Annotated in this window: 210 protein-coding genes and 1 pseudogene (2 of these 211 running past the window's edge); 113 read left to right on the forward strand and 98 right to left on the reverse strand. The window is 37.5% G+C overall.

Translation table 11 applies throughout. The features are described from left to right. The 16 genes from RGQ13_RS00770 to RGQ13_RS00845 form a co-directional block, all read right to left on the reverse strand. Positions 1-809, reverse strand: partial view of a right-handed parallel beta-helix repeat-containing protein gene (locus RGQ13_RS00770; RefSeq protein ID WP_348391655.1) — the 5' portion only. It extends 442 nt beyond the left edge of the window; only the first 809 of its 1251 coding nucleotides appear in the window; its start codon is at positions 807-809; its stop codon lies beyond the left edge, outside the window. Positions 810-866: 57 nt separating this feature from the next. Continuing rightward, positions 867-1694, reverse strand: a complete 828-nt coding sequence (locus tag RGQ13_RS00775) for a hypothetical protein (protein ID WP_348391656.1) — start codon at positions 1692-1694, stop codon at positions 867-869. Then, the gene (locus RGQ13_RS00780; protein WP_348391657.1) at positions 1678-2985 is read right to left on the reverse strand and encodes an O-antigen ligase family protein; all 1308 of its coding nucleotides are present in this window, start codon (positions 2983-2985) and stop codon (positions 1678-1680) included. Before RGQ13_RS00780 ends, RGQ13_RS00775 begins: the two co-directional genes overlap by 17 nt. Before the next feature lie 3 nt (positions 2986-2988). Next, entirely contained in the window at positions 2989-3870 is an 882-nt protein-coding gene (locus RGQ13_RS00785; protein WP_348391658.1) for a sulfotransferase family protein, read from the reverse strand. A 10-nt stretch (positions 3871-3880) separates the two neighbouring features. Beyond that, a complete protein-coding gene (locus RGQ13_RS00790) occupies positions 3881-4654 on the reverse strand; it encodes a hypothetical protein (RefSeq protein WP_348391659.1) in 774 nt (257 codons plus the stop codon). Between the two features lie 77 nt (positions 4655-4731). After that, entirely contained in the window at positions 4732-6207 is a 1476-nt protein-coding gene (locus tag RGQ13_RS00795) for an oligosaccharide flippase family protein (RefSeq protein ID WP_348391660.1), read from the reverse strand. Between the two features lie 30 nt (positions 6208-6237). Continuing rightward, positions 6238-6891 (reverse strand): hypothetical protein, encoded by a 654-nt coding sequence (locus RGQ13_RS00800; RefSeq protein WP_348391661.1) that lies wholly within the window; start codon positions 6889-6891, stop codon positions 6238-6240. A 1-nt stretch (position 6892) separates the two neighbouring features. After that, positions 6893-8008, reverse strand: coding sequence for a glycosyltransferase (locus tag RGQ13_RS00805; RefSeq protein ID WP_348391662.1), 1116 nt, complete (start codon positions 8006-8008; stop codon positions 6893-6895). Further along, complete coding sequence (gene asnB, locus RGQ13_RS00810) at positions 8005-9891, reverse strand: asparagine synthase (glutamine-hydrolyzing) (protein ID WP_348391663.1); 1887 nt, start codon at positions 9889-9891, stop codon at positions 8005-8007. Before asnB ends, RGQ13_RS00805 begins: the two co-directional genes overlap by 4 nt. 84 nt (positions 9892-9975) lie before the next feature. Next, entirely contained in the window at positions 9976-11097 is a 1122-nt protein-coding gene (locus RGQ13_RS00815) for a glycosyltransferase (protein ID WP_348391664.1), read from the reverse strand. A 4-nt stretch (positions 11098-11101) separates the two neighbouring features. Continuing rightward, positions 11102-12043, reverse strand: a complete 942-nt coding sequence (locus RGQ13_RS00820) for a glycosyltransferase (RefSeq protein WP_348391665.1) — start codon at positions 12041-12043, stop codon at positions 11102-11104. Between the two features lie 24 nt (positions 12044-12067). Then, positions 12068-14683 (reverse strand): RIFT barrel domain-containing protein, encoded by a 2616-nt coding sequence (locus tag RGQ13_RS00825; protein WP_348391666.1) that lies wholly within the window; start codon positions 14681-14683, stop codon positions 12068-12070. 2 nt (positions 14684-14685) lie between these two features. Continuing rightward, a complete protein-coding gene (locus RGQ13_RS00830; protein WP_348391667.1) occupies positions 14686-15801 on the reverse strand; it encodes a GNAT family N-acetyltransferase in 1116 nt (371 codons plus the stop codon). 9 nt (positions 15802-15810) lie between these two features. Then, on the reverse strand, positions 15811-17640 hold the full coding sequence (locus RGQ13_RS00835; protein WP_348391668.1) for a carbamoyltransferase family protein: 1830 nt from the start codon (positions 17638-17640) through the stop codon (positions 15811-15813). Next, positions 17637-18425, reverse strand: coding sequence for a polysaccharide deacetylase family protein (locus tag RGQ13_RS00840; RefSeq protein ID WP_348391669.1), 789 nt, complete (start codon positions 18423-18425; stop codon positions 17637-17639). Before RGQ13_RS00840 ends, RGQ13_RS00835 begins: the two co-directional genes overlap by 4 nt. 293 nt (positions 18426-18718) lie before the next feature. After that, positions 18719-19795, reverse strand: a complete 1077-nt coding sequence (locus tag RGQ13_RS00845; RefSeq protein ID WP_348391670.1) for a GNAT family N-acetyltransferase — start codon at positions 19793-19795, stop codon at positions 18719-18721. Between the two features lie 263 nt (positions 19796-20058). Here RGQ13_RS00845 and prsT point away from each other — a divergent pair, with 263 nt between their 5' ends. After that, positions 20059-22824 (forward strand): XrtA/PEP-CTERM system TPR-repeat protein PrsT, encoded by a 2766-nt coding sequence (prsT, locus tag RGQ13_RS00850; RefSeq protein WP_348391671.1) that lies wholly within the window; start codon positions 20059-20061, stop codon positions 22822-22824. A gap of 5 nt (positions 22825-22829) precedes the next feature. Continuing rightward, a complete protein-coding gene (locus RGQ13_RS00855; protein ID WP_348391672.1) occupies positions 22830-23600 on the forward strand; it encodes a S1 family peptidase in 771 nt (256 codons plus the stop codon). A 23-nt stretch (positions 23601-23623) separates the two neighbouring features. Here RGQ13_RS00855 and RGQ13_RS00860 read toward each other — a convergent pair whose 3' ends face one another. Continuing rightward, positions 23624-24412, reverse strand: coding sequence for a divergent polysaccharide deacetylase family protein (locus RGQ13_RS00860; RefSeq protein WP_348391673.1), 789 nt, complete (start codon positions 24410-24412; stop codon positions 23624-23626). A 313-nt stretch (positions 24413-24725) separates the two neighbouring features. Between RGQ13_RS00860 and RGQ13_RS00865 the strand changes: the two genes are divergently transcribed. Then, positions 24726-25292: an RDD family protein gene (locus RGQ13_RS00865; protein ID WP_348391674.1), complete on the forward strand. Its 567-nt coding sequence runs from the start codon at positions 24726-24728 to the stop codon at positions 25290-25292. A 25-nt stretch (positions 25293-25317) separates the two neighbouring features. Here the strand turns inward: RGQ13_RS00865 and RGQ13_RS00870 are convergent, their stop codons facing one another. Both RGQ13_RS00870 and gpmM read right to left on the reverse strand, forming a co-directional pair. Next, the gene (locus RGQ13_RS00870) at positions 25318-26493 is read right to left on the reverse strand and encodes a murein hydrolase activator EnvC family protein (RefSeq protein ID WP_348391675.1); all 1176 of its coding nucleotides are present in this window, start codon (positions 26491-26493) and stop codon (positions 25318-25320) included. 6 nt (positions 26494-26499) lie between these two features. Beyond that, complete coding sequence (gene gpmM, locus RGQ13_RS00875; RefSeq protein WP_348391676.1) at positions 26500-28044, reverse strand: 2,3-bisphosphoglycerate-independent phosphoglycerate mutase; 1545 nt, start codon at positions 28042-28044, stop codon at positions 26500-26502. Between the two features lie 244 nt (positions 28045-28288). Here gpmM and RGQ13_RS00880 point away from each other — a divergent pair, with 244 nt between their 5' ends. The 4 genes from RGQ13_RS00880 (at position 28289) to gpsA (ending at position 30585) form a co-directional block, all read left to right on the forward strand. Further along, entirely contained in the window at positions 28289-28714 is a 426-nt protein-coding gene (locus RGQ13_RS00880) for a rhodanese-like domain-containing protein (RefSeq protein ID WP_348391677.1), read from the forward strand. Positions 28715-28737: 23 nt separating this feature from the next. Then, positions 28738-28995, forward strand: coding sequence for a glutaredoxin 3 (gene grxC, locus RGQ13_RS00885; protein ID WP_348391678.1), 258 nt, complete (start codon positions 28738-28740; stop codon positions 28993-28995). Positions 28996-29061: 66 nt separating this feature from the next. Continuing rightward, positions 29062-29577 carry a protein-export chaperone SecB gene (secB, locus tag RGQ13_RS00890; protein ID WP_348391679.1) on the forward strand — a complete coding sequence of 172 codons (516 nt, stop codon included), beginning with the start codon at positions 29062-29064 and terminating at the stop codon, positions 29575-29577. A 3-nt stretch (positions 29578-29580) separates the two neighbouring features. Further along, positions 29581-30585: an NAD(P)H-dependent glycerol-3-phosphate dehydrogenase gene (gpsA, locus tag RGQ13_RS00895; RefSeq protein WP_348391680.1), complete on the forward strand. Its 1005-nt coding sequence runs from the start codon at positions 29581-29583 to the stop codon at positions 30583-30585. Between the two features lie 90 nt (positions 30586-30675). Here the strand turns inward: gpsA and trmL are convergent, their stop codons facing one another. Continuing rightward, positions 30676-31140: a tRNA (uridine(34)/cytosine(34)/5-carboxymethylaminomethyluridine(34)-2'-O)-methyltransferase TrmL gene (gene trmL / locus RGQ13_RS00900; protein ID WP_348391681.1), complete on the reverse strand. Its 465-nt coding sequence runs from the start codon at positions 31138-31140 to the stop codon at positions 30676-30678. A 122-nt stretch (positions 31141-31262) separates the two neighbouring features. On the opposite strand from trmL, the gene RGQ13_RS00905 reads away from it, so the two are divergent. After that, positions 31263-32165: a cation diffusion facilitator family transporter gene (locus tag RGQ13_RS00905; protein WP_348391682.1), complete on the forward strand. Its 903-nt coding sequence runs from the start codon at positions 31263-31265 to the stop codon at positions 32163-32165. 11 nt (positions 32166-32176) lie between these two features. Here the strand turns inward: RGQ13_RS00905 and RGQ13_RS00910 are convergent, their stop codons facing one another. The 3 genes from RGQ13_RS00910 to RGQ13_RS00920 are packed head-to-tail and all read right to left on the reverse strand — an operon-like array spanning position 32177 to position 35363. After that, positions 32177-33235: an alpha/beta fold hydrolase gene (locus RGQ13_RS00910; RefSeq protein WP_348391683.1), complete on the reverse strand. Its 1059-nt coding sequence runs from the start codon at positions 33233-33235 to the stop codon at positions 32177-32179. A gap of 30 nt (positions 33236-33265) precedes the next feature. After that, on the reverse strand, positions 33266-34663 hold the full coding sequence (locus RGQ13_RS00915; RefSeq protein ID WP_348391684.1) for an ATP-binding protein: 1398 nt from the start codon (positions 34661-34663) through the stop codon (positions 33266-33268). Next, a complete protein-coding gene (locus RGQ13_RS00920; protein WP_348391685.1) occupies positions 34656-35363 on the reverse strand; it encodes a response regulator transcription factor in 708 nt (235 codons plus the stop codon). The genes RGQ13_RS00915 and RGQ13_RS00920 overlap by 8 nt, the downstream gene beginning before the upstream one ends. Positions 35364-35573: 210 nt before the next feature. Between RGQ13_RS00920 and RGQ13_RS00925 the strand changes: the two genes are divergently transcribed. Continuing rightward, a complete protein-coding gene (locus tag RGQ13_RS00925; RefSeq protein WP_348391686.1) occupies positions 35574-36065 on the forward strand; it encodes a Spy/CpxP family protein refolding chaperone in 492 nt (163 codons plus the stop codon). Between the two features lie 13 nt (positions 36066-36078). Here the strand turns inward: RGQ13_RS00925 and RGQ13_RS00930 are convergent, their stop codons facing one another. From RGQ13_RS00930 to RGQ13_RS00950, 5 genes are all read right to left on the reverse strand, one after another. Continuing rightward, positions 36079-36459, reverse strand: a complete 381-nt coding sequence (locus RGQ13_RS00930; protein WP_348391687.1) for a BlaI/MecI/CopY family transcriptional regulator — start codon at positions 36457-36459, stop codon at positions 36079-36081. Between the two features lie 91 nt (positions 36460-36550). Beyond that, a complete protein-coding gene (locus tag RGQ13_RS00935) occupies positions 36551-37132 on the reverse strand; it encodes an NADPH-dependent FMN reductase (RefSeq protein ID WP_348391688.1) in 582 nt (193 codons plus the stop codon). Positions 37133-37231: 99 nt separating this feature from the next. Next, a complete protein-coding gene (locus RGQ13_RS00940) occupies positions 37232-38365 on the reverse strand; it encodes a glycerate kinase (RefSeq protein WP_348391689.1) in 1134 nt (377 codons plus the stop codon). 12 nt (positions 38366-38377) lie between these two features. Further along, on the reverse strand, positions 38378-39724 hold the full coding sequence (locus RGQ13_RS00945; protein ID WP_348391690.1) for a GntP family permease: 1347 nt from the start codon (positions 39722-39724) through the stop codon (positions 38378-38380). A 73-nt stretch (positions 39725-39797) separates the two neighbouring features. Then, the gene (locus RGQ13_RS00950; protein WP_348391691.1) at positions 39798-42119 is read right to left on the reverse strand and encodes a Tex family protein; all 2322 of its coding nucleotides are present in this window, start codon (positions 42117-42119) and stop codon (positions 39798-39800) included. Between the two features lie 136 nt (positions 42120-42255). Here RGQ13_RS00950 and greB point away from each other — a divergent pair, with 136 nt between their 5' ends. The 3 genes from greB to envZ all read left to right on the forward strand — a co-directional run bounded on the left by greB (position 42256) and on the right by envZ (position 44919). After that, positions 42256-42732, forward strand: a complete 477-nt coding sequence (greB, locus tag RGQ13_RS00955; RefSeq protein WP_348391692.1) for a transcription elongation factor GreB — start codon at positions 42256-42258, stop codon at positions 42730-42732. A gap of 153 nt (positions 42733-42885) precedes the next feature. Beyond that, positions 42886-43611: an osmolarity response regulator transcription factor OmpR gene (gene ompR / locus RGQ13_RS00960; RefSeq protein WP_348391693.1), complete on the forward strand. Its 726-nt coding sequence runs from the start codon at positions 42886-42888 to the stop codon at positions 43609-43611. A gap of 15 nt (positions 43612-43626) precedes the next feature. Beyond that, complete coding sequence (gene envZ / locus RGQ13_RS00965; protein ID WP_348391694.1) at positions 43627-44919, forward strand: two-component system sensor histidine kinase EnvZ; 1293 nt, start codon at positions 43627-43629, stop codon at positions 44917-44919. Positions 44920-45085: 166 nt separating this feature from the next. Here the strand turns inward: envZ and RGQ13_RS00970 are convergent, their stop codons facing one another. The 4 genes from RGQ13_RS00970 to hslR all read right to left on the reverse strand — a co-directional run bounded on the left by RGQ13_RS00970 (position 45086) and on the right by hslR (position 48766). Further along, positions 45086-45427 (reverse strand): hypothetical protein, encoded by a 342-nt coding sequence (locus tag RGQ13_RS00970; protein WP_348391695.1) that lies wholly within the window; start codon positions 45425-45427, stop codon positions 45086-45088. 240 nt (positions 45428-45667) lie between these two features. After that, positions 45668-47275 (reverse strand): phosphoenolpyruvate carboxykinase (ATP), encoded by a 1608-nt coding sequence (gene pckA / locus RGQ13_RS00975; RefSeq protein WP_348391696.1) that lies wholly within the window; start codon positions 47273-47275, stop codon positions 45668-45670. Positions 47276-47491: 216 nt separating this feature from the next. Beyond that, positions 47492-48349, reverse strand: coding sequence for an Hsp33 family molecular chaperone HslO (gene hslO / locus RGQ13_RS00980; protein WP_348391697.1), 858 nt, complete (start codon positions 48347-48349; stop codon positions 47492-47494). Between the two features lie 3 nt (positions 48350-48352). Beyond that, entirely contained in the window at positions 48353-48766 is a 414-nt protein-coding gene (hslR, locus tag RGQ13_RS00985) for a ribosome-associated heat shock protein Hsp15 (protein WP_348391698.1), read from the reverse strand. Between the two features lie 341 nt (positions 48767-49107). Here hslR and gspC point away from each other — a divergent pair, with 341 nt between their 5' ends. Genes gspC through RGQ13_RS01045 form a run of 12 tightly spaced genes read left to right on the forward strand, consistent with a single transcriptional unit; the run spans position 49108 to position 60647 of the window. Then, positions 49108-50058 (forward strand): type II secretion system protein GspC, encoded by a 951-nt coding sequence (gene gspC, locus RGQ13_RS00990; RefSeq protein WP_348391699.1) that lies wholly within the window; start codon positions 49108-49110, stop codon positions 50056-50058. Positions 50059-50076: 18 nt separating this feature from the next. After that, entirely contained in the window at positions 50077-52200 is a 2124-nt protein-coding gene (gspD, locus tag RGQ13_RS00995) for a type II secretion system secretin GspD (protein WP_405054189.1), read from the forward strand. After that, entirely contained in the window at positions 52193-53776 is a 1584-nt protein-coding gene (gspE, locus tag RGQ13_RS01000) for a type II secretion system ATPase GspE (RefSeq protein WP_405054149.1), read from the forward strand. Before gspD ends, gspE begins: the two co-directional genes overlap by 8 nt. A 2-nt stretch (positions 53777-53778) precedes the next feature. Next, entirely contained in the window at positions 53779-54993 is a 1215-nt protein-coding gene (gene gspF, locus RGQ13_RS01005; protein WP_348391700.1) for a type II secretion system inner membrane protein GspF, read from the forward strand. 9 nt (positions 54994-55002) lie between these two features. After that, positions 55003-55440 (forward strand): type II secretion system major pseudopilin GspG, encoded by a 438-nt coding sequence (gene gspG, locus RGQ13_RS01010; RefSeq protein WP_348391701.1) that lies wholly within the window; start codon positions 55003-55005, stop codon positions 55438-55440. Between the two features lie 31 nt (positions 55441-55471). Continuing rightward, positions 55472-56047, forward strand: a complete 576-nt coding sequence (locus tag RGQ13_RS01015; RefSeq protein WP_348391702.1) for a prepilin-type N-terminal cleavage/methylation domain-containing protein — start codon at positions 55472-55474, stop codon at positions 56045-56047. Continuing rightward, positions 56034-56468, forward strand: coding sequence for a type II secretion system minor pseudopilin GspI (gspI, locus tag RGQ13_RS01020; protein ID WP_348391703.1), 435 nt, complete (start codon positions 56034-56036; stop codon positions 56466-56468). The genes RGQ13_RS01015 and gspI overlap by 14 nt, the downstream gene beginning before the upstream one ends. Beyond that, positions 56465-57088: a type II secretion system minor pseudopilin GspJ gene (gene gspJ, locus RGQ13_RS01025; protein WP_348391704.1), complete on the forward strand. Its 624-nt coding sequence runs from the start codon at positions 56465-56467 to the stop codon at positions 57086-57088. The genes gspI and gspJ overlap by 4 nt, the downstream gene beginning before the upstream one ends. Position 57089: 1 nt before the next feature. Continuing rightward, positions 57090-58199, forward strand: coding sequence for a type II secretion system minor pseudopilin GspK (gene gspK / locus RGQ13_RS01030; RefSeq protein WP_348391705.1), 1110 nt, complete (start codon positions 57090-57092; stop codon positions 58197-58199). After that, entirely contained in the window at positions 58199-59422 is a 1224-nt protein-coding gene (gene gspL / locus RGQ13_RS01035; RefSeq protein WP_348391706.1) for a type II secretion system protein GspL, read from the forward strand. Before gspK ends, gspL begins: the two co-directional genes overlap by 1 nt. After that, positions 59419-59889 carry a type II secretion system protein M gene (locus RGQ13_RS01040; protein WP_348391707.1) on the forward strand — a complete coding sequence of 157 codons (471 nt, stop codon included), beginning with the start codon at positions 59419-59421 and terminating at the stop codon, positions 59887-59889. The genes gspL and RGQ13_RS01040 overlap by 4 nt, the downstream gene beginning before the upstream one ends. A 2-nt stretch (positions 59890-59891) precedes the next feature. Next, on the forward strand, positions 59892-60647 hold the full coding sequence (locus tag RGQ13_RS01045; protein WP_348391708.1) for a type II secretion system protein N: 756 nt from the start codon (positions 59892-59894) through the stop codon (positions 60645-60647). Between the two features lie 38 nt (positions 60648-60685). Here RGQ13_RS01045 and RGQ13_RS01050 read toward each other — a convergent pair whose 3' ends face one another. From RGQ13_RS01050 to rsgA, 3 genes are all read right to left on the reverse strand, one after another. Beyond that, positions 60686-61405, reverse strand: a complete 720-nt coding sequence (locus RGQ13_RS01050; RefSeq protein ID WP_348391709.1) for a glycerophosphodiester phosphodiesterase — start codon at positions 61403-61405, stop codon at positions 60686-60688. A 4-nt stretch (positions 61406-61409) separates the two neighbouring features. Next, entirely contained in the window at positions 61410-62291 is an 882-nt protein-coding gene (gene asd / locus RGQ13_RS01055) for an archaetidylserine decarboxylase (RefSeq protein WP_348391710.1), read from the reverse strand. An 88-nt stretch (positions 62292-62379) separates the two neighbouring features. Further along, complete coding sequence (rsgA, locus tag RGQ13_RS01060) at positions 62380-63411, reverse strand: small ribosomal subunit biogenesis GTPase RsgA (RefSeq protein ID WP_348391711.1); 1032 nt, start codon at positions 63409-63411, stop codon at positions 62380-62382. A gap of 98 nt (positions 63412-63509) precedes the next feature. On the opposite strand from rsgA, the gene orn reads away from it, so the two are divergent. The 3 genes from orn to RGQ13_RS01075 all read left to right on the forward strand — a co-directional run bounded on the left by orn (position 63510) and on the right by RGQ13_RS01075 (position 66708). Continuing rightward, positions 63510-64055: an oligoribonuclease gene (gene orn / locus RGQ13_RS01065; protein WP_348391712.1), complete on the forward strand. Its 546-nt coding sequence runs from the start codon at positions 63510-63512 to the stop codon at positions 64053-64055. Positions 64056-64173: 118 nt separating this feature from the next. Next, positions 64174-65838 (forward strand): hypothetical protein, encoded by a 1665-nt coding sequence (locus RGQ13_RS01070; RefSeq protein WP_348391713.1) that lies wholly within the window; start codon positions 64174-64176, stop codon positions 65836-65838. Positions 65839-65904: 66 nt separating this feature from the next. After that, entirely contained in the window at positions 65905-66708 is an 804-nt protein-coding gene (locus RGQ13_RS01075; protein ID WP_348391714.1) for an alpha/beta fold hydrolase, read from the forward strand. An 11-nt stretch (positions 66709-66719) separates the two neighbouring features. Here RGQ13_RS01075 and queG read toward each other — a convergent pair whose 3' ends face one another. After that, a complete protein-coding gene (queG, locus tag RGQ13_RS01080) occupies positions 66720-67865 on the reverse strand; it encodes a tRNA epoxyqueuosine(34) reductase QueG (protein WP_348391715.1) in 1146 nt (381 codons plus the stop codon). A gap of 10 nt (positions 67866-67875) precedes the next feature. Between queG and RGQ13_RS01085 the strand changes: the two genes are divergently transcribed. From RGQ13_RS01085 to hpt (RGQ13_RS01150), 14 genes are all read left to right on the forward strand, one after another. Next, complete coding sequence (locus RGQ13_RS01085; RefSeq protein WP_348391716.1) at positions 67876-69369, forward strand: NAD(P)H-hydrate dehydratase; 1494 nt, start codon at positions 67876-67878, stop codon at positions 69367-69369. After that, positions 69366-69839 carry a tRNA (adenosine(37)-N6)-threonylcarbamoyltransferase complex ATPase subunit type 1 TsaE gene (gene tsaE / locus RGQ13_RS01090; RefSeq protein ID WP_348391717.1) on the forward strand — a complete coding sequence of 158 codons (474 nt, stop codon included), beginning with the start codon at positions 69366-69368 and terminating at the stop codon, positions 69837-69839. Before RGQ13_RS01085 ends, tsaE begins: the two co-directional genes overlap by 4 nt. 164 nt (positions 69840-70003) lie before the next feature. Beyond that, the gene (locus tag RGQ13_RS01095; protein WP_348391718.1) at positions 70004-71269 is read left to right on the forward strand and encodes an N-acetylmuramoyl-L-alanine amidase; all 1266 of its coding nucleotides are present in this window, start codon (positions 70004-70006) and stop codon (positions 71267-71269) included. Between the two features lie 21 nt (positions 71270-71290). Beyond that, complete coding sequence (gene mutL / locus RGQ13_RS01100; RefSeq protein WP_348391719.1) at positions 71291-73162, forward strand: DNA mismatch repair endonuclease MutL; 1872 nt, start codon at positions 71291-71293, stop codon at positions 73160-73162. A 46-nt stretch (positions 73163-73208) separates the two neighbouring features. Continuing rightward, entirely contained in the window at positions 73209-74156 is a 948-nt protein-coding gene (gene miaA / locus RGQ13_RS01105; protein ID WP_348391720.1) for a tRNA (adenosine(37)-N6)-dimethylallyltransferase MiaA, read from the forward strand. A gap of 107 nt (positions 74157-74263) precedes the next feature. After that, positions 74264-74509 carry an RNA chaperone Hfq gene (hfq, locus tag RGQ13_RS01110; protein ID WP_348387544.1) on the forward strand — a complete coding sequence of 82 codons (246 nt, stop codon included), beginning with the start codon at positions 74264-74266 and terminating at the stop codon, positions 74507-74509. 32 nt (positions 74510-74541) lie between these two features. Next, positions 74542-75828, forward strand: a complete 1287-nt coding sequence (gene hflX / locus RGQ13_RS01115; RefSeq protein ID WP_348391721.1) for a ribosome rescue GTPase HflX — start codon at positions 74542-74544, stop codon at positions 75826-75828. A 102-nt stretch (positions 75829-75930) separates the two neighbouring features. Further along, on the forward strand, positions 75931-77085 hold the full coding sequence (hflK, locus tag RGQ13_RS01120) for an FtsH protease activity modulator HflK (protein ID WP_348391722.1): 1155 nt from the start codon (positions 75931-75933) through the stop codon (positions 77083-77085). A gap of 2 nt (positions 77086-77087) precedes the next feature. Further along, a complete protein-coding gene (gene hflC, locus RGQ13_RS01125; RefSeq protein ID WP_348391723.1) occupies positions 77088-77972 on the forward strand; it encodes a protease modulator HflC in 885 nt (294 codons plus the stop codon). Positions 77973-78057: 85 nt separating this feature from the next. Continuing rightward, entirely contained in the window at positions 78058-78246 is a 189-nt protein-coding gene (locus RGQ13_RS01130; RefSeq protein WP_348391724.1) for a DUF2065 domain-containing protein, read from the forward strand. Between the two features lie 145 nt (positions 78247-78391). Next, complete coding sequence (locus tag RGQ13_RS01135) at positions 78392-79690, forward strand: adenylosuccinate synthase (protein ID WP_348391725.1); 1299 nt, start codon at positions 78392-78394, stop codon at positions 79688-79690. 431 nt (positions 79691-80121) lie between these two features. Continuing rightward, positions 80122-81369 (forward strand): malic enzyme-like NAD(P)-binding protein, encoded by a 1248-nt coding sequence (locus RGQ13_RS01140; RefSeq protein ID WP_348391726.1) that lies wholly within the window; start codon positions 80122-80124, stop codon positions 81367-81369. 250 nt (positions 81370-81619) lie between these two features. Beyond that, positions 81620-82450 carry a fatty acid desaturase family protein gene (locus tag RGQ13_RS01145; protein WP_348391727.1) on the forward strand — a complete coding sequence of 277 codons (831 nt, stop codon included), beginning with the start codon at positions 81620-81622 and terminating at the stop codon, positions 82448-82450. Between the two features lie 124 nt (positions 82451-82574). Then, entirely contained in the window at positions 82575-83102 is a 528-nt protein-coding gene (gene hpt / locus RGQ13_RS01150; RefSeq protein WP_348391728.1) for a hypoxanthine phosphoribosyltransferase, read from the forward strand. Positions 83103-83157: 55 nt separating this feature from the next. Here the strand turns inward: hpt (RGQ13_RS01150) and RGQ13_RS01155 are convergent, their stop codons facing one another. From RGQ13_RS01155 to RGQ13_RS01165, 3 genes are read right to left on the reverse strand one after another with little or no spacing between them, the layout of a single operon-like run. Beyond that, positions 83158-83427 (reverse strand): hypothetical protein, encoded by a 270-nt coding sequence (locus RGQ13_RS01155; RefSeq protein ID WP_348391729.1) that lies wholly within the window; start codon positions 83425-83427, stop codon positions 83158-83160. After that, on the reverse strand, positions 83427-83726 hold the full coding sequence (locus RGQ13_RS01160) for a DUF3630 family protein (protein ID WP_348391730.1): 300 nt from the start codon (positions 83724-83726) through the stop codon (positions 83427-83429). Before RGQ13_RS01160 ends, RGQ13_RS01155 begins: the two co-directional genes overlap by 1 nt. A gap of 19 nt (positions 83727-83745) precedes the next feature. Then, positions 83746-85203, reverse strand: a complete 1458-nt coding sequence (locus tag RGQ13_RS01165; RefSeq protein WP_348391731.1) for a protein adenylyltransferase SelO — start codon at positions 85201-85203, stop codon at positions 83746-83748. A gap of 179 nt (positions 85204-85382) precedes the next feature. Between RGQ13_RS01165 and RGQ13_RS01170 the strand changes: the two genes are divergently transcribed. The 9 genes from RGQ13_RS01170 (at position 85383) to RGQ13_RS01210 (ending at position 93155) form a co-directional block, all read left to right on the forward strand. Beyond that, on the forward strand, positions 85383-85682 hold the full coding sequence (locus RGQ13_RS01170) for a c-type cytochrome (protein ID WP_348391732.1): 300 nt from the start codon (positions 85383-85385) through the stop codon (positions 85680-85682). Between the two features lie 113 nt (positions 85683-85795). Further along, positions 85796-86263: a c-type cytochrome gene (locus RGQ13_RS01175; protein ID WP_348391733.1), complete on the forward strand. Its 468-nt coding sequence runs from the start codon at positions 85796-85798 to the stop codon at positions 86261-86263. Next, positions 86247-87563 carry a hypothetical protein gene (locus RGQ13_RS01180; protein ID WP_348391734.1) on the forward strand — a complete coding sequence of 439 codons (1317 nt, stop codon included), beginning with the start codon at positions 86247-86249 and terminating at the stop codon, positions 87561-87563. The genes RGQ13_RS01175 and RGQ13_RS01180 overlap by 17 nt, the downstream gene beginning before the upstream one ends. 170 nt (positions 87564-87733) lie before the next feature. Further along, positions 87734-88552 carry a CbbQ/NirQ/NorQ/GpvN family protein gene (locus RGQ13_RS01185; RefSeq protein ID WP_348391735.1) on the forward strand — a complete coding sequence of 273 codons (819 nt, stop codon included), beginning with the start codon at positions 87734-87736 and terminating at the stop codon, positions 88550-88552. A 44-nt stretch (positions 88553-88596) separates the two neighbouring features. After that, positions 88597-88947, forward strand: coding sequence for a hypothetical protein (locus RGQ13_RS01190; RefSeq protein WP_348391736.1), 351 nt, complete (start codon positions 88597-88599; stop codon positions 88945-88947). Positions 88948-89102: 155 nt separating this feature from the next. Next, positions 89103-89543 (forward strand): c-type cytochrome, encoded by a 441-nt coding sequence (locus RGQ13_RS01195; RefSeq protein WP_348391737.1) that lies wholly within the window; start codon positions 89103-89105, stop codon positions 89541-89543. Positions 89544-89548: 5 nt separating this feature from the next. Next, a complete protein-coding gene (locus RGQ13_RS01200) occupies positions 89549-90937 on the forward strand; it encodes a cbb3-type cytochrome c oxidase subunit I (RefSeq protein ID WP_348391738.1) in 1389 nt (462 codons plus the stop codon). Positions 90938-91118: 181 nt separating this feature from the next. Continuing rightward, positions 91119-92951, forward strand: coding sequence for a nitric oxide reductase activation protein NorD (locus RGQ13_RS01205; protein ID WP_348391739.1), 1833 nt, complete (start codon positions 91119-91121; stop codon positions 92949-92951). A 9-nt stretch (positions 92952-92960) separates the two neighbouring features. Further along, on the forward strand, positions 92961-93155 hold the full coding sequence (locus RGQ13_RS01210; protein WP_348391740.1) for a DnrP protein: 195 nt from the start codon (positions 92961-92963) through the stop codon (positions 93153-93155). A 123-nt stretch (positions 93156-93278) separates the two neighbouring features. On the opposite strand, the gene RGQ13_RS01215 is transcribed toward RGQ13_RS01210, so the two are convergent. Further along, positions 93279-93845 carry a bacteriohemerythrin gene (locus RGQ13_RS01215; RefSeq protein WP_348391741.1) on the reverse strand — a complete coding sequence of 189 codons (567 nt, stop codon included), beginning with the start codon at positions 93843-93845 and terminating at the stop codon, positions 93279-93281. Positions 93846-94197: 352 nt separating this feature from the next. Between RGQ13_RS01215 and RGQ13_RS01220 the strand changes: the two genes are divergently transcribed. From RGQ13_RS01220 to RGQ13_RS01280, 13 genes are all read left to right on the forward strand, one after another. Continuing rightward, on the forward strand, positions 94198-95826 hold the full coding sequence (locus RGQ13_RS01220; RefSeq protein ID WP_348391742.1) for a cytochrome D1 domain-containing protein: 1629 nt from the start codon (positions 94198-94200) through the stop codon (positions 95824-95826). A gap of 140 nt (positions 95827-95966) precedes the next feature. After that, positions 95967-97760, forward strand: a complete 1794-nt coding sequence (locus RGQ13_RS01225; protein ID WP_348391743.1) for a NapC/NirT family cytochrome c — start codon at positions 95967-95969, stop codon at positions 97758-97760. Between the two features lie 150 nt (positions 97761-97910). Then, on the forward strand, positions 97911-98237 hold the full coding sequence (locus tag RGQ13_RS01230; RefSeq protein WP_348391744.1) for a plastocyanin/azurin family copper-binding protein: 327 nt from the start codon (positions 97911-97913) through the stop codon (positions 98235-98237). Between the two features lie 143 nt (positions 98238-98380). After that, a complete protein-coding gene (locus tag RGQ13_RS01235) occupies positions 98381-98761 on the forward strand; it encodes a c-type cytochrome (RefSeq protein WP_348391745.1) in 381 nt (126 codons plus the stop codon). Further along, a complete protein-coding gene (locus tag RGQ13_RS01240; RefSeq protein ID WP_348391746.1) occupies positions 98748-100001 on the forward strand; it encodes a cytochrome D1 domain-containing protein in 1254 nt (417 codons plus the stop codon). Before RGQ13_RS01235 ends, RGQ13_RS01240 begins: the two co-directional genes overlap by 14 nt. Before the next feature lie 2 nt (positions 100002-100003). Continuing rightward, on the forward strand, positions 100004-100492 hold the full coding sequence (locus RGQ13_RS01245) for an Lrp/AsnC family transcriptional regulator (protein ID WP_348391747.1): 489 nt from the start codon (positions 100004-100006) through the stop codon (positions 100490-100492). A gap of 68 nt (positions 100493-100560) precedes the next feature. After that, positions 100561-101031, forward strand: a complete 471-nt coding sequence (gene ahbB / locus RGQ13_RS01250) for a siroheme decarboxylase subunit beta (protein ID WP_348391748.1) — start codon at positions 100561-100563, stop codon at positions 101029-101031. 3 nt (positions 101032-101034) lie between these two features. Beyond that, positions 101035-101478, forward strand: a complete 444-nt coding sequence (locus tag RGQ13_RS01255) for an Lrp/AsnC family transcriptional regulator (RefSeq protein WP_348391749.1) — start codon at positions 101035-101037, stop codon at positions 101476-101478. Then, on the forward strand, positions 101453-101995 hold the full coding sequence (gene ahbB / locus RGQ13_RS01260) for a siroheme decarboxylase subunit beta (protein WP_348391750.1): 543 nt from the start codon (positions 101453-101455) through the stop codon (positions 101993-101995). Before RGQ13_RS01255 ends, ahbB (RGQ13_RS01260) begins: the two co-directional genes overlap by 26 nt. Before the next feature lie 3 nt (positions 101996-101998). Then, entirely contained in the window at positions 101999-103189 is a 1191-nt protein-coding gene (gene nirJ, locus RGQ13_RS01265) for a heme d1 biosynthesis radical SAM protein NirJ (RefSeq protein WP_348391751.1), read from the forward strand. A gap of 19 nt (positions 103190-103208) precedes the next feature. Beyond that, positions 103209-104060 (forward strand): uroporphyrinogen-III C-methyltransferase, encoded by an 852-nt coding sequence (gene cobA / locus RGQ13_RS01270; RefSeq protein ID WP_348391752.1) that lies wholly within the window; start codon positions 103209-103211, stop codon positions 104058-104060. Positions 104061-104069: 9 nt separating this feature from the next. Then, on the forward strand, positions 104070-105659 hold the full coding sequence (locus RGQ13_RS01275; RefSeq protein ID WP_348391753.1) for a cytochrome D1 domain-containing protein: 1590 nt from the start codon (positions 104070-104072) through the stop codon (positions 105657-105659). A gap of 44 nt (positions 105660-105703) precedes the next feature. After that, the gene (locus tag RGQ13_RS01280; protein WP_348391754.1) at positions 105704-106651 is read left to right on the forward strand and encodes a siroheme synthase; all 948 of its coding nucleotides are present in this window, start codon (positions 105704-105706) and stop codon (positions 106649-106651) included. Between the two features lie 89 nt (positions 106652-106740). On the opposite strand, the gene RGQ13_RS01285 is transcribed toward RGQ13_RS01280, so the two are convergent. Continuing rightward, positions 106741-109614 (reverse strand): M14 family zinc carboxypeptidase, encoded by a 2874-nt coding sequence (locus RGQ13_RS01285; protein ID WP_348391755.1) that lies wholly within the window; start codon positions 109612-109614, stop codon positions 106741-106743. A 247-nt stretch (positions 109615-109861) separates the two neighbouring features. Between RGQ13_RS01285 and RGQ13_RS01290 the strand changes: the two genes are divergently transcribed. Further along, positions 109862-110626: a hypothetical protein gene (locus RGQ13_RS01290; RefSeq protein ID WP_348391756.1), complete on the forward strand. Its 765-nt coding sequence runs from the start codon at positions 109862-109864 to the stop codon at positions 110624-110626. Positions 110627-110892: 266 nt separating this feature from the next. Then, the gene (locus RGQ13_RS01295; protein WP_348391757.1) at positions 110893-113421 is read left to right on the forward strand and encodes a bifunctional diguanylate cyclase/phosphodiesterase; all 2529 of its coding nucleotides are present in this window, start codon (positions 110893-110895) and stop codon (positions 113419-113421) included. Positions 113422-113441: 20 nt separating this feature from the next. Here RGQ13_RS01295 and fre read toward each other — a convergent pair whose 3' ends face one another. Next, positions 113442-114137 carry an NAD(P)H-flavin reductase gene (gene fre, locus RGQ13_RS01300; protein WP_348391758.1) on the reverse strand — a complete coding sequence of 232 codons (696 nt, stop codon included), beginning with the start codon at positions 114135-114137 and terminating at the stop codon, positions 113442-113444. Positions 114138-114159: 22 nt separating this feature from the next. Continuing rightward, on the reverse strand, positions 114160-115659 hold the full coding sequence (gene ubiD, locus RGQ13_RS01305; RefSeq protein WP_348391759.1) for a 4-hydroxy-3-polyprenylbenzoate decarboxylase: 1500 nt from the start codon (positions 115657-115659) through the stop codon (positions 114160-114162). Positions 115660-115768: 109 nt separating this feature from the next. On the opposite strand from ubiD, the gene RGQ13_RS01310 reads away from it, so the two are divergent. From RGQ13_RS01310 to RGQ13_RS01320, 3 genes are all read left to right on the forward strand, one after another. Next, entirely contained in the window at positions 115769-116266 is a 498-nt protein-coding gene (locus tag RGQ13_RS01310; protein WP_348391760.1) for a hypothetical protein, read from the forward strand. Between the two features lie 173 nt (positions 116267-116439). Further along, entirely contained in the window at positions 116440-117858 is a 1419-nt protein-coding gene (locus tag RGQ13_RS01315; RefSeq protein WP_348391761.1) for an amidohydrolase, read from the forward strand. Beyond that, on the forward strand, positions 117855-119129 hold the full coding sequence (locus RGQ13_RS01320; RefSeq protein ID WP_348391762.1) for an amidohydrolase family protein: 1275 nt from the start codon (positions 117855-117857) through the stop codon (positions 119127-119129). Before RGQ13_RS01315 ends, RGQ13_RS01320 begins: the two co-directional genes overlap by 4 nt. 116 nt (positions 119130-119245) lie before the next feature. Here the strand turns inward: RGQ13_RS01320 and rluF are convergent, their stop codons facing one another. The 4 genes from rluF to trxA form a co-directional block, all read right to left on the reverse strand. Further along, positions 119246-120076, reverse strand: coding sequence for a 23S rRNA pseudouridine(2604) synthase RluF (gene rluF, locus RGQ13_RS01325; protein ID WP_348391763.1), 831 nt, complete (start codon positions 120074-120076; stop codon positions 119246-119248). Between the two features lie 207 nt (positions 120077-120283). Continuing rightward, positions 120284-120520 (reverse strand): hypothetical protein, encoded by a 237-nt coding sequence (locus RGQ13_RS01330; protein WP_348391764.1) that lies wholly within the window; start codon positions 120518-120520, stop codon positions 120284-120286. Positions 120521-120740: 220 nt separating this feature from the next. After that, a complete protein-coding gene (rho, locus tag RGQ13_RS01335) occupies positions 120741-122000 on the reverse strand; it encodes a transcription termination factor Rho (protein ID WP_348391765.1) in 1260 nt (419 codons plus the stop codon). Between the two features lie 255 nt (positions 122001-122255). Continuing rightward, entirely contained in the window at positions 122256-122582 is a 327-nt protein-coding gene (gene trxA / locus RGQ13_RS01340) for a thioredoxin TrxA (RefSeq protein ID WP_348391766.1), read from the reverse strand. A 228-nt stretch (positions 122583-122810) separates the two neighbouring features. On the opposite strand from trxA, the gene rhlB reads away from it, so the two are divergent. Both rhlB and RGQ13_RS01350 read left to right on the forward strand, forming a co-directional pair. Further along, positions 122811-124094 (forward strand): ATP-dependent RNA helicase RhlB, encoded by a 1284-nt coding sequence (rhlB, locus tag RGQ13_RS01345; protein WP_348391767.1) that lies wholly within the window; start codon positions 122811-122813, stop codon positions 124092-124094. 7 nt (positions 124095-124101) lie between these two features. Then, positions 124102-125607, forward strand: a complete 1506-nt coding sequence (locus RGQ13_RS01350; protein WP_348391768.1) for a Ppx/GppA phosphatase family protein — start codon at positions 124102-124104, stop codon at positions 125605-125607. Here the strand turns inward: RGQ13_RS01350 and RGQ13_RS01355 are convergent. The 7 genes from RGQ13_RS01355 to tatA are packed head-to-tail and all read right to left on the reverse strand — an operon-like array spanning position 125600 to position 130199. Further along, positions 125600-126481 carry a DMT family transporter gene (locus RGQ13_RS01355; RefSeq protein ID WP_348391769.1) on the reverse strand — a complete coding sequence of 294 codons (882 nt, stop codon included), beginning with the start codon at positions 126479-126481 and terminating at the stop codon, positions 125600-125602. The genes RGQ13_RS01350 and RGQ13_RS01355 overlap by 8 nt on opposite strands. Beyond that, positions 126463-127476, reverse strand: coding sequence for a porphobilinogen synthase (gene hemB / locus RGQ13_RS01360; protein ID WP_348391770.1), 1014 nt, complete (start codon positions 127474-127476; stop codon positions 126463-126465). The genes RGQ13_RS01355 and hemB overlap by 19 nt, the downstream gene beginning before the upstream one ends. Positions 127477-127484: 8 nt before the next feature. After that, entirely contained in the window at positions 127485-128267 is a 783-nt protein-coding gene (locus RGQ13_RS01365) for a TatD family hydrolase (RefSeq protein WP_348391771.1), read from the reverse strand. Between the two features lie 11 nt (positions 128268-128278). After that, a complete protein-coding gene (locus tag RGQ13_RS01370) occupies positions 128279-128851 on the reverse strand; it encodes a hypothetical protein (protein ID WP_348391772.1) in 573 nt (190 codons plus the stop codon). Beyond that, positions 128841-129608: a twin-arginine translocase subunit TatC gene (gene tatC / locus RGQ13_RS01375; protein WP_348391773.1), complete on the reverse strand. Its 768-nt coding sequence runs from the start codon at positions 129606-129608 to the stop codon at positions 128841-128843. Before tatC ends, RGQ13_RS01370 begins: the two co-directional genes overlap by 11 nt. Continuing rightward, on the reverse strand, positions 129598-129957 hold the full coding sequence (tatB, locus tag RGQ13_RS01380) for a Sec-independent protein translocase protein TatB (RefSeq protein ID WP_348391774.1): 360 nt from the start codon (positions 129955-129957) through the stop codon (positions 129598-129600). The genes tatC and tatB overlap by 11 nt, the downstream gene beginning before the upstream one ends. 2 nt (positions 129958-129959) lie before the next feature. Next, complete coding sequence (gene tatA / locus RGQ13_RS01385; RefSeq protein ID WP_348391775.1) at positions 129960-130199, reverse strand: Sec-independent protein translocase subunit TatA; 240 nt, start codon at positions 130197-130199, stop codon at positions 129960-129962. 272 nt (positions 130200-130471) lie between these two features. Here tatA and RGQ13_RS01390 point away from each other — a divergent pair, with 272 nt between their 5' ends. Further along, complete coding sequence (locus RGQ13_RS01390; RefSeq protein ID WP_348391776.1) at positions 130472-131431, forward strand: hypothetical protein; 960 nt, start codon at positions 130472-130474, stop codon at positions 131429-131431. Between the two features lie 49 nt (positions 131432-131480). Here the strand turns inward: RGQ13_RS01390 and ubiB are convergent, their stop codons facing one another. The 14 genes from ubiB to RGQ13_RS01460 form a co-directional block, all read right to left on the reverse strand. After that, a complete protein-coding gene (gene ubiB / locus RGQ13_RS01395) occupies positions 131481-133112 on the reverse strand; it encodes a ubiquinone biosynthesis regulatory protein kinase UbiB (RefSeq protein WP_348391777.1) in 1632 nt (543 codons plus the stop codon). Positions 133113-133138: 26 nt separating this feature from the next. Then, positions 133139-133759: a ubiquinone biosynthesis accessory factor UbiJ gene (locus RGQ13_RS01400; RefSeq protein ID WP_348391778.1), complete on the reverse strand. Its 621-nt coding sequence runs from the start codon at positions 133757-133759 to the stop codon at positions 133139-133141. 5 nt (positions 133760-133764) lie between these two features. After that, positions 133765-134541 carry a bifunctional demethylmenaquinone methyltransferase/2-methoxy-6-polyprenyl-1,4-benzoquinol methylase UbiE gene (gene ubiE / locus RGQ13_RS01405; RefSeq protein WP_405054150.1) on the reverse strand — a complete coding sequence of 259 codons (777 nt, stop codon included), beginning with the start codon at positions 134539-134541 and terminating at the stop codon, positions 133765-133767. 159 nt (positions 134542-134700) lie between these two features. Beyond that, complete coding sequence (recG, locus tag RGQ13_RS01410; RefSeq protein WP_348391779.1) at positions 134701-136803, reverse strand: ATP-dependent DNA helicase RecG; 2103 nt, start codon at positions 136801-136803, stop codon at positions 134701-134703. Continuing rightward, the gene (trmH, locus tag RGQ13_RS01415; RefSeq protein WP_348391780.1) at positions 136803-137513 is read right to left on the reverse strand and encodes a tRNA (guanosine(18)-2'-O)-methyltransferase TrmH; all 711 of its coding nucleotides are present in this window, start codon (positions 137511-137513) and stop codon (positions 136803-136805) included. The genes recG and trmH overlap by 1 nt, the downstream gene beginning before the upstream one ends. A gap of 52 nt (positions 137514-137565) precedes the next feature. Next, positions 137566-137955 carry a RidA family protein gene (locus RGQ13_RS01420; protein WP_348391781.1) on the reverse strand — a complete coding sequence of 130 codons (390 nt, stop codon included), beginning with the start codon at positions 137953-137955 and terminating at the stop codon, positions 137566-137568. Positions 137956-137966: 11 nt separating this feature from the next. Continuing rightward, complete coding sequence (gene spoT / locus RGQ13_RS01425; protein WP_348391782.1) at positions 137967-140084, reverse strand: bifunctional GTP diphosphokinase/guanosine-3',5'-bis pyrophosphate 3'-pyrophosphohydrolase; 2118 nt, start codon at positions 140082-140084, stop codon at positions 137967-137969. Positions 140085-140226: 142 nt separating this feature from the next. Then, a complete protein-coding gene (gene rpoZ / locus RGQ13_RS01430) occupies positions 140227-140502 on the reverse strand; it encodes a DNA-directed RNA polymerase subunit omega (RefSeq protein WP_348391783.1) in 276 nt (91 codons plus the stop codon). 115 nt (positions 140503-140617) lie between these two features. Continuing rightward, on the reverse strand, positions 140618-141250 hold the full coding sequence (gene gmk / locus RGQ13_RS01435) for a guanylate kinase (protein ID WP_348391784.1): 633 nt from the start codon (positions 141248-141250) through the stop codon (positions 140618-140620). Positions 141251-141385: 135 nt separating this feature from the next. Continuing rightward, positions 141386-142114, reverse strand: coding sequence for a sulfotransferase-like domain-containing protein (locus tag RGQ13_RS01440; protein ID WP_348391785.1), 729 nt, complete (start codon positions 142112-142114; stop codon positions 141386-141388). Between the two features lie 27 nt (positions 142115-142141). After that, positions 142142-143065 carry an aminotransferase class IV gene (locus RGQ13_RS01445; protein WP_348391786.1) on the reverse strand — a complete coding sequence of 308 codons (924 nt, stop codon included), beginning with the start codon at positions 143063-143065 and terminating at the stop codon, positions 142142-142144. Positions 143066-143520: 455 nt separating this feature from the next. Next, complete coding sequence (locus RGQ13_RS01450; protein WP_348391787.1) at positions 143521-144708, reverse strand: amino acid aminotransferase; 1188 nt, start codon at positions 144706-144708, stop codon at positions 143521-143523. A 256-nt stretch (positions 144709-144964) separates the two neighbouring features. After that, on the reverse strand, positions 144965-145669 hold the full coding sequence (locus RGQ13_RS01455; protein WP_348391788.1) for a DUF445 domain-containing protein: 705 nt from the start codon (positions 145667-145669) through the stop codon (positions 144965-144967). 72 nt (positions 145670-145741) lie between these two features. Continuing rightward, complete coding sequence (locus RGQ13_RS01460) at positions 145742-146203, reverse strand: hypothetical protein (protein ID WP_348391789.1); 462 nt, start codon at positions 146201-146203, stop codon at positions 145742-145744. A gap of 453 nt (positions 146204-146656) precedes the next feature. Between RGQ13_RS01460 and RGQ13_RS01465 the strand changes: the two genes are divergently transcribed. Then, positions 146657-148012: an APC family permease gene (locus RGQ13_RS01465; protein ID WP_348391790.1), complete on the forward strand. Its 1356-nt coding sequence runs from the start codon at positions 146657-146659 to the stop codon at positions 148010-148012. 24 nt (positions 148013-148036) lie between these two features. Here the strand turns inward: RGQ13_RS01465 and RGQ13_RS01470 are convergent, their stop codons facing one another. From RGQ13_RS01470 to RGQ13_RS01485, 4 genes are all read right to left on the reverse strand, one after another. Then, positions 148037-148348: an antibiotic biosynthesis monooxygenase family protein gene (locus tag RGQ13_RS01470; RefSeq protein ID WP_348391791.1), complete on the reverse strand. Its 312-nt coding sequence runs from the start codon at positions 148346-148348 to the stop codon at positions 148037-148039. Next, positions 148338-148964 (reverse strand): DUF938 domain-containing protein, encoded by a 627-nt coding sequence (locus RGQ13_RS01475; protein WP_348391792.1) that lies wholly within the window; start codon positions 148962-148964, stop codon positions 148338-148340. Before RGQ13_RS01475 ends, RGQ13_RS01470 begins: the two co-directional genes overlap by 11 nt. A 98-nt stretch (positions 148965-149062) precedes the next feature. Then, the gene (locus tag RGQ13_RS01480; RefSeq protein WP_348391793.1) at positions 149063-149932 is read right to left on the reverse strand and encodes a mechanosensitive ion channel family protein; all 870 of its coding nucleotides are present in this window, start codon (positions 149930-149932) and stop codon (positions 149063-149065) included. Between the two features lie 228 nt (positions 149933-150160). Further along, positions 150161-151957: an acyl-CoA dehydrogenase C-terminal domain-containing protein gene (locus RGQ13_RS01485; RefSeq protein ID WP_348391794.1), complete on the reverse strand. Its 1797-nt coding sequence runs from the start codon at positions 151955-151957 to the stop codon at positions 150161-150163. A 196-nt stretch (positions 151958-152153) separates the two neighbouring features. Here RGQ13_RS01485 and RGQ13_RS01490 point away from each other — a divergent pair, with 196 nt between their 5' ends. The 14 genes from RGQ13_RS01490 (at position 152154) to RGQ13_RS01555 (ending at position 168359) form a co-directional block, all read left to right on the forward strand. Continuing rightward, positions 152154-152522 (forward strand): CidA/LrgA family protein, encoded by a 369-nt coding sequence (locus tag RGQ13_RS01490; RefSeq protein WP_348391795.1) that lies wholly within the window; start codon positions 152154-152156, stop codon positions 152520-152522. Beyond that, entirely contained in the window at positions 152512-153243 is a 732-nt protein-coding gene (locus RGQ13_RS01495) for an LrgB family protein (protein WP_348391796.1), read from the forward strand. The genes RGQ13_RS01490 and RGQ13_RS01495 overlap by 11 nt, the downstream gene beginning before the upstream one ends. Positions 153244-153743: 500 nt before the next feature. Then, on the forward strand, positions 153744-155204 hold the full coding sequence (gene xdhA / locus RGQ13_RS01500) for a xanthine dehydrogenase small subunit (protein ID WP_348391797.1): 1461 nt from the start codon (positions 153744-153746) through the stop codon (positions 155202-155204). Continuing rightward, complete coding sequence (gene xdhB, locus RGQ13_RS01505; protein WP_348391798.1) at positions 155197-157587, forward strand: xanthine dehydrogenase molybdopterin binding subunit; 2391 nt, start codon at positions 155197-155199, stop codon at positions 157585-157587. Before xdhA ends, xdhB begins: the two co-directional genes overlap by 8 nt. 21 nt (positions 157588-157608) lie before the next feature. Next, on the forward strand, positions 157609-158541 hold the full coding sequence (xdhC, locus tag RGQ13_RS01510; protein WP_348391799.1) for a xanthine dehydrogenase accessory protein XdhC: 933 nt from the start codon (positions 157609-157611) through the stop codon (positions 158539-158541). Positions 158542-158565: 24 nt separating this feature from the next. After that, positions 158566-159921 carry an allantoinase AllB gene (allB, locus tag RGQ13_RS01515; protein WP_348391800.1) on the forward strand — a complete coding sequence of 452 codons (1356 nt, stop codon included), beginning with the start codon at positions 158566-158568 and terminating at the stop codon, positions 159919-159921. 81 nt (positions 159922-160002) lie between these two features. After that, positions 160003-161073: an allantoicase gene (gene alc, locus RGQ13_RS01520; protein ID WP_348391801.1), complete on the forward strand. Its 1071-nt coding sequence runs from the start codon at positions 160003-160005 to the stop codon at positions 161071-161073. Positions 161074-161084: 11 nt separating this feature from the next. Continuing rightward, positions 161085-161594 carry a 2-oxo-4-hydroxy-4-carboxy-5-ureidoimidazoline decarboxylase gene (gene uraD, locus RGQ13_RS01525; RefSeq protein WP_348391802.1) on the forward strand — a complete coding sequence of 170 codons (510 nt, stop codon included), beginning with the start codon at positions 161085-161087 and terminating at the stop codon, positions 161592-161594. 67 nt (positions 161595-161661) lie between these two features. Further along, complete coding sequence (gene uraH / locus RGQ13_RS01530; RefSeq protein WP_348391803.1) at positions 161662-162003, forward strand: hydroxyisourate hydrolase; 342 nt, start codon at positions 161662-161664, stop codon at positions 162001-162003. Positions 162004-162037: 34 nt separating this feature from the next. Next, the gene (locus tag RGQ13_RS01535; protein WP_348391804.1) at positions 162038-162544 is read left to right on the forward strand and encodes an ureidoglycolate lyase; all 507 of its coding nucleotides are present in this window, start codon (positions 162038-162040) and stop codon (positions 162542-162544) included. Between the two features lie 210 nt (positions 162545-162754). Next, positions 162755-164041: a guanine deaminase gene (gene guaD, locus RGQ13_RS01540; RefSeq protein WP_348391805.1), complete on the forward strand. Its 1287-nt coding sequence runs from the start codon at positions 162755-162757 to the stop codon at positions 164039-164041. A 45-nt stretch (positions 164042-164086) separates the two neighbouring features. After that, positions 164087-165280, forward strand: coding sequence for a urate hydroxylase PuuD (locus RGQ13_RS01545; protein ID WP_348391806.1), 1194 nt, complete (start codon positions 164087-164089; stop codon positions 165278-165280). A gap of 84 nt (positions 165281-165364) precedes the next feature. Then, entirely contained in the window at positions 165365-167554 is a 2190-nt protein-coding gene (locus RGQ13_RS01550) for a malate synthase G (protein ID WP_348391807.1), read from the forward strand. Positions 167555-167732: 178 nt separating this feature from the next. Beyond that, complete coding sequence (locus tag RGQ13_RS01555) at positions 167733-168359, forward strand: TetR/AcrR family transcriptional regulator (protein ID WP_348391808.1); 627 nt, start codon at positions 167733-167735, stop codon at positions 168357-168359. A 227-nt stretch (positions 168360-168586) separates the two neighbouring features. On the opposite strand, the gene RGQ13_RS01560 is transcribed toward RGQ13_RS01555, so the two are convergent. Together RGQ13_RS01560 and RGQ13_RS01565 are read right to left on the reverse strand one after the other, a co-directional pair. Then, entirely contained in the window at positions 168587-169168 is a 582-nt protein-coding gene (locus RGQ13_RS01560; protein WP_348391809.1) for a rod shape-determining protein MreB, read from the reverse strand. Between the two features lie 70 nt (positions 169169-169238). Next, positions 169239-169493 (reverse strand): hypothetical protein, encoded by a 255-nt coding sequence (locus RGQ13_RS01565; RefSeq protein WP_348391810.1) that lies wholly within the window; start codon positions 169491-169493, stop codon positions 169239-169241. A 182-nt stretch (positions 169494-169675) separates the two neighbouring features. Between RGQ13_RS01565 and RGQ13_RS01570 the strand changes: the two genes are divergently transcribed. Beyond that, complete coding sequence (locus tag RGQ13_RS01570; RefSeq protein WP_348391811.1) at positions 169676-170104, forward strand: GNAT family N-acetyltransferase; 429 nt, start codon at positions 169676-169678, stop codon at positions 170102-170104. 91 nt (positions 170105-170195) lie between these two features. Then, entirely contained in the window at positions 170196-170981 is a 786-nt protein-coding gene (locus tag RGQ13_RS01575) for a putative signal transducing protein (RefSeq protein WP_348391812.1), read from the forward strand. Between the two features lie 397 nt (positions 170982-171378). Here the strand turns inward: RGQ13_RS01575 and bhcD are convergent, their stop codons facing one another. The 3 genes from bhcD to bhcB all read right to left on the reverse strand — a co-directional run bounded on the left by bhcD (position 171379) and on the right by bhcB (position 174599). Then, positions 171379-172371, reverse strand: coding sequence for an iminosuccinate reductase BhcD (gene bhcD, locus RGQ13_RS01580; protein ID WP_348391813.1), 993 nt, complete (start codon positions 172369-172371; stop codon positions 171379-171381). 61 nt (positions 172372-172432) lie between these two features. Beyond that, positions 172433-173581, reverse strand: coding sequence for a 3-hydroxy-D-aspartate aldolase BhcC (bhcC, locus tag RGQ13_RS01585; protein WP_348391814.1), 1149 nt, complete (start codon positions 173579-173581; stop codon positions 172433-172435). 40 nt (positions 173582-173621) lie between these two features. Beyond that, a complete protein-coding gene (gene bhcB / locus RGQ13_RS01590) occupies positions 173622-174599 on the reverse strand; it encodes a beta-hydroxyaspartate dehydratase BhcB (RefSeq protein ID WP_348391815.1) in 978 nt (325 codons plus the stop codon). A gap of 345 nt (positions 174600-174944) precedes the next feature. Between bhcB and RGQ13_RS01595 the strand changes: the two genes are divergently transcribed. From RGQ13_RS01595 to RGQ13_RS01610, 4 genes are all read left to right on the forward strand, one after another. Next, positions 174945-175721 (forward strand): IclR family transcriptional regulator, encoded by a 777-nt coding sequence (locus tag RGQ13_RS01595; protein ID WP_348391816.1) that lies wholly within the window; start codon positions 174945-174947, stop codon positions 175719-175721. Positions 175722-175841: 120 nt separating this feature from the next. After that, entirely contained in the window at positions 175842-176276 is a 435-nt protein-coding gene (locus RGQ13_RS01600; protein WP_348391817.1) for a GlcG/HbpS family heme-binding protein, read from the forward strand. 112 nt (positions 176277-176388) lie between these two features. Further along, on the forward strand, positions 176389-176829 hold the full coding sequence (locus RGQ13_RS01605; RefSeq protein WP_348391818.1) for a YtoQ family protein: 441 nt from the start codon (positions 176389-176391) through the stop codon (positions 176827-176829). A gap of 55 nt (positions 176830-176884) precedes the next feature. Next, positions 176885-177760: an urea transporter gene (locus tag RGQ13_RS01610; protein WP_348391819.1), complete on the forward strand. Its 876-nt coding sequence runs from the start codon at positions 176885-176887 to the stop codon at positions 177758-177760. Between the two features lie 59 nt (positions 177761-177819). Here the strand turns inward: RGQ13_RS01610 and RGQ13_RS01615 are convergent, their stop codons facing one another. Next, entirely contained in the window at positions 177820-179430 is a 1611-nt protein-coding gene (locus RGQ13_RS01615; protein WP_348391820.1) for a SulP family inorganic anion transporter, read from the reverse strand. A gap of 790 nt (positions 179431-180220) precedes the next feature. Between RGQ13_RS01615 and RGQ13_RS01620 the strand changes: the two genes are divergently transcribed. Both RGQ13_RS01620 and RGQ13_RS01625 read left to right on the forward strand, forming a co-directional pair. Continuing rightward, entirely contained in the window at positions 180221-181660 is a 1440-nt protein-coding gene (locus RGQ13_RS01620; protein ID WP_348391821.1) for an NCS2 family permease, read from the forward strand. 842 nt (positions 181661-182502) lie between these two features. After that, the gene (locus RGQ13_RS01625; RefSeq protein ID WP_348391822.1) at positions 182503-185190 is read left to right on the forward strand and encodes a hypothetical protein; all 2688 of its coding nucleotides are present in this window, start codon (positions 182503-182505) and stop codon (positions 185188-185190) included. A 715-nt stretch (positions 185191-185905) separates the two neighbouring features. Here the strand turns inward: RGQ13_RS01625 and hpt (RGQ13_RS01630) are convergent. Both hpt (RGQ13_RS01630) and RGQ13_RS01635 read right to left on the reverse strand, forming a co-directional pair. Beyond that, positions 185906-186439, reverse strand: coding sequence for a hypoxanthine phosphoribosyltransferase (gene hpt, locus RGQ13_RS01630; protein ID WP_348391823.1), 534 nt, complete (start codon positions 186437-186439; stop codon positions 185906-185908). 65 nt (positions 186440-186504) lie between these two features. Then, entirely contained in the window at positions 186505-187626 is a 1122-nt protein-coding gene (locus RGQ13_RS01635; RefSeq protein WP_348391824.1) for a pyridoxal-phosphate-dependent aminotransferase family protein, read from the reverse strand. A gap of 318 nt (positions 187627-187944) precedes the next feature. Here RGQ13_RS01635 and RGQ13_RS01640 point away from each other — a divergent pair, with 318 nt between their 5' ends. The 3 genes from RGQ13_RS01640 to RGQ13_RS01650 all read left to right on the forward strand — a co-directional run bounded on the left by RGQ13_RS01640 (position 187945) and on the right by RGQ13_RS01650 (position 193121). Then, complete coding sequence (locus RGQ13_RS01640) at positions 187945-188784, forward strand: outer membrane protein OmpK (RefSeq protein ID WP_348391825.1); 840 nt, start codon at positions 187945-187947, stop codon at positions 188782-188784. Between the two features lie 185 nt (positions 188785-188969). Continuing rightward, positions 188970-190235, forward strand: coding sequence for a malic enzyme-like NAD(P)-binding protein (locus RGQ13_RS01645; RefSeq protein WP_348391826.1), 1266 nt, complete (start codon positions 188970-188972; stop codon positions 190233-190235). A gap of 660 nt (positions 190236-190895) precedes the next feature. Continuing rightward, a complete protein-coding gene (locus RGQ13_RS01650; protein ID WP_348391827.1) occupies positions 190896-193121 on the forward strand; it encodes a hypothetical protein in 2226 nt (741 codons plus the stop codon). Between the two features lie 112 nt (positions 193122-193233). Here RGQ13_RS01650 and RGQ13_RS01655 read toward each other — a convergent pair whose 3' ends face one another. Then, entirely contained in the window at positions 193234-193902 is a 669-nt protein-coding gene (locus RGQ13_RS01655) for a YceH family protein (RefSeq protein WP_348391828.1), read from the reverse strand. A gap of 145 nt (positions 193903-194047) precedes the next feature. Beyond that, positions 194048-194422: a hypothetical protein gene (locus RGQ13_RS01660; protein WP_348391829.1), complete on the reverse strand. Its 375-nt coding sequence runs from the start codon at positions 194420-194422 to the stop codon at positions 194048-194050. Positions 194423-194773: 351 nt separating this feature from the next. On the opposite strand from RGQ13_RS01660, the gene RGQ13_RS01665 reads away from it, so the two are divergent. The 10 genes from RGQ13_RS01665 (at position 194774) to RGQ13_RS01710 (ending at position 207394) form a co-directional block, all read left to right on the forward strand. Further along, a complete protein-coding gene (locus tag RGQ13_RS01665; protein WP_348391830.1) occupies positions 194774-195640 on the forward strand; it encodes a hypothetical protein in 867 nt (288 codons plus the stop codon). 132 nt (positions 195641-195772) lie between these two features. Further along, the gene (locus RGQ13_RS01670; RefSeq protein WP_348391831.1) at positions 195773-196003 is read left to right on the forward strand and encodes a helix-turn-helix transcriptional regulator; all 231 of its coding nucleotides are present in this window, start codon (positions 195773-195775) and stop codon (positions 196001-196003) included. A gap of 117 nt (positions 196004-196120) precedes the next feature. Next, positions 196121-197095 carry a hypothetical protein gene (locus tag RGQ13_RS01675; RefSeq protein WP_348391832.1) on the forward strand — a complete coding sequence of 325 codons (975 nt, stop codon included), beginning with the start codon at positions 196121-196123 and terminating at the stop codon, positions 197093-197095. 280 nt (positions 197096-197375) lie between these two features. Further along, positions 197376-197975 carry a helix-turn-helix transcriptional regulator gene (locus RGQ13_RS01680; protein WP_348391833.1) on the forward strand — a complete coding sequence of 200 codons (600 nt, stop codon included), beginning with the start codon at positions 197376-197378 and terminating at the stop codon, positions 197973-197975. Between the two features lie 182 nt (positions 197976-198157). Then, positions 198158-199972, forward strand: coding sequence for a site-specific DNA-methyltransferase (locus tag RGQ13_RS01685; protein ID WP_348391834.1), 1815 nt, complete (start codon positions 198158-198160; stop codon positions 199970-199972). A gap of 2 nt (positions 199973-199974) precedes the next feature. After that, positions 199975-202611 (forward strand): DEAD/DEAH box helicase, encoded by a 2637-nt coding sequence (locus tag RGQ13_RS01690; protein ID WP_348391835.1) that lies wholly within the window; start codon positions 199975-199977, stop codon positions 202609-202611. Between the two features lie 426 nt (positions 202612-203037). Further along, positions 203038-204291 carry a hypothetical protein gene (locus RGQ13_RS01695; RefSeq protein ID WP_348391836.1) on the forward strand — a complete coding sequence of 418 codons (1254 nt, stop codon included), beginning with the start codon at positions 203038-203040 and terminating at the stop codon, positions 204289-204291. 737 nt (positions 204292-205028) lie between these two features. Continuing rightward, complete coding sequence (locus RGQ13_RS01700) at positions 205029-205658, forward strand: hypothetical protein (RefSeq protein ID WP_348391837.1); 630 nt, start codon at positions 205029-205031, stop codon at positions 205656-205658. A 418-nt stretch (positions 205659-206076) separates the two neighbouring features. Then, on the forward strand, positions 206077-206604 hold the full coding sequence (locus tag RGQ13_RS01705) for a DUF2971 domain-containing protein (protein WP_348391838.1): 528 nt from the start codon (positions 206077-206079) through the stop codon (positions 206602-206604). 109 nt (positions 206605-206713) lie between these two features. After that, a complete protein-coding gene (locus RGQ13_RS01710) occupies positions 206714-207394 on the forward strand; it encodes a RipA family octameric membrane protein (protein ID WP_348391839.1) in 681 nt (226 codons plus the stop codon). 188 nt (positions 207395-207582) lie between these two features. Here RGQ13_RS01710 and RGQ13_RS01715 read toward each other — a convergent pair whose 3' ends face one another. The 10 genes and pseudogenes from RGQ13_RS01715 to RGQ13_RS01760 all read right to left on the reverse strand — a co-directional run bounded on the left by RGQ13_RS01715 (position 207583) and on the right by RGQ13_RS01760 (position 217070). Then, the gene (locus RGQ13_RS01715) at positions 207583-208221 is read right to left on the reverse strand and encodes a hypothetical protein (protein WP_348391840.1); all 639 of its coding nucleotides are present in this window, start codon (positions 208219-208221) and stop codon (positions 207583-207585) included. 25 nt (positions 208222-208246) lie between these two features. Beyond that, positions 208247-208888, reverse strand: a complete 642-nt coding sequence (locus RGQ13_RS01720; RefSeq protein WP_348391841.1) for an 8-oxoguanine DNA glycosylase OGG fold protein — start codon at positions 208886-208888, stop codon at positions 208247-208249. 25 nt (positions 208889-208913) lie between these two features. Next, complete coding sequence (locus RGQ13_RS01725) at positions 208914-209231, reverse strand: hypothetical protein (protein ID WP_348391842.1); 318 nt, start codon at positions 209229-209231, stop codon at positions 208914-208916. A gap of 269 nt (positions 209232-209500) precedes the next feature. After that, positions 209501-210688, reverse strand: coding sequence for a tyrosine-type recombinase/integrase (locus RGQ13_RS01730; RefSeq protein ID WP_348391843.1), 1188 nt, complete (start codon positions 210686-210688; stop codon positions 209501-209503). 170 nt (positions 210689-210858) lie between these two features. Next, positions 210859-211053, reverse strand: a pseudogene (locus RGQ13_RS01735) (endoribonuclease YicC domain-containing protein); the annotation flags it as partial. A gap of 180 nt (positions 211054-211233) precedes the next feature. Beyond that, positions 211234-212835: a hypothetical protein gene (locus RGQ13_RS01740; protein ID WP_348391844.1), complete on the reverse strand. Its 1602-nt coding sequence runs from the start codon at positions 212833-212835 to the stop codon at positions 211234-211236. A 268-nt stretch (positions 212836-213103) separates the two neighbouring features. Next, complete coding sequence (locus tag RGQ13_RS01745; protein ID WP_348391845.1) at positions 213104-213967, reverse strand: YicC/YloC family endoribonuclease; 864 nt, start codon at positions 213965-213967, stop codon at positions 213104-213106. A gap of 166 nt (positions 213968-214133) precedes the next feature. Beyond that, entirely contained in the window at positions 214134-215831 is a 1698-nt protein-coding gene (locus RGQ13_RS01750) for a GMC family oxidoreductase (protein WP_348391846.1), read from the reverse strand. Next, positions 215831-216493 carry a gluconate 2-dehydrogenase subunit 3 family protein gene (locus tag RGQ13_RS01755; protein ID WP_348391847.1) on the reverse strand — a complete coding sequence of 221 codons (663 nt, stop codon included), beginning with the start codon at positions 216491-216493 and terminating at the stop codon, positions 215831-215833. Before RGQ13_RS01755 ends, RGQ13_RS01750 begins: the two co-directional genes overlap by 1 nt. A gap of 19 nt (positions 216494-216512) precedes the next feature. Beyond that, positions 216513-217070, reverse strand: a complete 558-nt coding sequence (locus tag RGQ13_RS01760) for a thioredoxin family protein (protein ID WP_348391848.1) — start codon at positions 217068-217070, stop codon at positions 216513-216515. A gap of 180 nt (positions 217071-217250) precedes the next feature. Between RGQ13_RS01760 and rph the strand changes: the two genes are divergently transcribed. After that, positions 217251-217964, forward strand: a complete 714-nt coding sequence (rph, locus tag RGQ13_RS01765; RefSeq protein ID WP_348391849.1) for a ribonuclease PH — start codon at positions 217251-217253, stop codon at positions 217962-217964. Positions 217965-217985: 21 nt separating this feature from the next. Continuing rightward, positions 217986-218627, forward strand: coding sequence for an orotate phosphoribosyltransferase (gene pyrE, locus RGQ13_RS01770; protein WP_348391850.1), 642 nt, complete (start codon positions 217986-217988; stop codon positions 218625-218627). A gap of 96 nt (positions 218628-218723) precedes the next feature. Here the strand turns inward: pyrE and RGQ13_RS01775 are convergent, their stop codons facing one another. Beyond that, positions 218724-219686 (reverse strand): FHA domain-containing protein, encoded by a 963-nt coding sequence (locus RGQ13_RS01775; protein ID WP_348391851.1) that lies wholly within the window; start codon positions 219684-219686, stop codon positions 218724-218726. Next, complete coding sequence (locus tag RGQ13_RS01780; protein ID WP_348391852.1) at positions 219677-220930, reverse strand: S1 family peptidase; 1254 nt, start codon at positions 220928-220930, stop codon at positions 219677-219679. Before RGQ13_RS01780 ends, RGQ13_RS01775 begins: the two co-directional genes overlap by 10 nt. 347 nt (positions 220931-221277) lie before the next feature. Between RGQ13_RS01780 and RGQ13_RS01785 the strand changes: the two genes are divergently transcribed. From RGQ13_RS01785 to RGQ13_RS01795, 3 genes are read left to right on the forward strand one after another with little or no spacing between them, the layout of a single operon-like run. Continuing rightward, the gene (locus RGQ13_RS01785) at positions 221278-221676 is read left to right on the forward strand and encodes a hypothetical protein (protein ID WP_348391853.1); all 399 of its coding nucleotides are present in this window, start codon (positions 221278-221280) and stop codon (positions 221674-221676) included. Positions 221677-221711: 35 nt separating this feature from the next. Then, positions 221712-222110 carry a hypothetical protein gene (locus RGQ13_RS01790; RefSeq protein ID WP_348391854.1) on the forward strand — a complete coding sequence of 133 codons (399 nt, stop codon included), beginning with the start codon at positions 221712-221714 and terminating at the stop codon, positions 222108-222110. Positions 222111-222127: 17 nt separating this feature from the next. Beyond that, positions 222128-222523: an MmcQ/YjbR family DNA-binding protein gene (locus RGQ13_RS01795; protein ID WP_348391855.1), complete on the forward strand. Its 396-nt coding sequence runs from the start codon at positions 222128-222130 to the stop codon at positions 222521-222523. A 137-nt stretch (positions 222524-222660) separates the two neighbouring features. Here RGQ13_RS01795 and RGQ13_RS01800 read toward each other — a convergent pair whose 3' ends face one another. The 4 genes from RGQ13_RS01800 to RGQ13_RS01815 all read right to left on the reverse strand — a co-directional run bounded on the left by RGQ13_RS01800 (position 222661) and on the right by RGQ13_RS01815 (position 228995). Beyond that, positions 222661-223380 carry a hypothetical protein gene (locus RGQ13_RS01800; protein ID WP_348391856.1) on the reverse strand — a complete coding sequence of 240 codons (720 nt, stop codon included), beginning with the start codon at positions 223378-223380 and terminating at the stop codon, positions 222661-222663. A gap of 224 nt (positions 223381-223604) precedes the next feature. Continuing rightward, positions 223605-224951, reverse strand: coding sequence for a M24 family metallopeptidase (locus RGQ13_RS01805; protein ID WP_348391857.1), 1347 nt, complete (start codon positions 224949-224951; stop codon positions 223605-223607). A gap of 413 nt (positions 224952-225364) precedes the next feature. Beyond that, a complete protein-coding gene (locus tag RGQ13_RS01810) occupies positions 225365-226885 on the reverse strand; it encodes a BCCT family transporter (RefSeq protein WP_348391858.1) in 1521 nt (506 codons plus the stop codon). Positions 226886-227006: 121 nt separating this feature from the next. Then, positions 227007-228995 (reverse strand): CocE/NonD family hydrolase, encoded by a 1989-nt coding sequence (locus RGQ13_RS01815; protein WP_348391859.1) that lies wholly within the window; start codon positions 228993-228995, stop codon positions 227007-227009. 484 nt (positions 228996-229479) lie between these two features. Between RGQ13_RS01815 and ggt the strand changes: the two genes are divergently transcribed. Then, positions 229480-230686, forward strand: the 5' portion of a protein-coding gene (gene ggt, locus RGQ13_RS01820) for a gamma-glutamyltransferase (protein WP_348393364.1). It continues 464 nt past the right edge of the window; only the first 1207 of its 1671 coding nucleotides appear in the window; it begins with the start codon at positions 229480-229482; its stop codon lies beyond the right edge, outside the window.

Genomic DNA, 230686 nt, shown 5'->3' on the forward strand with positions numbered 1-230686 from the left:
GCAATATCTTTAAATGAATTGTTTCTTATAATCCAACCGTTTCCTGCATGTGCATCGACGCCACCGATATAATAATTTGGCCCAATTCCTGCGCTATAGTAAAATTGGCAGTGTTCTATTAAACCAAAGTCGGAAGACATTTCAGGGGCACCTTTTTTATCGTAAGAGACTTTTAGTAGTTGCTGATATGAATCTCTCATTACGCAATTTCTGATCACTGGATAGTCGGCATCGTTCTCCCCTGCAATTTGAATTAAATGGTGGATAGCGCCCTGTAGAGTAATGCCATCTAGTAAGAAATGATCTCCGGAGACTTTAATTAAATTTGTCGCTCGGCTGTGTTTAAACATGCCGTTTGCTTTGATTATTACCTTTTCCGGCTTATTGTTATCGCTTACTAAAGCGATGTTATCGGCTTTGATATTTAGCGTTCTTTTTATTTTATATTCGCCATCGGCCAATGATATTAATACATTGCCACCTTCAGCATTAGCATTACGAACAGCTTCACTTAATGCCGATGCTGTATTTACATAAACATTACGATAATTCTTGGGTGTTTGAAAAGGTTTATCAAGATATGGGTTTGCTCTTTTGTCAAAATTTATAGCAATTCTTGATGTTGGATCAACCTCATCAGAAAAGTGACCACCACCGAGTTTTTGTTCAATTTTTTGACTTAACTGTTTAGCCACAGAAAGGCTTGGTTTAAATATAAAATAGCCAGCTATTGCCAATATAAATGCAAAGACGGAAAATCCGGCGCCAAAATACAGTCCTTTTTTGAAATACGATAGTTCTTCATTCATTGTATGTATGTATTTGATAGCTTGTCTTAGAAAGTTTAGTACAACAATGAGAATATATTAACTATTAGAGCGCTTTTTACGAATATAGAGGAGATAGGCAGAGACTAGTAATAGTAAGCAAGGAAATGCCCAAATAAAAAAATAGCTAAAATATTCGAAGTAGTATTTTTTAGTGACAAAATGTTGAACACCATTCCAACGCTCAAAATTATTAGAATATATCCTTGTTAAGGCTTTTAAATCATCATTGCTATAACCGGCGTTTTTATAATGGGAAATAACTAAACTTGAATTTTGGCTTATTTCCTCAGCAGAATAGGGCAGATAAACGCCGAAGTCGGGATCAAAGAGGTACTCTTGACCGTCTTTAAATTTGGCAGATACAATAACGTGTCCAGGGAAAGAAAGTAGTTGATTATGAATGTTGTGTTCATCAAGAATTTGCGACATTATCATCGATGCATCACCACAAATCCCTATGCCTCTTTTTAAACTGCGATGATAATCGGAATAGTGATATTTTTCATACTCTGGTATGCCAGAAAACTTACCCATTAAAAACAATATATAGTTCTCCCATACCGGTATAAGCTGATTAAATTTGGTATTTTCAAATTTTTTCCAGTGAATATGAGCAACGCCTTGGGCAATAACTGGTGTGATCTTTTGTGCATATTGCTGATCGTTTTCGTTTTGATTTCGAGCAATATTGTTGATGGTTTGCTTGTAACTAAGAGAAATATCATTTTGTTTGAACCTTAATTGATCAGAGAAAAATACTTTAGGTCGAATATCCTGAAAAAGGCCGTAAATATTGATAGATATTAATATTAGCGATATAAGAAACGCGGCAATAGTAAAAGCAAGGTTAACTTTTTTCATCATTATCCTTACCTCTTAAAATATAGATGTTGTACGCACATGCACTGTACAAAATACACCAATATAAAATTTCTGAACGCATCCTATTTAGAAATGTCATTGCGATTAAAAAAGCAATAAAAGCTGCCTCAATTGCGATGACTTTATAATATTTATCTAGTTGCCTTTTTTCAGATAAATATTGTTTGCAAACTTTTAAAGTTTTAAACGAAGAATAAATCATAGTAATAAAAACTGCGAAACCGATATACCCTGCCTCGGTTAAAGCTTCTAACCAAGACGAGTGAACAGAGCGATATTTGTTTTTACCAGTTTCGATACTTTCATCAATATAAAGAGGGGAATAAAGATTAAAACCCTTGTAGCCTAACCCCATCGGATGGTCGATAGATAATTTTAATGCAGCATGCCAAAATATAAGTCGTGTTGAACCTGATTCTTTTTCTTGGTCTATGCGCGCTTCTTTAATCGTAGAAATCCTTTCAATGAACAAATTATCAGCTAAATATAATGAACCAAGTATGCCTAGTATAGTTAATGTAATAGCAGTTCTTTTTTGTAATTCTCTTTTGTATTTCGAAAAAAACATATGTGCCATAAAAAAACAAACACTAAGAAGTACCGCTAAGAATGCTCCACGACTATTAATTAAAATTAAACTGTTTGCAATAAAGACACCGCTGACAGCAAATAAAGCTTTCAACCACAGTTGTTTTGTAACCCAGAAATAATATAACGAGATGACTATTGCTGGGGCTATTGCTGCAGCAATTCCGTTGGCATCTGGAGAATCAACTGTGCCAATGCCTTCTAATCTTATTCCACTGTTACGTCCTAATTGCCAAGCAAGAAAGCTGATATACCAAGCGCCAAAAATGTAACCATAAAGAACTAAATTTAATTTTTCATCAGTATCGATTAGTTTGTAGGCGATGGAAATAATAATTACTAATTTTAAAAAATATACAAAAGCGTCAAAATGTATATTTTGTGAGGTAGCCCAAAAATAAGTTATGCCATAAATAAATAATAACAAATAGACCCACTTAAACTGTGGCGCTGAAAACAACTTATTTTTGATATGTTCAGGCAATTTTATAAGTAAAGCGAAAACCATTAATAAAACGGCAAAGAATGAGTAACTAATATCGGGTATTGAAACGCCCCACCAACGATTTTGTGGGTAATAAAAATATACAGTTTCATAAAGTACAAAAGCAAAAACAGGTAATCTGAAAAACGTTAATATAAATCCAGAAACATAGGTAGTGATAAATAATATAATATTTAACATAACTTACCTTTCTTTAAAGAACGCTTTGTTTTGGTATTTTTGGAGCCATGAAAAAATTGCACTTTTCCGCCACCGATATTGTAATTGAATTTCTCCTATGATTTTTTGATGAATAATGAAGTAAAGTTTCTGCCAAGGGTTTAGTGTCACACCTTGAGTTAATAATGGGTAATCAAGACGTGTCATTAAATCATCACAAAGCTCTTCTATGATACTTACTTGGAAGGTTGAGAGTCTGTTTTTCCACTTTGTCGCCAAAGTGGGATCTGGCTTCTTGAAGGTGTTTATATTTTCTCTGCGTTTAATATAATTGCTGGACTTTTGATCATACTTCAACAGTTCCTGACTAAATGCTTTACCTAAAAATTGGCACACTTGTTTCATCGATGTTTCAAGATCTTCGATAATATCTTCATAGCGAATGAATAAAAAATTGTCGGGATACTTGTTCATGAAATCGAGTTGTTGACTGACTTCTTTCCTCCAACGCAACGAACCACTGTATGCATTTGTGCCCAGCCCCCATTTGTTTTCAATATAAGAATTAACCACTCCCCTGGCATCTCGCACAATTAAAATGAATTTTGATTTTGGTAAAAATAATAATAACTTATTTGTGTGTTCTGTTAATTGTGGATCTTTTAGGCCCCAAACTAGGTGTTGATTTTTGCTGATCTCTGTATCTATGCAGACATCAGACTTTGTTAAAATCTGATGTTTTATCGCATCTGTTATTGTCGGGGTATCATGTTTTTGGTCAAAGCATTTAGATAAATCTAATTCATTTTGAATGAAAATATCTGGGTGTGCAGAAAGGATTCGGGCGAGTAATGTAGTACCTGAACGCTGAGTCCCAAGGATGAATATCGGATAGTTGTCAGTCATATGAGAGTCATCAGCCTAAAGAAAAGTGTTTTTTAATTTTTGCATTTATCTTTCTTCCCCTTACATAAGGAACAATAAATGCTTTGAATTTTTTCCAATAATTATCTCTCCATTTATCGCTGATATTATCTCCGCTAGCGAGAACATACCCCAATACTGGCTCAGTAATTTTTACATAGGGTTGTTTGATGTCATTCTTAAAAAACTTATCCATATTCATATGAGAATATCGACACCAGGGGATTTGCTTAATTGAGTGTTTATTGATTACTGCGGGGGCATTAATATACTCATTTGCTAAAATTGAAGTGGAGCCACAGTGCAAATGCATTTTTTCAGTATGAATTATCCGCTGCTGATTTTGATAAATTAAATACCCTCCCTCGATAATGGCTCCTGCTTTTCCATTTACCTTTTCACATACTTGTAAAAAGTCTCGGCTAATTAAGTCATCGGCATCCAAGGCAAACCAATAATTGATTTTCTCGCTACAGAGAAATTTGATTCCAGTGGCTATTTTTAAGTTTTTATCGTTCACCAACTGTTTATGGCAAAAGTTTGGGCTTTGTTTATTTGGTGCAGGAAAATCAACACTTATAAAATCAGTTTGTGGGAACATTTGCATTACTGACTTTGGAAACTCATGTCCAACAACAATAACCCGATAATTTTTAACCAGCTGATTTTTGATAGAAGATAAAGTTGCTGTTAAAGATGCAATTGTTATGTCCCAATTTTTAGAAATAGTTTTAGATTTTAATGGGACTACAATGCCATATTTCATTTTCAAAAAGCCTTTGAATAATTTTTATTAGTTAACTTGATTCGCCAATTGGTTTACTTAAATATAGAAGAGTTTTACTAATAATGAGAAGTGCATACTTTTTTGTAGGCGTATTGAATAATTTCAATGAAATGTTTGTGCTCTCGGTATCGATTGTAGTGAATTAAGTAAAAACTAATTTGTATGGAACAAAAAATGAAAAAGAAACAAAGTGTGTATGAAATTAAATTCAACAGGGCACTGGAAGTTAACAGCAACGGTTTTAAAAATTCGAATATAATACCAGAAAGAAAAGTCGATAATATGATCGGAATTATTAATATAAAAACTCTCTTTAGTTGTAATTTATAGCAATAATTGAGATAGCCGATCATTAACATTGCAACAAACAAATGTAAAACCCCTCGAGCTGTAGCTAATATTTCCAGAGAGTAATTTGAGACATAAAAAAGCACAGGCAGTGCTAGTAAAATTGCTATTAAATTAAAATTAAATAACGATTTTACTTTGCGTTTTACAATAAACGTATTTGTTAATAGTGATTCAATACTTAAAGAAAATAATAAAATACAAAACGCTGAAAAAATACTTGAAATATGTCGCCATTTTTCACCTAAAATTACTTCAATGATTAATTCGGAGTTTGTTGTCATAAACAGACAAATTGGTAATGCCATTAATATATTAATCATCATAACCAACCTAAAATGATAGGCAAAGTCTTGAGGGGCATTAGCTACCTTAGCTAAACTTGCTAATATTGGTTCACTGGCAGGGGTAATTATTTGCGTCGCGGGTAATAGGGCCATGTCTTTCGATAAATGAAATCCGCCTAATTGTGGAGCACTAAAAAATTTACTGACGAATAAAATGTCAATCTGCTGATTAGTAAAACCTAGTATTCCTTTTGCAAAAACCCATTTTGAAAAAGCCCACTGTTGCGTAAACCTGCAAATGGAAAATTTTGGGCGAAAACTGTGTAATAAATATGAGAGTAGTAATGAGAACAAAGCCGCAAGCACATCACCGATCAATAGTGCCCAAAATGTTGGTTTATATAAGGCTATAGATATCACAATCAGGAAAGAAAAAATCTTTGTTGATATTTCTAATAAAAACACTTTCTTGTATTTAAATTCACGTCGGTACAGCCAAAATCCGGGGTTGAAGAATGCATTTATAATTAAAATAATTGAAATGAAATATAGTCCGGATAAAGCCTGTTGCATATTAAAAAATGCACAAATTTGTGGTGCCAGTAACAGCAATACAATCCAAAAACAGCACCTTAATCCTATGGTTAAAGTCCAAGCGGTATTAAGATCTTCAGGTTCTACAGTTTCTCGACTAATAATGTATTGTTGGCTACCAACTTGCGACAATATTTGGAACAAATTCAAGGTAATAGATAGAAATGCAACGACACCAAAATCATTTGGCACAAGTAATCTGGCCAATATTAACGTGCTAACAAGGCCAATTGTTCTTTGGATAAATCGTGTTGATATTATCAACGCAGAACTATTGAGAACTTGTTGAGTTAATGATGACATAGCGACTAACTTTACCCTTATACCAAAGTATTACGCATTGCGTAAAAAACCTGGAAATTTGATTATAATTCTTCTTACCTTATGGAACATACGGATAAGCAAGTTATTTTCCTCAGTTCTTTTTTGCCAACTTCCTGAATAGTTAAATCGTTTGGCTAATTCTTGTAAAGCTAATTTTTGGTCGCCATTGGCGTCAACTTTTTGCCAAAACTGAATAAATGATTGCTTGGGGTTGTTGATATCGATTGTCATCTGATTTGGCTTATCTTTTAAAAATGAATTGATATTATGCTTAACGGTTTTAACGTAATCTTTAGCTATAGCAAGTTTAAAAGGCTCAATGTGCTTGGGTAAATCGATATAAATTCCCGAGGTATATGCAGGCATGATTAAACCATTAATAAAGCGTTTTTTGTAGCTTTCCGAGACCTGATGCTCATCTCTTAATAAATGAATATATAGCACTTTATTTTGATCAAACTGATTTTCTAAACGGCCTAAAAACCAACTCAGGCGATTGTCACACTCAATATGAAATTTAGGGTAATTGAGCCTTTCTTCACCCAGTTGATTCACTCTTGATTCATGCGCGCAAGTGAAGTTTTTGATATGTGTACAAGCTTGTTTGAAAGTCGTAGTACCACAACGACCAGTGCCAATAACGAAAACTTGCTCAATAATCATATCAAGCCTTATTAGCCGTAATGTTAGAATAGAAATATTCATAAGCATCTGCCATTGTTTTGATCGAGAATGACCGTTTAAAACGCTCTTTGCCAAGAGTCGAATACTTCGAATATTTATCTGGATCATCTACGATTGCACAGATCGATTCTGCGAAGTTTATATGATCATTACTTGCACATATCAAACCATTAATATCGTGGTGAATAATTTCAGGGTTGCCTCCTACATCTGTTACTACACAGGGTTTTCCTATAGAGAGGGCTTCTAGCAATGTTATTGGTGTGCCTTCACTGTATGATGACAATAAGAAGATATCCATGATCCCGATATGGTCATTCGGTTGTTCAATATAGCCAGTAAAAAATACCTTATTGTTAATTTTAAGTTGTCGCGAAAGTTTTGTAAGGTTTGCTTTTTCTTCACCATCACCAACAATAAGCAATATGGTATTTGGATGTGTTTTTAAAAGTTGAGAAAACGCTTTTAGCATCATGATATGATTTTTTATCGGATCCAGCCTGGCAACTGTACCAAGTACGGTTTGCTTATCATCTATTTTTAAGCTTTGCCTTAAGGCTTTAGCATTAGCAGAATCTACTTTAATTGGCTTGATACCGTTATAGATCACTTTAATATTTTTTTCTCTAATGCCTTCATGAACAACCAACGCCTGTTTTGTGGCGTTTGAAATTGCAGTGATTTGAGCCGTAATTATATTTAGTAAAGGATTAACTAACTTACGTTTGAAGCTGCTCTTTTCTGGATAGAATCTACCGTGTTCGGTAAATATAACTTGGCTTTTAGTTAATATTGCAGCACAAGCCCCATAAACCCACGGACTGTATTGATGACAGTGCAAAAGGTTAAAGTTATGATTTTTTATGATATCTCTAATTCTGAAAATAAGATTTACATCAAAACCTGGTTTACGATTGAGCTCAAAAATTGTTATACCATTTTCTTGTAATTCTTTAGCAAAAGGACCTAAAGGGGATTCAATGCACAGAATTGCCATTTCAAACTGAGAGTTATCACAACCCTGTATTATATTTTTGATAACTTGTTCGGTGCCACCAATACACATATCAAAGGTCACATGGAGAATTTTAATCATTGCGTCACCATGTATTTATCCCACCACATTTGAAACATTAACATGCTCCATAATAAGGTTGAATGATCGCGTTTGTGTTGTTGATGCTCTTGCCAAAATTGATTTATTTTTTCTATTTTAAAGAAATTTACCAGTCCAAATTCATTGTTTAACAGTTTGATTTCTGCAATGTCTTTTAACTCGTTTCTCAGCCACGATGCAACTGGAGGGGTAAAACCCATTTTTTTTCTATTAAGAATGTCGTTTGGTAATGTGTCTTTAAACGCTTCTTTTAAAATGTATTTTTTAATACCTTTGTTAAACTTTAAGTGTGAAGGAAGGCTAGCTGCAAACTGTGCAATACCATAGTCTAGTAATGGCGCTCTTACTTCTAAAGAGTTTGCCATGCTCATCCGATCAACCTTTACCAGTATATCTCCAGGAAGATAGGTTTTTATATCGGTATAAAGTATTTTGGCTAAGTGATCTTCACTATCACATTTTTGGTAAAAATTAGTGGTGATGCTTGACGGATGATAATTGCCAATGGCTCGTTTGGTTTCGCCAGTAGCTAATGAATCCCATTCTTTGTTACTAATGTGAGAGTTCGAAATATAAAAAGCAGCATCAGGGTCTAGGCTTAAACTATGTAGTAGTGAGCTAGCTTTCTGACAGTATTTATTATTGAATTTACTGAACAGTTTTGCAGAAAATGGCAGTATATTTTTCCTTATGAACTTTGGTGTTTTAACTCTTAAATTATTTTCAATCGCATCAATCGAATATTTTTCATAACCTGCGAACACTTCATCCCCACCATCTCCTGATATGGCCACAGTGACTTTTTCTCGGGCTAACTTTGCAACAAAATAAGTTGGTATAAGTGATGGGTCGGCAAAGGGTTCATCAAAAAAAGACACGATGTGTTCTAAGTTGTCAGCAACATTTTCATCAACGGTTAATTCAAAATGATGAGTCTGATACTGCTCGGCTACAGCTTTGGCGAACTCAGTTTCATTCAACTGTTTGTCATTAAAGCCAATTGAGCAAGTTATAACCGGCTCAGCACTGTTTTGTGCCATTAGAGAAACAACAGCACTGGAATCTATGCCGCCGCTTAGAAATGCGCCTAAAGGCACGTCAGCAATCATACGTTGTTTTGTACTTTCATTTAAAAGATCAGAAAGGCTATTCTTTGCTTGGTCTAATGCAATGTCTTGTGTGTTTGCAAAGGAGATGTCCCAATATTTCTTTTTATGTAAACCATTTTTATCAAAGGTTAGGTAATGGCCTGGTTCAAGTTTAAATATATCTTTATAAATTGTTTTTGGATCTGGTATGTACTGGTAAGCAAAAAAATCATACACCGCATCGGTACGAATTTGTTTGGGCAACTGTTTAATTTTCAACAAGGCTTTTAACTCAGAGGCAAAGATCAATTCTTGTTTAAACAGGCTGTAGTAAAGTGGTTTTTTGCCTAATCGGTCACGTGCAATAAATAAGGACTCCTTTTTCTTATCCCATATTGCAAAAGCAAACATACCGTTTATCTTATCAAGAAGCTTTTCCCCATATCGCTGATATAATGCTAACAGCACCTCGGTATCAGTTAATGAAACAAATTTACTGCCGGTTTTTATTAACTCCTTGCGGAGTTGCTGAAAGTTATAAATTTCACCATTAAATACTATGATGTATTTGCCGCATTGTGATTGCATTGGTTGTATGCCGGCGCTAGAAATATCAATAATGCTTAGCCTTCTGTGACAAAGGCCAATGCAGTCATCTAGGTATATATCGCCTGCGTCTGGGCCACGATGAATCATCGATTGGCCCATTTCCTTTAGGGTGCTTTTATCTGCGATGATATTAGTCAAGCAAGTAAACCCTGCGATACCGCACATTTTTATTCCAATTAATCATAAAGTCATTATTATTAATTTAACTATATGCCATGAATAATAATTTGCTTACCTTTTAACCGATTATTATTGATGCTTTGTTAAGTCTAAAAATAATTGGCAGTACTCGTTGGCCATGCGTTTAGCTGAGTAATTTTCGATAACATTTTTCTCAGCTGCCAGAATTATTTTGTCTTTTACCTTGTCGTTATATAATAATGTTTCCGCGTATTTAGCCATCATTTCGCTATCACCAACAGGTGCCAAAAATCCGCTCTGGTTGTGCGTAATTATTTTATCTACACCAGGGATATCATAGGCTACGATAGGAACTTGTAGGTAGGCAGCTTCCATTAAACAACGAGGGATACCTTCCAGTGTTGAGGAAAGCATGAACAAATCAAAGTTTGATAGCAATTTCAATCGGTCATCTCGATAACCTAGAAACTCAATTTTATCCTCACATCCTAATTGTTTTGCAAATGACTGAAGCGTTTGCTGCTCTTCTCCTTCACCAATAATTATCAGCTTTAAATTTTTCTGGCGAGACAGCAGTATTGCAAAAGCTGATATGGTGTCAGTCAGGTTTTTTCGAGAGATAAGTTGGCCGATAAAACCAATTACTTTTTCCGACGACTTGTCACCTTGAGTCATTTCATTTTTAACAACGTCAGCCTCACTAAAATCAACGCCGTTTTGTATGTAAACGAGTTTATTTTTATCCGTCATTAATGCATGGCAGTCTTGTAATAATTGTGGCGATAAGGGAACAACTCTGTCGAAATAGCGCATTACTAAATTACCTAGCCAGATATAAAACCTTAATTTAAAATCGGATGTATTCTCAAATCCATGGGGAGTAGATATGCATTTTATGCCACACTTTTTTGCCGCAATAAGGCTGATAATGTCCGACTTATAACCATGGCTGTGGATGATGTCTATATTACGCTGTTGTATTAATTTACATAGTTTGGGTATCACTGATAAATCGAAACGATGCTTCATCTTTATTGCTGTTGCTGGCAATCCCATTTGCTGCACTTTATTAAGCAATTCTTGATCTTGATTTTCCTTTTCTGCGGTTGTAACGAGCTCAACTGAGGCTTTATTGGCATCGAGATTATTCATTAATGCCAATATCCACCTTTCAGCGCCATAAAAACCAGTAGGGCAGATAAATTCCAGTATTTTAACCTGTGCTCTCATAAGTCTACCTCCGTAATACCTTAAACAGGCCCCAGATGGTGCCAATTGAACGAGCCGGAAGATAAACCAGATAGAAGATAAACCATTGATTAAGTCCTATTTTTCTTTTAGCTAAGCAATACCCTCTAATTGCGTAAATACTTATAGGAATAACTAATAGACTTAACCAGGTTAATGTATTTAAAGATGTGAAAAGGCTTATTGATAAGCACATGATAATAATAAAAAAGCCAATTGGAGCAAGCCAACTTGGTATTTCAGACAAATTAAAACTACGACCGAATAATGATTTTAAATTTGATTTTGCTCGCCAAATTTCTTTGAAAAATAATTCCTTGTAACTTTTATCTTCTCCTAAATGTATATAAGAGGCTTTGGAACTATAAAATAGCGAACCTAGCTGGGCAGCTTTATCGGTAAAATAATAATCCTCACAGGTTTCTAGATGTTCGGGAAAACCGCCAATTTTTTCAAAATTAGTCGTGGTTAAAAATAAGTTACGGCCAGGCAAAAAATGGCATTCACAATCTACATAAAAATTACTAAGAGCAGTTCTAAGTTGTTCCAGTGGTTTTGCCGATTTTTCACATGCTTGTATACAGCTGCTAATAATCCTATTTTGTCTTGCATGCAAGTCATGCCGTACTTGGTAAACCCAGTTTGGTGATAGATGAACATCGGCATCAATAAATGCTAAATACTGCCCATTAGCTCGTTTGGCTCCTTCGTTTCTTAGTTTGGCGATAGTATTTGCCGAGTCGTGATAAAGAATAGTTACGTTTCGGCGTTGGCTGATTAATTCAACAGTCTGTTTGAGTTCTAAATTTTGAGTAATTATAAAAATCTCAAGTTCATTTTGATCATAATCCTGCTGGAAAATTGATTGCAGGGTTTTTATCAGCATTTCCTCTCTGCCTTTATGCGGTATGATGAAAGAGATTTTCATAAATTCAGCAGCTCCAAATTGTTATTATTTTTTCTTGCTTAGAAGTATAGCAATGAATTTTGAGCGGTGAGAAAGCCAATGTAGCTCTCTTTTAAGTGAAAATTTATTGATGCATTGAATCAATTCTCGACCGAGATTCACTAAAGTATTGTCCCTCTCATCAGCTCTAATATTTTCATGGGTAATAAATTTATCCGCATTGCAATTTATCAGTTCTTTAGGTGCTAAGTTTTGCATTAATATTGCCAATATTCTTGTATAGGTAGATTTGTTATCGCTTTGTAAGTACTTTTCTACATAGCTATAAATGTCATTGGCTTTATTTAATAATAACTCACTACGTTGGTGATCATACATTGCCGCATCGAGCAAAATATTTGCTTTACGAACGTCTTGAGCAACCCATGTATTATTTGGAAACTCTAATTTATCTGGCTGATTTAAATATACATCCTCATTATTCAGCATCCAGTTTGCGTAATGTAGGAAACTGGATTTTATTTTTTGAAAAGAGTTATCTATTTGGCCATAGGTGTTTTTCACCTGTAAATATCGACTAACTGATTGCAAAAATATCGTATAAAACCAGGTTAATTCCGGCTCATCTAACTTTAAATTATCTATGTTATCTGAGCATGCGATGGTGTGTTCTATAACGTATTCTGCTTGAACTAAAAATGAGTTGTTTAGCGTTAATTCATAGCTGTTTAACAGTGAAACTACATAGTTCCCCGTGCCCCGATCTAACGGATAACGATTTCGGAGGATATTTTTTTTATCTACCGCTTTGTGATGTTTCAGGGCGAAAATAAATTCACAAAATGTTGCTGTACCTTCATATGTGGTCTTTATCCACTGAGTTAATGATAAAACTGCTTGTTTGGATGTCTCATCGCCGGTAAGTAAATAGTGGTAGTATAAACCTGTTGTATAGCAATGTTGTCCTCCTGGGCCACCTCCTCCTTGGTGCTCCTGATAAGCTCCAAGTTTGTGTTCTTTTGAAAAGGTTCGATGAGTAGAAGTTGCAGCACTTAAGTAATGATCGGTATGCCAAAACATACCACCGTTATATACCTCTTTATCTTTTGTGGTTCGATAAATGTCGATATCTTTAATGTGTTGTGCCAAATCTTCTGCCAAAGAAAAGTATCTGCAATCTTGTGTTAGCAAATACATTTTTAAAAATCCATATAATGGATCATATTGATTGTTGTAGTGAGAAATAAGAGGCTCTTCGCCCTGATATTCCAGCTCTTCATGATCGGCATATAGATCACCAAAGTTTCGCCAACCATAGTCGTCTATCCGCTCACGTTTTTTAAAAAAATCATTATCGCTATCAATCCCTTTAGCAATAATAGATGACAGGTTGTTGTTTAACGTTGCCACACAAACTTGTTCGTTAACTTTGGTTGATTCGAGGTAAGCGAGTTCAATATGACATTCCAGTGACGATCTTGGCCAAGCGGTCATCTGCTTAATATTTGAAAAGTTGATGAAACAGCATTGAGTTTTACTTTCTCCAGGTTGTAATTCATAACTAGTATTTTGTGAAGGAAACAAGCAAAGCTTTATTGAATCAGTTGTAGCATGGATAGCTGAGGGAAAGTTTTGCCAAAAATTTTGTTGCAATACATGAATAGCTTCATGCTTATTATTCATTACACCAGCACAGGGATTGATGCGCTGGCCTGTTATTTCTTCTTTGTCATCAATAACTATTTTATAGCCGTTTCCATGACTATCAATTTTTCCGTAACGGTTAATATGGTTTTTACTAAACCGGTTTTCTCCACCACTATTGTGTTGGAATATTTGCAGTTCTTGCTGAGCAGAGATATCGCTATTTTTATGTGGTTGATAAAGATTAATGCTATCGCCATTTTTTATCATCAATTTTAAACTTAATGATTTGAAAAACACTGAATTTTCGTCACCTAAATCCCACTGCCCGCCAGGATGATTGGCAGCATTTGGGTTATGGATGGTCAAATCGCATTTGATCATATGTTGTTCATTGTAAAATTTGAAAATGGCTGTAAATTTAATATGTTCTTGTTCTTGTTCTTGTTCTTGTTCTTGTTCTTGTTCGTTTTCGACAAACTCACCTTCAATTTTTAATTCTTTGCTGATAATTGAACATTGCTTAATAAACGATATTTTACCTATTTGTACTGCAACAATTTTGTTTTTATCATTGATGAATTCAAGTTTGCTGCTGTGTAATTTTAAATGTGTATTTTCATCAGTTTGACTCAGAGTGAAATTGTTTTTATCCAACACAAAATTACCTGAATTCGTTGTTATCGTTATTTGTTCAGGTAGTTCAGTAATTGAGATTGGTTTAATTGAAGAGCAACAACTTTCTGTTGTTTTTTGTGTATGTTTTTTGAGGAAAATAATGGCTTGCTGATTTTTTTTTAGCGAATAATTAAATTCGAGTTTTCCCCATTTGATAGAGTTATCAGGCCATAGCGTGAGGGAAGTTAAGTTAAATACTAATACTCTTTGCTCACAATCGATAAGCCAAATGTCATCACTTGAAAATACTTCACCTTGTTTAAACGGCAAACCAATCAGTATCGGCTCATTAACGGTATCAATGGAGTTGCTTTCTTTAAGAGTTAATATTGCAACCATAGCTAACCTTTTATTGCCTTTTTACAGTGGCGGCCAAGCTGTTCAATTTTATATTTAAGTAATGGTTTTTGAAAGCTGACTTTATATAAGTCCTCTTTGCGAGTTGCTAAACTTGCTTTATAAGGTTCACTGCCTCCCATAAAATCGTAATAATCAAAGTTGTGGTCTAAATAATATTGAACGCAAAGGGCATGGCCGACGAGGCCCGGCTTTAATTTATTGTGATTCGCCTTTGTTAAAGCCGATAAATAAAAATAGACTTTGTTTCGATACTTATAATTATAAAAATATGCGATAACTTGTTGATCACAAGAAAGTTTCCATAGGTCTATTTCATTTTTATCAAATGAATTACTGATTAACTGCTGATGAAATGCAATGAACTTAGGGTTGTCAAAACCACTGTTTTCAAAGCCTTTTCCCCACCTTGCTATATGCAATGGCGCGATTGCCTTTAACATTGCTAATGCTTGTTCACGAGAATCGGCCTTGGTTAAGGTGAGACTCGAGTTTCTTTCAAAACTTTTTATACTGCGAGTAATTTGATAGCGAGTATTTTTGGATAAATGCTCAAGATACTTGAGGTTTTGTTTTTGCATGGACTTAAGGTCTATGCCATAACTTTTGGCCTCCCAAATGATATGTTTATGTAAGCCACTCGATTGCTGATATAAATTGGATTCTGTTTGGGTTATTGCCCCAATTGTAAATTCTTCCCAACTGTTAAGATCGGATTTTATGTGATGAAAAAATGCATTGATAACTTCATTATGCTCATGTTTGTGGGTGAGCACGCCATTGTATTCAATCCAGATTTGGTCTTCTAAAGGATCACCAGTTTGATGCATAAACAAGTGTTTAAACTTGATACAACCATAGCGCTTACTATTACCACAAGTTATTATCGCCAGTCCTCGGGTTCGTTGCTGCTCATCTTTTATTTGGATTAACTTTGCTTTTGGCTGATAGCATAGTAACCAAGACGAAATCCAACTCCACGAAAGAAAAAAAGCACAATCTGACTGTGCTTCAAGCTCAAGCCATTGCATCTGCAATGTTTGTAGATCTGGGATGCTGATACAGGTTACATCGTATTTTGGGGTTCTGGTGTTATCCATGGCAAATTGTTATGTTTCAGTTATTTTGGGGTGTTTAATTAAAAAATCACCTAACACTAAAAAGTCAATCTCACCATGTAGAAACGCCTTAATTGCTTCTTGCGGCGAGCAAACGATAGGTTCTTCATGCATATTAAAGCTGGTATTAATCAAGCTAGGGATACCACTTAGCTTTTCATATTCTTTGATAATATCGTAATAGCCAGGATTGGTTTCCCGTTTAATCAGCTGTGGCCTTGCTGTACCATCAACATGAACGGCTGCCGGGCATTGTTGGATCATTTCTTCAGTACAATCAAAGGTGATCGTCATAAATTCTGCAGTATGTTCGGCCCCAGAGATATTCAAATAACAACGTTCTCGTGCTTCGAACAGAGTTACAGGTGCAAATGGCATAAACTCAGTTCGTCCAAGCTTCTTATTCAACCATTGGTTTACTTCTACCTCTTTTGCATGATACATAATTGTTCGGTTACCAAGAGCTCTTGGACCATACTCCATTCTTCCTGAAAATCTCGCAATCACGTTGCCTTGATTAATCAGCTCTGCCACTTCTTTGGCTAAAAACTCAGGTTTTGAGTAGCTCAGGTTGTTTGCGATTATTTCAGTCTCCATTTCCTGCGTACTATAATCCGGACCGAAATAACAATGGCTAATAGATTGGGTAAATGTTTTTGGCGGGCTAAAGAATAATGCGGCGCCGCTGGCGCAACCGCCATCTCCCATATTTGGGTATACATATATCTGTTTAACTTGTTCTATGGCGAAAATACGCTGGTTTAATTTAACATTGGCGGTCACACCTCCAGATAAGACGATATTGCTGATACCCGTTTTTTTTACCCAGTAAGCAACCATATTTTGAGTAACAATTTCCAAAACATTTTGATAAGCCGAGGCAACATCAATTTTACTAAAGCGGCTGGCTAAGTAGCGAGAAAAGTATATATTGTTAGCTTGGTTAATTTTAAAGTTACCTGCACTTTCAATAAAGCGACTCAATAATACCTCGGTCAACACCTGTGGATCACCGAACGCTGCCAAGCCAACTATTTTTCCTTCATGACGACTGGGTTTAAAACCTAGACTTGAAGTGACATGTTCGTAAAAAGTCCCAAGAGAATAAGGGTAATCTATTTCAGCAAGGCGTTTGAATTTACCATTTTCAGCGATGCTTACAGAACCGGCAAGACCACTGCCATAGCCATCAATAGTGATACAAAGTGCTTGTTCAAATCCACTGCTGAAATAACTATTTGCCGCATGCGATAGGTGATGATCCACTCGGCGTAATTTGTCGGATAATCCCAATTTATTTAATTGTGAAGTAAGTTCATCTTGCCATTGACTAAACGATAGCTCAGCCTCTTTTGCCCACTTATTTGATTCATGTTTAGCCACTATTTTTGAAAACCAGGAATTGGTGCCTGCTAGTTTGTAGAATATTTGCTTTAGTACGCCCTTTTCATGTTTTTCATTGGCATTTTTCAGGCCGTTTATAACATCTGTACGCACTGATTTTTTTCGCTCTGCTTGATTAAGTAAAGAGCTAAGGTTGCTCGTATCAGTTTGAGTAATTACTTGGCTTTCTTTGGCAATATTTTTTGTAAATAAAACTTTTTCTTGTTCAGCCTCTAAAAAGGGGTAGGCAACAATATCTATGTCATCTGCGGTTAGTTGTGTATAAGCCAATGCTTGTTTCAAGGCAAATGCAGGAAAACCGTCTTGTTGCTTATTTCTGGTGAAACGCTCCTCACCCGCAGCAAACAAAATTTTTCCATCTTCAACAATGGAGACCGTTGCGTCCTTATCTAAAGGAGATATGCCTAAAACAATCAATGTAAGCTCCTGAAATGATCGTGCAATTTAGCAGGAGTGGATGCCACCCCGCCGAATTCATTTAAGAAAAAATCAAAATAATAGCGGAATGAATCTAAAAATTTAGTGAGTTGTTGTTTGTTTTGCACATAAGGAGTAAAGCCTGGCTTTAGGCTTGGGCTGTGAAAACTCCAAGTAAAAGTTCTATGGCCATGTTTGTATAAATATTTTGTCAGCTTAATATGCTCTTTATGGTTAAAACCTTCAGGTGATAATATCAATCTGTCTAATAGCCCCGTCTTAGCTAATATGCTTGGAACTTTTAACGCTTTAAATTTATCTGCTAAATGATAAATATCATGACTGTTATGCTTAATCTTACCTACAAAGGCGCCACTAACAGGAACTTCTAGTATTTGCTTGCCTTCGTCTAACCAGCTAGGGTTGCAATTAAATTCTTGATAGTCAGGACCACCTTCCTCTTTAAAATTCAGTGTAGGACAAAAAGATAAATCGGTTTTGTATCCAAGATTTTGCAAAATTTTTAAAGTATTGCTACCAAAACCATACCTACCTGCTTTATAGGTAGTTGGACGAAAACCATAATTTTTTTCAATTTCTTCAGTTAATATTTTTAATTTTTCTTGTTCCAAATAAAAATCTAAATTACCAGGAAAAGAATTTTTCACATTAACTTGTTCAGTCAAAGGTGGATTTACCCAAGGGTGTAGATGGGAGCCTAATTCACAACGATTCGAATCTAATATCGGCTTTAGTATATTGACAGCGATTTGATTTGTTGCCATTGGGTAATCTATAACATAACAGGGTGGGATCGCGTATTCATCGCATATTGATTGGCTGCGACCAATATTTTCTATAGCGTTAATATTGGTATTATTGGAGTCAAACGGCTTACACCAGTCAAATCCCTCTTCAGTATCAACGACAACGATGAGTTGAGGGGGCGTTTCTTTTGGAAGTTCAATATATTGGCCAGATGAAAACACTAAGCTAAGATATCCTTTTAATTATTAGTATTAAATTCAAGCTATAAATAAGGTTAGGCAGCAAAATTGAATAACACAAATATTCCTGATTAAAGACTAAGGTATTTTCGAATTCTATTGCCTAATAGAATCGTGATAAATAAAGGTAAGAGTGTCCATAATTTAGCTAATGTAACTCTTACCATAGACGTTGCTTTTATGGTCTTAAAATACTGAGTATTAGTAATTTCAGAATCTATAATTACCTCAGAGTCCCAAGTCTGCCAGTTTAAAGCCAAAGGCAAAGCCCCCCATTGCTTTTTAAACCTGTAAGTATTCTCGCCAAAAGTGGATCGGCCGAAATCAAAATTTGTACATTGACTATCAATCGCTAATTCAAGCAGACTCCAATAGAGCAACATATTGGCATTTAAGTGATTGTATTTTCGTAAGCTTGCCGCCCAAGGAATTGAACAATTATTACCTGAAAATAGCTGAATTCCAGCAGCAATTGGTTTTTTATGACGCTTTATAACCACCACATTTATGTCGGTTTTGTAATTCTCTTTTAATGTTTCAAACCAGGTAAGTGAATGTGGAGGAGAGCCTAAGGCTTTCATGTTTCTGCAATACACATAATAAAATTCTTGAATGCATGGTGGTGAGTTTATTGTCACTGATAATTCATTCTTTTTGGCTTTACGTATTTGGTTACGTAGCTTTGCGGAAAAATTATTAAATAAACCTTCGCATGATGCTGGTAAGGGTAAAATCATTCTTACCTTACCTGTTTGAATAAAGTCTTTTTTGAGAATATCTATTTCATCGATGTTAGCGCAGTCCCTATATTCCCAGAGTTTAATGTTATGAAGCTTTAATAGCTCTTTGCCTTTTGATATCAGTAACTGTGCAATTTCGTTGTTGTTAGCTAGGCAAGCGCCGGCGTCGCAATAGGGTAATGAGTAAAACCCCTTTCTCAAAGTAAGCGATTTTAATATGCATATTGGTAGTATGCCGACAACGTCATTATTTTGTTTAGCTATGAGGTTAACTGAAGTTAAAGAGTAAGCTTGTGATGTTGTTAGCGAATAGGCAGCTAAATGATATGGAGTGCTGTTAGGGTGGCATTTAACGTAATCATCCCAGGCTGAATAATTTTGTAATGTAAGTTGTGTTATTTTTATCATTTTTAAACAAATAAGAGGTTTCCCATACTGGAAAAACTTAGCTCTACCTTAAACCGACCCATTATTATTTTAGTTAAGTTTAGATGGTTTAAATTTTTTTGATAAAAAATATACGAAAAATTAGATTGTTACGAAAATTGTAAGATACTTTTAAGAAGCCTGTTTTTTACTCATATTCCTCTATACTTAGTCTATATTTTGTACAGCCTATAATTTTATTTATCAATTAATAGCATTAAATGATCATTATCAAGGGAGTAATAATGAGCCCGTTAACGTTGAAACCCATAATACTTACTTCATTACTTTGTCTATTTGTTAGTGCCTGCAGCCCAAGTAAAACAAACGAAGAATATAAAGCCTCGGCTAAACAGTTAATTGCTGAAGCTGATTATAAAACTGCGGTAATTGAACTAAAAAATGCTCTTCAACAAACTCCCGAAGATGCAGAGAGTCGCTTCTTGTTGGGTAAAGCTTATTTGCGTTTTGGCGATGTTAGCGGAGCCAAGAAAGAGTTAAACCGTGCTTTAGAACAAAGCTATGATGCTAACCAAACGTTGCCATTATTAGTGCGAGCGGAGTTAGTTTTAGGTGATGTTAAAAGTGTTATGGATCATATTGCAACTTTAGAAAATTTACATCCTGATACGGTCATACAAATCAAATCGGTTGCTGGTATTGGCTTAACTTATTTAGGTGCCCATGAACAAGGGATGCCCATTTTAGCTGGTTTATTAAGTGTTAATAACAATGACGGTTTTTATTTTCAACTGGCTAAAGCATGGGTAGCTGCCAATAATGATCAACTTGAATTAGCGATAGAGTTGGCGCATAAATTAATTGCTGAGGATTCTGAGTTTAACGATGCTGAGCTGCTGCTCGCTAATTTATATGCAATAGATCAACAATTTGATTTAGCCATCAACTCGCTAACTGAATATATAGACAAACATTCATATAACTATTTAGTTCGTTTAAATTTAGCTTCTATTTATATTCAATTAGAACGTTTAGTTGATGCAGAAAAAGAGATAGATTTAATGCTAGCGCGCTTTCCCAGCTCTGCCATTATTAATGAATTTAAAGCGGAGATTAAAATAAGACAGGGCGCTTATAAGGAAGCGACTGAATATGCCGGAATAGCCATTACCGCCGGACCTAGCTTATTCAAAGCTAATTTAATTGCCGGTATCGGTTTCTATCAAATAAATAATGCTGAAATGGCATTCCACCATTTGTCTGCCATCGAATCTCGATTGTCACCGAACCATTTTGGCAATCAAATACTGTCATTAGTTCGGTTAAAATTAGGCTATACCGATGAGGCTATCGCTGCGATAAATGCTATTGAAAATGTGTCGGAGAAAGATTTCAATTTATTATCAAGTGCGAGTATGACTTTGATCCGTAATGGCGATACCGCGCAAGCGGCCAAGTTTATTCATAAAATGGATGATATTGATAGTAATGATTCAGCCACCATTAGTAAACGCGGTATTTTTAAGCTTTCAATTAATGATGAAAGTGGCATAACTGATCTTGAACAAGCGATAAAGCTTGATCCTGAATATGATCAAGCGCGCTTGGCTTTACTTTATAACTATATAAAAGCAGGGCAATATCAGCAAGCTATGACTGTGGCGAATACTTGGATAAATGAGTTTCCAAATAAAGAAAATGGTTATTTGGCTAAAGGTGTTGTTTGGCGCAGGCAGCAAAACTTGGAGCAAGCTAAGCTGTCGTTTTTGCAAGCGATGAATAAGAATCCAGACAGTGTTGGTGCGCTATTTAATTTGGCCTTAATCAATATAAAAGAAAACAATTTTACTGATGCTTTTGAGCAAATAAGTAAATCATTGCAGATTGAACCTACTCATATAGGAGCAATGGGGGTATTAATTAATTTAAGTAATCAACTCGATGATGCAAATAAAGTCCCAACGTTTATTTCTGAGCTTATTAAATCAGACCCCGAAAACCTGACCTTAAAAATTGCCCGGGCTAAATCATTAGAGCGAGTCGGAAATAGCGAACAGGCATTAAAGGAATTAAGTGATTTAAAGGCTTCTGCAGATAAAGATAGCGCTTATTTGTCAAGTTATAGTGCGATGGCATTTAGAGCGAAAAAATTTCAACTAGCTGAAGGGTTATATACACAACTCATTAAATTATCGCCCGGTCAGTTTAAGTCACATCTTGGTTTGTTAATATCACTTGAAGCTCAAAAGAAATACCAACAAGCATTTACAGAAGTTAAGAAGGCACAACAAAAATTTCCTGATCAGGAGGTGTTAAAGCTTTATGAAATTAACTACCTGGTACAGTCAAAATCATTAAATCAAGCTAAGCAAGTGATAGATGTAGTTGATATACAAAAAGTGCCAGAAGAATTCTATCTTTCGGTTGTTACGGATTATTATTTTAAAGCCAAGGATTATGGGAAAGCCAAGGATTATGCCCGTCAATGGTATCAAGCAGATACGTCTTTAAAAAGTAGTGTTGTTTACGCTCAAACTCTACAAGCCAATAAAGATAATGATATGGCAATAAAAATTGTAACCAGTGCTATTGATGAGTTTGGTAGCAATATTGTATTAGAAAATATATTGGCTGAGTTAACTGTTGAAACTAATCCTCAACAAGCTTTAGCGCATTATCAAAGTTTAGCAGATAAAAACCCCGACAACTTTATTGTGCTGAATAACCTTGCTTGGTCGGCGATTATGGCTAATGACTTTGAGCTTGCCCTAGCGTCGGCAAAAAAGGCCAAACAACTAGCTCCTGAGCTACCGCAGGTGATCGATACTTTGGCTGTTGTTCATATGAAATTAGAACAATATCAACTAGCTCACGATTTATTAGAAGAAGCTGTGGATTTATCCCCTGAAAATGAGGAGATATTATTACACTACGCTGAGGTATTAATTCAATTAAACAAGTTGAGTGAAAGCAGTGAGGTATTAGGAAGAGTAAATGACGGCCCTGAAAAACAGATGGTGCAAACTTTACTTCAAGCTAAGCAAGGGTAGCATTGTTGTTTGCTCGGTTTATATTAGCTTGTTTTCTATTTAATAGCTTTGCAATACAAGCTAGTGAACAGCTGGTTAAAACAATTGTAAAAGTAAAGCCCGCGATTGTAGGTGTTGGCATTTATCAAGCTAATGCACGCCCGCAGAGTCGCTTACATGGTACTGGCTTTGTTATTGGCAATGGCCAGTACATCGTAACTAATTATCATGTAATAGGTATTGATATTAAAGCGGAGCAGAAACAAAAACGTGTTATTTTTGTTGGCTTTGGTAAAAAAAGTGAGGTGCGAGAAATACAAATTGTCGCTTACTCAAAGCAACATGACATTGCCATTCTTAAACAGCATGGTGCTAGGTTGCCCGCATTGCAACTTGCTGAAAATCTGTATGTTGCTGAAGGTGAGTCAATAGCCTTTACCGGTTTTCCTATTGGCGCTGTATTGGGATTATATCCAGTTACTCATCAAGGTATCATTGCTAGTGTCACCCCAGTTGTCATCCCCGCAAGAGCTTCAACTGAACTGAGCCCTGCGATGATAAAAAGCTTAAAAAATCCTTACTTTGTTTATCAACTTGATGCAACAGCATATCCGGGTAATAGCGGCAGTCCAGTTTATTTGCAGTCTAATGGCAAGGTTGTTGCGGTGATCAATAAAGTATTTGTGCAGCAAACTAAAGAATCAGCAATAACTCACCCAAGCGGTATCACGTATGCAATTCCAATAAAGTTTTTGGATGAATTAATAAAAAAACAAAACATTAATATTGATCAATAGCTGTTTAATCGTTGGGGTATAACTTACTCACCTTGATGTTGGTCAGTTTGCTCTATTTTTTGTTGGCTAATTTGGCTTGGCGTTTCTAATGGCAATAACTGAGAGATTGTAACTAACTCAATATTACGTGCAGCAAGAGTTGGGATCATTTTCTTTAATACTCTTACTGTCGCTGGATGCGGATGAGCAATAGCAACAACGGCACCATTTCGTTTACTACTGCGGATCAATTTTTTAAATTGTTGCTCAATGTAGTGCTCATCAATTTTATTATCTAAGAAGATATGGCGGTGTAAACTTGGTACACCTACACGTTGCGCTATATATTCTGCCTGCGAGTATTTACTCGTTCTTGAGTCTAAGAAAAATAAATCATTATCTTTTAAAAATTGCATAGTCCAAGACATTGGGTCAGATTTTTGGGTAAGTAAACTGCCCATATGGTTATTGATGCCAATTACATGAGGTATATCAGCAATAGAAGCCGCTAACGTTTTCTTAACATTGGCTTCATCCATGGTGCTAGTTAAGGCGCCAGGCCCTAATAGCAAATTATTTATCGATTCCATTGGCACATGCAACAAAATTTCACGTTGTTGCTGGTTACCTTGCTCGGCTAATTCTCGACCAAATGGTGTATGTGGTAATACGGAAAAAGTAACTTGTTTTGGGAGTTGTAAGGCTGTTTTGTCGGTTGCTCTATAACCAATGTCATCAATAACAATGGCTATTTTGTCTTTGCTTTGTGCATTAGCACTTGCTGCAAATAGATTAACGGCTACAAAAATAAATAAAGAGAAAAATATACGCACTGAGAAATTCTTATTTTTATAAAATGCATTGGTCTAAAGCCATGCTTGTTAATGTCAGAATAGCAATAATAAATCTGAAAATCGAGCAGTAAACGTTTTTTTTAAATTTAATTAACCTTTAGTTATCAATAAGTTTACCAACCCTTTAAAAATGCAGGTTACAGCTTGATATTGTTCAGTTACAACTTGATTACAGTTAACGATGAGAGTACTGTTTAAGCAGATAAGAGATAAATAAAAAGTAATTTAATAAGTGCAGGATAGCAATTGCTTGTTTATTAAACTATTTTGTTGATGGTTTTTGGAGTTGAAGATGAATGCAGTAAATTATGCAAATGTGTGGCAGCGCATGATGGCAAATGTAATCGATGGTTTGATTATATTGAGCATCATGCTGTTAATTTCAAGCTTGGCTTTTGTGCACATTAGTTTTGCTTTCATCGCTATAATTTTTAGTCATTTTGCTTATTGGTACTATGGTTATTATTTCAACGGTAAATATGGCGCTACGTTTGGTAAGCATTTTCTAGGGTTAATCATTGTTGATAAAGACTTTAACCGCTTTGATTTTAATACTTCTTTTAAACGCAGTTCTGTAGATCTTGGCTTTGCTGTCTTTGGTGCAGCTTTTGCTTTAACAGCGCTATTCGCTATGGACTTTAGTAATTATGCTAGTTTAGGGTTTCATGATCGAGAGGCTTACTTAGCCAGTTTTAATCCTGCAGTTTCAGCACTTTGTGCGCAACTGTTTGGTTATTGGATAATGAGTGAATTTGCAGTGATGATGTTTACAAAACGAAATCAAGCGGCGCAAGATTTGTTTGCAGGTACAGTGGTAATTATAAAAGAGCCAGCCAAAGAGCTTGCCAATTCAAACTAAGTAAATAAAATTCTGCTTTAAGGCATTACTTACACCAAAGTTTCGGATTAACAGGTTTACCTTTGTGGCGGATTTCAAAGTACAATCCAGATTGGCTTTGACCACCACTTTGGCCAACTAAAGCTATAGGCTCACCAATTTCAACTCGGTCACCTACGCCTTTCAATAGTGTTTGGTTATGTCCATACAAGCTCATATAGCCTTCACCATGATCAACCACAATCACTAAACCATAACCTTTTAACCAATCGGCGAATAAAACCGTACCGTTGTGTATGGTCTTAACGCTTTTACCTACTCCAGCATTTAATAACACACCTTTCCAACGTAAATAACCCTGTTTTTTCGTGCCAAAGCTATGTGCAATTCGACCTCTTACTGGCCATTTTAATTTCTTTTTAAGCTTGCTTAAGCCTTTCAATTCTTTTTCTTTTTGTAGCTGCGCTTGAATTCTGGCTAAGGTTTGAATTAAAGATTTTTCTTCCCCTTCAAGCTTATTAAGGCGCTGTTTACTCGATAATATTTGTGAGTTTAAGGTTTTCAGTGTTTGTTTACGTTCTTGCTGCTTTTCTTCTATCGCTTGTTTTTGCTGCTTTTGTTCAGCTACCAACACTTGCAACTGTTCAGCTTGTTGCTGCTGCTGTTGTTCAATTTTACCTAGTTCAATTAATACTTGTTCAAAATTTTCAATGCTGGTCATGCGAGCATCATTCAAGTATTGATAATAGGTGAGGGTACGTTGAACTTTATTTGGGCCTTGTTGATTTAAAAGTAACTTTAAATAATCGTGATGGCCAGCAGAATAGGCACTGCGGATTTGTTCCGCTAGCACATCTTCTTGTTGTTTCTTTTTAGTTTCTAAAACCTGCTGTTGTTTATTTAGTTGTTTTATTTTTACTTGAGTTTGTTGTTGTTTACCCTGGGTATCATTCATTTTTGCCGCTGTTTTTGCAATGGCTAAATCATCTCTTTTGAGTTGCTTTTGAATGTGTTGCTGTTGTTCATCGGTAAGTTTTATGGCAGCTTTTTGTTGTTCAATTTTTTGTTTTACTGAGGATAAATCTTTTTTAGCATCATTATTTTGAGCAAAAACAACAGGCTGATTTACACACAACAAGCATAACAAACACAGTGATAAAGATTTAAAAGCCTTAATCACTGTGTAGTAATGTTTTTGAATAAGTGAGTGCAACAAAGACACTAAAATTTAATCACTTAAGGTCATTAATGGGGAGCCGGTCATTTCGCTAGGTTGCTCCATTGCCATAAGGTGCAACAAGGTTGGTGAAATATCACTTAAAGCGCCTGTTTTAGATACTGTTGCATTTCGACCAACATAAATTAATGGCACAGGCTCACATGTATGGGCAGTATGAGCTTGTCCACTCGTGGCATTTACCATCATTTCCGCGTTTCCGTGGTCTGCAGTTATTAAACACTCCCCACCATTGCGTTTTAATGCCTCAACAACTCTACCAATAGAGTGGTCGACAGCTTCACAGGCTTGTACCGCGGCATCAAATTTTCCTGTATGACCTACCATGTCACCATTTGGATAATTACATACTATCAAGTCGTGTTCGCCACTATCAATTGCGGCAACAAGTTTATCTGTAAGCAAAGCGGAATTCATTTCTGGCTGTAAATCGTAAGTCGCTACTTGCGGCGATGGGACTAAAATTCGCTGCTCACCATTAAACGTGTCTTCTTTACCGCCGCTGAAGAAAAATGTTACATGGGCATACTTTTCTGTTTCAGAAATGCGTAATTGAGTTTTGTTATGCTTCTCTAACCATTCGCCCATTACGTTTTGTAAAGGCGCTGGTGGGAAAGCGGCTGGCGCATCTATATCTGCGGCGTATTCGGTTAACATGACAAAATCAGCAAGTTTAGGTCGTGCCTTACGCTCAAATCCTGAAAAGTCAGGTTCAGTAAAACAACGGCTAAATTGGCGAGCTCTATCTGCTCTAAAATTCATGAAAATTAGCGAATCACCATCATTTACAGTAATCGCATTACCATTACTATCTGGAATATTGGTGGCAGAAACAAATTCATCGTTTTCATCGCGAGCGTATGCAGCTTGCAAACCAGCAACAGCATTGTCGGCCGTAAATAATGATTCACCACTAACTAATAAGTTATACCCGGCTTCAACACGATCCCAGCGTTGATCTCTGTCCATAGCAAAATAACGACCAATAATAGAAGCAACCTGACCATTACCTAACTCAGCAAATTTTTGCTCTGCTTTGATTAGTGTCGATTCGGCACTGCGCGGTGGAGTATCACGGCCATCGAGAAATGCATGTAAATACACTTTATTGGCGCCGCGTGTTTTTGCCATATCTAACAAGGCTAAAATATGATCTTCATGGCTGTGTACACCGCCTGGCGACATTAAACCAAATACGTGCACAGCTTTGTCATTTTCTGCCGCTTTATCAATCGCACTAATCAATACTTGGTTTTGATTGAATTCGCCAGTTTCTATAGATTTAGTGATGCGAGTAAAATCTTGATAAACAATTCGGCCTGCGCCTAAATTTACATGACCAACTTCAGAGTTACCCATTTGACCGTCTGGTAAACCTACAGCCATACCTGATGTTTCAATCAGCATATTAGGGTAATTTTTCATTAAATCATCCATTACTGGTGTATTGGCATGGAATATGGCATTTGAATCGCTATTTTCACGATATCCCCAACCATCGAGAATTAATAACACCATAGATTTTTTGTTGTTCATGAGATTGCCTTGTAAGTGCAGTAAAGGGATTTAAATCAATGAAGCCCTAATACTATTAAATATCAGTCCTCAGGGCTATAGTTGAGAGCAAATCAGCGAGTATTTTTTTAATTAACTGGCATCTTAATGCCCAAAAGGTATACTTGATGCCTTTAAATCGGTGGGCAGCGTGTCTGTTTTACACCAAAAATAAATGTCATATCGATAAATAGAAATTGATATTAAACGCAGAGTAAGTAGTACTATGGAACAATACATTGAATTTGCTGGAAATAATCCAGTTTTGAGCATGGCATGGCTAGCAATTGTCACTATGCTGTTGGTAATTACCATCAAAAGTAAACTGTCTAATATTAAGGAAGTTAATAATCAGCAGCTAACCCTATCTGTTAACCGTGAAAACGGTGTAATTGTAGATATTCGTAGCGATGCTGACTTTAAAAAGGGCCATATAATTGGTTCAAAGCAAGTATCAATGGAAAAAATCACCAACAATGAGCTTGCAAGCCTTGAAAAAGAAAAAGGCAATCCCATTATAGTTGTATGTGCTGCTGGAATGACTGCAAGCAAAGCTGCTAGTAATCTAGCTAAAGCTGGCTTCGAGCAAGTAAGCATTTTAAAAGGTGGTTTTGCTGCATGGCAAGGCGCTAATTTACCAGTAGCTAAATAGCTAGTTTCAAGTAAGGCAAACTGATGGCAAATGTTGTTATATATACCCGAATGACTTGCGGGTTTTGTGTTAGAGCTAAGTCTATTTTTACACAAAAAAACGTTGATTTCGAAGAGATAAGCATCGACTTGCAACCAGAAAAACGTGCCGAAATGATTCAACGCAGTAATGGCGGTATGACGGTGCCTCAAATTTTCATTAACGACCAAATTGTTGGTGGTTGTGATAATTTAATGGACCTGCATTATTCGCAAAAATTAGATGCGTTATTAGCAAATTAATATAAGTAATTAAGTTAGAACAGCTGTTAAGCAGCGAAATTTAAAATAAATTAGGAAGTACAGATTATGTCTGAAGAAAACCAAACTCCGGCAGCAAACGGCGCCGATGAGCAACAAGCACAACCACAATTCGCTATTCAACGAATTTTCACAAAAGATGTTTCTTTTGAATCTCCAGCTGGCCCAGCTATTTTCCAAAAAGAATGGCAGCCTGAAATCAAATTAGATCTTGATACTCGTTCTAACAAACTAGCTGAAGGTACATTTGAAGTAATTCTTGCGTTAACTGTTACAGCTAACTTAGGCGAAGAAGTTGCATTTTTATGTGAAGTACAACAAGCAGGTATTTTTACTATTGGTAATATGCCAGAGCCACAAGTTGCTCACACATTAGGTTCTTTCTGTCCTAATACATTATTCCCATATGCTCGTGAAGTTGTAAGCAGCTTAGTTTCTCGTGGTACTTTCCCACAATTAAACCTAGCGCCAGTTAACTTTGACGCATTATTTGCATCATACGTACAAAAGCGTGCTGCAGAAGCACAAGCGGCACAAGCTGAAGCTCCACAGGCTGACGCATAATATATGTCAGTATTTGCTGATATTAGTGTTATTGGAGCAGGGTCGTATGGCACTGCTCTAGCTTTTTGTCTTGCACGTAATGGCCATAAAACACTTTTATGGGGTAGAAGTGCAAAGCATGTTGAGGCTATGTCCGTAACGCGCAGTAACGAAAAATACCTCCCTGGCTTTACCTTTCCAGATTCACTAGCGTTAGAAACTGATATTGAAACTGCAATTAAGGCGAGCACTAATCTTTTATTAGTGGTGCCAAGCCATGCTTTTGTCGATATGTTAATGCAAATTAAACCATTTTTAACAAAAGAGCATAAAGTGGCTTGGGCAACAAAAGGCCTAGATCCACAAGAAGGGCGTCTTTTACAAGATGTTGCAGCAGAGGTTCTTGGCGACAGTGTAAGCTTAGCTGTGTTGTCTGGACCAACGTTTGCAAAAGAGATGGCAGCTGGGTTACCTACGGCAATCTCTCTTGCATCAACAGACGATGGTTTTGCTGATACATTATCTGATTTATTACATTGTGAACGAACCTTTCGAGTTTATAAAAATGAAGACTTTATTGGTGTTCAGCTTGGTGGAGCCGTTAAAAATGTGATAGCTATTGGCGCTGGTATTGCCGATGGGATCGGCTTTGGTGCTAACGCTCGTACCGCACTTATTACTCGTGGTTTAGCTGAAATGTCGCGTTTAGGCGCTGCTGTTGGGGCACAGGCCTCTACCTTTATGGGGATGGCGGGCTTAGGTGACTTAGTACTGACTTGTACAGATAATCAATCGCGTAATCGACGTTTTGGTTTAGCTCTTGGGGCTGGTGATACCGTTGAAAATGCCATTGAAAATATTGGTCAAGTGGTCGAAGGTTATCGTAATACTAAAGAAGTGCACATGTTGGCGAAACGTCATAATGTTGAAATGCCAATTGTTGAGCAAATATATCAAGTGTTATATAAAGGCAAACCGGCTCAAGATGCGGCAGTAGCATTATTAGGCCGAGACAGAAAAAGCGAATAATATTTTATGAGTCTTTGATCAATAAAAAACGTCCTGCTGGACGTTTTTTAATATCTGTTCTGTTACTTTAGAAAAGATCAGCCTCGCAGTTTAAACCGCGCCTTTAAATCCAAATTGACGCCAAGATTCATATACTATTACCGATACTGAATTTGCTAAGTTCATACTGCGCGAATTTTCAACCATTGGAATTCGAATTTTATGCTCATCGGGAATCAAGTCTCTTACTGAATCAGGTAAGCCGCGAGTTTCAGCGCCAAAAATGATGTAATCACCTTCCTCAAAACTTACATCACCATGAAAACGCGTCGCTTTAGTCGTTGATGCAAAAATGCGTTTAGGTTGTTCACTTTTGATAAATTCACTGTAGCTTTTATGCACTTTTAAGTTGGCAAACTCATGATAGTCTAAGCCTGCACGACGTAGCTTTTTATCATCAATATCAAAAGCTAAAGGTTCTATTAAATGCAAGCGAAAGCCACTGTTGGCACACAGGCGGATAATGGCTCCGGTATTTTGTGGTATTTCTGGCTCAAAAAGAACAATATCTAACATAGTGATTCGCAAAAAATTATAAAGAGAAAGGGAATGATTATACAATGAGTTATTCACCTTACCAATCGATATGATGTAAAATACGTTCAATTATAGCTTTTAAGTTTCGAGACCATTAGTTAATGCAAAATAAAGATTATGAAAGTTTAGTTAAGTTAGCTAGTAAAGCTGCTATTGCAGTTGCATTGATATTAGTGACAACAAAAATTTATGCTTGGTGGATATCAAATTCTGCAGCAATGTTAGCCTCGGCGACGGATTCTCTGCTAGATGTATTCGCTTCTTTAACCAGTTTTATTATTTTGCGTTTCTCTTTAGCTCCCGCAGATGAAGAACATAAATTTGGTCATGGTAAAGCTGAAAATCTGGCGGCACTCATGCAGTCGTCATTCGTATTGGGCTCGGCAATACTGTTAATGTTTCATGGGGCAGACAGAGTTTTTAATCCAACACCAATTGAACATAGTAATGTTGCAATTGGTGTTAGTATTTTAGCGATAGTACTAACTTTAGCGTTGGTGATTCTGCAAAAATACGTTATTAGCCGAACAAAGTCTGTTGCAATTGCCGCTGACTCTTTGCACTACCAAAGTGATTTGTTTTTAAACTTAGGGGTAATTATTGCCTTATTATTAAGCCAATATAATATGATTTATGCTGATGGTATCTTTACGATTTTAGTAGGGGTATTTTTAATTGTAGGAGCATTACAGATTATCTATCACAGTGTGCATGACTTAATGGATAAAGAGCTAGATGATAGTGATTTGCTAATTATCAAAAATATTATTAACAGCAACACAAATGCTCTTGGTTTTCATGAATTAAGGACTCGCCAAGCAGGTAAAATGAAGTTTATTCAATTTCATTTAGAATTACCCGATCAATTAGTGTTAATTGATGCGCATAAAATAGCAGATCAAATTGAACAAGCGTTATTGACACAGTTTGAACATACAGAAGTGCTTATTCATCAAGACCCACATTCAGTAGTCCCTAGCGAACTATCACGCCAAAAAGCTTAGTTACTTTGGTATTAGTTTTGACTGTGTTGATTAAACCAAATTAGTGTTTGATTTAATGCTTCATTACGAATTTCATCTTTTTCAAAGAGCAATTCGTGTAATGCAGCTTTGATCACAACAGGTTTACCATTTGGGCAAGATTGTGGGCGTAACGCATTTAATTGCTGACAAAACTTGTGTTGTTTAATATTACTTACCACAGTGTCTTTTTCTGCTTGTAACAGTAATGTCGGTGTTTGAATACTACTTAAATTCTCAAAAATAATGGCCTCTGTTTCTATTGCACTATTTAACCAAGATAGCGTGATCCCACCAAGCCTTAACTGTGGGTTTTGTTGGTAGGTTTGTCTGAATAATTGATGGCGAATTTCAGATTGCATTAAGTCATTTCCAGCAAAGACTTTTTCTTTATAAGGTCCATGGCCGAAAAAATACGATGATTGTTCATTAAATAAACCATCAATAAAATGACTAGCTTTAATTAAAGGCTTGCCCAGCCAATCAGGAATAGCGCCCCCATCAACTGCAATCATGGGTGAAGATAAGACTAGCGCGTTAAATGTATGAGGAAATTGTTGAACATAACGTGTTGCTATTGTGCCCCCCATGGAATGAGCCAACAAAAATATCTCATTGCTGCATTTGGGCTCAACAATACTACTTAGCCATTGATGCATATCTACGACGTAATCATTGAAATCTTTTACGTAGCCTTTATTTTTATCATCAAGCTCTCGCTCTGATAATCCTTGTCCGCGGTGATCTATCATCGCCACGTTATAACCATTGCTTGCTAGATCAAAGATGAGTTCTTTATATTTTAAGTAGCTTTCTGAGCGACCCAGAGAAATTACGATACACTGAGTATTTTCTGGCTTGAAAAATAACGCATAATGGATATCTAGTTGATCATAACTTTTAAAGCTTGCGAATTCCCCACCATGCCAAAACCTGTCAATAACTGGTTGTTTAGCGATTAATTGATGTTCTTGAGTAAATTGAAACGGGGTGGCCATTGCTTGCATATTTCCTAATAGGGCTATGAAGATTAAAATAGAAAATATGCGCATTGATTTACCAATTCGAAATTTCGCTCTAAGTCAGTTACTAGGATAAGGCAATTCGATGGTAACTTTCAATCCCGGAAATTCTTTATTTGAGCTGGCGGTTTGGGCGAAAATTTTACCATGATGAGCTAAAATTGCTTTACTCGCTATCGCTAGACCTAAACCAGTGCCACCACTGACTCTATCCCGTGCTTGTGCAGTGCGATAAAATGGAGTGAATATTTGTTCCAGTTGATTGCTTGGCACACCTCTGCCTTGGTCGCTAATGGTAAGTATTACATTATTATTTTCAGTGGTTAATAATATTTCAATAACAGAGTTTTCAGGGCTGTAGCGTATGGCATTATTTATAATATTTTCAATTGCGCTTGCTAATTGAGTGGCGTCGGCAACTATGTTGTAACGCTGTTTACAATTGAATTTAATGCTAAGCTGTTTTTGTTTCAGTGGTAGGTCAACATCAATTATGAGTTGCTCTAATAAATCGGTTAAACATAGCTGCTGCAGATTTATTTGTTGTAATTGATTCTCTATTCTAGATAGTTGCAGGGCTTGTGCAATCATTTCATCTAACCGATTTATTTCAATTTTAAAACGATCAAAATACTTTGTTAACTCTTCAGGCTTGTTGTCGACTTTACTGGCTAAAGATAGCGCTAATTGTAAGCGAGTAAGTGGTGAGCGTAACTCATGAGATACATCACCTAACAGACGTTGCTGAGCACCAATGGAGCTTTCTAAGTGTTCTGCCATGCCATTAAAGGCTTGCCCTAAACGGCCAATTTCATCTTCACGCTGATTAAATTCTGGCAATCTTACACTTAAATCACCGGCACCAAAACGGTGACTGGCTTGCGTTAACTGCTTTAATGGCCTGATTAAATACCATGATAATAACCAAATTAATCCACCTGTAACTAGTAGAACGGTAAATACGCGCAGCCAGATTGGCATGCCATGTAAAAAACCAGCTATATCTTTAGGGCGATTAAGTTTGCCAATGAATAAATTAAATTGGTTTTGGTTAATAATAACTGGGATGGGGCCAATTAATTCATAACCTCGCAAGTTTGTTACCACTGCCTGAGTGAATTTTTGTTGTTCGATTGCCAGATTAACGTCTGGTCGGGAAAATCTGGAGTTATTAAATATTTTGTTGTTAGTTATAGATTTTAGCCATACATCTTTAGGGAGTCGGCGATCTTTGTCGGCAATAAGTTTAGTAATATTTGTTTTGTTCTTTTTGGCTATGCTTTCTATACGTTTACTGACTTTTTCTATTTGTTGTTGCTGTAATGGTGTTATTGCCGACACACGATCAAACTCAATAAATTGAATCGAGATCCAGCGCGTGATAAACATCGCCGCCAAAGCGATAATCCAGAAACCTAAAAAGACTTTTAATGTTAACGAGCTAAAAATCTTACTCAATGTCACTCTCATCACCACTCATAAAAACATAACCTACACCTCGAATAGTTTTTATCTTATCTAATTCAGCATGCAATTGCAGTTTTTTACGAATGTTTGAGATATGCATATCTATACTTCGATCATAAGCACTTAACGGTCTACCTAATATTTGCTCTGAAAGCTGTTCTTTAGAAACAATTGTGTCTAAGTTTTCCATTAATAAATGTAGCATTTCAAACTCTGTACCAGTAAGTAATACTAATTGGTTGTGGCAAAACACTTCCCGAGTAGCACCTTTAATTAATACGTGGTTATGTTCTAGTGAGAGAGTTTTATCTTTATTTTGAATGATATCTATGCGACGTAAAATAGCTTTGATACGAGCAAGTAATTCACTGGGGTTATAAGGTTTTGGCAAATAATCATCGGCGCCAAGTTCCAAGCCTAACACTCTGTCTGTGTCATCACCTTTGGCTGTAAGCATAAGTATAGGTGTGTGATGTTTATCACCTAATGCTTTTAATAACTCAAAGCCATTTAAGCCTGGCAGCATTACATCAAGTAAAATTAAACTGTATTGTTCCGTTTTAGCTTGCTCTAAGCCACTTACTCCATCAAATGCACTGCTAATTTGATAGCCTTCACTTGTTAAAAATTCAGTTAGTAGCTCTACCAACTCTTGGTCGTCATCAATTAACAATAAATGTTTGTTTGTCATGGGCTTATTTTCTTGTATAGCGTTAGTAAAGTTATAATAGCGATTTATTTAATATGCGCCACAGGTTTTACCTAATCTTTACGTTTGCTTTGCGCAACTTTGCACAATTATTAGCTATTATATTTATAGTCGCTAAGTTGAAAAGAGATTTAAAATCATACTCTTTCAATATTAGTGAGTATTGATATTTTTAATAAAGGAAAATGAAACATGACAAAGCAATTATCGAAAATTTTATTAGTAGCTTGCACTCTTGGTGCACTAAGTTTCAATGCCGTAGCAAAAGAAAATGGAAGCCCTCACCGAGGTGGTGAGAGAAAAGATGAGATGCATAAAGTTATAACTAAGCTTGACTTAACGGACGTGCAAAAGCAGCAAGTAAAAGATATTCAATCCGCTAAAAAACAACAAATTCAGGCTTTAATGGCTGAGCAAGGTGACAAAAAAGTAAACCGAGAACAGTTTAACGCATTAATTCAGGCAGAAACCTTCGATGAAAATGCATTTAAATTACTGCAGCAAGAAAAGGCTGAGCATCAGGAAAAAGTAAGCTTGATTTCTGCTAAGAGTATGCATCAAATGTTTCAACTGTTAACTTCGTCGCAGAAACAACAATTAGCAGAATTGAAACAACAACAGATGGAAAAGAGACAGCTAAAGAAGGATAAAAAGAAACAACAAAAAGATAACGCTGAAGGCTAATTTACATAATGTCTTAAGCTAACTGTTGTTCCAGCACTTGCATAATATCGGCAACATCTGTTTTAGATTTAATTTGATTTAAGGCTTGTAATACCAGCTGTTTGCTAGAACCAGAAAAGGCCGAATTAATTAAATCTTCAATCAGATCGGCCTGTGTTTGGTTTGCACTTACTTTTGCTGAATAAACATGGGCCCTCATGCTTTCATCGCGTTCGACAAAGCCCTTATTAAACATAATTTGCAATATTTTTAATACTGTAGTGTAACCGCTGTTTTGTTTTTGAGAAACCGCGTCATGCACTTGGCGAACGGTTGCCGGGCCAATTTCCCATAGGGTTGCCAATAGGTTGAGCTCTGCAGTTGTAGGTTTTCTGGTAACAGCAATAATAGTCATATTCTGCTCTTATTTTTTTTATTCTTTAAGACTATGTAATGTAGTACGTTTTTTGAGCTCTGGCAATATTTTGAGTAATAAATAACAAAATTTATTCAATATCAGGATTAAGCTTCGTTAATAATTTATGCAAACTTGCCCCCATTTCTCTGACTTTATTATGTTTAATCTCATCAATTAATTTGCCTTGTTCAAAGGTAGAATAAGCTTTGGCTATGGCGATTTGTTCAGGAAGGACAGTGACATCAATATTACCTAACAACATCCGTAAAGTGACTAGACTGCGAAGGCCGCCTAATGCACCCGGAGATGCGGCCATAATTGTTGCATACTTACCTTGAAATGCACTTAATGGTACTTCGTCAGGCGTATTTGCTCTAGAGGCCCAAGCAATAGCATTAATTAATAACGGGCTACATGAGCTATTGTATTCTGGTGAGGCGATCAAGAAACCATCATGTTCACTGATCAGTTTTTTAAATTGCTGGGCGAATTTAGGCATGCCATTCTCAGTTTCATCGTCTTGATTGAATATTGGCATAGGAAAGTCGAGCAAGTTAATTACATTAACGTCAGCGCCAGCTGCTTGCGCTCCACTGGCGGCAATAGACACTAATTGTTGGTTAAAAGAGTTTTTTCGGGCACTACCAGAAAACGCTAATATTTTGCTCATAATTTAAAATATTTATTAAAAACTTAGCCTGAATATTACAATAGAACAGTAGTTTAAACTTTGCCAGTTTTTCCTTTAATAATTTAAAGTTGTTATTTATCAGGTTGTTATGTTGATAGTTTTGGCAATATTATAAGCGGTTCGTTCAATGTTAGTTGCTCCTTTGGTTAATGCTTCAGCTAAACTGCCCGGCTCAGATAAAATAGGAAAAACTGCGTCTATGCCATGCTCAAATACCACGTCATAATCATCTCTTACTGAACCGGCAATTACGATGACAGGGCAGTTATGTTGCTTTGCAACGTCAGCTACACCGATAGGAGTTTTACCGAATACTGTTTGGCTATCAATACGCCCCTCACCGGTTATTACGAGGTCAGCACCTTCAACTTTATCTGTTAATGCAAGGGTGTTAGTGACGAGCTCTACTCCAGATTGCAACTTAGCATTGCATATAGCTAATAAGCTTGCCCCCATGCCTCCTGCAGCGCCAGATCCTGGAAAATTAATTATGCTTTTTTGACATAGGGTTTCTAGCTTTTGCCCAAAATGTAATAAATTGGCATCCAACAAAGCAATATCTTGTGTTGATGCGCCTTTTTGCGGGCCAAATACCGCACTTGCACCGTTATCGCCACATAATGGATTACTAACATCACAAGCAACAAGAAAAGTTGAGCTGATGAATTTTGGGTGCAGGTTGGCCAGATCTATGTGATGGAGAAGATGTAAGTTAGCTCCACCAGAAGGTATTGCCTTGCTGTTTTTGTCGGTTAAGTTAGCACCAAGTGCAGTTAACATACCTGCACCTGCATCATTAGTCGCACTACCACCAAGGCCTATAATAAATTTACTAACGCCTTTATCTAAGGCGTCGATGATCAGTTGCCCAGTACCAAAACTGCACGTAAGCTTGGCATCTTTTTCATCTTCATTGATTTGATGTAAACCCGATGCCGCCGCCATTTCTATAACGGCGGTTTCACCGTCTCCTAATATGCCATAAAAGCTATCAACCGGAGCATGTAAAGGGCCCTTGACCGGAGTGCAGACAATTTTGCCATTGGTTGCATCAACAAGCGCTTGTACGGTGCCTTCACCACCATCGGCCATCGGTACTTTAATATACTCAGCATCTGGAAAAACTCGCTTAAATCCTAATTCAATAGCATTAGCAACTTCTAAAGCGGTTAAACTTTCTTTAAATGAATCTGGGGCAATAACTACTTTCAAAGCAACCTCTAGTTATAATAAGAATAAACTTAGAACATAAACTAACAGCATGGCGACAACGCCTTGCACTAATGTGGCCATAGTATGGGCTCGATAGGCTAACGAGACACTCATTTTACTAAATTGTGAAACCACCCAAAAGAAACTGTCATTAGCATGTGACACCGTCATAGCACCTGCTCCAATAGCCATTACCGTTAATACCCGGCCCATTTCAGAGTCTAAACCCAGTTCAGGCAGCAGAGGGGCAACTAATGCCGACGTGGTCACTAATGCTACTGTCGAAGAGCCTTGTGCTGATTTCAATGCAGCAGAGACAATAAACGGCATAAATAAACCAACACCTAATGCTGATAAGGTAACACCAATATAGTTGCCTATCGGGGTTGCTTTGAGTACGGCGCCAAATGCACCACCGGCACCGGTAATCAATAGTATTGGTGCTGCCGCAGTTAAGCCATCGGCAATTCTGCTACTAAAATCAGTGATCCGATCATCACCTTTAATTAAGCTAAATGATAATAACAAACCAACCAATAATGCGTTTAGTGGTGTGCCCAAAAACACCAATAATTGAAATAAGCCAGCATCGCCCAGCGGGCGGCTAGGCAAGTTTGCAATTGAGCCTAAACAAATTAACAATATTGGCCCCATAATTGGTGCAAACGCTTTTAAGGCACTAGGTAATTCGCCATAACTGTGCGTACCTTCAGGCATAGTAATAACATCATCTTCATCGAGGTTATCGGGCTGAATATTAATGAATCTATTTGCCCATAACATGCCAACAAATGCTGCTGTTGCCGCGACAAAAACACCCACGGCAATAACCAAACCCAAATTATTTTCTAAGCCCAAATTCCCCGCGGCTGCAATAGGCCCGGGTGTTGGTGGTACAAATGTATGAGTCGCATATAAGCCGGTTGCTAAGGCAACACTCATCGCTATAGGAGATACACTCATTGATTTTGCCATTGATTCTTTCAGTGAATTTAAGATCACAAAACCAGAGTCACAAAATACTGGTACAGAAACGATATAACCAATTATAGACATAGTCAGGGTTGGAAATCTTTGCCCAAGCAACTTGATAATAAATTCGGCCATGGTAATAGCCGCGCCACTTTTCTCTAGAATTGTACCTATGATGGTACCTAAAACGATCACTAAACCAATTTGCCCCAACAAGCCCCCAACACCTGAGCTGATCGTAGCGGTGATACTGCTGATTGGTAGCTGGTAAGCAAATGCGGTAATAAATGAAGCAAGCAGAAGAACTAGGAATGGATGAAGCTTTAACTTTGACGTGGCAAATACGATAAAGCCAATGACTGCAAGTAGAATTAAAATTAAACTCATCTATATTCCTTAAGAAGTTACAATTGTTCAAAAAGATAGATGAGTTTTATAGTTTAGGCAATTTTAGCCCGCTTTATTTCTTCGCCTTGGCAAACGCATCAGCAAAGGCATTGCCCATCATGCTGTTTTGTGGTTGCTGAGGCTTTTTCTTCGTCACATGATTTTTAGCCGGTTGTTGTTTCGGCTTGTTCTGCTGCTTAGGTTTATGTTGGTTACTCGTATTTGCAGACTCTTCTAGTCGCATGGTTAAGCTGATACGTTTTCTGCTTGGGTCTACTTCTAATACTTTAACCTTTACTATATCGCCAGCTTTAACTATTTCACGAGGGTCACTAACAAATTTATTGGTTAACGACGAGATATGCACTAAGCCATCTTGGTGTACGCCAATGTCAACGAAAGCGCCAAAGTTGGTCACATTCGAAATAACGCCTTCAAGAGTCATATTTAGCTCAAGATCGTTAATCGTATTCACCCCTTCTTTGAACGTAGCGGTTTTAAATTCTGGGCGAGGATCTCTACCGGGTTTGTCTAACTCGCTGATAATATCTTTCACTGTTGGCAAACCAAACTGCTCATTGGTGAACTCTTCAGGTTTGAGATTGTTTAATAAACTTGAATCGCCAATAAGCTCATTTATCGCCACTGCAGATTTAGTAATGATGTTTTCCACAACACTATAGCTTTCTGGGTGCACGCCAGAACTGTCGAGTAAGTTTTTACCATTATTAATACGCAGAAACCCAGCCGCTTGTTCGAATGCCTTTGGCCCTAAACGAGCAACTTTTTTTAATTCACTTCGTTTTTCAAACCTGCCATTTTGTTCACGAAATTGCACAATGTTTTGCGCCATAGTTTTAGATAAGCCTGACACCCGGTTTAATAGTGGCACCGATGCACTGTTAAGATCTACACCTACCGCGTTTACACAATCTTCTACTACGCCATCTAGGGTTTTGCTTAATTGACTTTGACTGACGTCATGTTGATATTGCCCCACACCAATAGCCTTCGCTTCAATTTTAACAAGCTCAGCAAGCGGGTCTTGCAAACGACGACCAATAGATACGGCACCGCGCAGTGAAACATCTAGGTCTGGAAACTCATTTGCAGCGAATTCTGAAGCCGAATATATGCTGGCGCCCGCTTCTGAAACAATAATTTTATTTGGCTTATTTGTTTCAAGTTTGGCGATTGCTTCTCCTGCTAGTTTGTCGGTTTCACGCGAACCCGTACCGTTACCTATAGCAATAAGTTCGACTTTGTATTGTTGTACTAAGGTAGATATTGTTCTTATTGATTTATCCCAATGCTTTTGCGGCTCATGTGGATAAATGGTCGTAGTATATAGCAGTTTAGAAGTACCATCGATAATCGCTATTTTACAACCAGTACGAATACCTGGATCTATACCCATAGTCACTTTAGCGCCGCCTGGAGCGGCCATGAGTAAATCTGTTAAATTATCGGCGAAAACTTTTATTGCTGCTGTTTCAGCACGCTCACGCATCGCGGTTAATAATTCATTTTCAAGGGATAATGCAAGCTTAACACGCCAAGTTAAACGGACCACTTTATTCAACCATTGTGCTGCGGGCTGGGCCGATAGACGTAGACTAAAATGATCGCGAATAATTTGTTCACAACTTGACTCGGCATTTTTTTCAAAGCCAGGATCTACATCCAGGTTCAACTGTAACAGGCCTTCATTTCGACCTCTCAGCATCGCTAAACCTCGGTGCGATGGTACTTTGGCGAGCATTTCAGAATGTTCAAAATAATCTTTAAATTTTTGCGCTGTTTTCTCTTTACCTTTAACCACATTACTCGTTAAGTATGCTTGCTTAATAACATGTTTACGTAGCTTTTGTATTAATGATGCATTTTCACTTAAACGCTCCATTAATATATAACAAGCGCCTTCTAATACTGATTTTTCATCATTGAACTTAGCATCTTTATTAACAAAACTGGCCGCTTCCCGTTCCGGATCTAATGACCAGTCTTGGTAAAGTTTGTTTGCTAAAGGCTCTAGGCCGGCCTCAATTGCTATTTGCCCTTTCGTACGGCGTTTAGGGCGATATGGAAGATATAAATCTTCTAGTTCAGTTTTATTATCGACACTAATTATTTGTTGCTTTAAAGAATCGGTCAACTTGCCTTGCTCTTTGATGTTTTTCAATACCAGCTGCTTACGTTCACCTAATTCGCGTAAGTAGGTTAAACGTTGCTCTAGGTGACGTAAGTGATTGTCGTCTAATCCTTGAGTCGCTTCTTTACGGTAACGGGCAATAAATGGCACGGTAGAACCATCATCAAGCAATGAAATTGCAGCATTAACTTGTGCTTCTTTAACGTTCAATTCTGCGGCAATTTGTTGCGAAATGTTTATCATTAATCAATAATCCTAATGTTAATTCCCATACGAAACTGCATTTTAAAATCGCACGGGTATATACTGTTTATCTGAAGAAAATTATAATAATGCGATTATACAGTATAGTCTTGATCAAATTTAAGAAGTTTATGTCGTGAAAACAAAATTAATAACCCGCGAAGGCTATCAACAACTGCAAAAAGAGGAAGATTATCTTTGGCGGGTGAAGCGGCCTGAAATTACAAAAGTTGTGGCTTGGGCAGCAAGCCTTGGCGATAGATCAGAAAATGCTGATTATCATTTTAATAAACGCGTGCTACGTCAAATAGACAGTCGTGTACGATTTTTGCGAAAACTTCTGCCAGATTTAAAAATTGTTGATTACTCTCCCCAACAAGATGGCAAAGTTTTTTTCGGTGCACGTGTAGAAATTGAAAATGAGAGTGGAGATATTAAAGCCTTTCGTATTGTTGGCCCGGAAGAAATATACGGTGATGCCAAAGACTATATTTCTATCGACTCACCTATGGCGCGAGCACTCTTAAAAAAAGAAGTCGATGATGAAGTTGAGGTTATGACACCAGATGGTCCAGTTTCTTGGTTTATTAATAAAATTGAATATCAGACCTAGTAATCTTCAGTTAATTAGGAATCATTGCTTACTTCATTCATAACTTGTAACAATCTAGCGCGACATAAAAGACTATTAGCTTTTGAAAAATAACAAAATTAGCTTATAGTCGATACTATAAGTAAATATAAACGTTAAGTGATAGAGGCTCTTATGGGACAGGAAACCCCGAAAATATTAGTGGTAGATGATGATATGCGCTTACGTGCATTGTTAGAACGCTATTTGGTTGAGCAGGGCTTCGTTGTTAGAAGTGCCGCTAACTCCGAGCAAATGGACAGATTGCTAGAGCGTGAAAATTTTCATCTATTGGTGCTTGACTTAATGCTACCCGGAGAAGACGGGTTATCTATATGTCGTCGTTTACGTCAACAAGAAAATCAAATCCCAATTATCATGCTGACCGCAAAAGGTGATGAAGTTGATCGTATTATCGGCTTGGAACTTGGCGCTGACGATTACATGCCTAAACCTTTTAATCCGCGCGAATTGCTGGCGAGAGTTAAAGCTGTACTACGTCGTAAAACTCAAGAAGCACCTGGCGCTCCATCGTTGGAAGAAGAAGTCATTGAGTTTGGTGAATTTTCATTAAACCTAGCGACGCGAGAAATGCGCAAAGGTGAAGAATCTATGCCATTAACCAGTGGTGAATTTGCGGTATTAAAATCATTGATTACTCATCCGCGAGAACCCTTGTCTCGGGATAAATTAATGAATTTAGCCCGAGGTCGAGATTATTCTGCGCTAGAACGCAGTATTGATGTGCAAGTATCTCGTTTACGTCGCATGCTTGAACAAGACCCTGCTAACCCACGTTATATTCAAACTGTTTGGGGACTTGGCTATGTGTTTGTCCCTGATGGTAGTAGTGTTGGTTAATTAGTCTGATCACAAATGAAAATATTACCACGTAGTGCCTTTGGCCAAACCGTATTATTGATTGGCTTTTTGCTATTAATAAACCAAGTCGTGTCATATCTATCGGTCGCCATATACGTTATTAAGCCTAACCTTGAGCAAATAAATCAGCTGCTTGCCAAGCAAGTTAAAGTGGTATTTATTGATGGTGGTAATTCAAAATTTAATCCTCAGCTAGCAGAGGCATTTCATAAAGAAACCGGTATTGGTGTTTATCGTGAACAAGACGCTTTAATGCTAGGCTTAGCTGAAGCTTCTTATTATCCATACTTGTCTATGCAAATGAGTGAGTTACTTGAAGGCGAGGCTGAAGTTAGGATATCTCAAGGTGACGAATACTTATTCTGGATCAGGCCGCCACAAGCGCCAAGCTTATGGGTTAAAATCCCGTTGCATGGTCTAGATGAAGCTAGTTTCTATCCCCTAATTTTTTATTTGGTATTAATCGGTGTATTAAGTGTTGCCGGTGGTTGGTTGTTTATTAGACAATTAAATCGACCTTTAAAGGCCTTACAAAAAGCCGCCATCGACGTAGGTAAAGGACAATTTCCTGAACCATTAAAAGAGCAAGGTTCAACAGAGGTCACTGCTGTAACTCGAGCTTTTAATCATATGTCAAAAGGAATAAAACAATTAGAGGCCGATCGTAGTTTGCTTATGGCCGGTATCTCTCACGACTTGCGTACGCCTTTAACTCGTATTCGCCTTGCTAGTGAAATGATGAGTGAAGATGAAGACTATCTAAAAGATGGTATCGAAAAAGATATTGACGATATGAATGCCATTATCGATCAATTTATTGATTATATACGTCATGATATGATGGATAAAACACAACCAATTGACTTTAACCAGATGATAAAAGATGTGGTTGAACTTGAAAGTGTTGAAGATAGAAATATTCACTTGCAGCTTGGTCCACAAGTTGAGATCCCTATGGTATATGCAGCAATGAAACGAGTATTGGCTAATTTAATTCAAAATGCTTATAAATATTCAAGCAATGACATTGAGATCAGCAGTGGTATTAATCAAGAAACCAACAGAGCCTACTTTAACGTTGCCGATAATGGCCCTGGTATTAGCGATAGTGAAATAGAACGTTTATTTCAACCTTTCACCCAAGGTGATACAGCAAGGGGCACTGAAGGTAGTGGCTTAGGGCTGGCTATTATAAAACGAATTGTTGATGGTCATGGTGGTAAAGTCACATTGAAAAACCGCAACAGCGGTGGTTTAGTGGCTACAGTTGAATTGCCATTAAGCTAATACCAATTCCATTAACTATGTGATCTACTTTTTAGTGAGGAAAAAGGGATAAATACAAGGCATAAAATTTTATAAGTAGTATTCTACTTAAAGGTTTTATAACGCAGTAGTTATTCATTTTAACCAGTAAAAATGAGCAGATAATTAATGGGCTTGGTATACAACATTAGTTAAAGGTAGTATTAATAAATATAGCCAGGCAATTTAATAATATAATCAGTAGTAACACAGCTCTTGATAGTTCTCTCGAAAGTGCACAAAAAGCCATCGCTGAGAATATCTGTAAAGATTTCCCAATCATTACTCCTTGAAATATTCCAAATTCATAAGCTAAATAGCGAATCACTAAATTGGCTTCTAAAGCAATACTGTCATTAAGCATAAACTGTAGGGTAGTAACATAATCTAAGGTGGCGGTTAACAATAAAATAAACCAGAAAATTCGATATTTCTGTAAGGCATAAAATAGGTTTTGTTGTAACGATACCTGTCTGTCTAATATGGTCATAGTCATTTAATACCAAGTTCACTTTATTAATGAAATTGGTATAAGCGCCAAATCAAAATCCGTTTTAAAGCTTTCCGTGCGGGGGCGCACTCACTCCAAAGTAATGATAATAGATCAGCAAGTGTAGTTTAGATTGTTAAATTTTCCATGTTTTTTGGTCTCAAAGGTTTTGCATACCCCATAAACAACAAAACCTGCAATTAGCAGGTTTTGTTAATCAATAAATTCTAAATTAAAACGTTATAGTTGCGGGCCAGCAGCAACTAAACTTGCACCATGGTCATTGTCAGTGAACTTATCAAAGTTATTTACAAAGCGTTTTGCTAAGTCTTCAGCTTTCGTATTCCACTCACTTGCATCAGTGTAAGTATCTCGGGGATCTAAGATGCTGCTATCTACATCAGGTAGAGCTTTAGGAACAGTTAAGTTAAACATTGGTAATGTTTGAACTTCAACGTTATCAATTGAACCATCTAGAATGGCGTCAATAATTGCGCGGGTATCTTTAATTGAAATGCGCTTACCTGTGCCATTCCAGCCAGTATTTACTAAGTACGCTTCAGCGCCAGCGTCTTGCATACGTTTTACTAATACTTCAGCATATTGAGTTGGGTGCAAGCTTAAGAATGCAGCGCCAAAACAACTTGAAAACGTTGGTGTTGGTTCAGTAATACCACGTTCAGTACCGGCTAATTTAGCCGTAAACCCTGATAAGAAGTAATATTCAGTTTGTGCCGGTGTTAACTTTGCAACAGGAGGTAATACACCGAATGCATCAGCAGTTAAGAAAATAACTTTTTTCGCGTGTCCAGCTTTAGAAACCGGCTTAACAATGTTTTCAATGTGATGAATAGGGTAAGAAACACGAGTGTTTTCTGTTTTTGAACCATCATCATAGTCAATCTCACCATCGCTGTTTACCACTACATTTTCTAATAACGCATCACGGCGGATAGCATTAAAAATGTCTGGTTCGTTTTCAGCACTTAGGTTGATGGTTTTAGCGTAACAGCCACCTTCAAAGTTAAATACACCATTATCATCCCAACCATGTTCGTCATCACCAATTAGCTGACGTTTAGGATCTGTTGATAATGTTGTTTTACCAGTTCCTGATAAACCGAAGAATATAGCTGTGTCTCCATCTTTACCAACGTTAGCACTACAGTGCATTGAGGCTATACCTTTAAGAGGTAATAGGTAGTTCATCATTGAGAACATACCTTTTTTCATTTCGCCGCCATACCAAGTACCACCAATTAACTGCATTTTTTCAGTTAAGTTAAAGGCAACAAAGTTTTCAGAATTTAATCCGTGTTCTTGCCAATCTTGGTTATTTGTTTTAGCACCGTTCATTACAATGAAATCAGGCTCGTAGTTTTCAAGCTCTGCATCAGTTGGACGAATGAACATGTTTTTTACAAAATGCGCTTGCCATGCAACTTCAGTAATAAAACGCACTTTTAAGCGAGTATCATCGTTGGCACCACAAAATGTATCAACAACAAATAAGCGTTTTCCTGAAAGTTGTTCTGTAACTAAACCTTTAATATGTGACCATGTTTCAGGTGTCATTGGTTTGTTATCGTTTTTACCTTGATCTGACCACCAAACAGTATCGCGACTTACGTCATCACGAACGATGTATTTATCTTTAGGAGAACGACCCGTAAATATGCCCGTATCAACAGCAACAGCACCTGATTTAGTGATTGTGCCTTTTTCATAGCCTTCAAGGCTAGCTTTAGTTTCTTCTTCGAATAATAATTCATAAGAAGGATTGTAAACAATTTCAGCTGTTTGGTTGATACCGTATTGCGATAAATCGATGGTCTTCGCAGTAGTCATTTTGACAAGCTCCTGGCCGCGTTAGAGTAAAAAGTCTAAAAAACATTTATATTGTTTGAATAGTAACGAAATTGTTAAGAGATTAAAAGATAAAATGTAGTCAATAATGAAAGTTTTTCAAGGTTGTTACAAAAAAGGCGCTAACAATAGCTGTACTGGGATAGTTAGCTATAAGTTAGCACCATTTTACATAAGGATTTTATATAAAATTAGTGCTTAGTTTGGGTTAAGCAGTGGGTTTAATTTTGCTTGATCAAAGTGGTAATTGGTTTTACAAAAATCACAGGTTATGTTGATTTGTTGGTGCTCATTAAGATGTTCAATAATGGCTTCTTTACCCATATTAGCGATAGCGGCTAAACATTTGTCTTCAGAGCAACCACAAACAAAACTTACCGCTTGCGGATCAAATAGGCGAACTTGCTCTTGATTATATAAGCGATAAAGCACTTCATTCGCATCTAAAGTAAATAACTCATCAGCTTTTATTGTTGCTGTTAACTGGCATATATGTTCAAAGTCGTCCATTTGCTGTTGTTTATCATCAGAATCTGGAACAACTTGCAATAAACATCCTGCCGCTTGAGTTTTATTAGCGTCAGCAAATAACCATATTTTAGTGGCCAGTTGTTCTGATGTTGCAAAGTAATGCTCTAAACACTGCGCTAAGGTTTCACCTTCAAGAGCTACAACACCTTGATAACGTTCACCTTGTTTAGGAATAATGGTGATAACCATATTGGCTTTCCCCATTAAATCATGCAGGCTTGAGCCCTTTATTTCGCCTTCAATACTGGCGATACCTCGCATTTGCTGTAAATTGTTACCATTAATTACTGCATATTTAACCGGGCCATTACCTTGAATTTGAACTGAAATTTCGCCTTCAAATTTTAATGTTGCAGTTAACAAACATGTGGCCGCCATTAATTGGCCAAGCAACTCAACTACCTCCGCAGGGTAGTCATGGTTGGTTATGATCTCTTTGAAGCTCTTATCTAGTTGTACTAACTCACCACGCGCATGGGTGTTATCAAATAAATAACGATTTAATACATCAGTATTAGTGGTCACTAATTATATCCTTTCTTTAAATTCACGTAATTTACGACGCTGTTTTTTGTCTGGTTTACTGTCACTTGCCGGGCTTAATAAGGTGCCTTGTTTTCTTGCTATGTTCACTTTTTCTCGCGTTTCTATGCTTTGTTTAGTTTCTTCATAAAGTGTTTGCGCGAAAGTTGCATCACGGCGTCTATCTGCTAGGGCAATAACTGTGATTTCTTTTTCATCAAAGCCTTGGCGAATTCTAATTTTGTCACCAAGTACGACATTTTTACTCGATTTACTGCGTTGGCCGTTGTAAAACACCTTGCCGCCATCAATCATTTGTTTGGCAATGGCACGAGTTTTATAAAAGCGAGCAGCCCATAGCCACTTATCAAGACGAAAGTGTTCGGTATTTGATAAATCTTTATCTTGGTGCTTGCCCATGCTTATGCCCCCAGTAAATTTGCGCGAAAGTTAACATATTTAGGAGCAATTCTCCACAAGTTCGACTATATTTTACCTCATTAGTTGGATGAAAAATGTACGAAAACGCACCTGTTCAAACTGCATTTGTTAAGAAAAAGCTGTAGGGGTTAAATTGCAGTGAATTTTTTGGTGAATATGCTTGTCTGTAAACTATAGGTGACAACAAATATGTAAACCAACTGTAAACCTATGAGATAAGACAAAAAAAATGCTCATTCTAACTTGTTGTGGCGCTCTTGCTCACGTATTATCAGGAGCAGTTAAAATTTTAATCTTTATATAAGTATTTAAAAAACATCATGGATTTAGCGCAAATTACAATTCGGTTACAGTCTTTATGGCAACAAGTGCCACAAAAACGACTGACACAAGTGCTAATGTCTTTGTTGGTAGTTTATATCGCTTATTGGAGTGCCAATTTTACTTGGGCGCTTTATCCTGAAGGTGCAACCAAATCATCTACGGCAGCGATTAAATCATCTACAAGTACTTCTAGTAGACAAATTAATACATCAGCAATTCGTAGTTTAAATTTGTTTGGCGAATACAACAAAGAACAACCTGTTGTAAAACAGACTGAAAAAATTGAATCCGCGCCAGAAACTCGTTTAAAACTTACGTTAACGGGATTAGTTGCTTCTGACGACCCTACAACTGCAGCTGCTATAATTGAATCTAAGGGTAAACAAGAGACATATGGAATTGATGACAAGATAGAAGGTACCCGGGCAATATTAAAACAGGTGCAAAACGATCGGGTTATTATTCAATCATCAGGCCGTATGGAAACGTTAATGTTAGATGGCTTTGAATATACACAAGGTAATGGTCGTGAGGTTGTGACAACTGAGTCTGACCCTAAAGTTGTTAAAACTAGAACTAAAACAAGTTTAACTAACAAAAACGCGACCGACCCAGAAAAGAGTGCACGAATTAAAGAGCGAGTTGCTAAAGCTCGAGCCGATATTTTAGATAATCCAGGTAAATTAACTGATTACATTAAAGTATCGCCTTATCGCAAAGACGGCAAAGTAAAAGGTTATCGTTTAATGCCAAGTAAAGACCCTGAATTTTTTGCCGGGGTAGGCTTATTACCCGGTGATATTGCTATACAAATTAACGGTAAAGATTTGACCGATATGCGAGAAGCCCAAAAAGCGCTTATCGAACTGCGTAAAGCAGAACATGTAGACATATTAGTAGAACGAAACGGTGAATTACACGACGTTTCTTTAGGCTTAAATAATTAATTGGAGAGTTTCATGCGCATGAACCTTAGCGCAAAACAGTTTAAACGTGCTTTTGCAAATATATTAGCAGCGATCACGATGGCCTGTACTTTATGTATAGCGTCTGCGTCTGCCGCACAGTATTCACCTAATTTTAAAGGCACAGAAATAACTGAATTTATCAACATTGTTGGTAAAAACCTAAAGAAAACTATTATTGTTGACCCAAAAGTTCGCGGTAAAATTAATGTACGTAGTTATGACCTGTTAACTGAACAGCAGTATTTTCAGTTTTTCTTAAACGTTCTAGAAGTTTATGGCTTTGCCGTTGTTGAAATGGAAAACAACGTTATTAAAGTCATTCCAAATAAAGACGCCAAAAGTGCTTCAATTCCCGTTGTTGGTGATGACAACCCAGGCATGGGTGACGAAATGGTTACTCGTGTTGTTGAAGTTAAAAATGTATCTGTACGTGAATTATCACCATTACTACGCCAGTTAAGTGACCAAGCTGGTGGTGGTAACGTAGTTCACTATGAACCATCAAACGTAATTATGCTTACCGGTACTGCTGCAGTAGTGAATCGTTTAGTAAATATTATTACTCGTGTTGACAGAGCTGGTGATCAAGACGTAGAAATTGTGAAGTTAAAGTATGCTTCAGCCGGTGAAATGGTACGTATCATTGAAAATATCAATAAACCAACTTCAGGTAAGTCTGATACCCCAGCATTTTTAATTCCTAAAATAGTTGCTGACGATAGAACTAACTCAGTGATTATTAGCGGTGAAGGTCAGGCTCGTGAGCGCATTGCCCGTTTAATCGAGAAATTAGACAGCGAATTAGAATCATCAGGTAATACTCGAGTTTATTACTTAAAATATTCAAAAGCTGAAGATCTCGTTTCTATATTGCAAAGTGTCAGCGACAGTATGCAAAAAAGTGCTACAGCGTCAAAAACTACTTCTAAAACATCAACAAGTCGTAGCCGCTCTTCTGGTACTCGTAATATAAGCATTGATTCGCATGAAGATACTAACACCTTAGTTATTACTGCAGAACCAGACATGCTGCGTTCACTTGAATCAGTTATTCGCCAATTAGATATTCGCCGTGCACAAGTACTTGTTGAAGCTATTATTGTTGAAGTGTTTGAATCTGATGGCGCACAATTAGGTGTGCAATGGTTTCATGAAGAAGGCGGTTTTACCCAGTTTAATAATGGCATTGTACCAATAAGTGGAGTAGCAGCAGGAGCAATTGCTGCCGAGGGTGAAGAAGGTACTACTGTTACTACCATAGATGGTAATGGTAACCCGGTAACGACTACAAACCCTGATACTGACGGTGATTTTACTATTCTTGCTCAGTTGCTTGGCAATGTGAATGGCATGATGTTTGGCGTGGTTGAAGACAACTGGGGCGCGATAGTGCAAGCCGTAAGCTCTGATGTTAACTCAAATATTCTAGCTACTCCAAGTATAACCACACTAGACAATGAAGAAGCGTATTTTATTGTTGGTCAAGAAATTCCAATTATTACTGGTTCAGCTACTGGCAGCAATAATGCCAACCCGTTCCAAACCGTTGACCGTAAAGAAGTGGGTATTAAATTAAAAGTAACACCACAAGTGAACGAAGGCTCGGGCGTACAATTAACAATTGAACAAGAAGTGTCTAGTGTAAGTGGCGCAACAGGTGTTGATGTTTCAATTAACAAACGTGAAATTAAAACCACAGTAATGGCCGATAGTGGCTCTACTATTATTCTTGGTGGTTTAATTGATGAAGACGTACAAGAAAGTATGCAGAAAGTACCAATTTTGGGTGATATTCCTATTATTGGGCATTTATTCCGTTCAACGGGTAGTACAACCCGCAAACGTAATTTGATGGTGTTTTTAAAGCCAACAATTATTCGTGATGGTGACTTGATGGAGTCAATATCAAAAGAAAAATATAACTACATTCGTGCAGACCAAATTCGCAAGCAAGAAAATGGTTTAGCGTTAATGGATGATGCGGTTTTACCGTTACTGCCTGAGTGGAAAAACGATTTAGAATTACCGCCTACGTTTGATGAATATATGGAAGAACGTGCGATAGAAGAGTTAAGTAAAGATTTAACCGAAGCTGAGCAGCAAGCGGGTGAAAATGAGTAACACCGACACTTTATTATCTGCAGACAGTAGCGTTAATAAAGACTCTTTAGTGATGACAGAGCAGGAATTATTTGCTCAAAATGAACTCGCTGAAGAAGAGATTCAGCACTTGCCATATCAACTACCGTTTGGTTTTGCCAAACGCCATAGTGTGTTAGTTGAATTAGATGAAAATGATCTAATCGTGCATGTTACCGATACATTAAAGGTAGATATCTTACTTGAAATACGCCGTTTTTTAGGGCGTAGATTCAGTGTGGCAAATCACAGCGCCGAAGAGTTCGAACAGTTACTAACAATTGCATATCAACGTGATTCATCTGAAGCACAGCAAATGATGGAAGATATTGGCAACGAAGCAAATCTGTATTCACTTGCCGATGAAATTCATGAAGCTGAAGATCTGCTTGAAAATGAAGATGATGCACCTATTATCAAATTGATTAATGCCATGTTGTCAGAAGCGATCAAAGAAAATGCTTCTGATATTCATATAGAAACCTTCGAAAAAGTACTAAAAATTCGTTTCCGTGTTGATGGCGTATTACGTGAAATATTGAAACCTAATCGTAAGCTGGCATCAATGTTAGTTTCACGTATCAAGGTTATGGCAAAACTTGATATTGCGGAAAAGCGCATTCCGCAAGATGGTCGGATTTCTTTGAAAATAGGTGGCCGTGCCGTTGATGTTCGTGTGTCTACTATGCCATCAAGCCATGGTGAACGTGTAGTTCTTCGTTTATTAGATAAAAATGCCGCTCGTTTAAATTTACAAGATTTAGGCATGACCGATAAAGGGCGGGAAACCTTTACCAGTGTTATAAGTAAGCCACATGGGATTATTTTGGTTACCGGTCCGACCGGCTCTGGTAAAAGTACCACGCTATATGCAGGTTTAACTCAAATTGATGCCAATGAACGAAACATCTTAACGGTAGAAGATCCAATTGAGTTTTCTATTGAAGGTATTGGTCAAACACAAGTTAATAGTAAAGTAGACATGACTTTTGCTCGTGGTTTACGTGCTATTTTGCGTCAAGATCCTGACGTAGTGATGGTTGGTGAAATTCGAGATTTAGAAACTGCACAAATATCAGTGCAAGCAAGTTTAACCGGTCACTTAGTGTTATCAACTTTACATACTAATACAGCTGCTGGTGCTATTACTCGATTAGAAGATATGGGTATTGAACCATTCTTGTTATCGTCAAGTTTGATTGGGGTTTTAGCACAGCGCTTAGTAAGAACGTTATGTGTGCATTGTAAAGAGGCACACGTTGCTTCTGAAGAAGAAGCTAAATTACTTGGTATAACTGATAATAAAGAACATTTGATCTATCGAGCTACTGGCTGTGAAAAGTGTAAAAATTTAGGTTATAAAGGTCGTACGGGTATCCATGAATTATTAGTAGTTGACGATAATGTACGAGAGCTAATTCAAAACAATGCTGGTGAGCAAGCGATTGAGAAAATGATCCGTGATCATACACCTAGTATTCGTGATGATGGTTTTGGAAAAGTGTTAAATGGCGAAACCACACTTGAAGAAATTTTACGAGTAACTAGAGAAGACTAGTTATGGCAGCATTTGATTATCAAGCGGTAGATTCTCGCGGTAAAAATAAAAAAGGTGTTGCCGAAGGCGATAATGCTCGGCAGGTGAGAAGCTTTTTGCGTGAGCAAGGTCTTATCCCTATTGAGGTAACACCGAGCTTAGAAAAAGCTAAGAAAGAGGCAAATCGTCCGAGCTTTGGCGAAAAGAAAATATCGGCAGGTGAGTTAGCTTTAATTACTCGTCAATTAGCAACTCTAGTGGAGTCAGGTTTACCGTTAGAAGAAGCTTTGATGGCTGTTGCTGAACAATGTGACAAAGATAAGCTTAAAAGTATGATCATGTCGGTGCGTTCAAAAGTTACCGAAGGTTATGGTTTAGCCGAATCTATGGCTGAATTTCCAAGTGTGTTTGATAATCTATTCCGAGCAATGGTTTCTGCAGGTGAAAAATCGGGTCATTTAGATAATGTGTTGAACCGTTTAGCCGATTACACTGAACAACGTCAACATATGAAATCACAATTAGTGCAAGCGCTCATTTATCCAGTGATTATGACTATTGTAGCAGTTGCAGTTATTGTTATTTTATTGGTCGCGGTAGTGCCTGAAATTGTCGGGCAGTTTGAACATATGAGCCAAGAATTACCCGGCACAACCACGTTTTTAATCGCGGTGAGTGAGTTCTTACAAGACTATATATTATATATTATTGGCCTTATTTTTATTGCCAGTGTGCTGTTTAAGCAAATGATGAAAAAGCCAGCCTTTAAAATGATGGTGCATCGACGTTCCTTGTCTTTACCTATCATAGGGAAAGTTACCAGAGGCTTGAATACAGCACGCTTTGCCCGCACATTAAGTATATGTACTGCAAGTGCAGTACCGTTACTTGAAAGCATGAAAATAGCTGGCGCAGTATTAACTAATGATCATATTGCCGAAAAAGTAGAAGAAGCCTCAGCTCAAGTACGTGAAGGCACAAGCTTGCACGCTTCATTAAAGAAAACCAAACTGTTTCCGCCAATGATGTTACACATGATTGCAAGTGGTGAGAAATCTGGTGAATTAGAAAACATGTTAGGTAGGGCTGCTGATAACCAAGACCGTGAATTTGAAGCGGTAGTGAGTATTTCACTAAAAGTCTTTGAACCTGCACTTATGGTAAGCATGGCAGCAGTAGTACTTTTTATCGTTATGGCCATTATTCAGCCAATAATGCAATTAAATACATTAATTTAGGTAGTAAAAATGAAAGATAAACGCAATAAAGTAAAAGGCTTTACCTTACTGGAAGTAATGGTAGTTATCGTAATATTAGGGATTTTAGGTGCCATGGTTGTACCAAACCTAATGGGTAACCTTGATACCGCAAAAATTAAAACTTCTGTCTCGGATATAAGTTCAATAGAGCAACAATTGAAGCTTTATAAAATGGCTAATTATAATTATCCAACAACTGAACAAGGCTTGGAAGCTCTAGTTGAAGAAACTGACATTGAGCCATTACCAAGGCGTTTTCCTGAAGGCGGATATTTACCTCGCCTGCCAATGGACCCGTGGGGTAATGAGTACTTGTTATTAAATCCAGGTGAAAATGGCAACATTGACGTATTCAGTGTTGGACCTGATGGTGAAGCAGGTACCGAAGATGATATTGGTAACTGGAACTTAGAAGAGTACAGATAAACATTATTGTTTATTGTAAAAAGTATAGAAAATGAAAAAAAATAGGGGTTTCACACTACTTGAAGTCATGCTGGTACTGCTCGTTATTGGCATGATTTTAAAAACATTAGTCGGTAATGTTACCGGCTCCCCTATTGAAGATAAGCTTGAATCTGATAGCCAAAAGTTTGCCGCACTTTTTACTTTAGCAAGTGAATATGCATTGTTAAATAACATTGAGCTAGGTTTATTGGTTGAAGAAGACAACTATCAATTCTTAGCCTTTGATGGGTTAAAGTGGGTAGCAGTTCCTGATCAAGACAGTTTAACGCAAATCTATTTTGAAGAGCCATTTCAAATTACTCTCACCCTTGATGATTTGCCTGTTGATGGGCAGATGATTATCGACCAATCAATGTTTGAAGGTTTCGAAGACGAGCAGGCATTTGAAGATGAAGAAGAGTTGGTTTATCCACAAATATTCATTCTTTCTGGCGGAGATATTACTCCCTTTAAGCTAACGTTTGGCTATGATGATGGTTTTGATATACCGATGTTTTTCGACGTAACCGGAACTTACACCATACCCCTTGTGGTTGAGGGACCGTTTTTTGATGAACAACGCTAAGTTAACCATGCCAGCAACTCATTTCAGGCAGCCTTTATGTCCACCAAAACAATCGATTAGTGGCTTTACCCTAATAGAAGTCATGCTTGCTCTAACTATATTTGCTTTTGCCGGTACGGCATTAATGAAAGTGGCGGGTACAAGTCTGCTTGGATCAGCTCATCTAGAAGAGTTAAGCGTCGCAACTTGGGTTGCGTCAAATGAATTGGTCGAAGCTAATTTATTGCAAACATGGCCGCCAAAAAAGAAAAGCGGTAAAACCGAAATGGCAGGTCGGGAGTGGCACTGGCAACATGTTATTCTACCAACCGAAGATAAAAATATGCGCGCTATTACTGTTGAGGTAAGGGCAAATGAAGACGATAAAAACTCAATCGCTAGCTTAATTACTTATGTTAGTAATCCGCAGGCACAAAAATGAATACTGCCAAAGGTTTTACCTTACTTGAAGTGCTTATTGCCATTGTTTTGTTTTCATTAATTTCACTTTCCAGTGTGAAACTTTTAACCGCAATTATTGACAGCAGTGAACAAGGAAAAGCACATAGTGATAGATTGAATGAGCTACAACGTGCTTTTTTAGTAATGGAACGTGACTTTATTCAAATGACTCGCCGTCGTGTACGTTTAAATGGCGATGCAGCTTTAAAAACATTCATTCATACTAACGAATCAACTTATTCTTCAAATACTCACGGTATTGCCTTTGTACGCCAAGGTTGGAGAAATCCCGCATTATTATTACCGCGTAGTGATGTACAAGCAGTTGCATATCAATTAGAAGAAGATGTTTTAAATCGTTTACACTATGTATTTGTTGATTCAGTTGTAGGCGAAGAACCTAAAATTAGACCATTAATCTCTAACGTAGAAAAAGTAGATTTTGAATTTTTCAATGGTAAAAAGTGGGTAAAAGACTTACCAGAAGAAGATTTACCTATGGCTGTTGCGATCGAAATTGAAATTACCGATATAGGGCTAATCCGGCGTCAGTTTTTAGTACCAGGGCTTGCTGACCCTAATGCTGAAAGTGATGACTAAAATGGCTATACTTAACATTAAGCGACAAACAGGTGTAGCGTTAATCACTGTGATGCTGGTGGTAGCTATCGCGGTGGTTTTGGCCACTAAATTGAGCACTGCATTAATGTTTCAAATACAGCGTACTGATAACTTGAACTCTAATCAGCAGGCTTATTGGTATGCAATGGGTGCAGAGGCCTTTGCAAAATCTGTATTAACGCTATCGTTTAAGGAAAAAGATGATAAAGCCGTGACCAATTTAGGTCAGCCTTGGGCTTCTGGTGAAACGAGTTTTCCGGTAGATTTAGGTACCATTAGCGGCGAAATAACCGATATGCACGCTTGCTTTAATTTGAACTCATTAATTAATAAAAATCAAAATAATGATACAGGTGACACACCTCCAGGTGAAAATCCAGATGCAGACGAACCACCTGATGAAGATGATAAAACTGAAAACAATAAACCACCAGGTAAAACTGGTAGTAGTGGCCGAGTAATCGAAAATAAGGCGAAAGTTGCTTTTATTGAATTAGTTAATTTATTAAATATTGATGGTATAGGTTCATTTGAAGCAGAATCTATGGCGGAAGCTCTTATTGATTGGCTCGATGAAGATTCATCAATTGCCAGTGCTGGCGGTGCTGAAGATAACGACTATGCAGCTAAAGAATATCCTTATTTAGCTGCTAACAGTTTATTAGCGAGCGTGAATGAATTAAGGTTAATAGAGCATTTTACTCCACAAGTAATTTTTGCATTACAAGATTTTGTTTGTGTGATACCAAATTCAGATGTACATAAAATAAATATCAATACCATTGACGAAGAAAATATAGAGTTATTACAAGCGTTGTTAGGTGGTATTGGTGCAAGTGAAGCAGAAGAAATTTTGTCTGAACGTGGTGAAGAAGGGTTTAAAAACATTAGTGAGTTTACTAGCTTACCAGCGGCGAAGTCACTTAAAGATTTTGGTCAGTTTAAACAACAATTTGTTGTCGACAGTGAGTATTTTAAACTGACCACTAAAACATCATTTAATGATAGTTATTTTAGTATGAATTCAATTATGAAAATAAATAAAGATGAAACCATTAGCGTGGTTAACCGAAGTGTTGGAGTAAATTAATGCGAGAAAATTTATACATTCGCATTGGTAGTCAAGATTCAGATCCTATTCAGTGGTTGATTACTGCTGAAGGTGAAACTGATGAAATAGCTAGTGGTGAATTAGCTAATAAAGACCGCTTAAGTGAGCTTACCGAAAAAGCGAAAAGCCGTACTGTAAAAGTGATTATTAACGGTGCCGATGTACGCTTACATAGTTTGACCGTACCAGGAAAATCTGAGCGAGCTATAAAAGCAGCAGCGCCCTACATGTTAGAAGATGATCTTGCTGATGATGTAGAGAAGTTATTTTTTGCCTTTGCTAGTAAACCTAAAAATCATCTAGGTGATGAGAACTGTTTTTGTGCAGTCATTGCACATCAACAAATTGATATTTGGCTTACTTGGTTCAACGATGCTGACATCATTGTAAAAGCTATGCTGCCAGATTTTCTTGCTTTACCGCTTATAGAAGATAATTGGACCACTTTAGCTATTAACCAACAGATCTTAATTCGCAGCGAGGTTTGGCAGGGGTTTGTGGTAAATGACACAATTTCAGAATTGGTTTTTAAACAGCTATTAACAGATCAAGAAGAGCCTCAGCAACTCACAACGTATTCACCAATAGAAGTTGACGAAGACTTATTTACCATTGCAGCAATGCCAGAAGAGTTGCCTTTACTATTGTTGGCAAAAGGTTATGAGACGCAACCATTTAATCTTTTACAAGGTGAATATTTAGTAAAAGAACAACGTTCGCCAGAAATAACAAATTGGCTTTGGGTTGCAGGTGTTGCAGTGATCGCTTTATTGCTTAATTTAACCGGTAAAGTTGTTGAGTTGAACCAGTTAAATAGTAAATACGAGCAAGTTAGCGAAAATATAAAAACTGATTATAAAAAGGCCTTTCCGCAAACTAAGCGAGTACGTTTAACTACGGTGAGACGCCAAATTAATAGCAAGTTAGCAGAGTTTGGTGCTGCAACCACAGATTCTGGTTTATTAGCTATGCTGGAAAAAGTTCAGCCTGCATTTGCTCAAGTACCTAAATTAAAACCAGAGTCTTTGCGTTTTGATGCCAAGCGCAAAGAGCTACGATTAGCGGTAACGGCTAGTGACTATCAGAGCTTTGAGCAATTCAAACAATTGTTAGAACAGGCGGCATTAACGGTTGAAACAGGTGCACAAAATAACCAAGGTGATGTTGTAACTGGTTCGTTTAATATTAGGAGTAAGTCATGAAACAATGGTGGCAAGGCTTAAACCCAAGAGAACAACAACTCGTTGCGGCGATGTCTGTTATTGTCATTGTGTTTTTATTTGTGAGTTTGGTGTGGCAACCGTTAAATACTAACATTGAAAAATCGCGCATTAAGTTAGTGAAGCAGCAGGAGCTTGCTGTTTGGGTAAGTGAAAACGTTGCTCAATATAAACAATTACAAAAAAGTGGTGGCACCAAATCATCAGGTGGTAGTTTATCTAGTGTTGTTAATCGAACGGCTAAACAACGTGCTATCGCTATTGCTCGTATGCAACCGCAAGGAGATGACTTACAAGTATGGATCGATGAAGTTGCCTTTAATGATTTGGTCGATTGGTTAGAGCATTTAACTACTAACGAAGGGGTTATTATCCAAGCAGCTGACCTTGCCGTAGGTAATGTTGCTGGCACTGTTAAAGTACGTCGTTTACAACTAGGAAAAGCATAATAATGCAATTGCAAGACATTAAGAAGTATTCGGCTATAGTTGCCGGATTTATTGCCTTATATTTAATTTTTTTAATTTCATTAGCCCCCGCGGATAAATTAATTTCACAAATATCATTGCCTAAAGGTGTGAGTTTACAGGGTATATCTGGCTCGGCGTTTTCAGGTAAAGCCAAATCGGTTACCATAAATAAATATACAGTTGAAAATGTTCAATGGTCGGTAAGCCTATTATCGCTAATCACCTTTGATCCTAGCGTAGCGGTTAATTTTGGGGATCGTTTAAGTAGTGTGTCAGGTTCGATGGATTTATCTAATCTTGGACCGGAGCTGCTTGTCGAAAATGCCCATGTAATAGTGGATGCAAACGAGGTGGTAACACAGCTTAACTTACCCATCGATATGAATGCTGGCGGGCAAGTTACCTTAGATATATTAGCTATAGGATTGGGAAAACCGGTCTGTGCTATTGCTGACGGTGTTATGCAATGGGATAACGCTAATGTAAATGCCATGGACGAAGACATTGACTTAGGTTCATTGAAAGCAACTTTAGCCTGTAATGAAGGTGCGTTAGCTATCACCATTGATCCTAAAAATGATTTAGGTTTAGAGCTTACGGCGAATGTTGCAAGCATGAGAAGAATAACAGCAGATGGTTATTTAACGCCGGGAAACAAATTTCCTAGTGCACTTAAACCGGTGCTAGGTTTTATTGGTAAAAAGGATTCGAAAGGCCGCTATACAATTCGTTTATAATCGAATTTGTGTAAACGACTGCAGGGCTATCGTCAAAATCAATTATCGATAATAGGTAGCCCTTTTAAATGGGCAATTTTTACTAACGATTTGGTTGGGTAATTAGTGAATATGCCATCTACACCTAAATAATGCATTTCGCTAATATCATCTTCATCATCGACAGTATAAACAAATACTTTCAAACCACGTTGATGTGCATCGCTGACAAATTCCTGATTAACAAAATCTATAGCAATATGTACGCTATAAGCATGTAAGTGCTCAGCAAAAGCCGCATAAGTTAACGGGCAGCTTGCAGTTAAAGCGCCAACATTTAATTCTGGATTTATTGATTTAATTTCAAAGAGTAAATGGTGATTAAACGATGAAAACAAAAACTGATTATAGCTAAAATTATATAGGCTTACGGCTTTGTCGATAAGATCTAAAACCGGTAATACGGTTCGATCTGCTTTTAACTCTATATTGAGATGACACTTACCATTGATAGTTGCTAATACTTCTTCAAGGGTAGGTACTTGTTGGCCTTTCCCTGCATCTAGCTCTCGTATTTGCTTAAAGGAAAGTTTATTTATTTTGCCTTTGCCGTTGGTGGTTTTATCTACCCATCGGTCATGGATAACGATAAGCTCACCATCGCTAAGGTGGACATCAACTTCTATGGCATCCACCTGCATGGCTAATGCTTGCTCTATTGCTAATAGTGTGTTTTCTGGCTCATGGCCACTTGCACCTCTATGCGCAAAAACAAGCATAATTTTACTCTTCTACTTTTGGCATTATTACGTTAGCGTAAGTTTCACCTAAACGGGTCACTGTTTCAGGGCCATCACCATCAGTAAATTCAATCGTGTTTGGTGGGAAACAGCACACTGTAGTTGAACCTAATTTGAAACGGCCCATTTCTTCACCTTTTTCAAGATGAATAGCGTTTTCACCTTCACTTGGATAAGTCCAGGTCGTCACTTTCTTTTCTTTGCTTGGAGCGATGGTGCCAGCCCAAACAGTTTCAATGCTGGCGACTATTGTTGCACCAACCAATACCACAGCCATAGGCCCTATTGCTGTATCAAAAATAGCAACTACACGTTCATTACGGGCAAATAAGTTAGGTACATTTTGAGCTGTTAAAGGGTTTACTGAGAATAAATCGCCTGGTACAAAAATCATCTCGCGTAGGGTGCCTGCAATTGGCATATGAATACGATGATAATCTTTCGGAGCCAAATAAATAGTAGAAAACTTTCCTCCTTGAAATGGTGCAGCAGTTTCAGCTTTACCACCAAGTAAAGTTTCTAAAGAATAGTTAAACCCTTTAGCTTGAATAATCTGGTCATTAATAATGTCACCTTGTTGGCTAATAGCACCATCAACAGGATAACAAATTTCATTTGCATCAGGATTAATTGGGCGAGCACCGTCAACTAATTCACGAGTAAAAAAATCATTAAAAGTGGCAAACTCTTTAGGCTCTTGTATTTTCGCTTGGCTCATATCGATGCCGTAAGCTTTTATAAAACGCTTTATTGCAAATGTTGTTAACACACCACCTTTACCGGCGGCTAATTTACCAACTAAGCGTGATAAACCATGTTTTGGCATTGCATATTGCAAAGCAATTTTTAAATTATCAACTGACACTAAAGTTTCCTTTTTAAATTTTTTGAAAACGCTAAGCAAACAAAATTGCTAACTTAGCGTTATTTATTATAGATTATTTATGTAGATATTAATTAAATCTTGAGGTTAATTTATTATCACCAAGACTGGCTAGAATACGTTGATAACTGGCGAAGCGTAATGGATTTATTTTACCATCGCTTACCGCTTGTTGAAGAGCGCAGCCCGGGTCATTTTGATGTTTGCAGTCGCGAAACTTGCAATAACCAAGATGATCTTGAAACTCAATAAAGCCTTGGTTAACTTCTTCAGGGGATAAATGCCATAAACCAAATTCACGAATACCTGGAGAATCAATCAGTCGACCACCTGTAGGGAAGTGGTATAAGCGAGCTACAGTAGTGGTATGCTGTCCTAATCCTGAATTCTCAGAAACTATTTTTGTATCTATACCTAATTCCGGCATTAGTGAATTAACTAACGTAGATTTACCAACGCCTGATTGACCAACAAATATACTGGTTTTATCATTTAAGCGAGCGGTGATATTTTCTATACCCTCTTGTAATTTACTGCTGGCAAAAATTACTTCGTAACCTATTTCCTGATAAAGCGAGATGTGTATATCTATCAGCTCTTGATGTTCATCACTGAGTAAATCAATTTTATTCAATACAATAATGGGTTTAATACCCGTTAACTCAATAGCAACTAAGTAACGATCAATAATGTCCGGGTTGAAAGCTGGAACAACAGATGAAACGATAAAGATTTGGTCGATATTAGCAGCAATTGGTTTTAGTCCATCATAAACATCGGGTCTGGCTAATTCTGTAGTGCGATCATGTACCGCCTCGATAACACCGCTTATGCTGTGCTGCGTTTCTTTACCTTGACGCCAAACCACTGAATCACCGCAAACTATACTTTTAACCGTTCGGCGAATATTGCAGCGATATATATCACCATTGCTTGCTTCAACATCAGCATGCTGACCGAAGCGACTAACAATAATGCCATTTTGCTGTTCGCTCAGTTCACTATCTTGCCAAGCAATGTCTTTATCTTTGCTTAGTTTATTCGCTATATTTTGCTTAATGCGACGATGTTGACCTTTAGTCAATTTTTTTGCTTTAGCCACGTGTATATTTCATTTGTTAGCTGTTGATCATATGAATGCTTTAAATTATGCCGTATTATACTTAAATAGTAGTGATAATGAAAATATAAGGCGTTTAAATGGTTGTAAATGCGAATAATTTAATCTGGCTAGACTTAGAAATGACAGGCTTGGAGCCTGAGCAAGATGTGATCTTAGAGATAGCATCGATAGTCACTGATGGCGATCTTAATATATTGGCTGAAGGGCCGGTATTTGCCATCCATCAAAGTGATGATGTGCTAGCTAATATGAATGAATGGTGTGTCAAACAGCACGGTGCCAGTGGCTTAACTGAGCGTTGTCGCCAATCAAAGATCACTTTAGCGCATGCAGAGCAAGCAACTGTTGAATTTATTGAGCAGTACGTAGCAAAAGGTGTTTCTCCGATGTGCGGTAATTCAATTGGCCAAGACCGACGCTTTATTAACGCTTATATGCAAAATTTTGAGACTTGGTTTCATTATCGTAATATTGACGTAAGTACGATTAAAGAATTGGTTAGGCGCTGGCAACCCGAAGTTTTAGATAAGGTCACTAAACAAGGGACACATCTAGCTTTAGATGACATTAGAGAGTCAATTGCAGAATTAAAAGTTTATAGACAACACGTATTTAAAATATAATATAGCAAGTAAATATTATGTTAATGGTGCAATGTGGATTAGATTTGTACTAGTATTAGACTTGTTATAATAATTATCGTCACTGAAAAGTAGAATAATAATAAAAGGATTTGTGACTATGCAAGGCTCTCATGCTTTGGTGAAAACACCACGTTACATCATTACTAAGGCTGTACTTTATGTTGCCTTATTACTTGCCACCATGGGATTATTGGTGACAACTTCTTTATGGCTTTATAACCAGCAAGCTGAAAAAGCAGAATTTCTTCATAAACAACAAATACCTTTTATTAAAAATAATGCCCAATTGATGAAAAGTGTCGCTGAATTAGAAAATCAGTTAGTGGCTCAGCAATTGGCAATTCGTCATCAACAACTCGATCAACCTCTTGATGATGTAAAACAAGCATGGTTAGAAATTGTCGATTTAAGCAAACAGCATGTATTAATGGTAAATGATAATTTACGAGATAATACTGCAGATGATATTGCTAAAACGGCACAAATATTTGCTGATGGATATAAAAAGTTTGTTATTTTAGTCGATGACCTAATTCTTATTCGTCAATCACGCAATGGTCAATACAGCGCCAATACTCAAACCTTAATTGAAATTATTGAGCAAGTTGATGACATTCGCCGTGAAAAACAAAGGTTGCTTAATCAGAACTCTTTAGATTTTGTAAATAGCCAAAATAGAGTGAAAACCAACACCTTCAATGCTGTTATTGCATTAATGAATGAAGGCCAATTTTATCAATATATTTATCAAGAATTACTGAAGTTACAAAACCAGTTAACAGCCTTATCTTCAACTGTGTCTTCTCATCATTTTAATCAAATATCGACACAAATTGCTACATTAACGAAGAACATTAATAAAGAATTACAAACGAACAAAGCCAGTGATAAAAAGTTAAAACAATTGACTGCCGATATTAGTAGTATCACTAATCAACTCATGGGATCTGGGCAGTTATTTGCTAAGTGGCGAGATGAAAACATCACCACAAATAAAGTTATAAGTCAGTTAAAAGATTACCAAGATTTCTTGAATCAAACAGCTCTGTTAATTGAACGCCCTAATTTTTATGATTTACCAGAGTTTGAGTTAAACTTACCTATTATTGGTGTGAAAGTTAAGGAGTCAACCATGCTACCTATTGGTTTTCTGTTTATCTTAATCTTAGTATTCTCGAGCGGATTTTTAGCATGGCGTATTTTAAATCTAATTAATCGTACATTCCATGCCGGCGCAGATCATATGCAACTTGAGCATGAGAAAGAGTTGCAAGCTGAACAAGCATTGATCAATGTAAAAAATAAAGAAAAAAGTCAGCTTAAATCAATTATGGAAACCAATACCCATTCAGAACTCAAACAAACTGAGCAACAAGCAATTGCCGACTTAGATGAAGAGATTGAAGAGGCGCAGCCTAGTTTTTATCAAATTAATAATTTAATCATGAATCTTGAAAAGTTTAATCAATACCACGGCTCGGCTGAAATGGCAGTATTTATGCTTGATGATTATATGGAACGTAACAAGCAAAACTTCCAAAAACTCAAAGATGCTCTCGCCCATGAAAACTTAGCCAGAGTCAACGAAATTAATGAAGCGATTTTAAAAACAGCAATTATCTTATCGGCGCCGCGCTTAGTTAAAGTGTGTGAGCTACTAAGAGATGTATGTAACAAACAAGCAATTCATCAAGCAGTACCTCTTATTGTTGAAATGAATGAAGCGATCTTAGAAGTGGCTAAATTCGTTGAAGAGAGTTAGTGAAATCAAAGTGCATTAAGTAATTGAATTTCACTATTCTACTGTAGGTATTACTGAATTTAATCAATGAAAATTAACGATTTAGACTTTAATGTTGTAACTCGAGGAACAGGTCAAACACTTGTTTGGGGCCATGGTTTAATGGCTAATCTTGATAGTGAAAATAGGTTGAATATTTTTGCTTGGGATAATTTCCCCCATAATAAACAATTGGTTCGTTATGATGCTCGAGGGCATGGTAAAACTGAACCAACCTTCTCTGCGGATGATTACCATTGGCAAAATTTAGCAACAGATATGCATTTAATTGCGGATGAATTAGGCATTGGTCAATTCATCGCTGGAGGACAGTCTATGGGCTGTGCTACCTCTATTTACGCTGCTTTAAACAAACCTGATAATGTTAAAGCTTTAATACTGGTTAATCCACCTACTGCTTGGGAAACTAGAGCCGAACAAAAAGGGCTTTACAATAGGTTTGCTAGACTAGGTGGACTGTTAGGTGGGCGTTTGTTAGCTAAAGTTATGTCGAAAGATTTAGGGCGAATTTTACCTGCTTGGTTGGTTCAAGAAAAACAGGTTAATGCATCAGCAATACTTGCGGGAATTGCACAAATGAAACGCCGATCACTATATTATTTATTTAAAGGTGCAGGCTTAACTGATTTACCTAGCAAAGAAAAAATTAAATCTATTGCTGTACCCACTTTGATTTTGAGTTGGGAAGGTGATCCGAGTCATCCTGTTTCGACAGCAATTACATTGGCTGAACTTATACCAAATTCTGATCTACATGTTGCCAAAAACTATAAGGATGTGCAGCAATGGCCAGAAGTTTTAGTTAATTTTTTAAATCAAATTGATCGTTAATTCGCATAACCCTAGGCGTCTCTAGATAAGCCTTTTTCGATAGTACGTATTAAACGGGCGGTTAAGCGCTCGTTTTTATTTTCAATCAGTTGCTCTAGTTTTAACTGTTGTTGTTTTAATGCCCAATCAATATGTTCCTGCACCATTTCGCTATCTGTTTGCTGAGCTGTTAGTGCATCAACTATGGCTTGATCAAAAGGTGCATTACCTAATGCAACGGCAATATTTCGTTGCCAACAATCAAAGCCAATGCGACGAATAGGCGAACCTTCAGTGTTTTTTAAAAATTGCGATTCAGTCCAACTGAAAATTTCCAATAAGGTTATATCGTCAAGCTGGTTACGTGGTTGAAAATCATCTTCAACCGAGAGTTTGGCAAATTTATTCCATGGACAAATTAATTGGCAATCGTCACAGCCATATATTCTATTGCCGATTAATGGGCGAAACTCTTCAGGTATGGCATCCCTCAGCTCAATAGTTAAGTAAGAAATACAGCGCCTGGCATCTACAACATACGGCTTAACTATGGCATTTGTCGGACAAATTTTTATGCAAGATACACACTGGCCACATTGATTCTGTTTTGGTTGATCAGTTGGTAGAGGAATATCGACCATCAGTTCGCCCAAGAAAAACCAAGAGCCAGCTTGTTGATTGATTAACAAACTGTGTTTTCCTACCCAACCAAGGCCGGCTTTTTCTGCTAATGGTCGTTCTAACACCGGCGCAGAATCAACAAACGGGCGAAAGTTAAGGCTGTGGCAATACTCTTCAATTTTTTGGCCGAGTTGCTTTAAGCGATTACGCATCAGTTTGTGATAATCGCGACCAAGGGCATAACGAGACACAAACGCATGTTTTGGTTGTTTTAATATTTTGGCGAATTTAGCCTGAGTTGGCAGGTAATCAAGGCGGGCAGAAATTACTCTTAATGTGCCTGGCAGTAATTCATCGGGTCTGGCGCGCATTAGATCATGACGTGCCATATAATCCATATTGCCGTGATAGCCTTGCTCAAGCCAATGGCTTAAGGCTTTTTCATGGCTTTTTAAATCTACATCGCAAATACCAATATCACTAAATCCAAGTTCAGCCGCCCAAAGCTTGATTTTTTCGGCCAGTTGTTGATAGTTAATAGATGAATGATCGCTCATGGAAGTATTTATGAAACCCGTTAAATTTTTGGCAAGCATACCACAATATGCCTATGAGGCTGAAGTGGTCCAAAAAAACGAAGGCATAATAGCTGAGCAGGAAAACTTAAGTTTATATCAGTTAATGGAATCTGCCGGATTAGCAGCTTTTCAGTTACTTCAGACTGAGTGGCCTAACAGCAAAACCATTTTAATTGTATGCGGTAAAGGAAATAATGCCGGTGATGGATTTATTTTAGCCAGGTTGGCTCTTGCACAGGGCATGAATGTGTACCTGCATAGCTTAGCTGCCATAAATGAATACCAAGGAGATGCACAGCTAGCTTGTCAAAAATATCTCAAAGCAGGTGGTAGCTTGCATAAATTTAATGAGATTGATTTAACTCGAATAGACCTCATCGTTGATGCTTTACTTGGTACCGGGTTGTCTGGAACCGTAAGAGAAAACTATCGTTATGTTATTGAATTAATAAATCAGCTAGAAAAACCAATTCTCAGCATAGACCTTCCTTCTGGATTAGATGCCAACACGGGGCAGATACTAGGATGTGCGATAAAAGCAGATATTACAGTAACATTTGTTGGTGTTAAAAAAGGCCTGTTAACCGGCGTTGCCAGTGATTACTGCGGTGAACTTTATTTCTCTGGTTTAGGCATTGGTGCGGCTTTTACAGAAAGCATTTCATCAAACATAACGGTTAATTCCTTAGGCTCTCTATGCTCATTACCCAGTAGGCGACAAAGCTCTCATAAGGGGAATAGTGGTTTCGCCTTAGTTATCGGCGGCAATTTGGGGATGCCTGGCGCGGCGAGATTATCCGCCGAGGCTAGTTTACGCAGCGGTGCTGGTTTAGTAGGTGTAATCTGTCATAAAACTAATGAAGCTATGATGTTATCTAATCGCCCTGAGCTAATGTTGCTTAAGTTTGATGGTGAATTTATTGATAACCAACAAAAAATTGAAAAGGTAAATGTGGTTATCGCGGGGCCGGGGTTAGGCACTGATGCTTGGGCTAAAAATAATTTTCAACAGGCATTAGCATTAAACAAGCCTATGGTTGTTGATGCCGATGGCTTAAATTTATTAGCGATTAACCCACAGTATCGAGATAACTGGATATTAACCCCTCACCCAGGTGAAGCTGCTAGGTTACTGAATTGTTCTGTGGCAAAAATAGAACAAGATAGGTTTGAGTCCGCTAGGGCTATTGCATTAAAATATGGTGGTGTTTGTGTATTAAAAGGGGCGGGGACTTTGATAAGTGATGGTGAAAATGTGGCTATTAATATATCCGGTAACCCTGGTATGGCTGTTGGTGGCATGGGGGATGTCTTGTCTGGTATCATTGGCGCTTTAATATTACAATTAAACAATATATTTTTAGCAGCCAAATACGGTGTGTATTTACATGGTCGAGCTGCTGATTTAGCAATAATTGATGGTCAAAAAGGCTTACTTGCCAGTGATCTATTTCCTTATATTCGACAGCTGGTAAATGAATGAAAGAAGTAACATTAACATTAGCCGATGAACGCGCGACTGTAGCAATGGGCAAACAAATAGCTGATATTACCAAACAGCTAAATTTAGATAATTTGTTAGTTTTCTTAAATGGAGATTTAGGCGCGGGCAAAACCACACTAACTCGTGGGTTTGTGCAAGGTATGGGGCACAAAGGTAACGTGAAAAGCCCAACTTACACTTTAGTTGAACCCTATGAGTTATTACCTTGGCATGTCTATCATTTTGACTTGTATCGTTTGAGCGATCCTGAAGAATTGGAATATATGGGAATTCGCGACTATTTTGCCTTAAAATCTTGCAGTTTTATTGAATGGCCTGAAAAAGGTGCTGGTATTTTGCCCCAAGAAGATCTTATTATTGATTTGCAGTATAATAATAATCAAAGACTCATCACATTATTGGCAGCAACAAGCCAAGGTGAGCAAATAATAAATTTAATAACCAATTGATTAACTATGAGGTCTACTTTTTAATCATTAAAAATGATCAGGCTTGTAATCAAATTGGAATAATAACATAAAGGCCAAATATCATTTGATATAGAGTCTTTGGGAAAGCGTAAATACAAACCATGAGAAGTTGTAGTCTAAAAATATTCGTAGTTTTTTTTAGTATGTTCGCCGTTAATGCTTGGGCTATTAACGTTATTGAGGGCGTGCGTATTTGGCCGGCTCCTGAAAACACTCGCGTGGTGTTTGATTTAAGTGATAAGCCTGACTACAGCTATTTTTACCTAAGCAGCCCAAATCGCTTAGTTATTGATTTCAAAAATACTCAAAATATTTCCAATTTAAGCAACCTTGCCAAAAATGATACCCGTATTAAGTTAATTCGCACTAGTTCAAGTAAGAACAATACCGCCGTGCGTTTAGTATTAGAGCTTAATAGTAGCTACGATGACAGTATTTTTGTGCTTGCACCAACAGGGCCCTATGGTGACCGTTTGGTAGTTGATTTACTGGATAAAAAACGAAAACAAGTTGCCAGCCACAAACCTAAAAATACTAAACGTGATGTGATCATTGGTATTGATGCAGGGCATGGAGGTGAAGATCCAGGTTCTATTTCTAAAAGTGGTACCTACGAGAAAAAAATCACCTTAGCCATCGCTAAACGCTTGCAAACTATTGTCAATAAAGAGCCAGGGATGAAAGCGGTAATGATCCGCACCGGAGACTACTTCGTTAATTTAAATCGTCGCACTGAAATTGCCCGCCAAAAACAAGTGGACTTTTTAGTGTCAATACATGCGGATGCATTTCATACCTCACAACCTCGCGGAGCGTCTGTTTGGATTGTAAATAACTCCAGAGCGCAATCAGAATTATCACGTTGGTTAGTAAATCGTGAGAAAAACTCTGAACTACTCGGTGGCGGTGGTGAATTAATTAAGCGTACTAATGACGATAATCTTGCCGTTTTCTTAGCCGATCTGACTAAAGATAAGTCACTAGAAATAAGTGACCGTATGGCAAATAATGTTATTAAAGAATTGAAAACCGTAACTAAAATGCATAAAACCAAACCGCAAAATGCCAGTTTAGCGGTATTGAAATCATCAGATATTCCATCAATGCTGGTTGAAACTGGTTTTATCTCAAATCCTTATGATTTCAAAAATTTAATGTCATCAAGACATCAAACCAAACTGGCAACTGCAATTTTTAACGGTATGAAGAAACACTTTGTTCGCTACCCTCCTGAAGGTTCATTATTAGCGAGTAAAAAACCAACACAACATAAAATTGGTCGCGGTGAATCGCTGTCAGTTGTTGCTCAGCGCTATAAAGTGTCAGTTAAAGCGATTAAATTAGCCAACAATTTGAAAACTGATGTGGTACGAATTGGCCAAACCCTGACTATTCCTCGCGTAAACTGAAGCTAAGAGAAGGTTAAATTAATGTCTATCGCGGTATTACCCGCTCGCCTTGCTAACCAAATAGCAGCAGGTGAAGTGGTTGAACGCCCAGCCTCTGTCGTTAAAGAATTAGTGGAAAATTCCATTGATGCAGGTGCCACAAAAATTTCTATCGAGATAGAAAAGGGCGGCTCTAAACGTATTAAAATTACCGATGATGGCAAAGGTATTGTTAAAGATGAATTAACCTTGGCGTTGTCTCGTCACGCCACCAGTAAAATTAAAAGTTTGGATGATTTAGAATCTATACATAGTTTAGGTTTTCGCGGTGAAGCATTGGCCAGTATCAGTTCGGTCTCGCGTTTAACCTTAACCTCTAAACCTGTAGAGCAAGACTCTGCTTGGCAAGCGATTGCTGTAGGCCGAGATATGCAGGTAGACATTAAACCTGCAGCTCATCCGGATGGTACCAGCATTGATGTTGAAGATTTATTTTTCAATACCCCGGCAAGAAGAAAATTTTTACGCACCGAAAAAACTGAGTTTACCCACATTGATGAAGTGGTGCGTCGAATTGCTTTATCTAAATTAGCAATCACCATTATCCTTAGCCATAATGGCAAAGTAATTAGACAGTATCGTAGTGCAAAAACCGAGAAGCAAATCGAAAAACGCATAGCTTCTGTATGTGGACAAGGGTTCATCGATAATGCCATCACTTTAGACTTTAAACATGATAATTTGCACTTGTGGGGTTGGATTGCTAAGCCCGAATTTTATCAACGTCAAAATGATTTAAGTTACAGTTACGTAAACGATCGGATGATGCGTGATAAATTAATCAATCATGCCATTAGACAAGCCTATGCTGATCGTTTGACTCATGATGGCTATCCAGCATTTGTATTGTTTTTTAATTTAGATTTTGCTGATGTGGATGTAAATGTGCATCCGGCAAAGCATGAAGTGCGTTTTCACCAAGCTCGGTTTGTTCATGACTTTATTTGTTCTGCCGTAGAGCAAACACTTAATGCCGAACAATCACCATTATCAGAAACACTATTATGTGATGAGCATGGTGAAGTTATTGAAAATGCGAGCCAGCCTTATGCTCGTGATTATGTGCAGCCTTTACAGATGGTTTCAGAAAAAACCGCCAACCAAGCTAACAATTACCCAAATACTCATCAACATAGCCAGCAGCGTCCATCGCAACAAGCGGTTGGTAATTATCATTCACTGTTAGCAACACCACATACAAATGTCGTAGACACAGTACCAATCGCAACCGGTGAGTCTTCAGTGGCAACAACATTTTCTTCCCCCGCTGAATTTGCTCCAGCAGTTACTGCTAGCCAACCATCGATTAATGATCAATTTCGTTTATTAACTATGGTAGGCGACCTTGTTGCTTTAGTTGAATACAAACAAACAATCTATTGTATGCAACTAAAACCATTGTGTATTGCAGTAAATAGAGAGTTGTTAAGTCAATCCTTTGCAAACGGCATTGTCTCTCAACCATTATTATTGCCAGTTTCTATTACCCTTGATAAAGCGATGATTTGTTTCATTGATACTAATCTAGAATCATTCGAACGAGCAGGAATTAAATGCACTATTAAAGGCTCTCAATGTATTATTCGCCAATATCCTGCGCAACTAAGAGATAAGGATATTAGCCAAAGCTTTTTGCAACTGCTTAATTTATTAATGGCAGATGAATTTTTATCAGAGCAGACCTGGTTACTGGCTTTAGCTGAACTTAAATTACCCGAGCAATTAGATTTAACACATAGCCAACAGTTGTTATTAAACGGTAAAACTTTACCAAACTTTGATCTTTCTGAGTATATGCGCTTGAATTCTATTGAAGTAGACCTTATTTCATACATTAATCAGCTAGCACACTAAATTTGTCCCGTGCTAGTACGAGTATATATTCAACACTTGAGAAGATATGAGCGAAAACCAGCAACAAAAGTTACCACCAGTAATTTGCATTATGGGGCCAACTGCCTCAGGCAAAACTGATCTGGCTTTTGGTTTAAGTGATCACTTACCTTGCGATATTATTAGTGTTGATTCTGCTCTTATTTATAAAAGTATGGATATCGGTAGTGCCAAGCCAACTAAAGATGAGCTTGCCAAATACCCACATAGGTTAATTGATATTATTGACCCAAGTGAGAGTTACTCTGTTGCAGATTTTTGCCGAGACGCAAAACGTGAAATAGATGATATTCGTAGCCGCGGCCGAATTCCTATTCTAGTCGGTGGAACTATGATGTATTTCAAGAGTCTACTTGAAGGCATTTCACCCTTGCCAGCTGCAAACGCTGAAATTCGTGCTGGTATAACTGCTGAAGCTGAACAAAAAGGTTGGCAACACATACATGATTTACTTAATGAAGTTGATCCTGTTTCAGCCGAAAGAATTCACCCTAATGATCCACAGCGATTAACCCGGGCTTTAGAAGTTTATCGTATAACTAATAAAAGCATGACCGAGTTAACCAAGATCAAAGGTGATACCCTAGATGGTGATATTCTACAGTTTGCAATTAGCACCACTGAGCGAGCCAAATTGCATCAACGCATAGAGCTTAGATACAACATTATGTTGGAACAAGGTTTTCAACAAGAAGTAGAACAACTTAAACAACGTAGCGATTTACATGAAGAGTTACCTTCAATTCGTTGTGTTGGATATAGACAAATGTGGCAACATTTAAACGGTGAATTTGATTATGATGAAATGATCTTTCGCGGTGTCTGTGCCACTAGACAACTCGCCAAGCGGCAACTAACTTGGCTTCGTGGTTGGCCAAACTTAACTTGGCTAACCACCAATGATGAAACTAATTTACAACAAATATTAAGTTGTTTAGCAAAGTTGAAATCATAGTGTATACTTAAAAAGCTCGTTGTGTAACTAACTAAATTTGCACAATTAATTTACTCTAATTTGGTTATCGTAAATCGGATTAACAATAACAATAAGGGGCCAATACAATGGCAAAAGGTCAATCTTTACAAGACCCATTTTTGAATGCTTTACGTCGTGATCGCATTCCCGTGGCAATCTACTTAGTCAACGGTATTAAACTGCAAGGCCAAGTTGAATCATTTGATCAATTTGTAATTTTGCTAAAAAACACGGTAAGCCAGATGGTATATAAGCATGCTATATCAACAGTTGTACCGTCTAGAGCAGTTAACACATCTAATCCGGCTGAATTTGCTCAACCGGGGGAATAACGCCTAAATGAAATTGAATTGGAATTGCTCATTTGTTTGATAGACATCAAGCAGGTGAGCAAGCTGTACTCGTTCACATAGATTTTCCGCAAGAAAACGCCCGTGAAGACCTACAAGAATTTGAAATGCTAGTATCTTCTGCTGGAGTAAATTCTTTAACTGTAGTTACTGGTAAACGAAGTACCCCTCACACTAAATTTTTTGTTGGTAGTGGTAAAGCTGAAGAAATTCGCGATGCAGTGAATTTGTATGATGCCGATGTGATTTTATTTAATCATGCCCTTAGTCCATCACAAGAAAAAAATATCGAAGCGTTGTGCGAATGTCGAGTTATTGACCGTACCTCACTTATTTTAGATATTTTTGCCCAACGTGCTCGTACACATGAAGGCAAGTTGCAAGTAGAACTTGCTCAACTTCGTCACATGAGTACTCGCTTAATTCGAGGTTGGACGCATTTAGAAAGACAAAAAGGTGGTATTGGTTTACGTGGGCCAGGTGAAACACAACTAGAAACCGATAGGCGATTACTACGCGATCGAATGCACAATATTCGAGGTCGTTTAGCCAAAGTAGAAAAGCAACGCCATCAAGGCCGCAGAGCTCGCGAAAGAGCTGAAATACCTACCGTATCTTTGGTAGGATACACCAACGCTGGAAAGTCTACCTTATTTAATCGAATTACTAATGCAGATGTTTATGCGGCCGATCAATTATTCGCAACCCTTGATCCGACACTAAGAAAGCTCCATATAGAAGATGTAGGGCGAATTATATTAGCCGATACCGTTGGCTTTATTCGTCATTTACCTCACGATTTAGTTGCTGCCTTTAAGGCTACTCTGACAGAAACCAGAGAAGCGGATTTGCAATTGCATGTAGTTGACATTGCTGATGAACGCCGCGCCGATAATATGGCGCAGGTAGATGCAGTTCTGGAAGAAATCGAAGCAAATGAAATACCGCAATTATTAGTATGTAACAAAATTGATAATTTGCATGATATTGCGCCGCGCATTGACCGTGATGATCAAGGTAAGCCGATTAGGGTTTGGCTATCAGCCAGAGCGAATATTGGTTTAGAGTTATTAGATATTGCTTTGTCGGAATTATTAGCGACAGACATTGTCAAACACACACTTAAAATACCAGCAAGTGCTGGAAAATTGCGTGGTACATTATACGAACTAAACTGTATAAAAGGTGAATCATACGATGAACAAGGAAATTGTTTATTAGATGTGACATTACCATTGCGAGAGTGGAATAAATTGTTGAAAGCAGGTAAAAGCGAAGTACAAGGCTTTATCCTGAATTAACCTGCTGTTACTATTGAAGTAACAAAGATAAATGAAGGTAAATATATAAATGGTATATTTACTCGTATAAATTTTTAAACATTGCACCAATTGGAGAGCAGAATGGCTTGGAATGAACCGGGGAAAAACGATAATGATCCCTGGAAAAATAAAGGCGGTCGTGATCAAGGACCACCAGATTTAGACGAACTACTGAAAGATCTTGGCAATAAATTTGGCGGGATATTTGGTGGAAATAAACCAGGCAAGTCTGGCGGCTCAGGTAGCGTTAGTGGCTTTGGCGCTGGCATTGTTATTGCTATTGCCGTTGTCGTTTGGGCCGTAAGTGGTTTCTATACCATTAAAGAAGCAGAGCGTGGCGTAGTGTTACAGTTTGGTGAATTTAATGGGTTAGTTGATCCAGGTATTCATTGGCAGCCTACCTTTGTACAAAAAGTAATACCAGTTGACGTACAAACAACGCGTAACCTTCCTGCCAGCGGTTATATGATGACGGAAGACTTGAATTTGATTCGAGTAGAGATGGCAGTTCAGTACCGTATTATCGATGCACGTAATTACCTATTTAGCGTAACGAATGCAGATAACAGTTTAGAGCATGCTTTTGATAGTGCGATTCGTTATGTTGTTGGTCATTCTGAAATGGATGATGTTTTAACAACAGGTAAAGAACAAGTCCGTCAATCAGTATGGGCAGAACTTGACAAAGTTATCGAAGCATACAATCTAGGCATTATTGTCTCGGATGTTAACTTTAAAAATGCCCGTCCTCCGGAGCAAGTTAAAGACGCGTTTGATGATGTAAATGCTGCAAAAGAAGATGAAGAACGTTTTGTTTTAGAAGCAGAAGCTTATGCGTTATCAGTAGAGCCAGAAGCTCGTGGTCGTTCTAAACGTATGGAACAAGATGCTATTGCTTACAAACAACAAGTTGTATTAGCGTCTGAAGGTGAAGTGGCAAAATTTGAAAAACTTTTACCTGAATATAAAGCCGCTCCAGAAGTTACTCGCCAGCGTTTATACATATCCACTATGGAAAAAGTATATTCAAATACTTCGAAAGTTATGGTTGATGTAGATGGCGGTAATAGCATGATGTATTTACCGCTTGATAAAATTATGCAGCAGCAACAACAAACGTCACCATATAAAAGAGAAAACAATCCGATGACGCAAGCACCAGCACAACAAGGTAAAAATTCAACAGTGAATTCATTATCTGGTCGCGCTGATCGTTTCAGCCGAGGAGATAACTAATCATGAAAAACTTTGCAATTATAATCCTAGTAGCGCTAGGTCTATTAACAGTTTCATCAATATTTGTTATTAATGAAGGCGAGCGCGGTATCGTGTTTCAATTCTCAAAAATTAAGCGTGACTCTACTGGTGAGATGAGAATTTTTTCTCCAGGTTTACACTTTAAAATACCATTCATTGAACGGGTGAATAAAATTGATGCCCGTATTCAAACACTCGATGGTGCTCCAGATCGTTTCGTTACGGCAGAGAAAAAAGATGTATTAGTTGATTCATACGTGAAGTGGAAAATCGTCGATTTTTCTACCTTCTATGTACGTACAGCTGGCGGTAATATTGACAATGCGAGTGCGTTATTAAAGCAAAAAGTGAACAATGGCTTACGTACTGAGTTTGGTCGTCGTACTATTGCACAAATTGTTTCTGGCGATCGTGATTCACTTATGGAAGAAGCCATGCTTAGTGCTGAATCAAGTAAAGTTGATTTAGGTATTGAAGTGGTTGATGTACGTGTTAAGCGTATTAACTTACCTGAAGAAGTAAGTAACTCTATTTACGAACGTATGCGCGCAGAGCGTCAAGCTGTAGCACAAGAGCATCGCTCACAGGGTAGAGAGAAAGCTGAAGTTTTACGTGCAACAGTAGACGCTAAAGTGACGGTAATGATAGCAAATGCTAAAAAACAAGCGTTCACTTTACGCGGTGAAGGCGATGCATTAGCAGCTAAAGTCTACTCAGATGCTTATAGCAAAGATGCAGAGTTCTTCTCTTTTGTGAGAAGTTTAGAAGCTTACGAAAACAGCTTTAGCTCTAAGAGTGATATCTTAGTGGTTAAGCCTGATAGTGAATTTTTCAATTACTTAAAGGCGCCTAAGTCAGGTAAGTAATAGATTATTTACTGCGTTAAATTTATAGCCCACCTTTAGGTGGGCTATTTGTTTATGGCATAAAATATAATAAGAAGGTAAATATATGTCATTAGAATTATTGTTAAGTGCTTTTGCATTAATGCTTGTTTTTGAAGGAATAGGTCCTTTATTATTTCCAAACCGTTGGCGCAGTTTTATCTTAAAGCTTGCCTCCGAGCAGCCAAATAATATCCGTCAAATTGGCCTAGTGTTGGTTGTTATTGGATGCATCCTATTGTTTTTGAACAACTAAAATTAAATTTTCAATTGCACTACCTTTCAAACCTTCTCACCGTTAACAATTTAACTACAAAAAAATCAATAAAATTGATGATCTAGGCATACTTGTTTGTTAAAATCCCCGCCTAATTTTCTTTCGAAATATGTAAAATATTATTATGGGCAAAAACGTCGTTGTTCTTGGCACCCAATGGGGTGATGAAGGTAAAGGTAAGATTGTTGACTTACTAACTGATAAGGCTAAATTTGTAGTTCGTTATCAAGGTGGTCACAACGCTGGACATACACTAGTAATTGACGGTGAAAAAACCGTGTTACACCTTATTCCATCTGGTGTTTTACGTGATAACGTAAAATGTATGATTGGTAATGGTGTTGTATTGTGTCCTAAAGCACTTATGACTGAAATTAAAATGCTTGAAGCTAAAGGCATTCCAGTTCGTGAGCGCTTACTAATTAGCGATGCTTGTCCATTAATCATGCCTTATCACAATGCTTTAGACGCAGCTCGTGAAGCAGCTCGCGGTAAAAAAGCTATCGGTACAACTGGCCGTGGTATTGGTCCAGCTTACGAAGATAAAGTAGCTCGTCGAGGCTTACGTGTAAGCGACTTATTCAACGCTGACGCATTTGCCGAAAAGTTAAAAGAAATTATGGAATACCATAACTTTGTTTTAACCAACTACTATAAAGCTGAAGCATTAGACTTTGATACGGTATTAGCTGATGCGTTAGCTGTTGCCGATATTATTAAAGCAATGACAGCCGATATTAGTGAAATACTTGACCAAGCTCGTAAAGCTGGTGACTCAATCATGTTTGAAGGTGCTCAAGGTACACTTCTTGATATTGACCACGGTACTTACCCATACGTTACTTCTTCAAATACTACCGTTGGTGGTGTTTCAACGGGTAGTGGTTTTGGTCCATGTAACCTTGATTACGTATTAGGCATAACTAAAGCTTACACTACACGTGTTGGTTCAGGTCCTTTCCCTACTGAGCTTGATGATGAAATTGGTCACCACTTAGGTACTGTAGGTCACGAGTTTGGCGCTACTACTGGTCGTGAACGTCGTTGTGGTTGGTTTGATGCTGTAGCAATGCACCGTGCAGTACAAGTTAACTCAATTACAGGTTTTTGTTTAACTAAGCTTGACGTATTAGATGGCTTAAAAGAGCTTAAAATTTGTACTGGTTACAAAACTGAGTCAGGTGAAATTATAACTGTGCCGCCAATGGCTGCGGAAGGTTATGAGAATATCACTCCAGTTTACGAAACAGTTCCAGGTTGGACTGAAAATACTGTTGGTGCAACAAGTGTTGATGCACTACCAGCTAATGCAATTGCGTACATTAAACGCCTTGAAGAAATTACCGGCGTACCAATTGATATTGTTTCAACAGGTCCAGATCGTAACGAAACTATGGTATTAGTGAATCCTTTCGCAGAATAACTAACTCAATAGTACTGATAACAAACCTCGCAATTTGCGAGGTTTTTTTTTACTTCAGGGATGATGGAATGCAAACTGCCATGGGCCGTTTCTACACATCCATGCGTTCACTGCATATACAACTTCCATGTTGAAAACGGCTTTAAGTTTGTAACTTCAGGGAAGAGCTATATGCAAAAATGCCAGGGACCGCTTATCAACATCCATGTCACAGCGGCATATACAATATCCCTATAGAAAATGGAGTATTTTTTGCTTTGCCTCATAACCTGAATCTATGTTTATCCCTGAAATTGATATGAGTTATAACAAATAAGTTATAATTACCGGTAACTTATATGAAAGTTTTCAGGTAATATTACAAATCCTAAAATTTGTTAACATTGCTCCTATAATTAGGTCTTAACTCACTTCATCAAAAGGTACTTACCATGGCTGATTTTCGTCAACAAGCTCTTGATTATCATGAACACCCAACTCCAGGTAAAATCAGTCTCGCACTTACTACGCCAGCAGAAACGGCTGAAGATCTTGCTCTTGCCTACAGCCCAGGTGTTGCTGAACCGGTCCGTGAGATAGCAGCTAACCCAGATGATGTTTATCGCTATACCAATAAAGGCAATACTGTCGCCGTTATTACTGATGGTACTGCTATTTTAGGGTTAGGTAACTTAGGTCCATTAGCATCAAAACCTGTTATGGAAGGTAAAGCGTTATTATTTAAGCGCTTTGCGAATATCGACTCGTTTGATATTCAGGTGAAGAACACTACGGTTGAAGATTTTGTAAATACAGTTGCTAACATTGCTGATAGTTTTGGTGGTATCAATTTAGAAGATATCAAAGCGCCAGAGTGTTTTGCTATTGAGAAAGCTTTGATTGAACGTTGTAAAATCCCAGTGTTTCATGATGACCAACACGGTACAGCTATTGTTACAGCTGCTGGTATGCTTAACGCCCTTGATGTACAAGGCAAACAATTAAAGCATGCAAAAATAGTGTGTATGGGGGCTGGCGCTGCTGCTATTGCTTGTATGGAACTATTAATCAATTGCGGTGCCCAACGTGAAAACATTTATATGCTTGACCGAAAAGGCATTATTCATACTCGTCGTGATGACTTAAATGAATATAAAAAATTATTTGCTAATAACACTGATAAGCGCACTTTAGAAGACGCTATCGATGGTGCCGATGTTTTCGTTGGCGTTTCCGGGCCTGATGTATTTTCAGCAGATCAGTTAAGCCTTATGGCCGCCAAGCCAGTAGTTTTTGCCTGTTCAAACCCTGATCCTGAAATTAAACCAGAATTAGCTCATGCTACTCGCGATGATTTAATTATGGCAACTGGTCGTTCTGACTATCCTAACCAAGTTAACAACGTACTTTGTTTTCCATTCATTTTCCGTGGAGCTTTAGATGTTAGAGCGAGAACTATAAACGCCGAAATGAAAGTTGCAGCTGTAAACGCTATTCGTGCAATTGCCAAAGAGCCAGTACCTGCAGAGGTATTAAAAGCAAGTGGCAGTGCAAGTTTAGAGTTTGGATCACAATACATTATTCCAAAACCAATGGATCCAAGGCTGCTTGAACGAGTTGCATACGCAGTGGCTAAAGCAGCGGTTGAAACTGGAGTTGCCGCCGTAGATATGCCTAAAAACTATATGGGCATGGCATAGTAAGCAACTTCTTTATAATAGAAACCGCATTTAAACAGAATATTGCTTAATGCAATCTAATTAAAGCACTAGATTATTTACATAATCTAGTGCTTTTTTATATAAAAATTTAACTAGTGAATTGGGCTATTTAACATTATTATGGCGTTTGAATTTTATAGCTAACTAAGTCAGGCCCATTTCCTCTTGAATATGATCACCAACCCCGCACTAAACAATCGATTTTTAAGAACCATGGGCATAGTTAACAATGACTTTTTTTAAATATAAAGCTGACTATGTGCCGGTATTTTTATTATGCAGTATTTTTGTTTTAGATCTTGTCGTATTTTTCAATGCTGAGCATCTTTGGCAGGTAGTCACTTGGATGATAATAGGCATAGCACCTAAAAGTGTATTTTGCTCATTCAGTCATCACCATCAACACCTTGAAACTTTTAAACAGCCTATACTAAATCGACTTATCGAAGTGCCTTATGCCTGCATCACCGGTATTACCAGTCATCTTTGGTTTTTGCATCATGTTGTTGGTCATCATATGAATTTTATGGATCAAACTAAAGATGAATCCCGTTGGAAAAGAGCAAATGGCAAACTAATGTCTGAGTTTGAATATGCTTTTTCAGTATGGATAACTTCTTATGCTCGTGCAGTTATTGTTGGCAAACGTTTTCCAAAACAAATGAAAATATTTATAATAATGGCGTTAATTCAATTAGGTTTATTAACTGTTTTATTTATAATTAACTGGCAAAATGCGCTATTTGTATACTTATTACCAATGGCTATTTCGTTATTTTTAACCGCGTGGCTGACTTATTATCATCATGCTGGCTTAGATACACAAAACGAATTTGAAGCTTCATTCAATTGCACTAATAGCTTTTACAACCTTGTAACAGGAAATTTAGGTTACCATACCGCTCACCACAAACGTTGGCGTCTACACTGGTCTTTATTACCCGAATATCATAAGAGCATTGAGCAAAAGATCCCTGAACACCTAATACATGACCGTTTCTTTTCAGGTAAAAAGTTACATCAAGCCGCGGTCAAAATTTCAGAAAAAACTGCAGCCTAATTATCTCAACTCGCTTGAAAGGATTAGATTCAGTAATAAAAATAATCCCTTTAAATAAAAATCATATCGCCATAATTTACTCGGCAAGCTACAATTACGCTAGTTTATTTAATAAGAGAAAAACATGAAACATAAAGTCGAAATCATGATTTCTGAGCAAGAAGTCAGTAACAGAGTGGTCGAATTAGGCCAGCAAATAACCGAATTCTATAAAGATCGAGACAATTTGGTTATGGTTGGGTTATTGCGTGGCTCATTTGTATTTATGGCCGATTTGGCAAGAGCAATAGATATACATCACACTGTCGACTTTATGACCGCTTCAAGTTATGGCAATAATATGGAAAGCTCTCGTGATGTACATATACTCAAAGATTTAGACGATGACATCCAAGGTAAAGATGTATTATTAGTTGAGGATATTATTGATACTGGCAATACTTTAAGCAAAGTAATGCAAATTCTGAGCTTACGAGAGCCTAACTCTATTGAAATTTGTACCTTACTTGATAAACCTTCACGTCGAGAAGTACCTGTAGGAGTGAAGTGGATAGGTTTTGAAATACCAGACGAATTCGTTGTGGGTGTTGGTATTGATTATGCGCAAAAGTATCGAAACTTACCATATATTGGTAAAGTTATTCCTCTATAAAATAACTAACGGCCAACCTTATTAACCTTCGATAAAATAATGGGGTTATCTCCCTTTATTGTTTTTTGCTGTGTTTCTTTAGTGATTCATCAAGTTGCTTTTGATTGTCTTCTTCAGTCTTTTTAAGAGAATCACAGTAGTCGCTATTTTCCAACCCTTTGCAATTGCCCATCATTATAACCATATCATTATCATTATCTTTGTCTTTATAATTTCCCTCATCCAAACTGTCATCTAACTGTGGCGCCACATTTGCTTCCTTCTTTTCTTGTATTGAAACACAAGCGGACAACGACAAGGTTAAAAGTAATATAACTAGCTTCATTACGACATTCCTAAAAGTTTATGTATAAGCGTTAAAGCTCGACTGTCTATTTGATCTTCTGGCTCTATCCAACAAGATTCACTATAGCTTTCAAATTGTAGTACTAAATACTCCCCGTTGAAGGTAAAGCGAAAATATTCTCGGTCCGCCCCTTGAATATATTCTTTTAATTGGAAATCGGGTAATAGCTTAAAAACGCACTGTGAAAGTAGGTTAATATCATCTTGATCCCATTTTTGCATAAAAGAAATGAGCAGCAGGTTATTGTTATCTAATATTGCTGTTTGTATTTGTTGCATTAATTATCCTTCAAATCCATTAAGTGCCACAGAACGTGTGGTAGTTTACATCGCCATCTTTAGGTAAATCTTGAAACTCATTGGTGTGTGGCAGCTGTTGATAAGGGGATCGTAAAACTTTTAAAAATCTATCTGCACTACTTAAATCGCCGCTGGTTTCACATTCTTGTAAAATCGCTTCTACGTGGTGGTTTCTTGGTATTACCACAGGGTTACTAACTTTCATTAATTCTTCTGCTGTATTGTGATCAATATTGGCTTCTTGTAAAAGAGTAAGCCAATTATTATACCATTTGCCTAAGGCTGCTTTTAACTGTTCGGCTTGTTCGTTGTCATTTAATGATTGAGCTAGCTGTACAAAAGTTAAGGTGTAATCTAGCTCTTGATTTTGCATTATGTCGAGTATCTCTTTGATAAACGATTTATCTATTAACGCTAAACTATGCACACCAAGCTTGCTAGCTAACATTCCATAATAAGCATTATTAAAATCTTCAGCGAATTGTAAAATGATAGGTTTAACCAGTTCAACCGCTTTTTCAGCATCTTCATCAATTAACGGGATTAAGCTCTCGGCAAAGCGCGCCATATTCCATTGGGCAATATTGGGCTGGTTACCGAATGCATAACGGCCATTTTTATCAATAGAGCTATATACAGTTCCTGGGTGATAAACGCCCAGCATTGCACAAGGGCCAAAATCAATAGTCTCGCCTGATATAGCGCAATTGTCAGTGTTCATTACACCATGAATAAAACCAACTCGCATCCACTGTACGATAAGTTCAATTTGCTTCGCTCCTACAGACTTTATCAGTTCTAAAATATAACCATCAGTGTTGATATCAATAGTTGGGTAATGGCGGTTAATTGTATATTCGGTTAAAGCTGTTAACGACTCCACATCTCCCCTTGCGGAAAAATGTTGAAAGGTTCCCACACGAATGTGGCTAGCAGCAATACGCGTAACCACTGCACCTGGTTTTTCCGATTCTCGGTATACTGTTTCACCAGTAGACACTACTGCTAAGCAACGAGAGGTTGGAACACCTAGAGCGTACATAGCCTCACTCATTATATATTCACGAATTGCGGGACCAATAGCGCAAAGGCCATCACCTCTTCTTGAATACGGCGTTTGTCCAGAGCCCTTTAGTTGAATATCACGTTGAATATTGTCTTTGTCACACACTTCGCCCAATAAATGGGCACGACCATCACCCATGTAAGGATTAAATTGGCCAAATTGATGACCTGAATAAGCCAGTGCTACAGGTACAGAGCCGGAAATTATTTTATTACCAGAAAAATACAGAGCAAGCTTAGATTTATCTCGACAAAATGCAGTGTCTAATCGTAAATCGTTAGCAAGCATGTCGTTCCAAAACAGCAAAGCTGGATTCGATACTTTGTTTGGCATAGCCGTTTGATAAAACTTGTCACCTAATTTGTGGTAGGTATTATTAAATTGCAACATTAACAACTTCTTAACGTAAGGATTACTTAGTTCAATTTTATCGGATTGTGCAGCAAATGCACAAATAATTTAACCAAGATCAAGTTTTTATTAAAAAAATCGCAGACAGAATAGAGTTTTTTCCATATAATCAATGGCAGTTAACATAATGTTTATAAACATAAGAAGAGTATTTATCTATGAAAAAATTAGCTCTAGCACTAGCTACAACAGTAGCAATGGCTGCTCCAGCAATGGCAGCGGACGCAGAAGCAGGTAAAGGCAAATCAGCAATGTGTGCTGCTTGTCATGGCGCTACAGGCGTTTCAGCTGTACCAATGTACCCTAATTTAGCTGGCCAAAAAGAAGCTTACCTTGCTAAGCAACTTAAAGATTTCAAATCTGGCGCTCGTAAAGATCCAGTGATGGGAAGTATGGCTATGCCACTATCTGACGCTGATATAGCCAACTTAGCTGCTTACTACGCAAGCCTTAAGTAAACGATATTTATTTAAAAAGCGCATTTGATGCGCTTTTTTTGTGCTTAAAATTCATACCAGTCTCGACTTTTCATTGGTTAATAAATTATCTAATTTGGTATTAGTAGCGATATATGATTAAAATTTTTATCTTAGTAATAGCCTATTCATTCAGTGTGAATTTATGGGCAAACGAAACTGAAAAAAAGACTGAAACAGCGAAAAATCTTGAAGTAGCACCTGAAACTATAAGCCCAGATCTAATCACTCTTGCACAACAAGAGCTTGATTTTGACGAACAGCAATTACTTTTAAAGCAAAAGAGATTAAAAACACACATTGAATTTTGTGCGCCTTGTCATGGTAAAACCGGTATTTCTGTTGTACCTATTTATCCCAATCTTGCCGGTCAACATCAAGAGTATTTACTTAAGCAATTATTAGCATTTAAATATCGTCGCCGTAAAGATGCGGTCATGCAAGGCATGGTAAGTCGATTAAATGAAGATGATATGCTTGAATTAGCGAAATATTATGCCAATATTTCTATTGGTCCCTCGCAACCCAACCCAACTGGAGACGTGAATGAAAATACTAACTAATGCTCACAATTATATAGTTGTGCTGCTAACCATTGTATTGTTTTCATGTGGTGGAAACTCAGACTCTGAAAATGAATCAATTAAGGTAGAAGTAGGTATGAATCAACTTGCTGAACGTTATGTTAAGTTAGCCCTGCATGTAGGAAAACATCAAAGTTATTATATTGATGCCTACTACGGTCCGAAAGAATGGCAAGACGAAGCTGAAAAATTACCTCTAGATAAACTGCTAAATTTTGCAGAACAGTTAGAAAGTGATTTGAATAATTCAATTGCCATTGCAGGAGAGCAACTTCGCAGAGATATGCTGATAGTTCAGGTACGTTCGGTTAAAGCATTTATTGAGCAATTAAACGGAAAAAAGTTTAGTTTTGATCAAGAATCAATGGCTCTGTACGATGCACAATCTCCAAATTTAACTGAAGCTGATTTTGATAAAGCCCTAGCCGAATTAAATGAATTATTGCCAGGTGAAGGTGAATTGAACCCTCGATTAAAGTCGTTTAAAGACCAATTTGTTATTCCATTAGATAAGCTAGGAAGGGTGTTTATTGCGGCTATTGAAGAATCACAAAAACGTACTAAGGCCTATATCGAATTACCAGAAAATGAGTCGTTTAGCATTGAGTATGTTAATGACAAACCTTGGAGTGGTTATAATTGGTATAAAGGTAATAGTTTCAGCTTGATTCAAGTTAATACTGACTTTCCAATTCAAATAGATAGAGCAATCGACTTAGCCAGTCATGAAGGTTATCCCGGTCATCACGTATTTAATTCATTAATGGAAAAACATTTAGTTAATGGCAAAGGCTGGTTGGAATATTCAGTTTACCCTTTATATTCCCCTCTATCTTTACTAGCAGAGGGTAGTGCCAACTATGGAATTGAAGTGGCATATAATCACACAGAACGTATGGCTTTTGAAAAAGCTGTGTTATTCCCACTAGCAGGATTAGACCCTGAAAAAGCCGAAGCCTACTATCAAGTTGAAAGTATTTTAGGCAAATTGTCTTATGCTGGTAATGTCGCCGCGAAACGTTATTTAGACGGTCAAATTAATAAAGAACAAGCCGCAGCTTTTTTAATGAAATATGAATTAAGCACAGTCGACAAATCGAAACAACGTGTTGGGTTTATAGAGCGTTACCGTGCCTATGTGATTAATTATAATTTAGGTAAAGACTTGGTTAAAGACTATGTTGAATTTAGAAGTGGTGATGATGCGCAAAAACGCTGGCAAGTATTTGCAGATTTATTATCTAATCCAAAAAGTGCTTCAATGATGGTTGTACGCTAACAATTATTTCAGTAAATGAACAGTGAAAATTGGTTGCCCTAAGTTACTATTGGGTAGCCAAGTCATTATCTTTTTTACCTTGATCTGAATCAACTAAGCTCTGATCTCAATTGCACACTGATTAACATGAGAGTAACTTATGCAGTATGTAAGCTACATCTTGAGACTTTATGAGTACTACAAATATAAAACTAACCTCCGCACCTGATGATGTGCCGTATTATAAAGAACAACACAATGAAGTGTCTTTGTTTGAGTATGCCCATCAACACCATTTGCCAATTCTGATCAAAGGTCCAACTGGTTGTGGTAAAACTCGCTTTATTGAGCATATGGCAAAAAAATTGAATAAACCGCTTTATACAGTTGCTTGTCATGATGACTTAACCGCCGCTGATCTAGTTGGTCGGCATCTAATTGGCGCAGAAGGCACCTACTGGCAAGATGGGCCATTAACTCGGGCAGTTCGAGAAGGTGGTATTTGTTATCTTGATGAAGTAGTCGAAGCTCGTAAAGATACTACTGTTGTATTACACCCATTAGCCGATGACCGCCGTGTTTTGCCTTTAGAAAGAACCGGCGAGATATTAGACGCACATCCTGACTTTATGTTGGTCGTTTCGTATAATCCTGGTTATCAAAACTTATTAAAGGGTATGAAGCCTAGTACTAAACAACGCTTTGTAGCTTTAAGATTTGACTACCCAGAGAAAGAAGTTGAACAACAAATTTTAATGAGTGAAGCAAACGCTGAAGCTCATTTAGCCTTTACTTTAGTAGAGCTTGCGCAAGCATTGCGCCGCCTAGAGCAAAATGACTTAGATGAAGTTGTTTCTACTCGCCTATTAATTTATGCGGCCAAAATGATGTCAAGTGGCATGGATCCTTTAGAGGTTTGCAAATCTTGTTTAGCGGAACCATTATCTGATGATCCTGACACAATTAAAGCGTTGATGGATATAGCCAGAATTTATTTTGATGAATCGTGATTTAGGTATATAGTTAAAGCACCAGCTAAGTGTATGAGATAATTATGTTAATTAACCCAAAGTCATCTGTACATTTAGCCATAACATGCCAATCATTATTTTTGGCTAATTTATTGTTTTTGCCTGGTCTGTCGTTTATTGCTTTGATATGGCTACTATTTAAATATAAAAGACAAAGTGCCTGGCTAAGAATACATTTGTACAGAGCTGTGCAACTATCGGTTGCGGTTGGCCTTGTGGTATTCACCCCCCTAATCTTTATTTTGCTATCAGATAAAGTGCCATTTCAACTGATGGCTATGCTACTTTATTTCATTCTTGTACATACTGGATTTGTATTAATAGGCATGCTTAACCTTGCTCGCGCCATGGTTAAAAAACTACCTATTTTCTAAAATCTATTTCTTAACACTCTTAATATGATTTACGAATAAATATATTTTGAAACAATTACGCAACAATATTCATTAGTTTGATTTCTATCAAGATTCCTACCACAATTGACCTTTAATATGTATTTGTTCAATTTAATACATTAAGGGAGCAACCCATGTCAGAAAGTTTTACTAAAGGCATGGCGAGGAATATTTATTATGGTGGAAGTGTTTTCTTCTTCTTGATATTTCTTGCTTTAACTTTTCATACTACAAAAGAAATGCCAGAAAGAGATAATCGTCAAAACATAACCGAATCCGTAGAGCGTGGTAAACACCTTTGGGAAAAGAATAACTGTATTGGCTGTCATTCACTGCTAGGTGAGGGTGCATACTTTGCACCAGAACTTGGTAATGTTTTTCAACGCCGCGGTGGCGAAGCCGGTTTTAAAATGTTTTTAAATGGTTGGATGAAAGCACAACCGTTAAATATACCTGGTCGTCGCCAAATGCCAAATTTCCATTTAAATGATCAAGAAATTGATGATTTAGCTGAGTTCTTAAAGTGGACCTCAGAAATGGACATTAACGGCTGGCCGCCAAACATAGAAGGGTAAGGCAGATGAATACATTAAAATATCAATCACAGGCTGTCGCAAAACCTTATTTTGTGTTCGCTTTAATCTTATTTGTTGGACAAATTTTATTTGGTCTGATCATGGGTTTGCAATATGTCGTAGGTGACTTCCTAGGTGGCGCAATTCCATTTAACGTAGCACGTATGGTGCATACCAACTTACTTATCGTTTGGCTGTTGTTTGGCTTTATGGGCTCGGCTTATTACCTAGTTCCAGAAGAAGCCGAAACAGAATTGTATAGCCCTAAACTGGCGATCATTCTATTTTGGGTGTTTGCTGCTGCGGGTGTATTAACCATTTTAGGTTACTTACTTGTACCATATTCAACGTTAGCTGATATTACCTTTAATGAATTGTGGCCGACCATGGGACGTGAGTTCTTAGAACAGCCAACCATTACTAAGCTTGGTATTGTTGTGGTTTGTCTAGGTTTCTTATTTAACCTTGGTATGACTATCTTAAAAGGTCGTAAAACAGCGATTAACATGGTACTAATGACTGGTTTAATCGGTCTAGCGGTATTCTTCTTATTCTCTTTCTACAACCCTACTAACTTAGCACTAGATAAATATTTCTGGTGGTTCGTAGTACATCTATGGGTAGAGGGTGTTTGGGAATTAATCATGGGCGCTATCTTAGCTTATGTATTAATCAAAATTACCGGTGTTGATCGTGAAGTTATTGAAAAATGGTTATACGTAATCATTGCTATGGCACTAATCTCAGGTATCTTAGGAACAGGGCATCATTTCTACTGGTTAGCTACTCCTGAGTACTGGCAGTGGGTTGGTTCAATCTTCTCTGCAATCGAACCATTACCGTTCTTTGCTATGGTATTGTACGCCTTTAATATGGTTAACCGACGTCGCCGTGAACATCCTAACAAAGCCGCTACTTTATGGGCGTTAGGTACTGCAGTAATGGCATTCTTAGGTGCTGGTGTATGGGGCTTCTTACACACCTTAGCGCCAGTAAACTATTATACTCATGGCTCACAAATAACCGCGGCCCATGGTCACATGGCGTTCTATGGTGCTTATGCAATGATTGTTATGACTATCATTTCATTCGCTATGCCAAAACTACGTGGTATTGGTGAAGCAAACTGTAACCGTGCACAAGTACGTGAGATGTGGGGATTCTGGTTAATGACTGTTGCTATGGTCTTTATCACCCTATTCTTAACTGGCGCAGGTGTTTTACAAGTTTGGTTACAACGTTTACCTGAATCAGGTGAAGCATTAAGCTTTATGGCTACTCAAGATAAATTAGCCATATTCTACTGGATGCGTGAAGTAGCTGGTGTTGTCTTCTTACTAGGTTTAATTGCTTATATCTCTAGTTTTTGGGTAAAAGAGAAAGCTACCGCTTAATCGGAACTCAATAAACAAAAACCTTAAAAACCGTGATAGAAATATCACGGTTTTTTTAATTCAGGGGTTAATTAACTTAGAAGTGGCATGGGTAGAACTCACTTTTTTTGATTAATATCAGCTTTTATTGTTATAGAGTTGTTATGATGAGTATATATAAAGGTAAAGCGATTAGGTTGTAATGGAAGAGTGGATTGGTAGTGTTTGGCATCAATTTATCACCCGAAAAGCCAGCACTGAATTTGATCAAGCGCGAGTAGATTTTACTCAAGTAAGTAAATCTGTTGGTGTAGTTTTTAGAGCCTTAGGTGGTGATGCCGTAAAAAGAGTAGAAGCTGCGAGTAATCGAGATTATTTATCTAGACGTAGCTTTTTGCAAAAAATATCTGGCGATAACCAACAAATTAGCCTTGCATGGCAAGATTCCGACAGTTTGAGATTACCAGAGTCTATTGCCGTTTTTCCTGAACAAGAACTTAATAAAGATCTATATATCTGGTTAGCTGTACTTGCTGCTAATCATAATGGCCGTTTTAAACATTGGGCCATAGATAATCAACAATTAGTTGTTGATGTGCTTGCAAAATTCCCTTCATTAAAATCTAGATATCAACGTTTAGCCTCGGCTTTTATTAAATTACGTCCCAATGTTGATTCAATGCCAACAGCCGAGCAAGAAATGGAGCAGGCAATTGTTAAAGCTATTGTTGAACCTGGCTCTGTATCATCGTTTCCAAGGGTTAACTTTGCACCCCAGGCGGTATTCTTATGGCTTTATCCCGCAACACAAACAGAAGGTCTAGTTCAAGCCGAGTATGCTGATGAAGATATTGAAGAGCCGACTAATATAAACAGTAAAAAACAAACTAAAACAGCACGTAAAAAAACTGAACGTGTTAATTCATCTGATGGGCGCGATGGCATGATGATATTTCGCCTGGAAAGTTTATTTTCCTGGAGCGAATTTGCCAATATGGATCGTGGTAGTGATGACAGCGAAGATGAAGATGGTGAAAGAGTTGCCGAAGATTTAGATAAAATTACGTTATCTAAGCAGCAAGACCAAAAGAGTGCCAATATTAAACTGGACTTAGATTTACCGTCTAGCTCAGAGGATGATTTACCGTTAGGTGAAGGAATTAAATTACCTGAATGGGATTATCGTAAACAGCAATTAATTGATGATCGTTGTTTATTGCAACCTATGTTGCCAAAAGATTCTGTCGCTAAACCACTACCAGTGCACTTACAAAAAACAGCAAAAAATATACAAGCTCAGTTTGAGCAATTACAAACTATGCGCTACTGGTTAAAAGGTCAACCACAAGGTGAAGAGCTAGACTTAAATGCCTGGCTTGATTTTCATGTTGAACGTCAAATTTCACCTACAGCAGAAAAAGGCCTTTATCAAAGTTTTCGTGGCAACAATAGAGACTTGTCATGCTTACTACTTGCTGATTTATCAATGTCTACAGACTCATATATTGATAACGATATGCGAGTGATTGATGTAGTGCGTGACAGTATGTTGTTATTTGGTGAAGCACTAAATGTTGTTGGTGATAACTTTGCTATGTATGGCTTTTCATCAGTAAAGCGCTCTCATGTACGTTTTAGTTTAATTAAAAATTTTAAAGAGCCATACAACGATAATATTCGCGGAAGAATACAGGCCATTCGCCCAGGATTTTATACCCGAATGGGTGCTGCAATTAGGCAAGCAACTAAGGTATTAGTTGAACAAAAATCGTCACAAAAATTATTATTGATTTTAACTGATGGTAAGCCTAATGATATTGACCATTATGAGGGCCGGTTTGGTATTGAGGATACTAAGCAGGCAATTATCGAAGCGAAACAAGCGGGTTTAAAACCATTTTGTATTACGGTAGATCAAGAAGCGGAAGAATATTTACCTTATATCTTTGGGCGCTACAGTTATACAGTTATGCACAGCCCTGCCGAGCTACCTGTTTGTCTACCACAAATTTATCATCGTTTAACCGCGAACTAGGAATTGTCTATGAGTAATAATCAAATCCCTTGTTTGTACTGTCAAACAATGAATCAAGATGATAATGAGAGTTGTAGTAACTGTGGCATGCCAATCGCAGAATTTCACCCTGAAGATAGAAAGCGAGGGGTAAAATTTTTTGGTAAAGCTTTTTGGTTAATAGCCATTTTTTGTATCATTATGGTTTTTTACTTGCCTAGATAATTCGATTCAACTTAACTAAACAAAAGCCCGTAACAAGTAATGATTGTTACGGGCTTTTTGGTGCGAGGCAGTATTTATCCTCCCGAACCACGATCGCAAGGGAGGGTTATTGCAGCACAATTATTAACTAATACCATTTCTATTTAAATGTTCAGTGTATTGTTTATCAGTACCGTTAATATGGTTAATTAACCAACCACTTAAAAATTCACTCACTTCTTGAAACGCATCATGCCCAACGTCTTCATATTTTTTCTCTATTTGTTTAATTTTATCTATCATGATTTGATGCTGCTGTTTGTGTTCAACTAAATCAGGATAATTACTATCAGCCATCATTTGTTCTTCACGAGTAAAGTGATATTCAGTATATGCGATTAAATCTTTCAAACTTTGGTGCTCAAATGCATGGCCCATATCGTAATCATATGCGGTATTAAATTGGTTCAGTAACGTGATTAGCTTTTGATGGTCAAGATCTAAAGATTTAACTCCCACAGTATATTCGGCTTTCCATTTTATAATTTTGTTTTGTTTATTTTTGTTATAAATCCAAGGAATAATTATTAATAAGGCAACTAACAACCAAGATATTTTATTATCAAAGCCAATTAAAAAGCCAAGAAAAATGCTCACTGTGATCAGCCCTATTAAGGCGGCGTATATTAATGCTTTGTATCGATTAGTCATGTTCATACCCATAAAATAAATAAGGTTAAATTAGGTTTGTGGTTTCACCCATCTTAAAACAAAAAACACAGGTTTATTAACAAAATAGAGCAAATTAACTCAAAACATTAACAAAGTTTGATCTAGGTTAAATAATCTCTTTCTCTATTGGAGGATAGTTATTTGCAGAAGGTGGAAACGTATAAAGTAGTTAAGTTAGCTTCTATATTAAGTTGTTTTTGTGTTCCAAATTATTGGGATTATGCAATCTTTTTAAAGTGATTCTCGACTATTTAAAAAGTAAATTTAATCAATATTAATTTTATTCTCTGCCTTAACCATTTTTTTTTAAATAACCTCGGGAGAGAGATCAATGAAAGCAATAAAATATGGAGTTTCAGTACTCAGTGTTGCTGTTGGACTGGCTGTTAGTGGCCTAAGTTTTGCCGTTTCTGCGGAAGAACCTACATTATCAGAAGCTGATTTTGAAAAAGCACAATTACAATATTTCCAGCGTTGTGCTGGTTGTCATGGTGTACTACGTAAAGGCGCTACAGGTAAAAATTTAGAACCTGAAAACACCTTAAAAAAAGGTCAAAAGCGCTTAGAGAAAATTATTGCGCTAGGTACTGAAGGCGGAATGAATAACTTTGATGATTTGTTTTCAAAGCAAGAGATTTCAAACTTAGCAACCTTTATTCAAATGACTCCACCAGTACCACCTGAAATGTCTTTAGAGCAAATGCGCTCTCATACTAAAGAGTATGTTGCTCCAAAAGATTACCCGGCAAAACCAATGCATGGTCGTAACTGGAAAAACTTCTTTGTTGTTATCGAACGTGATGCAGGTAAAGCGGCAATCATTGACGGTGATACTAAAGAAATCGTTACTCACATCGATACTGGTTACGCTGTACATGTAATCAAAGGTACTGAGCACCACGCAATAGATCATGCTGAAGATGTGGGTCGTTTCTGGTACACCATTGGTCGTGACGGTAAAGTGAACAAAATCGATTTATGGCAAACACCTGATAAAATGTTAGTTGCAGAAACTAAAATGGCATATGACGCACGTGATATCGCTGTTTCTGGTGACGGAAAATACGTTATTGCTGGTGGTTACTGGCCTGCACATTTCGTAATCATGGATGCTGTAACATTAAACCCTCTAAAAGTTGTGTCAACTCGTGGCTATAACACTAAAGGTGAGTTTATCAACGAAGCTCGCGTAGCAGCTATCTACACTATCCCTACTCAATCTGCATTTATGGTTGCTGTAAAAGAAACCGGGCAAATGTGGCAAGTTGATTATAAAGACCTAGATAACTTAACGGTTACTATGGTGAGCTCTGCTGAATTCTTACATGATGGTTTCTTTGACCCGTCAGGTCGTTATTTCCAAATCGCAGCGAACGCGTCAAATAAAATGGTTGTAGTTGATACTAAAGAACGTAAGTTAGAATCAATGATTGAAGTTGATACGCTACCACATCCTGGTCCAGGTGCTAACTGGATTGACAAAGAGTGTGGTCCAGTAGGCGGTACAACTCACTTAGGTACTGGACTTGTATCTGTTTGGGGTAACGATCCAATTGGTCATCCTGACCAAGCCTGGAAACTTTGTTATGAAGTAGAAACTGATGGTGCTGGTGCATTTATCCGTACTCACGAAACATCACAGTATGTTTGGGCCGATCAATTGAAACACCCAGAGCCAGAAATCCAACAATCTGTACAAGTGTTTGATAAAGACACCCATGAAATTGTGAAAACTATTCGTGTTACCGAGGAGGAAGGCAAAGCCGCACTTCATATGGAATTTAACGCCGATGGTACAGAAGTTTGGGTATCTGTGTGGAACCGTACAGATGCGAAGAACCCTACTGGTGAAATCGTAGTTTATGATGCGAAAACTCTTAAAGAGAAGCACCGCATCAAAGGCTTAACTACGCCAACAGGTAAGTTCAACGTATTCAACCGTATGAACCACAAAACCTAATCAGTAAAAATTTTTAAATACTGATAATGCGAGTATAACAATCGTTATGCTCGCGCATTTCCCTTAATGCCAATCAGAGTAAATGATTGTTGAACGACTGATTATTTAGTCTGATTGGTATAATTTAGTACGAGTTAGTTATGGAAAATCAAACATTAAACAAACCTAGTTTTTGGTCTCGTCGCTTGATCTTAGGTACCACCATTTCAGGCGCAGTGATATTTTTCGTTGTCGGCATTGTTTTTTGGGGTGGCTTTAATACCGCGATGGAAGCTACTAACACAACCGAATTTTGTATCGGTTGTCATGAAATGGAAGATAATGTTTATCAAGAGTATAAACCTTCAATCCATTACTCCAACAGAACTGGCGTAAGAGCTGGCTGTCCAGATTGTCACGTACCAAGACCTTGGATTCATAAGGTAGTACGTAAAATACAAGCATCGAAAGAAGTATTTTCTTGGTTAACTGGTAAATTGGATACTAAAGAAAAATTCAATGAACATCGCTTTGAACTCGCACAAAGTGTATGGAAAGCGATGAAAGATACAGATTCAAGAGAATGTCGAAATTGTCATAATTTTGAGTCGATGAATCCAGAGTTTCAAAAACCGAGAGCGCGAAAACAACATTTAAATGCCTTTGAAACTGGGCAAACGTGTATCGATTGTCATAAAGGCATTGCCCATCACAATGTTCGTGATCAATTAACCGATGAACAATTGGAAGAGCTAGAGGCTCCTGTTGCCGCTTATATTCGTGAAGTACCACAAGAATATAAAGAAGGTTTAGCGCGTATCGAAGCAAAAGAAGCTGCCATTGCGGCAGAAAAAAAAGCCAACACTCAAGCCGAGAAAGAAAAAGTACAATTGCAAATTGAACAAGCAGTAGCAACGGCTTTAGAAAGTGCCCAAGCAAGTAGCAGTAAACCAGTAGCTGGAAAAAAATCTGCAAAAGCGACTCCCGCAGATAGTTTGAATGTTAACTGGAAAAAAGCTAGCTCAACCGACATTAGTGTGTTTTTTCCTGGTACAGCCTCAATCGAATGGGTTTTAGGTCGTAAGCATGGCGGTAAACGTGCTTTTACTAAAGGTGATCGTTGTATTGAATGTCATGGTGAAGAAATTGCCGATATTGGACAGAATATTGTTTCTGGTGAAAGTGAAAAAGACTTAGAGCCAAATGTTATTCCAAATAAACGGGGCAGCATTGACGTTAGTATTGCTGCAACTCATGACAGTGAAAATCTGTTCTTGAAATTTAGTTGGCCTGATAGCGACCATACACCAGCCCCATTTGTTGAAGGCGGAAAAATGGACCCAGAAAATAAAATGAAACTGGCGTTTATGATCTCAACTGACGATGTAGAGTTTGCTGATCGCGCTGGTTGTTGGGGAACGTGTCATGCCGATGCCTCTTCAATGCCATTTGCTCCAGAGAAAGATGCTTTAGCTAGTAGTGAGTTGGGTAAACGCCTAGACCTAAATTCGGGTGTAACCAAGTACCTTAAAGAAACACGCACTAAGTTAGAACTCAAAGGCCGACGTGGTAAAGCATTAGGCGGCTGGGATAAGCTGAAAAGTGAAGACGAGATCGCTGAGTTTCAACAAGCCCAACAATTTATGGATATAGTACGTTATAAGTCGGGCAGCAAAAAAATTGAAGACGGGCAAATTCTTGAACAAAGATTAATGCATGGCGGCCAAGGGGCTCAAGCTGTTGCGAATCTTAAAAACGGTACTTGGACAGTAGAAATCAAACGTAAGCTTATTTCTACCAAAGAGGGTGATGTTTCTATCGAAGCCGGTAAAGTTTATAACTTTGGCTTTGCTATTCATGACGATTACTCTAGTGCCAGATATCACCATGTATCATTTGGTTACAAGCTTGCTCTAGACAATAGTGAAGCGGAAATTAACGCCACTAAACAGTAAGCGAGCTTAGTCGTCCTGAGTTATTCGACTTAAGTCGTCTTGAATTTATTTCAGGATCTTCTAGTAAACCTTACAGAGCTAGAGCCTAATCGTTTTAGTTCTGTGAGGTTTATTTACTTCTACTATTTTTAATATTAAGGAGAGTTAATTATGTTGAATGCGCTTATTAAGTTATCTTTGGTGATTTTTCTTGCTGTTTTCAGTGCTAATTTGATGGCTAAAGATATAGTCGTTGAAATCTATAAAAAGAAATTTATTCCTGCGTCTGTCACCATCGCCCCAGGTGACAAGGTTATTTGGAAGAATATCGAAAAACGGCAGTATCATAATGTTTGGTTTAAGCAGTTTTACCAAGAAGAACCCGATTATCTTTTCCCTGGAGACCGTTTTGAACAGGTGTTTACAGATGCGGGCGAATTTCCTTATGTGTGTGGACCCCACCCTAAAATGACAGGGATCGTAATCGTTAAAAAATAATTATCAGCCTAATTTAAGGCCGTATGTTTCAATGGCGTTAAAAACAGTAACTTTCTGTTGAAAATGTGATCTTAAACAATAAATGCAACGGCTTTTATTGATAAATTTTAGTTATCTTTTTATGGAAGCGCTGAGATTTGCCAATGAAATATATCACTATTTTGATCACTTGCATTTGCCTAAGTGTTAGCTTTAATTTAGCTTCAGCATCTCCCAATGTTCTACATAAATCTAACAATTCTACTGACGCGAGCAATGAATTAAGCTTGCAACGTCAAAAAGATCTTATTCATATGGTCAAACAGGACTGTGGCTCTTGCCATGGTATGACCTTAAAAGGTGGTCTTGGACCTTCTTTACTTCCAGATGATTTAACGAATAAACCTGAATACTTTCTTACCATAACTATTATGGAAGGCCGTCCGGGTACTGCTATGCCGCCTTGGAAAGATATCCTCACTGAACAAGAAGCAAAATGGATAGCAGAACAACTAATTAAAGGACTAGACAATGACCAACACTAGAACGAAGCTTTTTTTGAGCTTACTATTACCTTTATTCATAATGAGCTGTCAGCAGCTGCAAGATACTGCTGAAGAAAGTGCCACGTCATCGGCAACAACACAGACAGGATTAAGGGCTACTGGTGATTTAGGCTTAGTCATTGAGCGTGCGACAGGGCAAGTTAAAATTGTTAACCACAGTGATAAGGATAGCTTGGCCGAAATTGATGGATTAGGCGATTTATCGCATGCGTCTATTGTTTATTCTCGTGATCAACGTTTTGGTTATGTATTTGGTCGTGATGGTGGTTTAACCAAAATTGATTTATTGAAAAACAAAATTGATAAAAGAGTTATACAGTCAGGGAACAGCATTGGCGGCGCGATTAGTCAAAATGGCAAGTTTGTCGCAGTATCTAATTACTCTCCAGGTGGTGTGAAAATCTTTGCTAGCGATACGCTAGAGCTGGTGGCCGACATACCTGCAACTGAACTGATGAATCATCCAAGAAATAAAGACGGGTCAATTAAACGCTCAAAAGTGGTTGGTTTAGTTGATGCTCCAGGACAAAAATTTGTATTTAGCTTATTTGATAGCCATGAAATTTGGATTGCAGACCTTTCTAAAGCTGAAATAGAACTAACTAAATATACTGATATTGGTCTTAACCCTTATGACGCATTGATAAGTCCAGATGGACGTTACTACATTGCTGGCTTGTTTGGTGAAGATGGTATGGCATTACTTGATTTATGGTCGCCAGAGCAAGGTGTTAAACGTATTCTTGATGGCTATGGTAAAGGCGAAAAAAAATTGCCAGTTTATAAAATGCCACACCTAGAAGGTTGGGCCATGGCTGGAAATTTTGCCTATGTACCTGCGGTTGGTCTGCATCAAGTTTTGATCATAGATACGCAAACCTGGCAACAGGTTGGTGCTATTGATGTGCATGGTCAGCCAGTCTTTGTTATGGCCCAACCTGACAATAGACAAGTTTGGATTAATTTTGCCTTCCCTTTAAACGATACTATTCAAATCATCGATACTAAAAATCAAAAATTGATCAAAACGTTAACGCCAGGTCCAGGTGTTCTACATATGGAATTTACCCCACGTGGCGAAGATGTATGGATGTCGGTGCGTGATAACAATGAAATTCAAATTTATAATAGCCAAAGCTTTGAGTTACTGAAAAAACTACCTGCTAAAAGTCCAAGTGGTATTTTCTTCACTAACAGAGCTCACCAAATAGGTCTGTAAAGATGAATGATTGCAATGTCACTTTAAGCAAATTAAGTCAGAAAATAATTAATGCTTATCAAAAAGGTTTTCCATTATCTCATCGCCCCTTTTTGGAGTTAGCTAATCGTTTCAATAGTACCGAAGATGAAGTGTTAGAGTGCTTCCAAGAGCTGCAAGAGCTGCAAGTATTGTCTCGTTTAGGGCCTGTATTCAATCACCAACAAGCCGGCGCCAGCACATTAGCTGCTTTAGCTGTGCCTGAAGATCAAATAGACGAAATTGCCAAGCTGGTAAATCAGTTTACTCAGGTAAATCACAACTATGCCCGAGAGCATAGTTACAATCTTTGGTTTGTGGCAACGGCTGCGAATGAGGATGCTTTGAAACAATGTCTAACTCATATTCACCGAGAAACGGGTTTTAAACCATTAATACTGCCAATGGAGCAGGCATATCATATCGATCTTGGTTTTAATATTGAGTTTACTGAAAGCACAGGAGCACGATGATGCCGGCTCATCACATACAATTTAACCATAAAGAATCCCTTCAGTTACTTCCTGAACAGGAACTGAAATTGTTTGCTGCTATTGAGCAAGGGCTACCTTTGGTTGCTCAGCCATATTTAGCTATTGCTGAGCAAATAGATGCCAGCGAAGAGCAAGTTACTTCGACAATTAATCACTGGCAAAAGCAAGGTGTAATCCGTCGTTTTGGTTTAGTAATACGGCACCGAAAACTGGGCTATGTAGCTAATGCCATGGTGGTATGGAATGTTGATGATGAATGCGTCGAAGACGTTGCAGCAATATTGGCAAAACAAAAAGTAGTTACGCTTTGTTATCGCCGTCCGCGAGTGTTGCCTGAATGGAATTACAATTTATTTTGCATGATTCACGGCAAAGATAGAGCGCAAGTGATCAAGCAGTTAGATGATATGTGTCAGCACGGTGATTTGGCTGGTATTGAGAAAAAGATTTTATTTAGCAATAAAGCCTATAAACAAAGAGGTGGCAAATATAGCCAAGCCTCGGCATCAGGAAATTAATTTATGGATGCATTAGATAAAAGAATATTGAATCGAACTCAACGAGGCATACCGGTGAGCGAACAGCCATTTGCCGATATTGCCAGTGAACTAGATTGCTCAGAAGATGAAGTTATTAATAAATTACAGCACATGCTTGACGATGGTTTGTTAAGTCGTTTTGGCCCTATGTATGACGCCGCGAGCCTAGGCGGTGCATTTACTCTTTCAGCAATGCAAGTACCAGAAGAACGCTTTGATGAAGTAACTGAAATTGTAAATGCATTTAGCGAAGTTGCCCATAACTATAAGCGCCAACATCGATTAAATATGTGGTTTGTTGTTGCCTGTGAATCTCAACAAGAAATTCAATCAGTGATCAAAGACATTGAACAACAAAGTTCACTCCCTGTTTATGATTTTCCAAAAGAGGAGGAGTTTTATGTTGGACTCTACTTACCAGTCTAGAGAACGAAAAAATGCTCCGTTAACCTCCATAGAACGCGAGTTTATTTTGTTAACACAAAAAGGTTTGCCAATTGTAAGTCGACCTTATGATCACTTGGCTGAAAAATTAAAGTTAAGTGTGGCTGAAATTTTGGCAATGAGCGAAGACTTATTAGAAAGGGGAGTGATTAGACGAATTGCTGCCGTACCAAATCATTATCGAGCCGGCTACACCTTTAATGGTATGACCGTTTGGGATGTTCAAGATGATGTTGTTAAGGAATATGGCGCCTTAATCGGCAGGTTACCTTTTGTTAGTCATTGTTATCAACGTCCTAGATGTTTGCCTGAGTGGAATTACAATTTATTTGCCATGATCCACGGTAAAAATGAGCAACAAATTAGCGAATATAGAACGCAGATCAAACAATTGTTAAAGGATGTGTTGCAGACTAGTGAACATAAATCAAATGACATGTTAACCAGTAGCAAAATATTGAAAAAAACTGGTTTACGCCTACAAGCAAATAAGGATTAGCAAATGTTCAGAATTTCACAATTATTGAAAACTTTGCATGATGATTTACCAGTTGGTAAAGCAGCAAAAATGCCCGGCCCGGTGGTTATTTGGAATTTAATTCGCCGTTGTAATTTACAATGTAAGCATTGTTATTCAACGTCGCTTGATATTGATTTTAAAGATGAACTTAATACTGAACAAATTAAAGCAACCATCGATGATTTAAAAGTTGCGCAAGTACCAGTGTTAATTTTATCTGGTGGCGAGCCATTGCTACGCCCTGATATTTATGAAATTACTGCTTATGCAAAAGCAAAAGGTTTTTATGTTGCTTTATCAACTAACGGCACGCTAATTAACGAAGAAAATATTGAGAAAATTAAAGCTGCTGATTATCAGTATGTTGGTATTAGTATTGATGGATTAGAAGAGTTCCATGACGATTTTCGTCGTCAAAAGGGCAGTTTCAAAACTTCAATGAAAGCATTAAAACTATGTAAAGAAGCGGGAATAAAAGTGGGTATGCGTTTATGCCTAACTCAAGACAATTACAATGATTTGCCGGCTATTCTCGATTTAATGGAACTGCACAAAATTGATAAATTTTACTTATCACATTTAAATTACTCTGGTCGAGGTAAACGCAGTGCTGAAAATGATGCAATGTTTGCTATGACCAAAGGTGCAATGGAACAGTTGTTTGAACGCGCATGGTCACATTTAGAACAAGGCATTGAAAGTGATTTTGTCACTGGCAATAACGATGCAGACGGGCCATTTTTATTAAAATGGGCTGAAAAACAATTTGGTGAGCAATATCCACAGCGTGTTGCCAATCTAAAGAGCCGATTAATAAATTGGGGCGGTAATGCCAGTGGTGTTAACGTAGCAAATATTGATAATACCGGTGTTATACACCCTGACACCTACTGGTGGAATCATCCTATTGGCAACGTAAAAACTGAAAAGTTTTCAGATGTTTGGAAAAATACTCAAGACCCGTTAATGCTTGGTTTTAGACAAAGTCCAAGACCGGTAAAAGGTCGATGTGCAAAATGTGAATATTTAAATATTTGTGGTGGTAATACCCGTACCAGAGCGTTTGCGCAATCTGGAGATGCATGGGCTGAAGATCCAGGTTGCTACTTAACCGATGAAGAAATTGGCTTTTCTACAGTTGCAAATGAAGCAATTGCAGTTACCCATATATAAAAAATAAAGAGAGTTTATTATGCTAGATTTCCTTCTTAATAAGATCGCTAAACGAACTAACTTTGCCAAAGGTGAAGTTGCATTAGTAGGTGCTGGGCCAGGCGACCCTGAATTACTAACAGTGAAAGCCGTACGCTTTATTGCTCAAGCCGAAGTGGTTGTTTATGACCGTTTAGTTAGTGATGAAATTATGGCTCTTTTACCTGTCGATTGTGAACGTTTTTATGTTGGTAAAAAACAGGCAAAGCATTGTGTTCCACAAGGCGATATCAATGAGGTATTAGTGAGTTATGCTCAGCAGAATAAGCGTGTTTTGCGCCTAAAGGGTGGTGATCCGTTTATTTTTGGACGTGGTAGTGAAGAAGCTGAACACCTTTTAAATCATGGCGTCAATTGCCACGTGTTATCTGGTATTACCGCCGCTTCAGCAGCTACAACCTATGCGGGCATACCTTTAACGCACCGTGGCGTTTCTCAGTGCTGTACTTTTGTAACGGGGCATCTACAAAATGATGGTCAGTTAGTACTGCCTTGGCAAAGTTTGAATAATGACAATCAAACTGTGGTGTTTTATATGGGCATCAGTGCGGTAAAAATGATTTCAGCAAAACTGATTGAACATGGTAGAGCTGCAAGTACTCCAGCGGCAATCATCAGACAAGGCACAAGAATTGATCAGCAAGTGTTCAGAGGAACCTTAGGTTCGCTTGAGCAAATGGTGATTGATAATGATATTAAGCCACCAGCACTTATCGTTGTTGGTCAGGTCATCGACCAACTTGACCCAAGACATGTTGCTGGCGCTGGCTATTTTCAAGCTGAAACTGAAGTTGAAGCGTTAAGGCAAATACCTGAGTTATCAGTTGGGTAGGAAATACTAATGAATAAAATATTCTCTTTTTTTTACTTGCTAGTAACTACTAGCGGTTTATTGCTAAGTCAAAGTGCTTTTGCTGAAGAAAAACCAACAGCTGAGCAATTGTATCAACAACATTGTCAAAGCTGTCATGGTTTAAATCGTACAGGCAGCATGGGGCCAGCATTATTCCCTGAAAACCTGTCGCGATTACGTAAAAATAAAGCCAGTACTGTTATTAGTAAAGGTCGAGTTGCTACTCAAATGCCGGCTTTTGAAAAAACATTAACTAAAGAGAATATTAGCCAGTTAGTTGATTATATTTACACGCCAGCGAAAACTGTACCAAAATGGAGCTTGGCAGATATTAATGCTTCACATGTACAACATTTTGACCAAAATAAATTACCCAATGAACCGCAGTTTGATGCCGATTTAATGAATTTGTTTATTGTGGTGGAGCTTGGCGATCATTCTGCCACCTTGCTTAATGGTGATACCTTTGAACCTATCACCCGTTTCAAAACTCGTTTTGCTTTACATGGTGGACCTAAGTATTCACCTGACGGCCGTTTTGTTTATTTTGCCTCTCGCGATGGTTGGATCAGCAAGTACGATATTTATAATATGAAAACAGTTGCTGAAATTAGGGCTGGTATTAACACTCGAAATTTAGCTGTATCTTCCGATGGCAAATATGCAATTGTTGGTAATTATTTACCACATAATATTGTGATTTTAGATACTGAAAACTTAACGCCAATTAAAGTCGTAGCAACAGCTGATAAAGATGGTAAATCTTCTCGTGTTAGCGCCGTTTATAATGCACCACCAAGAACAAGCTTTATTGTTGCTTTGAAAGACGTGAAAGAAGTATGGGAAATTCCTTATTCTGATGAAGGTGGTGTTGAGGTTTATAAAGGCTGGGCACACGATTACCGAAAGGATGGTGGAGAAGGCAAAGTTGAAAATTGGAAAAGTGAGGAGCAATTTCCAATTCGCCGCATCACCACTGAAGACTATCTAGATGATTTCTTCTTCGATCCAGAATACATCAACTTAATTGGTGCCTCACGTGACAGTCAAAATGGACAAGTAATTAACTTGGATGCAAGAAAGAAGGTCGCCACCATTGAAATGGCCGGTATGCCGCATTTAGGTTCTGGGATTACTTGGGATTATCAAGGTAAGCAAGTATTTGCTTCACCAAACATCAAAGATGGCCGAGTTACTGTTATCGATATGGATAACTGGCAAGTGATTAAAGAAATTAAAACCGAAGGTCCGGGGTTCTTTATGCGCAGCCACAGTAAATCGCCTTATGCTTGGGTTGATGTGTTTTTTGGCCCGAACAAAGAAAAAGTTCACATCATTAAAAAAGATACTCTGGAAATAGTTAAAACCTTGGCTCCATCACCCGGAAAAACCGCGGCTCATGTAGAGTTCACCAAAGATGGGAAATACGTTTTATTGAGCATTTGGGATAACGATGGCGCAGTAATTGTGTATGATGCTAATACCTTAGAAGAAATTAAACGTTTACCTATGAAGAAACCTTCTGGAAAATATAACGTTTATAATAAAACGCACTATGAGCGTGGTACTAGCCATTAATTACCGAAAGGTAATGTTAAGCAAGTATTTCCTGTGGAGATAAAATGAATTACTTTCCAATTTTTCTTGATGCTAAAAAGATCAATGTGTTGGTTGTTGGTGGCGGTGAAATTGCCAGTGCAAAAATTGCTTTATTACTGAAGAGTCCAGCCAAGGTTACCGTAGTGTCACCTAAAGTATCGGCAAACGTTCAAGCATTAATTGATGGTAATAAAATATGCTACATCAATGATGTATACGAGAAATCACAACTTGCAGATAAGCAGTTGGTCTTTGTTGCCACTGAGAACCGCAGCTTAAATGAACAAGTAAACAAGGATGCTACGGAGCAGGGCGTATTGGCCAATGTGGTCGATAATGCTGACTTGTGTCACTTTATTACTCCGGCAATTATTGATCGTTCACCTATGGTATTTGCCATGATCAGCTCGGGTCAATCTCCGGTTTTACTGCGCTATTGGCGAGAAAAACTTGAAACACTTATTCCACAATCATTAGGTAAGTTAGCAAGTTTTGCAGGACAAAAACGACAGGTTGTAAAGGATCACTTTACTAACTTCTCCAATCGTCGTTTATTCTGGGAATCGTTTTTTACTAAAACCGGTATTGAGCAAGGCGAAGATCTTGAAGTTGCATTTAATACACAACTTGCCAATAGTAAGGATGTTGCTAGTAATCAGGCTGAGTTGTTGATCATTGATACTCCTAGGCACCCGGACTTGCTTACATTAGGGGCTGTAAGAAATATGCAAAAAGCAGATAATATTTTGCACGATGCTGAAGTTGATAGCGTAATAATAGATTTATGTCGGCGGGATGCACCTAAAGCTGTAACTAGCGAAGATAATATTGCGCAAGCAATGTCATTATTAAAACAAGGGAAGCGAGTCTGTTATCTTAATTCGGTCAAAACATCTCAAAGCCACGCGTTTATTGCACAAGCAAAACAAATGAACTGCCACGTTTTCTTCTTTACATCTGCGCCGACCTAACTCCAGTTTATATTCGATGTTAGCCAAGATAATCACTCATCTTGGCTAACGTCATTGTACTTCATTTAATAAAACTGCCAATTCTATGTTTACAGATTTATCGTTTGGTTAGTGCCAAGCCCTGGGCCATAAACGATGGCGTTTAGTAACAATCTAGCCGTCCCCTTGGTGGCACCTCTAAAGTTTGGCGAATTGGCAAACATAATCACTTGCCCGTTACCCTTTCTGTCTCGGGTCAAATAAGCTGAATTACTAATTCGTTGAGCAGCTTCAGGCCAAACCAAACCACTCATTCGTAGGTATAAATCTTTACCCTCTGGAATAGTAGACCAACCAATCAAGCGTTCTTTTGCTTTCGGGTTATCTACAAGTACCCCATAACGAACTACAGCACTAGCAGGGCTTTTACTCATTAATTGTGGCGAGTTATCAATTAACACCGGTAATACTTCATTCACGCCATAAGTGAGCCAACTTTTTTGGTCTGTGCGTGTACCAACTAGTGCACCTGAAGGCATAAATTGCGACGTCCAAGCATCCCAGCGGGTTAATTGCTCTTTATTCATTGGTTTTAATTCTTCAAGGTTTTGCCAAGGGTACCAAATAGTATCTGCTACAGTATGACTAGCCAGTATCTCTTGGTTAGAGATACTCTTTTGTGTTGCAAGCCATTCTTTGTAGAGTGCAATATTATAATCTTGCATATTTTCGAACGAATCGCCCAGCAATGTTGTACTGGTGAAACCTTTAGCTTTCGCGAGTTGCACCGTTGAATTACTAGTCACAATTAGTGTGCCACCAGCTTCAACCCAAGTATCAACGGCACTAATATTTCCAGCACTTAATTCTCCGTACCAGCGGCCTGGAATTATCAAAACGTTATAAGAGCGTAAATCCATAGAGTCGAACAACTCTTGACTTAAATGAGAGTGACGAACGCCTAGCTCTGTATCTAGCATGTGCCAAATATGACCATAATCATAAGGGCTAATTCCATTTTGAGTAAGCATGGCTATTTGTGGGCGCTTTAATAATTTAAAATGCTCGCCACCAATATCAGGCAAGTCTGCATCACCTAAGCCTTGGTTGATTGCTTGCACTTGTGCGCCGGTATTTTCAGCTGCCTTCTCAATAATGCTTAATAGCTGAGCTGTATTTTTATTGTCATGCAGAGTAACTACGATAGAGCCGCGACTGAATTCTATACCATTAAACAAGCCTTTGCGGTCTAATGCTCTTACTTGTATGCCTCGTTCTAATAAACGTGCGGCGTAACCGACTGAAGCATCATTAGCGCCATCAACGATATAAGCGATGGAATTTTCCATAGTGTTGGTAGATGAATTGTCATTACGGATTAGCTTAGATAAACCCTTTTGTAAATGTTGATTCACTTCTAAGGCATCTAAACCATATAACATTGTAAGGTTCCAAGCTGTAGCATCGTACATTACCGAACTACCATCACGCAGAGTTTTCTGTCTTTCCTCAAGTAAAACTTCATCTTTAATCTTTGCGTCAAACTCTAAAATCGCCGCTATGAGTGGTGCATCGTATTGTCGATTTGGAATGATAACTGAGCCTGCAGGAATGGTGCTGCTATTTAATTTTTGTCCGAGCTGATTGGTGGTATTACGCACCTTTATTTCATTGTTGTTGGTGTAGTATTCAATGTCTTGTAAATCCATTAAATCTAAAAATTTATTTAATCGAGATTGATTTTTAGTAGGTAAAATCACAAAACTTTTATTAGCATAGATGCTAGATTTTGCTACATGATGCTTTCTGTTTTTAACAAAGTCGGTAAAAATTTTTATCCGGTGATTGCTCAGGGTAGTTAAATTTGTCATCGAGCTATAAAATTGATGATGTACCGATTTTTTATAACTGCGGATTTGTCCATTTTCAAGCCTTACGCCATCTTCAGCAGTACGTGCCTGTTCATAGAGAATATGGATTGAGCCCTTATATTCAGAATAATTAGAATAACCAGGGTATAAATTTTCAAACCATTCGCCGGTATAATAAGGCCAAGACTTTTTATCAAATGCGCTAGCTTGTTCACTGGCAAAAACTTTACTCCATTGATTAATGCTAGGGGCAATGTGCTCATTTACGGGCTCTCGTGGAGGACCAAATAAAAAAGTATCTAAAGCGCCCATTTCATGACCATCAATCATCAGTAGAGGATACCACTGATTGATAGCTTTGATTCGCCCTCGCGACTCTGGATTAACCGCATAATAAAAGTCACGGTTTAAATCAAAATGATAATGATTGGTTCGACCAAATGGCCATACACCTGAATGCAATAATGATTGAGTATCAAAATTTGGTGTAGCACTGCGATTTTGTTGCAGTTGTTTGGTAAATCTGGCTCTACCATCTGGGTTCATCATTGGATCAACCAGTACCACAACATTATTTAAAAGTTCACTTACATCCTCACCTTCGCTAGCGATTAAATGATAAATTAGCGCTAGGGATGAATCAGCGCCAGAAGATTCATTACCATGGATTGAATATGCCATCCATGCAGTTGCAGGAGTGTCTTTAATTAGCTCTGTAATCTGTTTCTTTGATAAATCATCAGGTGTGCTTAGTTTATCTATATTGCCTTTAATAGCATCGATATTTGCAACATTATCTTTGCTAGAAATAATTAAGTAATGTAGGGGACGGCCTTCATAAGTTCTGGCATATTCAATAATATTGGCGCGCTCACTTTCCTTAGCCCAAATGTTTACTAAGGCATCAATTTGCTCTGCAGTTGCAGTTTTTTGACCAACGTCAAAGCCCAAAAATTGTTGCGGCTTGGTAATTTTATCGTTGTACTTACCGGTTAAAATATTTGGATACTGTGCCTCTGGAAGTGCTGTTGGAGTCATCAATTCCGTGCTTGTTGCTGCAAAACTCGTGCTGGCTAGTAGTAGCCAAGCTGTAAGCTGTTTAATGGATATCATAGAACCCTCTTATTGTTGTTTTTTTAACCTGGTTAACTATAGGTGTCTCAGTGAAAAAGATAAAGATAATGTTTTTAATTGCTTACAGAATTTATATATTTCTGCAGAGTATATAAAAAATGATTTTTATAATTATTTAACCTAAAAAGATCTTCATCATGCACTATGCTTTAGCTGATATTTGACCAATGTGCAAAAACCTTTGCAACATCGGTATTTTCCCTTTAAGGGATAAGGAAATAATAATATGAAACAGTTTAAGACTCTTATGAGTTTTGCAATATCTCTATTACTACCGTTTGCGGCATTATCTGCCGAACCCAAAGAACCCGAAATGTATAGTTATGCCACTTACTTTATGTGTGAACCAGATAAAGAAGATGCGGCTGATGAACTGATCAAAACAGCTTATGCACCGGTTTATGATGCTGCCGTAAAAGATGGCACCATTACTGGATGGGGTTGGCTAGCTCACCAAACTGGTGGGGAATGGCGACGAATTCTTTATCATGCAGCGCCAAGCGTTACTGGTTTACTTAGTGCCCAAGAAAAGATGGGCGAAAAGCTTGATAAAGCGCTAGGAAAAGGTGCCGATGCTATTGCTACAGGTTGCACCAGCCATGTCGATTATATTTGGCAATTTGTTGCAGGCTCAAAACCTGCTACTGACAATTCGCCAAGAGGTAAAGCAAGTATGTCGGTTTATATGGAGTGCGATTTTACTACGGAAGACCGAGCCGATGAAATTGTAAAAACTGTATTTGCACCGGTATACAACGAATTTGTTGGCAAAGGTCAGTTAACTTCGTGGGGCTGGCTTGCTCATGTAGTTGGCGGAAAATACCGAAAATTAGCGACAATGAGTGCTGAAAATTATGATGATTTATTGAAAGCGCGAGCCGCAATACTTAACAAATTGTTTATGGAAGGCGACAAAAAAATAGGTGAAGAATTCAGTAGTATCTGTGGTTCTCATGAAGACTATTTGTGGACTATAAAACAAGAAACCTAATTCTTTAAAATGTGTCATTAGAAATGAAAAGGAGCAAATTTGCTCCTTTTTTACTCAATGGGAATGAAGGAATATCCCAGAATTAGAATTATTTTAATTGAAGTGTAATTAATGCGTAACGGAAATGTAACGGGGTTGGGGAAATAATAGTGCCCATTAAATTTTTGTGATAAAAATTACATGTAGAGTTTAATCTCCGCTAGTATGGCGATGTTGAATGGCTGCAAAAAACAATTTTAAAACGCCATTACAAGATTAAATTTATTATGAAAACTAAACTTCAATATCAGTTAGACGTTCTTAAAAAAGAACATACCGACTTAAAAGTTTTACAAAATGCTCTTTATAAATTATCCGAATCGACTTTTACCAGCGGGAGTATCGAGCATTTTTATCAACAAGTTCACCAAATAGTTAATACTTTTATTGATGCTCGAAATTTTTTTATTGCATTCACCAACGACAAAAATCAAACGCTAGATTTTAGTTATCATATTGATGAAAAAGATACTCTAACAAACTATCAAATACCACAGAGTCACTTAACTGACTCTCTTTCTAGGCTGGTTCTCACAAGAGGCCGGCCTCTTTTAATGCAGGCCAAAAAGTTTGAGCGCTTGCTAGCCAAAGGCATTATTCAAGAGCGCGGCAATATGGCTGTTGATTGGCTAGGGGTCCCGTTAATTAAAAACAATATTATTGTCGGGCTGATGGTTATTCAAAGTTATAATAATGATGTGAGATATAAAGCCATTGATAAAGAGATTATGTCTATTACTGGACAGCATATAATTTCTGCACTTTCACGGTTTGAATATAAAGAACAGTTACAGTATGACGTAAATAATCGCACTCGAGAGTTAGAAGAAAAAATTGTCGAAATTAAAAAAACAGAAGCCGCTAAACAGTCATTGTATAAAATATCAGACTTAAGTCAGGCCAATATAGATTTAGAAACATTCTATAAAGAAGTTCACAATGTAATTGGAAAATATCTGTTCGCAGACAATTTTTATATTGCTAGGGTATCTGAAAAGAGAGAGAGCTTGAACTTTGTATATTATGCTGATTCGGCAAAAAAAGAAAATGAAAATCAGTTTAGTTCCAGACCCTTCGGTAAAGGTTTCACCGAATATTTAATTAATAGTGGCCAACCACAATTATTATCAAGGCAAAATATCATTGAATTGACTAGTACTAAGACTGTCGATTTAAAGTCAGGTGAAGCCCAGTCTTGGCTAGGAGTACCGCTTTATAAACAAGGTGATGTTATCGGCGCTATGGTCGTACAAAGTTATTCTCAAACAATTAGTTATAGCAAAAAAGATGCCGATTTTTTGAATTTTGTTTCTCAACATGTATCAATTGCGTTATTTCAACGAGAATTAGCAATATTACAACAACAATCTCGGGACGAATTAGAAGTTAAGGTCAAGCAGCGTACCGAAGAACTTGTTGAAGAAATCAGCCAAAGACAACTTGCGGAACAACAATTACAGTATTCTGCGAACCATGACAGCCTAACCGAACTACCCAATCGTTCATACTTCAATGAAATCCTAGAGAAAAAAATTGCCAGTGTGAATGTACAAAAAAATTGCAAATTTGCTTTATTATTTATAGATCTTGACCGCTTTAAAACGGTTAATGATTCTTTAGGTCATCAAGCGGGCGATAAACTATTAAAGAATGTAGCAAATAAAATAAAAAAATTGATTCGCAGCAATGATATTTTAGCGCGTTTGGGGGGCGATGAGTTTGTCGTATTTTTAGACGAAATCCCTAACATAAATGTTGCCATTAGAGTGTCTGATGAAATTATTGATACTCTGTCACAGCATATATATATAAATGAAAGCATGATTAATATAGGTGCAAGTATTGGTATAGTTGCTAGTAATCAACACTATAACAATGCAGAAGATATGCTACGTGATGCTGATACCGCAATGTATAAGGCAAAAGAGTTTGGCAAAGGTCGCTATGAATTATTTAATAGTAATATGCACCATGAGCTTTTGGCCTCGATAAAATTAGAATTAGATATTAAATCAGCGATTAAACGTAAGGAATTTATTCCTTATTTTCAACCAATTTATAATTTAAACCAAAATAAAATAGTTGGCTTTGAAGCATTGGCTCGTTGGCAATCAGATGAACGAGGATTAACTTATCCTAATGAATTTATAGCCAAAGCTGAAGAGACTGGTTTAATTCATAATATTGATATAGAAATCATAGACCAATCCGCAAAAATTCTCAGGCATTGGCAGGAAAAGTTTAAAGATGAAAAATTATTTATCACTTGTAACTTATTTAGTGGTCATTTTATCAATAGTGATTTAACTGGCCATATAAGTAGGATAATTTCAAAATATCAAATTCCGAGAGATTCATTGCGCTTAGAGTTAACCGAAAGAGCATTACTTGAAAATGGTGATCTGGTTAATGAAAACATGAATCAACTGAAAAATCTTGGAGTAAAATTGTTACTTGATGATTTTGGCACCGGTTATTCATCATTAAGTTATTTGTATAAATTTCCTTTTGATACATTAAAAATAGACAGCTCATTTATCAGTAATATGCGCGAAGATAAAAAACAAGCTGTGATGATAAAAACAATTATTGATATGGCTGAACACTTAGGTATGTCTGTAGTTGCAGAAGGAATTGAGCATGAAAGTGAAGTTAATGTGTTAACTGAGATGGGCTGCCAGTCAGGACAAGGTTTTTATTACTCTAAACCATTAGCTCAAGTTGAGATTGAACAGATGATTCAATCTCATACCTAATAAGCCTTCTCTAGATGAGGTTAAATAAACGCAAAAGCATCGGCATACATATGTTCTTTAATGCCACCGTGCTCTATAAATTCATTCCGTAAAAATCCTACCATATCAAAGCGGCCAGCCATATAAATGTCGTATGGCTCAAGACTAATCACATCATGTAGTAAAGGCTCATGAACTTTACCAACACGACCTTGCCAAGTATCATCAGGGGTTTCAACCACGGGCATGAATTGACCATGAGCTAACTGATCCACCAATGCTTGTGTGGCATCTATTTGATAACACGCACTTGGATCTCTTAGCCCCCAATAAACCAACACTGGTTGCTGAGCTTTGCGACTAACTAAGTCACTAAGAATAGATTTTATGTATGAAAATCCGGTTCCCCCTGCTAATAGAATAATAGGACGCAAACTTTCTGTGCGTAGTTGTGCATGCCCGCCAGGCATTTCAATAGTTACGTTTTTGTTGTTCCGTATATGTTCAATAACTTGCATCGCCCAACTGTCGGCAGCAAAAGCACCAATTTGTAATTCTAGTAAATCACTATCAGGGCTCGAAGCAATTGAAAATGGACGTTTATCATCATCACTCATTACAAAATTTAGGTATTGACCGGCAGAAAAACTAACGCTTTGTTGTGGTTTTAACAATACTTGAAAAACGTTGTCAGTTAACGGGGTTAATGATTGCACTTGGCAATTAATGGTTTTCATTGTGTATATCTTTAATTATCTATTAATTTTGTGGTTCGTTTGTATTTGACGGTTGTTCAAAAATATTTAACTCGTCCCAAATATCGTCCACATGCTGTTTAATTTCATCGGTCATGGTAATTGGCTCACCCCATTCTCGGTTAGTTTCACCAGGCCACTTGTTCGTAGCATCCATACCCATTTTTGAACCTAGGCCTGATACTGGCGAGGCAAAATCTAGGTAATCTATTGGTGTATTCTCAATTAATACAGTATCTCGAGCAGGATCCATTCTTGTGGTCATGGCCCAGATAACATCTTTCCAATCACGAGCATTTACATCGTCATCACAAACAATGACAAATTTAGTGTACATAAACTGTCGCAAGAATGACCATACACCCATCATTACCCGTTTTGCATGACCAGGATATTGCTTCTTCATAGTCACAACAGCCATACGGTAAGAACAACCTTCTGGGGGGAGATAAAAGTCGACTATCTCAGGAAACTGTTTTTGAATAATAGGAACAAATACTTCATTCAAGGCAACGCCTAAAATAGCTGGTTCATCAGGTGGACGGCCTGTATAAGTACTGTGATATACAGGGTCTTTTCGATGAGTTATATGAGTAACAGTCATTACCGGGAAGTTATCTACTTCATTGTAATAACCAGTATGATCACCATAAGGACCTTCAGGCGCCATTTCATCAGGATCTAAATAACCTTCAAGAATAATTTCAGCTGTTGCAGGTACTTCTAGATCGTTACTGATACTTCTAACTACTTCTGTTTTGCTACCACGTAACAAACCAGCAAAAGCATATTCAGACAAAGAATCAGGAATAGGGGTTACCGCGCCAAGTGTTGTTGCTGGATCAGCACCTAAAGCTACCGAAACAGGATATTTTTCACCTGGAAATTTCTTTTTAAAGTCTTGAAAATCAAGTGCGCCACCACGGTGTGATAACCAACGCATAATAATTTTGTTAGGGCCAAGTAATTGCTGGCGATAGATGCCTAAATTTTGACGCTCTTTTTCAGGGCCTCGAGTTATGGTTAAGCCCCAAGTTATAAGTGGCGCAGCATCACCAGGCCAACATGTTTGAATTGGCAATTTAGTCAAATCAACATCTTCACCAGTGATAACAATATCCTGACAAGGCGCCTTTTTCAGACGCTTTGTCGGCATATTTAACACTTGTTTAAATACCGGCAGCTTATCAAAGGCATCTTTAAAGCCTTTAGGTGGCTCTGGCTCTTTTAGCATAGCTAAAAGTTTGCCTACATCGCGAAGCTCGCTAACATCTTTCTGTCCCATTGCTAAAGCAACACGCTCAGGCGTACCAAATAAATTAGTAAGCACTGGCATGTCGTAACCAATTGGGTTTTCAAATAACAATGCCGGACCTTCAGCGCGTAGTGTGCGATCGCTAATTTCGGTCATTGCTAAATCAGTTGAGATAGGTTGTTTTATACGTTTTAACTGGCCAATTTTTTCTAATTGAGCAATAAAATCGCGTAGATCCTTATATTTCATAATCTTATACGAGTATTTGTTTGCCAGTATTATACCTGTATGTGTGGCTAATTTGAATTATTTAACAATCAAGCTTAGGCTCAATAATATGAAACTGGAAGGAAACAATATGAAAACGACAATTATTCTTTTATTTAGCCTGCTATTTACCAGTGCTAATTTACAAGCGAAAGGGAGTTGTGATGAAGCAGAATATCAGCAATTTGATTTTTGGCTAGGTCAATGGCAAGTCACAAATCCAGAAAATAATCAGGTAAGTGAAAGTAAAATTACTAAAATATTAGGAGGTTGTGTTCTTCTAGAAGAATATAATGCACCGTCGGGCTTTCAAGGTAAAAGTTTAAATATTTATGATAAACAGCAGAAAAAGTGGCATCAATCATGGACAGATAATAGTGGTTTATTATTACAACTTAATGGTGAATTTATCGATAATTCTATGATATTAAAGGGCTCTATCGTTGATGATAAAGGCAAAGAGTTATTTCAAATGATAACTTGGAGCTTGTTGGAAAATAATAAAGTTAGACAACATTGGCAACAAAGTATTGATGCAGGAATTACTTGGGTGACTCTCTTTGATGGTACCTATACTCGTCGTCAGTAAAAGTGTTCTAAAATCTGTATCTTCAATGACTATGTCTATATATTTCTAATAATTAACGATTTTTAGGAATATTGTTAAGCTGGTTAATCAAATATTTACGATAAGTTACCATGACATTAATGGCATCCACTGCTAGAGTAAATGCGAGAATTTATAAATAAAAAAGTGAAGCTATGAAAACACTAAATAAAGCCCTGTTAACTGGTTTTAGCTTAGTCGCGGCTACTGCCTTAATTGGTTGTGGTAGCGAAGATGCGAAAAAAGCTCAGGCACCATTTGTAGAAATTAATAAAGACCCATTCCCAAGTACCTATAAGGCACTCCCAAGTGTTCCTACCATGATCACCAATGTAAATATCTATGATGGACTTGGTGGCTTATTAGAAAACACTTCCGTGCTATTAGAAAACGGTAAAATTAAAGCCATTGGTAATAACATCAAAGCACCTGCGGATGATGCCAATGTTATTGATGGAAAAGGTAAATGGATCACTCCTGGCATTATTGATGTGCACAGTCATTTAGGTGTATACGCGACGCCAGATACTGGCTCTCATGCCGATGGCAATGAAATGGTTAAGCCGGTAACTGCTGCGGTTTGGGCTGAACATTCAATTTTAGTACAAGATCCTGGTTTCCGTCGTGCTTTAGCTGGGGGTGTAACTTCAATGCAAATTCTACCGGGCTCAGGTAATTTAATTGGTGGCCGTGGGGTGACGGTGAAAAATTTACCTAACCGCGTTATTCAAGATATGAAGTTCCCAGAAGCTCCTTACGGTTTGAAAATGGCGTGTGGTGAGAATCCAAAACGTGTGTATGGCAAAAAAGGTGGGCCTATGACCCGCATGGGTAATGTTGCTGGCTACCGTCAAGCATGGGCGGATGCGCAAAACTACCAACGTTCATGGGATAAGTACAAGGCAGATTATGATGCTGGTAAAGATGCTAAAGCACCAAAACGAGATTTAAACTTAGATACTTTAGCAGGCGTGCTACGTGGTGATATTTTAGTTCACATGCATTGTTATCGTGCTGATGATATGGGCACCATGATGGATGTAATGAAAGAATTTAATTATCAAATTGCTTCTTTCCAACACGCGGTTGAAGCATACAAAATTGCTGATAAATTAGCAGAAAATAATATATGTTCTGCTATGTGGGCTGATTGGTGGGGCTTTAAAATGGAAGCCTATGACGGTATTCGTGAAAACATTCCTATGGTTGCCAACGCTAAAGCGTGTGCAATAGTACATTCAGACAGTGACCAAGGCATTCAACGTTTAAATCAAGAAGCAGCAAAAGCATTATCAGATGGTCAACGTGCAGGTATCAACTTCAGTAAAGCAGAAGCTTGGACTTGGCTAACCGCAAACCCTGCAAAATCATTGGGAATTTTTGAACAAACCGGTTCGATTGAAATTGGCAAAAATGCTGATGTAGTTATGTGGAGTGCAGAACCATTCTCAACATATTCACAAGCAGAAATGGTCTTTATTGATGGTGGTGTCGCTTTTGATCGCAACAAGTCTGAAACATGGGCAGTGAGCGATTATGAGTTAGGACAAGTTGCAGAAGGAGATCACAAATGAGCAAATTAACTTTAACAGCTATTGCAGCACTAACAACTCTTGCTTTTAATGCTCAAGCTGAAAAAATCGCCATTATTGGTGGTACAGTTCACACTATGACAGCGCAAGGTGCCATTGAAAACGCTACGGTATTAATTGAAGATGGCAAAATTAGTAAAGTGATTCCGCAAGAAGTGTCTACTGATGCAAGTTATCGAGTAATAGATGCTACAGGTAAAGTTGTAACACCGGGTTTTATTGGCGCGTATACTTCACTTGGTTTAGTGGAAGTGCCTTCATGGGCGGGTACAAATGACTCCAGTGTGGAAAAATCACAGTTGCATGCCGCTTTAGATGCCACGGTTGCAGTAAACCCTGATACAACATTAAGAAATATTTCTCGCATTGAAGGTATTACTAGCGCAGCAACATCTATAGGTTACAGTGATACCATTTATAAAGGTCGTGGAGCTATCATTACTCTAGGTGATGATGTGGATCCAGTGATGAAAAAGCGTGCTTTTATGTCGATAGATCTATCAAATAGTGGTGCTGATGTAAGTGGTGGCAGTCGTGCCGCTCTTTGGTTAGATATTCGTAATGCGTTAAATGAAGCTATTTATGCACAAAGCATTACTTTTACTCCGCAAACTGAATGGCATGGCACGGTAAGCAAAGCCAATGTACAAGCATTGATCCCAGTAATCAAAGGTGAAATGCCTTTATTAGTTAAAGTTCATCGTGCCAGTGATATTCGCCGGGTAATAAAACTCACTGAGAACTTTAAACGCTTAAACGTTACTCTGGTTGGCGCGAGCGAAGCTTGGCGAGTTGCCGATGAAATAGCTGCCGCAGGTATGTCAGTAATACTAAACCCAGAATCAAACTTGCCTTATACATTCGAGCAAAATGGCGCTACGTTAGCGAATGCTGCTCGTTTAAATGATGCTGGCGTTAATGTTGCTATTGGTATGAGTACTCATAACATTCGTCTTGCCCCTCAACATGCGGGTAATGCGGTAGCCAATGGTTTGCCTTGGCAGGCAGGTCTTGCTTCTTTAACAACGGCACCGGCAAAAATTTATGGTATTGATAACCGAGTTGGTAGTATAAAAGCAGGTATGCAAGCAGACGTTGTCATTTGGTCTGGTGACCCATTAGAAGTTATGCACGCACCAACTAACGTTATTATTAATGGTGAAGAAGTACCGTTAGAGTCACGTCAAACTAAACTTCGAGATCGTTATTTAAATATTGATAACGAGAAACCGCAGCAATACACAAGACCCTAATATCTTTTAAGTGAAATAAAAGCAAAGCCAGCATCAGCTGGCTTTTTTGTATATCCACGACAGGCATAAATGTCCTTGATAGTGGTTCTGCTTTTAATTGCTAAATTTCTTTTGTATTACTCTTCACTTGGACCTTTAGCATTAAGCTCTGCTTCAATTTGTGCCCAAGGATTTACTTTTTCATTAGGATTCACTTTGCGATGATTTTCTGGCGCTGTTTTAGTTGAACCAGCCACAGCATCATTAATTTCTTGCATCTCTTGCGCATTCAAATCGCGCCACTGACCTGGTTTTAAATTACCTATTGATATCGACATTATGCGAGAACGCGATAATTTAGTAACTTCATAACCTAAATACTCACACATACGGCGAATTTGTCGGTTTAAACCTTGTGTTAAAACAATTTTAAAAACAAATTTGCCAACCATGCTTACCTTACAAGGTTTGGTAATAGTTCCTAAAATTGGTACACCACGAGCCATGCGTTCAAGGAAACGTTCACTAATTGGTTGATCAACAGTTACCACATATTCTTTATCATGGGCATTTTCAGCGCGCAAAATTTTATTAACAATATCGCCATCGCTGGTTAAAAATATTAAGCCTTCTGATGGTTTATCTAACCGACCAATGGGGAAAATACGTTCTTTATGGCCAATAGCATCAATTATATTACCGCGCACATCAAGCTCGGTGGTACAAATAATGCCAACGGGTTTGTTGTAAGCGATATAAATACGATCAGACTTATTTTCTGGCGCCGCTGAAATTAACTTGCCTTCAACTTTTACTTCGTCGCCAGGCATTACTTTAGTGCCAAGCTCTGGTTGCTTACCGTTTATGGTCACTAGATTTTGTTCAATTAATTTATCGGCGCCACGACGTGAACAATATCCCGACTCACTAATAAATTTATTTAGGCGCTTTCCGCTTTCTGTATTCAAGGTCAATACCATTGGTTCAATTACATAGGTCAAGGGTAATTATCGCTTAAAATGAGCAGATAATCTGCAAAAATCAATTTATTTCTTTACTGAAGATAACGCTGATTAGCAGAACTTAACTTTTAATGAGGTGAAGTTTAAGATGATAAAAGCCGACCACAACGTCGGCATTGCAAGGGGAGTAGTTAGTTACAACGTTGAAACATGTTATTCAGCGGGTAAAAAATGGCGATCCAAGTTATTATCAATCATCATTTGTTTTGTTTCTTCAGATAAACCGTTCACAGAAACTATGGAAAATGCTTTTAGAATTAAAGCAATCTCATATGGTGATATATCTTCTTTTGGTTCAAAGCGTTCTGCCATAATATTGGTTATGGTGGCTTTCATTTCAACTTGTTCTGCAAGTTCATCGCGTTCTCGTAACATATCAAAAAAGCTCATATCTACCCTCTACTGTATCAAGTGGTTAAATGCCGAATCATTTTTCACGACCTTTGTTCAGTATAAAACATTTATTACGAATGTTTATTTTAATAGCAAACTAATACTACATTCGAGAGTTAGTAAAGGCTTAAAAATATAAAACCCGGCTATTGCCGGGTTAGTATAATTTCTTAATGGCTCCCAAAATAAATTTGGGATAATTCCTCATTCTTCGGAATTATTTACGCATCATTGAGCTGAAGAATTCTTTATTGGTTTTCGACATAGCTAACTTATCGATCATGAATTCCATCGCATCAATTTCGCCCATTTCATGAACAATCTTGCGTAAAATCCACATTTTTTGCAGCTCGTCTTGTTTAGTAAGTAACTCTTCACGACGAGTACCAGAGCGGTTAAAGTGGATAGCAGGGAATACACGCTTTTCAGCAATTTTACGAGAAAGGTGTAATTCCATATTACCAGTACCTTTAAATTCTTCGTAAATAACTTCGTCCATTTTAGAACCTGTATCAACAAGAGCAGTAGCGATAATTGTTAAACTACCACCTTCTTCAATATTACGTGCAGCACCAAAAAAACGCTTCGGACGGTGTAAGGCATTTGCATCAACACCACCAGTTAAAATTTTACCAGATGATGGAATTACCGTGTTGTAAGCACGTGCTAAACGAGTAATTGAATCAAGTAAGATAACTACATCTTTCTTATGCTCAGTTAAGCGTTTTGCTTTTTCAATAACCATTTCTGCTACTTGCACATGACGGCTGGCAGGCTCATCAAATGTAGATGCAATAACTTCGCCTTTAACTAAGCGTTGCATTTCGGTAACTTCTTCTGGACGCTCATCGATAAGTAATACCATTAACTCACAGTCTGGGTGGTTATGGGCAATACTTTGCGCAATATTTTGTAGTAATAATGTTTTACCGGCTTTTGGCGGAGCAACAATCAGACCACGCTGACCTTTCCCTATAGGAGACGCCAAATCTAGTACGCGGGCAGTAATATCTTCTGTACTACCATTACCACGTTCCATGGTTAAGCGTTCATTTGGGTGGATTGGAGTAAGGTTTTCAAAAAGGATTTTATTGCGAGAATTTTCAGGTCTATCAAAGTTAACTTCATTAACTTTTAATAAGGCAAAATAACGTTCGCCATCTTTTGGAGGTCTAATTTTACCAAAAACTGTATCACCGGTGCGTAGGCTAAATCGTCTAATTTGGCTTGGCGATACGTAAATATCGTCTGGACCGGCTAAGAAAGATGAATCTGCCGATCGTAAGAAGCCAAAACCATCTTGTAAAATTTCTAAAACACCACCACCAAAAATGTCTTCACCGCTTTTTGCGTGGGATTTTAATATTGCGAAAATTACGTCTTGTTTACGAGTGCGGGCTAAATGTTCTAGCTTCATAGATTCAGCGAGTTTGATTAATTCGCCAATGGATTTATCTTTGAGTTCGATTAGATTCATATTTGATGGGTCTTTGTGATGTTATTAAGTTTGTTTGCTTAAGTTTATTTTGCTATTGCTCTCGTTTAAAACAGGCTAAAGAACTTGCCTAAGTGAGAGAGTTAAGAAATTGGATTAGTATGATTAATACCAGTTTGTATAAATTAGCACTAAATCTAGAATAGGTAAAGTAACTGCTTAATAATGACTCAATTTTTATTAATAAAAACGAAAAAAGGTCAACAATCGTCGACCTTTTTAGTATTTAAGTCGCAATTATAGGTTTGCGTCTAAAAATTCTTTTAATTGATTTTTAGAAAGTGCACCAACTTTAGTATCGGCAATAGCACCATCTTTAAATAATAATAATGTTGGGATACCACGGATACCGTATTTTGGTGGGGTACCAGAATTTTGATCGATATTTAATTTAGCAACAGTAACTTTGCCATCATATTCTTCAGCAATCTCTGAAAGGATCGGTGCGATCATTTTACATGGACCACACCATTCAGCCCAAAAGTCTACTAAAACTGGGGCCGAAGCATTAATTACGTCAGCATCAAAGCTGTCATCTGTTAGCTGAACAATCTTATCGCTCATTTTACTCTCCGTTAAATTGGCATGTTGCCATAATAAGTGGTTTAGGTATTTGCCCTTTACTGTATTGGGCTATGTTTATCGATATTGGGATTATTTGCAAGAAATACAAGTCTATTTTATATAATACTAATTGTATTGCTGATACTTATTAATATAAGTAATTAAATTTAAACAAATATCAAACAGATATTAGTTAATAGATAAGGTAATTGTGTTATTCTAGCCGCTATGAAAAAAACACACTTAACTGAAACAAAGTTTTCAAGTCTTGGCCTTGCCCCGCAAGTAGTAACAGGATTGGAAACCATGGGTTTTCACTATTGTACTGAAATCCAGGAAAAATCATTACCAATTTTATTAACAGGTAAAGATATTGCTGGTCAGGCACAAACAGGTGAAGGCAAAACAATCGCTTTTCTTGCAGCGGTATTCCATCATTTACTTAAAAATGACAAACCTGCACACAATCAGCCTAGAGCTATTATTATGGCGCCTACTCGTGAGTTGGCGATTCAAATCCATAATGACGCCAAAGAGATGGCAAAAAGCTGTGGTTTACGTCTTGGCGTAGTTTATGGCGGCGAAGGCTACGAAAGTCAACGTCAACAATTAGAGCAAGGTGTTGATGTTGTTATCGGCACTTGTGGACGCTTAATTGATTATTTAAAACAAGGTATTTACCAGCTTAACAATATAGAAGCTGTCGTTCTTGATGAAGCAGATAGAATGTTTGATCTTGGCTTTATCAAAGATATTCGTTTTATGTTTAATCGTATGCCAGGTCCAAAAGAACGTTTAAATATGATGTTTTCAGCAACACTATCATTCAGAGTTAAAGAATTAGCCTTTGAACATATGAATGATCCTGAAAGCGTTGAAGTAGCGCCAGAACAAATAACTAATTTGCGTATCAGTGAAGAGTTATTCTATCCGTCAAATGACGAAAAAATGGCACTGTTACAAACTATAATCGAAGAAGAATGGCCTGATAAAGCAATAGTTTTTGCCAATACCAAGCATGTTTGTGAAAGAGTTTGGGCGCATTTACAAGCCGATAAACACCGGGTTGGCCTATTAACCGGCGATGTTGCACAAAACAAACGTATTAAAATTCTTGAGCAATTTACTAAAGGTCAATTAGATATCCTAGTGGCAACAGATGTTGCTGCGCGTGGCTTACATATTCCAAGTGTTACTCATGTATTTAATTATGACTTACCTGACGACTTCGAAGATTATGTACATCGTATCGGTCGTACTGGCCGAGCAGGCGCTAGTGGACATGCAATAAGTTTTGCTTGTGAAGATTCAGTATTCAATTTACCGGCTATAGAAGATTATATTGGACATAATTTACCAGTAAGTAAATATGATTCAGATGCACTATTAACCGAACTGCCTAAGCCTGCACCTAGACCTCGTCGTCATCAATCAAATGCCAATCGCGGCAAAGGTGGTCGCCAAGGTAATTCTAATAATCGTGGCCATCGTCGCCCTCATAACCCGAGATAGATAACTGGTGACTGCAAGCAAACCTTCTTGCTCGCAGCCGCTTTATGCGGTTATTGATTTGGGCTCAAACTCATTTCATATGCTAATTACTCGCCTGGTCGCTGATAGCGTCCAGGTGGTTGATAAAGTGAAACGTAAAGTACGTTTGGCTTCAGGCCTAGATGCAAATAATACTCTCAGTGATAAAGCCATGGCTCGTGGTTGGGAGTGTTTAAGTTTTTTTGCTGAGCGCCTACAAGACATTCCTAATCAAAATATTAAAATTGTTGCCACAGCTACCCTTCGTTTAGCTACAAACTCTGGCGCTTTTATTGCCAAAGCTGAAAGCATTCTCGGTCATAAAATTAACCTTATTTCTGGTATTGAAGAAGCTCATAGCATCTATTTAGGTGTTGCTCACACAACAAGTAGTGGCGACAAACGGTTAGTCATTGATATTGGTGGCGCAAGTACCGAACTCATCGTTGGCAGTGCTTTTGAAGTTAAACAAGCCTGCTCTCTAGATATGGGCTGCGTTACTTTTAATAGTGAGTTTTTTGCTGATGGAGCACTTAGTGAGCATGCCTTTGCCCAAGCCGTTAATAAAGCTAGAAGAATTTTGGCTGAAAAGTCTAGACAATATAAAAGTATTGGGTGGGACACTGCTTTAGGGAACTCTGGTACTTTGCAAGCTGTTGCTGAAGTATTAATTGCACAGGGTAAAGTGCAAAAAATAACTTTGGAAAATTTACAGGATATAAAGCAGCAAGTCATTGCATGTAAAAATATCAACAAGCTCAATATTCAGGGCTTAGAAGTAGAGCGTAAACCCGTATTTGTATCAGGACTTGCAATATTGCACGCTATTTTTACTGAGTTTGATATAGCAGAGGTTTACCTTGCTGGCGGTGCTATTCGAGAAGGGGTGCTGTACGAGTTATTACCGAACATGCGAAATGTAAATATAAGGCAGCGTACATTATTAGGTTTGATTGAGCGTTTTAGTATAGATGAACTCCATGCTTATCGAGTGGCCGATATTGCTAATAACGCATTTGAGCAACTGCAAACACAATGGCAATTGACTAATGAGTTAGCTACCATTTTACAATCCGCCTCCGTTCTTCATGAAATAGGTTTATTACTTGAATATAAAGGTAATAAAAAGCATGCGAAATACATTTTAGAAAATACCGATTTAGCTGGATTTTCAAATTCTGAACGGAAATTATTAATTGCGCTTGTGACTAATTACAAAACAGATATTGATAATACAGTCATTGAAAAACAATATTTTACCAGTAATCAGCAAGCAATATTTCTTATTATGATTTTAAGAATTGCAGTGATCTTATCTAAACGCAGAACCGATGATGTAATGCCTAGTTTCAACATAACGGCTGAACATATGAATGTAAGCTTGAGCCTACCAGACGTTTTTCTGAGTAAACACCCATTAATTTCTGCAGAGCTAAAACAAGAATGCATCGACATATTAAGTTTAGGTTTGACTCTATCTGTAAAATCTAATTAATCAGTTCAGTAACTTGTTCTCTTCCTGCCCAATAATTTGCCAGTATAATTAATACACCGCCAACACACATTAAAATAGTTAACTGCTCATCAAGAAAAACCCAAGCCGCGGCAATGCCATATAATGGCTCTAATGTTAACGTCAAGCTGACGGTAAATGCGCTAATCAACTGTAAAGAAGACAATAATAAACTGTGAGCCAGTGCGGTGAATACTATGCCGAGTATCGCGATTAAAATTAATTCATCATTAGTCGGTAATATTTGATATAAAAATAACACAGGGAATAACCATAGGCCCGAGAATAAATTTTGCCAAAATGCGACAGTTATAGGGGCACTACTTTTGACAAACAACTTATTGAATAGGGTTAATACCGCAAAGCTAAATGCTGAAAATAAACCATACATCAACGCAGTTAAATCAGCAGTTATTAATGACTGTGTAGATACGACTAAATAAATACCTAAAATACAAAGCAGGGCTTGAATAAAAGTCGTTATTTTAAACTTTTGTAGCTTAAAGGCTACAGAAATAATTCCGACAAACAGTGGAAAACAGGCAAAGGTTAACAGGCCTAAGGTCACACTACTGATTTGAATCGTATAAAAAAAACTCCACCAATGTAATGCTAGCAATAAACCACTAGCAGCCAGTTTAAATAATAATGGTCTTGTTATACTAATAGGGATGGATGTAAAGCGGCAGAAGGTGAATAAGGCTAAGGCGGCAAATAAGCTTCTGCCAACAACTATATATAAAGCGGGCAAGGTTAGCCATTTGGCAAATAATGCGCATAAGGCGAGTAATAATACTGCCCCATGCAGAGATAAAAATGCAGCTTGGCTACTTGTTATTAGCTCTCTTTTAACCACCGAGCAACCTGTTTAGCAAAGTAGGTTAAAATACCATCTGCGCCCGCACGCTTAAAGGCTAATAAACCTTCCATAATACAAGGCTGTTCAGCTAGCCAACCATTTTGTATTGCTGCCATGTGCATCGCATATTCACCACTAACTTGATAAGCGTAAGTAGGCACTTGAAAATTGTCCTTTACTCGACGGACAATATCTAAATATGGCATACCAGGTTTTACCATCACCATATCTGCACCTTCATAAATGTCTTGGGCTATTTCTTGTAATGCTTCATCAGAATTAGCTGGATCCATTTGATATGAATATTTGTTGCCGCCTTTAATATTACTGGCTGAGCCTACTGCATCTCTAAATGGACCGTAGTAGTTTGATGCATATTTTGCTGAATAGGCTAGTATTTTGGTATTAACGTAACCTTGGTTTTCTAACTCTTCACGAATAGCGCCAACTCTGCCATCCATCATATCTGAAGGTGCGACAACATCAGCGCCGGCCCTTGCATGTGACAAAGCCTGTTTAACCAATATTTCTTTGGTTACTTCATTTAAAACATAACCTTCATCATCAATAATTCCATCTTGGCCGTGAGTGGTGAACGGATCAAGAGCAACATCGGTTATAACACCTAGCTCAGGAAATTTTTCCTTTAAGGCTCTAACGGCACGCTGTGCCAAGCCATCATCATTAAACGCTTCTTCGGCTAATAATGATTTTTTATCCATAGGAGTAACAGGGAATAAGGCAATTGCGGGTATACCTAGTTCTACTAATTCAGCCGCTTCTTCGAGTAAAAGATCAATGCTCTTTCGTTCAACGCCAGGCATAGAGACTATTTCTTCAATCTGGTTTTCACCTTCTAAAACGAACACTGGATAAATCAGATCATTAACTGTTAACTGATTTTCAGCCATCAAGCGACGTGAAAAATCATCTTTACGCATTCGACGTAAACGTCGTGCAGGGTATTGGCCAAATTGATTGTTGTTATTCATTGTTTCTCCTATCCAGCAAGTCTAAATAGTTGCATGGCATTTTTACTGGAATGTTTTATTAATTCATCTTCGTCTACTTTCATTGCCTTTGCTAAAGTGCGAACAACAAAAGGTAAATATTTAGGTTCGTTACGGCTACTTTTCGGTTTTGGTCGTATATTTCTAGGCGTTAAATAAGGTGCGTCTGTTTCAACCATAATACGTTCTAATGGGATGTATTTAGCAATATCAAATAATTCTTGGCCGCGACGCTCATCACAAATCCATCCGGTAATGCCAATATAAAGTCCCATATCCAAACAAGCCTTTAGTTCGTTTAGATCACCCGTAAAGCAATGACTCACACCACCTGGTATATGATTTAATTGTTCTTTAAGGATAGTTTGCCAAGTATTAAATGCGTCACGCTGATGTAAAAATACAGGCAAAGATAACTGTTTAGCCAGTTCTAGCTGCTCAGTAAAAACACGTTGTTGATTTTCAGGCGTTGAAAAATTTCGGTTAAAATCCAGTCCACATTCGCCAATAGCTTTAACAAAGTCATTTTGGGCTAAATTTTCTAATTCTTGTAAGTAATTATGGCCAACATTATCTGCATCATGAGGGTGAACTCCCGCAGTGCAATATAAACTGCTAAACTGTTGGCAAATATCCAATGCTTGCTGGCTTTCAAATACATTTGTGCCAGTAATTATCAGCTGTTTTATTCCCGCTGATTGTGCTTGTTGGATTACATCTTCTCGGTCTTTGTCAAATCGAGAGTTGGTAAGATTAACACCAATATCAATCATCAAAAGATAGACTACTTAATTCGCTTAACTTTAACTGAGCGATTAGAGTCTGCAATTTTTAACATAAATGAATTGAATATTCCGCGGCGGATAATAACTTCTTGCTCAGCTTTAAATCTCATTTTCTCGGAAGATATAGTCACCCATTTTTGTTCATTAGTGAAGGTTAAAGTCCACTTGCCGTGCACAGATTTTTTGGCTTTTTTTATGGTAAAAGTCAGCGATTCTGTAGCTTCTTCTTCTGTTGTTTTTTTATGTTCTAAGCCAAAGTTTTGCTTAACTTGTTGCTCTTCTTGTTGCTGTATTTGATCTTTCTTGTGTTTAACGTCTGTAGTTGGTGGCACTGCAGCACTGATTAATGCTTTACCTTCTGGTGCAGAAGTTAAAACTAAAGGTTGAGGTATTTCTGTTTTTGCTTTGTTTTCCGTTTTACTCTGCTTTGCCATAAAATTATCGAAGCATTGTAAGCGCAATTCTTTATTGTCAATATCAGTACAGGCAGCCAATTCATTTGGAATATTGGCAAAACTAGCCGCGCTGAATATGCTAAAAATTACTACTGAAATTATCTTGTTATGCATCATTAGCTTGCTCATTCTGCTCTTCGTCTTCATCGCTGTTTTTGGTGTAAAAAGAAGCAAAAATAACACCAAGTTCAAATAGTAGCCACATTGGAATTGCTAACAGCGTTTGTGAAATAATATCCGGAGGGGTTAATAGCATGCCGACAACAAATACCCCTACGACAACATATGGACGCTTTTCTCTAAGCTTTTCTGGTGTAGTGAAACCGGTCCAACACATTAAAATAATAGCTATAGGGATCTCAAATGCTGCACCAAAGGCAAAAAATAATTTTAAAACAAAATCTAGGTAGCTTGAAATATCTGTCGCAATTGTTACCCCTTCAGGAGCTACACTACTAAAAAAAGAAAATGCTAGTGGAAATACGACAAAATAGGCAAACGAAATTCCGCCATAAAACAGTAAACTAGAGCCAAATAGCAATGGTGCGACTAAACGTTTTTCATTTTGATACAAGCCCGGAGCAATAAAACTCCATATTTGATACAAAATATAAGGCATAGCTGCAAAAATAGAAACTACTAAGGTTAATTTGAACGGGGCAAAAAATGGCGAGGCAACATCTGTTGCAATCATATTGCTACCGTCGGGCATTACGTCTAATAGTGGCTGAGCTAAGTATTGATAAATATCTTGGGCAAAATAGGCGAGTGAAACGAATATCAGTAAAATACTAAGTACTATGGCGAGTAAACGACTACGTAATTCCAATAAATGGTCAAATAAAGAGGCGCCTGTACTAGCATTACTTGTCATTTTTAGCATCGCTTTCTGGTAAATTGGCAGATGTACTTTCATCTACTTCTATTTTTTTAGCATAAGGGCGAACAGCTTCTTCAGCCGCTGCTTTTAAGCTATCTACAGACTCTTGCAATTCAGGATCTAAATCTTTCAAACCTTGTTGCTCGGCTTTTTTTAAATTTTCATGTAACTCGTGAATGCGTAGCTCTTCTTTCAGTTCTGTTTGTACACTGCTGCTAAACTGTTTTATGTTCCGCATCCAGCCTCTAATAGTACGGATAGCCGTTGGTAAACGTTCAGGACCAAGAACAATCAGGCCCATAACGCCTATGACAGTCAGCTCCCAAAAACCAATATCAAACATATTTACGCCTGATCTTTTTCTTTAGTTTCAGCTTTAGTTGCAGGAGCTTCTTCATTTTTTTGTGCGGTTTCGCTCAACTTTTCAGGTTCTTTCGACTCTTCTTTTTCATCGCTAACCGCTTTTTTGAAGCCTTTAACTGCAGAGCCAAGATCACCGCCGATATTACGCAACTTTTTGGTACCAAATAATAAAATGATAATTGCAAAAACGATCAATAATTGCCAAATGCTAATGCCGCCCATGATGTATTCCTCAAATGTTTAAAGTTCTATCTTACCAATAGAGTTGGTGTTATTCATATCATAGCAAGATACTATGATTGATGCTTGTTTTCAGTAATTATTTTCACTATAAATTTGACAATTGTTATTGATTTTCATGTTATTTATTGTGATTGTTATACTTAGACTAAGTTGATTAATTAGTACGGGCTTATTTACTAATATTTTACATGTGTAGGTATTGATATTAATCAACTTCGGGTTTAGTTAAGGAAAATTATTTGCTGAAAAAAATGTTGATATTAAGTTTATTGTTAAGTACGAATTGTTTCGCTGGTGAAGACGAGCAAACTCTTGCGCCAATAGACGAAACCATGATTATACATCCTGATCCTGAGGATGACTGGTTATTTGGTTTTCATAATAGTATTAGTGATTCAGTTTTTGGCTCTGCCAAATGGTTTGACAGTTTTTTTGCCATTGATGAAGAAGAAGAAACAACACCAAAAACTTTAGCGCGGATCCGCCTAGGCTATGAGCCTAGAGCCAGAGATTTGCAAGTGTTTACCCAGAAGTTCCGATTGCGATTACAATTACCCAACCTAGAAAATAAAGTCGATATTATACTTTCTGATGAAGATGATGATGATAACTCTGCCAACCAGAATAATTCTGGAAGATCGTTAACCGGTGATCAAAATGATGACTCTTTCACTGCGGCTATCCGTCTAATTAATATTGATACGATTAGTGATTTTGTCGATTCTCGAATTGGGATATCGGGCGGTGATTTATTTGCTAAAGTTCGCGCTAAAATACAAACTGATTATTCAGAAGTACATCTATTTAAATTTCAACCTTCCATATTTTATTATTTAGACGATGGTTTTGGCAGCCGACTATTCTTTGAGTATGATTTTAACTTTGCCGAAAAAAAACAATTTCGCGCCAATTACAGTGTTAAAACTTCAGAAGCGTTTAAAGGAACACGTTGGCGAAATGGCTATTATTACCTTCATCGACTCGACCGTTTTCGGGCATCTGCCTTAGGAGTGACAATTGCCGGGGAAAATAATGCTGGCAGAGGCTTTGTTGTTGATAATTACACCTTAAGTTGGCGCTATCGGATGAATGCTTACCGGCGTTGGCTTTATTTTGAAGTTGAACCTTTTATTGAGTGGCCAGAAGATGTTAATTATAAAACAACTCCTGGCATAGCGTTACGCGTTGAGGGGTATTTCGAAGCTAATTGATCATGCCATATATTGAGGATACCTAAACCCTTTTCCTTCAGCTTAACATCTATCTTTTAAATGATAATAAGGCAAAAATTGTAGTTGGAAGCAATACTAAACCTGCGATTAGGTTTTGCTGATCAATAAAAAGGACCGTTGCAGTAATAAGCAAGGTACTAGCCAATATTGCTGATCGCAAACGCTTATGCTGCCGTTGTTGTTGTAGCTTCAACTCTTGCAATAAGGACTGTTGTGCTAATGCGCTTTCTTTTCCTGTTTTCAAATAGTCATAGACTAAATTTGGTAACTCAGGCATTTTTTCAGCCCAAAAAGGAAAACTGCTCTTGATAGCATTAAATAGGGTTTTTGGGCTCATTTGCTCTTTTACCCAGTCCTCTAAAAATGGTTTAGCTGTTTTCCATAAGTCTAACTGTGGGTATAATTGTCGTCCTAAACCTTCTATATAAAGCAAAGTCTTTTGCAGTAGTACTAGCTGCGGTTGCACTTCCATATTAAAGCGACGAGCGGTATTAAATAAGTTTACTAATACCTGGCCAAAAGATATTTCAGCTAAAGGCTTTTCAAAAATAGGCTCACACACCGTACGAATGGCAAATTCAAATTCATCAACACTCGTATTTGCAGGAACCCAGCCAGAGTCCACATGTAATTGTGCAACTTGACGATAATCACGATTAAAGAAGGCGACAAAGTTTTCCGCTAAATAACGCTTGTCATCTTTGTTCAACGTTCCTACGATGCCACAATCTATTGCTATCCAGGTAGGATCGTCAGGGTTGGTTGCATTAACAAATACATTGCCTGGGTGCATGTCGGCATGAAAAAAACTATCACGAAACACTTGTGTGAAAAACACTTCAACACCACGTTCAGCGAGCAGCTGTAGATTTACATTGTTTGCCTTTAACTGCTCAATTTCACCAACGCCAATACCGTAAATGCGTTCCATAACCATAACGTTTTTAAAGCAATACTCGCTGTGTACTTCAGGAACATATAACACTTTGTCGTTAGTAAAGTTGCGTTTGAGTTGAATCGCATTTGCTGTTTCGCGTAATAAGTCTAATTCGTCAAGAATAGTTTTCTTATACTCATTCACTACTTCTACTGGGCGAAGTCGTTTGCCTTCGCTATAAAAACGAGTAACCAACCGGGCGAACGTTTGCATGACTTCAAGGTCGGCATTAATTATTTTATCAATACCCGGTCGCAGGACTTTAATAACTACGTCTTGATGCTCTTGCGTTTTTGTATCTAAAAAGGTGGCGGTATGAACTTGAGCAATTGAAGCCGAAGCTAATGGAGTTGTATCGAAATCGCTAAAATGCTGTTGGAAATCTTGTTCACCTATCGCATCAATAATGATAGCTTTAGCTTGCTCACCATCAAAGGCAATTACCTTGTCTTGCAATAAGGCTAGTTCATTAGCTAATTCAATTGATAACAAATCACGGCGGGTAGAAAGCATTTGTCCAAATTTAATAAATACTGGCCCAAGTGTTTCAATAGCCAAGCGAAAACGACGCTCAATAGGTTCATTTTTATGCTTGTTACGTAACCAAAATAAGCTATGGCGAGCTACTTTAGCAATAAAAGGCGTTTTATCAGCAGGCAGTAATTCATCTAAACCATAGTTTAGAAATGTTTTTACTATTTTATAAAGTCGTTTACTGCGCACTCGTATTCCCTAATGTGATGAATTTATTATGAAACATTGGTTAGTATTGTTAATCTTTTGGCTAAATTATCAACTGCTTGATCAACATCTGCAACCTGTTGATTAAAATGATTTATTTCAGTTTCAGTAACCAATATTCGTTGCTCAAACAATAAGTATTCACTTGCATCTTGACTGATTTGCTCGTTCGCAAAACTTAACTTTTCCAATAGTGCTTTATTTAATTGTCCTAATTTAAACGCGGGAATATCACCAATTCTCTCTGCTATTTGCTGTTCCCAGTCAATATTTAGCAGCTCAAAGATACTGGCAAACTGTTGAGCAAGCTTAGGATCACCAATAATATCAAGTTCACCAGTTTTTATAAGTGATGTTAATAATTCTGCTTGAGTTAATTTCGGCAAGGTTTTCAGGCTAGTTTGGATTACACAGTCAGTTGATAATTTACTGGCTATAACGGTAATTTCATCCTGATGAACTTGTAAGGTGATTGGAAAACCAAGTTCAGACAATATCAAGGTTAAGCTTTTATTATTCACCTTAGCTAAGGTGCTATTTATATTGGGATCTAAGCTAAGCGCTTTGTTAATTATTATTTCTAACAAAGCGGTTAATATTTGCTTGGGTAGCAATTGCTCAATATTCATTGTTACTAAAACTTGTAGCCTTTATGCAAGGCCACAATACCACCGGTTAAGTTGTGATACGTTGTTTGCTCAAACCCTGCATCATCCATCATCGACTTCAATGTTTCTTGATCAGGGTGCATACGAATTGATTCGGCTAGGTATTGGTAACTCTCACCATCTTTTGCGACTAACTCACCCATTTTCGGTAGAATGTTAAACGAGTAGAAATCGTAGGCTTTATTTAATAAATCATGCTCAGGTTTAGAAAATTCTAACACCAATAAACGTCCGCCAGGCTTTAGGACTCGGTAAATTGAGCGTAGTGCTTTATCTTTATCGGTTACATTACGAAGGCCAAAAGCAATAGTGACAATATCAAAACTGTTATCATCAAAAGGTAGTGCTTCAGCATTTGCTTGTACGTAATCTACATTACCGACAATGCCAAGATCTCGTAATTTGTCACGACCAACATTCAGCATTGAAGAGTTGATATCAGCTAATATAACTTTGCCTTGTGGGCCGGTAAGTTTTGAGAACTTAGCCGTTAAATCGCCCGTGCCTCCGGCTAAATCTAAAATACTATTACCCGGGCGAACACCTGACGCATCAATGGTAAATCTTTTCCATAAACGATGAACACCAAACGACATCACATCATTCATTATATCGTATTGCTTAGCAACAGAATGAAATACACTGGCAACCATGGTTTCTTTATCATCGGTTTTTACGGTTTTATAACCAAAGTGAGTTGTATCTTTATCTGTTTTACTCACATCTTTATGTTCAGTGCTCATTGATTTTTGCTCGTTGGAAGTGAATCGCAATTAATAGCTTTAGTTTACTTAATAATTTGGGTCAGGTCTAAATTAAATCTGTATAAAACTAGGGTCAGAGTCTAAATATTAGGGTCAGAGTCAAGTTTATTGCGTAAAGTTGACTCTGACCCTAGTTTTTTATGCGTTAGAATACTTTTCTTTGTTGGCAAGCCAGCGCTTTATCAGAGCTTCCGCTTTTTCCGGAAATTGTCGCCATAGAAGATAAGCTTGTTGTTGTACTTCTGGGATTAGTTCGCCATCGCGAATCAGGTCGGCAATTTTTAAATCGGCTAAACCCGTTTGCTTGGTACCGAGCAATTCTCCTGGGCCGCGTATCTCTAGATCTCGTTCGGCAATTAAAAAACCATCGTTTGATTCTCGTAAAACACCAAGGCGTTTTGTTGCGGTTTTAGATAATGGATTTTTGTACATCAACACACAGTGTGAGGCGACTGACCCACGACCAACTCGGCCACGTAATTGGTGTAATTGTGCTAGCCCTAAACGCTCTGGATTTTCGATAATCATCAAGCTAGCATTAGGAACGTCGACACCAACTTCAATTACTGTTGTTGCTACCAATAAATCTATATTACCAGCTTTAAATTCGTCCATAATCGATTGTTTTTCATCGGCCTTCATGCGGCCATGAACTAAGCCGACTTTTAATCCACCAAGCTGCTCTTGTAAATAGGCAGCTGTGTCTTCTGCTGCTTGGCATTCTAGTACTTCAGATTCTTCAATTAGTGTACATACCCAATAAGCTTGGCGGTTTTCATTTAAACAATTGATTTTCACCCGTTCAATAACATCATCACGGCGAATATCGGCGACAGCAACGGTTTTTATTGGCGTTCTACCAGGTGGTAGCTCATCAATTACCGAGGTGTCTAAATCGGCATAGGCGGTCATTGCCAGTGTTCTTGGAATCGGTGTTGCAGTCATGATCAGTTGATGTGGGTAACAGTCGCCTATTTTACCTTTTTCACGTAATGATAAGCGTTGATGCACGCCAAATTTATGTTGTTCATCAATGATCAACAAGGTCATATTGTTGAATACTACCTGCTCTTGAAAAAGCGCATGCGTCCCTATAACCATTTGCATGCTGCCGTCGCTAATTGCTGCAAGGGCATGTTGTTTTATTTTCGCTTTGCTTTTACTTGCTAGCCAACCCACTTGAATTCCTAGGGGAGTAAACCAGTTGGCAAAATTTATGGCGTGTTGCTCCGCTAAAATTTCAGTAGGTGCCATTAAGGCAACTTGATAGCCTTGACCAATTGCAGTTAATGCTGCAAGCCCCGCTACTAAGGTTTTTCCTGAGCCTACATCACCTTGCACAAGACGCATCATAGGTAACTCTTTAGCCAGATCTTCTCTTAATTCTTTTACTACCCGTTGTTGAGCATTGGTTGGAGTGAACGGTAAGCTCTGTAAAAATTTTTGCTCTAAGCCTTCATCTATTACCAGAGGAATAGAAGGATGCTTATCACTAGATTGACGTAGTTTAAGCATACTCAAATTGTGCGCTAATAGTTCTTCTTTTATCAGGCGTAATTGCGCCGGATGTCTACCTTGTTCAATAAGAGTGATTGAAACATCAGGTGTTGGTCGGTGGATAAGTTTTATAGCGTCGCTAAGGCTTATAGGCTCAGCAAAAAAATTATCAGGAAGCAATTCTTCTACCTTGCCTCGCTGTAATCGTAGCAAAGCTTGATCGCATATATTACGCAGGCTGATTTGTCTTAAGCCATCGGTAGTTGGATAAACAGGCGTTAAGGTTTCTTCTACTTGTGGGATGTTAACGTTACTATCTACTGGCTTATATTCGGGATGAATAATTTCAAAACCGCGACCGCCGCGCTGAATTTCTCCAAAACAACGTACTTGTGTGCCTTTACTCAGGTTGTTTTTTTGTGCGGCAGAAAAATGAAAAAAACGTAAGGTAAGTTCGCCGCTGCCATCATTAATTTTAACTAACAATATGCGTCTTCGACCCATAGACACTTGGCTATCGACTACTTCACCGATAACACTGGTATGTAATCCTGGCATTAAGTCGCGTATACGATATACCCGAGTTCTATCTTCATACCGTAGAGGTAAGTGGAAAAGCACATCTTGTAAGGAATACAATCCAAGCTTTTCTAATTTTGTGGCGACACTTGGACCTACACCTTTAAGTACAGTCACTGGGGTGCTTGCTAGGTTATGCAATCCTTCGCGTAACGCTATGGTCATTACTGATCAAGATCCTGCCAGGCATCTTTGGTCATTTGCATCTTAGTCCACCAAGCATCATCGGCAACAATTTGACCATCATCATCAATCTCTGGGTATGGCAAGCCTTTGCGCTTACAAGCTTCTGCAAAAATAGGATGACCACCTTCAAATAGTACTTTGTTGCGTTGCTCATGAGTCAAGTCAGAGGGGGAGTCGTACATGCCCGCTGATTGACGTTGGCGTTGTGCCTCATAGAGTGTTACTGCACATGCAACTGATACATTCAACGACTGCACCATACCTACCATTGGAATAACAATATCTTGATCTGCTAAGGCGAGTGCTTCATCAGAAGCTCCGAATTTTTCTTGGCCGAGAATAATAGCCGTCGGTTTGGTGTAATCTATTTCTCTAAAGTCTACTGCGGTGTCTGATAAGTTGGTTACCAGTACCTGCATACCTTGCTCTTTTAAACGAGTTATCGCTTCTTTTGTTGATTCGTGGCTATGAATATTAACCCAGTTTTGTGAGCCCACAGAAGTACCACCACCAACACGCATTACATCGTTTTTCCAAATGGCGTGTACATCATTAACACCTATCGCGTCACAAGTTCTAACCACAGCAGCTAAGTTATGCGGTTTATGCACACCTTCCATACAAACTGTTAAGTCTACTTGGCGTTTATTTAACATTTCAAGAATGCGTTGGTGTCTTTCAGGAGTCATAATTATCCTTATGATTCAATATGAGCATTTTCTGTATTTATATGAGTGTAGATTAATTTGTATTTGGAAGTTCTACTATGCCGTCAATTTCTATATCAACACCTTTAGGTAACTGACTAACACCAATTGCGGCGCGTGCAGGGTAAGGTTGAGTGAAATACTTACTCATAATCTCATTAACTGTGGCAAAGTTAGCTAGGTCAGTCATAAAAATATTTACTTTCACCATATTATTGATGTCACCGCCAGCGGCTTCACAAACAGCACATAAGTTTTTGAATACTTGCTCAGCTTGTTCAGCAAAGTCTTGGCTAACAACTTCCATTGTTTTTGGGTCTAGTGGTATTTGACCTGATAAATATACGGTATTACTAACTTTAACTGCTTGGCTGTATGTACCGATTGCGCTTGGTGCATTGTCGGTAGAAATAATTGTTTTCATAAAAGTCTCTTCTATTTTCTTGGTCTGAACACACGTTGAACATCCGGCATAATTTTTATTTGGCGGATAATGTTGGCAATATGAATGCGATCACGACAGGTTACTTCTAAACTGATTAAGTATAAATTTGAATCTTTTTCTTCAGTTGTTAAGGTGCGAATATTTGATTCATTTTTTGTGATGACAGAGGTTAACTTAGATAATGCGCCTTGATGATTAATTATCTCAACTCTTAAGGCCGCGATAAACTCTTTATCAATATCTTTGTCCCATTTTACCGGAAAGAATTTTCCGAGCTCTTTTTCACGGCCACCAATGTTTCGACAACCATGTTGGTGCACCATTAAACCTTTACCAGAACTTATGTAAGCCGTTATCTCGTCCCCAGGAATTGGGTGACAACATTTTCCATAAGTAACCAGCATACCCTCAGAGCCTTTTATCGGCATTTTTGCTTTACCGTAGTTCGGTTCTTCTGAGTCGCTAGTGAATTCACCGGTTAAGCGGCGAGCAATACCTATGCTAAGTGCATTACCTAAACCAATATTAATCATTAATTCATCTAATGTTTCATAACCAGTTTCAACAACTACTTGTTGAATTCTGTCTGAGTCAATGTCTTCTAGTTTGGTTTGACCTAAGGCATGATTTAATAAACGATTACCTAAATTAAGCGATTCGTTTTGCTCCATTGAACGCAAATAATTGCGTATTTGCAGTCGAGCTTTGGCGGTAACAACAAAGTTTAACCATGTTGCGTTTGGACGAGCACCGGTTGAAGTAATAACTTCAATGGTTTGTCCTGACAATAACGGTTTTCTGAGAGGGTAAGGTTTGCGTTCAACTTTAGCGCCAACACAACTATTGCCAACATCTGTATGAACCGCATAAGCGAAATCTACAGCCGTTGCGCCCATTGGCAATTCGATGATTTTTCCATCAGGAGTAAATACATAGATTTCTTCAGGAAAAAGATCCGTTTTAACGTTTTCAATAAATTCAAATGAGCTACCTGCGCTTTGCTGCAGCTCCATTAAGCTCTGCATCCATTTACGCGCTCGCACTTGTGCGGCAGTGCCTGCAGAATCCTCACCCTTTTGTTTGTAAACCCAATGCGCGGCAACACCTTTGTCAGCCATTTGGTCCATTTCCCAAGTTCTTATTTGGATTTCTACAGGAATACCGTGTGGGCCAATTAATGAGGTATGCAAGGACTGATAGCCATTGGTTTTTGGTATAGCAATGTAATCTTTAAAGCGAGTTTCAATTGGTTTAAATAGGTTGTGAACGGCACCAAGAGCGCGATAGCAAGTATCAAATTCGTTGTCGACAATGATCCTAAATGCATAAATGTCCATTACTTCATTGAACATTAATTCTTTATTAAGCATTTTACGGTAAATTGAGTACAAGTGTTTTTCGCGGCCAATAACTTCAGCCTGAATGCCGGATTCAGCTAAACGCGTTTGTATTTCTTCGCGAATATTATCGATGATTTCTTTGCGGTTACCACGAGCTTGGCTTACTGCTTCTTTTAAAGCGCGCGAACGCATCGGGTATAGGCCTTCAAAACCGAGCACTTCTAATTCACTCTTTATGCCATGAATACCTAAACGGTTTGCTATTGGAGCATATATTTCCAGTGTTTCTTTGGCAATACGGCGACGTTTCTCAGGACGTAAAGAACCTAATGTGCGCATGTTATGAGTACGGTCAGCAAGTTTGATCAAGATTACGCGTATATCTTGCACCATGGCCATGATCATTTTACGGAAGTTCTCGGCCTGCATTTCTTGCTTGTCACTAAAGCTTACTTTATCAAGCTTACTCACACCTTCTACTAGTTCTGCAACGGTACTGCCAAATAACTCGGCCAATTCATCGCCGGTTACTTCGGTATCTTCAATAACATCATGTAATAAAGCAGCCATTAACGTTTCATGATCAAGGTGCATGTCGGCAAGATTACGTGCTACGGCAACAGGGTGAGTGATATAAGGATCACCACTTGAGCGCATTTGGCCATCATGGGCATCATGGGCAACGACAAAAGCCTGCTTCAGCAATTCAATTTGCTCTGCCGGTAGGTAGGTTTCAGCTTGTTTCTTTAGTGGTTCAAAAAGGTACACCCACTGCTCCAATGCTTAATGAAAATATGGTGTTGATAAGATCTTAGTTTATGGTATTAATGCTTAAATTAAAAGAAAAGCCAATGGTAAAATACCATTGGCTTTCTATATAAATCTAATTTGGTAAGATTTACCCTTAAGTTTAAGCGTGATCACCAACAATTGCAGCGACAGCTGCAAGTTCAGCAGATTCTTGTTGAACCTGTGATTGACGATCTGCGTTATCCATAATGTCATTATCGATAAGGCCTTCTTCTATTTCACGAAGTGCTAGAACGGTAGGTTTATCATTCTCAATATCAACTAATGCATCTTTACCGCCAGTGGCGATTTGACGTGCACGACGTGATGCAACTAATACTAAATCGAAACGATTTCCAACTTTTTCAACTGCATCTTCAACAGTAACACGAGCCATTAAACTACTCCAGAGAACAAAATTTTTTAAATAAGTCGCATAGTTTACTAAATGCTTAAACTTTATGCTAGCAATTTGATCAAATCAGCTAATGTTTTGATCCTTAAACGGGGAACTAGATAGCTTTACCTGCTAGCTTTGTTAATAACTCGTTATGTTTTTCTACTTGCTGAGATTGTTTTAAGCGTTGATTATTAATTATGGTATTTAAATCAGTAACCGCTGCATCAAAATCATTATTAATAACTATGTAATCAAATTCTTGAAAATGAGAACATTCAGATTCTGCTTTTTCCATACGATCGGCAATTATTTCTTCGCTGTCCTGGCCGCGATTACGTAAACGTTGTTCTAGTTCTTCTCTGCTTGGAGGGCAAATGAAAATAGTAGTTACTTGTGGCTTTTTCAGGCGTACTTGCTGTGCACCTTGCCAATCAATATCTAAAAATACATCTATACCTTGTTGAAGCTGATGATCTATGGCTGTTTCAGAGGTGCCGTAATAATTACCAAACACTTCTGCCCATTCATAAAATGCACCATCGGCGATTAATTTTTTGAATTGTTCAACACTGACGAAATGGTAATGAACACCATCAACTTCACCAGGGCGAGGTGCTCGAGTAGTATGCGACACTGAAACTTGCAGTGGGCGAGGGTTGTTTTGCTCAAGTAATCCTTTGATTAAGCTTGATTTTCCAGCTCCACTAGGTGCTGATAAAATAAATAAATTGCCGATAATAGCCACAACAGATTCCAAATGTTTAATACTTTAGATGGTATAGGCGAGCTATTCTAACTGAAAACAGACGATTTAATAAATTATTCTTTTATTATAAAACTGGATTTTAAATTTTCCGCCTACGCTTTACTAGCAATTTGATCAACTTGATATTATTCGTTTTTGGTATAACTGTTGATAATAGTAATCGTTCTCTTGGGCTAGTTGCCTTTGTTGTTCGCTAAGTTTTATCAATGGCTTTTTGTAGGGAGCAAATGAATTTGAAGCTTCGACATTCTCATACCAATGCTCAGCCCAAACACCGTCAGAAACACGTGTTCCTTTTGGCCAATTAAGCATGTTTTCATCAAAATCTATACCTAGAGTTTCACATAACTTGCTTAGAATTCCTTTCGGATTGATTAGCACATCCTTACTATCGATAATGGGAATATCTTGACCAGTAATATCAGTTATTTGTTGATATAACTGCAACTGACGTTTAATGCCAATATCGTCACTGTTTACCGATGGCATCTTTTTAACATAAGAATTGATCACACACATAGGATCACGAATTAAAAAGCAATGACTTAACTTTTTCGTCCAGGTTAAATCAATATCATCGAGCATATGATGAGTCATATGTTTTTGATAAAAAATACTCTGTTGATAATTTGTTTGGCTCAATTGCTCGCTAACTTGTTGCCAACTATTTGACTGGCTAGCTAACACTTCTTTAGCCATCGGATGATCCACTTTAGTCTGTGCTAAATAATAAGCATAGAATGGTTCGTCAACAACTTGGGTGTCCTGACGATTTTCCCATGAGCGCATCATTGCGGTAGAGATATTTCTTGGACCCGACCACATAGCAATCTTTAATGTCATGTTGCTTCCTTCGTTTTATCGTTGTTATTAACCGAAATCTGTGGCGATCATGTTTTTATAAAGTTCTTGTAAACGAGCGACCATTTCGCCTTTACCTTGCCTTTGTGGGTAGTCACCAATATCTCTGCCATCAACACATTTAACTGGCGTAACTCCAGCAAATGTTCCGGTAATAAAGGCTTCTTCGGCGCCGTACACTTCAGATAGGGTAAAGTTTTTTTGATAAACCTTAATATCATTCTCTTCGCATAATTTAATGATGTTAGAGCGAGTAATCCCTGAAAGACAGTAATCACCTGTGGATGTCCAAACTTCACCATTACGGACGATGAAAAAATGAGTCGAATTACAGGTAGCAACAAAGCCATGAGGGTCGAGCATTAACGCTTCATCTGCCCCTGCCTTGGTTGCTTGTATACAGCCAAAAATACAATTGAGTTTAGAATGACTATTTAGTTTTTGATCTTGAACGTCGGGGTAGCCTCTTCGTACATAGACGGTATAAAGGTTTAAGCCTTTATCAAGAGAGTCTTTTGATGGCATTTTATATTCAGGAATAATAACAATGGTAGCTGGCGTAATAGTTACTCTTGGATCTTGATAAGGGGTCGATTTAACCCCCCGACTTACCATTAATCTAATATGCACGTTATTTTGCATTTCATTAGCTTGGCAGGTATCAAATATTCGATTGATCAGTTCTACTTTACTAATACCTATATCCATATCTAACGCTTTAGCACCTTCATAAAGGCGTTGCATATGTTGGTTAATAAAAGGTAATTTTCCATGGTGCAACCGCAGGCCTTCCCAAACACCATCACCCAGAATAAAGCCGGAATCGAATACCGAAACTTTTGCCTGATCGCGATGAAATAATTCGCCATTAATATTTATCTGTATATCAGCATTACGAGGATCGTCATTGCTGTGGTGGCTACCAGTTGTCATAAGTTACCTTAATTTAGAATAGTGATAACTTAACTTAGCAATAAATATTTATTTAAGCCATATAAAGAAAAATGGCCACTCAAAAGAGTGGCCAAAGACAGATCTGCTGCTAATTACTTCTTAGGTTAACTTTCAGCTAATTAAAAGTTTAGCAATTGGTCAAGAGCACTTTTAACATAAAGGAATAGGGAGTAAACCTTAGGACTGGATAATAAAGCAACAATTCATGGTCAGCAATGCAGTGATGGTTGATTTTTTCTCCAATATTTATTAATTAGTTATTAATTTTATTAATAATTTATTTATAATAACTGTAATTGCTTAAATTTCAGTATGTTAGGGTATTTCAATAAAAAAGGCTTCAATGAATAGAAGCCTTTTTTCGGGTGGAAATGTTCAGTTTTCCCAATTAGATCTTACTTCTAATGTAGGATTAATGGCATTTTGTTGCTTTGTTATAAAACTTTGGCAATAGATTGAGCCAAGTATTCAACATTACTATTAGCAATGCCGGCAATGCTCATACGGCTTGAACCAACCATATAAATACTGTATTCATCTTGCAATTGCTGTACTTGCTCAGGGGTAACACCTAAGAACGAGAACATACCCTTTTGCTGAGTGATGAAATCAAAGTCACGAGTAACACCCTGTGCTTTTAAATTATCTACAAGCAATTGACGGTTGCCATTGATGCGATTACGCATAACGGCTAATTCTTCATGCCATTGGTTACGTAATTCATCAGACGCTAAAATGGTTTCAACAATTGCTGCACCATGTGCAGGAGGCATAGAGTAGATACAACGTACAACACTTAATAATACTGAATTAGCTATATCAGTGGTGGCTACGTCTTTACCGATAATTGTACACGCACCAATGCGCTCGCGGTATAAGCCAAAGTTTTTAGAACATGAACTACATAAGATCATTTCTTCAACACTAGCAGCCATTAAACGAACACCGTAAGCATCTTCTTCTAAGCCGTCACCAAAACCTTGATAAGCCATATCAATTAAAGGTGTAAAACCATTTTCTGAAGCTAAGGCACAAACCTGTTGCCATTGCTCTTGGTTTAAATCCATACCGCTTGGGTTATGACAACATGCGTGCAGTAATACCACATCTTCTTTACCTACATTGGCAAGAGTTGATAGCATTTCTTCAAACTTTAATGATTTATTGTCGTAATCGTAATAAGGGTAGGTTTTTACTGTTAAGCCTGCAGCTTGAAATAAACCGGTGTGGTTTGCCCAAGTAGGGTCGCTTACCCAAATTGTAGCGCCTGGTTTACAGGCTTTTATAAATTCAGCTGCAACACGAAGTGCGCCAGTTCCACCTGGTGTAGATACGGTACGAACTCGATTTTGTGCAATAACATCATGTTCACCAAAAGCGAGCTTGGCCATCTCATCATTAAAAGACGCTGAACCTGTAGGACCAATATATACCTTTGTATCTTCAGTATCTAAACGAAATTTTTCAGCAGTTTTTACACAATCTAAAATTGCAGTATGACCTGCTTCGTTTTTATAGACGCCAACACCTAAATCAATCTTATTTGGGTTTTGATCAATTCTATATTTTGCCAATAAACCTAAGATAGGATCGGCTGGTAGAGCTGTTAGATTACCGAACATTGTTCCTTTTACCTTTTTATGATGAGCATCCGGTTTGAATGCTTTTGTGTTAAAGGGCAAGCATATATTAGTTGGCGGTTAAAATTAAGGCAAAACTGTATAAATTTTACATCTTTCTTATAAGATTTTATTCCACAATGTGGTTTTTGGAATCGATTTTTTATGATGTGATAAATATAAGTCATAAAAAAGCCTGAATACGGAATGCAATTCAGGCTATTAAGTTAATGTTTTATAAAGATTATATTTTTATAGGTTACATTATATATGATGAAATTAAACCAATAATTCCACCAAATACACCACCCCAAACGACCAACCAACCAAGATGCTTTTTAATCATTTCTTGAATGATTTCTTTAACCAATTGTGGTGTTAGCTCTTCCAAACGCTTGTTGATGATGTCTTCGACTTTCTCTTTCATCGAACCAACAACACTTGGTTGCTCTAATTCATTACGAACAAGTTCGTTAAAATTATCGCTTTGGGTAATATCAATAATAGAAGCTTTCATCTTTTCGATAAAAGGTTCTTTTAATGGAGTAAGAGCCTCTGTGCCACCAAACATTGCCAACATACTACCAAATGAAGATTCTTCAATAGTGGTAACTAATGAGTTAAATGCAGGTTCAAGATCGACTTTTTTAATTACCGGGGCTAAATCAAAATGACTGGCCGCACCGCTTTTCTCTGATAGAAACTTATCAATATTTTCATTGGTAAAAAATTGCTTCATCATTAAGTCGCGAATACCGGCTTTAAAATCTTCAAATCGGGCAGGAATTACACCGGAGCCATATAACCCCGGTACTTTTTCAAAAAGCATATGGATAGCTACGGCATTAGTAATGGCGCCTGATACGGCAAAAATACCGACGGAAAACAGAATACTGTTACTTAACACATAGCCAGCAACTGCAATCGCAAGAGCAATTAAATTAGTGATGGTACTTTTATTCACAATAAAACCATTTTAATAATATGGGAGAAACGTTGGCGCTATGGTAACGGGTATAAGCACAATATTGAAATATTAATTACCTAAATACTTAAGGGTTTGGTTATTGACGCATTGAGTAAAGCTTTTCTGCCTTTCTGCGCGTGGTAATTTGGCTAATACGGCTTCAACTTGTTCAATGTTTTTCTGTTGCTCGCTCTCTGTTAGGTGGCTCATTTGATCACTGAAGCATGCTTTTATGCCGAAATTAAGGGCATTATCCGATGCTAAATTTTCTTCACCTAAACATTCGCTTAGTTTTGTCGCTAATAAATTTCTATCCATGTCATTAATTAAGAAATTCAATGCGTATTGTTCTTGAGGTTTATTTAAATGACAACCGTAAAACATATCAGCAACAGCAACTATAGGCATTAATTGTTGATGCATTTCAGAAAACTGTTTAACCATCTCATCTGGGTTTGCTGGTTTTGTTTGGCTAGCGGCAACTAGTAGATTACTAAATATAAGCGTGGTGAAGAATAAAAATAAACGCATAGCAAAGGTTCAATTAATAAATTTGCTTATAGTTTATCGCAGTTTATTGATATGGGGAACAACGAGAGGATTATAACTACACCGGTATCTAGTTATTATGTATTACAAACTTTTTACCATTACCCATGGCTGTTTTGGGCATGGATGCCCTATATAACGCGGATACAGGAGTATGGAGCGTATTGCATTCCATCATCCCTGAAGTAAAAAAAAAGCTCTACAGCAAAAGCGTAGAGCCTAAAGGGATATCTCAGGGAGAGAAAATGAATGAAATGTTCATTCAATAGTTGTCATTATAAAGCGCTGTAATTTTAAAGCTGTTACCAAGGTGTAATTGTTCGGGCTAGTTTGTTACTTGCTAAAATATACTATGAGAAATGGCATTTTAGATTAAATGCATCAATACTATTTACTGAGTGAAAAATTCAATGAAAACAAAGAGAATATTTTAATATGTCGGGCGAAAGTTTAGTACGAACGTTATCGCGCAGAGAAGTGTTTGTTTTAGCTGTAGGCGCCATGATCGGCTGGAGTTGGGTGATCATGACTGGCGTTTGGCTAACTTCGGCAGGCACTTTAGGGACATTACTCGCTTTCGTAGTTGGCGGCTTTGCCATATTACTTATCAGTTTAACTTACGCTGAATTAGTTTCAGCTATGCCGAAAGTTGGTGGAGAACATGTTTATACAGAGCGTGCTTTTGGCCGAACAGGTTCATTTATTTGTACTTGGGCAATTATTATGGCCTATGTCACGGTACCCACGTTTGAATCTGCCGCATTACCTGTAGCTATCGAGTATTTATTCCCTAATTTAGAATCTGGTTATTTATGGTCGGTATTTGATGCAGATGTATATATTAGTTATGCCATTATTGGTGTTATCGCCGCAATAGCAATGACAATAATTAATGTTTTAGGCATTAAATTTATGGCTGTTGTACAAACAACAGTCACAGCTGGTTTTTTATTTGTTGGTTGGATGTTTTTGATGGGGGTGGCAAGTGAGTTTAATCTAACTTACTTGACCCCGTTATTCGTTGATGACTATAAAGGTTTTTTTGCTGTTTTAGCAATGATCCCGGCATTAATGATTGGCTTTGATGTGATTCCTCAGTCGGCGGAGGAAATAAACTTAGACCCGAAAGTTATCGGTAAAGTATTGGTTTTTTCTGTAGCAATGGCAATATTGTGGTACTGCTTAATCAGTTTAGGTGTCGCTTTATCAATGACTTCAGAAGAGCTAAATAATAGCACCATGGCTACAGCCGATGCTCATGCAAATGTTTGGCACGGCCAATGGGCTGGAAATTTAACGGTACTTGGTGGTGTTGCCGGAATTATTACTAGTTGGAATGCTTTCATTTTAGGGGGCAGCCGGGCAATTTACGCGTTGGCAAAAGCAGGACAACTTCCAACAGCTTTTGCAAAGCTACATCCTAAATATAACACTCCCTATATTGCTATTATCTTTATTGGGTTATTGTGTTGTATATCGCCATTTTTTGGAAAAACAATACTGGTTTGGTTAATTAATGCTGGTAGTTTTGCTGTCGTTATTGGTTATGGCATGGTGGCATATGCATTTCTTAAATTACGTCAGATTGAACCAGACATGCCAAGGCCATTTAGGGTAAAGCATGGTCAAATCGTAGGTTGGAGCGCACTTGTGGTTAGCGTTTGTCTTGGATGGATTTATTTGCCATGGGGACCCAGTTCACTACTTTGGCCTTATGAATGGGTAATGATTATAGGTTGGTCTATTCTTGGCTTAATTTTGTTTTTAATGGCGAAAAGAAAGCAAGCATAAACATTGGTTCTTTCCACTTCATAGTCACATTTGGTAATCTCTTTCAACTTTACTGATACGAGTTATATAGTGGCTATACCATTGCTGTTTGCCTTTCGATTGGGCCACTTGATGATCTGTTTGCGCTTTCCACTGTTTAATAGCATTTAAGTCGCGCCAATATGAAACACTAATCCCGACTTCTGAACGTGCTGACTCAATACCTAAAAAACCATCCTGTTCGTTTGCCAAAGTCACCATTAAATCAGCCATTTTGTCATATTCAGGATCTTCTTCGTTTAGTGTTGAGGTAAAAATTACCGCGTAATAAGGGGGCTTCGGTGTGTTAGCAAACATTGTTCTTTTTCCATATTAAAAGTTGATTATTGGCTGGCATATTAATGTCTTTTATTAATTTTAGATCAATGCTTTCGGCGAGCCTATTTATTGATTCGAAATCTCTTATGCCACTAACAGGATCTCTATCGAGTAGCCATTGTTGAAAATTTTCATTACTTGCGCTGGTGTATTGGCCATCATATTTAAATGGACCGTAGATACACAAATAGCTATTTTCATTCAGGCACTTTGGTAAATTATTGAACAGTGCGACAACATGTTGCCAAGACATTATGTGCAGTGTATTGGCGCTAAATATTAAATCAAAAGTGTGTAGTGGCCAATCATCTTCGATAGCAACATCTAATTTTAAAGCGGCTTTTAAATTATTAATATTATGCAGTTGAATGTTTTTATTTAAAGAAGCGAGTAAGTCTAGTTGATCACTTGGCTGCCAAGTTAAATTTGGTACTAATGGGCAAATGTGTAATGCATGTTGACCCGAATAACTGCCAATTTCTAAAACAGAGCGAACCGATGATAAAAAAGGTAAAAGCTGTTCAAAAATGACATCTTTATTGCGCTCACATGATGGCGAGTAATTTAGTGTGTTTTCTACGTTTATTAGCGGCACAATATATTTTGACTGTAGTTGTTCGATAGCCAATATAGTATAAGATTAAAAATAAAGCAGCCACTAAAAAGTGGCTGTTTGTCAATTAACTAATCTTATTATGATTTGTTTTGAACCGGGATCATATGTACATCGCGTTGTGGGAATGGGATGCTAATGCCTTCACGATCAAATGCTAATTTCATCTCTTCATGAATGCCAAAATAGGCTGGCCAGTAATCATCACTTTTTACCCAAGGACGAACAAAAAAGTTAATTGAACTATCACCATGTTCAGCTAGCCAAATATCAGGTGCTGGTTTTTTAAGAACGCGTTCGTCGGCGTCGAGTACACTTTTAATAACCTCTTTTACTTTTGGTATTGAGTCGGAATAACTTACGCCAAATTTCATATCAACACGGCGTACTCTTTGGGTAAAATCATTTACTAAACAGCCATTCGATAGTAACCCGTTAGGAATAAATACTTTACGGTTATCATAGGTGATCATGATGGTGTTAAAGATTTGGATCTCATGAATTGTACCTTCAAAACCCTGTGCTTCTATTACATCACCAGCTTTAAATGGACGGAAGAATAAGATAATAATACCTCCGGCAAAGTTGGCTAAACTGCCTTGTAAGGCCAAGCCAATAGCTAAACCAGCGGCACCTAATAAGGCGATAAGAGATGCTGTTTCAATACCTATCATCGAGGCAAAGATAATAATTGAAATTGTTCTTAGGGCGATACTTATAATGCTTAATAAGAACTTATGTAAAGTAACTTCAACTTTACGAGCGGTCATTCCTATCTCTACAAGTCTAACAATACGTTTAACAATCCAAGTTGTTATCCATAAAACTAATACCGCAACCAATATTTTTGTGGTGAATGTGATGGCTAAATCGATAAAGGTATCCAAATGTTTTTGGATTACTTCCATATCAATGTTTTCTAAAACCTCGGCGGATTCAATTGCATCCATTAGCTGGCCCTTTTTATTTTTAAATCAATGAACTCATACCAACTATTGCAACTTTGGTATTACTCTATTGAATATAGTAGAAAAATAAAAAAAGTGATGAATGCTTTTGTTAATTAATGATATTTTTATTGGCTGAACTGTGGCGTTTTATCATAAATTTGAATTTAAAAGACCGTTAATCGTGATATTAACGGCCTTTAGTTTTAGCTGATTTGGTAAAAAATTTAATTAAAAAATAAAATCTTCACTATCCAATGTCATCATACTTTCGCCGCCATTTACCATACAAGCGGCATGACCTTTAGCTCTGGGTAATATACGATCAAAATAAAATTTAGCTGTTTTAAGTTTTGCCTGATAAAAGTTTGTTTCATCAGTTCCTTCGGCAAGTTTTTGTTGAGCCACTTTTGCCATTTTTACCCAGAAATAAGCTAAAGTTACATACCCCGCATACATTAAGTAATCAACCGAAGCTGCACCTACTTCATCAGGGTTTTGCATCGCTTTTACGCCAATATCTTGAGTGTGTTTTGCTAATTCTTCGGTATATTTGCCGAGGGTAATACAATAGCTTGTTAAATCTGGATTTTGGCTATTCAGATGACAGAATGTGCCAATTTCAGTGGCAAAACCTTTTAATAATTCGCCTTTTGAACCTAATATTTTACGACCTAAAAGGTCAAGCGCTTGAATACCTGTTGTGCCTTCATATAAACAGCTAATTTTAGCGTCACGCATCAATTGTTCCATGCCCCATTCTTGAACATAACCATGACCACCAAAAATTTGTACACCATGGCCTGCACATTCTAACCCTAGCTCGGTTAGAAACGCTTTACCTATTGGGGTTAATAGCGCCAAGTTAGCTTCAGCCTTTGCTATTTCTGTTTCATCTTTGCTGACATGAACAATATCCACCAATTGCGCTAAATAACCTATTAATGCTCGGCCACCCTCGCTGATCGACTTTTGGGTAAGTAACATACGACGCACATCAGGGTGAACAATGATTGGATCTGCAGGGCCATCTGGATTTTTAGGTCCAGACATAGATCGCATTTGTAAGCGATCTTTGGCATAAGCCAATGAACCTTGAAAAGCAGCATCTGCATGGGCGACACCTTCGTTTGCAACACCTAATCTTGCAGCATTCATGAAAGTAAACATGCAGTTTAAACCACGATTAACATCACCAATTAAATGGCCAGTAGCATTATCAAAATTAATGACACAAGTTGCGCTGCCGTTTATACCCATCTTATGTTCAATTGAACCACAAGTAACGCCGTTTTGATCACTCAAAGTACCATCTTCATTAACGCTAAACTTAGGCACTATAAATAGAGAAATACCACGAGTACCTTCTGGAGAACCTGGTATGCGAGCGATAACCACATGAACAATATTGTCTGATAAGTCATGCTCACCGGCGGAGATAAAAATCTTGCTGCCATTTAAACGGTAAGTGCCGTCTTCATTTAATTCAGCTTTAGTGCGTAATAATCCTAAATCAGTGCCACAATGTGCCTCAGTTAAACACATAGTTCCGGTCCAAGTGCCTTCAACCAACTTAGGAAGAAACATTTTTTGGAGTAGTTCACTACCATGGGCTTCCAGTGTCGCCATACAGCCATGACTTAACCCTGGATACATAGCAAAACTATGATTTGCTGCAGAGGTATATTCGCCGATAGCAGTGTTTAAAGAGTGAGGTAATCCTTGCCCGCCAAACTTTATAGGTTGAGATAGGGTCGGCCAACCACCTTCTACGTACTGTTGATATGCTTCTTTAAAACCATCCGCTGTGGTAACTTTTCCATCAGTCCAAGTACACCCTTGCTGGTCACCAATTTGGTTAATAGGAGCAATTACTTGCTCATTAAATTTTGCCGCTTCACTGATAATGGCATCAACCATTTCTATACTGGCATCTTCATATCCTAGACGTTGGTAATGTTCATCACAGTTTAATAATTCTTGCATGACAAATTTTGTGTCACGAATTGGTGCTTTATATTCTGGCATGGTTCACTCAAAAAAAAGTTTAGTTAATTTTATCCTTGGCCTGTTTCGGAGTAAAAAATATTAACTCTCGACTCGTCCGACCACCGACCTGTATAGCTACCATAAAACTTAGTTTTCAATAAATCAAATGAATTTGCATATTACTGCTGCTATCATTTAATTAACTAGGTGCTTACTGTTTATTTAAGGTTGTTAAGTGGATTTTATTTTAGGTTTCGTCCTGCTGTTAATATTTCAGCTATTGGGTGAAATGGTAGTTATTTTATTTGAATTACCAGTTTCAGGACCTGTCGTTGGTATAGTTCTGTTACTGACCGCTCTCATTATAAAAGGCAGTGTTGGTAAATCATTAAATACAGCGTCAACGACTCTGTTGGGGCACCTGTCAATAATGTTTGTCCCGGTCAGTGTTGGTTTGATGGCTCATTATGAATTGTTGGTGAATGAATGGTTACCAATTACTGCTACTCTGATTTTAAGTACCATTATTATGTTGGCGAGCACAGCGTTAATCATGGCTTTTACAAGTAAATTCTTGGTAAAAGAGACAAAACATGACGTTTAACGAAAAACTTTCAGCTATCTGGCTAATGATCCAAGCGTCACCATTAACAGGGATTATTTTGACATTGTTGGCCTATGTATTAGCCATGTATTTGTATAAAAAGTCGAACTACAAACCTATTTTAAGCCCTTTTATTACCTGTATGGTCGTAGTAGTCAGTGTGCTATTAATTACCGGAATTAGTTATCAGGATTATTTTGCTGGCGGAAAATTCATCCATTTTTTACTTGGGCCTGCAACTGTTGCATTAGCTGTTCCTTTGTATCACCAACTACATCGAATTAAACAGTTGTTAATTCCTATTTTGATTACCTTAATCGCTTCAGTGTTTATTGGTGCGTTAAGCGCTATTGGTATTGCAGACTTATTTGGAGCGAGCCTCGCAACTCAAATATCCTTAGCGCCTAAATCAGTGACTACTCCGGTTGCTATGGGGATATCTGAACAAATCGGTGGCATAGTTTCTTTGTCTGCTGGCTTAGCGGCTACCACAGGAGTTTTGGGTGGAGTTATTGGCTTAAAGATATTCTCATTAGTAGGAGTTAAAGACGATCGCTTTAGAGGGTTTGCTATGGGCTTAACCTCACATGGGTTAGGTACCGCAGTTGCCTTTAAAGAAAGTAATACTATGGGAGCCTTCTCTGGCTTAGGAATGGCCTTAGCTTCATTTACTACTGCATTTATGCTGCCTTGGTTGCTGAGCTTTTTGGCAATTATATAAAAGCTAAATATTCACAGCTAACAATCTTAATTACGAAACAAAGAGCTAATAGGCCAATTATTAGCTCTTTTTGTATGTGCACCAATACCATTAAACACTTCATTATTGTCATCTCAATAGCAATTGAGCATGCCTGCATTTAGCCAAATTAGTACTTTTATGCATTAGTAATCCTCATCTAAATAAAATAATCGACGTAATATTTGGCAATATGGTTATTGCAATAAAATTGCCAATATTAAAATTTAAAAAGCAACCTATAATAAGCTGATATCCACATATGCATCTGTTTTATAAGTAATTTAAATTGCATTTAACATTCAAAAAGCTAATTTTACAAACTAATTGAAGTAATTTTTGAGTAGTTCTTTTTGAATGTTTTTCAGCAAAATGTAACTATTTTGTAAAATTGACACTTGTGTCAACTTTTTAATCTGATATATTTAGATTATCGAGAATTAATCATTCACCATTTCCAAAGCTCGACAACGGAACAAATTATGACAAATAGTACAGTTCGTTTTTTATTAAACAATGACGTTGTGACCATAGAAAACATCGACCCAAATTTAACGGTCCTGCAATATTTACGCGAAATAGAATTTAATACTGGCACCAAAGAAGGTTGCGCTTCAGGTGATTGTGGTGCTTGTACCGTAGTACTTGCGGAGTTAGACAGAGAAAATGCCGATCAACTTAATTATATTTCAATTAACTCGTGTATTACCTTTGTTGGTAACTTACATGGTAAACAATTGATCACTGTTGAAGATTTGAAAGATGGGGCTAAGTTACATCACGCCCAACAAACACTAGTTGATAACCACGGTACACAATGTGGTTTCTGTACACCAGGTTTTGTTATGTCGTCTTTTGCTTTACACAAGCATAATAAAAAGCCAACTCGTGCACAGGTGCTTGAAGCTCTAGCGGGTAACTTATGTCGCTGTACAGGTTATCGTTCGATTATTGAAGCCGCGATCACTTCAAGTGAAGGTGTTGAAGAAGATTCTTTTGCCAAGCATTACCAAGAAACAGTTACAACGCTTACTGACCTACAAAAATTACCTGCTCCTACATTAACCGGCAATGGTCATAATTTTATTGCACCCAAAAATATCGATGAATTAGCTTACGAGTTAAAAAGTGAGCCTAGCTCAACTCTAGTTGCGGGCGGTACCGATTTAGCACTTTCAGTTACACAAAACTTAGCAACCATAGATAAACTTGTTTATGTTGGTAACGTTGAAGAATTAACAACTATTCAAGAAACAGAAACCGAAATCATTATCGGCTCAGCTCTTCCATACAGTAAATTTATTGATACTTTGCATCATTACTACCCTGACTTAGGTGACATGATTGAGCGCATTGGTTCAAAACAGGTTCGCAACAATGGTACCTTAGGTGGCAACATTGGCAACGCATCTCCTATTGGTGACATGCCACCAGCGCTTATTGCCCTTGGCGCAACCATGACTTTGCATGTAAATGGTGTTGAACGCACAATTTTAGTAGAAGACTATTTTGTTGACTACAAAAAGACAGTTCTCAAACCTTCAGAGTTTATCAAGTCAGTGCAAATTCCTAAACCAATTGCTGGTCAAACCTTGAAACTCTACAAAATATCTAAACGTATCGATGACGATATCTCTGCCGTACTCGCGGCAATCTTTATTGAGCAACAAGGTCAAGTGATTACTAATATTCGAATGGCTTTTGGTGGCATGGCTGCTATTCCTAAACGGGCTCCTGCAGCTGAAGCTGTTCTACAAGGTAACACCTTTACTAAAGACTCAGTTGTTCAAGCAAAAGCAGCTTTGGCTACCGATTTTCAACCTATGTCTGATGTTCGTGCCTCAGACAAATACCGTATGCGCGTTGCTCAAAACCTAATTGAAAAATGTTATTTAGAGCTGCAAAGCAAAGTGATAGAAACACGAGTGGTAAATTATGCGTAGTCTTATTGATGTAAAAAAAGCCCAAACACAAAAAATACAAACGAACACTGATAAAAGTGTTGTTAATGGACAAAAAAATGTTGGTTTAGGCGGTGTAGGTCGTTCTAAAAAACATGAAAGTTCTGATAAGCAAGTTGCAGGTGAGGCTATTTATGTTGATGACCGTCCTGCATTACGTGGTGAATTACATGCTGCTGTAGGTCAGAGTACTATTGCTCACGGCAACATTAAAAGCATAGATTTATCAGCGGTGAAAGCTGCTGAAGGTGTTGTTGCGGTCATTACCGTTGAAGATGTGCCAGGCCATACAGATATTGGCCCTGTTTTCCCCGGAGACCCAGTACTTGCTATCGGTAAAGTAGAGTTTATCGGCCAGCCAATTTTTGCCGTTGCGGCAACAAGTTACGATCTTGCCCGCAAAGCAGCAAAGCTTGCAAAAATTGAGTATCAAGAGCTTGAAGCAGTATTAACGGTAAAAGATGCGTTAACTAAACAAAGTTTCGTTCGACCACCCTTTACAATGAAACGTGGTGATTCGGCATCGGCTATTGCTTCTGCACAGCATCAATTATCAGGTGAAATCCAAGTTGGTGGTCAAGAACACATGTATCTTGAAGGTCAAGTTTCAACTGCTGAACCAACAGAAGATGGTGGCATGAGTATTTACACTTCATCACAGCATCCAAGTGAAGTACAAAAACTAGTTGCTGAAGTTTTAGATATTCCATTAAACAAAGTGCTGGTTGATATGCGCCGTATGGGTGGTGGTTTCGGTGGTAAAGAAACTCAAGCCGCACCTTGGGCATGTATTGCTGCGTTACTTGCTAACGTTACCAAACGTCCAGTTAAATTTAAATTAGGTCGTATGGACGATATGATCATGACAGGTAAGCGTCATCCATTTGAAAATAACTACACTGTTGGTTTTGACAATGAAGGTCAGATCAAAGGTATCAACATTGAAGTAAATGGTAACTGTGGTTACTCTCCTGATTTATCTGATGCCATAGTTGATCGAGCAATGTTCCATTCAGATAATGCTTATTTCTTAGACCAAGCTACCGTTACTGGTAATCGATGTAAATTAAACACAGTTTCTCACACAGCTTACCGTGGCTTTGGTGGTCCTCAAGGTATGATGACGATTGAAATGGTCATGGACGAAATAGCTCGTCATTTAGGTAAAGACCCGTTAGAAATTAGAAAGGTGAATTTATATGGTCATGAAGACCGTAACGAAACACATTATCATCAAGAAGTTGAACATAATAACTTACCTGAAATCATTGCAACATTAGAGCAAAGTTCTGATTATCAAGCCCGTCGTAAAGCAGTTACTGAATTTAATGAAAACAACAGCATACTGAAAAAAGGCATAGCTTTAACGCCGGTTAAATTTGGTATTTCATTTACTGTTCAACATTTGAACCAAGCCGGGGCGCTTGTTCATATCTATACCGATGGTACGATTCACTTAAGCCATGGTGGTAGTGAAATGGGCCAAGGCTTAAACACTAAAGTTGCGCAAATTGTCGCAGAAGAATTTCAAGTTGACGTTGATACGGTTGCCTGCTCTGCTGCGCGTACTGACAAGGTGCCAAATTCGTCACCAACGGCAGCGTCATCTGGTACCGACTTAAATGGTAAAGCCGCGGAAGCCGCTGCAAAAACCATTAAGCAACGTTTAATAGATTTTGCTTGTGAAAAATACCAAGTAAAAGCTGAACAAGTTAAATTTGAAAATAACAACATCATTGTTGGTGAGCAAACCTTTAGCTTTGCCGAGTTTTCACAAATCGCATATATGGGCCGCGTTTCTTTATCTTCTACTGGTTTCTACAAAACACCTAAGATTCATTTTGATCGCGCAACAGGTAAAGGTCGTCCGTTCTTCTACTACGCAACAGGTGCATCAGTATCTGAAGTATTAATAGATACGCTAACGGGTGAATATAAAAATTTACGTACAGACATACTGCAAGATGTTGGTCATTCAATTAACCCTGCAATTGATATTGGCCAAATTGAAGGTGCTTTCATTCAAGGTCAGGGTTGGTTAACTACTGAAGAGTTAGTTTGGAATGAGCAAGGACGCTTACTTTCAAATAACCCCGCAACGTACAAAATACCTGCAATCAATGATGCGCCAGAAGATTTTCGCGTAGCACTAGTACCAGATGCACCAAACCGTGAACATACTATTTACAACTCAAAAGCTGTTGGTGAACCACCATTTATGCTTGGTATGTCAGTTTGGTCAGCATTAAAAGATGCCGTTGCCAGCGTGTCAAATTATAAAGTAAGCCCACAACTTGATACGCCTGCAACACCTGAGCGAGTGCTTTGGGCGGTTGAATCTGTAAAAGCACAAGCTCAAGATTAAGCAAGAGTATAGGAGAAACAGATGACTACTAAAATGAACTGGAATAGCGCCTCATATCAATTAAGCAAGCAAGGCCAGGCCTATGTGTTGGTAACATTGGTTGGTGTCTCTGGTTCAACGCCAAGAAACAGTGGTACAAAAATGGTTATCACCGCTGATGACATTTTTGACACCATTGGTGGTGGTCATCTTGAACACAAAACCATAAAACATGCCAAAGCAATGCTCGCTGGTGGTAAAAATGCGCAACACTTAGAACACTTTCAATTAGGCAGTAATTTAGGCCAATGTTGCGGTGGCAACGCCACCGTTTTGTTTGAATGTTTTTCAGCGGTTGGCGTGAATATTATGCTTTTTGGTGCAGGTCATGTTGGTAAAGCTTTAGTGCCAATTTTGGCGCAATTACCTTGCCAAGTGACCTGGGTTGATAGTCGCGAAGAACAATTTCCGAGTGATGTAGAAACTTATCATAACGTTCGCAAAGTGGTTGCTGAAGAGCCTGAACTTGAAGTGAACAGTATGCCAGAAAACAGCTACTACATTGTGATGACTCATAATCATCAAATGGACTTTGAAATTTCTCAGGCAATTTTAAAGCGCAGCGACTTTTCTTACTTAGGCTTAATTGCTTCTGACACCAAAAAACGTCGTTTTGAACAACGCTTTAAACACCGTGAAATCGACCCTGTGCAAGTGGCACGTATGAACTGTCCTATTGGTCTTGAGCAAGTAGGTGGCAAGCTGCCAATGGAAGTTGCTGTATCGATTGCAGGTGAGGTTATCCACTGCTATCAACAAGCAAATAAACAAAAAGAAGCGCTGCAAAGCCAGCATCAATCTATCGCTGCCAATGATGCAAATACGAAAGTATCAAAAAAACGTCCTGTTTCGCAACAGGGTATTCATTGGCAAGAATTCAAGCAGCTTTTGACTACCGAAGAGTCAAATAGTTAGTCGCTAAACAATAGGAGAAGCAAAGTGTCTCATTTTGCCCTACAAAGTAACAATGTCATTATCGACGGTGAAATGATCGCCGCTTGTGTCGAAATAAAAGATGAACTTACCCATGCCATCCATCCACATGGTCAAGCCTTGTCATGTCCAGTACAAGATTTTGGCGACAAAGTGATCATGCCTGGTTTGGTTGACTCACATGTACATATTAATGAACCTGGCCGCACCGAATGGGAAGGATTTAATACAGCAACTCAAGCCGCAGCAGCAGGTGGTATAACTGCGCTAGTTGATATGCCGCTTAATTGTATTCCAGTCACCACCACGAAAGCGGCGTTTCAAGAAAAGCTTGACTCAGTTGACGATAAATTATGGGTTGATTGTGGTTTTTGGGGCGGGGTTATTCCACAAAATATTGACGATTTAGATGAGCTGTTATGCGCTGGTGTATTGGGTGTTAAATCATTTTTAATTGACTCTGGTATTGAAGAGTTTCCGCCTGTTGAAGCTAAAGATATGCGCGCTGCAATGCCTATTCTTGCTAAGCATGACGTACCATACTTGATTCATGCCGAATTAGATTGTGGCAGCTTCAATGATGTTGTTATTACTAAAGAATACAACTCGTTCTTAGAGTCTCGTCCAAAAAGTTGGGAAAACGATGCTATTTCACTAATGGTGGATATGGCTCGTGAGTCAAAAGAACAGGGTGACAACTGTAAAGTTCATATCGTGCATTTATCTTCAGATGAAGCATTAGACACTATTGCTCAGGCAAAGCAAGAAGGCTTACGTTTTACTGCTGAAACCTGTCCTCATTACTTAACACTTGCCTCTGAACAAATTCCTGATGGAAAAACATTATTTAAATGTTGTCCACCAATTCGTGAAAACAAAAATCGCGAACACTTATGGCAAGCAGTTACAGATGGTCGATTAGATTTCATCGTATCTGATCATTCACCTTGTACACCTGAGCTTAAGCACATTGATACCGGTGATATTGAGAAAGCTTGGGGTGGAATTTCAGCATTGCAGTTTGGCTTACCACTTATTTGGACTGAAGCGAAAGAGCGCGGTTTTACCTTAATCGACTTAGCCCGCTTAATGTCGAGTGAAACGGCTAAGTTTGCTGGATTAGACTCAGTTAAAGGCAAAATTGCCATCGGTCATCATGCCGATTTTTTAGTGTTTGATCCGACCGTGAGATACACAATTACTAATGACATGATTAAGCACCGTCACAATATAACGCCATACGCAGGTCGTCAGGTTGTAGGTCAAGTAGAGCACACTTTTGTTCGTGGCCATCATGTATATCAACAGGACGAATTCATCAATGCGCCCAAAGGGCGCCCTTTATTAAAAGGAAAGCTGTAATTCTCAGTTGCCAAAGTAGGTAGCAACAATTATTGCAAATATTGAATCATTAACAAATTTTAGATGTAGGAAAGAAAAGCTATGATGCTAGATATAGATACTCAAGAACAGAACAAGCTAGAAGGCGCTGCTCTTGAATTAGAACAAAAATTAAAAACTCATTGTGTTGATTTGGCCAATGAACGCGTAGGCGGTGAAACACTGTCTTGTAGTGATGATTTTTTTGCTGAAATGGAAAATTTAATCAAACCTGGTCGCGGCATTTTTATCGACGATAAATTTACCGATCGTGGCAAATGGATGGACGGTTGGGAATCTCGTCGTAGTTATGGTCGTGACAATGGTCGTGAATTTGACTGGTGCATCATTCGTCTAGGCATTAAAGGTGTTATTCGTGGCTTTGATATCGATACTAACTACTTCCGTGGTAACGCACCAGAGTCAGTATCTGTTGAGGCATGTGTGAGTGAAGTTGAACCTAATGCCGACACCATTTGGGAAACTGTGTTAGAGCAAGCGGGTGTTGATGCTCACAGCCAAAATATTTTTACCATCAATAATGATAAAGCTTATACCCATATTCGTTTAAACATGTTCCCAGATGGTGGTGTTGCCCGTATCCGTGTTTATGGTGAAGCCGAAGTAAATTGGAATCAATTTATAGACGGTGAGTTAATCGATTTAGCCTACATTAAAAATGGCGGTAAAGCGTTATTAGTAAGCGACATGTTCTTTAGTGATAAAAATAATTTAATTATGCCTGGTCGTGGTAAAGATATGGGAGATGGTTGGGAAACTAAGCGTCGTCGTGATCCAGGACCAGATTGGTCTATCGTTAAACTAGCCAGTCGTGGCAGCATTGAAAAAGTTATCGTAGATACTTGCCACTTTAAAGGTAATTTCCCAGACACCTTCACCTTAGAAGGTATGGTGTCCGACAGTGATGACTTCAGCGATGGTCAACAAGAAGATAAATGGCAGCCGATTATTGCGCGCACTAAACTATATGCACATCGTGAACATTTATTTATTAATGAAATTGCTGTTAATAACGAACAAAGCTTCACCCACGTGCGTTTAAATATCTTCCCTGACGGCGGTATTTCTCGTATGCGCGTCTTTGGGAAAATGCTTGGCAAAGTTAACTCATAAGTGGTGCAGATATGAATTTAGAACAATTAAATAGTTTCTCCGTTGAGCAAGCAACACATACGTTTATGCAATGCTGTACTTCATCAACTTGGGTAAACTCTATGGTTAAGGCACGTCCTTTCGTTGATGAAAGAGCAATTGCCAATCAAGCTGATTTAGCCTGGCAAGAGTTGACTGAACCAGACTACATGGAAGCTTTTGAAGGACACCCAAAAATTGGTGACGTCAGCAGTTTACGTGCTAAGTATGCCAATACAAAAGAATTAGCGGGTAACGAGCAAGGCTTAGTTAAAGAAGCGAACGAAGATGTTCTGCAAGTATTGTCTCAAGGTAATGCAGATTATGAAGAGAAGTTCGGTTTTATCTTTATCGTTTGTGCGACGGGTAAAAGTGCCAAGCAAATGTCAGACTTACTGCAAGCACGTTTACCAAATAACAAAGCACAAGAATTAATCAATGCTGCTGAAGAGCAAAGAAAAATATTTCAACTTCGCATCGATAAAGCATTAGCTGAAGGTTAGTACTAAGTGGACAATTGTTTTGTCCACTTAGTATAAAATTTAAGGCCAATTATTTTAAGGAATCTGAATGAGTCAAATTACTACTCACATACTGGACACGACGCGTGGTTTACCCGCAAAAAATGTTCCTATCACTTTGTTTGCCCAGCAGGGTGATGAATGGCAAAAAATCAATGGTGGCGTTACAAATGATGATGGCCGTTTACCAGGGTTATTAGCTGAGGATAAAAAGTTACCTGCAGGTGTTTATCGCATGCACTTTGCTACTTCTGTTTATTTTAAAGCAAACAGCGAAGAAGGTTTTTACCCATATGTTGATATCGTTTTTGAAATCGACGCGAGTGGTACGCATTATCATATTCCATTGCTATTAACTGCATATGGTTATTCAACTTACCGTGGCAGTTAACCACCTTTTAATGGGAAAGCTAATGGACACTACAATGACTGATAATATCCAAACCATTACACCAAAACCGTTAACTGCAGATGCTTTTAGTATTTTTGGTGATGTAATAGAAGCCAATACAGATGCAAAAAACTTTGCGATTAACGATGGCTTTACCCAGCGTTATCACGATTTAGCTAAGGTTGATGTTAATGATAATAATGGTCATGCCTTGATCAGTATCTTTCGCTCAACCCCATTAGTACAACCAATCGCCATTAAAATGATGGAGCGTCATCCTCATGGCAGCCAAGCATTTATTCCTATGGGGGAGAACCCGTATTTAGTGGTCGCTGCCCCTGCTGGCGAATTTGATGTGAACAACATAGAAGTGTTTATCGCCAAAGCTAGCCAAGGCATAAATTATCACAAAGGTACTTGGCACCATTTTTGTTTAGCTTTGAATAGTGAGAGTGACTTTCTAGTAGTAGATAGAGGCGGCGAGGGTGACAACTGTGACGTGCTTGAATTAGATGGTTCTTTGGTAATAGCACAAAGCTAAGAGCACACATTAAGAACACCAAATAGATGAATAGATTTAACCGATCGAAAAGAAAGCTTGTAACTAGTCAACGTTGCCAAAAAGCAAGAGTAAAAAGACAGCAAGCTCGAAACAAATTAACTTGGTTTACAGCAGTAAACTAAATTAGATACATAAAAATATCGCAACTAAAAATATAAAATAGCCGATATAAAGTAAAAGGTGAAGAACATGTTAAAAGCATATCGTGGCGAATTATTACACTTTTTGGCTGACCCAGCCAAAGTCGCTCTCGAAGACAGCTATCAATACTTAGAAGATGGTTTGTTAATTATTAAAGACGGCTTAGTTGAACAAATTGGTGATGCCTCTGAATTATTGCCAACATTAGCAGAGGGTGTTGAAGTAACTCAATATGAGAATGGCTTAATTATGCCAGGGTTTATCGATACCCATGTGCATTACCCGCAAACTGAAATGATAGCTTCTTATGGCGAGCAATTGCTTGAATGGTTAGAAAATTATACGTTTCCATTTGAACGTAAATTTTCGGATTTAGAACATGGTAAAAAGGTTGCAGAATTCTTTTTAACACAACTGCTTGATGCGGGCACTACAACCGCTTTAGTGTTTGGTACGGTACATAAAGAATCGGTTGAAGCTTTCTTTACTGTTGCTCAGCAGAAAAAACTACGAATGATTTGTGGCAAGGTATTAATGGACCAAAATTGTCCCGATTACTTGTCTGATACTGCACAAACTGGCTATGACGACAGCAAGGCCTTAATAGAAAAATGGCACAAAACTGATCGTTTACAATATGCTATTACTCCACGATTTGCCCCTACATGTTCAAGCGAACAATTAAATAAGGCAGGGCAGTTACTTGCTGAAAACCCAAGCGTTTACTTACATACTCATTTAAGTGAAAACAAAGCTGAAATTGCCTGGGTAAATGAACTTTTTCCAGATAGTGAAGGTTATCTGGATGTGTATGATCAAAGTAAATTACTTGGTCGTCGTAGTGTTTTTGCTCATGGTGTGCATTTGCATGACAGTGAGTGTCAACGGTTAGGTGAGACCGACTCTGCCATTGCTTTTTGTCCAAGCTCTAATTTGTTTTTAGGCAGTGGTTTGTTTAACTTGCAACAGGCACAAAAATTTGACGTTAATGTTGGTTACGGTACTGATATTGGCGCCGGGACAACATTTTCAATGTTGAGTACGCTAAATGAAGGCTATAAAACTCAACAACTTCGCTCAGAAAAACTCAGCCCATTCCAATCGTTTTATTTGGCCACATTAGGAGGCGCCATTGCGTTAGATCTTGAGGGCACTATCGGTAACTTCACTAAAGGTGCAGAAGCAGACTTTATCGTTCTTGACTATCATGCCACGCCGCTGATGGATAGACGTATGCAGCATTGCACCCACTTAGAAGAAAAGCTTTTTATTCTTAGTATGTTGGGTGATGAACGCCATGTTAAAGCAACTCATATCATGGGCGAGCGTGTTTAACTCAGTTAACCCCGCCCACGCAATTATAAGAATTAAGGAATTATTATGGATCCGTATATTAATGAATGGCTAAACTTAGTTATTCGCTTTGCTCATCTTATTACTGGTATCGCCTGGATCGGTGCCTCATTTTACTTTGTTTGGTTAGATAACCAGTTAGAAAATCCTCCGCAATGGAAAACCGATAAAGGCATTGGCGGTGATTTGTGGGCCATCCATGGAGGTGGTTTTTACGAAGTAGCAAAATACAAATTGGCACCAGAGAAAATGCCAACAACGTTGCATTGGTTTAAATGGGAAGCTTATACCACTTGGATCACTGGCTTCTTACTATTGTCATTAATGTTTTATGTTGGCGCTGAATCGTATTTAATCGACAAGCGCGTTGCAGATATAACACAGCTGCAAGCGATTGCTTTAGGCCTAGGTTCTATTGTTGTGGGTGTTGGTAGTTATGAATTCTTAGTTCGTACTAAATTAAAAGACCATGGTTTAATTTTAGGTGTTATTTTAATTATTGTTGCCACTGCTTTGTCTTATGGTTTAACACAAGTATTTAGTGCTCGTGGTGCTTACATGCACATGGGCGCTATCATTGGTACCATTATGGCAGGTAACGTGTTTTTTGGTATTATGCCTTCACAACGTGCGCTAGTTAATGCTGTTAAAGAGGGGACAACTCCTGATGCTAAATTTGGCTTAAATGCTAAGTTACGTTCTACTCATAACACTTACACTACTTTGCCAATCATTTTTATAATGATCTCAAATCATTACCCAATGACTTATAATCACAGTGCTAACTGGTTGGTGTTAATTGCTATTATTTTAATTACCGCTGCGGTTCGTCAGTATTTTGTACTGCGTCATTTTGGTAAACAAAAACCAATGGTTTTAGTTGGTTCAGTTGTCGCTACTATTATTCTTGCTTTTGCCATAGCACCGCGCTCAACAGAGTTAACTGCAGAGCAAAAACAACAGACAGTCGATATTGCCCAAGTGCAAAGCATCATTGATCAACGGTGTGGTAGTTGTCACGCTGATGCGCCAACGGACGATATTTTTAAAATAGCTCCTGCGGGGATTATTTTCTCAGATGAAGCTAGTATTAAACAATGGGCTCCACGTATTAAAGCTCGGGTGATTGACGCTAAAGACATGCCGTTTATGAATAAAACTCAAATGACAGAAGATGAGCGTAATACAGTTGCTATTTGGCTAGCGAGTAATAACAGTTAATTAGCACAATATCTTCACCCAATAAACACAGCAAAATAGTGGCACTATTTTGCTGAACTTGATCAAAGACTTACAGATTAAAATATGAATAAACGAGTAATGAAACACGGCTATAAAGTAGCCGAATCCCTATATAATCTAGTAGAACACGAAGTACTACCGGGCACAGGTATAGATGCTGATGGTTTTTGGCAAGCAATGGCGAATATTTTTGATGAGTTCACCCCAAAAAATCAAAAATTATTAGCAATTCGCGAACAGTTTCAAACACAAATTGACGCTTGGCACTTAGACCCAAATAACCAACCTTTTGAGCAAGAAAAATATCAACATTTTTTAATGGATATTGGTTATATCGTTGCTGAAAAACCAGACTTTTCTATTACTACCAACTACGTTGATGAAGAGGTTGCGACAGTAGCTGGACCACAACTTGTTGTGCCATTAATGAATGCTCGTTTTGCTTTAAATGCCGCTAATGCTCGTTGGGGAAGTATGTACGATGCCCTTTATGGCACAGATGTTATTAGTGATGAAGGTGGCGCAGAAGTTAACAAAACTTATAATCCGGTTCGTGGCGAAAAAGTACAAACCTATGCTCGTCAATTTTTAGACAATGTGATCCCACTTTCTGGAGGTAGTTACAAAGATGCCGTTAGTTATCAGGTTGCCAAAGGTAAGTTAATAGTCACTACTAAACTCGGCGAACAGTTAGGTTTAGTTGATGAAAACAAATTTGTCGCTTTTAATGGTGCAGAGCAAAATCCAAGTGCAATTTTATTCAAAAATAACGGTTTGCATATCGAAATTAAAATCGATCCAAGTACACCTGTTGCTAAAACTGATCCCGCATCGGTTGCTGACATCATTCTTGAATCAGCACTGAGTACCATTCAAGATTGTGAAGATTCAATTGCTGCAGTAGATGCGGAAGATAAAACGGCGGTGTATCGAAACTGGTTAGGGTTAATGAAAGGTGACTTAAAGGAAACCTTGAAAAAGAATGATGTCACTATCACTCGCCAGCTTAACGGCGATAGAGTATACACTGCTGCTGATAATCAAGAACTAACTCTGCCAGGTCGAAGTTTGTTATTTGTTCGCAATGTTGGCCATCTTATGACTAATGATGCTGTGCTAACCAATGATAACAAAGAAGTACCTGAAGGTATTTTAGATGGTTTGATCACTACCTTAATTTCATTGCATGACTTGAAAGGTAATTCTCCTTATAAGAATTCACGCCAAGGTAGTATTTACATAGTAAAACCGAAAATGCATGGCCCAGATGAAGTAGCCTTTAGTAATGAGTTATTCACCCGCATAGAGTCTTGTTTAGGGCTGGCAACTAATACCATTAAAATGGGTATTATGGATGAAGAACGCCGCACATCGGTAAATTTAAAAGAATGTATACGCGCTGCTAGAAATCGTCTGGCATTCATCAATACCGGGTTTTTAGACCGAACCGGTGATGAAATTCATACCAGTATGCAAGCAGGCGCTATGGCTCGAAAAGAGCTGATGAAAAATGAGAAATGGATCAGTGCCTATGAAAACCGCAATGTGCGAATTGGTTTGCAAGCTGGCCTTAAAGGTAAAGCACAAATAGGCAAGGGCATGTGGGCAATTCCTGATGAAATGTCAGCGATGGTTGATACTAAAGTTGCTCACCCCAAATCCGGTGCAAATTGTGCGTGGGTACCTTCACCAACAGCGGCTACCTTACATGTTATGCACTATCATCAAGTCAATGTCAGTGCTATCCAAGAAAATATGCTTAAGCAATTTGTCGCTAATGGTGACAATGATGATTTAACTGACTTATTAACCATTCCGTTGTTGAAAAATCAACATGAGCTGAGCAAGCAAGATATTCAAAATGAATTGGACAACAATGTTCAAGGGCTTTTGGGATATGTTGTGCGCTGGATCGACCAAGGCACAGGTTGTTCAAAAGTACCTGATATTAACAATGTTGGCCGTATGGAAGACAGAGCTACACTACGAATTTCAAGCCAGCACATTTGCAATTGGTTACATCATGGCATTTTAACCAAAGAGCAAGTGTTAGAATCGCTACAGCGGATGGCACAAGTGGTTGATCTACAAAACATAACTGATGCTAGTTATTTACCAATGGCCCCTGATTTTGACAATAACATTGCATTCAAAGCAGCTGTTGATTTAATTTTCAAAGGCAAAGAGCAACCAAGTGGTTATACAGAACCATTATTGCATCAGCGCCGCATTGAATTAAAAGCGGTAAATTAAAATGAAAGTAAGCTTTTTCTGGCTCGAAACATTACTAATTAATGGACTTGATATGAAGTAACTTTTATTATCTAATAATTGAAAAATCAGTGGCTTGGTCTCAAAGCACCTACACCACTGATTTTTACTATTAGTCTTGGCATTAAGCTTAGGTTAGCTATTTTCAATAGGAGTTTTTGTGGCAAAAGCTAAAGCCTCAGAAGGCAATGTTAGACAAAAAAATAAATCGTTAATCTTTAATGCAGCCAAAAAAGAGTTTGTTACCTACGGCTTTAAAGGTGCATCAATTAAGCGTATTGCCGAACGGGCGAATATTGCTCGTGCGAATATCCATTATTATTTTCAAGACAAAACCGATCTCTATCAGCAACTGCTGAGCAATATCATTGAAGTGTGGAATAGAGACTACGATACTTTAAATGCTGATCAAGAACCAAAAGCTGCTCTAAGTTCCTATATTAGAGCAAAAGTAATGCATTCAAAGAATGATCCCGACTCATCGAGAATCTTCGCCAGCGAGCTAATTCATGGCGCACCGGTATTGGAAGAATATCTCAATACCGACTTTAGAGAGTGGCTACAAAGTAAAGTTGCTGTTATTGAAGCTTGGATTGAGCAAGGACAAATTGATCAACTAAATCCACATCATCTATTATTTTTAATTTGGAGTTCGACCCAACATTACGCCGACTTTAATGTGCAAGTTGTCGCAGCTTTAAACAAAGAAGAAATGAACGATGAAGATTTTGAAGAAGTTGTAAGCTCATTAACGCAAATTATTCTAAAGGGTTGTGGCATCAACTAAATGTAACACTTTAAAATCACTGTGTTTTTTTTCCGATTTTTAAGGGCACTTTGCCGCCGTACGATAGTATAAAAAATACTCCGTCATCCCGTTATGCTTTTGAACGGGATCTCCTCCCGCGTATTGTGTATCGAGAAACTAGATTTTTTGGGATTGAATTTAATCTTTCAATTGATCAGCTTGTGCCAACAGCCGAAGTACCGGGGTAACGTACTCTCTGAGGAGTGTTATGAAATATAGAAAAAATAAGCGAACATTAATAAGGGAAATATTAATATAGAATAATGTACATTATTCGTTTCCTGGGGGGATTCATCGCCTTCTTCAAGTCTGACTAATTCTTGAAAATTTACATTTTCAATATCTAACTTATCACCAGTAAAGATAACAACATCTCGTGCACCTGCACCAAGCGCTAACTCTTTAAAAGCCCGAATCTCAATCTGACTTAAGCCACCATCAAGCTTTTCCATCGGATGCATTATGATTAAAGGTGATGCAGTTAAAAAATGCTTACCCAAAATCTTATAAACAGCATGCTGAAGCAGCTTTTCAGCTACAAAAAAATTACTTAATAGAAATCTTGGATGAGAAAAAGGGTTGATTGATTCTTCGTTGAAAGAAGTAGGATACTCAGCCTTGCTACCAAATTCCTCTATAATTTTTTCACCTTTTTCTGTTTTCTTTAATAGAACAAATGGCTTCTCATCAAAAGTGATTTTTGTTTTAGTGTCTACTACTCTAATTCTATTTTCCCAAACTTGAACGTAAATAGTATGGCTAAATTTATTTAAAAGGCTTCGGAGCATTTTTTATTCTTATTAAGTATATATACAAAGGATAATGGTGAATTATCACTCTTAAGATACAGCAGGTTTATTAATTTCTACCATCAATTTCAGGGTTACCCATAAGCTTCCCTAAAAACGCGGATAACCCGATTGTTTTTCTAATTCGTTCAGCCCAAGCGGCACCCGTAACAAACCCTAAGCCTAAACAAATAGGCAATGCTATTGAATCTAAGCTACCTAAATATAAACTTAAAAAGAAACCGACAATACCACCAACAAGAGCTGGAGACACTGCAATAGATAGCCACAATAAAGTTTGAACTAAAATAGCTGTAAATTTCATCTGATTCTCTCTTTATGCAATTACGAAACTGTTTGGTTATAGCACAATATGGCTCGTGAAAAACTTAATAATTTGTACATCAACAATACATGATGTTATTGTTTAAACACAAGTTTTTCGTAATCACAAGCTATTTTTAGATCGTTCACCAGACCTTAGTCTTAATAATTAGAGAAGATACAATGGACGTACAACTATTAAAATCTGAAACAGAATTACCTTTAATTGCAAAGGTTCTTTTACAATTGAGACCTCAATTCACAATATCATCATTAATAGAGCAAATTAAGAAACAACAAAAAATGGGCTATCAGATAGCTTACGTTACCTCAGGAGAAAATATCCTATGTGTAGCTGGGTTTGTCATAAGTGAAAAAATTGCGTGGGGTAAGCACATTTATGTTGATGATTTGGTAACGGATGAAAAATACCGCTCGACTGGTGCGGGCTCATTGCTAATTAATTGGCTTAAAGCTTATTCCTTAGAGAACGGTTGTAAACAATTACATTTAGACTCAGGAGTTCAAAGATTTCCAGCGCATAGGTTCTACCTGAGGGAGAAGTTTGAAATAGCTAGTCATCACTTTTCAATTACTGATATTGAACAGTAATAGACGATAAAAGCGATTTATAGTCCGTTGAAAACCTTTCTTATTCACTATTCAACGAGCAGCTGACAATAAAAATTAGGGACAATATTTTATGATTTGCATCTACGAAGCTTCGAGTGCTGTTGAAGCTCACATGATTAGTAATTTACTTGAACAATCGAATATTGAAGCACAAATTCACGGTGAGCACCTTCAAGGTGGCGTAGGAGAATTACAAGCTGTTGGTATTGTGCGGGTAATGGTTAATGATGAAGATGTATCTAAAGCAAAAGAAATTGTAATCGAATGGGATAGAAAGCAACCTGAATCAGATACAGAAGTGCCTGTGTTAGCAAAAACCTCTAATGGTTTGGGTAAGTTGTTTTTAGGTTTTATTGTTGGTGCTATATCGGTAGGTCTCTACTACAACACGCCTGTTAGTTATGACGGCATAGATTTCAACAATGATGGTACTCTTGATGAAAGATGGACATATAGGAACTATCGTTTAGTAAAGACCGAAATTGACCGTAATTTAGATGGCAAGATTGATACTATTCATAATTTCAATAGTAAGGGTTGGGTTAAAAAGACTGTCACGGATGAAGATTTTAATGGTTCTTTTGAAACCAAACTATCATTCGTTAAAGGCAATGTTTCACTACAGGAAACAGATATAGATGAGGACGGGTTTAATGAGTATCGGATTGAGTTTAAAGACGGAGTTTTATCTAAAGCAAAGTTCCTAAACCCTGCCACCAAAAGTGTTGTTAAAATTCAATATTTCAAACTCGGAAAGCTAGTGAGTGCTGAATACGATTCAAACAAGGACAGTATCATTGATACAGAAATTAAGTACGATGAATATGAAGAAATAGTTAGCTCTACTTCTAAATAGGGTAAGGCAACAGTTTGCACGGTTGCGATATTTGGCGTAAGTTATTGAAAATGAACGGCTCCGATGAGCGAATTGCAGTCCTACCCAATTTAAGAAAATACACACCGTCATCCTGTGCGAGCCAAAGCGAGACACGGGACCTTCTGACGCAAGCTGTGATTCGAAAAATTAATAATATCAACCTCTTGTAAGCACACTGTTACTGGAGGAGGTCCCCGATGTCGCTTGAGCTCCTCGAGGATGACGTTGTACTTTCTCTACTTCCGCTTTTGGCACAAATCAGTCCCATAGTAGATTCTAAATAAGTTCAGAATGTGGATTTTGTAGAAGATGTTATATTAGGTGGGTTCGTTAAGAGAAAGCTTATCGTTAATACCTTCCCTTAACTAGTTCTTGACTAAAAATTGATATAGCTTGCTTGGCCTTTAGCTTCTGCTAAATCTGCTGCAGCAGATGCAACAGCTAAATCTTGTAAACCAACGCCAGTTCCGTCAAATAGCGTAATTTCATCTGCAGAGCTACGTCCTGGTTTTGTGCCATTGATCACCTCACCAATAGGAGTAATGTCAGCTTCTTTTATTAACCCTTGAATAACAGCGTGTTGTGCTTCACCAATGGTAATTGATTGCGCTAGCTCATCAGTGAAAACAGTTGCTTTTTTCAATAAGTTCGCATCTACTTCTTGTTTACCCTTAGTGTCTGTACCCATACACGCAATGTGAGTACCAGGTTTTATCCAGTCAACGTTTAGTAATGGTTCAAAGGCTGAAGTGATGGTAATAATTACATCTGCTTGAGCACCTAATTCTTCTCGAGTTACTGACTCAAAAGGTAATGATAATTCAGCACAAATATCAGCTAAGTTATCAAGTTTGTCGGGGTCGATGTTCCAAGCAACTATCTTTTCAAAGTTACGTTGCTCAACAGCCGCTCTTAATTGGAATGTTGATTGATGGCCTGCGCCGACCATACCCAATACTTTTGCATCTTTTCGGGCTAAATGGGCAATAGATACCGCAGAAGAGGCTGCAGTTCTCACCGCAGTTAAATAGTTACCACCAACAAGAGATTTTAATTTTCCGGTATCGGGATCAAATAAAATAACCGTTGATTGGTGATTGGTTAGGTCTTTTTTAACATTACCTGGCCAATAGCCACCTGATTTTAAGCCTAATACCATGCCGTCACGATCAAAGCCCGATTTAAACCCATAAAGGGCATCTTCATGGCCAATGGCTTCACGGATCACAGGGAAGTTATAGGCAGTATTTTTTGCCATCGCAGCAAATACATTTTCGACGGCAGTAAAGGATTCACTTCGTCCCATTATTTGTTGGCATACTTCTTCAGATACTACGGTAACGCCTTTGTTTATATTGTTAACACTCATATTTTGTTCCTAAGGTGGAGATAAGCCCCTCAGTGAATACTAAGGGGAGGAAGAATAGTGATTAGTAAGCTTTACCACGAGCCGATACTGGCCATAGCTTTTCAACTTTACCGTTACGAACACCAACATAGTAATCATGTACGTTACATGTAGGATCGCAATGCCCTGGCACTAATTTTAATTTTTCATTAACTTTTAGTGCACCAGATGGATCAGAAATTACACCATGTTCATCAGAACATTTAACGTATTCAACATCATCACGGCCGAAAATGTATGGTAATCCACTATCTACAGATTGCGCTTTTAGGCCCGCATCACATATAGCTTTATCAGCCTTTGAATGGCTCATTACCGACGTTAAAATGAATAAAGAATTTTCAAATTCTGAAATTCTCTCGCCGTTCTCATCATGAATACGTTGGTAATCAGCATCCATAAATGCATAAGAGCCACATTGCAATTCATTGAAAACACCAGAATTACCTTCAAAGTAGTATGAACCTGTACCACCACCACCAACGATGTCACACTCAAGACCTTCAGTTTTTAGCATGTCGATTGTGCGAGCAACCATACCAATAGCAATATCTATTTTTTCTTTACGCTCTTGGTAGTTTTCCATGTGCTGCATTGCACCTTGGTAAGCTTGAATACCCGCAAATTTTAAACCTGGAGTTGCCGCAATTGCTTTAGCAATGTCTACAACCGGTTGACCTTCGCTAACACCACAACGACCAGCACCACAGTCAATTTCAACTAAACACTCAATTTCAGTACCGTGCTTTTTAACTGCGGCTGCTAATTCAGCAACGTTATCTATGTCATCAACACAACAAAGTGTACGAGCGCCTAATTTAGGCATACGCGCTAAGCGATCAATTTTTGCTGGATCACGCACTTGGTTAGACACTAAAACATCTTTAATACCACCACGTGCAAATACTTCAGCTTCTGAAACCTTTTGACAACATACACCGCAACTGTCACCCAACTGTTCTTGTAACAACGCTATATCAACAGATTTGTGCATTTTTCCATGTACACGATGACGAACGCCCATGTCTTTAGCGTATTGTCCCATGGTCTTTATATTGCGCTCTAGAGCGTCGAGATCTACCACTAAACATGGGGTTTGAATATCGGCTTCATCCATACCTGGTACTGCAGGCACGTCAAAACCCACTTCTAAATTACTTCCTCTAGCCATTTTATTCTCCAAATTTTAAATTTAAGTTTTAGTATTCGTTTTATTTGTTCATCCATGGAAGTTTGTCTAAATCAACATTACCTCCAGTAATAATTACCCCGATACGTTTACCTTTAAATACCTCAGGGTTTTTTAATATGATTGCCAAAGTGACTGCACTGCTTGGCTCTATTACTAACTTCATGCGCAACCAAATAAGTTTCATCGCCGCCACGATCTCTTCCTCTGTGGCAGTTAAAATATCGGTCACATGGTTTTTAACAAAATGCCAAGTAAGATCTTTTAATGGTACTTTTAGCCCATCAGCAATTGTGTTTGGTGCATCATCGGCAATAATATGCCCTGCCTTAAATGAGCGAGCTGCATCATCGGCATTAACAGGCTCAGCAGCATATATATTTATATTTGGTGCAATGGTCGATAGCGTTAAACATGTACCAGATATCATGCCACCGCCACCAATAGGTGCTACTACGGTATCTAAATTTGGTACTTGCTTAACCAGTTCTTTTGAACAGGTAGCTTGGCCTGCAATAACACGTGGATCATTATAAGGGTGTACAAAATCTGCCCCTGATTCAGCTACTACATCGGCAAAAACGGCTTCTCTTGAACTCGTAGAAGGTTCACATTCAACAATGCTACCGCCATAACCAATTACGGCATCTTTTTTCGCTTGTGGAGCCGTTCGTGGCATCACCACTGTTACTGGAATACCACGCTGTCCTGCCGCATACGACAACGATAAGGCGTGATTACCTGAAGAATGAGTAGCTACGCCAATTTTCGCTTCTTCATCGGTTAATCCAAACACGGCATTACAAGCGCCTCGTACTTTAAATGCTGCAGCTTTTTGCAAGTTTTCACATTTAAAAAATAATTCTGCCCCTGTTAATTCATTTAAAAAACGAGAAGTTAACACTGGTGTCTCATGAATATAGGGTTGGATGCGTTCATGGGCTACTAGCACATCATCATAAGTTGGTATGTACATAGTCGATTTGGTTGAACTGCTCATATTATCCTCTCAATATTGATCAAGGTACTGGCTTATCATGGTCAGTAGTTTTCCTTGACGATATGCTTACTATTAATTTGTTTTAAATTTCAAAATCAATTTCACCTTATGAAATGTTGCAGTGTTACTCAAACGAAGTGGATTCCACATTGTGAAATTAATGTCAGGTGATATTGCATGGATATTAAGGAAGTCATTGGATTAAAAGAGGTTTATTTGGTTTTTAACGATTCACAATATAAAATTTCACAATGTGAAATTAATAAACATCTTCCATCATATGGTTTTTTTGTGCTTTTAGATTTATATTCGAACTAAGCGCAGTCTCAACGAGTAGCAAAAAATATGAAAAAAGCCAAACCAGAATCTAGAATTCAAGTGATCGACAGAGCAGCAATGTTACTTGATGCTATATCACGCTATTCAATGCCGGTAACGCTAAAAGCGCTTAGTGCGGACACCAATTTGGCGCCTTCTACAGCATTTCGTATTTTGCATTCGTTAATTGATAACCGCTTTGTCGATAGAGATGACACAGGAAAATATCAGTTAAGTGGTCGCTTAATACGATTAAGTAATTCGCAATATATTAATATCGATTTTCGTAAAGTAGCTAAACCTTATATGGAAAAGCTACGTGATAAATTTGGTGAAACCATTAATCTCACTACTCGTGAGGGTGACGTGGTTATTTACGTAGAAAAAGCGATCCCCAATCGAATGATGCACGTTCAACAAATTATTGGTAGTCGAGCTCCTTTACATGTAACCGGAGTGGGTAAAATGATGTTGGGTATGGAAGGTAAAGATGGCATTCACGGCTATGCTCAACGTACTAATTTACCTGGTTATACGCGCAAAACGTTTTCAACAATAGACACCTTAGAGCATGAATGTATGAAATGTGTTGAACAAGGCTTTGCTTATGACAATGAGGAAGCTGAAATAGGGGTGGGCTGTATTGGTGTACTTTTGTATGACCGATACGGCGAAGTCGTTGCAGGATTATCTGTTTCTGCTCCAATTGAGCGACGCAAAGAAGAATGGATTAATGACCTAGTTGCAGCTGGAAGGTCACTATCAGCTGAACTTGGTTATGTAGAAAATCAAGTTTCAAATTAAATAACGTGCTCGTTATTTAAGATCATACAAGTAAATAATCAGACGTCTCTCCTTAAATTAACCGTCATTATGTTTAGTCTTGTTTGATCCGCAAGTTTTAAAAACTAAAGAGTGTAAATTATGTTAACAATAGATAGATTAAATCAATCGGAAGCAAAATTAATTATTGACGGAGCGGTACAAAAAGCAAGTGACCTGGGTGTACCTATGTGTATATCTGTGGTCGATGAATCAGGTAGCTTAATTGCTTTTGAACGCATGGATGGCGGAAAAATTCACAGTATCACCATTTCTCAGGATAAGGCTTTTACAGCTGCATCTGCACGCAAGGGCACACATGAATTTAATCAGGCCTGTATTCCGGGGCATGAAAATAATTTATTTGGTATTCATACGGCCTTAGGTGGGCGTATGTGTATCGTCGGTGGTGGCTTGCCAATTCTGTCTAACGGCAAAGTTGTTGGAGGTATAGGGGTGAGCTCAGGATCTCCAGAGCAGGATTTAGGTTGCGCTCAAGCCGGGGTTGATGCTTTTAGCCATCTCCTTGCAAGTTAATTGTAACAAAAACTAATCAAATTTAACGTACAGTCGCAATACTAATCTTGATTAGTGCTGTGTTTGTCGTTGTCATTTTCAATCTATAAAAACAGCAATACAGGACGCAATTATGGAATTAAATGTATATCTCTCAGGTGAAATTCATACTGATTGGCGAGAGCAAATTATTAAAGGCTGTCAAAGCTATGACTTAAATATTGTGTTTTGTTCAGCCAATACAGATCATGACACAAGTGATAGTGCCGGCGATATTCTTGGTGCTGAACAACAATCATTTTGGCGAGATCATAAATCAGCAAAAGTTAATGCTATCAGAACGAAAACATTAATTGAACGATGTGATATTGCCATCATTCGCTTTGGTGACAAGTACAAGCAATGGAATGCGGCATTTGATGCAGGCTATTGTGCAGCTCTTAGTAAGCCTTACATCACACTTCATCGTGAAGACATAGTTCATCCGCTTAAAGAGGTCGATGCAGCGGCTCACGCATGGGCTACAACACCTATGCAAGTAGTGGAAACTTTAAAATATCTAGCAAGTAAATAGTTAACTATTTACTAAGCTTAAGTTGAGTGCCAATTTATGATCACAGTAAGACTAAATGAGACTTCCTGTTAATCATTTTATCAACAGTTTCCTGCGCAGCTTTTCTCAAATTATGCTGCAAGGAAACTCTGTCACTGGCTTTTTATTCATTGTTGGCATTGGTCTAAACTCTCCAATAATGCTTCTTGGGGCAAGTATTGCAATATTGTCGAGCTTAATGATCGCTAAGCTTTTTAAATATGACTTGAACTCGACTCAAAGTGGTCTTTATGGCTTTAACTCTGCACTTGTTGGCATAGCTGTCTTTTTCATTTTACCTGCCAATGGGTTTTCATTCGTATTAATCCTCTTTATAAGTGCATTTTGCACTGTAGTTATGCACTTTATGTTGCATCGACTATCAGGTCTTCCTGCCTTTACTACGCCATTTATTGTGTCTACATGGTTGCTATTTATTTTTATTGATACTGTTGCAATCGATACCGTAGCTAATCCATTTGCAGAACAAATTAGCGGTGATTTTTACGTTGTTATGCGTGGAGTTGGGCAAGTGATGTTGCAAAATAATTGGCTATCTGGAGTCGTTTTTGTTGTTGGTATACTCGCTCATTCACACAAAAGCGCATTTTGGGCCATCATTGGTTCTGTAGGGGGAATGATTATTGCTCGTGCTTTTAACTTTTCAGAAGATGTGGTGTTTATCGGGCTCTATGGATTTAACGCTAGCCTGGTAGCAATCGCCTTAGCAGAACGATACGCTAAAAAGCAATGGTTGATATTCCTTGGCATGGCATTATCGGTTGTGATCACTAGAGCGTTCGAGCAGTTACCTATACCAGCATTAACCGCTCCTTTTGTTTTAGCTAGCTGGATAATTATTGGCTTAGTGAAAATAAATTCTAAAAGGGTATCTAACGAATCACAAATATGAACTTACTTGCCACTCAACGAAAATTAATTATCGTTGGTGCCAAGTAAGTTAAAAACGGGTTATTTTGCAAGCTTTTGCTTTAAGTAATTAAGTGCATCTAACCTTGAATCAAAAATATGTTCTGCTGAGATTTTGTCGATCAATTTTAATTTTTCAAAATCATCACGTACTCTATCACAGACACTCGATAACAATATTTCGCGTCCCTGATTTTGATAACTAACAATAATCTCTTCTATGGCAATGGTACTTGTAATACCAACAAAGCGAGCATCAGTTAAATCTATCAATAAAGCTTTATTTTGATCCGACTGTGAAACACTCTGCTTCAATCCTCTTGCAACACCAAAACCAATTGGACCTGAAATATTGAGCAAAATTACACTATCATCCATCGATTCTAATAACTGTTTTTCAGCGGCCGACAGATGCTCAGCATCTTTAGCCGTGAATAGATTAATATTGTCTAATTGAATTTCTGATAAACGGCGAATTGTCACTAAGTTGGCGATGAAAGTTCCTATCAATACCGCGGTTACTAGATCAAAAGCCACCGACATAATCATGGTTGATATCATTAAACCAACACTAAATAATGGTACTTGATGGCTGCGTTTAAGGAAGTTCCAATCAATGATACTAATACCAACATGAATTAATATAGCAGCTAGTACTGCCACCGGAATATAGGTAGTGTACTCTCCGGCCCATAGCACTATAGCCAAGATGAAAAGCGCATGAAACATGCCTGACAAAGGTGTTGTACCACCAGCTCTTAAGTTAGTTACGGTACGCATGGTTGCACCACCACCTGGCAATGCACCGAAAAAACCAGCGATAATATTACCAATGCCTTGGCCTACAAGTTCTTGATCTGAGTCATGCAATTCATTACTGATACTATCAACTGTTAGTGAGGTCATTAATGAGTCTAATGTACTTAATGTAGCAATTAATAACGCAGATTTAATCAGTTCTCCGGCTAAGTCACTTTCCCATACCGGCATATTAAATGAAGGAAGCTCACTGGCAATGGCATCAACAACGGGTATATTAACGCCGGCGAAAATATAAAATATAGTTGCGCCAATCACTGCGATGATACTAGCGGGTACCACCCGGCTATATTTTTGCGGCCATAAAAAAAGCATCAATAAACATGCAAAACCAAGTAGCGTGTTAGTGCTGGTTAATGTAGTGAATGACACTTGCAGTTCAGGCAAAGTGTGGCCAAATAAAGGTTCAATTTGTGAGAGGATGATCAACACCCCAATACCCGAAGTAAAGCCAGATATAACAGGGTAAGGAACTAGGGTAAAATATTTACCTAACTTAAAAAAGCCAAAGAGCATTTGGAATAGGCCAGCCAAACTAACCACTGTAAATGCTAAGGCAATGCCGTTTTCAGGTGACTGAGCAACGAAGCTAGTTAATATTGCTACCATTGCTACAGTCAACCCTGTATTTGGCCCAGATATTTGCTGATTAGTGCCACCAAATAGTGAGGCAAACAAACCAGTAATAATGGCACAATAAATACCTGCACTGGCACCAGCACCAGATGTAACCCCAAATGCCAAGGCAAACGGTAATGCGACTATTGTTGATGTCAGTGCACCAAAAATATCGCCCTTAATGGTATGTCGATTAAAGTGTGATAAAGAAAGCATAGCTACCCAATTTTAAAAATATTGCTAGTCGCATTATTTAAATAGTAAATGCCACTAGAAAAACTCTTGTTAAATGACTGATCCCAAACGTAAGTGTGGAACGAAATATAACCAGAGGTGATGTATTTCAATATAAACCAGACACCTGAGTCGTTGACAGATTTTTCAGATTTAAAAACAAAGAAATTATGAAGAGCATCAAATAAGTTGATACTTAATTGATGTATTAATTATAATAAAAATAACGGTTAATAACTAGCCACATAGTTCTATGAAAAAGCTGGCAAGTAAAATTTGTGGACTATTCCCCCCGATTTTTCACTGATAAATTAGCATAACAAATGTGCTTAAAACATCACAAAAAACGGCACTTTTATTTTACCCAAAAGTATTGGACGATACATTTCAAAATCTAAATAGGTCCTGCTGTTCTGGGCCTTGCAGCGATTTATATTAGTTTAATATTTTAATAGCAAAAGTATTTTAGTATGTGAAATTTTATGTGTGTCATTAATCATTGCTCTTTGGTGATTGGCCTACTATATCTACTGTTGCGCATATCGTTTTCACCATGTGAAATCATAAAAAACCTTAATTTGTTAACATTGAGTTATTTTTATGCTTTATTTAATTAGCTACACAGAAACAGGGTTAAACACAGCCTCTTTCTTACAACTAGCAACAGCTGTTATTACCGGTGCAATTGGTAGTTCGGCAAATAATCAGGTCACACTTTACAATCATAAAAATAAACGACCTTATTTATCAATCAACGAGAGAAACTGTAGTTATGGAACAGGTTAACGAAACTTACGAAAACCCAGCGAAGAAAGAGGTCGGTCTGTTAGAACGTCTTTTCAAGCTATCTGAACATAATACTAATGTAAAAACTGAGGTGATGGCAGGACTTACTACCTTTGTGACCATGTCTTACATTATGTTTTTAAACCCTATTATCATGTCTAAAACGGGGATGCCTTTTGACGGGTTATTCTTGGCGACTTGTCTTGGTGCTGCTATCGCAACCATCTTAATGGGTCTTTACGCTAATTGGCCTGTAGGTCTTGCTCCTGGCATGGGATTAAATGCTTTCTTTACCTTTTCCGTTGTTGGCGCAATGGGGTATAGCTGGCAAATTGCACTAGGTGCAGTATTCCTATCAGGTGTCATCTTTGTATTAATGAGTGTCACCCGATTGCGGGAATGGATGTTAGATAGTATCCCCATGAGCTTACGACTTGCTATGACTGCAGGTGTTGGTCTCTTTCTTGGTTTTATTGGCTTACGTTTCACAGGAATCGTAGTTCCTGACCCTGATAACGTAGTTGCTATTGCAGACCTGACTCATTTTGGTTTCGGTAAATTTGGTCCTGAAGCACCTGCTCTTGGTTTTTTAAGTTTCTTACTGATTGCTGTACTTAGTTACCGTAAGGTGTTTGGTGCAGTTCTTATTGGGATAGGTGTAACAACTTTAGTTGCTTTTGTCATGACTTGGGTTTTACCTGCTGATTTCTTCGTAATTGCTGAAGAAGCTAAAGCTTGGGCACCTGCTTCTGGTTTTGTTAGTTACAACGGTCTACTAGCTGTTCCTGAATTTTCTGCTCTTGAACCAATCTTCTGGAAAGCAGATATTGCTGGCGCTTTTCAAGTAGCTTTGATCCCAGTAATTGTTACTTTCTTATTTGTTAATATTTTTGATACTGCAGGTACTTTAATGGGTGTTGCTGAACGCGCAAACCTGCAAGATAAAAATGGTAAAATTCACGGTTTAAGCAAATCGTTAAAAGCTGACTCAATTTCTTCAGTTATTGGTACTGGTTTTGGTTGTCCTCCTGTTACCTCTTACGTTGAATCTGCTGCCGGTGTTTCTGTTGGTGGTCGTACGGGCTTAACAGCAGTTACAATCGGCTTACTATTTGCTGCAGGTATGTTCTTCTTACCACTTGCGCAAATGCTACCTGGCTTTGCTGTTGACGGTGCTCTTATCTACGTAGCAATGTTGATGATGAGTTCATTAAAAAGTTTAGACTGGGAAGATTTAACTGAGTACGCACCTGCGGTATGTACAACTATTATGATGGCGTTCACTTTCTCTATCGCCAATGGTATTGCTTTCGGCTTCATCACTTACACAGTTTTAAAAGTAGGTGCGGGTAAGTCAAAGGAAATATCTGGTGGTGTTTGGGCGCTTACAGCTCTGTTCGTTGCTAAGTTTATTTTCTTAACTTAATTGACGCATTAAACTTTTGTAAAAGAGCCTTGCTTATGGGTAAGTTAATTACCTAATCTGGCCAACATTAAAACCACTAGATTATTTACTTAATCTGGTGGTTTTTTATTTCAGCATGGGTGAAGCTACGAGCTAATATATGAAGGAACACAAGGCATTTAAGCCTAAGCGGTCTATTGTTTTTTTAGTTTGATATTAAGAATCAATTGTAAATGGCACGTTTGCGTCAGTTGATAAAATAACGTAAGTTAAATCGAAAGCCTAACGACGGCTTAGAGCGATAACCAGCCCCTGAATAATATGACTGAGACTTTATATAACATCGGAAAATTTATAATATTGCTCCCATTTTTGGTGGGCTTTATATACTTCCTTGTAGGTTCAATATCGTCATTCAGCAAATCTTTAAATAGTTGCTCTTCACCAATAGCCGTTCGCACATTACCTTTCTTATTTGCCCTAAATTCTTTGTTCACAAATGAAGGTGTTCAACACAGAAATGTGGCATTTAAGAAACTGACTTTATCTATTGTTTGCTGGTTTCTTGGTGGGTGCATCCTAATAACAGTTAGTGGTGCATGGAGCGATATTTTAAGTAACTTTTAAAATTAACACTAAGCTTATAAGTTTACGTAACCACCTGAAAATTTTGATGTTTTTTTAAGATCGAACAACAGCCGCTCAAACGTTTTTAAAGAAGGCGTACTTAGTGCAGAAATTAATTGATGCTTAAGATATGTGTCTGCTAGTGTTGTTTGCGAATGAATTATTCTTTTATTGAATATTGATTTGCTTGTGATAAAGTCGTTGCTAAATCGTTAATGATAATAAGAGGGTCAAACATGATCTCATTGCAACGTATCGCTTTATTTTTATTCACATCCTTCCTGCTAACCGGCTGCCCCTCAGATAGCTCAGACCCTGAGAATTTACCACCTGAAATTCAATTGTTAACCGAAAAGCTTGAGTATCAGGAAGGTGAAATAATTTCGCTAGCTGCAGTAGTTTCTGATGAGGATGGTGATGAGCTTCAAATCTTATGGGAGGTAATTGATGCACCGTTTCAAATTACACTCGAAAAGATCAGTGATCAAGAAGTTCAACTTATTGTTGCTAAGCCACTAGAGCAGAGCGTAGTTGTGACCGTTCAGGTCACTGTGTCAGATGGTAATATTGACATTGTTCGAGAAGCTCAAGTGACGATCACACCAAATTTAGAGCCAACAATCACCTATGATTCTGACACTTATACCTTTCAGCTAGGTGAGGCGTTAAGCTTTCCTGTTACGATCATTGACAGTGATAGCGAAAATTTAGACATTTCATGGTCGATAATAGGCTCTCCTAAAGGATATGGTATTTCAAGTAGCAGCAGTTTGGTGCAACTCACAGCGCCTGATGTTATTGAAGATCCTGTTAATTTAACTGCTCAAGTTCAAGTGAGTGATGGTTATAATTCTTTGACTAAAGAGTTTGCTATTTCAATTTTACCTAAAGATATTATTCAGGTCTCATTAGTTTACCCACCCGCTAAAGCATTGACAGATGCGAGATCGACGGTAATTAGAGGTGTGAGCTCATCAGAGTTATCCAGTTTGACTGTTAATGGGCAGTCTGTCACTAGTTCAGATAATTTTCTCAGCTGGACGGTAAGCTTAGCTATCGAAGAGTTCGACACGCTAGTGATCACCCCTGACTCGACAATACAAGCCACACAAGTGGTTGAGTACAACAACTTTTCTAGAACAATCAAACATACTAAACCGTTCATTTTAGAAAATGAAAGCCTTACTGTTTCTGGTGATATGGTTTACCTTGTTAATGACAGTAGCAAGCAAATCGTTAAACAAAATTTATTAACGGATGAACGAACGATTATATTTCAGGCGACAGCCGATTTTGATTTTGAACCTGAACAGGCCATTGTTGATGAAGCTAACAACCGATTAGTTATCGCAGGCTCTTTAGATGCCGATGGCCAGAGTTATGGGCTAACGATAGTCGCATTAGACTTATCAAGTTTAACAACAACAGTGCTATTTCAAGATCTCGTTTATGAAGCCTATGAATCCATTGCGTTTAATGGAGATAATAACAAACTGCTTATTCCTGATTGGCATTCGGATGGTTCGATATTCGAAATTGACCTGACTACAGGGGTTAAATCAATGCTTTATAATGCCAAAGCTGATTTTGGTATAGTAGTAGATAGAGGTTATAAGCTTAAGTATCACAATGGTGACTTGCTTTGGGGAGATGTGGACACTCCAACACTATATAAAATTAATCAAACGACCGATCAGATGAGTGTGCTATGGCAGGAAACTGATTATCAGGCCGAGATTGATGATTTAGACCTTTCATTAAGGTTTTTTGAAGAATTTATCTATGACGAAGGGCTCAATAAACTGACTTTGATTTTAGATGAAGGGGTTATCACGTTTAACCTAACTCAATTAACCATCGAGAGTTTTGTCGACTTCAACAGCGTAATCTCACCTTTTCAGGAAGTTGAGGCGGCATATGTCTCTGGTCGAAATGTTCATATTTGGGATGACGATGGTAAGATGCTTATTACCTATAACTTAGATAGCGGAGAATATGTCTCTACAGGTAATGAAAATATCAATATTGGTTTACCAAGCCGACCAAGAAGCATTGGCCTATCAAATGATGAAAAGTCACTTTATTATACCAGTGATGACACCTCTGTTATGTATCGATTCCCGATTGATGCTGCCGATAATAGCCAGTTAGAATCGCCTTTTGATCTATCAATTAATAATGCTACCGATGGGCAGCCATATTTTCAACTTGAAGCGTATGCGCCTATAAACCCAACTGAGTCAGGGTTTTATATGAACAAGATGTATAGCGATGCAGGTGTTTATTTTTTCGAGTTCGATACATTGGCTATTACTAATATTGCTCTTTTTGAGGATATTGAGTCTCAGTTAGCTATCGATTTTGACAGTAATTTAGCTTATACGCTAACCAAAAATAGTAACTATAATGGATCAGAATGGATTACAGAAATTATTTGGAAGAGAGTTAACCTTGATAGTGGCGAGGTTACTGACTTCAGCACTAATTTAGATCACAATGATACAGAGTTTGAATATGACAGTATTGATTCATTAACCCTCACGCCAGATGGTACGACAATCATTGCCGAAGTAGATGATAACCTATTAAAAATTGCGACGAGCGATGGTGCTGTAAGTTGGTTATCTAAAGATAAGGTTATGCCAAACTTGTTATCTAACAATATTCAAAACTATATTTGGGCAAACGATGAACTTATTGCCATCAACAGTAACTCTAACTCTGGCATATATAAATTGGATCAGCTAACAGGAGAGTTTACTGAACTCTCTGGCAAATATGAAGGAAGTGGTGCCACGCCATTTGATTTTGAAAATGGTGTTTACTTAAGCGACTTACAGCAGTTCTTTATTGTCGATAATGATCTTGACGCTATTTACGCGATTGATGAAGTCACTGGTGAGCGGCTAATAATTCACAAGTAAAAACAGAAAAATGGCCGCTGTTAGCGGCCATTTAAATTTTCTAGGTATTCAGTGTTGTTAAACAGTGTAATTATCTATTCAATTTTCTGGATACGTTCGTTTGATAATATACATTTAAATATAAAATTCAAAAACTTAATTTGGTAAGTTTCTATAAATACATCATAAATAATTGCAGGCACCCACTCATAATAATTAACCTTTTTCTTTACTTTAGTCATTAAGTTTACCCTTTCATCTTTTTAATCTTAAGCCAAAAACCCTCACATAGTTTTCGATCACTGGGTGTTTGCTAATGGCACTGAACGGACCAATTGAAGGATTCAATTAAAGCTAAAAAAGCTATTTTATCGATGCACAATACGCAGGATGAGATCCCGCCCAACAGCAAGACGGTGTTTTTTCTCTATTTCCAGTTTTGTTACAGCGTTTTTTCTGATTTTGTGAGTGACTATAAGTGGCACGAAGCAGCCGGATATATACAACTTTAAACTGGAGGAGATCTCATTCAAATACATGATGAGATGAGTGGTTAATTGTTTCTGAAGATTGCCCTGGCATTCGCAGCTTTTCGTCACTGGTTGGCACTATTAGAAAAAAGCCTAAACTGAAATTCAGTTTAGGCTTTTGATTAATGCGCGAGCATTTAATATTTTTATTAAATTAAGCTTTTTTATGTTTCAAACATAAAAGCTTAATTAGGATAAACAAGACACTAAGTTTCTATAGGAACTACTTTACCAATATAGGGCAAGTGACGGTATTTTTGTGCGTAATCAATGCCAACACCTACGACAAACTCATCGGGTATTTCAAAGCCTACCCACTTAACATCTACTGTTTTTTCCCTACGTGTAGGCTTGTCCAATAAGGTGCATATTTGAATAGAGTTTGGCTCTCGTAAGCTCAAAATTTGCAACACTTTACTTAACGTATTGCCAGTATCAATGATATCTTCAACCAGCAATACATCTTTGCCTTCAATATTGTCATCCAGGTCTTTTAGGATATGAACATCACGAGAGCTTTCCATGTTATTGCCGTAGCTAGAGGCGGTCATAAAATCAACACTATGGTTAACTTTGATAGCTCTTGCTAAGTCAGCCATAAAAACAAATGAACCACGTAATAAACCAACCATTACTAAATTATCACTAGCTTTATAGTGGTCGCTTATTTGTTGTCCTAATTGTACAACTCTATCCTTAATAACTTGTTCTGAGATCATTACCTCAATGTTATGTTCCATATTAATCTCTTTATCAATTCCACATTGTGGAAGTTATTATCAGTAATTTTTCAAATAATTTGGGTTTATTGGTTTAATGCATCTTCAAGAGCGGCTAAACACAAAGCTACGTTTTCACTTCTAGCAGCGTAACCCATAAGCCCAATTCGCCATGCTTTACCTGCCAAGTCACCTAAACCAGCACCAATTTCTAGGTTGTAATGTTCAAGTAAATAGTTGCGAACTTTCGCATCATCAACGCCTTCTGGAATGTAAATAGCATTCAACTGTGGTAAGCGTTCTTCTTCTGGAACGATAAACTCAATACCTAATTTAGCTAAGCCTTTGGCTAACATTTCATACTGCGCTTTGTGGCGTGCTATACGGTTCTCAAGGCCTTCATTTTGTAGTTGTACTAATGATTCGTGTAAACCATATAGTGAATTAACTGGGGCGGTATGATGGTAGCTACGTTTGCCGGCACCCGACCAATAACTCATTACTAAAGACTGATCTAAGAACCAACTTTGAACTAACGATTTGCGATTTTTAATAACATTTACCGCTTTTTCACTAAACGAAAGAGGAGATAGTCCAGGCACACAAGATAAACATTTTTGTGAACCAGAATAAATAGCGTCAATACCCCAGTCATCTACCTTAAGTTCAATGCCACCAAGGGATGTAACGGCATCAACAATAGATAAACAGTCATGTTGTTGCGCTAAGGCACATAAGGCTTTTGCGTCAGATACTGCGCCTGTTGAGGTTTCAGCATGTACAAATGCTAAACATTTAGCATCAGGGTTAGCAATTAAAGCTTGCTCTACTTTGTCTACTTCAACTGCTCGGCCCCATGGTGAATCAACTATAATTGCTTCACCACCACTACGTATCACATTTTGGATCATACGGTCGCCAAACACGCCATTACGACACACTATTACCTTATCACCAGCCTCAACCAAGTTTACAAAACAAGCTTCCATACCTGCAGAGCCTGGCGCTGAAAGTGCGATAGTAAATTCGTTTTTAGTTTGAAAAGCATATTGAAGTAACGCTTTCATTTCATCCATCATACCGACAAATAGTGGATCTAAATGTCCAATTACTGGTCTTGATAATGCCGCTAATACTTCTGGGCTGATGTCTGATGGACCAGGGCCCATTAAGATCCTTCTTGGAGGATTAAAAGATTGAAAATTCATATTAGTTTATGCCTTTATTTAATGAAATGAGGATTGCTTTACTATTTGATAGCAAAACCTGACACTTCTGTCAAGTTTGAGGGGTGTCAGAAATATTGTACTTTCATCTCATAAACATTTTATGAAATAAATAATAGTTGACAATTGTGTCAGGATTTGTGATTTTAATTTGAGATTTAACTAAAAATTAACCAAAATTTAATGTTCACATTTATCTTTGCAGTGGTTTCTTTGAATAAATCGTTGGTCTAATACAAATGCAAATAATTATAAAAAGCAAACAAATTTAATAAAACTGAATATAAGTAAGGGTAGAATATGAAAACGAATAAAATGCTAAATGCTGTAGCAACTACAGTTATTGCTTCAACTGCATTAATAAGTGCCACAGCTTCGGCAGAAATTTGGGGCAATACAGAAGTACAACTACAAGCTTTTGGCGAGTTAGAGCGAGTTGGTACTGGCGGCACAGCTGATACAACCATTATAACTTTCCAACATGCTGGTGGCTGGGAGTATGGTGATAACTTTTTCTTCGTTGATCATTCTCGATACAGTGTGAACGATGATGCATTTTTTCCTGTTGAAGACAGCAGCGAATTTTATGGTGAGTGGTATTCTAATTTCAGCTTAGGTGCCATTACAGGCAATGATTTATCTTTCGGCCCAGTTAAAGACATTGGTATTGTTGCCGGAGCTAACTTTGCACCTGAAGTTGATAGTATGTGGGTATTGCCAGGCGTTAGATTTTCATTAGATTTACCAGGCTTCGCTTTTGCTCAAATTGATGTAACAAGTTATATACACCAAGGCGGTGGTAGTGCATCTTCACCAGTGTTTACCGTTATAGATGAAGACTCGAGTTTTATGGTTGATTTTGCCTGGGCTTACCCTTTTAAAATTGGTTCAACAAGCTGGAGTATTGAAGGTCATTTAGAATATATCGATGGTCGTCAGCAAACAAATAATTTTGGCACTACCGAGCTTGAATCATGGTTTTTATTTCAACCACAACTTCGCTTAGATTTAGGTGAAGTGTTAGGTAATAAAGCTGGCCAATTATTTGTTGGTATTGAATACCAATACTGGCAAAACAAGCTAGGTGAAGATGGTACAGATGATAATGCTGCACAATTCTTAGCTGTATGGCGATTCTAGTTCAGCCCTTTTTAAGTATCAAAACTATTACTTCTAGTTCCCAAGAGCCACTTGTTATTGCTTAGCAGGTAGCTCACCAAAACCAGCTGTACTGGACATGCAGCTGGTTTTACTTTTAGCCCTTTCTACGGGTTGATTACTGACTTATCAGACAACAAACATCTCTATTCATTTAAAGGTCACCTATGAGCGATTTAAAACAACGCGCGCTGGATTATCACGCCCAGCCAAAACCAGGCAAAATAGCCATCGAAATAACCAAGTCAGCTGAAACTAGCGAAGATTTATCGTTAGCCTATAGCCCCGGCGTTGCCGAGCCATGCAGGGAAATTGCCGACAATGTGGAAAATGTTTATAAATACACTGCTAAGGGGAATACTGTTGCAGTTATCTCTAATGGCAGTGCTGTTTTAGGTTTAGGAAATTTGGGTCCAATGGCTTCAAAGCCTGTAATGGAAGGCAAGGCGCTATTGTTTAAACGCTTTGCCAATATTGATTCTTTCGATATTGAAGTTGCACACAACACCCCAGAAGAATTTATTAATACGGTGGCAAGTATAGCCGACACGTTTGGTGGTATTAACCTTGAAGACATCAAAGCGCCAGATTGTTTTGTTATTGAAAAGGCATTACAAGAGCGTTGTAAAATTCCGGTATTTCATGACGATCAGCATGGCACTGCAATAGTTACCGCAGCAGCTATGCTTAATGCGTTAGACATACAGGATAAGGCTATTGAAGATGCAGTTATTGTTTGTTTAGGAGCTGGAGCCGCAGCAATTGCTTGCATGGAGTTGCTTATTCAATGTGGAGCGCAGCGTGAAAAAATATATATGCTTGATACCAAAGGTGTCGTGCATACTCGCCGTTCCGACTTAAACGAATACAAAACCTTATTTGCCAACAATACTGATAAACGCACCTTAGATGACGCCATTGAAGGAGCGGATGTGTTTGTTGGTGTGTCGGGGCCTAATTTGCTGTCTGAGCAGCAATTATTAAAAATGGCAGATAAACCAATTGTGTTTGCCTGCTCAAACCCTGATCCTGAGATTAAACCTGAGCTTGCTCATGCAACACGCAATGATTTGATCATGGCAACTGGTCGATCAGATTATCCTAACCAAGTAAATAACGTACTATGTTTCCCTTTTATTTTTAGAGGCGCATTAGACGTAAGAGCACGAAAAATAAACAATGAAATGAAACTGGCCGCAGTACATGCAATACGCTCACTAGCGAAAGAACCTGTGCCAGAAAGTGTACTTAAAGCCAGTGGTGAAAAGTCGTTAAGCTTTAGTCGCAACTATATTATTCCGCGCCCTATGGATCCAAGGTTGTGTAACAATGTTGCTAAAGCAGTAGCGCAAGCTGCTGTAGATTCAGGTGTAGCAGCTTTGCCTATGCCAAAACAGTATAGCTATGGTAATGAAAGTATTGAGTTTGCTTAATCAACTACAACTTTAAGTGTGCCTTTGATGTAACAAACACAAAACAACAAAAACCTGTTTATGAAGTGACTCCCAGTAGTTGGATTATCCAATTACTGGGGGCAAAATAGGTTTTGTTAATATTATCCTTTAGCTCATAAAGCGATAATAGCTGTTTTATTAATCTATTTATTAAGCTATGGTTAATTTACTGAGTATGGACAATGGAGTAGTCATGATATGAAGTATTTACTAAATTCCCCGCTTTTTAGTGCGCTATTTGCACTTATAGGTTTACTCACTTTTTCTTACAATCCCGAATATCAAAATGCACCTGCAGTTTATTTTTTCGTAACCTTATATATCTTTTTCACTTACAGTACCGCTTATTTTACTTTAAAACGGTTGAGAGCCTTTCAGGGTGAAGTTCAAGAATAACCCTTTGCCAAATTGATTTACCTATCTGGTACTTGTTTCTAAGCATGAAACTCTTTGATTTTCTGTTTTTTAATGAACATATTTTAGAATATGTAGAAGATTGCCATTTAAAGCTTCAGTGTTTTCCCTTCAAATTATGCTTTTGTATTTATATAACAAGAATTATTTTGTTTATAAAGTGTAAATACTGAGTGATAATGAATCAGTTAAAACAAAAATAATAATAAAAATAAGGATACTCCATTGAAAAAGCTTCTTTTTTTGATAGCGGTTATAGCCACATTAAGTGGTTGTCGATATGGTAATGATAAACGTTCAATCTTTTGGGATGATCAAAACCGAGTTTCTATAACACGTCAAATAGAGGCCGAGTCATCCGATAATTGGACGCTTGCCTCATGTATTGCTGTGCCATCTGCTTGGGATACTCCCCTCACGGTTAATATTAATGGCAGCTATCAAGTTGAAAACATAACCACTAAGCTTGATACCATACCTGAAACTTATTCCGATGGTGTTATCGAGATGAGTACTCATTATCCAATGCCTGGTTATGACTGGCATTGTTATATTGATGTTGCTCGTGATTTTGCTGATACAGATGAAGGGGAAATAGAATTCTCTTTTGCGCCAGAAGAAGAAGTTTCAGTGGTATATACCAGTATAGGTGTTGTTAGTGAAGAAAGGCGCAGTGAGCATTATCACGGTAATGTGGTATCGCATCAATTATTGGCCAGTGATACTTATACAGCATACTGGAAGAAGCAGTACGCCATAGCTGATTTAAGCTATTGGCAAACATTTGCAATTGGCGATGATACGTTAATTTTTGATAATACAAATTACTACACTAAAGGAACTGAGTTGTTGCCTTTATATCGTTTTAATCATGATGATGGCTTAAAGCGATTGGCGGATATGCCAAAAACCGAATTGCTCTATATGGTGAATGGTATCTATATCTCACAAAATAATTTCGACGCTGAAATTGAAGGTAATGAGCAAGCGTGGACTGATATTAGTTTCTCTACGAACTTTGAAACTTGGTCATCACCAGTTACCCTGCCACACATAGCTAAAGTTCAGTGGGATCCAAGAGATAAACAATATATAGCAATTAGCAACGATCATAATACTCCGATGGTTAACACTACATATCAATCTAAAGATCTTATAACCTGGACTGAAAATCAATGGATAGACATGCAGTCTCCAAATGTTGCTTTTTTAAATGATGGAACCGCAGTATTAGAAACCACTAATCCAAGTGACCCTTATAAAATAAGAGATCCACTAACAGATGAGTGGACTTCTTTAAATATTATGCCAACCGATGGAGTAACCGGTAGTGTCTTGTTTCTTTCCCATGGCATATTTACTCATAATAACCGTTTATATACCACCGGATTACGACGCATTGATGGCCAAAATGAAAGTGAGCTTTACGGGTATTCTGATAATGGCCAGGACTGGTTTTGGTCAGTAATTGGTCTATATGAAGATGTTGGGTTTACCTTTGATTTAATATTTCTTCCTAATGATATTATCATTCATAGTACCAGTGGCGCCTTAATGGTTAGTTCAAATAATGGTAATACTTGGCTGGAAAAAAACAAACCAACTAGTTTATTTAATGAAGATAAACTATCAGGTGTTTATCAAAATGGAACAGCAAGAAATATTACCACTTTCGAAGATGGCTACATTGGCACTACTGGTATACATTCAGGTTCACCAACAAGAACCACAGCCTTGTTTAAAACTCAAGATTTTGTAACTTATGAGTTTCTCACGTTAAGTGGCAATATCGAGCCTATTACCTCTACTAATAAATTACTGTTCTTAGAAGGCACTCTTGATGGCGTAGAAATACAAGCGTTAACGCAGCCTTCACCAGATAATGATCTTGATGGTATAAGTGACTCTGATGATATTGATGATGATAACGACGGTGTAGCTGATGACGAAGATACTTTTCCGTTAGATGAACATGAGTCAGTTGATACAGATAGCGATGGTACCGGTAATAACAGCGATTCAGATGACGACAATGACGGTGTTGCCGATGCAGATGACGCTTTCCCATTGGATGCAACTGAATCGATAGATACCGATAAAGATGGCCAAGGTAATAATAGCGATACTGATGATGACAATGACGGTGTTGCCGATGCAGATGACGCTTTCCCATTAGATGCAACTGAATCGATAGATACCGATAAAGATGGCCAAGGCAATAATAGCGATACAGATGATGATAACGATGGTGTTGCCGATGCAGATGACGCCTTTCCACTAGATGGCTCTATGTCTGCAGACGTTGAAGACAGTAAATCAAGTTCTTCGGGTGGTGCATTAAATTTTGGATTACTAATTAGTTTCTTTTTTCTAGTTGTTACTCGAAACAGTAGAATAAGAAATAGTTTCAGGTTTAAAATAAATGTTCTTTTTAAAGGAGTAACTAGGTAACAGCTTATTAGATAAAAACTCACAACTGTGAGTTTTTATCTGAACTATTACTAAGTACCCAAAAGAGGTTACATAAAGTTTATTTCTGAATAGAAAATCTATTTTTGAGAATTTATCTATCTTCAAGTAATTCGGTTAATAGGGCTACGTCATCAATTAATGATGCAACCTTCAGTTCCAACATCTCTACTCGCTCTACTAATTCTGATTGGCTTTCTCGTACCGGTTGCTCTGTTTGGCTGAATGTATTGGTGTCAATCATGACATTGTCTTCAATATCAGCAAATAAGTGTAAATAACGTGAATCACGTTTTCCGGGTTCACGTGCAAGTTTTTTAACTAACTCGACATCATTCAAGTTTTGCAATTGGAATAACGTGCTTTCTACCTCATTGACATCACTAAAGTTAGCTAAACGGTTGGTGCGGGTTCTTAATTCGCCAGGTGTTTGTGAACCTCTAAGTAACAATACACAGATAATAGCTTTTTGCTGTGGGTTAAATTGCAAGTCACTAAATTGGGTATTACAAAACCGATGCCGATATTTACTCACTCGACTTGAAGCCATTTGATCGACCATCACTAGGTTCATTTGAACCAGTTGATCAACTTCATTTTGTACATCACTTTCAGAGAGTGACATTACCGGTTCGCGATTACTTTTTTGGTTACAACCGCTGGTGAGAGCATTTAATGAAAGGGGATATTGTTCGGGCGTGGTGAGTTCTTTTTCTAACATTACACCAATAACACGACACTGTTGGGCTGATAATGAGATCATTATAAATAGTATCCTTAGGACAGTAGTACTGCATGTTATAGCAAGCAACATGAAATAATACTATGTAATTTTATTGAAAAACCTATTTAGCGATAAATACGAAAAAGCCATGTGTATGCATAGTTTTTAAAGTGAGTGAATTTAATCAAGAAAATAGCAACATCATAAGTAAAACAACTATCAAGGGAGTTGATCTTGCTAACACTTCTTCCCAAAACTTATGTTTATCAGCTCCGTCTAATTCTTCGTCACCAATTACTAATATATGGATGTTGTTAATTTCAACTTCATGCTCTAAACCAATAATTTTATCTTTAGTAACCTGTGAGACAAAGAACTGAAGAGATCGATCATCTTTAGTCATAACTTGAACATAATCTCTTTCCTTAACTTTTGATATTATTTCATGTTGATAAAGTTCTGGTGAAGAAAATTGATCACTTTCTATGATGAGATTATTGGTTGAAGTACATGAATAAATGAACATAGCTAAGACCATGACCAAAACAAATTTATTCATAAACCAATACCATTTGATTAATTTATAAGAAAGTATAGCTAATAGAAGTTACCTTAATGGTTTTGTCTGCGTACAAGCTAAAAATTTATTGAACAATAAAATAACAAAGCCCTATTTTAAAGAGCTTTGTACATGTTTTTGGATGCTATTCAATATTCTGAATTTGTATGTAGATTATAAAGCTAAATGTATTATTATTAAAGGGTTTGCGGCTAAATTATTGGGCTTTGTAGCTCTGCCTGTCATCAGGTCTGTCATCTTTTGGCTGGTTGTTTAAAAAGCTTTAATAATATTTTTCTTAAGATATTATATTATCAAGAATAAGAATAAGAATAAAAATAAATCAAAAATATGAAATCTTTAGAAGATATTGCCTCCTACTGTGGGGCTCCTGCTTTTAGTCTCTGGCTATCAAATAATCAGTATTATCAAAATAATTTAAACTTCTATGTTGATGCAGCTAACATTAATTCACAAGTTAAAGCGTGCTTACTCAACTTCGAAAGTAACTCTCATCTAATCCACGAGAACTTTGATGGTATGGTGCTAACTCATGGTCGTCTCTCAAATATACATAAAGAAGGTTTAAGAATAATTGTTGAAGCAGATTTTTGGGGATGCTTTTTAGACTTTCTAGCTGAAACTCGAACATCCTTTTTTGTAAAGCATTTTTACAGGGATGAAACTAGCTACGAAGACGGCTCTATATTAAATCAAAAGAGTTTCGAATATATAGCGTGGAAGGCAGTTCCAAAACAATCACTCGGCACTAACACTATAAAGCTGGATGAGAAAACTCTAATTGCTTTTAAATCTGATCTCTCAAAGAAAGAGCCTAAACGTAGATTAAAGGTATTGAAGGAATTAAGACAAATTGAATTTAACAGGATTAATAATAGAAAAAATTGCGGGAAATTAGGATCATTTCTAATTAAAATCGCGATGATAGATCTTTGCATTGAACAAAAAAAGTCACCCTCTGATATTAAATTTACTAGATATGCTAAAAGGGTAATTAAATTAATTTTAGAAATAGAGAAGTATCATAAGTATGGATATTTTGAAATTGATAAATCAGGTGATGGTATAACTTACACAGGGGATGGTGATTCAATTGACTTATCTGAACGTGAGATACAAACCAAGATTACTTCCTTGCAAAAGAGATCAAATTTAAGAGCTCTGATTAATGACTTTTATAAAAAAATTCTAGCATGAACTTTATTTATGATAGTAAGTCAAGCTTGAATTACTATCACATTACATAACTACTGCCGCTTTATTGCCTCAAAAGCAACAATTTAGCTGATTTAATAGCTCCTGAAGATTAATTAAATATCAGGAGATTATATGAAGCAGTTACATACCCAACATGAAACCCACAATACAACTCAACAAGAAAAGTTTTTACGCATTTCTTCAGTTGTTGATTTGGTGGGGCTCAGCCGAGCAACAATCTTACGACTAGAGAAAGACAAGAAGTTTCCCAAAGCCATACGCATAACAACTAGGTGTGTTGCATATCGACTATCTCAGATACATGACTGGATGTCTGATCCACTGAATTTTGAAGTTGGATAATACCTCTATTTAATTAGCTGAATTTTGTTTGGGTAAAAAGCAGTTTATTTAGCTGAATTCAGTCTGTACAAAAAATGCTCTTATACAGAGATATGTAAAAAACAATTAGGAAATATTATGAGTAAGTTAGTTATGAAACCTATGTTTGTTATGGGTTTAAAAGAAAAGTCAGATTTACACATCGCTACTGAAGCAGTAGTTGGTATTATTAACGGTGTAGCTGAAATTCCAGGATTATATTCACAACGAAGGTTTTTCGAATATAACAAAGGCAGTCTGCTGGAAATCGGAGATATTTTAGCAGACTACAATATGCTGATCCCTTCTCCTAAAGAAGTAACATCAGTGGGTAAAATAAGGAAAACTAGAACGAGATTTTGGCAACCATATACTCGTTTTGCTTTTAACTCCTTAAAACAATTTTCAGACATTACCGATAAAGATCTAGCTTCTGTAACATTCCAGTTAAGTGAAGAAGTATCACGGCTATTATATCGCTCTGATAATCCTACTAGGGTAATACACAATAAATTGCAGTATTACTTTAAGAAGTACTTTAATGGTCAAGCAAAAGGAGTTTTATCAATAGAGCGATCTACGGAAAGAGTTATGACAAATGTTATAAATAATCGCGGTCAGATAATCCCTGTGGCTTGTCAATTACATGTTCACATGCTGATTGCAGGAAACAATTCAGAGTTGAAACGATTCTGTGGTAAGTGTCCAGGTGAGCGCGGCATTAAAAATTTATGCAGTCCTGAAAATAATGCTGTATTAATTAAATCCTACTACAAACGCAAAACATTGGATTACACAATTGGTTCTAGAGAGTATAAAACTGTTGATTGTCCTATTGATGCTGGTGCTGCGGATTATATGACTAAAGAATTTGATCGCCCTATTGTACCGGGAAAAAGGAACTTTTCATTTTTTGGTATTGAGTCATCTGTCAAAGCAAAATGGGAACGGGCCTTTTTACTTCAACAAAGGTTACTTTCATTAATTGATGACGTGCGATATCAATTAAAATCTGAAGTAGACCGAGTTAGTGTTTTATTCTCGGTGATCAAAGTCCTAGAAAAACCAAGTTAACGCCTACGGCATGGTCATATAAGATACCATTCCTCAATATGCTTCCTTATACTAAGGGATAAATCATGGCGATTTATCCCTTTTTTGTTCAAAACTGCACTAAATTGCACCAAATTCACCTATTTATACACGGAAATAATTTTTCTCATACTTTACACCTTTTGATATGACAACGAGTAATAAAAGGTGTGTCGTATAGCTGTCGTATGTGTGGCGTATACAATGGAATAAGTATCTTCGAAAATAGCTTTACTAATTAACTGCAAAAGAGATACTTATAATGGATATGAAAATAAATATTAAATTAATTAAAAAACTACGTACGGAAAAGAGTTGGACACAAGATCAGCTTGCCATGATTGCTGGCGTCAGTTTAAGAACAATCCAAAGGCTTGAAAATAAAGGCACAACGTCTTTAGAGACCCTTAAAGCGATTGCTGTCGTATTTGGTATGGATGCTTCACAATTGAATAAAGAACAGGACGTTTCGGCAATTAGTGATGGGCAAACAAATAAGTTTTTAACCCGGATAACAAACGGAACTCAATTATCTTCGGTGCTTGATGGTTCATTAGCATTTCGTATCAATCATGATGATCCAGAAACTGCAGAGACCGCAGATTTTCTTGCAGAAGCACTATCAACTATTGAAGATTGGGGACAACTATTGTCTAGTTTAGATAGTGGTGAAAAAGTTAAAGCATCCTTTAGCCTTTCAACTTTAATAAAAAAAATTGAACTACATGGTTTCTGTGTGTTCGGTTTGAAAACTGTTGAAAAAATGGAATTATACAATGTTGATAAATGGCCGGTGGCAAACATTTCAATTGTGCGCATCCATAGTGACAAAATAATTAAAGTGGAAGGCTCGAATCAATAATCAGAATCATGATAAGAGGTGCCCCTAGCACTTGAGGTATATAATTGCTCAGGTGCTTTTAATACATATAAAAAAACAATAAGAAATAAATAGGTTGCCTTTCATCTTTGTCATTGAACTTATTCAGTTTAAATGTAAACTTAAGTCTATTATTTTTGACCAAAATGTTCATTGGAGCTTTAATGCCATCGTTAGAATTCAAGGGAAAGCAATTCGTATACTCACATCACCTCAGCGTACCATTCAGAGAGCTAAAGGTAGAAAAAGATAAATCTCTACCAATACAAGGGAATAAGGCTTCCCTAGATGACAATCTAATTATCCATGGCGATAATTTAGAAGGCCTAAAGGCTTTATTACCTACACACGCAGGAAAAGTAGATTGTATTTTTATAGATCCCCCTTATAACACCGGTAGTGAAGGCTGGTGCTACAACGATAATGTACGCTCCCCATTGATGAAAGAATGGCTTAAAAAATCAGCTAATCCTGTTGATAAGGAAGATTTGGAACGGCATGATAAATGGCTTTGTATGATGTGGCCTAGGTTACAACTTTTAAAGGAGTTACTTGCAGAAACTGGAAGTATTTGGATCACTTTGGATGACAATGAAATGCATCGTTTAAAACCAATTTTAGACGAATTGTTCGGTGAGCATAATTTCATTAGTACAATAATCTGGCAAAAAAAATATAGTGTGAAAAGTGATACCAAATATTTTTCAGAAGAGCACGATTACATGCTAGTTTATTCTAAAAATAATGGGGATTTTGAACTACATGGGTTGCCTCGGACTGAATCTCAAAACTCCGCATATAAAAATCAAGATAATGATCCTAGAGGAGATTGGACTTCAGGTGATTTATTAAGAATGGAATCTCGTGATTACGCCATATATGAAATTGTAGCTCCTAATGGTAAAAAGCATCTCCCACAAAAGGGGAGTAGTTGGCGATTTAATAAAGATAAACTAGAGCAATTAATTGCGGATAATAGAATTTGGTTTGGTGATGATGGCAATAGCAAACCTAGACTTAAGAGGTTTTTGTCGGAAGTTCAAAATACAATACCAGCTCAAACAATATGGAAATACAATGAAGTAGGAAGTAGTGACTCTGCGAAAAAGCATTTAACTGCTATGTTCAAGGATCGGGATTTGCCTTTTGCAACTCCAAAACCTTTGGGGTTAATAGAAAAAATATTAACTGTGATTGGTAACAAAGATATTACAATTTTAGACTCATTTGCTGGTTCGGGCACAACAGGCCATGCAGTCATAGCAGCAAATAAGAAAGATAAAGGAAATCGTAAATTTATTTTATTAGAGTGCGAAGACTATGCAAACGATCTTACGGCAGAGAGAATTCGTCGTTCAATAAACGGGTACTCTTTTAAAGGAACCTATAAAGAAGAGTTTTTGAAAGAAAAAATATCTTGGAGATCTTTATCTAAGAAGTTTCAACAGCTACTGGAAAAAGTTGATCATATTGAAAATGAGCAATTGGTAAATTTCGATAAAATCAAAAAAGAAATAAAAGATAATTTTATAACCGTAACTGGCGAACGAAAAGAAGAAAATACTATGGCTGGTTTAGGGGGCAGCTTCACATATTGTACCCTAGGCGACCCTATTCAAGTTGAAAGCTTATTAACCGGTAAAGGCATGCCTAGCTTCGAATCGCTTGCGAAATACGTTTTTTATACCGTTACAGGATGTTCAATCGATAAGGTTGCCAAAGCTTCAGTCGATGGTCTAATTGGAGAAACAAATTCATACCGTATTCACTTGTTTTATAAACCTGAAGTTAACTGGTTACGATCAAATGAAGCTGCATTAAATAATGAAAAAGTGGAAGCAATAAAAGCAAGTCGAACTAAAGGTAAACGTACTATAGTCTTTGCCGTTGCGAAATTTATGAGCCAAAAAGAGTTGACCAAAAATCGTATAGAATTTTGCCAGTTACCTTATGCTGTGCACAAGATTATGGGGAATTAATTATGGAATTGAAGCATTACCAAGAAGGTGTATTATTAAAACTTGAAGAATATTTAACTGTGCTTGATGACACTCAAACACAAGCTGAACTTTTTGTTCAATTTCAAAAACAACAAGGAAGAGAAGCAATAATTGGTAATTACTGTGCTGATACATGGGGAGTATTAAATCAAAATAGATCATTACCTTACTTGCAAGATAAACAAGGTAACAAAATCGTTTCACCTTACTTGTCTAGGTATGACGGCTTAGACCGAAGTATTCCTAACGTATGTTACCGGGTACCCACTGGTGGAGGTAAAACTTTATTAGCTGCAGCAAGTTTAGAGCGAATTCAAACGGATTATTTTAAACAACAAACTGGTTTAGTTCTCTGGGTGGTTCCTTCGGATTCTATCTATCGACAAACATGGAAGCAACTAGCTAATAGGGAACACCCTTATCGTCAAATGCTTGAACGAGCATCTGGAGGTCGTGTAAAGCTTTTAGAGAAAAATGATTCCTTTACAAAACAAGATGTAGATCAACAACTTTGTGTGATGATGCTAATGCTTCAGTCTTCGGCAAGAAAATCGAAAGATACATTGAGAATGTTTAGGGATAGTGGCCGATTTACGTCATTTTTCCCTATTGAAGATGATGTTTCAAAGAATGAAGAACTGCTAAACCAAGTAAAAAACCTAGATACGAATGATTTATTTGAAGAAGGTTTGTTTGGTAGTTCAACTTCAATCAAAATGAGTTTAGGGAATGTCTTAAGACTTGCACGTCCTACAATTGTTATTGATGAGGGGCACAAGGCATATAGTGATACAGCAAGAGAAACCCTGTGTGGTTTTAATCCTAAGTTTATTCTGGAGTTATCTGCTACACCAAACTCTAAAGGAAAGCATCAATCAAATGTTCTTGTAAATGTTCCCGGCAAAGATTTGAAAGATGAACAAATGATCAAACTTCCAATAAATGTCATCAATGAAGATGGTGCGGATTGGAAGCACACTCTAACAGTTGCTCATACTAAACTTAATAGTTTGCAAAACGATTCCAACCTCTTGCTAAATGAACAAGGTCGCTATATAAGGCCCATTATGCTCATAAGGGTTGAAAGAACAGGCAAAGATCAACGTGATTCATCTTTTGTGCATACAGAAGACGTCAGAGAGTATTTAATTCAAAATTTAGGTGTGACAGAAGATTCTATTAGGGAAAAAACTGCTAATGCTGACGAATTAGGCGACGAAGACTTGTTAAGTGATTTGTCTCCGGTACGTTATATCATCACCAAAGATGCGTTAAAAGAGGGCTGGGATTGTCCTTTTGCTTATGTTTTAACGATTCTCTCCAAAATGACAGCTCAAACAGCACTAACCCAAATGATAGGTCGTGTTTTAAGGCAACCAGATGCAAAAATCACAGGTATTCAATCGCTTGATGAGTGTTATGTTTACACTTTTGATCAAGATGTTAATGATGCTGTTGATGGTGTTCGCAAAGGATTAGAAGAGGAAGGATTAGGGGATTTAGCTGGATTTGTACATGGCGCTAATGATAATGGAGAATCTAAAGTAGAGTCGAAAGTAGAGAAAATTAAGATTAGACCGCGTTTCAATAATGGACAAAAGATTTTGCTCCCTAAAATCTTTCACCGAGACGTAGCTGCGACAGAAGGGTATCGTAATTTTGATTATGAACGTGATATTTTAGGCATTCTTGAATGGGATGAATTTGATTATGATAATGTGGCAAATTTTCACCTGATTGAAGATAGATTACATCGAACAATAGCTCGTATTAGCTACAAGAAAAATGGTGAAGAAGATCAACTCGGTTTAGAACTTACTCAGGAAGAGCTTGAAGATATTGCTGGAGAATGGCTTGACGAGCCATTTTTGGTGCGACAACTCATGGAAGTGATTCCAAACCCTTGGCAATGTATGAGAATCTTAGAAAGTACTTTGAGCGGCCTGAGGGCAGCTGGCGTTTCAGAAGAGCAATTATATGTTGGAAGATTAGAGCTTCTTAAAGATATGAAGAAAAATCTTAGAGCGCAGCTCATGGAACGAAGTGAGAAAGTCTTTTTAGAAAAGCTAAAAATTGGTGAACTATCCTTAAGGCTGGTAGCGCCATTAGAATCTGATTTGAACTGGGAGCTTGCACAAGAAGTTGATGTTCAAGTGTACGAAGATGATCGATTGCTGAAGCGTAAAAATGGTGAACCTCTTGAAAGGAGCTTATATGAAAAAGTATATGAGCGCGGCGTTAACAATTTGGAAAAACAAACCGCTTTGTATCTAGATGGTAAAGAGACTGTCTACTGGTGGCATCGAATTGCTGTAAATCAAAGAGACTATAGCATCCAAGGTTGGCAAAAAAATAAAGTATATCCGGACTTGTTGGTTTGTTTAGAAAAAGAAACAAAAGGGAAATTAAGCTTTTCATTATTAGAAACTAAAGGTGATCACCTTAAAGGCAATAATGATACAGAATATAAGAAACGACTATTTAATTTACTAACTGAACACATTGAAAATGCGATAAGTGTTGGAGAGCTTGAACTTGAAATGGCAGCAGGCGGCATGAGCTTTAAAATGTTGCTAGAGGATGATTGGAAACAAGAAATTCAAGAGTTCGGTATTTAATAAGTCCTAGAAAAATTTAGTTAACTGAAACGCAGTGGTCACATAAAAAGTGGCCACTTATCATTCAAACCTTATACTTAGTTATTCAGTATTGAGTGCCTCTTAAGTATAAGAATGGTATCAACTTTAATGGTTTAGCTGTTCAAAAAACTTCCTCAGAATATTTTTTCTTACCTTTGAATTGACATATTTGAACTCATCTCATTTTAACTTCATGCTCCAAATCGCACAAAAATGCACAAAAATGCAACGTTTGGTCACGTTTTTAGCCCTTAAAAAGTTTTTTTCCTTACACTTGTCGGCTTAAATTCTGTATAACTCTAGTAAGTCAGTCTTGACTTATCTAATGTAATCAATGGCTTATGTTTGTTTTTGTGTATTTTTTAACTATATTTATGTTCATGTGGTTCTCTTAAGGCATATTTGATGGAAAGTTTAGATCTCGAAGGGCAAATTTTTGGGGAGTTAACTGTAATTTGCCGAGCAGGATCTATCGATGGTAGAAGTGCTTGGCGATGCTCATGTAGTTGCGGAAAAGAAAAGATTATTATCGGTAAGAACCTTAAATCCGGAAATTCGAAAACATGTGGAGATTGTAATCCGCTAAACATCGGCGATAAAAAGGGAAGGTTAACCGTCGCTTCTGACTCATTCAGATTTGAAGGGGCTACATATATTGATTGTATTTGTGATTGTGGCATCAAGAAAAGTTATTTACTGGGTAATATCAAGAGTGGGCATACTAAGAGTTGCGGATGCCTTAAAAATACACACCCAGTTAATTGGAACGATCTTACAGGCAACGTATATGGTTTATTAACGGTTTTAGCGCCAAGTGCATCTAGAGTTACAGAAGGGGGGCATATAAAGGCTAGATTTTCTTGTGAGTGCGTTTGTGGCAAGAAGTTAATCGTGGATGCCGAGAAGCTCGTCACAGGACGTACACAAAGTTGTGGTTGTAAAGTTTTCAACCCAGAGTCGGCATACCGTAAATTGTATGGTGATTATAAATCTCAAGCCAAAAGAAATAATAACGAATTCGAGTTGAGCTATGAAGAGTTCATTTCAATCATACAGAAAAAGTGCATTTATTGTGGTGTGCAGCCGTTGCAAGTAGCTAAAGGATGGCATCAAGGTAATCAAGAGCTTTTATATAACGGAATCGATAGAGTAGATAACAATAAGGGGTATACTATCCTTAATTCTGCACCTTCGTGTTTCTGTTGTAATCAGATGAAAAGTGACCAAAAGCTAGAGTGCTTTATAAAACAAATAGGAAGAATAATCGAGAATGGCAATTTAAATGAAATGGAGTTTGTAGTAAATGATTTTGAAAATAATCAACCTGTTGTCAGTATGACTTTATGGCGTTATAAAAGAAATGCTAAAGAACGAGGAATAGAGTTCAATTTATTAGAGTCATTATTTAAGCGACTGATTTCATCTCGTTGTTATTATTGTAATACGGTGCCAAGCCAAGTTAGAAGGCACGTAAAAAAGGGCATGGCTATCAAGATAAACGGTATAGACAGAATTAATAATAACCTAGGTTACACAGAACAAAACAGTGTTCCTTGCTGTAAGACTTGTAATCGGATGAAGTCTGACATGAGTCTTAAGGGGTTTTATAAACACTTACACACAATACAAAAATATTATATTGATAAATTGAAATATTAAGACAGAGATTTTACTATTTCTATTGCGGAATAATTAGCATACCTTGAGGATACTAGTACTCTTTTTCTTGGCTTGAATAAGGACACTAGTAATGCCCAAAGATTTTGTTTCTTTTTGGGGATATGAGGCTCTTTAGTGACTCTAGAATAGAAAACTTTAGGTTTATTATAAATAGGCTTAGGCTCTGCCAACTCACAATGAGAAGTATTGAACGATCTTGCAAAGTTATAAGCATCAGCGTGGTTACCTACAAATAAAAGCTCAATTAAAGATTTATTTGCATTCCTAAAAAATATCACCCTAATGCCTTTAGATAACCTGCATGATTCCAAATCTTTATTAGACTTTAATCTTTCTACATTAAGACCTTTTGGGGGAGGGTTATGTTCCAATAAAGTAAGTGATTTCCATATGTGGTTCGAGGATTTGTTATCCACTTTTGAAACAGCTTTTAAAAATCGTTTTCCTATAATGAAGCGATACAAGTGATATCCCCATAAAAATCACAAAGTTCATAAAAGCGTAGATTAATATTACAAAAGTACAAATATGTTGCTCAAAAATCGAACGTGTAATAATGATTTTAAACATAAGTTCAAGAGGTAAATTCATAAAATAAACAGAAAAATACGGATTTCACTGTATTTTTTTCTTTTTTTATCATTAAAGTTAATTGTGGCCTTTGATTAGCGACTCTGTTTCTCAAAGATGTTCAACCCTCTGAATGGAGAAAATTTATGGGTGCCACAAACATTATTGCAAATACATACAACCGGACAATCTTAGCATCAACCATTAGAAAGAAAATCACCTCTTATGGAGAAGAAGCTCCTACATTAACTTTTCCTTCCACCAATACCGGGTTAGAGGAAACTATACTCACCAACTTCAATCGTATATTTGAGGAGTCATATCTCCTTGTTGTAGAAAGTGACTTCTTTAATGATGAATCAGATTTTAAGTACTTTCAAAAGGAGCAACTTGCACAGGCAATTTGTAGGCGAATGCTACAAGTTGAAAGTAGGAAGCTGCCTTTGAAGAAAGTAGTTAAAATATCAAAGAATATTACATCAATGCTATATGCACCCAGAGCCGCTAATGATGAATATACGAGTAGGGCAGAAAATCAAGACTTTAGTAGTTTAGAATCTAGTCTATTTAACCAAGAAAAAGTGCTTTACGCTTTACATTGCAACATTGACAAGCTGGCGTATACAATATTTCAAACGAATGAGTATTTTGATGATATTGACTGTGAAAGATATGATGTCATGGTTGAACATTACAACCATCTGTTACGACAATATGAAGACGGAATAAACAAAGCAAATGAATTGTCGGCTTCGCTTCAAAAATGTGGCTATTAATTATTTTGTGAACAAAAACCGTAAATTTGGAACAAAAATTAACAGCGAATATGTAAAAAATAACTTTCCAGAAGCAAGTGTGAAGCTCTATAAATAAGAGCTTCACTTATAAAGTAAAGGTACAAACCGCCATCAATAATAAAGTCTCTTCTGAAAAAGAATTCAAGCTCATTTACTAATGAATATATTTGTCTAATTTTGGAGGTTTTAGTTTTATATTATTCTTTTAATAAAAAATCAAAAGAATTTACTCTGCTATCTTGTTGATATTTGGTCAATAAAGTAAGCTATCATATTCTTTTGATCTGGTTGGAATTCGAATCTTACCTCCTCAAAACCATTTGTCTTCTAATAAATGTGCAAGGATAGTTAATTGATTCTTTATAAGTATCGCGGTATTCAAAATTTTAGATTCTTTGTGGATATAGTTCTTAAAAATAGACTGTATGCTGCGCCCTATTTTGACCTTAATGACCCTATGGAAGGGCGCTACTTATACCCGCCGGGGTCAAGTGGCTTGGATGAAGATATTCAGAGAATTATCAAAGGTGAAAAAGAAAAAATAAAGGTATGCTCATTATCTAAAGACCCTGAAAATGAACTGATGTGGTCACATTATTCTGAAGGCCATCGCGGGGTAGCAATAGGGGTAAAGATTGATAGCTTAAAATATAAAGTTCGGCCAATAGAGTACGATGGTTTACACAAGTTAGGTATGCACAACATGCATTCTGATGCAGCTATTGATATTTTGTCACATAAGCTTGATGTATGGGGCTATGAAAAAGAAGTAAGAGTATTTTCTAAAGGTAATAAAACTACGATAGATGTAGAAGTAAAAGAAGTTATTTTTGGCCGTAGTACCAGTAATCAAGACAAAGGATTTATCAAAGACTTAGTATCAAAAGTTAATCCAAATATAGAGTTTCGTAATGCATTTAGCTAAAACATTAAGTGTGTAATATATCAAGGTCATCAAATGATAGACACATGAATGTTTGTGTATTAGTAGTTTAGCTATTTAAAAAAGTTTTAATATTTAAAAGGGAAAAATAATGCTCGACTATATTTGGTCAACAAAGCAGCCAGGTCTAACTGTACTAACAGAAGATGAATACCGCGAAGAACTTAAATGTGATGATCCCGAAATAGCCGAGCGCGCATTTAACAAAGCTTGGGAGGCGAGGAATTTTGAAATTGAAATGTACTGGAAGAGAGCGACATATTTTTGGGCTTTCATTGCTAGTACATTTGTAGGATATTTTGCCTTGGTAGGTTCTGACAATTATCAGAAGCATGATAATTACGCGCATGTTGATGTTTACATAATCATTTGTATTGGCTTTGTACTTTCCTACGCATGGCTTTTAACTAATATTGGTAGCAAGTCGTGGCAAAGGCATTGGGAAGTTCATGTTGATTTACTTGAAGATAAATTCACGGGGCCTTTATACAAAATTGTTCACCCTAAAGAAACATATTCTGTATCAAAAATTAACGAAATAGTTAGTGCAGTATTCACTGCCGTCTGGTTATTACTTGGATTTAAATATTTGGCTGAACAAAATCTCTTAAATGTTTATTCTTCATTGAATAATATTAATTGGTTTGTAGTTGTCACATCTGTCTTATCTGTCTTAGCTGTTGTTTCTATGACAAAAGGTCACGGACGAGGAAAGTTTAGTGATAGAGTAGTTAAAATGCATAAAAGAAATGTAGTTTACGCGAGTGGATAGATAAGCAATTTAATTATTCTTCCTCAAATGTACAGTCGAAATTCTATTTGCTTCTTTGAAGACAAAGTTTTGATACTAAAACTAATCCGTATATAACACTTATCATCGCTGATTCAGTGCGACGCTTTGCAAAAAGGACAAAATTTTGAGGTACGTGCATAGCCAACTGTATTTTTATGCTTGACCTCTTACGTGCTTTGTTGGACATTTTGCAACGCACTCGGGTTTACCACTACTTCTTTTTCATGGTGATAAAGCCTTGATAAATATATTTGAGATTTATCAATTTTAGCTTCTAAAACAACACGATTCGCACTGGAGAACCAATTTTCATACTGGTAATGTTTAAAAGCGAAGTCTTTTGCTACATCTTTACTTATCGTCCATGATTGTTCAAATACTTCTTGAAACATTTCTTTTACATCACAGCCTCGGTACACAATTAAAGTGTCTGGTTTATCTTCTAGCTCAGCTTTGTCTACAACACTTGAAAGAACAATATTGGGATACCAGCACTGGTTCTCTTGCTCAAAATATAAATTTTTAATGCTGCGATTTGAAAAAGTCGTAAATGCATGCCTCATAGAGTCTAGAACTTCAAAGCTATCCTCGTTCAAATCATCACAAAAATAGTTGAATTCATTATTAATTAATTCAACTATTTTTTTACTGTCAGAGTTTTCGTTAAATAGATCTACAACACGATTTAGAAAGGATTCAATTTGAGAGCTGTGGTTATTCAGTCCTTCAGAGCCTAGCTTAATTTTGAGATCATGAATATCGATACACATATCCTTAGATAAAAATTCAATAGTGCTAGGTTTCATTATATTTCCATAAGTGCACAACGCCTTAATCGGCATTTACTAACTTTAAATTTAAACCAAACTCAAATAGGAACATTTCCAACTTATCAGAGTCAACCTTGTATGACTTAGAAATTTTGTCCATCTCTTTTAGGTAATTAGGATAATTATGAACAGCGTTATCTGTATTAATTGCATCTAGTTCAGGAAATAGGCCTTTTTCTATAATATTTACTATCCTGTTATCTAAAATTAGAGCTGATTCCCCTTCGACTTTGACATCCAAAAAGTATAGTAATTTGGTATATGTTGATAAACCTAAACCCTTAATAGGCTCTACCTTCTTATAATGTTCTATCCAGTTTTCTATACCATATTGAGCTTCTTTTAAAACTTGAACTAATTCCTTTAAATTTATTGAGATATTTGAAAAATTATTACCTCTCATTCCTGCGGGGTACCCCCATACGATAGTGGCGATGACAAACATCTTGAGGCAACTTTCTTGAGAGTATTCGAATAGATCTTTTCTTGATAATTCAATATTTCCATTCTCCTCAAACATTGCAATTAGGAGTTCAGATACTTCATTGTTTTCTACTATAAACTTATTCCATGTTTTTCTTTTAGAAGTAAAGGCCTGTTCTTGTGTCGGCATAGCATTGATTAAATTTATAAATCTCTTCATTACATATCCTTGCCTAATACGCTTGCTAAGCGCTTTGCAATTTAAGTAAAATCTCTAGCTTTTTCAAATATGATGACATAGCTGTTTCACTGCTAGTCGGTACACAACCATCATTATATAAATACACAGTATCTGAAGCTTCACCTTTATATGACAGCTTTTTCAATGTAGCAGGGCCGATCCCTTTTAATTTTATAGAAACGGGAAGTTCATCGTATTTTAAGAAGTCATCAGTATTAAACCCGACAGGCCTATAATTGCGATTTAACATCAGCCAAGAACCATCTTCTTTTTTTTGGATACAATAAGGGAAATATACAGCTCTTACATTTACAATTGACATTGAAGCTCCTAGTTTGCAGAAATTTTTAATAGCGTTTAACCGCTATTTAAGAGAAAAACTTCCATGTTTAAAAATGGGCTTCTCTTCTGTTGGATAAAAATATAACCTATTTAGTTAATAAGTTTCAACAAGGTAACTGTTTTCTTGTTTAGCCTAAGATGAAATAAATATTCTTTAACTCACTTATTTAAATGAGTTAAAAACCAGCACTATTGTCTACCTTATCAACGAATTGTTAGCTTTGTTTGTACAGCAAATTATCCTAAGAGTTAAATAAATATTTCTAACCTTGTAGATAACTTTTTTAATGCTTTCTTTCTTTCATCAAAATAATCGTACCGGTCGTAAATTCCCTCAACACCTTTGATTTTGTGATTCACACAGCGTTCAGCAATATGGCTAGGGGTACCTATTTCTGCAAGCAGTGATCTACAAGTTCTTCTTAGATCATGAATGGTGAAGTGCTCAACTGACAAATTACCTAAGTTGAATTGTTTGTTAACGGCTGCATTTAATGTGTCATGGCTCATGTGCGCACTCCTTTTAGATGCACGACGATTAGGAAACACAAACTCAGATCCAAATGCTAATACTTTCAAGGTGTTTAACCACATAACGCAATTAGAAGATAAAGGTATTGTTATTTCCGCGCCTGTTTTTGTCCTTTCTTTTGTTAAATGCCAAGTCTGCTTGTCTAAATCGAATTCTTTCCACTTAGCAGCAACTAATTCTTCTTTGCGAATACCTAATGAAAGTAACAAACAGAGTGCCAAATAATTTTGAGGAACAAATTGATCGGTGTTATCCCTTAAAATTTTAAATGTGGTTTTGATTTCGTCGAATGACAATGCACGAGAGCGACTCTTTTCTACTCCACCTGCATCGGTATAGGAAAAGGCTTCTGCCGGATTAGACTCTAATAGGCCAAGCTTAATACCGTGGCGGAACATTTGTTTAAGGTAACCCAAAGTATCATTAGCGATTGTAGGGCGATTGCTATCAACGATTAAGTTTAAGATACGTCTGACGTCCAGTGGCTTAACTGATACTAAAGCCATCTTGCCAATAATTGGGGCTATTTCTTTTCTATATACTCGTTGTGGAATTTTAGGGTGTTTTAAGCGCTTGTGGCAGTCTTTTAACCAATCCTCGGCTAAGTTGTCAATAATTTGAAAGCTGCCGTTAGATTCACGTTCACGCTCTTCTAAAGGGTCTATACCTTGGCGAACCTCGGCTGCAATTTGCAGTGACTTTAAATTCGCATCAGCCAACGAAAGTTCAGGAAAACGACCTATGCTCATTTCCCGTCTACGCTTCATAATCGTATACTTAACGGACCAAAATCCGGTTCCCTCATTACTGATCCGAAAATATAGTCCTCGGGCTACGTTGTGATGCCCTGGCTTACCTTGTTTTAATAAAGCGCGGATTTGCTTGTCATTTAGCTTGTAAGCCATTTTGTATCCCCAATTGATGACAGGTTGTGAGTTTTAATGATGCGCTTACTGCTTATGTCATCAAATCTGTCTACACTATTGTGATACTTTATGAAGCCTTGTCAAGTTATATGAAATAAAAAAGCCCTTAATTACAAGAGCTTTAGTGTGTAGTGAGTATAAGTGAATAGTTATTCGATATTCTGAATTTGCTCGCGCATTTGTTCAATTAAAGCCTCCTATTAAACTACGGAAGCAGTAATTTATGTATTGATTGATTTAGAACCAAGGGTGTTAGCTTCACGGTTAAATTCTTGCATCATGAAGTCTAAGCGACGGCCTTGTGGACCGCCTTTTTTCAAGATTTTATTGGTTTCTTTAAAGTGACGGAACATCATACCCTGACGCACATTCTCAAATAACAACTATCGAAGATTTTATCCGTTTGGTATTACCGACCATAAAATTTTAAAGTATTGAAAGAACCCTATCTTTATTAAAAATCATAATGGTAAATGTCATCGCTTAGAAAGTGTGGCTAAGTTTATTGTTAACAATGGTGATTTTCACCAATTTTTATTTGGGTATAACAGGATACTCTTCGGCGGCCAGGAAAATTTGGCTTCTTCAATTCGCCGTTTAAAATTAGGCGTGTGGTTGATATCAAAAGGGGCGCCGCAACCACAAGCAAAAACTGTTTGCATTAACTGAAACGAACCTGCGGGCTTGGCATCTAAGGCGGCAGCCAATTCATTGGCAAGTTTCACATTACCTATTGCCGCAGCTAAAACTATTGAATATCGAATATAGTTACTTGGCTTTGTTTCCCGCAATTCTTTTATATATGCAAGTCCAGTTTCACCATTACCCATCATGGCATGTAATGTGGCGAGATGGATCTTGTATAGAAGTGGACGATGCTTTAAAGACTCAATGGCACGAGTCGCCTCATCAAAATCCTTTAATTGGAAATAGGCGATTATTTTCTTTAAGGTATACCAGTCATGCCGACCGGTAAGTTGTTCGCCTTTAGCAATTAAGATTAATGCCTGTTCTGGCTGCCAATTATGCAGCTCGGTAGTTGCAACACCATAATAACCAATTGGGTTTAAAGGGTCACAATTAATGATGTATTGATATATTTTCATTAGCGTATCTTGATAACCAAAGTTAAGCAAAACAGGAAAATACAATGGTTGAAGGCAAGAGTCATAATCGGCAGCTCGGTCGGCAAAAGTAGGTAGTAAATTCCAATCATTTGAATGCAATATGTTATTTATATTTATATATAATTTAAGTAACGGATCTTTGGCAAATAATGCCGCCGATTGTAAACTTTTACTTAATTTTTTATGGGCTATTGCGAGTTGTTCATCACTTTCTGTGGCATAGAGCAATATATGACTAAATAAATCACTTTGATGAAAATAAGCCGAGGCAAATTCAGGTTCCAGTTTAATAGCAATATCAAACTGTAGATTTGCTTGCGTTAACACCTCAACTTTGTCTTTACCATGGCCATGCGCTAAGTCATATAATTGCAGGCCTTTTTGATAAGCAATAAAGGCATCGACATTACTTACACCTGAACTTTTCATTGCTTGTGTCGATTTTGCATCGAGAACAATGTTTAAAGCTTTGGCAACTTCAACTGAAATTTCATCTTGTATATCAAGCACATTTTTGAATGATCGATCATAAATTTGTGACCATAATTGAAACCCATCAGAGGCATGAATTAATTTCGCGCTTATCCTAACCATATCATCAGATTTTCGAACACTGCCTTCGAGAATATATTTAACACCTAACTTTTTACCGATAACGCGTAAATCTTCATTTGTGTCTTTGTAGAAAAAGGATGATGTTCTGGCAATTACTTTCAATTTCGGTATTTTGGCAATTTTATTTAATAACTCTTCGGTTAATCCATCTGCAAAAAATTCTTGTTCATTTTCATTACTGACATTCACAAAAGGCAAAACGGCAATGGTTTTAGGATTATTTATTAGGGAAGGGTTGCTTACAGCTTGATTGTTTTTGATTTGAGCAGGGAGGGATTTGTCATGATTAACAATGACTGCTTTGTCATAAAAAATATAAGTAACTAAAGCAGCAATAAGCAAGAGTAAAATAAAAGGTAGCTTTATTTTTTTAATTACATTCATCAAGTAATTCACTTGTAGTTGAATAATTAAACTTCATGACTTAACGACAACCCTGTGATTAATAACCTTAGTCACAAGAATAGTCTAAAAAAATTATTTTCTCTAATTGACTCTAACTTTAGTAAAGTTTCTTTTAGTTGAGAATGGAGATGATTTTTACCAGGTAGAACAATATATTGTTTATAAAATTAATGAAACAAAGCCCTAAATAGGGCTTTTTTATTGCTATGTGCCAACCTATATCAAGACTAGACATTGGTAAACTAAATTATTCTATATTCTGGATCTGCTCACGCATTTGCTCAATTAAAACCTTTAGTTCAACTGCAGCAGCGGTGATGTCAGTATTAATCGATTTAGAGCCTAATGTGTTAGCTTCACGGTTAAATTCTTGCATCATGAAATCTAAACGACGGCCTTGTGGCCCTCCTTTTTTCAAGATCTTGTTAGTTTCTTTAACGTGGCTAAATAAACGGTCGATTTCTTCATCAACATCCATTTTTTGCGCTAACATTACAAGTTCTTGTTCAAGGCGCGTTGAATCTGGATCCACACCGGCGTCTTTAAATTTTTCAATAATACGCTCACGTTGCCATAAAATTATTTCTGGCATATGGGCTTTTACATTGCTGGCTTCTTCGGTAATGCCATCTAAACGGGCTTTGATAAGCTCAGCCATATTTGCACCTTCACTGGCACGAGCGGCAATGAAATCTTTTAAGGCTTGATCAAAACCAGCTAATAGCTCGGCTGAAACAGTATCCATATCGGTTTCTTCTGCTTCCATAACTCCTGGCCATTTCATAATGTCTAGAGGATTAAGCTTACCGTCACCCGCTTTATTGATCACCCAGTTGGCGCTTTCGATAAGTTGTTCAGCGAGTTTTTGATTAATGGATAAGTTGCTTTTTGCCGCAGGGTTGGCATTGAAGCGTAAATTACATTCTACTTTACCGCGGTTTAATTGCTTGCGAAAGCGTTCGCGCAATACGGCTTCTAAACCACGAAATTGTTCTGGCATACGAAAATATGTTTCAAGAAAACGTTGGTTAACCGAGCGAATTTCCCAAACTGCGTTACCCCAGTCACCTTTCACCTCAATGCGGGCGAATGCTGTCATACTATGGATCATAAATATTCCTTTTGAAGTAGATAATTCCATACAGCACATAATAATTTGTTGTGCCAAATGGTGAACAGATTATGCACCACAGAATGAAGTTCGGCAAACCTAGCATAAAAAATACCGCTAGATCATAACAGTTAGCGGTATATTTAGAAGTGAGCAGGCTACTAAATTAACTTAACTGTAGGCGCTCTACTATTTTATCGGCAACTCTAAAAGAATTGGCATAAATAGTATAGGTGTAGGGCACACTACCCCCGGTTGGCATAAACGAACCATCGGTTACATAAAGGTTATCTACGTCATGGGCTTTACAGTTTTTATCTAAGACTGACGTTTTTGGATCGTCACCAAAACGACAACCGCCTGCTTGCAAGTTTGCCGGCGGATAAGAGCTTACAGATGAACTAATATTGGTTGCGCCCATAGCTTGAAGTAACACTTCAGCCTTCGTTGTTAGATATTCCCCAACTTTTAGGTCATGCTGATGAGCACCAATTCTTACCTTGGCAACCGGGTCTCCCCACTTGTCAGTGTTATCTTCATCGAGAGTGATAAAACAATCATCTGTTGGTAGCCAGTCGTTGAATACTTCAAAGCGTAGAGTTTTACCAAAATTAAATGCTGTTTGTAAATTAGTCTTAAGTTGTTCACCCCAAACTAAATTATCATCCTCATCCCATTTTTCTGAACTGGCTTTAGAGATCGCATTTTGATGAAAGAGAAAATCTATGGTGCCACCTTTAGCTGGCTTGCCAAAGTCTTTGTCATCAATTTTATACCAATCTTGCAAGGCGCGGTTTATAAACGGTCCAACAACTCTAAGCTGTTGCTCTTTTTCATCTGATATTTGATCAAATAAGAAATCACCTTGGCCATTACCTCCTGCTGAAAATACTACGTTCTTACCAACTTGGTCATTATTGTTAGCTAAGCCGTTCGGGTGTTTCGGTCCTGTTGAACTGAGTAACAATCGTGACGTTTCAATTGCTTGGCAGGCTATAACATAAACTTTTGCTTCAACTTTATGCTTTCTATTTGCCTTGTCGTAATACCAAATGCCGCTAACATCGCCTTGCTCATCAGATTCAATGTTAAACACTTTTGCATGTGGTTGAATTTTACAATTACCTGTTGCCACTGCGTGGTTTAAAAGGGCCGCTCTGCCGCTACCTTTAGCGCCTGACGAACAACCGTAACTTGAACAATAGCCTGAATATTCGCAACTTTGTCTGCCCATAGCGGGTTGTGATAAAACAGCCCTTGGCACTGGAAATGAATGATAACCAATATCTTTTGCTGCTTTATCTATCCAAGCTGAAATTGGATGTTCAGCGGTTGGTGGAAAAGGGTAATCAGTTTTATGCGGTTCAAGATGCGGATGTGGAACAACTTTACCCGATACACCCACCTCATTGTCTACTTTGTCATAATAAGGTTCTAAATCTTCATAACTTATGGGCCAATCTGCCACATTGGCCCCATTAATGACACCAAATTCAGTTTTAAGACGAAAGTCCATTGGCTTTAAACGATGAAAATAGCCACTCATAAAGTTGGATGAACCACCTACTAAATTACCATTCCAGAAATCCCAGCCAGATTCGCTAGTTGCTTCACCTTGCCAATAGCTATTACCCTCATCATCCTCATATTCTTCCTCTATAACATGCTGTTCATCTTTTAACTTTGGTGAGTAGGTGGTACGGCGACAGCAGGCCATTTCATCTTTATAAAAGTCTTCTTCAGTTAACCAAGGCCCTTTTTCTAGTACTAAAACTTTTGCACCTGCTTTTGCTAAGGTGTAAGCAACTGGAGAAGCACCTGCGCCACTGCCAACAATACACACATCGAATTTATTACTTTTCATTAAAGAGCTTTTCCTTGCGATTTTGTTGGCGTAACTTTGTCATCTACATTGGTGACTTTTATTGCTGCATAAGCAGACAGCTCGTAATAACGTTTACCTTGCGCTGGTAGCGGGAATCCTGGTTTATGCTTAAGCCACTGCCAACCGATGCCGTTAGGATTACCACCATAAATTGGTGGTGCAAGCATGGCTTCAAACAAATAACTCAGCAACGTACTTATCCAATTTTCACCAGCGCGAGACATGCTAATTGCTTTTAGCGAAGATTCTTTTTCTGCTTGGGTTAAATTAACAAATGATTTTTGTAATTGACCATTGGTGTAACCATTTAGCCAGCCAACACCTTTTTCAATAAAGTCTTTTTCATCTTGCTCGATTGGTTGCTGAGTGACTACGTTATATAAATAATGAATTGCTTGTAATTCTTTTGCGCCAGGACCAGATTTTGAGCTGGGCAGTAAATGCTCTAATACGGCATTTAATGTTAACCAAGGATCTTGCGATAAATCAGCAAGATTAATTTTTGCGAATGTAGACACTGGCAGTGCAGTTAAAGCTGTAGTCAATGCTGCAGATTTTATAAAATTTCTACGAGATAAACGCTGTTTTAAACATGGGGGTGTTTTGTAGCGTTTATCAAAAAATGAGTGTATGGCTATCATCTTGTGAGTCCTTAAATATCTAGCCTTGGTCTGCTGAAGTTTTTTCAACGTTATTGATTGCGTTTTGTTTGGCAACGTTTTGACTGTTGTTTGCATATTTCCACGTATCAATAAACTCTAACCATTTTTGTCTTGAATAGTTTTCCATATTTAAAAACTCGGCGGTGTCTTTTGACAAAATCACTTTTCCTTTTCCTGTAGATACATACATATGCGGGTAGCCTAAAACCGGTGGTAAGCCGCTCATAAATTCTATGTTTTCATTAGTATCGCTAACACTTACTTTAAGTAACACGAAGTTTGAATGAAGTTCTTTATAAATATCAGGATTAGCCGCAAGAAAGGCATCGATTTTATGACACCAAGTACACCAGTCGCCACCAATTTCTATTAAAACATTGCGATCAGTTTGACCTGCCAAAGTAATTGCTGCCATCGCGTCTTTAAAAGGGTCTCGTTGCTCATCATATACTTTACTGTATATCGGTAATTCGCTTTCAGTAGCGTTTGATAAAAAGCTGATAAATATGATCGCCGTAACAAAAATGGCGACTGCTTGTTGTATGGTTTTTTTCATAAATAGATAGTCTAAACTCAGAGGAACTTACTTAACATGACCTTGTAAGTATTAACTATATTTCAACAACTTCGATTTAGATAGTCATTGTGGATGAATAATCAACACTAGCACTATAAAAATTAACGATAAGTCTTTATAATGCGCGGCAGTTTATAAATTTAAATATTAGGAATTTCTATGCGTCCAAGTGGCAGAACTGCTGGCCAAATTCGTCCAGTAACCATTACCCGTCAATTTACCGCTCATGCTGAAGGTTCAGTGTTAATTGAGTTTGGTGATACCAAAGTAATTTGTACCGCTACTGCTGAAGAAGGTGTTCCTCGTTTTCTAAAAGGCCAAGGTAAAGGCTGGATCACTGCTGAATATGGCATGTTACCTCGTTCTACTCATACTCGTATGCGCAGAGAAGCAGCTTCAGGCAAGCAAAGTGGTCGTACATTAGAAATTTCTCGATTAATCGCTCGTGCCTTACGTGCCGCGGTTGATTTATCAGCACTTGGTGAAAATACCATTACTGTTGATTGTGATGTAATTCAAGCCGATGGTGGTACCCGTACTGCTTCTATCACTGGAGCATGTGTTGCTTTAGTAGATGCCTTAGATTATTTACGTGCTAAAGGCGCGTTAAAAACTAACCCGCTTAAGCATATGATTGCCGCTGTTTCTGTAGGTATTTATAAAGGTACTCCAGTATCTGATTTAGATTACCCTGAAGATTCAGCCGCTGAAACAGATATGAATGTGGTTATGACTGATACTGGCAAGTTAATTGAAATTCAAGGTACTGCCGAAGAAGAGCCGTTCAGCTTTGAAGAAATGCAAGAAATGATGCAATTAGCAAAAGCGAGCATTAGTGAATTATTTGATGCGCAAAAAGCAGCACTTAGTTAATTAGATTTACAGGATAGATAAATGAAAGATTATCAACGCGAATTTATTGAATTTGCCCTAGCAAAACAAGTATTACGTTTTGGTGAATTTACTTTAAAGTCTGGCCGAGTTAGCCCTTACTTCTTTAATGCTGGTTTATTTAATACTGGTGGTGATTTAGCTCGTTTAGGTCGCTTCTACGCTTCTGCTTTAGCAGACTCTGGCATCGATTTTGATTTGCTATTTGGTCCAGCTTATAAAGGTATCCCAATTGCGACAACTACCGCTGTTGCTTTAGCTGATCACCATAACAGAGATGTGCCATATTGCTTTAATCGTAAAGAAGCGAAAACTCATGGCGAAGGTGGTTCTCTAGTTGGCTCTGCACTAGAAGGTAAAATCATGTTAGTTGATGACGTGATAACTGCTGGTACTGCAATTCGTGAATCAATGGAAATTATTAAAGCCCATGGCGCCGAGCTTTCAGGAGTATTAATTGCTCTAGATCGTCAAGAAAAAGGCCAAGGCGAATTATCAGCTATTCAAGAAGTTGAACGCGACTTTAATACCGCAGTAATCGCGATAGTTAGCTTAGGCGATGTAGTAAATTACTTAGCCGATAAGCCAGAGATGAAAGCTCATCTTGAAAGTGTAAAAGCTTACCGAGAAAAGTACGGTATCTGATTACTAACGCGTTAAAGTATAAATTAAAGGGGTCCGTGATATTTAATAAAAACTATTAAATATCACGGACCCCTTTTTGGTCTTTCTGTTTTGCTTTTATTTTTTATCTATCTGTTTATCTGCGGCGATAAATAAATCATCACTTTGTTTAATAAACTCATCGCTTGAACTTGCCGGGGCAATAGAAAATATCGGCGTTAAAATCGTACTGTTATATATGGGGTAAGGGGTAAAGTCTGGTTTATCGCTTAATTCATTCATGTATAAACCTCCATAGATAATGATGGTTAAGCCTGCAGCAATATGAATACGTCGTTTTGACGATTGCTCAAAGGCAATATAGAAGTTAAACCAAAATAGACTAAAGGTTAGGCCTATTGATATAACTGCAAGTAGCCATTGCCAAGACCATTGGCTCGAAATATTAAAACCTAAAAATGCATCGATAAAGTCAATGATCCAGAATAAGTTTATTATCACAAAACTTACACCTAATTGACTGCCAACCCTTGGTTCGTGCTTGTTTAAAAAAGCCATCAATGAGCATAGTAATGGCCATAATGCATAACCTAAGGTTACTGAAATTACGCCAATAAAAAGCTGGCTGTAGACAATCTCTTTATCTGGGTTATTTAAATATAACAAGGCAAAATTAATCAGTCCAAATAAGGCGACCATAGCGATAATCATTGACCAACGACCAAAGTATTCAACGGCATTTTCAAGTTCACTGAATTCAACGCTTTTACTTACCGGGTGGTCTGGTAAATAAAATCGAAGCTGGGTTTTACCCAAGCGGATAATATCGCCAGATGCCAGCGCATGCCATTGAGTTAATGGCTGCTTGTTGGCGAAGACACTACCATTGAGAGACTCAAGATCTTTAATGTACCAAATACCTTCGTCACACTTTAAAGAAAGGTGCTCAGGGCAAATATGAGGGTCGGATAAAATAATATCGTTATTATAAGCGCGGCCGATATTAACAGTTGAGGTTGAAAATTTATGCCGACCAATAAGTTTTTTACCACGACTAATTTCTTCAATAATTAGTTCCATTTTACTGACTCCATAAACTTCTTATTGAATACTTGGGCAAAGTTTTTATCCACACCAGACAGCGTGAAGTGGCTTACCAATGCTTTGGCGTCTTGATCAACAGTTGCTGATAAATACATTACATCATATAAACCACGATATTTTTTGTAAGCTCGAATACATAAAATGGCTTTGTTTCGAATGCTCTCTTCATTATCTGTAGTGATGTCATGTTGGCATTCGTATTCGGTTACATCTTCTTTGCCAGCACGATTGCCAGGACCTGCTCTATTAATTTGAGTTTGGTAAATCTGATAGAAACGAGTACTACTTAGTTCTTCAGCATTAAAAAAATGAAATTCCATATTTATACTACCGGTAGTAAATGACTCCGAAATATATACGTACTCTTCCATTTGGCAGTTAGTTACGGCTTTAAAAAGTAATTCATCAGGTTTATCTGCATTAGAATTACCCCAACATCTAATATAATTAACGCCCGTATTAGGTATTGACGCATTGGCAAACGTTTTAGTTTGCCATTCGTTTAGCATCACCTCATTTAACAAGCGGGTTTGATTCGCTTTTAATTGCGCGGTAATTTGTTCATCAATGCTTTGCTCAATTTGTACATCAAAGTTGTTAATTAGATTTGCTAGTTTATCGTGTGGGATTAAAAATCCGATTTGATTTCCTGATGAAGCTACATTAATACCAACAACTTGGCCAAACTTGTTCACCACAGGTCCGCCACTCATGCCAGGATTTACTGAACCGGTAAAGTGAATACGATCATTAAATGCTTCTTTCTTTAAACCATTGTATGTACCAGGAACTACAATCATGCCAAGATCATGGGGATTGCCTAAAGAATATAGCTCCTCCCCCTTACTTGGCGTTTTTTCTGATATGTTAAAATGCTTTGTTTGCGGGTTATCATCTAAGAGAACGATGGCTAAATCATTAATAACATCAACTGTTTGCAAGTCTAGGTGACCTTTATTACCTAAGTGATCTTCATATTCAATAACATATTTTTCTGGGTATTGAGCATAACCCGAAATAACATGGTAATTGGTAGCTATATAGCCGTTTTCACTAATTTGAAAACCAGATCCTATAGACGATTTTTCTGAAGTAGCTTTATCAATTAACCTAATTTGGTAAAGAGAAGGCGCCATATCTTGAAAGATTTGCTGGGCTTGTTCTGTCGCATTAATCACAATGCTGTACAAACTGAACACCAGTACAACCAAACGTTTCATTTGTTTTCCTATAATATTTTTTTCTATTGTGCCATGTAATATCACTTGGTTAAAGAATTGTTATACGAGCAAATTTATAAACGAATTCAAAACATTAATAACACAAAGACAATTTTTTACAAAAATATTACAATTTAGATTAGATTTTAATCAAAAACTGATCTACTTTTAAAGCATAAGAAACATAGTTTGCGCTAAAAATTCATAAACCCGATCTTTGTAACACTTTTAATGGACTAAGCTTTATTGCTACGAAACAGCTTTGAATTTTATTATTAGATTTATTGTATATTTGTACAATTGATAATATGCGTGTATTTTAATCATCATAGTTTCCCGGAGACAATATGAAATACACATTAAGTTTTGGTTATATAAATCAAATATCTGCTAACATTGCAGAAATAATAATTGATAACAGCACTTTAATTACCGTTGAAATGTTTGAAGAATACAATGAATTCATCACTAAACATTTTAGCAAGCCTTATGCTGTTTTAGTTAACAGCATTAATAGCTATTCAATGACTCATGAAGCTACTTTACTTGCAGCTAAAAGCAATGCTTTAGCTGCTACGGCAACAGTAAGTTTTGGTAATGAATCAGAGCAAGTTGTTGAAAAATTCTTGAAAGATAGAGGGGCAGATAATTTAAATTTAAGAAAGTTTTCTGGTTTTGAAATGGGTCGTATTAAGGCGATTAGATGGCTTGAGCTTGAGTTAATGAAAGCTAAAGAGAATGCTTAACATGAATATTTATTTTTCTGTAAGAGGTACTCTCAATGATATTTGATTTAAGTTTTGGCACTATTGGCATCATTAGCGAAAATATTGCCGAAGTTATTGTTAACGAAGGCACCATAATGACTTTAGAAATGTGCGAAGAATATGATGCATTTCTCGAAGAGCAGTTTCCACACCCATTTGCGATATTAGTCAATAAGCTACACAACTATAGTTATACCTTTGAGGCTAAACTTCATATTGCATCCCTTGAAAACTTACGAGCTATTGCTTCAGTTACCTATAATGAACATGGTGCTCAAGAAACTAAAAAACTTGTAAAAAGAAGGGCTGCAGATAACTGGAACTTAAAAGAATTTTCAGGATTGCAAATGGGGCGTCATAAAGCCCTTGAGTGGTTAGAAACTGAATTAGTTGATTCGATGATTAAAAAATAGGTTTATAGTCTAGTTTAATGTCCGATGAAGAAGCTCAAATTTATCTTTTAAATAAACCTTTTACCACCCTTGATTACCCATTTGGTGAAGATGTAAAAGTATTTCGTGTTAAAAATAAAATGTTCGCTACTATCGCTTTAGGACAAACAGCAAAAAGTGCCAAAACATCTGATGAAGCCAAAACCTACTTTTGGATGAACCTTAAGTGCGATCCTCATGAAGCTCTTATTCTGCGTGATATTTTTCCATCGGTAATTCCCGGTTACCATATGAACAAATCGCAATGGAATTCAATTATTCTGGATGGCTCAATTCCGCAAGGAGAAATTGAACGAATGATCGATAACTCCTACAATTTGGTGGTCAGCAAAATGACCAAGAAAGATCAAGCCTCAATACTTCTTCATCTCTAACCACAAATTTAGCCCGATAGCTCATAAACATTCGTATTAGGTATTACTATGACGCTTCTGCTTCAATGTTATGAAGTAGTAGCGTTAAAGATTTTATAAATAAAGATCAGCTAAAGTGATTCAGCAACACCATGGCTTTAGCCTTCAACTTTATTAAGCTGCTTACCGATGTAAGATTTCACTTTATCAAATTTTTGTGCAACTCCACCACGAATTCTTGAAAATATAAGGTGGCTTCGTTCTTGATTTGCGACAACAGTTAATAAGTTTTTATCTGTATTAAATCGTTCAAAATCAACATTAATAAATGTTCCGCTATTATCATGGTTTGGTTGTACTGAGACTAAACCCCTCACATAATTCATTTCTAAATCGTTCATTTGACGAAAGTAAGCCAACATACTTTTTTCAGACTCTAAGTGTGATTCAAGATCAATTAACAGAGTTTTTAATTGTTGATCTTGAATAAGCCCTATATCTCCAGTGGCAATTAGTGATTTATATGTCCCCATAGATGCGCTAATCGGAGGCATTTGAAACATGCTCATTAGTGCGTTTCTAGCGCGATCAGAGGCGGAATCTATATTATCTGTTGCAACCATATCTATCACATAATCAAGCTCTTCGGCTTTGTTTTGATGAAATGTGGCCATTGAACTGATACTTTCAACATTGCTTGAAAAGTCACTATAGAGTTGCTCAAGAATAACCTTTTCTTTTTGTTTGTTTACCAGTCCATCATTCCAACTATTAACTTGTATTGCGACAAAAATTCCTGATACAACAACGATAAAGTCGATGATTGCAGCGCCCCAGTTTTGCTGCTTTAAGTGTTTGATTATATTAGATGTTAGCATCAAAGGGTTTCCATAAATTTTTGATTCAAATTTAGTATAACTTAATTGTATAAATTACATACAATAGATAACTGAAATTAAATGGATGATAGATAGTTCGTAACAGTTTGTGGTGATTAAATTATAAAGCCAAGAAGGTGGGTACAGGCGGTGAAATTACCGCCTGTATAGATTTAAAGCATCCGAATAAAGTGAAATTTATTAAAATGGTCTTGTTAGATTATTTAATTTTTATGAGAACTAATTAAATGCAATTGTGTTTGACGGCCATCAATATATCTCACTCCATCTTTATCAAAAAAAGCTTCTTCTTCTAACATGATCCTGATTTCTTTGTCCCACGATTGAAGAAATACCGCATTATTTAGCTCAATTGAATAAGCTGTATTAAAATGTAAGGGATAATCTCCGCTGCCAGCTACACCTTGTTGTGAATCCCACATACCTAAGGTTGTGCCAGCTGCATGTCCATGAAAGCCAATTGGGTGAGTATATATTGTAGGCTTAAGTCCTTGCTCAATAGCTTGCTTTCTTGATAATTTTAAAACTTCATTGCCTGTTCTACCAACTTTAAAATTGCGGGTAAAAATATCTTGTAATTGATTACCTGAATTAAAAGCCGCAATTAGATCTTCGGGTGCTGATTTTTCATTTTCTTTTAGAACATAAGCGTGTTGCTGAGTATCCGTGTTTAACCGTAAATAGGTAATACCAAAATCAACATGCAATAAATCACCTGGTTGAATAATGTTATCTTCATAACCATTAGTAAAACTATCTACATGATCAAATTTCTTGTTATCTTTACGTTGAATATCTACGGTAGGATGAAACCAAGCTTGTAGCTTTAACTCTCTTACACGTTCTCTAAACCACCAAACAAGATCGTTTGTTGACGTTTTACCTACTTCAATAACCTCATTTGAAAAGCCTTGAGCAATAATGTCATGAGCAATCGCTACAATATTTTCATACATTATCATTTCTTCGGGAATACGCTGCTCTAACCAAGCGACTCCTAATGCTTGTGCAGAAACCACCCTTTCAAGATAGCTGGTAGGTAACGTAGATAATAATTTTTCTTTTTCACTTGCTACTAAACCATCAGCATGCGCCCAGTCTTTTGATTGGTTAATGCCAATTTTATTAGGCTTCTTGTCTTTGATTAATGATAGTAAAGCCTGCCATTGATCAGGTTGTTTATTTTTATCCCAAGCTTTTTCAAAAATACTACCAACGTTATATGGGGCAATCGCATAAGAACCAACAGTATCATTATCTTCTAAAGAAAATACAAAGATAGTTGTTCTTCTTGCTGACAACCATTTTGCAGGCAATAAGGTTTTTAAGATCGGATCTTCATTATATTCACGACTAATGAGTATCCACATATCAATATTCGTTTCTTTCATCAAACGAGGCAGTAATTGCTGTACCCGCTGTTGTGTGGTTTTATCAATAAATTCAGCCCGCTGCTGCATCGATAAAATATTATGTGTGGTAACGAGTTCTTTTGCTTCAGCAGACTGAAGTATTGATAAAAATATAAAACAACAAGACAAAAAACGCATAACAAGCCTTAAATAAAGAATGATTTTGCACATGTTAACAATAAAAAAACAATGAATAAACCAGTTTAATTGGAGATTAAAACTCATGTCTGGCTGGTCAAAACTTAGCATCTTAATAAAGATTAACGGTAATATTTATTAAGATGCTATTTACTTAAAATAGCAGAGCTAATGTTTACATGATTAAAGCAAATTAGAATTAAATCTGTCTAGATGGTTCAATTACAAAAGGTGAAATTGAGCGATGATGGATAAATCGTATTTTTTAGTGGTCAATAAAATGACCAAGAAAGATCAATACTCGATTCTCATTCAGCTTTAGCTTCATAAGTGGAAATATTGCAGTGCCTACGTAGAATCATTCTTTCTTTACGTTTTTAATTTGGGTTAAGACGTCCATTACGTCATAAGAGTTAACTCTTTGTTAGTAAGCTTGGGTTTGCCAGCCACTTCCACAGACTTAAACTTGTAAGTAATATGATTACAGCTGCGGGTAAACCACCGAGATTAGAGAGCATTTTTATGCCATCAATTCCAACAAAACTCACCATCACCCATGCAACAATTCCGATAACACTGCCCCATATAATTTTTACCGACAAACTACTGGAATCTTCAGAGTCGGCAGTAAACCCCGAAGTACAAAGGTTGCCAATCGCATCTGTATTTGAATCTGCGGCTGTAACATAGGAAATAAAAGCGACAAAAACTAATAGCAATGTCATTAGTTCACTGATTGGTAGCTGTTCAAATAGAAAATAAAGTAACCGTTCAAGCCCATGTTGATTTAACGTCGTATTCATAATCTCATTTTGGCTCATATCTAAGTGTATTGCGGTTCCAGAAAAAATAGAGATCCATGCTATGGCAAATAAGCTTGGAAATATTAAATTAATTTGAATAAATTCTCGGACAGTATACCCGCGGGAAATCCGCCCTAAAAACAGCGCACTAATTGGTGCCCAAGCAAACCATACGGCCCAGTAAAACACACTCCAATCTTGAGACCAATTGTCACCAGAATCCTTGCCAGTAAAAAGACTAAGATCAACGAAGTTACTTATATAATGACCTAGACTTTCACCTCCCATTGTCAATATGAATACGGAGGGACCAAATACAAAAACAAATATGCCCAAAAATATTAACAAGAGTGCATTATAGCCAGATAATTTAGCTATACCTTTTTGTAAGCCACTCGCGGTCGATAAAATAAAGGTAATGACAATTAAAGTAATAACTACTGCTAGTGCTAAGGGGGTTGTTTTGAGATCAGTAAACGAACCCACACCACCTACTAAGGTTAACGCTCCTGTACCAAGAGATGATGCCATTCCCGTTACTAAGGCATAAAGCGCGATGGTATCGATAAATTGGCCTTGTTTTCCGATCACTTTAGTTCCCATTACTGGATAAAGCGAACTACTGATTGAAAAAGGCAACTTTAAGTTATAAAACGCTAAGGCAAACACCAAAGCTGGCACAGTGTAAATAGCGTAAGGGGTAAAGGACCAATGTAAAAACATTGCCGACATGGAAAATAAAGCTGCTTGAGGTGAGCCAGGAATCAATCCTGATGAAGAAGGGGGAATGTTTAAATGAAATATGGGTTCAGCAGTTGCCCAGAACAAAACACCAACCGCGAGTGTTGTACATAACGTAATAGAAAACCATTTGGGTTTAGACAGCAGGGGGATGCTCTTTTCACCGCCTATTTTAATTCTGCCAAGCTTAGAAAAATATACGATAATTAATAATATTAATAAATAAAAACTGCCAAAGCTAAAAAGCCAAGAAAAATGAGTTAATACCTGATTATTCATGAGTTTAGTTGTATCTAAAAAAAGCTTTAGATCAACAAAACTTAATACCACTGCAGATAGCAATACAATGAAAGTAGGCCAAAAGACGAAAGGCCTTATATTCGTGAACATTTTTCTATTTAGACCTTAATTCAATCAAAATTAACTAACCTGGATAGGTTGTTTATATAAAGTTGGTGCATTGTCATAATACAAAGCACAAGTAATTCATTGTATTACGAGTATACACGGATTACCGAACTATTTGTTGGTCAAAGTCTTTTTCAAATACACAGGTTTTTTCGATATAAGCCTGCCATTTTACCCTGATGGCATAATATTCAACGGTAGATGTCATTTCATACTGGCCTTTTAGTGATGTGATGACATCACCTTGCTCCATAGAAACATTAAAGTAAGACTTAGATTTAGCCGAGTTTGGTCTATTAGGGTGTATGCTTAATATTTGTTTAACGGTAAAATCTATTTTAGTTTCACATGACGGGTGAAAATAGCAACCATAATCAATATCCGTGGTAGTTAGTAGCGTTCCTGTCTTTTGATTGGCATCAATACTTTTAGTGGACTTTCCAGCCCGAATTTCTTCTCCGAGATATAAATCAGAACCACTAACATCAGCTAACGCTGGATTATTTGTAGGTATTAAGTGTTGTTTATTCGGTAGCATTAAACAACATTGTTCGAGTGCCAATGTTAGTTTATTCTTTATCGGAGTTGGCCAAATCAAAGGCCAATAATTATTTGAGATGGATACTCTTATTTTATGTCCTGCCGGTACTTGGTAGGCAATATGATGAAGCTGCAATTGGACATTATAATATTGACCGACAGTTATTGGTTTTGGCTGTTGATCTGCAGAATGATGTTTGAGATTTAAGACGCAATAAGTGATTAACGTACTTTGCCCATTGGGGTGAATGTCACATAACCTAGCAATGACATTTGCATCGGTTTGATCTGACGCTACCGCAAGGGTTAATAATGGTTGGCCAACGATATTAAATGCGTCGTTTAAAGTGAGAGTGTCAAAACTGGCTGAGTTATTATCATCGAGTTGTTGGTTGCCGGGAAATTCACCGCTATAGCCTATGCCGACCATGAGTTTACCAGCCATTTGTCCTGTAGAACCAGGGCTATCTATTTCAACTGTTGCTTGTTCAACTTGCGGTTTTGTCACTAACGTTGAATCTTCTAATAATAGGTGTTGATAGGAAATGGTCGACGATGGCCATTGTTGTTCGCTTTGCCAACGGCCTGTTCGATAACTATAATCTGTACATGGCTCAACAGAGTCCATCAAGTAGTAATGTAATTTTGGTTCGGCCATAATATGATTTTCAATACCTTTAAGCCATTTATCCCACCAACGAACAGACTCTTTTACATAATCTATTTTAGGCCCAGGATAAGCAATGTTAGGGTACTTGTGAGCCCATGGCCCAATTAAGCCTTTGCAGGGGCTCTGCAGGTTTTCTAATAAATCAAAAACACTATTTCGATAAGCATCAGCCCAGCCACTGATCGCATATACGGGAATTTTTATTTTGCTAAAATCTTCATTGACAGAACCGTGTCGCCAATATTGATTTTTACTCGACTCACTAAGCCACTTGTCAGCTAACAACGGCATATTATTTAAACGGTGTAACCATTGTTGTTTCCAGTTTTCGCCCACCAATCTGGGGTCTGGACATCGTGCTTGAGCATAAGCCCAAAAAAATGCAGCCCAATCTAAGTTGTCGTTTAATAAACAACCGCCAGCGTAATGAATGTCTTCGTTAAAACGATCGGTTGTTGAGCATATTGTAATAATGGTTTTCAAAGCAGGAGGTTGGCGATAGGCGAGTTGTAATGAATTAAATCCACCCCAAGAAATACCAACCATACCAACATTGCCATCACACCAAACTTGTCTGCTGAGCCAATCAATGACTAATTCACCATCGGAAAGTTCTTGTTCGCTATATTCATCATCAAACAATCCATCAGATTCGCCAGTGCCTCTAATATCAACACGGATACAGGCATAACCATGTTTTGCTGTTGCAGGCATCGTCAGTTCATCTCTAACCACGGTGCCGTCATTTTTTCGATAAGGTAGGTACTCCAATATCGCGGGAACAGGATTTTGCTCAGCATTAACCGGTAACCAAGCGCGATATGCTAACTTTATGCCATTGGATAAATTAATAAAGTCATGATGAATTTCTCTGATTTTCATATAGTTCAAACTTTAGGTTGTGAAGTTAATAGTCGACCGCATATTTCAATATAAACGAAAAGCTTGCTCTATGAACATGGTAAGTTTAATGGTCCACCATTTGTTTTACAGATCTATAATTCATATTTATTGCTGGTTAGTAAAAAGATCAAGAAAGATCATCAGTCAATTTTAACCCACTTATGAAATAAAGCTAATTTATGTAATTTCAAATAATTTAAAATAGGGTAGTGTTAAAGTTCACTAATTATCTACATAAAAGTAAAGTTTATGGTATTTACAACTTCATGTATCTAGTTTTTATATACAATAATAAATAGCAATGTTAGGTTAAATTGATTAAAAAAAGTAATAATAAAAACTACGGCATATGCTCACATAAAGGTGAGATATTTCCCTTTTCAATTAATGCTCATTGTTAGTGTTTGCATCAACAGTTAAGTTGAAAAAAATGACTAGTCAGTTTTACATGGATATATAAGTGATGAAAATGAAGCTCAATGTATTAATCAGTTTACTCATTAGTATTAGTTTAAATATTTCCAGTGTACTTGCTCTGGAAAATACTCAGGCTGCAGTTGCTATGCCTGATAGTTATAGTGCCAATGTAGCCGTTGATGTGTTGCAACGTGGTGGTAATGCAATTGATGCGGCAATAGCTGCGCAATTTGTATTAGCGGTAACGTTGCCTGAAGCAGGTAACGTAGGTGGTGGCGGTTTTATGACTATTTATAAAGATGGTCAAGCCGATTTTTTAGATTATCGTGAAGTGGCCCCATTAAAAGCACACCGAGATATGTATTTAGATGACTCCGGTAATGTCATTGAGAATAAGTCATTATATGGAATTTTATCATCAGGTGTTCCTGGAACCGTTGATGGTATGTGGCAAGCTCACAAAAAATATGGCTCTAAACCTTGGCAAGAGTTGTTGGCACCCGCAATAAAATTTGCTGAGCAAGGTTTTATTGTTCATCCTGAAATGGTCAAAAATATACAGTGGCGAATAAACAGTTTTAATAAAGAGGGGGTGAAGGTAAATTTTGCCCAGTACTTTGCTAATGCAAAAGCAGGGGAAATATTTAAGCAACCAGAACTCGCTGCAACGTTAAAACGTATTTCAGAAAAAGGTCGAGATGGTTTCTACAAAGGAGAAACGGCAAAAATAATTAGTCAATTTATGCTCAAGCATGGTGGCATAATTGGTATGCCAGATTTAGCCGAGTATAAAGCTATTTGGCGCACCCCCATCCAACAATCATGGCGTGAGTACCAAGTTATCACGGCACCACCACCAAGCTCTGGTGGTATTGCTATTTTACAATGGTTAAAAATGTATGACTTGGTAAAGCCTCAATCAACAATATTAGAGCATAATTCAGTTCAATATATGCACTTGTTAGCAGAAATTGGCAAACGAGTATTTGCCGACAGAGCTGAATATATTGGTGACCCAGATTTTGTCAGCGTCGCGCAGGCGCAACTTGTTGATGATAAATATATAGCAATGCGTGCTGAAGGGATCAGACCAAATGTGGTATCTGATTCTGAAAGCATAGAACCTGGCTTAAAAGAAAGTGAAGATACAACTCACTTTTCTATTGTTGATAAATGGGGTAACGCCGTCTCAAATACCACTACAATTAACTATACCTTTGGTAGTGGCGTTATAGTTGAGGGGGCAGGTTTTA

Source organism: Thalassotalea psychrophila (genome assembly GCF_031583595.1).
In the GTDB taxonomy this organism is placed as follows: Bacteria; Pseudomonadota; Gammaproteobacteria; order Enterobacterales; family Alteromonadaceae; genus Thalassotalea_A; species Thalassotalea_A psychrophila.

What these genes read in the sequence shown, in the direction of transcription:
- gspG (WP_348391701.1), top strand. Translation starts at nt 55,003, where the DNA reads ATGAAAGATAAACGCAATAAAGTAAAAGGCTTTACCTTACTGGAAGTA.
- RGQ13_RS01070 (WP_348391713.1), top strand. Translation starts at nt 64,174, where the DNA reads ATGCAAGGCTCTCATGCTTTGGTGAAAACACCACGTTACATCATTACT.
- miaA (WP_348391720.1), top strand. Translation starts at nt 73,209, where the DNA reads ATGAGCGAAAACCAGCAACAAAAGTTACCACCAGTAATTTGCATTATG.
- RGQ13_RS01755 (WP_348391847.1), bottom strand. Translation starts at nt 216,493, where the DNA reads ATGATAGCCATACACTCATTTTTTGATAAACGCTACAAAACACCCCCA.
- tatB (WP_348391774.1), bottom strand. Translation starts at nt 129,957, where the DNA reads ATGTTTGATATTGGTTTTTGGGAGCTGACTGTCATAGGCGTTATGGGC.
- RGQ13_RS01605 (WP_348391818.1), top strand. Translation starts at nt 176,389, where the DNA reads ATGGAATTAAATGTATATCTCTCAGGTGAAATTCATACTGATTGGCGA.
- hflC (WP_348391723.1), top strand. Translation starts at nt 77,088, where the DNA reads ATGAAAAACTTTGCAATTATAATCCTAGTAGCGCTAGGTCTATTAACA.
- RGQ13_RS01400 (WP_348391778.1), bottom strand. Translation starts at nt 133,759, where the DNA reads ATGAATATTGAGCAATTGCTACCCAAGCAAATATTAACCGCTTTGTTA.
- RGQ13_RS01670 (WP_348391831.1), top strand. Translation starts at nt 195,773, where the DNA reads ATGAAGCAGTTACATACCCAACATGAAACCCACAATACAACTCAACAA.
- tsaE (WP_348391717.1), top strand. Translation starts at nt 69,366, where the DNA reads ATGAAAGAAGTAACATTAACATTAGCCGATGAACGCGCGACTGTAGCA.
- RGQ13_RS01725 (WP_348391842.1), bottom strand. Translation starts at nt 209,231, where the DNA reads ATGTCAATTGTAAATGTAAGAGCTGTATATTTCCCTTATTGTATCCAA.
- rpoZ (WP_348391783.1), bottom strand. Translation starts at nt 140,502, where the DNA reads ATGGCTCGTGTTACTGTTGAAGATGCAGTTGAAAAAGTTGGAAATCGT.
- trxA (WP_348391766.1), bottom strand. Translation starts at nt 122,582, where the DNA reads ATGAGCGATAAGATTGTTCAGCTAACAGATGACAGCTTTGATGCTGAC.
- RGQ13_RS01365 (WP_348391771.1), bottom strand. Translation starts at nt 128,267, where the DNA reads ATGATTGATATTGGTGTTAATCTTACCAACTCTCGATTTGACAAAGAC.
- RGQ13_RS01320 (WP_348391762.1), top strand. Translation starts at nt 117,855, where the DNA reads ATGAGCAAATTAACTTTAACAGCTATTGCAGCACTAACAACTCTTGCT.
- RGQ13_RS01450 (WP_348391787.1), bottom strand. Translation starts at nt 144,708, where the DNA reads ATGTTCGGTAATCTAACAGCTCTACCAGCCGATCCTATCTTAGGTTTA.
- RGQ13_RS01195 (WP_348391737.1), top strand. Translation starts at nt 89,103, where the DNA reads ATGTCAGAAAGTTTTACTAAAGGCATGGCGAGGAATATTTATTATGGT.
- RGQ13_RS01680 (WP_348391833.1), top strand. Translation starts at nt 197,376, where the DNA reads ATGGATATGAAAATAAATATTAAATTAATTAAAAAACTACGTACGGAA.
- RGQ13_RS01390 (WP_348391776.1), top strand. Translation starts at nt 130,472, where the DNA reads ATGTTGATATTAAGTTTATTGTTAAGTACGAATTGTTTCGCTGGTGAA.
- RGQ13_RS01240 (WP_348391746.1), top strand. Translation starts at nt 98,748, where the DNA reads ATGACCAACACTAGAACGAAGCTTTTTTTGAGCTTACTATTACCTTTA.
- RGQ13_RS01745 (WP_348391845.1), bottom strand. Translation starts at nt 213,967, where the DNA reads ATGATCCATAGTATGACAGCATTCGCCCGCATTGAGGTGAAAGGTGAC.
- RGQ13_RS01570 (WP_348391811.1), top strand. Translation starts at nt 169,676, where the DNA reads ATGGACGTACAACTATTAAAATCTGAAACAGAATTACCTTTAATTGCA.
- RGQ13_RS01760 (WP_348391848.1), bottom strand. Translation starts at nt 217,070, where the DNA reads ATGAAAAAAACCATACAACAAGCAGTCGCCATTTTTGTTACGGCGATC.
- RGQ13_RS01285 (WP_348391755.1), bottom strand. Translation starts at nt 109,614, where the DNA reads ATGATATCCATTAAACAGCTTACAGCTTGGCTACTACTAGCCAGCACG.
- ubiE (WP_405054150.1), bottom strand. Translation starts at nt 134,541, where the DNA reads ATGAGCACTGAACATAAAGATGTGAGTAAAACAGATAAAGATACAACT.
- RGQ13_RS01785 (WP_348391853.1), top strand. Translation starts at nt 221,278, where the DNA reads ATGAAATACACATTAAGTTTTGGTTATATAAATCAAATATCTGCTAAC.
- prsT (WP_348391671.1), top strand. Translation starts at nt 20,059, where the DNA reads ATGAGCCCGTTAACGTTGAAACCCATAATACTTACTTCATTACTTTGT.
- RGQ13_RS01550 (WP_348391807.1), top strand. Translation starts at nt 165,365, where the DNA reads ATGAATAAACGAGTAATGAAACACGGCTATAAAGTAGCCGAATCCCTA.
- RGQ13_RS01050 (WP_348391709.1), bottom strand. Translation starts at nt 61,405, where the DNA reads ATGCTTGTTTTTGCGCATAGAGGTGCAAGTGGCCATGAGCCAGAAAAC.
- RGQ13_RS01175 (WP_348391733.1), top strand. Translation starts at nt 85,796, where the DNA reads ATGATTAAAATTTTTATCTTAGTAATAGCCTATTCATTCAGTGTGAAT.
- RGQ13_RS01290 (WP_348391756.1), top strand. Translation starts at nt 109,862, where the DNA reads ATGAAACAGTTTAAGACTCTTATGAGTTTTGCAATATCTCTATTACTA.
- gspK (WP_348391705.1), top strand. Translation starts at nt 57,090, where the DNA reads ATGGCTATACTTAACATTAAGCGACAAACAGGTGTAGCGTTAATCACT.
- RGQ13_RS01545 (WP_348391806.1), top strand. Translation starts at nt 164,087, where the DNA reads ATGGATCCGTATATTAATGAATGGCTAAACTTAGTTATTCGCTTTGCT.
- hflK (WP_348391722.1), top strand. Translation starts at nt 75,931, where the DNA reads ATGGCTTGGAATGAACCGGGGAAAAACGATAATGATCCCTGGAAAAAT.
- RGQ13_RS01615 (WP_348391820.1), bottom strand. Translation starts at nt 179,430, where the DNA reads ATGCTTTCTTTATCACACTTTAATCGACATACCATTAAGGGCGATATT.
- RGQ13_RS01795 (WP_348391855.1), top strand. Translation starts at nt 222,128, where the DNA reads ATGTCCGATGAAGAAGCTCAAATTTATCTTTTAAATAAACCTTTTACC.
- rhlB (WP_348391767.1), top strand. Translation starts at nt 122,811, where the DNA reads ATGAAAAAAACACACTTAACTGAAACAAAGTTTTCAAGTCTTGGCCTT.
- rph (WP_348391849.1), top strand. Translation starts at nt 217,251, where the DNA reads ATGCGTCCAAGTGGCAGAACTGCTGGCCAAATTCGTCCAGTAACCATT.
- RGQ13_RS01180 (WP_348391734.1), top strand. Translation starts at nt 86,247, where the DNA reads ATGAAAATACTAACTAATGCTCACAATTATATAGTTGTGCTGCTAACC.
- RGQ13_RS01715 (WP_348391840.1), bottom strand. Translation starts at nt 208,221, where the DNA reads ATGAAACCTAGCACTATTGAATTTTTATCTAAGGATATGTGTATCGAT.
- RGQ13_RS00795 (WP_348391660.1), bottom strand. Translation starts at nt 6,207, where the DNA reads ATGTCATCATTAACTCAACAAGTTCTCAATAGTTCTGCGTTGATAATA.
- RGQ13_RS01160 (WP_348391730.1), bottom strand. Translation starts at nt 83,726, where the DNA reads ATGCAACAAATACAAACAGCAATATTAGATAACAATAACCTGCTGCTC.
- RGQ13_RS00825 (WP_348391666.1), bottom strand. Translation starts at nt 14,683, where the DNA reads ATGGTTGCAATATTAACTCTTAAAGAAAGCAACTCCATTGATACCGTT.
- RGQ13_RS01205 (WP_348391739.1), top strand. Translation starts at nt 91,119, where the DNA reads ATGGAAGAGTGGATTGGTAGTGTTTGGCATCAATTTATCACCCGAAAA.
- RGQ13_RS00935 (WP_348391688.1), bottom strand. Translation starts at nt 37,132, where the DNA reads ATGAGCAAAATATTAGCGTTTTCTGGTAGTGCCCGAAAAAACTCTTTT.
- RGQ13_RS01600 (WP_348391817.1), top strand. Translation starts at nt 175,842, where the DNA reads ATGTTAACAATAGATAGATTAAATCAATCGGAAGCAAAATTAATTATT.
- RGQ13_RS01470 (WP_348391791.1), bottom strand. Translation starts at nt 148,348, where the DNA reads ATGTTTGCTAACACACCGAAGCCCCCTTATTACGCGGTAATTTTTACC.
- RGQ13_RS01370 (WP_348391772.1), bottom strand. Translation starts at nt 128,851, where the DNA reads ATGATGCATAACAAGATAATTTCAGTAGTAATTTTTAGCATATTCAGC.
- guaD (WP_348391805.1), top strand. Translation starts at nt 162,755, where the DNA reads ATGTTAAAAGCATATCGTGGCGAATTATTACACTTTTTGGCTGACCCA.
- RGQ13_RS01040 (WP_348391707.1), top strand. Translation starts at nt 59,419, where the DNA reads ATGAAACAATGGTGGCAAGGCTTAAACCCAAGAGAACAACAACTCGTT.
- RGQ13_RS01575 (WP_348391812.1), top strand. Translation starts at nt 170,196, where the DNA reads ATGATTTGCATCTACGAAGCTTCGAGTGCTGTTGAAGCTCACATGATT.
- RGQ13_RS01560 (WP_348391809.1), bottom strand. Translation starts at nt 169,168, where the DNA reads ATGCTCCGAAGCCTTTTAAATAAATTTAGCCATACTATTTACGTTCAA.
- RGQ13_RS01170 (WP_348391732.1), top strand. Translation starts at nt 85,383, where the DNA reads ATGAAAAAATTAGCTCTAGCACTAGCTACAACAGTAGCAATGGCTGCT.
- gspE (WP_405054149.1), top strand. Translation starts at nt 52,193, where the DNA reads ATGAGTAACACCGACACTTTATTATCTGCAGACAGTAGCGTTAATAAA.
- RGQ13_RS00830 (WP_348391667.1), bottom strand. Translation starts at nt 15,801, where the DNA reads ATGGATAACACCAGAACCCCAAAATACGATGTAACCTGTATCAGCATC.
- RGQ13_RS01805 (WP_348391857.1), bottom strand. Translation starts at nt 224,951, where the DNA reads ATGCGTTTTTTGTCTTGTTGTTTTATATTTTTATCAATACTTCAGTCT.
- RGQ13_RS01225 (WP_348391743.1), top strand. Translation starts at nt 95,967, where the DNA reads ATGGAAAATCAAACATTAAACAAACCTAGTTTTTGGTCTCGTCGCTTG.
- gspC (WP_348391699.1), top strand. Translation starts at nt 49,108, where the DNA reads ATGGATTTAGCGCAAATTACAATTCGGTTACAGTCTTTATGGCAACAA.
- gspJ (WP_348391704.1), top strand. Translation starts at nt 56,465, where the DNA reads ATGAATACTGCCAAAGGTTTTACCTTACTTGAAGTGCTTATTGCCATT.
- RGQ13_RS01780 (WP_348391852.1), bottom strand. Translation starts at nt 220,930, where the DNA reads ATGAAACGTTTGGTTGTACTGGTGTTCAGTTTGTACAGCATTGTGATT.
- envZ (WP_348391694.1), top strand. Translation starts at nt 43,627, where the DNA reads ATGAAAATATTACCACGTAGTGCCTTTGGCCAAACCGTATTATTGATT.
- RGQ13_RS01440 (WP_348391785.1), bottom strand. Translation starts at nt 142,114, where the DNA reads ATGACATTAAAGATTGCTATGTGGTCGGGTCCAAGAAATATCTCTACC.
- RGQ13_RS01230 (WP_348391744.1), top strand. Translation starts at nt 97,911, where the DNA reads ATGTTGAATGCGCTTATTAAGTTATCTTTGGTGATTTTTCTTGCTGTT.
- RGQ13_RS01695 (WP_348391836.1), top strand. Translation starts at nt 203,038, where the DNA reads ATGGAAAGTTTAGATCTCGAAGGGCAAATTTTTGGGGAGTTAACTGTA.
- RGQ13_RS00775 (WP_348391656.1), bottom strand. Translation starts at nt 1,694, where the DNA reads ATGATGAAAAAAGTTAACCTTGCTTTTACTATTGCCGCGTTTCTTATA.
- mutL (WP_348391719.1), top strand. Translation starts at nt 71,291, where the DNA reads ATGTCTATCGCGGTATTACCCGCTCGCCTTGCTAACCAAATAGCAGCA.
- RGQ13_RS01310 (WP_348391760.1), top strand. Translation starts at nt 115,769, where the DNA reads ATGAAAACGACAATTATTCTTTTATTTAGCCTGCTATTTACCAGTGCT.
- hpt (WP_348391728.1), top strand. Translation starts at nt 82,575, where the DNA reads ATGAAACATAAAGTCGAAATCATGATTTCTGAGCAAGAAGTCAGTAAC.
- asnB (WP_348391663.1), bottom strand. Translation starts at nt 9,891, where the DNA reads ATGTGCGGTATCGCAGGGTTTACTTGCTTGACTAATATCATCGCAGAT.
- trmL (WP_348391681.1), bottom strand. Translation starts at nt 31,140, where the DNA reads ATGTTAGATATTGTTCTTTTTGAGCCAGAAATACCACAAAATACCGGA.
- RGQ13_RS01790 (WP_348391854.1), top strand. Translation starts at nt 221,712, where the DNA reads ATGATATTTGATTTAAGTTTTGGCACTATTGGCATCATTAGCGAAAAT.
- RGQ13_RS01130 (WP_348391724.1), top strand. Translation starts at nt 78,058, where the DNA reads ATGTCATTAGAATTATTGTTAAGTGCTTTTGCATTAATGCTTGTTTTT.
- pckA (WP_348391696.1), bottom strand. Translation starts at nt 47,275, where the DNA reads ATGACTACTGCGAAGACCATCGATTTATCGCAATACGGTATCAACCAA.
- RGQ13_RS00790 (WP_348391659.1), bottom strand. Translation starts at nt 4,654, where the DNA reads ATGAAATATGGCATTGTAGTCCCATTAAAATCTAAAACTATTTCTAAA.
- queG (WP_348391715.1), bottom strand. Translation starts at nt 67,865, where the DNA reads ATGAGCGATCATTCATCTATTAACTATCAACAACTGGCCGAAAAAATC.
- RGQ13_RS01610 (WP_348391819.1), top strand. Translation starts at nt 176,885, where the DNA reads ATGAGACTTCCTGTTAATCATTTTATCAACAGTTTCCTGCGCAGCTTT.
- RGQ13_RS00880 (WP_348391677.1), top strand. Translation starts at nt 28,289, where the DNA reads ATGGAACAATACATTGAATTTGCTGGAAATAATCCAGTTTTGAGCATG.
- RGQ13_RS01480 (WP_348391793.1), bottom strand. Translation starts at nt 149,932, where the DNA reads ATGGATGCAATTGAATCCGCCGAGGTTTTAGAAAACATTGATATGGAA.
- RGQ13_RS01620 (WP_348391821.1), top strand. Translation starts at nt 180,221, where the DNA reads ATGGAACAGGTTAACGAAACTTACGAAAACCCAGCGAAGAAAGAGGTC.
- ubiD (WP_348391759.1), bottom strand. Translation starts at nt 115,659, where the DNA reads ATGAAATATAAGGATCTACGCGATTTTATTGCTCAATTAGAAAAAATT.
- RGQ13_RS01675 (WP_348391832.1), top strand. Translation starts at nt 196,121, where the DNA reads ATGAGTAAGTTAGTTATGAAACCTATGTTTGTTATGGGTTTAAAAGAA.
- RGQ13_RS00800 (WP_348391661.1), bottom strand. Translation starts at nt 6,891, where the DNA reads ATGATTATTGAGCAAGTTTTCGTTATTGGCACTGGTCGTTGTGGTACT.
- bhcB (WP_348391815.1), bottom strand. Translation starts at nt 174,599, where the DNA reads ATGAGCAGTTCAACCAAATCGACTATGTACATACCAACTTATGATGAT.
- RGQ13_RS00785 (WP_348391658.1), bottom strand. Translation starts at nt 3,870, where the DNA reads ATGACTGACAACTATCCGATATTCATCCTTGGGACTCAGCGTTCAGGT.
- RGQ13_RS01085 (WP_348391716.1), top strand. Translation starts at nt 67,876, where the DNA reads ATGAAACCCGTTAAATTTTTGGCAAGCATACCACAATATGCCTATGAG.
- xdhA (WP_348391797.1), top strand. Translation starts at nt 153,744, where the DNA reads ATGACAAATAGTACAGTTCGTTTTTTATTAAACAATGACGTTGTGACC.
- RGQ13_RS01280 (WP_348391754.1), top strand. Translation starts at nt 105,704, where the DNA reads ATGAATTACTTTCCAATTTTTCTTGATGCTAAAAAGATCAATGTGTTG.
- trmH (WP_348391780.1), bottom strand. Translation starts at nt 137,513, where the DNA reads ATGACTCCTGAAAGACACCAACGCATTCTTGAAATGTTAAATAAACGC.
- RGQ13_RS01075 (WP_348391714.1), top strand. Translation starts at nt 65,905, where the DNA reads ATGAAAATTAACGATTTAGACTTTAATGTTGTAACTCGAGGAACAGGT.
- gpsA (WP_348391680.1), top strand. Translation starts at nt 29,581, where the DNA reads ATGTCAGTATTTGCTGATATTAGTGTTATTGGAGCAGGGTCGTATGGC.
- RGQ13_RS01800 (WP_348391856.1), bottom strand. Translation starts at nt 223,380, where the DNA reads ATGCTAACATCTAATATAATCAAACACTTAAAGCAGCAAAACTGGGGC.
- RGQ13_RS00925 (WP_348391686.1), top strand. Translation starts at nt 35,574, where the DNA reads ATGACAAAGCAATTATCGAAAATTTTATTAGTAGCTTGCACTCTTGGT.
- RGQ13_RS00840 (WP_348391669.1), bottom strand. Translation starts at nt 18,425, where the DNA reads ATGGCAACAAATCAAATCGCTGTCAATATACTAAAGCCGATATTAGAT.
- gspF (WP_348391700.1), top strand. Translation starts at nt 53,779, where the DNA reads ATGGCAGCATTTGATTATCAAGCGGTAGATTCTCGCGGTAAAAATAAA.
- RGQ13_RS01710 (WP_348391839.1), top strand. Translation starts at nt 206,714, where the DNA reads ATGCTCGACTATATTTGGTCAACAAAGCAGCCAGGTCTAACTGTACTA.
- RGQ13_RS01445 (WP_348391786.1), bottom strand. Translation starts at nt 143,065, where the DNA reads ATGACAACTGGTAGCCACCACAGCAATGACGATCCTCGTAATGCTGAT.
- RGQ13_RS01155 (WP_348391729.1), bottom strand. Translation starts at nt 83,427, where the DNA reads ATGAAGCTAGTTATATTACTTTTAACCTTGTCGTTGTCCGCTTGTGTT.
- tatA (WP_348391775.1), bottom strand. Translation starts at nt 130,199, where the DNA reads ATGGGCGGCATTAGCATTTGGCAATTATTGATCGTTTTTGCAATTATC.
- pyrE (WP_348391850.1), top strand. Translation starts at nt 217,986, where the DNA reads ATGAAAGATTATCAACGCGAATTTATTGAATTTGCCCTAGCAAAACAA.
- RGQ13_RS00780 (WP_348391657.1), bottom strand. Translation starts at nt 2,985, where the DNA reads ATGTTAAATATTATATTATTTATCACTACCTATGTTTCTGGATTTATA.
- RGQ13_RS00805 (WP_348391662.1), bottom strand. Translation starts at nt 8,008, where the DNA reads ATGATTAAAATTCTCCATGTGACCTTTGATATGTGTATTGGTGGCACC.
- RGQ13_RS01185 (WP_348391735.1), top strand. Translation starts at nt 87,734, where the DNA reads ATGAGTACTACAAATATAAAACTAACCTCCGCACCTGATGATGTGCCG.
- RGQ13_RS01635 (WP_348391824.1), bottom strand. Translation starts at nt 187,626, where the DNA reads ATGAATTTTCAATCTTTTAATCCTCCAAGAAGGATCTTAATGGGCCCT.
- RGQ13_RS01190 (WP_348391736.1), top strand. Translation starts at nt 88,597, where the DNA reads ATGTTAATTAACCCAAAGTCATCTGTACATTTAGCCATAACATGCCAA.
- RGQ13_RS01730 (WP_348391843.1), bottom strand. Translation starts at nt 210,688, where the DNA reads ATGGCTTACAAGCTAAATGACAAGCAAATCCGCGCTTTATTAAAACAA.
- RGQ13_RS01685 (WP_348391834.1), top strand. Translation starts at nt 198,158, where the DNA reads ATGCCATCGTTAGAATTCAAGGGAAAGCAATTCGTATACTCACATCAC.
- RGQ13_RS01535 (WP_348391804.1), top strand. Translation starts at nt 162,038, where the DNA reads ATGACTGATAATATCCAAACCATTACACCAAAACCGTTAACTGCAGAT.
- orn (WP_348391712.1), top strand. Translation starts at nt 63,510, where the DNA reads ATGGTTGTAAATGCGAATAATTTAATCTGGCTAGACTTAGAAATGACA.
- RGQ13_RS01135 (WP_348391725.1), top strand. Translation starts at nt 78,392, where the DNA reads ATGGGCAAAAACGTCGTTGTTCTTGGCACCCAATGGGGTGATGAAGGT.
- hfq (WP_348387544.1), top strand. Translation starts at nt 74,264, where the DNA reads ATGGCAAAAGGTCAATCTTTACAAGACCCATTTTTGAATGCTTTACGT.
- RGQ13_RS00945 (WP_348391690.1), bottom strand. Translation starts at nt 39,724, where the DNA reads ATGAGTTTAATTTTAATTCTACTTGCAGTCATTGGCTTTATCGTATTT.
- RGQ13_RS00920 (WP_348391685.1), bottom strand. Translation starts at nt 35,363, where the DNA reads ATGACAAACAAACATTTATTGTTAATTGATGACGACCAAGAGTTGGTA.
- RGQ13_RS01740 (WP_348391844.1), bottom strand. Translation starts at nt 212,835, where the DNA reads ATGAATGTAATTAAAAAAATAAAGCTACCTTTTATTTTACTCTTGCTT.
- rho (WP_348391765.1), bottom strand. Translation starts at nt 122,000, where the DNA reads ATGAATCTAATCGAACTCAAAGATAAATCCATTGGCGAATTAATCAAA.
- RGQ13_RS01255 (WP_348391749.1), top strand. Translation starts at nt 101,035, where the DNA reads ATGGATGCATTAGATAAAAGAATATTGAATCGAACTCAACGAGGCATA.
- RGQ13_RS01595 (WP_348391816.1), top strand. Translation starts at nt 174,945, where the DNA reads ATGAAAAAAGCCAAACCAGAATCTAGAATTCAAGTGATCGACAGAGCA.
- secB (WP_348391679.1), top strand. Translation starts at nt 29,062, where the DNA reads ATGTCTGAAGAAAACCAAACTCCGGCAGCAAACGGCGCCGATGAGCAA.
- RGQ13_RS01215 (WP_348391741.1), bottom strand. Translation starts at nt 93,845, where the DNA reads ATGACTAATCGATACAAAGCATTAATATACGCCGCCTTAATAGGGCTG.
- bhcC (WP_348391814.1), bottom strand. Translation starts at nt 173,581, where the DNA reads ATGGCTAGAGGAAGTAATTTAGAAGTGGGTTTTGACGTGCCTGCAGTA.
- gspD (WP_405054189.1), top strand. Translation starts at nt 50,077, where the DNA reads ATGAACCTTAGCGCAAAACAGTTTAAACGTGCTTTTGCAAATATATTA.
- RGQ13_RS00910 (WP_348391683.1), bottom strand. Translation starts at nt 33,235, where the DNA reads ATGCGCATATTTTCTATTTTAATCTTCATAGCCCTATTAGGAAATATG.
- RGQ13_RS00930 (WP_348391687.1), bottom strand. Translation starts at nt 36,459, where the DNA reads ATGACTATTATTGCTGTTACCAGAAAACCTACAACTGCAGAGCTCAAC.
- RGQ13_RS01660 (WP_348391829.1), bottom strand. Translation starts at nt 194,422, where the DNA reads ATGAATAAATTTGTTTTGGTCATGGTCTTAGCTATGTTCATTTATTCA.
- RGQ13_RS01720 (WP_348391841.1), bottom strand. Translation starts at nt 208,888, where the DNA reads ATGAAGAGATTTATAAATTTAATCAATGCTATGCCGACACAAGAACAG.
- RGQ13_RS01625 (WP_348391822.1), top strand. Translation starts at nt 182,503, where the DNA reads ATGATCTCATTGCAACGTATCGCTTTATTTTTATTCACATCCTTCCTG.
- RGQ13_RS01460 (WP_348391789.1), bottom strand. Translation starts at nt 146,203, where the DNA reads ATGCGTTTATTTTTATTCTTCACCACGCTTATATTTAGTAATCTACTA.
- RGQ13_RS01235 (WP_348391745.1), top strand. Translation starts at nt 98,381, where the DNA reads ATGAAATATATCACTATTTTGATCACTTGCATTTGCCTAAGTGTTAGC.
- hpt (WP_348391823.1), bottom strand. Translation starts at nt 186,439, where the DNA reads ATGGAACATAACATTGAGGTAATGATCTCAGAACAAGTTATTAAGGAT.
- RGQ13_RS01465 (WP_348391790.1), top strand. Translation starts at nt 146,657, where the DNA reads ATGTCGGGCGAAAGTTTAGTACGAACGTTATCGCGCAGAGAAGTGTTT.
- bhcD (WP_348391813.1), bottom strand. Translation starts at nt 172,371, where the DNA reads ATGAGTGTTAACAATATAAACAAAGGCGTTACCGTAGTATCTGAAGAA.
- RGQ13_RS01140 (WP_348391726.1), top strand. Translation starts at nt 80,122, where the DNA reads ATGGCTGATTTTCGTCAACAAGCTCTTGATTATCATGAACACCCAACT.
- RGQ13_RS00950 (WP_348391691.1), bottom strand. Translation starts at nt 42,119, where the DNA reads ATGATAAACATTTCGCAACAAATTGCCGCAGAATTGAACGTTAAAGAA.
- RGQ13_RS01420 (WP_348391781.1), bottom strand. Translation starts at nt 137,955, where the DNA reads ATGAAAACAATTATTTCTACCGACAATGCACCAAGCGCAATCGGTACA.
- RGQ13_RS00905 (WP_348391682.1), top strand. Translation starts at nt 31,263, where the DNA reads ATGCAAAATAAAGATTATGAAAGTTTAGTTAAGTTAGCTAGTAAAGCT.
- xdhB (WP_348391798.1), top strand. Translation starts at nt 155,197, where the DNA reads ATGCGTAGTCTTATTGATGTAAAAAAAGCCCAAACACAAAAAATACAA.
- xdhC (WP_348391799.1), top strand. Translation starts at nt 157,609, where the DNA reads ATGACTACTAAAATGAACTGGAATAGCGCCTCATATCAATTAAGCAAG.
- RGQ13_RS01015 (WP_348391702.1), top strand. Translation starts at nt 55,472, where the DNA reads ATGAAAAAAAATAGGGGTTTCACACTACTTGAAGTCATGCTGGTACTG.
- uraD (WP_348391802.1), top strand. Translation starts at nt 161,085, where the DNA reads ATGAATTTAGAACAATTAAATAGTTTCTCCGTTGAGCAAGCAACACAT.
- RGQ13_RS01645 (WP_348391826.1), top strand. Translation starts at nt 188,970, where the DNA reads ATGAGCGATTTAAAACAACGCGCGCTGGATTATCACGCCCAGCCAAAA.
- RGQ13_RS01295 (WP_348391757.1), top strand. Translation starts at nt 110,893, where the DNA reads ATGAAAACTAAACTTCAATATCAGTTAGACGTTCTTAAAAAAGAACAT.
- RGQ13_RS01275 (WP_348391753.1), top strand. Translation starts at nt 104,070, where the DNA reads ATGAATAAAATATTCTCTTTTTTTTACTTGCTAGTAACTACTAGCGGT.
- gpmM (WP_348391676.1), bottom strand. Translation starts at nt 28,044, where the DNA reads ATGAACAACAAAAAATCTATGGTGTTATTAATTCTCGATGGTTGGGGA.
- RGQ13_RS01145 (WP_348391727.1), top strand. Translation starts at nt 81,620, where the DNA reads ATGACTTTTTTTAAATATAAAGCTGACTATGTGCCGGTATTTTTATTA.
- ahbB (WP_348391750.1), top strand. Translation starts at nt 101,453, where the DNA reads ATGTTGGACTCTACTTACCAGTCTAGAGAACGAAAAAATGCTCCGTTA.
- RGQ13_RS01315 (WP_348391761.1), top strand. Translation starts at nt 116,440, where the DNA reads ATGAAAACACTAAATAAAGCCCTGTTAACTGGTTTTAGCTTAGTCGCG.
- RGQ13_RS01700 (WP_348391837.1), top strand. Translation starts at nt 205,029, where the DNA reads ATGGGTGCCACAAACATTATTGCAAATACATACAACCGGACAATCTTA.
- gspI (WP_348391703.1), top strand. Translation starts at nt 56,034, where the DNA reads ATGAACAACGCTAAGTTAACCATGCCAGCAACTCATTTCAGGCAGCCT.
- RGQ13_RS01640 (WP_348391825.1), top strand. Translation starts at nt 187,945, where the DNA reads ATGAAAACGAATAAAATGCTAAATGCTGTAGCAACTACAGTTATTGCT.
- RGQ13_RS01690 (WP_348391835.1), top strand. Translation starts at nt 199,975, where the DNA reads ATGGAATTGAAGCATTACCAAGAAGGTGTATTATTAAAACTTGAAGAA.
- hemB (WP_348391770.1), bottom strand. Translation starts at nt 127,476, where the DNA reads ATGAATAACAACAATCAATTTGGCCAATACCCTGCACGACGTTTACGT.
- RGQ13_RS01665 (WP_348391830.1), top strand. Translation starts at nt 194,774, where the DNA reads ATGAAATCTTTAGAAGATATTGCCTCCTACTGTGGGGCTCCTGCTTTT.
- RGQ13_RS01750 (WP_348391846.1), bottom strand. Translation starts at nt 215,831, where the DNA reads ATGAAAAGTAATAAATTCGATGTGTGTATTGTTGGCAGTGGCGCAGGT.
- RGQ13_RS01220 (WP_348391742.1), top strand. Translation starts at nt 94,198, where the DNA reads ATGAAAGCAATAAAATATGGAGTTTCAGTACTCAGTGTTGCTGTTGGA.
- ompR (WP_348391693.1), top strand. Translation starts at nt 42,886, where the DNA reads ATGGGACAGGAAACCCCGAAAATATTAGTGGTAGATGATGATATGCGC.
- RGQ13_RS01045 (WP_348391708.1), top strand. Translation starts at nt 59,892, where the DNA reads ATGCAATTGCAAGACATTAAGAAGTATTCGGCTATAGTTGCCGGATTT.
- fre (WP_348391758.1), bottom strand. Translation starts at nt 114,137, where the DNA reads ATGAAAACCATTAATTGCCAAGTGCAATCATTAACCCCGTTAACTGAC.
- RGQ13_RS01775 (WP_348391851.1), bottom strand. Translation starts at nt 219,686, where the DNA reads ATGGAACTAATTATTGAAGAAATTAGTCGTGGTAAAAAACTTATTGGT.
- RGQ13_RS00815 (WP_348391664.1), bottom strand. Translation starts at nt 11,097, where the DNA reads ATGAGAGCACAGGTTAAAATACTGGAATTTATCTGCCCTACTGGTTTT.
- RGQ13_RS01210 (WP_348391740.1), top strand. Translation starts at nt 92,961, where the DNA reads ATGAGTAATAATCAAATCCCTTGTTTGTACTGTCAAACAATGAATCAA.
- RGQ13_RS01810 (WP_348391858.1), bottom strand. Translation starts at nt 226,885, where the DNA reads ATGTTCACGAATATAAGGCCTTTCGTCTTTTGGCCTACTTTCATTGTA.
- RGQ13_RS01485 (WP_348391794.1), bottom strand. Translation starts at nt 151,957, where the DNA reads ATGCCAGAATATAAAGCACCAATTCGTGACACAAAATTTGTCATGCAA.
- RGQ13_RS01565 (WP_348391810.1), bottom strand. Translation starts at nt 169,493, where the DNA reads ATGAAATTTACAGCTATTTTAGTTCAAACTTTATTGTGGCTATCTATT.
- RGQ13_RS00970 (WP_348391695.1), bottom strand. Translation starts at nt 45,427, where the DNA reads ATGACCATATTAGACAGACAGGTATCGTTACAACAAAACCTATTTTAT.
- hslR (WP_348391698.1), bottom strand. Translation starts at nt 48,766, where the DNA reads ATGGGCAAGCACCAAGATAAAGATTTATCAAATACCGAACACTTTCGT.
- tatC (WP_348391773.1), bottom strand. Translation starts at nt 129,608, where the DNA reads ATGACAAGTAATGCTAGTACAGGCGCCTCTTTATTTGACCATTTATTG.
- uraH (WP_348391803.1), top strand. Translation starts at nt 161,662, where the DNA reads ATGAGTCAAATTACTACTCACATACTGGACACGACGCGTGGTTTACCC.
- gspL (WP_348391706.1), top strand. Translation starts at nt 58,199, where the DNA reads ATGCGAGAAAATTTATACATTCGCATTGGTAGTCAAGATTCAGATCCT.
- RGQ13_RS01655 (WP_348391828.1), bottom strand. Translation starts at nt 193,902, where the DNA reads ATGATCTCATTATCAGCCCAACAGTGTCGTGTTATTGGTGTAATGTTA.
- RGQ13_RS01330 (WP_348391764.1), bottom strand. Translation starts at nt 120,520, where the DNA reads ATGAGCTTTTTTGATATGTTACGAGAACGCGATGAACTTGCAGAACAA.
- grxC (WP_348391678.1), top strand. Translation starts at nt 28,738, where the DNA reads ATGGCAAATGTTGTTATATATACCCGAATGACTTGCGGGTTTTGTGTT.
- nirJ (WP_348391751.1), top strand. Translation starts at nt 101,999, where the DNA reads ATGTTCAGAATTTCACAATTATTGAAAACTTTGCATGATGATTTACCA.
- RGQ13_RS00845 (WP_348391670.1), bottom strand. Translation starts at nt 19,795, where the DNA reads ATGATAAAAATAACACAACTTACATTACAAAATTATTCAGCCTGGGAT.
- alc (WP_348391801.1), top strand. Translation starts at nt 160,003, where the DNA reads ATGATGCTAGATATAGATACTCAAGAACAGAACAAGCTAGAAGGCGCT.
- cobA (WP_348391752.1), top strand. Translation starts at nt 103,209, where the DNA reads ATGCTAGATTTCCTTCTTAATAAGATCGCTAAACGAACTAACTTTGCC.
- recG (WP_348391779.1), bottom strand. Translation starts at nt 136,803, where the DNA reads ATGACCATAGCGTTACGCGAAGGATTGCATAACCTAGCAAGCACCCCA.
- RGQ13_RS01095 (WP_348391718.1), top strand. Translation starts at nt 70,004, where the DNA reads ATGTTCGCCGTTAATGCTTGGGCTATTAACGTTATTGAGGGCGTGCGT.
- RGQ13_RS00820 (WP_348391665.1), bottom strand. Translation starts at nt 12,043, where the DNA reads ATGAAAATCTCTTTCATCATACCGCATAAAGGCAGAGAGGAAATGCTG.
- RGQ13_RS01815 (WP_348391859.1), bottom strand. Translation starts at nt 228,995, where the DNA reads ATGAAAATCAGAGAAATTCATCATGACTTTATTAATTTATCCAATGGC.
- RGQ13_RS00865 (WP_348391674.1), top strand. Translation starts at nt 24,726, where the DNA reads ATGAATGCAGTAAATTATGCAAATGTGTGGCAGCGCATGATGGCAAAT.
- RGQ13_RS01200 (WP_348391738.1), top strand. Translation starts at nt 89,549, where the DNA reads ATGAATACATTAAAATATCAATCACAGGCTGTCGCAAAACCTTATTTT.
- RGQ13_RS01165 (WP_348391731.1), bottom strand. Translation starts at nt 85,203, where the DNA reads ATGTTGCAATTTAATAATACCTACCACAAATTAGGTGACAAGTTTTAT.
- RGQ13_RS01245 (WP_348391747.1), top strand. Translation starts at nt 100,004, where the DNA reads ATGAATGATTGCAATGTCACTTTAAGCAAATTAAGTCAGAAAATAATT.
- RGQ13_RS01495 (WP_348391796.1), top strand. Translation starts at nt 152,512, where the DNA reads ATGACGTTTAACGAAAAACTTTCAGCTATCTGGCTAATGATCCAAGCG.